183 protein-coding genes, 2 rRNA genes, 2 pseudogenes and 1 riboswitch (2 of these 188 only partly in view) are annotated in these 221,844 nt (G+C 67.8%); of the genes and pseudogenes, 69 read left to right on the forward strand and 118 right to left on the reverse strand.

Annotated features, from left to right (window positions below):
* The 5 genes in view from AC3ITN_RS18435 to AC3ITN_RS18455 are tightly spaced (at most 49 nt apart) and all read left to right on the forward strand, a layout consistent with a single transcriptional unit that may run on beyond the window.
* Positions 1-242 carry the end of an ROK family protein gene (locus tag AC3ITN_RS18435; protein WP_489391453.1) on the forward strand. The gene continues 706 nt to the left of window position 1, outside the view, so the window shows 242 of its 948 coding nt (coding positions 707-948); the start codon falls outside the window, past its left edge; its stop codon occupies positions 240-242.
* A 37-nt stretch (positions 243-279) separates the two neighbouring features.
* A complete protein-coding gene (locus AC3ITN_RS18440; RefSeq protein ID WP_489391454.1) occupies positions 280-1,608 on the forward strand; it encodes a D-tagatose-bisphosphate aldolase, class II, non-catalytic subunit in 1,329 nt (442 codons plus the stop codon).
* 33 nt (positions 1,609-1,641) lie between these two features.
* Positions 1,642-2,418, forward strand: a complete 777-nt coding sequence (locus AC3ITN_RS18445) for a DeoR family transcriptional regulator (RefSeq protein ID WP_313345517.1) — start codon at positions 1,642-1,644, stop codon at positions 2,416-2,418.
* Positions 2,415-3,530 carry an N-acetylglucosamine-6-phosphate deacetylase gene (nagA, locus tag AC3ITN_RS18450; RefSeq protein ID WP_489391455.1) on the forward strand — a complete coding sequence of 372 codons (1,116 nt, stop codon included), beginning with the start codon at positions 2,415-2,417 and terminating at the stop codon, positions 3,528-3,530. Before AC3ITN_RS18445 ends, nagA begins: the two co-directional genes overlap by 4 nt.
* 49 nt (positions 3,531-3,579) lie before the next feature.
* A complete protein-coding gene (locus tag AC3ITN_RS18455; protein ID WP_489391456.1) occupies positions 3,580-5,388 on the forward strand; it encodes an MFS transporter in 1,809 nt (602 codons plus the stop codon).
* Between the two features lie 18 nt (positions 5,389-5,406).
* Here the strand turns inward: AC3ITN_RS18455 and AC3ITN_RS18460 are convergent, their stop codons facing one another.
* The gene (locus AC3ITN_RS18460) at positions 5,407-5,889 is read right to left on the reverse strand and encodes a SecDF P1 head subdomain-containing protein (RefSeq protein WP_489391457.1); all 483 of its coding nucleotides are present in this window, start codon (positions 5,887-5,889) and stop codon (positions 5,407-5,409) included.
* A 69-nt stretch (positions 5,890-5,958) separates the two neighbouring features.
* On the opposite strand from AC3ITN_RS18460, the gene AC3ITN_RS18465 reads away from it, so the two are divergent.
* Positions 5,959-6,237 (forward strand): hypothetical protein, encoded by a 279-nt coding sequence (locus AC3ITN_RS18465; protein ID WP_489391458.1) that lies wholly within the window; start codon positions 5,959-5,961, stop codon positions 6,235-6,237.
* Here AC3ITN_RS18465 and AC3ITN_RS18470 read toward each other — a convergent pair.
* Together AC3ITN_RS18470 and AC3ITN_RS18475 are read right to left on the reverse strand one after the other, a co-directional pair.
* Positions 6,198-6,761, reverse strand: coding sequence for an HdeD family acid-resistance protein (locus AC3ITN_RS18470; protein ID WP_489391459.1), 564 nt, complete (start codon positions 6,759-6,761; stop codon positions 6,198-6,200). The two genes, AC3ITN_RS18465 and AC3ITN_RS18470, sit on opposite strands and share 40 nt — an antisense overlap.
* A gap of 69 nt (positions 6,762-6,830) precedes the next feature.
* Complete coding sequence (locus AC3ITN_RS18475) at positions 6,831-7,526, reverse strand: double zinc ribbon domain-containing protein (protein ID WP_313345530.1); 696 nt, start codon at positions 7,524-7,526, stop codon at positions 6,831-6,833.
* 510 nt (positions 7,527-8,036) lie between these two features.
* On the opposite strand from AC3ITN_RS18475, the gene bioB reads away from it, so the two are divergent.
* The 5 genes from bioB to bioC all read left to right on the forward strand — a co-directional run bounded on the left by bioB (position 8,037) and on the right by bioC (position 12,969).
* Positions 8,037-9,086 carry a biotin synthase BioB gene (gene bioB, locus AC3ITN_RS18480; RefSeq protein WP_489391460.1) on the forward strand — a complete coding sequence of 350 codons (1,050 nt, stop codon included), beginning with the start codon at positions 8,037-8,039 and terminating at the stop codon, positions 9,084-9,086.
* A 79-nt stretch (positions 9,087-9,165) separates the two neighbouring features.
* Positions 9,166-10,377 carry an 8-amino-7-oxononanoate synthase gene (gene bioF / locus AC3ITN_RS18485; RefSeq protein WP_313345534.1) on the forward strand — a complete coding sequence of 404 codons (1,212 nt, stop codon included), beginning with the start codon at positions 9,166-9,168 and terminating at the stop codon, positions 10,375-10,377.
* A gap of 22 nt (positions 10,378-10,399) precedes the next feature.
* Positions 10,400-11,161, forward strand: a complete 762-nt coding sequence (gene bioH, locus AC3ITN_RS18490) for a pimeloyl-ACP methyl ester esterase BioH (RefSeq protein ID WP_489391461.1) — start codon at positions 10,400-10,402, stop codon at positions 11,159-11,161.
* A gap of 59 nt (positions 11,162-11,220) precedes the next feature.
* Positions 11,221-12,003, forward strand: coding sequence for an SDR family oxidoreductase (locus tag AC3ITN_RS18495; RefSeq protein WP_313345539.1), 783 nt, complete (start codon positions 11,221-11,223; stop codon positions 12,001-12,003).
* A gap of 81 nt (positions 12,004-12,084) precedes the next feature.
* The gene (gene bioC, locus AC3ITN_RS18500) at positions 12,085-12,969 is read left to right on the forward strand and encodes a malonyl-ACP O-methyltransferase BioC (protein ID WP_313345542.1); all 885 of its coding nucleotides are present in this window, start codon (positions 12,085-12,087) and stop codon (positions 12,967-12,969) included.
* 37 nt (positions 12,970-13,006) lie between these two features.
* Here the strand turns inward: bioC and AC3ITN_RS18505 are convergent, their stop codons facing one another.
* Both AC3ITN_RS18505 and AC3ITN_RS18510 read right to left on the reverse strand, forming a co-directional pair.
* Positions 13,007-13,618, reverse strand: coding sequence for a YdcF family protein (locus AC3ITN_RS18505; RefSeq protein WP_489391462.1), 612 nt, complete (start codon positions 13,616-13,618; stop codon positions 13,007-13,009).
* Positions 13,615-14,574, reverse strand: coding sequence for a pyridoxal-phosphate dependent enzyme (locus tag AC3ITN_RS18510; protein WP_489391463.1), 960 nt, complete (start codon positions 14,572-14,574; stop codon positions 13,615-13,617). The genes AC3ITN_RS18505 and AC3ITN_RS18510 overlap by 4 nt, the downstream gene beginning before the upstream one ends.
* Positions 14,575-14,720: 146 nt before the next feature.
* On the opposite strand from AC3ITN_RS18510, the gene AC3ITN_RS18515 reads away from it, so the two are divergent.
* The 11 genes from AC3ITN_RS18515 to AC3ITN_RS18565 all read left to right on the forward strand — a co-directional run bounded on the left by AC3ITN_RS18515 (position 14,721) and on the right by AC3ITN_RS18565 (position 26,826).
* Positions 14,721-15,266, forward strand: a complete 546-nt coding sequence (locus AC3ITN_RS18515) for a hypothetical protein (protein ID WP_489391464.1) — start codon at positions 14,721-14,723, stop codon at positions 15,264-15,266.
* Between the two features lie 579 nt (positions 15,267-15,845).
* Positions 15,846-17,735, forward strand: a complete 1,890-nt coding sequence (mnmG, locus tag AC3ITN_RS18520; protein ID WP_489391465.1) for a tRNA uridine-5-carboxymethylaminomethyl(34) synthesis enzyme MnmG — start codon at positions 15,846-15,848, stop codon at positions 17,733-17,735.
* A 77-nt stretch (positions 17,736-17,812) separates the two neighbouring features.
* Complete coding sequence (locus AC3ITN_RS18525) at positions 17,813-18,631, forward strand: nucleotidyltransferase domain-containing protein (protein WP_489391466.1); 819 nt, start codon at positions 17,813-17,815, stop codon at positions 18,629-18,631.
* Between the two features lie 202 nt (positions 18,632-18,833).
* On the forward strand, positions 18,834-19,367 hold the full coding sequence (locus AC3ITN_RS18530) for a gamma carbonic anhydrase family protein (protein WP_313345556.1): 534 nt from the start codon (positions 18,834-18,836) through the stop codon (positions 19,365-19,367).
* A 146-nt stretch (positions 19,368-19,513) separates the two neighbouring features.
* Complete coding sequence (locus AC3ITN_RS18535) at positions 19,514-20,203, forward strand: RDD family protein (RefSeq protein ID WP_489391467.1); 690 nt, start codon at positions 19,514-19,516, stop codon at positions 20,201-20,203.
* Positions 20,200-21,192: a stage II sporulation protein M gene (locus AC3ITN_RS18540; RefSeq protein WP_313345560.1), complete on the forward strand. Its 993-nt coding sequence runs from the start codon at positions 20,200-20,202 to the stop codon at positions 21,190-21,192. The genes AC3ITN_RS18535 and AC3ITN_RS18540 overlap by 4 nt, the downstream gene beginning before the upstream one ends.
* Positions 21,182-22,810, forward strand: a complete 1,629-nt coding sequence (locus AC3ITN_RS18545) for a DUF4129 domain-containing protein (protein WP_489391468.1) — start codon at positions 21,182-21,184, stop codon at positions 22,808-22,810. Before AC3ITN_RS18540 ends, AC3ITN_RS18545 begins: the two co-directional genes overlap by 11 nt.
* Positions 22,807-23,982 (forward strand): DUF4350 domain-containing protein, encoded by a 1,176-nt coding sequence (locus tag AC3ITN_RS18550; protein WP_489391469.1) that lies wholly within the window; start codon positions 22,807-22,809, stop codon positions 23,980-23,982. The genes AC3ITN_RS18545 and AC3ITN_RS18550 overlap by 4 nt, the downstream gene beginning before the upstream one ends.
* Positions 23,979-24,980, forward strand: coding sequence for an AAA family ATPase (locus tag AC3ITN_RS18555; RefSeq protein ID WP_313345568.1), 1,002 nt, complete (start codon positions 23,979-23,981; stop codon positions 24,978-24,980). The genes AC3ITN_RS18550 and AC3ITN_RS18555 overlap by 4 nt, the downstream gene beginning before the upstream one ends.
* A complete protein-coding gene (locus tag AC3ITN_RS18560) occupies positions 24,977-26,275 on the forward strand; it encodes a DUF58 domain-containing protein (RefSeq protein ID WP_489391470.1) in 1,299 nt (432 codons plus the stop codon). The genes AC3ITN_RS18555 and AC3ITN_RS18560 overlap by 4 nt, the downstream gene beginning before the upstream one ends.
* Before the next feature lie 131 nt (positions 26,276-26,406).
* Positions 26,407-26,826 (forward strand): cupin domain-containing protein, encoded by a 420-nt coding sequence (locus AC3ITN_RS18565; protein ID WP_489391471.1) that lies wholly within the window; start codon positions 26,407-26,409, stop codon positions 26,824-26,826.
* A 143-nt stretch (positions 26,827-26,969) separates the two neighbouring features.
* Here the strand turns inward: AC3ITN_RS18565 and AC3ITN_RS18570 are convergent, their stop codons facing one another.
* Together AC3ITN_RS18570 and AC3ITN_RS18575 are read right to left on the reverse strand one after the other, a co-directional pair.
* On the reverse strand, positions 26,970-28,148 hold the full coding sequence (locus tag AC3ITN_RS18570; RefSeq protein ID WP_489391472.1) for a glutathionylspermidine synthase family protein: 1,179 nt from the start codon (positions 28,146-28,148) through the stop codon (positions 26,970-26,972).
* A gap of 4 nt (positions 28,149-28,152) precedes the next feature.
* Entirely contained in the window at positions 28,153-28,716 is a 564-nt protein-coding gene (locus AC3ITN_RS18575) for a DUF1190 domain-containing protein (RefSeq protein ID WP_489391473.1), read from the reverse strand.
* 192 nt (positions 28,717-28,908) lie between these two features.
* Between AC3ITN_RS18575 and ilvD the strand changes: the two genes are divergently transcribed.
* Complete coding sequence (ilvD, locus tag AC3ITN_RS18580) at positions 28,909-30,741, forward strand: dihydroxy-acid dehydratase (RefSeq protein ID WP_313345580.1); 1,833 nt, start codon at positions 28,909-28,911, stop codon at positions 30,739-30,741.
* A 92-nt stretch (positions 30,742-30,833) separates the two neighbouring features.
* Complete coding sequence (locus AC3ITN_RS18585; protein ID WP_489391474.1) at positions 30,834-32,066, forward strand: DUF418 domain-containing protein; 1,233 nt, start codon at positions 30,834-30,836, stop codon at positions 32,064-32,066.
* Between the two features lie 152 nt (positions 32,067-32,218).
* Here the strand turns inward: AC3ITN_RS18585 and dinG are convergent, their stop codons facing one another.
* The 3 genes from dinG to aroE all read right to left on the reverse strand — a co-directional run bounded on the left by dinG (position 32,219) and on the right by aroE (position 35,621).
* Positions 32,219-34,321: an ATP-dependent DNA helicase DinG gene (gene dinG / locus AC3ITN_RS18590; RefSeq protein WP_489391475.1), complete on the reverse strand. Its 2,103-nt coding sequence runs from the start codon at positions 34,319-34,321 to the stop codon at positions 32,219-32,221.
* A 104-nt stretch (positions 34,322-34,425) separates the two neighbouring features.
* Entirely contained in the window at positions 34,426-34,782 is a 357-nt protein-coding gene (locus AC3ITN_RS18595) for a hypothetical protein (RefSeq protein WP_313345588.1), read from the reverse strand.
* Entirely contained in the window at positions 34,779-35,621 is an 843-nt protein-coding gene (gene aroE / locus AC3ITN_RS18600) for a shikimate dehydrogenase (RefSeq protein ID WP_489391476.1), read from the reverse strand. Before aroE ends, AC3ITN_RS18595 begins: the two co-directional genes overlap by 4 nt.
* Positions 35,622-35,674: 53 nt before the next feature.
* Here aroE and AC3ITN_RS18605 point away from each other — a divergent pair, with 53 nt between their 5' ends.
* A complete protein-coding gene (locus tag AC3ITN_RS18605) occupies positions 35,675-36,541 on the forward strand; it encodes a TolB family protein (RefSeq protein ID WP_489391477.1) in 867 nt (288 codons plus the stop codon).
* Between the two features lie 75 nt (positions 36,542-36,616).
* On the opposite strand, the gene AC3ITN_RS18610 is transcribed toward AC3ITN_RS18605, so the two are convergent.
* The 4 genes from AC3ITN_RS18610 to AC3ITN_RS18625 form a co-directional block, all read right to left on the reverse strand.
* Positions 36,617-36,889 carry a gas vesicle protein GvpG gene (locus AC3ITN_RS18610; RefSeq protein WP_313345628.1) on the reverse strand — a complete coding sequence of 91 codons (273 nt, stop codon included), beginning with the start codon at positions 36,887-36,889 and terminating at the stop codon, positions 36,617-36,619.
* Between the two features lie 31 nt (positions 36,890-36,920).
* Entirely contained in the window at positions 36,921-37,910 is a 990-nt protein-coding gene (gene hemB / locus AC3ITN_RS18615; protein WP_313345595.1) for a porphobilinogen synthase, read from the reverse strand.
* Positions 37,911-37,935: 25 nt separating this feature from the next.
* Positions 37,936-38,853: a bestrophin family protein gene (locus AC3ITN_RS18620; RefSeq protein ID WP_489391478.1), complete on the reverse strand. Its 918-nt coding sequence runs from the start codon at positions 38,851-38,853 to the stop codon at positions 37,936-37,938.
* Between the two features lie 118 nt (positions 38,854-38,971).
* Positions 38,972-39,220, reverse strand: coding sequence for a hypothetical protein (locus AC3ITN_RS18625; protein ID WP_313345600.1), 249 nt, complete (start codon positions 39,218-39,220; stop codon positions 38,972-38,974).
* A gap of 199 nt (positions 39,221-39,419) precedes the next feature.
* On the opposite strand from AC3ITN_RS18625, the gene AC3ITN_RS18630 reads away from it, so the two are divergent.
* A complete protein-coding gene (locus AC3ITN_RS18630) occupies positions 39,420-39,878 on the forward strand; it encodes a hypothetical protein (protein ID WP_489391479.1) in 459 nt (152 codons plus the stop codon).
* A gap of 115 nt (positions 39,879-39,993) precedes the next feature.
* Here AC3ITN_RS18630 and AC3ITN_RS18635 read toward each other — a convergent pair whose 3' ends face one another.
* From AC3ITN_RS18635 to AC3ITN_RS18650, 4 genes are all read right to left on the reverse strand, one after another.
* On the reverse strand, positions 39,994-41,796 hold the full coding sequence (locus tag AC3ITN_RS18635) for a DUF885 domain-containing protein (RefSeq protein WP_489391480.1): 1,803 nt from the start codon (positions 41,794-41,796) through the stop codon (positions 39,994-39,996).
* An 81-nt stretch (positions 41,797-41,877) separates the two neighbouring features.
* A complete protein-coding gene (locus AC3ITN_RS18640; RefSeq protein WP_313345606.1) occupies positions 41,878-42,396 on the reverse strand; it encodes a cytochrome c oxidase assembly factor Coa1 family protein in 519 nt (172 codons plus the stop codon).
* A 37-nt stretch (positions 42,397-42,433) separates the two neighbouring features.
* Positions 42,434-44,662, reverse strand: a complete 2,229-nt coding sequence (locus AC3ITN_RS18645) for a S9 family peptidase (RefSeq protein WP_489391481.1) — start codon at positions 44,660-44,662, stop codon at positions 42,434-42,436.
* A gap of 364 nt (positions 44,663-45,026) precedes the next feature.
* On the reverse strand, positions 45,027-45,716 hold the full coding sequence (locus AC3ITN_RS18650) for a glutathione S-transferase N-terminal domain-containing protein (protein ID WP_489391482.1): 690 nt from the start codon (positions 45,714-45,716) through the stop codon (positions 45,027-45,029).
* Between the two features lie 107 nt (positions 45,717-45,823).
* On the opposite strand from AC3ITN_RS18650, the gene AC3ITN_RS18655 reads away from it, so the two are divergent.
* The 3 genes from AC3ITN_RS18655 to AC3ITN_RS18665 all read left to right on the forward strand — a co-directional run bounded on the left by AC3ITN_RS18655 (position 45,824) and on the right by AC3ITN_RS18665 (position 48,566).
* Entirely contained in the window at positions 45,824-46,459 is a 636-nt protein-coding gene (locus AC3ITN_RS18655) for a TIGR00645 family protein (RefSeq protein WP_313347566.1), read from the forward strand.
* Between the two features lie 190 nt (positions 46,460-46,649).
* Complete coding sequence (locus AC3ITN_RS18660; RefSeq protein WP_313347565.1) at positions 46,650-47,660, forward strand: energy transducer TonB; 1,011 nt, start codon at positions 46,650-46,652, stop codon at positions 47,658-47,660.
* A 213-nt stretch (positions 47,661-47,873) separates the two neighbouring features.
* On the forward strand, positions 47,874-48,566 hold the full coding sequence (locus AC3ITN_RS18665; protein ID WP_489391483.1) for a transposase: 693 nt from the start codon (positions 47,874-47,876) through the stop codon (positions 48,564-48,566).
* Positions 48,567-48,742: 176 nt separating this feature from the next.
* Here AC3ITN_RS18665 and AC3ITN_RS18670 read toward each other — a convergent pair whose 3' ends face one another.
* The 5 genes from AC3ITN_RS18670 to AC3ITN_RS18690 form a co-directional block, all read right to left on the reverse strand.
* Positions 48,743-49,927: an ABC transporter permease gene (locus tag AC3ITN_RS18670; protein ID WP_313347563.1), complete on the reverse strand. Its 1,185-nt coding sequence runs from the start codon at positions 49,925-49,927 to the stop codon at positions 48,743-48,745.
* Positions 49,924-50,670: an ABC transporter ATP-binding protein gene (locus tag AC3ITN_RS18675; RefSeq protein ID WP_489391484.1), complete on the reverse strand. Its 747-nt coding sequence runs from the start codon at positions 50,668-50,670 to the stop codon at positions 49,924-49,926. Before AC3ITN_RS18675 ends, AC3ITN_RS18670 begins: the two co-directional genes overlap by 4 nt.
* Positions 50,667-52,178 (reverse strand): alpha/beta fold hydrolase, encoded by a 1,512-nt coding sequence (locus AC3ITN_RS18680; protein ID WP_489391485.1) that lies wholly within the window; start codon positions 52,176-52,178, stop codon positions 50,667-50,669. The genes AC3ITN_RS18675 and AC3ITN_RS18680 overlap by 4 nt, the downstream gene beginning before the upstream one ends.
* Positions 52,179-52,332: 154 nt before the next feature.
* Positions 52,333-52,605 (reverse strand): hypothetical protein, encoded by a 273-nt coding sequence (locus tag AC3ITN_RS18685; protein WP_489391486.1) that lies wholly within the window; start codon positions 52,603-52,605, stop codon positions 52,333-52,335.
* A 69-nt stretch (positions 52,606-52,674) separates the two neighbouring features.
* Positions 52,675-52,989 (reverse strand): hypothetical protein, encoded by a 315-nt coding sequence (locus AC3ITN_RS18690; RefSeq protein WP_489391487.1) that lies wholly within the window; start codon positions 52,987-52,989, stop codon positions 52,675-52,677.
* A 985-nt stretch (positions 52,990-53,974) separates the two neighbouring features.
* Between AC3ITN_RS18690 and AC3ITN_RS18695 the strand changes: the two genes are divergently transcribed.
* Together AC3ITN_RS18695 and AC3ITN_RS18700 are read left to right on the forward strand one after the other, a co-directional pair.
* Positions 53,975-54,550 carry a DUF4291 domain-containing protein gene (locus tag AC3ITN_RS18695; protein WP_489391488.1) on the forward strand — a complete coding sequence of 192 codons (576 nt, stop codon included), beginning with the start codon at positions 53,975-53,977 and terminating at the stop codon, positions 54,548-54,550.
* A gap of 12 nt (positions 54,551-54,562) precedes the next feature.
* Positions 54,563-54,745 (forward strand): annotated as a pseudogene (locus tag AC3ITN_RS18700) (RNA 2'-phosphotransferase); the annotation flags it as partial.
* Here AC3ITN_RS18700 and AC3ITN_RS18705 read toward each other — a convergent pair.
* From AC3ITN_RS18705 to AC3ITN_RS18725, 5 genes are all read right to left on the reverse strand, one after another.
* Positions 54,720-55,148, reverse strand: coding sequence for a hypothetical protein (locus AC3ITN_RS18705; protein WP_489391489.1), 429 nt, complete (start codon positions 55,146-55,148; stop codon positions 54,720-54,722). The pseudogene AC3ITN_RS18700 and the gene AC3ITN_RS18705 sit on opposite strands and share 26 nt — an antisense overlap.
* A 209-nt stretch (positions 55,149-55,357) precedes the next feature.
* Complete coding sequence (locus tag AC3ITN_RS18710; RefSeq protein ID WP_489391490.1) at positions 55,358-55,636, reverse strand: sigma-70 family RNA polymerase sigma factor; 279 nt, start codon at positions 55,634-55,636, stop codon at positions 55,358-55,360.
* A gap of 40 nt (positions 55,637-55,676) precedes the next feature.
* Positions 55,677-55,925, reverse strand: a complete 249-nt coding sequence (locus AC3ITN_RS18715) for a hypothetical protein (protein WP_489391491.1) — start codon at positions 55,923-55,925, stop codon at positions 55,677-55,679.
* Between the two features lies 1 nt (position 55,926).
* On the reverse strand, positions 55,927-56,214 hold the full coding sequence (locus AC3ITN_RS18720) for a hypothetical protein (RefSeq protein WP_489391492.1): 288 nt from the start codon (positions 56,212-56,214) through the stop codon (positions 55,927-55,929).
* A gap of 48 nt (positions 56,215-56,262) precedes the next feature.
* A complete protein-coding gene (locus tag AC3ITN_RS18725; RefSeq protein WP_489391493.1) occupies positions 56,263-56,649 on the reverse strand; it encodes a hypothetical protein in 387 nt (128 codons plus the stop codon).
* 391 nt (positions 56,650-57,040) lie between these two features.
* Between AC3ITN_RS18725 and AC3ITN_RS18730 the strand changes: the two genes are divergently transcribed.
* Entirely contained in the window at positions 57,041-58,387 is a 1,347-nt protein-coding gene (locus AC3ITN_RS18730; RefSeq protein ID WP_489391494.1) for a serine hydrolase domain-containing protein, read from the forward strand.
* 265 nt (positions 58,388-58,652) lie between these two features.
* Here AC3ITN_RS18730 and AC3ITN_RS18735 read toward each other — a convergent pair whose 3' ends face one another.
* Positions 58,653-59,324: a DUF7919 family protein gene (locus tag AC3ITN_RS18735; RefSeq protein WP_489391495.1), complete on the reverse strand. Its 672-nt coding sequence runs from the start codon at positions 59,322-59,324 to the stop codon at positions 58,653-58,655.
* A gap of 64 nt (positions 59,325-59,388) precedes the next feature.
* On the reverse strand, positions 59,389-60,138 hold the full coding sequence (locus tag AC3ITN_RS18740) for a ferredoxin--NADP reductase (RefSeq protein ID WP_489391496.1): 750 nt from the start codon (positions 60,136-60,138) through the stop codon (positions 59,389-59,391).
* Between the two features lie 105 nt (positions 60,139-60,243).
* Between AC3ITN_RS18740 and AC3ITN_RS18745 the strand changes: the two genes are divergently transcribed.
* From AC3ITN_RS18745 to AC3ITN_RS18765, 5 genes and pseudogenes are all read left to right on the forward strand, one after another.
* Positions 60,244-61,203, forward strand: coding sequence for an ABC transporter ATP-binding protein (locus tag AC3ITN_RS18745; protein ID WP_313347551.1), 960 nt, complete (start codon positions 60,244-60,246; stop codon positions 61,201-61,203).
* The gene (locus AC3ITN_RS18750; RefSeq protein WP_313347549.1) at positions 61,200-62,000 is read left to right on the forward strand and encodes an ABC transporter permease; all 801 of its coding nucleotides are present in this window, start codon (positions 61,200-61,202) and stop codon (positions 61,998-62,000) included. The genes AC3ITN_RS18745 and AC3ITN_RS18750 overlap by 4 nt, the downstream gene beginning before the upstream one ends.
* A gap of 5 nt (positions 62,001-62,005) precedes the next feature.
* Positions 62,006-62,312, forward strand: a pseudogene (locus AC3ITN_RS18755) (DUF3800 domain-containing protein).
* A gap of 139 nt (positions 62,313-62,451) precedes the next feature.
* Entirely contained in the window at positions 62,452-63,390 is a 939-nt protein-coding gene (gene panE / locus AC3ITN_RS18760; protein WP_489391497.1) for a 2-dehydropantoate 2-reductase, read from the forward strand.
* A gap of 2 nt (positions 63,391-63,392) precedes the next feature.
* Positions 63,393-64,268 (forward strand): NAD-dependent epimerase/dehydratase family protein, encoded by an 876-nt coding sequence (locus AC3ITN_RS18765; protein WP_489391498.1) that lies wholly within the window; start codon positions 63,393-63,395, stop codon positions 64,266-64,268.
* 581 nt (positions 64,269-64,849) lie between these two features.
* Here the strand turns inward: AC3ITN_RS18765 and AC3ITN_RS18770 are convergent.
* A complete protein-coding gene (locus AC3ITN_RS18770; RefSeq protein ID WP_313347543.1) occupies positions 64,850-65,674 on the reverse strand; it encodes a TatD family hydrolase in 825 nt (274 codons plus the stop codon).
* A 104-nt stretch (positions 65,675-65,778) separates the two neighbouring features.
* On the opposite strand from AC3ITN_RS18770, the gene hrpB reads away from it, so the two are divergent.
* A complete protein-coding gene (hrpB, locus tag AC3ITN_RS18775; RefSeq protein ID WP_489391499.1) occupies positions 65,779-68,283 on the forward strand; it encodes an ATP-dependent helicase HrpB in 2,505 nt (834 codons plus the stop codon).
* A 191-nt stretch (positions 68,284-68,474) separates the two neighbouring features.
* Complete coding sequence (locus AC3ITN_RS18780) at positions 68,475-68,864, forward strand: hypothetical protein (protein ID WP_489391500.1); 390 nt, start codon at positions 68,475-68,477, stop codon at positions 68,862-68,864.
* 180 nt (positions 68,865-69,044) lie between these two features.
* On the opposite strand, the gene AC3ITN_RS18785 is transcribed toward AC3ITN_RS18780, so the two are convergent.
* Positions 69,045-69,581 (reverse strand): pseudouridine synthase, encoded by a 537-nt coding sequence (locus tag AC3ITN_RS18785; protein WP_489391501.1) that lies wholly within the window; start codon positions 69,579-69,581, stop codon positions 69,045-69,047.
* 55 nt (positions 69,582-69,636) lie between these two features.
* Complete coding sequence (locus AC3ITN_RS18790) at positions 69,637-70,497, reverse strand: class I SAM-dependent methyltransferase (protein WP_313347536.1); 861 nt, start codon at positions 70,495-70,497, stop codon at positions 69,637-69,639.
* A 173-nt stretch (positions 70,498-70,670) separates the two neighbouring features.
* Between AC3ITN_RS18790 and AC3ITN_RS18795 the strand changes: the two genes are divergently transcribed.
* The gene (locus AC3ITN_RS18795) at positions 70,671-71,624 is read left to right on the forward strand and encodes an aldo/keto reductase (protein WP_489391502.1); all 954 of its coding nucleotides are present in this window, start codon (positions 70,671-70,673) and stop codon (positions 71,622-71,624) included.
* A gap of 153 nt (positions 71,625-71,777) precedes the next feature.
* Here AC3ITN_RS18795 and AC3ITN_RS18800 read toward each other — a convergent pair whose 3' ends face one another.
* The 3 genes from AC3ITN_RS18800 to AC3ITN_RS18810 form a co-directional block, all read right to left on the reverse strand.
* A complete protein-coding gene (locus AC3ITN_RS18800) occupies positions 71,778-72,683 on the reverse strand; it encodes an NAD(P)/FAD-dependent oxidoreductase (protein WP_489391503.1) in 906 nt (301 codons plus the stop codon).
* Entirely contained in the window at positions 72,673-73,125 is a 453-nt protein-coding gene (locus tag AC3ITN_RS18805) for an Rrf2 family transcriptional regulator (RefSeq protein WP_489391504.1), read from the reverse strand. Before AC3ITN_RS18805 ends, AC3ITN_RS18800 begins: the two co-directional genes overlap by 11 nt.
* A 103-nt stretch (positions 73,126-73,228) precedes the next feature.
* The gene (locus AC3ITN_RS18810) at positions 73,229-74,131 is read right to left on the reverse strand and encodes a LysR substrate-binding domain-containing protein (protein WP_489391505.1); all 903 of its coding nucleotides are present in this window, start codon (positions 74,129-74,131) and stop codon (positions 73,229-73,231) included.
* A gap of 124 nt (positions 74,132-74,255) precedes the next feature.
* On the opposite strand from AC3ITN_RS18810, the gene AC3ITN_RS18815 reads away from it, so the two are divergent.
* Positions 74,256-75,470 carry an MFS transporter gene (locus tag AC3ITN_RS18815; protein ID WP_489391506.1) on the forward strand — a complete coding sequence of 405 codons (1,215 nt, stop codon included), beginning with the start codon at positions 74,256-74,258 and terminating at the stop codon, positions 75,468-75,470.
* 78 nt (positions 75,471-75,548) lie between these two features.
* Positions 75,549-76,352 (forward strand): 2,5-didehydrogluconate reductase DkgB, encoded by an 804-nt coding sequence (gene dkgB, locus AC3ITN_RS18820; protein ID WP_489391507.1) that lies wholly within the window; start codon positions 75,549-75,551, stop codon positions 76,350-76,352.
* A 184-nt stretch (positions 76,353-76,536) separates the two neighbouring features.
* Here dkgB and AC3ITN_RS18825 read toward each other — a convergent pair whose 3' ends face one another.
* The 3 genes from AC3ITN_RS18825 to mgtE all read right to left on the reverse strand — a co-directional run bounded on the left by AC3ITN_RS18825 (position 76,537) and on the right by mgtE (position 81,594).
* On the reverse strand, positions 76,537-77,235 hold the full coding sequence (locus AC3ITN_RS18825) for an alpha/beta fold hydrolase (protein WP_489391508.1): 699 nt from the start codon (positions 77,233-77,235) through the stop codon (positions 76,537-76,539).
* Between the two features lie 49 nt (positions 77,236-77,284).
* On the reverse strand, positions 77,285-80,014 hold the full coding sequence (locus AC3ITN_RS18830; RefSeq protein WP_489391509.1) for a bifunctional acetate--CoA ligase family protein/GNAT family N-acetyltransferase: 2,730 nt from the start codon (positions 80,012-80,014) through the stop codon (positions 77,285-77,287).
* Between the two features lie 209 nt (positions 80,015-80,223).
* Positions 80,224-81,594, reverse strand: a complete 1,371-nt coding sequence (gene mgtE / locus AC3ITN_RS18835) for a magnesium transporter (protein ID WP_489391510.1) — start codon at positions 81,592-81,594, stop codon at positions 80,224-80,226.
* A 312-nt stretch (positions 81,595-81,906) separates the two neighbouring features.
* On the opposite strand from mgtE, the gene AC3ITN_RS18840 reads away from it, so the two are divergent.
* The gene (locus AC3ITN_RS18840; RefSeq protein WP_489391511.1) at positions 81,907-83,712 is read left to right on the forward strand and encodes a monovalent cation:proton antiporter-2 (CPA2) family protein; all 1,806 of its coding nucleotides are present in this window, start codon (positions 81,907-81,909) and stop codon (positions 83,710-83,712) included.
* Positions 83,713-83,762: 50 nt separating this feature from the next.
* Positions 83,763-84,215 carry a DUF695 domain-containing protein gene (locus tag AC3ITN_RS18845; protein WP_489391512.1) on the forward strand — a complete coding sequence of 151 codons (453 nt, stop codon included), beginning with the start codon at positions 83,763-83,765 and terminating at the stop codon, positions 84,213-84,215.
* A gap of 51 nt (positions 84,216-84,266) precedes the next feature.
* On the opposite strand, the gene AC3ITN_RS18850 is transcribed toward AC3ITN_RS18845, so the two are convergent.
* A complete protein-coding gene (locus AC3ITN_RS18850) occupies positions 84,267-84,638 on the reverse strand; it encodes a DUF7668 domain-containing protein (RefSeq protein ID WP_313347512.1) in 372 nt (123 codons plus the stop codon).
* A gap of 300 nt (positions 84,639-84,938) precedes the next feature.
* Between AC3ITN_RS18850 and AC3ITN_RS18855 the strand changes: the two genes are divergently transcribed.
* Positions 84,939-85,361, forward strand: a complete 423-nt coding sequence (locus tag AC3ITN_RS18855; RefSeq protein ID WP_489391513.1) for a hypothetical protein — start codon at positions 84,939-84,941, stop codon at positions 85,359-85,361.
* 140 nt (positions 85,362-85,501) lie between these two features.
* Here the strand turns inward: AC3ITN_RS18855 and AC3ITN_RS18860 are convergent, their stop codons facing one another.
* The 21 genes from AC3ITN_RS18860 to AC3ITN_RS18960 all read right to left on the reverse strand — a co-directional run bounded on the left by AC3ITN_RS18860 (position 85,502) and on the right by AC3ITN_RS18960 (position 106,281).
* A complete protein-coding gene (locus AC3ITN_RS18860; protein ID WP_489391514.1) occupies positions 85,502-88,849 on the reverse strand; it encodes an ankyrin repeat domain-containing protein in 3,348 nt (1,115 codons plus the stop codon).
* Positions 88,842-89,108, reverse strand: a complete 267-nt coding sequence (locus AC3ITN_RS18865; RefSeq protein ID WP_489391515.1) for a YcgL domain-containing protein — start codon at positions 89,106-89,108, stop codon at positions 88,842-88,844. The genes AC3ITN_RS18860 and AC3ITN_RS18865 overlap by 8 nt, the downstream gene beginning before the upstream one ends.
* Positions 89,109-89,408: 300 nt before the next feature.
* Entirely contained in the window at positions 89,409-89,846 is a 438-nt protein-coding gene (locus AC3ITN_RS18870) for an excinuclease ATPase subunit (protein ID WP_313347504.1), read from the reverse strand.
* Positions 89,847-89,887: 41 nt separating this feature from the next.
* Entirely contained in the window at positions 89,888-91,132 is a 1,245-nt protein-coding gene (locus tag AC3ITN_RS18875) for a beta-ketoacyl-ACP synthase (protein ID WP_313347502.1), read from the reverse strand.
* A complete protein-coding gene (gene fabG / locus AC3ITN_RS18880; RefSeq protein ID WP_313347500.1) occupies positions 91,132-91,863 on the reverse strand; it encodes a 3-oxoacyl-ACP reductase FabG in 732 nt (243 codons plus the stop codon). The genes AC3ITN_RS18875 and fabG overlap by 1 nt, the downstream gene beginning before the upstream one ends.
* Complete coding sequence (locus AC3ITN_RS18885) at positions 91,860-92,315, reverse strand: hotdog family protein (protein WP_489391516.1); 456 nt, start codon at positions 92,313-92,315, stop codon at positions 91,860-91,862. The genes fabG and AC3ITN_RS18885 overlap by 4 nt, the downstream gene beginning before the upstream one ends.
* A gap of 2 nt (positions 92,316-92,317) precedes the next feature.
* Positions 92,318-93,505, reverse strand: a complete 1,188-nt coding sequence (locus tag AC3ITN_RS18890) for a beta-ketoacyl-[acyl-carrier-protein] synthase family protein (RefSeq protein ID WP_489391517.1) — start codon at positions 93,503-93,505, stop codon at positions 92,318-92,320.
* Positions 93,502-94,053, reverse strand: a complete 552-nt coding sequence (locus AC3ITN_RS18895) for a DUF3261 domain-containing protein (RefSeq protein ID WP_489391518.1) — start codon at positions 94,051-94,053, stop codon at positions 93,502-93,504. The genes AC3ITN_RS18890 and AC3ITN_RS18895 overlap by 4 nt, the downstream gene beginning before the upstream one ends.
* A complete protein-coding gene (locus AC3ITN_RS18900; RefSeq protein WP_489391519.1) occupies positions 94,041-95,282 on the reverse strand; it encodes an NAD(P)/FAD-dependent oxidoreductase in 1,242 nt (413 codons plus the stop codon). Before AC3ITN_RS18900 ends, AC3ITN_RS18895 begins: the two co-directional genes overlap by 13 nt.
* A 41-nt stretch (positions 95,283-95,323) precedes the next feature.
* On the reverse strand, positions 95,324-97,684 hold the full coding sequence (locus AC3ITN_RS18905) for an MMPL family transporter (RefSeq protein WP_489391520.1): 2,361 nt from the start codon (positions 97,682-97,684) through the stop codon (positions 95,324-95,326).
* On the reverse strand, positions 97,677-98,312 hold the full coding sequence (locus AC3ITN_RS18910; protein ID WP_489391521.1) for an outer membrane lipoprotein carrier protein LolA: 636 nt from the start codon (positions 98,310-98,312) through the stop codon (positions 97,677-97,679). Before AC3ITN_RS18910 ends, AC3ITN_RS18905 begins: the two co-directional genes overlap by 8 nt.
* Positions 98,309-98,731: an acyl-CoA thioesterase gene (locus AC3ITN_RS18915; protein WP_489391522.1), complete on the reverse strand. Its 423-nt coding sequence runs from the start codon at positions 98,729-98,731 to the stop codon at positions 98,309-98,311. Before AC3ITN_RS18915 ends, AC3ITN_RS18910 begins: the two co-directional genes overlap by 4 nt.
* The gene (locus AC3ITN_RS18920) at positions 98,718-100,265 is read right to left on the reverse strand and encodes an HAL/PAL/TAL family ammonia-lyase (RefSeq protein WP_313347486.1); all 1,548 of its coding nucleotides are present in this window, start codon (positions 100,263-100,265) and stop codon (positions 98,718-98,720) included. Before AC3ITN_RS18920 ends, AC3ITN_RS18915 begins: the two co-directional genes overlap by 14 nt.
* Complete coding sequence (locus tag AC3ITN_RS18925; RefSeq protein WP_489391523.1) at positions 100,255-101,202, reverse strand: lysophospholipid acyltransferase family protein; 948 nt, start codon at positions 101,200-101,202, stop codon at positions 100,255-100,257. Before AC3ITN_RS18925 ends, AC3ITN_RS18920 begins: the two co-directional genes overlap by 11 nt.
* The gene (locus tag AC3ITN_RS18930) at positions 101,199-101,981 is read right to left on the reverse strand and encodes a glycosyltransferase family 2 protein (RefSeq protein ID WP_313347482.1); all 783 of its coding nucleotides are present in this window, start codon (positions 101,979-101,981) and stop codon (positions 101,199-101,201) included. The genes AC3ITN_RS18925 and AC3ITN_RS18930 overlap by 4 nt, the downstream gene beginning before the upstream one ends.
* The gene (locus AC3ITN_RS18935) at positions 101,974-103,662 is read right to left on the reverse strand and encodes an ApeI family dehydratase (protein WP_489391524.1); all 1,689 of its coding nucleotides are present in this window, start codon (positions 103,660-103,662) and stop codon (positions 101,974-101,976) included. Before AC3ITN_RS18935 ends, AC3ITN_RS18930 begins: the two co-directional genes overlap by 8 nt.
* Positions 103,655-104,206, reverse strand: a complete 552-nt coding sequence (locus AC3ITN_RS18940) for a COG4648 family protein (protein ID WP_313347478.1) — start codon at positions 104,204-104,206, stop codon at positions 103,655-103,657. Before AC3ITN_RS18940 ends, AC3ITN_RS18935 begins: the two co-directional genes overlap by 8 nt.
* A gap of 22 nt (positions 104,207-104,228) precedes the next feature.
* Positions 104,229-104,486: an acyl carrier protein gene (locus AC3ITN_RS18945; RefSeq protein ID WP_313347476.1), complete on the reverse strand. Its 258-nt coding sequence runs from the start codon at positions 104,484-104,486 to the stop codon at positions 104,229-104,231.
* Positions 104,487-104,503: 17 nt separating this feature from the next.
* Entirely contained in the window at positions 104,504-104,764 is a 261-nt protein-coding gene (locus AC3ITN_RS18950) for a phosphopantetheine-binding protein (RefSeq protein WP_102946212.1), read from the reverse strand.
* A complete protein-coding gene (locus AC3ITN_RS18955; protein ID WP_489391525.1) occupies positions 104,751-105,554 on the reverse strand; it encodes a lysophospholipid acyltransferase family protein in 804 nt (267 codons plus the stop codon). Before AC3ITN_RS18955 ends, AC3ITN_RS18950 begins: the two co-directional genes overlap by 14 nt.
* The gene (locus AC3ITN_RS18960; RefSeq protein ID WP_313347472.1) at positions 105,547-106,281 is read right to left on the reverse strand and encodes a beta-ketoacyl synthase chain length factor; all 735 of its coding nucleotides are present in this window, start codon (positions 106,279-106,281) and stop codon (positions 105,547-105,549) included. Before AC3ITN_RS18960 ends, AC3ITN_RS18955 begins: the two co-directional genes overlap by 8 nt.
* Positions 106,282-106,459: 178 nt before the next feature.
* Between AC3ITN_RS18960 and AC3ITN_RS18965 the strand changes: the two genes are divergently transcribed.
* Positions 106,460-107,482 (forward strand): chorismate transformation FkbO/Hyg5 family protein, encoded by a 1,023-nt coding sequence (locus tag AC3ITN_RS18965; RefSeq protein ID WP_489391526.1) that lies wholly within the window; start codon positions 106,460-106,462, stop codon positions 107,480-107,482.
* A 350-nt stretch (positions 107,483-107,832) separates the two neighbouring features.
* Here AC3ITN_RS18965 and cydB read toward each other — a convergent pair whose 3' ends face one another.
* Together cydB and AC3ITN_RS18975 are read right to left on the reverse strand one after the other, a co-directional pair.
* Positions 107,833-108,846, reverse strand: a complete 1,014-nt coding sequence (gene cydB / locus AC3ITN_RS18970) for a cytochrome d ubiquinol oxidase subunit II (protein WP_313347468.1) — start codon at positions 108,844-108,846, stop codon at positions 107,833-107,835.
* Between the two features lies 1 nt (position 108,847).
* The gene (locus AC3ITN_RS18975; RefSeq protein ID WP_489391527.1) at positions 108,848-110,245 is read right to left on the reverse strand and encodes a cytochrome ubiquinol oxidase subunit I; all 1,398 of its coding nucleotides are present in this window, start codon (positions 110,243-110,245) and stop codon (positions 108,848-108,850) included.
* A 343-nt stretch (positions 110,246-110,588) separates the two neighbouring features.
* Here AC3ITN_RS18975 and AC3ITN_RS18980 point away from each other — a divergent pair, with 343 nt between their 5' ends.
* The 4 genes from AC3ITN_RS18980 to hemF all read left to right on the forward strand — a co-directional run bounded on the left by AC3ITN_RS18980 (position 110,589) and on the right by hemF (position 114,969).
* Complete coding sequence (locus tag AC3ITN_RS18980) at positions 110,589-112,955, forward strand: S9 family peptidase (RefSeq protein ID WP_313347464.1); 2,367 nt, start codon at positions 110,589-110,591, stop codon at positions 112,953-112,955.
* Positions 112,952-113,371 (forward strand): NUDIX hydrolase, encoded by a 420-nt coding sequence (locus AC3ITN_RS18985; protein ID WP_489391528.1) that lies wholly within the window; start codon positions 112,952-112,954, stop codon positions 113,369-113,371. The genes AC3ITN_RS18980 and AC3ITN_RS18985 overlap by 4 nt, the downstream gene beginning before the upstream one ends.
* A 32-nt stretch (positions 113,372-113,403) precedes the next feature.
* Positions 113,404-114,006: a hypothetical protein gene (locus AC3ITN_RS18990; protein WP_489391529.1), complete on the forward strand. Its 603-nt coding sequence runs from the start codon at positions 113,404-113,406 to the stop codon at positions 114,004-114,006.
* Positions 114,007-114,072: 66 nt separating this feature from the next.
* The gene (gene hemF, locus AC3ITN_RS18995) at positions 114,073-114,969 is read left to right on the forward strand and encodes an oxygen-dependent coproporphyrinogen oxidase (protein WP_489391530.1); all 897 of its coding nucleotides are present in this window, start codon (positions 114,073-114,075) and stop codon (positions 114,967-114,969) included.
* A gap of 12 nt (positions 114,970-114,981) precedes the next feature.
* Here the strand turns inward: hemF and AC3ITN_RS19000 are convergent, their stop codons facing one another.
* The 3 genes from AC3ITN_RS19000 to polA form a co-directional block, all read right to left on the reverse strand.
* Positions 114,982-115,575: a hypothetical protein gene (locus AC3ITN_RS19000; protein WP_489391531.1), complete on the reverse strand. Its 594-nt coding sequence runs from the start codon at positions 115,573-115,575 to the stop codon at positions 114,982-114,984.
* A 105-nt stretch (positions 115,576-115,680) separates the two neighbouring features.
* Complete coding sequence (locus AC3ITN_RS19005; protein ID WP_489391532.1) at positions 115,681-116,163, reverse strand: DUF421 domain-containing protein; 483 nt, start codon at positions 116,161-116,163, stop codon at positions 115,681-115,683.
* Between the two features lie 367 nt (positions 116,164-116,530).
* Positions 116,531-119,302 carry a DNA polymerase I gene (gene polA, locus AC3ITN_RS19010; RefSeq protein WP_489391533.1) on the reverse strand — a complete coding sequence of 924 codons (2,772 nt, stop codon included), beginning with the start codon at positions 119,300-119,302 and terminating at the stop codon, positions 116,531-116,533.
* Positions 119,303-119,399: 97 nt separating this feature from the next.
* On the opposite strand from polA, the gene AC3ITN_RS19015 reads away from it, so the two are divergent.
* Together AC3ITN_RS19015 and AC3ITN_RS19020 are read left to right on the forward strand one after the other, a co-directional pair.
* Complete coding sequence (locus AC3ITN_RS19015; protein WP_313347449.1) at positions 119,400-119,678, forward strand: DUF2782 domain-containing protein; 279 nt, start codon at positions 119,400-119,402, stop codon at positions 119,676-119,678.
* A 2-nt stretch (positions 119,679-119,680) separates the two neighbouring features.
* A complete protein-coding gene (locus AC3ITN_RS19020) occupies positions 119,681-119,920 on the forward strand; it encodes a hypothetical protein (RefSeq protein WP_313347447.1) in 240 nt (79 codons plus the stop codon).
* Positions 119,921-119,939: 19 nt separating this feature from the next.
* Here the strand turns inward: AC3ITN_RS19020 and AC3ITN_RS19025 are convergent, their stop codons facing one another.
* From AC3ITN_RS19025 to AC3ITN_RS19080, 12 genes are all read right to left on the reverse strand, one after another.
* Positions 119,940-120,386, reverse strand: coding sequence for a universal stress protein (locus tag AC3ITN_RS19025; RefSeq protein WP_313347445.1), 447 nt, complete (start codon positions 120,384-120,386; stop codon positions 119,940-119,942).
* A 104-nt stretch (positions 120,387-120,490) separates the two neighbouring features.
* On the reverse strand, positions 120,491-123,379 hold the full coding sequence (locus AC3ITN_RS19030; RefSeq protein WP_489391534.1) for a hypothetical protein: 2,889 nt from the start codon (positions 123,377-123,379) through the stop codon (positions 120,491-120,493).
* A 247-nt stretch (positions 123,380-123,626) separates the two neighbouring features.
* Positions 123,627-123,893: a hypothetical protein gene (locus tag AC3ITN_RS19035; RefSeq protein ID WP_489391535.1), complete on the reverse strand. Its 267-nt coding sequence runs from the start codon at positions 123,891-123,893 to the stop codon at positions 123,627-123,629.
* Positions 123,894-124,327: 434 nt separating this feature from the next.
* Entirely contained in the window at positions 124,328-124,882 is a 555-nt protein-coding gene (locus AC3ITN_RS19040; protein ID WP_489391536.1) for a hypothetical protein, read from the reverse strand.
* 92 nt (positions 124,883-124,974) lie between these two features.
* On the reverse strand, positions 124,975-125,277 hold the full coding sequence (locus AC3ITN_RS19045) for a phosphotyrosine protein phosphatase (RefSeq protein ID WP_489391537.1): 303 nt from the start codon (positions 125,275-125,277) through the stop codon (positions 124,975-124,977).
* A 14-nt stretch (positions 125,278-125,291) separates the two neighbouring features.
* The gene (uvrD, locus tag AC3ITN_RS19050; RefSeq protein ID WP_489391538.1) at positions 125,292-127,484 is read right to left on the reverse strand and encodes a DNA helicase II; all 2,193 of its coding nucleotides are present in this window, start codon (positions 127,482-127,484) and stop codon (positions 125,292-125,294) included.
* 34 nt (positions 127,485-127,518) lie between these two features.
* Positions 127,519-128,481 (reverse strand): subclass B3 metallo-beta-lactamase, encoded by a 963-nt coding sequence (gene bla / locus AC3ITN_RS19055; protein WP_489391539.1) that lies wholly within the window; start codon positions 128,479-128,481, stop codon positions 127,519-127,521.
* An 86-nt stretch (positions 128,482-128,567) separates the two neighbouring features.
* Positions 128,568-129,977: an FAD/NAD(P)-binding protein gene (locus AC3ITN_RS19060; protein WP_489391540.1), complete on the reverse strand. Its 1,410-nt coding sequence runs from the start codon at positions 129,975-129,977 to the stop codon at positions 128,568-128,570.
* A 21-nt stretch (positions 129,978-129,998) separates the two neighbouring features.
* Entirely contained in the window at positions 129,999-131,417 is a 1,419-nt protein-coding gene (gene cls, locus AC3ITN_RS19065; protein WP_489391541.1) for a cardiolipin synthase, read from the reverse strand.
* A 120-nt stretch (positions 131,418-131,537) separates the two neighbouring features.
* Positions 131,538-131,705, reverse strand: coding sequence for a 50S ribosomal protein L33 (gene rpmG, locus AC3ITN_RS19070; protein ID WP_170272460.1), 168 nt, complete (start codon positions 131,703-131,705; stop codon positions 131,538-131,540).
* Between the two features lie 10 nt (positions 131,706-131,715).
* Complete coding sequence (gene rpmB / locus AC3ITN_RS19075) at positions 131,716-131,952, reverse strand: 50S ribosomal protein L28 (RefSeq protein WP_313347422.1); 237 nt, start codon at positions 131,950-131,952, stop codon at positions 131,716-131,718.
* Positions 131,953-132,387: 435 nt separating this feature from the next.
* Entirely contained in the window at positions 132,388-132,882 is a 495-nt protein-coding gene (locus AC3ITN_RS19080) for a hypothetical protein (RefSeq protein ID WP_489391542.1), read from the reverse strand.
* A gap of 165 nt (positions 132,883-133,047) precedes the next feature.
* Here AC3ITN_RS19080 and AC3ITN_RS19085 point away from each other — a divergent pair, with 165 nt between their 5' ends.
* On the forward strand, positions 133,048-134,283 hold the full coding sequence (locus AC3ITN_RS19085; protein WP_489391543.1) for a glycosyltransferase: 1,236 nt from the start codon (positions 133,048-133,050) through the stop codon (positions 134,281-134,283).
* 3 nt (positions 134,284-134,286) lie between these two features.
* On the opposite strand, the gene AC3ITN_RS19090 is transcribed toward AC3ITN_RS19085, so the two are convergent.
* The 15 genes from AC3ITN_RS19090 to AC3ITN_RS19160 form a co-directional block, all read right to left on the reverse strand.
* Positions 134,287-137,448 carry an efflux RND transporter permease subunit gene (locus AC3ITN_RS19090; protein ID WP_489391544.1) on the reverse strand — a complete coding sequence of 1,054 codons (3,162 nt, stop codon included), beginning with the start codon at positions 137,446-137,448 and terminating at the stop codon, positions 134,287-134,289.
* 35 nt (positions 137,449-137,483) lie between these two features.
* Entirely contained in the window at positions 137,484-138,470 is a 987-nt protein-coding gene (locus tag AC3ITN_RS19095; protein WP_489391545.1) for an efflux RND transporter periplasmic adaptor subunit, read from the reverse strand.
* A complete protein-coding gene (locus AC3ITN_RS19100; protein ID WP_489391546.1) occupies positions 138,467-139,801 on the reverse strand; it encodes a TolC family protein in 1,335 nt (444 codons plus the stop codon). Before AC3ITN_RS19100 ends, AC3ITN_RS19095 begins: the two co-directional genes overlap by 4 nt.
* Positions 139,802-139,856: 55 nt before the next feature.
* Positions 139,857-140,231 carry a DUF2946 family protein gene (locus AC3ITN_RS19105; RefSeq protein ID WP_489391547.1) on the reverse strand — a complete coding sequence of 125 codons (375 nt, stop codon included), beginning with the start codon at positions 140,229-140,231 and terminating at the stop codon, positions 139,857-139,859.
* Positions 140,232-140,313: 82 nt separating this feature from the next.
* Positions 140,314-140,760: a hypothetical protein gene (locus AC3ITN_RS19110; RefSeq protein ID WP_489391548.1), complete on the reverse strand. Its 447-nt coding sequence runs from the start codon at positions 140,758-140,760 to the stop codon at positions 140,314-140,316.
* Between the two features lie 158 nt (positions 140,761-140,918).
* Complete coding sequence (locus AC3ITN_RS19115) at positions 140,919-142,700, reverse strand: DUF885 domain-containing protein (RefSeq protein WP_489391549.1); 1,782 nt, start codon at positions 142,698-142,700, stop codon at positions 140,919-140,921.
* Positions 142,701-143,166: 466 nt separating this feature from the next.
* A complete protein-coding gene (locus tag AC3ITN_RS19120) occupies positions 143,167-143,508 on the reverse strand; it encodes a lipid-A-disaccharide synthase N-terminal domain-containing protein (protein WP_313347676.1) in 342 nt (113 codons plus the stop codon).
* A complete protein-coding gene (locus AC3ITN_RS19125) occupies positions 143,508-144,230 on the reverse strand; it encodes a glycosyltransferase family 2 protein (protein ID WP_489391550.1) in 723 nt (240 codons plus the stop codon). The genes AC3ITN_RS19120 and AC3ITN_RS19125 overlap by 1 nt, the downstream gene beginning before the upstream one ends.
* 87 nt (positions 144,231-144,317) lie before the next feature.
* Positions 144,318-145,283 carry an NAD-dependent epimerase/dehydratase family protein gene (locus AC3ITN_RS19130; protein ID WP_489391551.1) on the reverse strand — a complete coding sequence of 322 codons (966 nt, stop codon included), beginning with the start codon at positions 145,281-145,283 and terminating at the stop codon, positions 144,318-144,320.
* A 50-nt stretch (positions 145,284-145,333) separates the two neighbouring features.
* Positions 145,334-146,059 (reverse strand): suppressor of fused domain protein, encoded by a 726-nt coding sequence (locus AC3ITN_RS19135; RefSeq protein WP_489391552.1) that lies wholly within the window; start codon positions 146,057-146,059, stop codon positions 145,334-145,336.
* 42 nt (positions 146,060-146,101) lie between these two features.
* Entirely contained in the window at positions 146,102-146,410 is a 309-nt protein-coding gene (locus AC3ITN_RS19140) for a helix-hairpin-helix domain-containing protein (RefSeq protein ID WP_313347680.1), read from the reverse strand.
* A 9-nt stretch (positions 146,411-146,419) separates the two neighbouring features.
* Positions 146,420-147,343 carry a ParB/RepB/Spo0J family partition protein gene (locus AC3ITN_RS19145; protein ID WP_313347681.1) on the reverse strand — a complete coding sequence of 308 codons (924 nt, stop codon included), beginning with the start codon at positions 147,341-147,343 and terminating at the stop codon, positions 146,420-146,422.
* Positions 147,343-148,140 carry a ParA family protein gene (locus tag AC3ITN_RS19150; RefSeq protein ID WP_313347682.1) on the reverse strand — a complete coding sequence of 266 codons (798 nt, stop codon included), beginning with the start codon at positions 148,138-148,140 and terminating at the stop codon, positions 147,343-147,345. Before AC3ITN_RS19150 ends, AC3ITN_RS19145 begins: the two co-directional genes overlap by 1 nt.
* A gap of 121 nt (positions 148,141-148,261) precedes the next feature.
* A complete protein-coding gene (gene rsmG / locus AC3ITN_RS19155) occupies positions 148,262-148,900 on the reverse strand; it encodes a 16S rRNA (guanine(527)-N(7))-methyltransferase RsmG (protein WP_489391553.1) in 639 nt (212 codons plus the stop codon).
* Positions 148,901-148,951: 51 nt separating this feature from the next.
* Positions 148,952-149,551 (reverse strand): 4'-phosphopantetheinyl transferase family protein, encoded by a 600-nt coding sequence (locus tag AC3ITN_RS19160; protein WP_313347684.1) that lies wholly within the window; start codon positions 149,549-149,551, stop codon positions 148,952-148,954.
* A gap of 93 nt (positions 149,552-149,644) precedes the next feature.
* On the opposite strand from AC3ITN_RS19160, the gene AC3ITN_RS19165 reads away from it, so the two are divergent.
* Entirely contained in the window at positions 149,645-149,896 is a 252-nt protein-coding gene (locus AC3ITN_RS19165) for a GlsB/YeaQ/YmgE family stress response membrane protein (RefSeq protein WP_068854466.1), read from the forward strand.
* Positions 149,897-150,043: 147 nt separating this feature from the next.
* Here the strand turns inward: AC3ITN_RS19165 and xth are convergent, their stop codons facing one another.
* On the reverse strand, positions 150,044-150,811 hold the full coding sequence (xth, locus tag AC3ITN_RS19170; protein WP_313347685.1) for an exodeoxyribonuclease III: 768 nt from the start codon (positions 150,809-150,811) through the stop codon (positions 150,044-150,046).
* A 111-nt stretch (positions 150,812-150,922) separates the two neighbouring features.
* On the opposite strand from xth, the gene AC3ITN_RS19175 reads away from it, so the two are divergent.
* Positions 150,923-152,083 (forward strand): Fic family protein, encoded by a 1,161-nt coding sequence (locus AC3ITN_RS19175; RefSeq protein ID WP_489391554.1) that lies wholly within the window; start codon positions 150,923-150,925, stop codon positions 152,081-152,083.
* A gap of 19 nt (positions 152,084-152,102) precedes the next feature.
* Here AC3ITN_RS19175 and AC3ITN_RS19180 read toward each other — a convergent pair whose 3' ends face one another.
* The 3 genes from AC3ITN_RS19180 to AC3ITN_RS19190 form a co-directional block, all read right to left on the reverse strand.
* Entirely contained in the window at positions 152,103-153,518 is a 1,416-nt protein-coding gene (locus AC3ITN_RS19180; RefSeq protein WP_489391555.1) for a coniferyl aldehyde dehydrogenase, read from the reverse strand.
* Between the two features lie 163 nt (positions 153,519-153,681).
* A complete protein-coding gene (locus AC3ITN_RS19185; protein ID WP_313347687.1) occupies positions 153,682-155,337 on the reverse strand; it encodes an MFS transporter in 1,656 nt (551 codons plus the stop codon).
* A gap of 57 nt (positions 155,338-155,394) precedes the next feature.
* Positions 155,395-156,822, reverse strand: coding sequence for a DcaP family trimeric outer membrane transporter (locus AC3ITN_RS19190; protein WP_313347688.1), 1,428 nt, complete (start codon positions 156,820-156,822; stop codon positions 155,395-155,397).
* A 245-nt stretch (positions 156,823-157,067) separates the two neighbouring features.
* On the opposite strand from AC3ITN_RS19190, the gene acs reads away from it, so the two are divergent.
* From acs to AC3ITN_RS19205, 3 genes are all read left to right on the forward strand, one after another.
* Positions 157,068-159,011, forward strand: a complete 1,944-nt coding sequence (gene acs / locus AC3ITN_RS19195; RefSeq protein ID WP_313347689.1) for an acetate--CoA ligase — start codon at positions 157,068-157,070, stop codon at positions 159,009-159,011.
* 17 nt (positions 159,012-159,028) lie between these two features.
* Positions 159,029-159,694: a response regulator transcription factor gene (locus AC3ITN_RS19200; protein WP_313347690.1), complete on the forward strand. Its 666-nt coding sequence runs from the start codon at positions 159,029-159,031 to the stop codon at positions 159,692-159,694.
* Positions 159,695-159,835: 141 nt separating this feature from the next.
* Positions 159,836-160,001: riboswitch (yybP-ykoY riboswitch) on the forward strand.
* A 14-nt stretch (positions 160,002-160,015) separates the two neighbouring features.
* Entirely contained in the window at positions 160,016-160,591 is a 576-nt protein-coding gene (locus AC3ITN_RS19205; RefSeq protein WP_313347691.1) for a manganese efflux pump MntP, read from the forward strand.
* 7 nt (positions 160,592-160,598) lie between these two features.
* Here AC3ITN_RS19205 and AC3ITN_RS19210 read toward each other — a convergent pair whose 3' ends face one another.
* From AC3ITN_RS19210 to AC3ITN_RS19220, 3 genes are all read right to left on the reverse strand, one after another.
* The gene (locus tag AC3ITN_RS19210; protein WP_489391556.1) at positions 160,599-161,867 is read right to left on the reverse strand and encodes a hypothetical protein; all 1,269 of its coding nucleotides are present in this window, start codon (positions 161,865-161,867) and stop codon (positions 160,599-160,601) included.
* A 127-nt stretch (positions 161,868-161,994) separates the two neighbouring features.
* Positions 161,995-165,441, reverse strand: coding sequence for a hybrid sensor histidine kinase/response regulator (locus AC3ITN_RS19215; protein WP_489391557.1), 3,447 nt, complete (start codon positions 165,439-165,441; stop codon positions 161,995-161,997).
* 63 nt (positions 165,442-165,504) lie between these two features.
* Positions 165,505-167,142, reverse strand: coding sequence for a sensor histidine kinase (locus tag AC3ITN_RS19220; RefSeq protein ID WP_489391558.1), 1,638 nt, complete (start codon positions 167,140-167,142; stop codon positions 165,505-165,507).
* On the opposite strand from AC3ITN_RS19220, the gene AC3ITN_RS19225 reads away from it, so the two are divergent.
* A complete protein-coding gene (locus tag AC3ITN_RS19225) occupies positions 167,119-168,882 on the forward strand; it encodes a diguanylate cyclase (protein WP_489391559.1) in 1,764 nt (587 codons plus the stop codon). The two genes, AC3ITN_RS19220 and AC3ITN_RS19225, sit on opposite strands and share 24 nt — an antisense overlap.
* A 32-nt stretch (positions 168,883-168,914) precedes the next feature.
* On the opposite strand, the gene AC3ITN_RS19230 is transcribed toward AC3ITN_RS19225, so the two are convergent.
* The 4 genes from AC3ITN_RS19230 to AC3ITN_RS19245 all read right to left on the reverse strand — a co-directional run bounded on the left by AC3ITN_RS19230 (position 168,915) and on the right by AC3ITN_RS19245 (position 183,814).
* Entirely contained in the window at positions 168,915-169,925 is a 1,011-nt protein-coding gene (locus AC3ITN_RS19230) for an OmpA family protein (RefSeq protein WP_489391560.1), read from the reverse strand.
* A gap of 10 nt (positions 169,926-169,935) precedes the next feature.
* The gene (locus tag AC3ITN_RS19235) at positions 169,936-173,295 is read right to left on the reverse strand and encodes a hypothetical protein (RefSeq protein ID WP_489391561.1); all 3,360 of its coding nucleotides are present in this window, start codon (positions 173,293-173,295) and stop codon (positions 169,936-169,938) included.
* Complete coding sequence (locus tag AC3ITN_RS19240) at positions 173,292-182,837, reverse strand: SdrD B-like domain-containing protein (RefSeq protein ID WP_489391562.1); 9,546 nt, start codon at positions 182,835-182,837, stop codon at positions 173,292-173,294. The genes AC3ITN_RS19235 and AC3ITN_RS19240 overlap by 4 nt, the downstream gene beginning before the upstream one ends.
* A 227-nt stretch (positions 182,838-183,064) precedes the next feature.
* Positions 183,065-183,814, reverse strand: a complete 750-nt coding sequence (locus tag AC3ITN_RS19245) for a response regulator transcription factor (protein WP_489391563.1) — start codon at positions 183,812-183,814, stop codon at positions 183,065-183,067.
* A gap of 141 nt (positions 183,815-183,955) precedes the next feature.
* Here AC3ITN_RS19245 and AC3ITN_RS19250 point away from each other — a divergent pair, with 141 nt between their 5' ends.
* A complete protein-coding gene (locus AC3ITN_RS19250; protein ID WP_489391564.1) occupies positions 183,956-184,612 on the forward strand; it encodes a hypothetical protein in 657 nt (218 codons plus the stop codon).
* A 10-nt stretch (positions 184,613-184,622) separates the two neighbouring features.
* On the opposite strand, the gene AC3ITN_RS19255 is transcribed toward AC3ITN_RS19250, so the two are convergent.
* Positions 184,623-186,770, reverse strand: a complete 2,148-nt coding sequence (locus AC3ITN_RS19255; protein ID WP_489391565.1) for a S46 family peptidase — start codon at positions 186,768-186,770, stop codon at positions 184,623-184,625.
* Positions 186,771-186,892: 122 nt separating this feature from the next.
* On the opposite strand from AC3ITN_RS19255, the gene AC3ITN_RS19260 reads away from it, so the two are divergent.
* From AC3ITN_RS19260 to AC3ITN_RS19270, 3 genes are read left to right on the forward strand one after another with little or no spacing between them, the layout of a single operon-like run.
* Complete coding sequence (locus AC3ITN_RS19260; protein WP_489391566.1) at positions 186,893-188,578, forward strand: Hsp70 family protein; 1,686 nt, start codon at positions 186,893-186,895, stop codon at positions 188,576-188,578.
* Positions 188,575-190,026, forward strand: a complete 1,452-nt coding sequence (locus tag AC3ITN_RS19265) for a heat-shock protein (RefSeq protein ID WP_489391567.1) — start codon at positions 188,575-188,577, stop codon at positions 190,024-190,026. Before AC3ITN_RS19260 ends, AC3ITN_RS19265 begins: the two co-directional genes overlap by 4 nt.
* A gap of 4 nt (positions 190,027-190,030) precedes the next feature.
* A complete protein-coding gene (locus AC3ITN_RS19270) occupies positions 190,031-191,500 on the forward strand; it encodes a J domain-containing protein (protein ID WP_489391568.1) in 1,470 nt (489 codons plus the stop codon).
* A gap of 140 nt (positions 191,501-191,640) precedes the next feature.
* On the opposite strand, the gene AC3ITN_RS19275 is transcribed toward AC3ITN_RS19270, so the two are convergent.
* From AC3ITN_RS19275 to glyQ, 7 genes are all read right to left on the reverse strand, one after another.
* On the reverse strand, positions 191,641-191,955 hold the full coding sequence (locus AC3ITN_RS19275) for a SymE family type I addiction module toxin (RefSeq protein ID WP_489391569.1): 315 nt from the start codon (positions 191,953-191,955) through the stop codon (positions 191,641-191,643).
* A gap of 459 nt (positions 191,956-192,414) precedes the next feature.
* Complete coding sequence (locus AC3ITN_RS19280; RefSeq protein ID WP_489391570.1) at positions 192,415-196,257, reverse strand: translocation/assembly module TamB domain-containing protein; 3,843 nt, start codon at positions 196,255-196,257, stop codon at positions 192,415-192,417.
* Positions 196,254-198,038 (reverse strand): autotransporter assembly complex protein TamA, encoded by a 1,785-nt coding sequence (locus AC3ITN_RS19285; protein WP_489391571.1) that lies wholly within the window; start codon positions 198,036-198,038, stop codon positions 196,254-196,256. Before AC3ITN_RS19285 ends, AC3ITN_RS19280 begins: the two co-directional genes overlap by 4 nt.
* Positions 198,039-198,180: 142 nt before the next feature.
* Positions 198,181-198,441 carry a hypothetical protein gene (locus tag AC3ITN_RS19290; protein WP_313347706.1) on the reverse strand — a complete coding sequence of 87 codons (261 nt, stop codon included), beginning with the start codon at positions 198,439-198,441 and terminating at the stop codon, positions 198,181-198,183.
* Positions 198,442-198,685: 244 nt separating this feature from the next.
* Positions 198,686-205,408: a hypothetical protein gene (locus tag AC3ITN_RS19295; protein WP_489391572.1), complete on the reverse strand. Its 6,723-nt coding sequence runs from the start codon at positions 205,406-205,408 to the stop codon at positions 198,686-198,688.
* A gap of 494 nt (positions 205,409-205,902) precedes the next feature.
* On the reverse strand, positions 205,903-207,999 hold the full coding sequence (gene glyS, locus AC3ITN_RS19300) for a glycine--tRNA ligase subunit beta (protein WP_489391573.1): 2,097 nt from the start codon (positions 207,997-207,999) through the stop codon (positions 205,903-205,905).
* Positions 207,996-208,907, reverse strand: coding sequence for a glycine--tRNA ligase subunit alpha (gene glyQ, locus AC3ITN_RS19305; protein ID WP_313347709.1), 912 nt, complete (start codon positions 208,905-208,907; stop codon positions 207,996-207,998). The genes glyS and glyQ overlap by 4 nt, the downstream gene beginning before the upstream one ends.
* A gap of 114 nt (positions 208,908-209,021) precedes the next feature.
* Here glyQ and AC3ITN_RS19310 point away from each other — a divergent pair, with 114 nt between their 5' ends.
* From AC3ITN_RS19310 to AC3ITN_RS19320, 3 genes are all read left to right on the forward strand, one after another.
* A complete protein-coding gene (locus AC3ITN_RS19310) occupies positions 209,022-210,857 on the forward strand; it encodes a GspE/PulE family protein (protein ID WP_489391574.1) in 1,836 nt (611 codons plus the stop codon).
* Positions 210,829-211,548 carry a glutamine amidotransferase gene (locus tag AC3ITN_RS19315; RefSeq protein ID WP_489391575.1) on the forward strand — a complete coding sequence of 240 codons (720 nt, stop codon included), beginning with the start codon at positions 210,829-210,831 and terminating at the stop codon, positions 211,546-211,548. Before AC3ITN_RS19310 ends, AC3ITN_RS19315 begins: the two co-directional genes overlap by 29 nt.
* 106 nt (positions 211,549-211,654) lie before the next feature.
* Positions 211,655-212,566, forward strand: coding sequence for a BPSS1780 family membrane protein (locus AC3ITN_RS19320; RefSeq protein WP_489391576.1), 912 nt, complete (start codon positions 211,655-211,657; stop codon positions 212,564-212,566).
* Between the two features lie 738 nt (positions 212,567-213,304).
* On the opposite strand, the gene tatC is transcribed toward AC3ITN_RS19320, so the two are convergent.
* The 4 genes from tatC to AC3ITN_RS19340 form a co-directional block, all read right to left on the reverse strand.
* Positions 213,305-214,054 (reverse strand): twin-arginine translocase subunit TatC, encoded by a 750-nt coding sequence (tatC, locus tag AC3ITN_RS19325; RefSeq protein WP_313347713.1) that lies wholly within the window; start codon positions 214,052-214,054, stop codon positions 213,305-213,307.
* Entirely contained in the window at positions 214,051-214,542 is a 492-nt protein-coding gene (gene tatB / locus AC3ITN_RS19330; protein ID WP_489391577.1) for a Sec-independent protein translocase protein TatB, read from the reverse strand. The genes tatC and tatB overlap by 4 nt, the downstream gene beginning before the upstream one ends.
* A gap of 15 nt (positions 214,543-214,557) precedes the next feature.
* A complete protein-coding gene (gene tatA, locus AC3ITN_RS19335) occupies positions 214,558-214,785 on the reverse strand; it encodes a Sec-independent protein translocase subunit TatA (RefSeq protein WP_313347715.1) in 228 nt (75 codons plus the stop codon).
* A 75-nt stretch (positions 214,786-214,860) separates the two neighbouring features.
* The gene (locus AC3ITN_RS19340; RefSeq protein ID WP_489391578.1) at positions 214,861-215,748 is read right to left on the reverse strand and encodes a lipid-binding SYLF domain-containing protein; all 888 of its coding nucleotides are present in this window, start codon (positions 215,746-215,748) and stop codon (positions 214,861-214,863) included.
* Positions 215,749-215,893: 145 nt separating this feature from the next.
* Between AC3ITN_RS19340 and hemH the strand changes: the two genes are divergently transcribed.
* From hemH to AC3ITN_RS19355, 3 genes are all read left to right on the forward strand, one after another.
* Entirely contained in the window at positions 215,894-216,856 is a 963-nt protein-coding gene (hemH, locus tag AC3ITN_RS19345; protein WP_489391579.1) for a ferrochelatase, read from the forward strand.
* Positions 216,853-217,701, forward strand: a complete 849-nt coding sequence (locus AC3ITN_RS19350) for an alpha/beta fold hydrolase (protein WP_489391580.1) — start codon at positions 216,853-216,855, stop codon at positions 217,699-217,701. Before hemH ends, AC3ITN_RS19350 begins: the two co-directional genes overlap by 4 nt.
* Positions 217,702-217,775: 74 nt before the next feature.
* Positions 217,776-219,194 (forward strand): hypothetical protein, encoded by a 1,419-nt coding sequence (locus AC3ITN_RS19355; protein WP_489391581.1) that lies wholly within the window; start codon positions 217,776-217,778, stop codon positions 219,192-219,194.
* 85 nt (positions 219,195-219,279) lie between these two features.
* Here the strand turns inward: AC3ITN_RS19355 and rrf are convergent.
* Both rrf and AC3ITN_RS19365 read right to left on the reverse strand, forming a co-directional pair.
* A 5S ribosomal RNA gene (rrf, locus tag AC3ITN_RS19360) occupies positions 219,280-219,394 on the reverse strand.
* A 169-nt stretch (positions 219,395-219,563) separates the two neighbouring features.
* A 23S ribosomal RNA gene (locus tag AC3ITN_RS19365) occupies positions 219,564-221,844 on the reverse strand (it continues 598 nt past the right edge of the window).

Here is a 221,844-nt window from a genome sequence, read left to right on the forward strand (position 1 = left end):
TCCATCGCGACCTGCTGGGCTACAGCTTCGCCGGTGTGATCCTCGCCCTGGACCCGCACGTGATCGTGCTGGGCGGCGGCCTCTCCAAGCTGGAGCAGCTGTACCGCGACCTGCCCGCCGCGATCGCGCCGTATCTGTTCAACGGTGCCCGGGTGCCGCCGATCCTGCCGCCGGCCTTCGGCGATGCCGGCGGCGCACGCGGCGCCGCGCTGCTGGCGCGCCAGCACCACCCCGCGTCCTGACGTCCCTCTTTCCTTTCGCCGTTGCTGGAGCGCTGCCATGTCTGCCGTCCAATCGTTGATCGCCGCCCACCGCCAGGGCCAGCCCGTTGGCCTGTACAGCGTGTGCTGCAGCAACGAACAGGTGCTGCTGGCCGCCATGCAGGTCGCGCGGCGGTATGACACCGTGCTGCTGATCGAAGCCACCTCCAACCAGGTGGACCAGTTCGGCGGCTACACCGGCATGACCCCGCCGCAGTACCGCGACTACGTGCTGGACCTGGCGCGCAGCCGGGACTTCCCGGCAGATCGCCTCATTCTGGGCGGCGACCACCTGGGTCCGAATGCGTGGCAGAAGGGACCGGCGGAGATCGCCATGACCAACGCGCGCGACCTGATCGCCGCGTACGTGGCTGCCGGCTTCCACAAGATTCATCTCGATTGCAGCATGTCCTGCGCCGACGACCCCACCCCGCTGCCGGACGCCACGGTGGCCGCACGCTCGGCCGAGCTGGCGCGCGTTGCCGAACGCACCGCCGCCGAGCACGGGTTGCCTCCGCCGGTGTACGTGATCGGCACCGAAGTGCCGGTGCCGGGCGGTGAGGCGTCGCTGGATGTCGGCCTGGCGGTGACCACGCCGACGGCGGCAGCCACCACGCTCGCGATCCACCGCGAGGCGTTTTCGGCGCCGGACCTGCTGCCGGCCTGGGAACGGGTGATAGCCATGGTGGTACAGCCGGGCGTGGACTTCGACCACAGCAGCGTGCACCACTACGACCCGGCCGCCGCACAGGCGCTGTCGGCCTTCGTGCAGACCCAGCCGCGTATCGTGTTCGAAGCGCACTCCACCGACTACCAGACCGAAGCCGGCCTGCACGCGCTGGTGCGCGACCACTTCGCCATCCTCAAGGTCGGCCCGGCGGCCACGTATGCGTTCCGCGAGGCGGTCTTCGCCTTGGCGATGATCGAGCGCGAGCTCCTGCCCGCCAGTGACTGCTCGCAGATCATCGACGTGCTCGACCGCTGCATGCGCGATAAGCCGGGCAGCTGGCGCAGCTACTACCAGGGCGACGCGCATGCGCTGCGCCTGCTGCGTGCCTACTCGCTGAGCGACCGCAGCCGCTATTACTGGGGCGAGCCGCCGGTGCAGGCGGCGCTGGCCCGGCTGGTGGACAACCTCACCCGCCACACGCCGCCGCTGATGCTGCTCAGCCAGTTCCTGCCCGAACAGCTCAAGGCGGTGGAGGCCGGCGAGCTGCGCGCGGAGCCGCTCGCGCTCATCCAGCACAAGGTGGCCCTGCGCTTGGCCGAATACGCCCGCGCTTGCGCTCGTAACGCTTTTGGCCGGGATAACGAAACTTTTCCCACCACGGAGGTTTCGGAACGGTAAGCTTTGGCTTTCCTTCCGAACGGAATCGCCTCCATGCGAAACACACGGCAGCGCCGCCAACAGATCCTGCAGTTGCTGGTGGAACACGGCAACGCGCAGGTCAGCGACCTGGTGGAACGCTTCGGCGTCTCGGCCGTCACCATCCGGGCCGACCTGACCCACATCGAGTCGCAGGGCCTGGCCACGCGCACCCACGGTGGCGCGACGCTGGTGCGCAAGCCGCCGCTGGAGCAGGACATCCATGAAAAGGACACGCTGAACCTGCCGCTGAAGGACTGCATCGGCGCGCACGCCGCGCGGCTGGTGCGGTCGGGCGACAACATCATCATCGATTCCGGGTCCACCACCATGACCCTGGCGCGTCATCTGCGCGCGCACCGCGACGTCACGGTGATGACCAACGGCTTGAACATTGCCTGGGAACTGGCGAATGCGCCCGGCGTCGAACTGCTGTTGACCGGCGGACTGCTGCGCAAGCAGTCGCTGTCGCTGCAGGGCAGCCAGGCCGAGGCAAGCCTCAACACCTACAGCTTCGACACCCTGTTCCTGGGCGTGGACGGCCTGGACCTGCAGTTCGGGCTGACCACCCATCACGAGGCCGAAGCCAGCCTCAACCACCGCATGGTCGAGCGCGCGCGGCGCGTGGTGGTACTGACCGACGCCTCCAAGTTCGGCCACGTCAGCCTGCACCGCATCGCCCGCCTCGAGCAGGTCCATACCATCATCACCGACGCCAGCATCGACCCCGAATACCTGGAAGGGCTGCAGAAGCTGGGCATCGAAGTGATCATCGCCGAGTCGCCGCCTTGACCCCAACCCCGTTCCTGCATGGCCGCATCCTCACCCCTGGCGGTTGGGTCCGTGGCGATATCACGTTCGACCAGCGCATCGTCTCGATCAGCCGCACACCTGCCGATCCGCACGATGACAATGACGTTCCACTGATCCTGCCGGGCTTCATCGACCTGCATGTGCATGGCGGCGCCGGGGTGGACATCATGCAGGGCGGGGACACCGCCACGACCGTGGCGCGCGCGCATGCGCGGCATGGCACCACGGCGATGCTGGGCACCACCATGACCGCGCACGACGACGACATCGTGCGCGCGCTGCGTGGGCTGTCGCCGGCCATCGCACAGCGCACGCCGGGTACGGCGCGCGTGCTTGGTGTGCACCTGGAAGGCCCCTTCATCAGCGCTGAGCGCCTGGGCGCGCAACCGCCCCTGGTGGTGGAAGCGACGCTGGAGGATGTGCGGCGCCTGCACGCCATCGCCCCCATCAAGGTGCTGACCCTGGCGCCGGAGATCGGCCAGCACCTGGCCCTCATTCCTGCCCTGAGCGCACTCGGCATCCGCGTGCAGCTCGGCCACAGCGCCGGCACCTACGAGGAGGGTGTGGCCGCACTGGAGGCCGGCGCCGCCGGCTTTACCCACCTGTTCAACGGCATGACCGGCGTGGACCACTACCACCCCGGCATCGCCACGGCCGCGCTGGCGCATGCCGAGTACGCCGAACTGATTCCGGACCTGCAGCACGTGCACCCCGGCGCCATCCGCACCGCGCTGCGCGCGATTCCGCGCCTGTACTGCGTGACCGATGCCACGGCCGCCACCGGCATGCCCGACGGCGAGTACGCGCTGGGTTCGCAGCGCGTGCACAAATGCCTGGGCTGCGTGCGCCTGGACAGCGGCTCGCTGGCCGGCAGCGCGCTGACCATGGACCAGGCGCTGCGCAATCTGGTTGCGCTGGGAGTGGCGCTGGATGACGCCTCTGACCGGGTTTCACGCTTCCCTGCCGATTATCTCGGCCTCGAGGATCGAGGCCGCCTGCAACCAGGCGCGTGGGCCGACCTGGTGGTGCTCGACCGCGACCTGCGTGTGCAGCAGGTGGTGGTGGAAGGCGAACGCATCGCACTTGACTGACTGATTCCGCGCCGCACGTGGCGCGTTCCAACGTAGACAGGACCGCACCATGAACGACGTTTCCGCCGTTATGCCCGTGCCCGCTTCCGCCCCCGCGCCGCGCTGGCCGGTGCGCTATCTGTTGTTCATCGGCGGCATGGGCGGCCTGCTCTACGGCATCGACATCGGCATCATCGCCGGCGCGCTGCCCTACCTGGAAGCGACCGCGACCGCCAGTTGGCACCTCACCACGCAACAGCTTGGATTCGTTGTCGCCGCCGTGCTGCTGGGCAGCGTGCTGTCCTCGCTGTTCGCCGGCGCCATCGCCGACCTGATCGGGCGGCGTGGCGCGATGGTGCTGGCGGGGCTGCTGTTCACCGCCAGCATTCCGGTCATGGCGCTTTCCGAAGGTTACGGCCCGCTGTTGATGGGCCGCCTGCTGCAGGGCATCAGCGGCGGCCTGATCGGCGTTGTGGTGCCGCTGTACCTGGCCGAGGTGCTCAGCCCTGAAAAGCGCGGGCGCGGCGCGGCGATGTTCCAGCTGCTGCTGACCATCGGGCTGGTGCTGGCGGCGGTGATCGGGCTGTATCACGCGCACAGCGTTGACGCGGCCACCGCGGCCGTCGCGCATCTTCCGGGCGAGGAGCAGCAGCGCCTGCTTTACACGGTGAAGGACCACGCGTGGCGCACCATCTTCTGGAGCTGCCTGCTGCCCGGACTGGTATTCACTGCTGGCGCGCTGCTCATCAGCGAGTCGCCGCGCTGGCTGGTGCGGCGCGGTCGCATTGCCAAGGCGCGGGTCGCCCTGCAGCGCACCGTGGCGCCGGCCGACGTGGAGGCCACGCTGGCGCGCATGCAGGCACCCGACGCCCCGGCCAGCGATGGCACACCCGTCACGCGCGATCCCCTGCTCAGTCGCCGCTATGTATGGCCGTTCGTGCTGGCCTGCCTGGTGCTGGCGTTTACCCAGGCGACCGGCATCAACTCGGTGCTGGCCTATGCGGTGAACATCCTGCACCAGGCCGGGTTGCCCGGTGCGGTTGCCAACTGGGCCGACGTGTCGATCAAGCTCCTCAACGCGTTGATGACCGTGGTGGCGCTGGTGCTGGTGGACCGCAAAGGACGCAGGTTCCTGCTGATGCTGGGCACCGGCGGCATCACCATCGCCCTGCTCGGCGCGGCGCTGCTGTTCCTGCGCAGCGAGCATGGGCGGCTGGATGTCCAGTCCGCACTGCAGCAGCAGGTGACGGGGCATACGCTTTCGTTGCCGATGGATGCCGCGCAATGGCAGCGCCTGGATGCCAACGCCGGCGCGCAGCCGCAGCAGCTCACCGTGTCCTACGCGTACGGCGGTTTCAGCAACGTGCGCTCGCTGCGCAGCGACAACCCGATCGACGCCACGCTGCAGATCCGCCGCGAAGATGCGGTATCGGCCGACAGCGTCATCGGCGCATTCTTCCGCCGCGTGCACCTCAACCCGTTCCCGGATCCCGCCGCAGCCGCACAGGCGCCGCTGGTGATCGAACGCGCCGTGATCGGCCCGGTGCCCTCGCCCACGCACGGCTGGCTGGTGGCCGGCTGCATCCTGCTGTTCGTGGCCTTCTTCGCGGTCGGCCCGGGCGTATGCGTGTGGCTGGCGCTGTCGGAGCTGATGCCCACCCGCATCCGCTCCAACGGCATGAGCATCGCGCTGCTGATCAACCAGTTCGTCTCCACCGTGATCGCCGCGATCTTCCTGCCCACCGTCGGCCACCACGGCTATGCCAGCATGTTCTTCTTCTGGGCCGGCTGCACGCTGCTGTACTTCCTGGTCGCCGCGTTCCTGTTGCCGGAGACCAAGGGCAGGACGCTGGAGGAGATCGAGGCCAAGTTCAGGTGACGTTGACCGGGCGGGCGTTCATGGCTCGCCCGTCATCCGCACGACAAGCGCTTTCGCCTCGTCGGGATCCACTCCCGCTGTCACCATGCTTTTCCCGAACGGACCGCTGATCACTGCCTGGCTGATCGGCGCACCGTCGACGGTCATCACCACCGCGCGGCCGACCAGCGCGGCGGTGGCATTCTGGATGCGCGTTTCGGAGGCCTCGGTGAAGGTGTAGTAGATGCTGGCCATTCCATCCTCACCCACTTCCTGGCGCACACTCGCAATCGCCGAAGTAGTGATGATGGGGGGACCCACGAGTTTGACCGGCGTGCCGTTCGGCAGTCGAGCGGTTACGCCCGATGCGTCGCGGGAAACCAGCCGCATCTCGATACGTGCGTCGCTGCGCGGCGGGTTGCCGCTGGGAACCCCTGCTGCTTCGGCCGTGCTGTCCTTGTTGCAGGCAGCAAGCAGCAGCACGCCCGCTGCCAGCAGGCTCCATCGCCATCCTTTGCGCATCGTGGGGCTCTCCGTTTGGTTCAGGCATTGTTATCCTGAAGCATGCCGGAAGGGAACGGGGAATACTCGATGGACAGCTGGGCCAAGGCGGTGATCAAGGCGCTTGCGATTCTGCTGTCCTGCATCTCCGCTTTCGGAATCGGCTTCGTTGCCGTGTTCTTCCTGCTGTGGTGGGTCTTCACCCCGTCCGTGGGTTGCGAGGCGCCCTGCGATGGCGGTGGCTACCTGGCCATGGGCTACACGCTGCTGATCGGACCCGTTGTAGGCATCGCATTCTCCTGGGGAGCCCTGCGTGCCCTCGGGAAGATTCAGCGCAACTTGCGCAACCGGAAGGCCACCACGATCTGAAGCACCCCGTAGACCAGGCTGCCGATACCGATCCACAGCGTGGTCACCGCCACCCCGCCCAACGGGTTGGCCACCATCATCGCGCCCAGCACGATCGCCAGCAGCCCGCTGACGATCAGCAGCCATTCGCCTTCGATCTGTTTGCGCACCCGGATGGCGAACACGATGCGGTACACGCCGGCCATGATCAGCCAGATCGCCAGCAGCAGGACCAGCACCTTGGCGGTCACCAGTGGGTTGATCACCGCCAGTGCGCCGAAGCCGATCGAGGCCAGCGCGTACACCAGCGCCCAGCCACGTGGCGTGCCGCTGTTGCCGCTGAACACCGCGAACAGGCTGATCAGGCCTTCCACCAGCGCCATGATGCCGATCGCCCAGGCCAGCCCGGCCGCGGCGGACAGCGGCCGGGTGATGGCGATCAGGCCGAAGCCCACCGCCAGCAGGCCATACAGCAGCACCACCCACCAGCTGCGGCCGACCAGCGACAACAGCGGGGTACCGCGCAGATCCGGCGACTGGCTCATGACGGTGGTCCTGGAAGGAGGGTCAACCGCGATGCTAGGCCCGCGCCCTGTGCACGCCGCGACAAGGGTTCAGGGCGCCCTGGCGCAGACCCACAGCGTGGCCTCGGCGAGGCCGGAGCGCCGCAGCGCGCGGACGGCGGCGTCCAGGGTCGCGCCGGTGGTCATCACGTCGTCTACCAGGGTCAGCCGCGGCGGCGGCGTGGCCTGCACGGCAAAGGCGCCCCGCAGGTTCTGGCGACGGGCATCGGCATCCAGCGTGGACTGCGCCACGGTGGCGCGGCTGCGGCATAGCCCGGACCACAGCGGCAGGCCCAGCTCGCGGGCGAGCGGACGGGCCAGCTCCCGCGCCTGGTCGTAGCCACGCTCACGTAGCCGGCGCCCATGCAGGGGCATCGGCAGCAGCGGCACCGCTGCGAAGGGCGGCACCGCCTGCAACATCAGCTGTGACAGCAGCCGCCCGGCGGCCAGATCCTGGTGGAACTTGAAGCGCAGCACCAGCCGGTCGATCGGCGGCGCGTACACGAAGGTGGCTGCCGCCCCGACCTGCCGCGGCGGTTCGCGCAGACAGGCGCCGCAGGCAGCGGCCGGCTCACCGGGCGGCAGCGGCAAGGCACACAGCGGGCAGGCGTGGTCGTTCCACGGCAGCTCGGCATGGCAGGCCGCACAGAGGTCCAGGCCGTCGTTGCCGGGATTGGAGCAGACCAGGCAGCGCAGGGGAAGAAATTGATGGCCGAGCCGAAGCAAGGCGTTGCGGAGGCTAACCATTGCCAGACAGCCCGATCCAATTTCACAAGAGACCAGACTGCCGCGCTGTCAGCCCAGCAACTATCAGCGGATGTCTGACGCTTTTGTAGCGCTTGCGGACAGGACGGGTGCCATTGGATCAGGTATCACCGTTTGGTGCGTGGTTGGCGGGTACCTGCGGGGCCCGCAACGATTGGAGGCGGCCTGCGCGTTGACCGTAGCGCATAGCGTTCTTGTTCGGGAACGACCGTGCTTGCACGGCTGTTGTCGCGCGGCTGTCCCTCTCCGCTTGTCGGTTGATGCGGGTCTACTTTTCGTGGAGAGGGGCGCCGTAGGCGGCTAGCCATTAGCTGCGCTCCCACGGTATCCACAGCAGCAAGGCCATCGATATCCCGGCCCAGTCCCAGTGCGGACAAGACGCGTAGAACTGTGGCCAAACCGTAAACTTATTGCAAATCCTTTCAGTTGACAGCGGCCCACAACCTCACCAGACTGCCGCCCTTTCGTTGCCCAATCTGTCAGGACACTCCCATGGCCTCTGTCATCCGCTACGACTGGCACCACGAGGAGCTGCTGGCGCTGTTCGACCTGCCCTTCCCCGAGCTGCTGCACCGGGCGACAGAGGTGCACCGGGCGCACTTCGACCCGGCCGAGGTGCAGGTCTCGACCCTGCTCTCGGTCAAGACCGGTGGCTGCCCGGAGGACTGCGCGTACTGCCCGCAGGCCCAGCGCTACGACACCGGGGTAGCCGCCCAGAAGTTGATGGCCACCGAAGACGTGGTCGCCAAGGCCCGCCAGGCCAAGGCGGCCGGCGCCTCCCGGTTCTGCATGGGCGCGGCGTGGCGCTCGCCCAAGGACCGCGATATCCCGAAGGTGGCGGCGATGATCCGCGAGGTGAAGGCGCTGGGGCTGGAAACCTGCGCCACGCTGGGCATGCTCGATGGCGCGCAGGCCGTGGCGCTGCGCGAGGCCGGGCTGGATTACTACAACCACAACCTGGACACCGCGCCGGAGTACTACGACTCCATCATCCACACCCGCCGGTACCAGGACCGGCTCGATACGTTGGAACACGTGCGCGAGGCCGGGCTGAAGACCTGTTGCGGCGGCATCGTCGGCATGGGGGAGACGCGCGCGCACCGCGCCGGGCTGCTGCTGGCGCTGGCCAATCTGCCGGCGCACCCCGATTCGGTGCCGATCAACCGACTGGTGCAGGTGGCCGGCACGCCGCTGCACGGCAGCGCCGCACTGGACCCGTTCGAGTTCGTGCGCATGATCGCGGTGGCGCGCATCGTGATGCCGCGGGCCATGGTGCGGCTGTCGGCCGGGCGCGAGGCGATGAGCGATGAGCTGCAGGCGCTGTGCTTCCTGGCCGGCGCCAACTCCATCTTTTATGGGGAAAAGCTGCTGACCACGGGCAACCCGGACACCGAACGCGACCTGGCCCTGTTCAGCCGGCTCGGGCTGCGCCCGATGGCGGTGCAGGTGGATGCGGTGGAGCACGACCACCCGGGCACCGTGCATGCCGGCATTACCTGCGATGACCAACGGTCATCGCCTGCCGGCGGACCAGCGGCCTGAGCCCTCCCCCGGGCGGTGCAGCGCTACGCCCGGCAAGCGAGTACGCTAGCTGCCCTGCCCGCCCATGACATTGACGACCATGGCCCGTCCTGACCTGCACGACCGCATCCAGTCCCAGCGCAAGCTTCGCGACGCGCAGGGCCGCATCCGTGTGAGACGCACCGTGACCCGGCGCGATGGCGTGCGCCTGGAGGTCAACGGCCAGTGGCTCACCGGCTTCTGCAGCAACGACTACCTGGGCCTGTCCCAGCAGTTCGGCGTGGTCAGTGCATTGCAGGACGCCGCCGCGCGCGAAGGTGCCGGTGCCACCGCGTCGCACCTGATCTGCGGTCACCACGCGCTGCATGAGGCGCTTGAGCAGGAAGTGGCCGATTGGCTGGGCTACCCGCGTGCACTGCTGTTCGGCAGCGGGTTTGCCGCCAACCTGGCGGTGCAGCAGGCGCTGCTCAGCGAAGAAGATGATGTGTGCGTGCAGGACCGGCTCAACCACGCCAGCCTTCTCGATGCCACGCGCCTGGCCGGCTGCCGCCTGCGCCGCTACCCGCACCTGGACACCGAAGGCGCGCTGCGCCAGCTCAAGCACGCGCCGGAGGGCGCGGCGATGCTGGTCACCGACGGCGTCTTCAGCATGGATGGCGACATCGCCCCGCTGCGCTCGCTGTCGCTGGTGGCGCGCATGCAGGAAGCACTGCTGTACGTGGACGACGCGCATGGCATCGGCGTGGTGGGTGAACACGGCCGCGGCTGCGTGGCCGATGCCGGCCTGGGCGTGGCCGATGTGCCGCTGCAGCTGGTCACGCTGGGCAAGGCACTGGGTTGCAGTGGTGCCGTGGTGGTTGGCGATGACGCGCTGATCCAGCACCTGGCTGAAACCGCACGTCCTTACATCTACACCACCGCCGTGCCACCGGCACAGGCGGCTGCCGCGCTGGCCGCGGTAAAGCTGGCGCGCCGTGATGACTGGCGCCGCGAGAAACTGGCCGAACTGGTCGGCGTCTTCCGCGCCGGTGCACGCCAGCACGGCCTGGAACTGATGCCGTCGGACACGCCGATCCAGCCGTTGCTGTGCAGTGCCGAGTCGACGGTGATGGCACTGTCGGCGGCGCTGGAAGCGGCCGGTTTCCTGGTCAGTGCGATCCGTCCGCCGACCGTACCGGAAGGCAAGGCGCGCCTGCGCGTGACCCTGTCCGCGCTGCACACCGTGCCGCAGGTACGCGCGCTGACCGACGCCATCGCGCATGCGCGTGACCAGGTGCTGCGCCAGCAGTCGCTGGATGCGCTGAGCGCGTGATGCACGGCAGTTGGTGGTGAGCATGCATATCGAGGTCGTCGGCACCGGTCCCGCACTGGTACTGATCCACGGCTGGGCGCTGCATGGCGGCGTGTTCGCGCCGCTGGTCGAACGCCTCTCCGCGCAGTTCCAGCTGCACCTGGTCGACCTGCCCGGGCACGGTGCGAGCCGCGATGACCCCACGCCACTGCGCCTGCCCTTCGTGGTCAGTGCCATTGCCGCCGCCACGCCACCGGCTGTGTGGTGCGGGTGGTCGTTGGGCGGCCTGTTCGCACTGCACGCGGCGGCGACGCTGCCCAAGGTGCGCGGGCTGGCGATGATCGCGGCCACGCCGCGTTTCGTGCGGGGCGACGACTGGCCGCACGCCGTGGAGCCTGCGGTCTTCGAGCAGTTCGGGCAGGACCTGGCCCAGGACTACCGCGGCACGCTGGAACGCTTCCTGGCGCTGGACGCCATGGGCTCCGAACACGCCCGACAGGAACTGCGCACGCTGCGGGCCGCACTGGTGGCGCGCGGTGAACCGGCTCCGCGCGCCCTGCAGGAAGGCCTGCACCTGCTCGAGAACACCGACCTGCGCGGTGCACTGCCCAGTCTGCGCCCCCCCAGCCTGTGGCTGGCCGGCCAGCGCGACCGGCTGGTGTCGGCACGGGCGATGCAGGCGGCGGCCGCACTGACGCCGCAGGCCACCGCCCATGTGGTGGCCCACGGTGGCCATGCGCCCTTCCTGGGCCATACCGACGAGGTGGCCGCGCACCTGCAACACTTCGTTGCCGCACTCGCCTGACCCATCCCGCACGTGCATCACCGATCATGTACGCCTGCCCTCGCTTACGGAACTGACGCATGGATCTTGGAATCGCCGGCCGCTGGGCCCTCGTCTGCGCTGCCAGTAAAGGCCTGGGACTGGGCTGTGCCCGGGCCCTGGTGCGTGAAGGCGTCAACGTGGTGATCGCCGCGCGCGGCGAGGACGCGCTGGTGCGCGCCGGGCTGGACCTGCAGGCATTGCCCGGTGCAGGCAAAGTGGTCACGGTGGTCGCCGATGTCACCACCGACGCCGGCCGCGCCGCCGCGCTGGCGGCCTGCCCGCAGGTGGACATCCTGATCAACAACGCGGGTGGCCCGCCGGCGGGTGATTTCCGCCAGTTCGACCGCGACGACTGGATCGCCGCGCTGGACGCGAACATGCTGGCGCCGATCGCACTCATCCGGGCCACCGTGGACGGCATGATCGAACGCGGCTTCGGTCGCGTGGTCAACATCACCTCGTCGTCGGTGAAGGCGCCCATCGACATCCTGGGGCTGTCCAACGGCGCGCGCTCGGGCCTGACCGGTTTCGTGGCCGGGCTGGCGCGCAGGACCGTGGCCCACAACGTCACCCTCAACAACCTGCTGCCGGGCCAGTTCGATACGGACCGCCTGCGCGGCAACTTCGCGTACATGGCCCAGCAGCAGGGGGTGGATGCGGGCCAGATCGCCGAGCGCAAGCGCACCCACATTCCCGCCGGGCGTTTCGGCACCGCCGACGAGTTCGGCGCGGCCTGCGCGTTCCTGTGCAGCGCACAGGCCGGCTACATCACCGGGCAGAACCTGCTGATCGACGGCGGGGCTTACCCGGGTACGTTCTGAGTACCGGCGCGCGGCCCACGGTCGTGCGCTACCTGCCGGGGGTTGCCCGGAATGATGTCCGTTTTCCGCAGTGAGCCTTCCATGACGTCCAGCTTCGATCCCCATCATGTCCGCCGCGCGTTCTCGCGTGCCGCCAGCAGTTATGACGCCGCCGCCGCCCTGCAGCGCGAAGTGGAAAAGCGCCTGCTGGAATCGCTGGAGTACCTGGAAAGCCGGCAGCCGGACGTGGTGCTGGACGTGGGCAGCGGCACCGGGCACGCCAGCGCGGCGATGAAGAAGCGTTGGCCAAAGGCGCAGGTGATCGCGCTGGACCTGGCCGAGCCCATGCTGCGCGAGGCGAAGAAGCAGGCCGGCTGGTGGAAGCCGTTTTCCCGCGTCTGTGGCAACGCGCAGGCCCTGCCGGTGCTGGACCAGAGCGTGGACGTGATCTACAGCAACCTGTGCCTGCAGTGGGTGGAAGACCTGCCGGCGGTGTTTGCCGGGTTCCGTCGCGCGCTGAAGCCTGGTGGGCTGCTGCTGTGTTCCACGTTCGGCCCGGAAACACTGATCGAACTGCGCGATGCGTTTGCCAGCGCCGACACCACCCCGCACGTGAGCCGCTTCCCCCCCATCGCCCAGTTTGGCGACGCGCTGATGATGTCCGGGTTCCGCGACCCGGTGCTGGACCGCGACCTGTTCACGCTGACCTACAGCGACCTGGATGCGTTGATGCGCGAACTACGCGCGATCGGGGCGACGAACGCGCGCCAGGATCGCCGCCACACGCTGACCGGGCGCGGACGCTTCGCCGCGGCGCGGGCCGCCTACGAACCGTTGCGCCGCGAGGATGGCAAGCTGCCCAGCAGCTGGGAAGTGATCTATGCCCACGCATGGGCGCCGGACGCCGGTGCGCCGATCCGGGAACGCGGCCAGGATGTGGCCAGCGTGCCGGTGTCGGCGATACCGATCCGGCGCAAGACCCCGTAAGAAATCGCAGGCACACGCCATGCGTGTCCAGCGGGGGTCAGGAACCGTTCGCCGCGGGGAACATGTCGCGGTGGAAGAAATAGATTTCCTGCGCCAGGAACTTCCAGCTGGTGTGGAAGCTGCGGAAGCGTGTGCTCGGCGTTGAAGACGCCAGCGCGTCGATGCCCAGTTCCTGGGCCAGGCGCAGCGCGCGGGCCATGTGCAGCGGGTCGCTGACGATGATCACCCGGTGCAGCGCGTGCTGGTCCATCAGCCGGCGCGCCTCCACCAGGTTCTGGCGGGTGGTGCGCGAGGCGGTTTCGATCAGGATCGCGTCTTCGGGCACGCCCTGCTTGAGCGCGTAACGGCGCGCCACCTGCGATTCGGAGAAACGCGCGCCCGTACCGCCGTAGCCGCCAGTGAAGATCAGCAGCGGCGCGTAGCCCTGGTTGTACAGATCCAGGCCGTGGCGGATGCGCTCCTCGAACACCGGAGACGGTTTGGCGTCGTACGCGGCGGCGCCCAGCACGATGATGGCGTCGGCCTTCGCGGCCTGGTCGCGCTCGCCGACCCAGACGATCCATGCGGTCACGCACAGCAGCCAGGCGGCCAGCAGGATGCACAGCCGCCACAACCAGCCGATCAGGCCCACACGCGCACGCCGGGTCATGCGCCGGTCCAGGGCAGCGCGTCCAGATCGACGTTGCCGCCAGACAGCACCACGCCTACCCGCTGCCCGGCAAAGCGCGCCGGGTCGGACAGGATGGCCGCCAGCGCGATCGCCGAGGACGGCTCCACCACCTGCTTCAGGACCTGCCAGAGCACGCGCATGGCGGCGAGGGTGTCCGCATCGTCCACGGTGATCACCTCGGCCGCGCCATGCAGCAGGGTGAAGTTGGGCGCACCGAGCGTGCCGCGCAGGCCGTCGCAGATCGTATCGGGGGTGAAGTCGACACGGCGCTCGCCCGCGGCCAGCGAGCGCGCGGTATCGGCAGCGCCGGCCGGCTCGGCCAGCACCAGCCGCGTGCCCGGCGCGGTTGCCTGCAACGCCAGGCGGGTGCCTGCCGCCAGCCCGCCGCCGCCCACCGGCACCACCACGATGTCGAACGGGCCGTGGCTGTGCAGCAGCTCCAGCGCGGCGGTGCCCTGCCCGGCGATCACCTGGCGGTCGGTATAGGGGTGGACCAGGGTCGCGCCGGTTTCAGCTTCGACCCGGGCGCACAGTGCCTCGCGGGCGGCGATGCTGGGCGCGCACCGCCACAGCGTGGCGCCGTGGCGCACGATGTTGGCCAGCTTGGCCGCCACCGCGCCCTCGGGCACCACCACGTGGCAGGCGATGCCCCGCGTGCGGGCCGCCAGGGCCAGCGCGGCGCCGTGGTTGCCGGACGAATGGGTCACCACCCCGCGCGCGGCCACCGCATCGGACAAGGCCCACACCGCATTGCACGCGCCGCGGAACTTGAACGCGCCGCCGCGCTGCAGGTGCTCGCCTTTGAAGGCCAGGTGCGCCCCGCTGAGCGCGTCCAGGGTGCGCGACTGCAGCACCGGGGTCACGCTGGCGTGGGGCGCGATCCGCGCAGCGGCGGCCAACAGGTCATCGGCGCAGGGCAAGGATGAATCGGTCATGACACAAGATTAACGTAAGCCTTCGGTCCGTACCGACTGCCGCGTCCGTGCCACGATGGCAATCATTCATCCGGATCGCCCAGAGTTAAGGGCCGATTCAATGCAGCGGGCTGAAGCTGGGCCCATACCCTTGGGGGGACCCGATCATGAAGATGCGCCTGATGCTTGCCGGTGGCCTGTTGTTGGCCTTGTCCGGTTGCGCCACCTACGACTACGTCGGCGGCGGTGGCGGCAGTGGCTACTACCACGGTGCGCCGTCGGTGGAGTACCGCTACCCGGCGGGCTATCCGTACGGCTATGGCAACGGCTACGGCAGCGGCTACTACGGTGGCGGCGGTTACTACGGCTACGGCGGGTACGGTGGTTACAGCAACTACCCCATCTACCGGCCGTACCCGAACTATCGCCCGCCGCACAACCATCGCCCGCCACCGCGTCCCGGCAATGGCAACGGAGGCCAGGTGCGCCCGCCGGATCGTCCGCGTCCGCCCAACTACAACGGTGGGTCGCCGTGGCGGAACATGGATTCGGTGGGGTCGCGCCCGCAGCGCCCGGATCGCCCGCAGCAGCAGCGACCAGTGAGTGCTCCGCAGAGCCGGCCGAGCCCGCCGCCGCGTCCTGCGCAGCAGCGGAGCAACGGTTCGCCTTGGCGGAACATGGATAGGGTGAACCAGCGCACACAAGAAAGATAAAGGCGCTTGATTTTCACGCCCTTGGCAGTTCAATCTAGCCAAGCAGTGACGGCCTCGGTCGAAAAGTGACAAAAGCGACCTGGTGCGTCACATTGAGCTCTATGTCGATATCCGACAGGAACATCTGGATCCCCCCTGTTCCGGCCCTGTCGGATGTCGGCACCCATAAAGCAGAAGGCCCCGCCAATGGCGGGGCCTTTTGTTTTCCGGGCACCCCGCCGGAATGCGCGGGGACCGAAACGCCTTGGCTACCGGGAGACACGACGGGCCGGGTACAAAAAAACGGGGCCGACAGTCCCCCGACTGTCGGCCCCTCTGCTTCCCCTGGATGCGCATGGACCGGCCCCTGTTCCAATTCCGGTCCGTAGCGCCCGAAGGCACCTGCCATCCTGGGTGCTATTGGGTTATCTGCAGAAAACGTGCCAACTTGAGGGTCAATGTCGGTTTTTTTTTGGCGGCGACGCCCGGCGCCCCGGCGGGCCACGGTTCACGGACCCGGCGCGATCGGCGCTAAAATCATCAGCCGCGCCCTGCCCCAGGGCTGATCCGGGCCGTTCCGGCCCCGCTCCCGAGCTGCCCATGACCGATTCTTTCTACGGCTACGACGTCATCGTGATCGGCGGCGGCCACGCCGGCACCGAAGCCGCGCTGGCCGCCGCCCGCAGTGGCGTGCGTACGCTGCTGCTGACCCACAACGTCGAAACCATCGGCGCGATGAGCTGCAACCCGGCCATCGGCGGGATCGGCAAGGGTCATCTGGTCAAGGAGATCGACGCCCTGGGCGGCGCCATGGCGCATGCCGCCGACCGCGCCGGCATCCAGTGGCGCACGCTCAATGCCTCCAAGGGCCCGGCGGTGCGCGCCACGCGCTGCCAGGCCGACCGCAACCTGTACCGCATGGCGATCCGCGGCAGGGTCGAAGCCCAGCCCAACCTGACCGTGTTCCAGGCGGCCGTGGATGACCTGGTGATCGACGGCGACGCGGTGCGCGGGGTGATCACCCAGACCGGTCTGCAGTTCAATGCACCGGCCGTGGTGCTCACGGCCGGCACCTTCCTGGCCGGCAAGATCCACGTGGGCCAGACCCAGTACGCCGCCGGACGCATGGGCGACCCGCCGGCCACCACCCTGGCCGCGCGCCTGCGCGAGCGCCCGTTCGCGATCGACCGCCTGAAGACCGGCACGCCGCCGCGCATCGACGGCCGCTCACTGGACTACAGCGTCATGGACGAGCAGCCCGGCGACACCCCGCGCCCGGTGATGTCGTTCCTGGGCAGCGTGGCCGAGCACCCGGCGCAGGTGAGCTGCTGGATCACCCACACCAGCGAGCAGACCCACGAGATCATCCGCGGCGCGCTGCACCGTTCGCCGCTGTACAGCGGCCAGATCGAGGGCATCGGCCCGCGCTACTGCCCGTCCATCGAAGACAAGGTGGTGCGCTTCGCCGAGAAGGCCAGCCACCAGATCTTCGTTGAGCCCGAAGGGCTGGACGTGGTGGAGGTCTATCCCAACGGCATCTCCACCTCGCTGCCGTTCGATGTGCAGCTGGCGCTGGTGCGCAGCATCCGCGGCTTCGAGAACGCACACATCACGCGCCCGGGCTACGCCATCGAGTACGACTTCTTCGACCCGCGCGGGCTGAACAACACGCTGGAGACCAAGGCCGTGTCAGGCCTGTTCTTCGCCGGGCAGATCAACGGCACCACCGGGTACGAAGAGGCCGCCGCGCAGGGCCTGCTGGCCGGGCTCAATGCCGCGCGCCATGTGCGCGACGAGGCAGGCTGGTGTCCGCGCCGCGACGAGGCCTACCTCGGGGTGCTGGTCGACGACCTGATCACCCACGGCACCACCGAGCCGTACCGCATGTTCACCAGCCGGGCCGAGTACCGGCTGCAGCTGCGCGAAGACAACGCCGACGTGCGCCTGACCGGTATCGGACGCGAACTCGGCCTGGTCGATGAGCGTCGCTGGGCGGCGTTCCAGACCAAGCAGGACGCGGTGGCGCAGGAATCGGCGCGGCTGCGTGCAGTGTGGGCCACGCCGGCCAACGCACTGGGGCGCGAGGTGGAGGCCACGCTGGGCGTGGCGGTCAGCCGCGAGACCAACGTGCTGGACCTGATCAAGCGCCCGGAGCTGGACTACGCCAAGCTCATGCAGGTGCCCTCGCTGGGCCCGGGCGTGGACGATGCCAAGGTGGCCGAACAGGTCGAGATCGGGGTGAAGTACGCCGGCTACCTGGACCGCCAGCGTGACGAGATCGAACGCCAGCAGCGCCACGAAAACACCGCCATCGATGCCGCGTTCGATTACGCCACGGTGCGCGGGTTGTCGGCCGAAGTGCAGCAGAAGCTGGAACGCGTGCGCCCGCAGACCATCGGCCAGGCCCAGCGCATTCCCGGCATGACCCCGGCGGCGATCTCGCTGCTGCTGGTGCACCTGGAACGCGCGCGCCGCAGCCGCGTGGCGTAAGGCGCCGACGACACCGTAGCGGTCATGGGGCGCGGCGTGGCTCTACAATCGGGTGGTCTTCCACCACCGCCAAGCATATGGATATCCACCCCATCGCGCCGGAGAAGCGCGCCGCCGTACTGAACGAACTGGACCGGATCGAGCGCGATCACGACGTTCGCATCCTCATGGCCTGCGAGTCGGGCAGTCGCGGCTGGGGATTCTCGTCGCCGGACAGTGACTACGATGCACGCTTCATCTACGTGCACCGCCAGCCGTGGTACCTCACCGTCAATGAGGTCACCGGCCCAGGGCAGGCCCAGCGCGATGTGATCGAGCTACCGATCGACGACGAGCTCGATGTCAGCGGTTGGGACCTGCGCAAGGCCCTGCGGCTGGTGTCCAAGTCGAACCCGACCCTGTCCGAGTGGCTGCGTTCGCCCATCGTGTATCGGCAGGATGATGGGGCGGTGGCGTCGTTGCTGGAAGCCGTGAACAGCTTTCACTCGCCCTTGGGAAGCTGGTGGCACTACTTCAACATGGCCAGCAGCAACTTCCGCGGCTACCTGCGCGGTGAACGCGTGCGGACCAAGAAGTACCTGTACGTACTGAGGCCACTTCTGGCGTGTCGCTGGATCGAATGCGAGCCCGGCCCACCACCAATGGCATTCGAGCTACTGCTCGATCGGTTGCAGCCGAAAGGCGAGCTGCGCGAGGCCATAGACCAGTTGCTGGTGGTCAAGCGGGCCAGTGCCGAGGTGACCGATGGTCCGCGCGTAGCGGCAATCAGCGAGTACATCGAGGCCGAACTGGCGGCAATGACCGCCCGCGCGCCGACGCTGCCGGTCGGAACTGGTGACGCGGCGGCGCTGGACCAGTTGTTCCGTCGGATGCTGGCGGAACACGCACCTCGCTGACTCCGCCAGCCACGCAGGGCGTGGCTCTACGCCGGTGGCAGACATGGCGAACCTTCCGTAGAGCCAGCCACGCAGGGCGTGGCTCTACACGCGGAAGCATCTCGCACACCGTAGAGCCACGCCCTGCGTGGCTGCGGGGCGCATCCGCAGGTCCGGGGACGCCCCGGCGGTATCATTCCCACCTGCCTTACGGAGCTCCCCCATGTCCCCTCTTCGTCCCTTCCTCGACACCTTCCCCGTCGTCGGCGAACGCGCCTACATCGATCCCGCCTGCACGATCATCGGTGACGTGGTGCTGGGCGAAGACGTCTCCGTGTGGCCCGGCACGGTGATCCGTGGCGACGTCAACCACGTGCGCATCGGCGCGCGCAGCAACATCCAGGACGGCACCATCATCCATGTCAGCCACCACAGCCCGTACAACAAGGGCGGCTACCCGACCCTGATCGGCGAAGGCGTCACGGTCGGCCACGGCACCATCATCCACGCCTGCACCATCGGCGATTACAGCCTGATCGGCATGGGCGCCTGCATCCTGGACGGTGCCACGGTCAGCCGGCACAGCTTCATCGGTGCCGGCGCGGTGGTCGGGCCCGGCAAAGTGGTGGGCGAAGGCGAACTGTGGGTGGGTAACCCGGCGCGGCCGGCGCGCACCCTCAGCGAGCAGGAGATCGAGTCGCTGCACTACTCGGCCGACCATTACGTACGGTTGAAAGACAAGTATCTGGGGATGTGACGCCTCGCAGCCATGCACGGCGTGGCTCTACCCGTTGTCCTCTGCACACGGTAAAGTCGGTGTCCGACCCAGGAAGCAGTCGAGAACCGCATGCCGTTGGCAGCCGACCGGAGGGGATTCCGGCGACCCACCTCCCGCGTGCGCGCATGAGCGCGCCGATGCTGGATACCTACCGTGAAGTGATCACGCCCGAAGGCGTGCCGCTGCACCTGCCGGCCGCCGGCCCGGTGCCGCGTGCGCTGGCCTGGGGGATCGACTTCGTCATCCGCGCGGCCGCGATGATGCTGCTGAGCATTCCGCTGGCCGTCCTCGGTGAGTTCGGCCAGGGTCTCTACCTGGCCCTGATGTTCCTGCTGATGTGGGCCTACACCATCGTGCAGGAAGCCTGCTGGGGCCGCACCCTGGGCAAGCGCGCGCTGCACCTGCGCGTGGTCGCCCAGGACGGTGCGCCGATCGGCTGGATGGCCGCCATCACCCGCAACCTGCTGCGCACCGTGGACATGCTGCCGTTCGGCTATGCGCTGGGCCTGCTGTCGAGCCTGTTCGACCCGCACGGCCGCCGGCTCGGCGACCTCGTCGCCGGCACCGTCGTGGTCCACGACAGTACCCAGCCGCTGTCGGCCAGCGTGGCCATCGACACGGTGCTGGCACCGCCGCAGCCGTTGCTGCCGGCCGAGCAGGCCGCAGTGGTCGCCTTCGCCGAGCGCGCGCCACGGCTGTCCGGTCCCCGCCAGCAGGAACTGGCTGCGGTGGCCGAGCCGATCAGTGGCGGGCACGGTCAGGTGGGCGTACTGCGTCTGTATGCGATGGCCAACTGGCTGCTGGGGCGTCGATGAGGCAGGAACAGTTCGTCGCCCGTTATCAGTCCGAATGGCAGGCCCTGGAGCGCTGGCTGAGCCTGCGTGGCGACAGTGCGCGGCGCGCGCGGCGCACGCCCGATGCGTCGTCGCTGAACGACGAAGACATTCCGCAGCACTACCGGCGGCTGTGCCAGCAGCTGGCATTGGCGCGCAAGCGTGGCTACAGCCCGCAGCTGGTGGCGCGCCTGCAGCAGCTGATGCAGCAGGGCCATGGCCTGCTCTACCGCACCCCGGCGCCGCGCTGGCGGCGCGCCGCGGAGTTCCTGTTCGCCGATTTCCCGCAACTGGTCCGCAGCCAGGCGCGCAGCATGTGGGTGGCCACCGCGTTGTTCATGCTGCCGCTGGTGGGCAGCTTCGCGCTGATCCAGTGGCACCCCGACATTGTCCACATGCTGATGGACAACAAGGACATCGCGGCGATGGAGCGCATGTACGACCCGGCCTCGCCGCACCTGGGCCGCGACAGCGGCACGGACTGGATGATGTTCGGCCACTACATCATGAACAACATCAGCATCGGCCTGCGCACCTTCGCCAGCGGGCTGCTTGCCGGCGTCGGCACGGTGCTGGTGCTGCTGTTCAACGGGCTCACCATCGGCGCGGTGGCCGGGCACCTGCAGCACATCGGCCACGGCGATCCCTTCTGGCGGTTCGTGGTGGGCCACGGCGCGTTCGAGCTGACCGCGATCGTGATCGCCGGTGGCGCGGGCCTGCAGCTGGGCATGAAGCTGCTGGCACCCGGCCGGCGCAGACGCGTGGATGCGCTGGTCGAAGGCGGCGTGATCGGGGCAAAGCTGTGCCTGGGCGTGGCGGCAATGCTGCTGGTGGCTGCCTTCATCGAAGCATTCTGGTCGTCCATTGCCGAGGTCCCGGGATGGGGCAAGTACAGCGTGGCCGCCGTGCTGTGGACCCTGGTCTTCGTGTGGCTGTGGCGTGGCGGACGTGGAGACGGCCGTGCGCATTGACCAGCTCAACGTGAACCTGCGCGCCCGGTCGGAATGGGAGGCGATGGAGCTGGGCACCGCACTGGTGCGCCGCCACGCACGCGCGATCTGGCTGCCGCTGGTGTGCATCTCGCTGCCCCTGTTCGCGGTGATCAACGCGGTGGCGTGGTGGGCCGATGCATTCGGCTGGGCATGGCTCGCGGTGTGGTGGCTCAAGCCGCTGTCGGACCGGACCGCGCTGTACGTGATCTCGCGCGGGGTGTTCGGCGACGAGCCGCGTCCCCTGCAGACGCTGCGTGCGCAGGGCCGGTGGGGTTGGACCGGCTTCTGGGGCTACCTGGGTTGGCGTCGCTTCAGCCCGTTCCGCTCACTGCTGCTGCCGGTCAACCTGCTGGAGGGTAGTGATGCCCAGCAACGCAGCGTGCGCCGCCGCGCCGTGCTTGGCGGTGCATTCGGGCACGCACTGCTGCTGACGGTCACGTGCATGGCTTTCGAGGTGGTCATCGTCACCGGCTGCATCGCGGCGATCTTCCTGTTCGTGCCGTTCGAGCTGCTTTCCGACTCCTGGCGCACGGCATGGGAGATGGTCAGCGAGAACATGCCGCTGTGGGCGCAGCTGGGGGTAAACCTCTGCTTCTGGTTGGCCGCTACATTGATCGGTCCCTTCTATGCAGGCGCCGGCTTCGCGCTGTACCTCAACCGCCGCACCGAGATGGAAGCGTGGGACGTGGAGATCGCGTTCCGCCGGCTGCGCGAACGCCTGCAGCAGGCCGCACCGTTGCTGGTGCTTGCGCTGGTGCTGTGCTGGCCGATGGGCGCGCTGCAGGCCGCCGAACCGGGGGTCGCGCCCAGCTGCAGCGCTCCGTCGGGTGTGTCCGGCGAGGATGGCGAGTCGTATGACGACGAGGACGAAGACGAGGACGGGGACCAACCCGAGGTACCCGCGGACGACCCGTCCAACACGCCGGCGGTGATCTTCGGCGGCGCACCCGATACCGCCGGTTTCCGCCAGGCGGTCCAGCGCGCCTACGAAGATCCGTTGGTGAGCCCCAGCCGCGAGGTCAGCCGCTGGGAGCGCACGCTGACCGACGCGGAGAAGGACGCCGAAAAGAAAGAACGGAAGCTGGACAAGGACGGCAAGGGCCGCAAGGGCCCACGCCTGCCGGCGCAGATTGCCGAATGGATCCTGTGGGGCTTCGTCGGGCTGCTGGTGCTGCTGCTGATCGCCACCGCGCCGCGCTGGCTGCGGTGGCTGCGCGGCACCGGCGTGCGTCGCCGGAGCGCCGCAGACCCGGTGGTCGAGGAGACGGTGGAGCTTCCCGAGGTCATCCCGCCGGATCCCGCCGCGCGTGCGCGCGACCTGTGGCAGCAGGGCCGCCCGCGCCAGGCGCTGGCCCTGTTGTACCGCGCCAGCGTGGAATCGATGAGCGAGCGCGCCGAGGTGGTGCTGCCGCCGGGTGCCACCGAGGCACAGTGCCTGCGCGCGTCGCGGCGCATGCCCCTGGAAGCCGACCGCACCCTGTTCGCGGAGATCGTCCGCATGTGGCAGTACGCCGCGTATGCGGGGCGCCTGCCGGAATACGAGGCATTCGACAGCTTGGCGAGCACGCTGCAGAGCCAGTTCCGGTGGCGCGCATGAGTGCCCGTCTACGCTGGCTGGTGGTGTTGGCGGTGCTGGTGACGCTGGGCGTGCCGCTGGCGATCCTGTTCCTGCGCAGCCATGAGCGCGTGACCCATACCGAGCACCTGCCACCGCAGGGCGAGGCCAGCTACAACCCGCTGTATGTACTGGGGCAGGCGTTGCGCGCCGATGGCATCACCGCGCATTCCAGTCCCCGTCTCGATCTGCAGCGCATGCCGCTTCAGCCGGGTGACACCGTGGTGCTGCTGCAGGACAACGCCGATGTTCCCCCGCCCATCGCGCAGTCGCTGCTGCAGTGGGTGGAACGCGGCGGTCATCTGCTGCTGCGCACGCCGCCGCTGGCCGGGGACGACGACGCTGTGCAAGGACCGCTGCTGGATGCACTCGGCGTGGACACCGAGTACTACGACAGCGCATGCAAACCGTTCCACATTGCGGATGACCCGGGTCACTCCGAGTTCTGCAGCGGTCGCCGCTTCGGCGTGGATGCGCCCGACGGCATCCGCGTGGAGCGCGAATGGGGCGATGACGAGGGCCTGGTCTTCGCACGCCTGCGCAAGGGCGCCGGCACGGTGGACGTGCTGTCGGACATGGAGTTCCTCAAGGGCACGCCGCGACCGTTCGACGCCGACGATGCCAAGGACAGCCTGACCGATGGCCTGCATGACACCGCCCACCGCGACCTGACCCGCTACGTGCTGGAACCGAACTATGCCAAGGGCACGATGTGGCTGATCTACGGCTCGCGGCCGCCGACGCTGTGGTCGCGCATCTTCTACCAGGGCTGGCCGGTCTGGGTGCCGCTGCTGCTCGCCCTGCTGGGCTGGCTGTGGCAGCGCGCGCAGCGCTTCGGCAGCCCCTTGCCCGCGCCGGCCAGCGAGCGTCGTTCGCTGCTGGAACACGTGCGTGCCAGCGGCGAACACCTGCTGCGCTACGGCAAGGCACCGCTGCTGTACGACGCCGTGCGCCGCGCCTTCCTGGCGCGCCTGCGGCGGCGTGCGCCGACCGCCGCTGCCTTGACCGGCGAGGCCCAGGTGCACGCCATCGCCACCCTGCTGCAGTGGCCGCATTCCCGCGTCCAGACCGCCCTGCAGGCGCCGGCATCCCAGGATGTCGCCGGCCTGCGTGACCGCATCCGCCTGCTGATCCAGATGAGAAACCTGCTATGACCGAGCCGACCGTTCCGCCGCCGCTGTCCCCTCCCGCGCTGACCGGCCAGAGCCTGGTTGAACGCGTCGATGCCGTTCGCGACGCCGTGGGCCGCGCCTTCATCGGCCAGCCCGAGGTGCTCGACCAGATCCTGATCGCACTGCTGGCCGGTGGCCACGTGCTGATCGAAGGCGTGCCCGGGCTGGGCAAGACGCTGCTGGTGCGCGCCCTGGCGCAGGCACTCGAACTGGACTACGGCCGCGTACAGTTCACGCCGGACCTGATGCCCAGCGACGTCAGCGGCCACGCCGTGTACGACCCGAAGTCGGAGAGCTTCAAGATCCGCCGCGGCCCGGTATTCACCAACCTGTTGCTGGCCGACGAGATCAACCGGGCGCCGGCCAAGACCCAGTCGGCGCTGCTGGAAGTGATGCAGGAAGGCCAGGTCACCATCGAAGGCAAGTCGTTTGCGTTGACCCCGCCGTTCCTGGCCCTGGCCACGCAGAACCCGGTGGAACAGGAAGGCACCTACCCGCTGCCGGAAGCGCAGCTGGATCGTTTCCTGCTCAAGGTGATCATCGATTACCCGGCGCTGGAAGACGAGAAGCGCATGGTCGATGCGATCACCACCGGGCGCAGCGCGGCCGACTTCGACCTGTCGCAGGTGCCGCGCGTACTCAACGCCGCCGAGGTGATTGCCCTGCAGCAGGCCACGGCGGCCATCACCGTGGACCCGGAAGTGGTGGACTATGCGGTACGCATCGTCGCGGCGACCCGCAGCTTCCCCGGCATCGCGCTGGGCGCCGGCCCGCGCGGCAGCATCGCGCTGGTACGTGCGGCACGCGCACAGGCCGTGCTGGCCGGGCGTGACTTCGTGACCCCCGATGACGTGCGCGAGATCGCCCGCCCGGCGCTGCGTCACCGCATCGCGCTGGCCCCGGAGCTGCAGATCGAAGGGCAGTCGGCCGACGATGCACTGACCGCCCTGCTGGCCAAGGTGGAAGCGCCGCGCAAATGAGGCCAGGGCCGCTGCTGCTGGTGCTGCTGGTCGGCTGGGCGCTGCTCGGGCTGCCGGTGGCGTTCGGCCTGCTGCCCGGCTGGGCCTGGCAGGCCACGGGTGCCGGGGTCGTGCTGCTGGCGCTGATCGACCTGCTGCGGCTGCGTGCCCAGCCTTCGCCGACGGTGCAGCGCGAATTGCCCGAGGCGTTGGCCCTGAATGTCGAGCGACGCACCACCCTGCGCATCGAGTCCAGCCGCCGCCAGCGCGTGGACGTGTTCGACCTGGTGCCCGGGGAGTGGTCGCTGCAGGGACTGCCGCGCACGCTGACGCTGAAGCCGCTGGTGGCCAGCAGTTTCGACTACACGCTCACACCAACCGCGCGCGGCCGCTTCGTGTTCGACGGCGTGCACCTGCGCCTGCACGCGCCGTGGCGGATGTGGCGGCAGCGACGCCTGCTGCCGCCGGCGCTGACCGTGCGCGTGTACCCCAACTTCGCGCCGCTGACCCGGTTTGCGCTGTTCAGTGCCGAACAGGCATCACGCCTGGTCGGTGCGCACCTCAAGCGCCGCCGGGGTGAAGGCACCGATTTCCACCAGATGCGCGAGTACCGCATCGGCGACAGCCTGCGCCAGATCGACTGGAAGGCCACCTCGCGCGCGCGCAAGCTGATTTCGCGCGAGTACCAGGACGAGAAGAACCAGCAGCTGGTGCTGATGATCGACACCGGCCGTCGCATGATGGCCAGCGAAGGCGGCCTGTCGCACTTCGACCACGTGCTCAATGCCGCGCTGGTGGTGTCCTACCTGGCCCTGCGCCAGGGCGACGGCGTGGGCCTGTTCGCCAGCGGCGGCGACAGCCGCTGGGTGGCGCCACAGCGTGGCATGGGCGCGATCGACGCGCTGTTGCGCGCCAGCTACGACCTGCAGGCCCAGCCGGTCGCCACCGACTACCTGGCGGCCGCCACCGAACTGAGCCTGCGCCAGCGCCGGCGTTCGCTGGTGATGCTGGTCACCAATGTGCGCGATGAGGACATCGAGGACCTGCTGGTGGCGGTGCGCCTGCTGCAGCGCCAGCATCTGGTGTGCGTGGCCAGCCTGCGCGAACGCGAGCTGGATGCCGCGCTCGGACAGGAGGTGGAGACCCTGCAGGACGCGGCGCAGGCGGGCGCGATCGCGCGCTACCTGCAGCAGCGCAACGACGCGCATGAAGCGCTGCGCAGCCACCGGGTGATGGTGCTGGATGTCACCGCCGATGCACTGCCGGGTGCGCTGGTGGAGCGGTACCTGGCGGTGAAGCGCGATGGCTTGCTGTAGGGCGTCTCTTTCCGTTTTCCATGGTCGATCAGAACAATCAACCGGTGGGTGACTGCGTCGGTGAACGGGCACACAGTGCAGCGCATCTTCTTCCTCCAGGATGAAGCACCGTCCCTGCTGTGGAGATTGTCATGCGTCGCCTGTTCCTTCCGCTGTTCCTGCTGCTCGGCGGCATTCACACCGCCTCAGGCCATGAGGTCGAAACCGAGGTCCTCGCGCAGGCCGATCGTGCCTGGGATGGATCGGCGTGGTGGGCGTACCCGCATGCCACCCCGCTGGTCAGCCTGCTGCGCCTGCGCATCCCGGCGGAGACCCTGCTGGACTGGCACACGCATCCCATGGTGAACATGGCCTATGTCGAGCGCGGCAGCATTACGGTGGAACGCCGCGACACGGGCCAGGAACGCATGTTCAGGGAAGGCGACGTGATCGCCGAGCTTGTTGACGTTGCGCACCGCGGCCGTACCGGTCCGGAAGAGGTGGCGTTGCTGGTGTTCTACGCCGGTGCAGACGGGATGCCGCTGTCGGTTCCGTCCCGCACCCAGCCGTGAGCCGAGGGCCGTCGGTAGAGCGGACCGGTAGAGCGGACTGTTAGTCCGCTGCTCTACACCACGGCATCGCGACCCTCGCCACCCCGTCAACGGCAGCGGACTAACAGTCCGCTCTACCCCGTCGATCCTCCCGGTCTGGAGGGTCAGACGAAGATGCGTGTCGGTGCCGCGTCGATGATCGCGTGCGGCACGAAGCGGGCGCTGTCGCGGGTGATGCGGCTGTTGTCTTCGCGGATACCCATGCCGCAGGCGTGGTCACCGACCACCCAGCTGCCGATGAGCGGGTAGCCGCCGTCGAACGCGGTCAGCGGGTGCGCGGCCTGGCGGATGGCGGGGCCGGTGTACGGGCCTTCGCTTTCCTGCCAGCTGCCATCGGCCAGGTGCATGGCCACGTTGGCGCCTTCGCGTGAGAACAGCGGTTTGCGCACCCAGCCGGCCGGCAGCGCGCTGCCGTCGTCGAACTCGGCCGCAAGCAGGTTGGGATGGCCGCGATGGCGCTGCCACAGCAGCGGCAGCACGCCCTTGTTGCTGAGGATCGCCTTCCACGCCGGCTCCAGCAGCTGCACGCCCGAGCTGGGCAGCGCCTGGCCGAACGATTCGGTCATCAGGTCTTCCAGCGGGTACAGCTTGAACAGGCTGCCGATCACCGTGTCGTCCAGGGCGGTGAAGCGCCCGTCTTCAGACAGGCCGATGTCCTCGATGGCGATGGCCTCGCCGCGCAACCCGGCCTGGGCCGCGCAGTCGCGCAGGTAGGCCACGGTGCCCTGGTCTTCTTCGGAACTGCCCACCGCACTGAAGTACAACGGCGGCGGCAACTGCGCAGACAGCTGCGTAAAACGCTCGACCAGCGCCTCATGGATCGCGTTGAACTGGTCGGCGTGGGCCGGCAGGCGATTCTGGTTGCGCTGGTCTTCCAGCCATTGCCACTGGAAGAACGAGGCCTCGAACAGCGAGGTGGGCGTGTCGTAATTGAGCTCGTAAAGCTTGGCCGGGCCTGTACCGTCATAGGCAAAGTCCAACCGCCCGTACAGGTGCGGCTCGCGCCGGCGCCAGCTGTCGGCGATCCAGTCGCGGAACTGGGCCGGGATGGCCAGCTGGTCCATCAGCTGTTGGCTGCCCACCACTTCGTCGACCAGGTCCATGGCCATGGCGTGCAGCTCGGCGCTGGGGTCTTCGATGTCCTGTTCGATCTGGCGCAGGGTGAACGCGTAATACGCGGTTTCGTCCCAGTACGGCAGGCCGTCGATGGTGTGGAAGCGGAAGCCGGATTCCTCGGCCCGAGCGCGCCATTGGCTGCGCTCGGCGATACGCACGCGCTGCATCGGATCAGCCGCCGTAGCTGCTGCGGCTGCTGCTGGTGTTGCCAAAACCGCCACGGCTGGCCGTCACGGCGCGGTTCGGGGTGCTGGTCACCGCGGCCAGGCCCGCTTTCCCGGCGCCGATGCCGCTGGCCGTATTCAGCCCACCGCTGCCACCGGGGGCCGGGCGCGCCCAGCCCTTGGCCTTGTCCTGGTAGGCCGGGCTTGCAGCCGGGGCCTGCGCCAGGCCGGCGCCACGGTTGCTGAGCATCTGCGACATGAAGAAGCCCATCATCATCGGGCCGATGAACGAATGGCCGGTCGAGGTCTTCTGTTCCACGCACTGCTCGGCGTTGTACTCGGCTTCGCATTCGGCACGCGAGGCGTACTTGGGGGCGGCGTCGGCGGACTGCTTCTGCGCTTCGGCAAAGGCGGTACGGCAGCTGGACGGGTTGCCCGTCGCTTCGGTACACGCCTGCACCGAGGTGTACAGCCCTTCCTGCACCTGCACCGCCTCATCCTTCTGGCAGGCAGTGAACAGCAGCGGCGCAGCGCTCATCAGCAGCAGTGCGGTAGTCCTGGAACGTTTCATGGCGTCGTGCCCCCTTTGTACAGTTATCCCCTCAATCATGCCTGATCCCCGCCAACAACCAAAACCGGCAAAGTCGAAAAGATGAACGGCGTTTCAGGATCCGCCGTCTGGATCGTTGCAAACGCAACCGGAATTTTTCGGCAGAATCGAGTGGCAACGCGCCCCCACGGCCCGCCAGATCCTGCCAGCCCCATGCCTGAATACCGCTCCCGCACCTCCACCGCCGGCCGCAACATGGCCGGCGCACGCGCCTTGTGGCGCGCCACCGGCATGACCGATGCCGACTTCCACAAGCCGATCATCGCCATCGCCAACTCGTTCACCCAGTTCGTGCCCGGCCACGTGCACCTCAAGGATCTTGGCCAGCTGGTGGCGCGCGAGATTGAACAGGTCGGCGGCGTGGCCAAGGAGTTCAACACCATCGCCGTGGACGACGGCATCGCGATGGGCCACGACGGCATGCTGTATTCGCTGCCCAGCCGCGAGATCATCGCCGACTCGGTGGAGTACATGGTCAACGCACACTGCGCCGACGCGCTGGTGTGCATCTCCAATTGCGACAAGATCACTCCCGGCATGCTGATGGCCGCGCTGCGCCTGAACATCCCGGTGGTGTTCGTGTCCGGCGGGCCGATGGAAGCGGGCAAGACCCGCCTGTCCGAACACAAGCTGGACCTGGTGGATGCGATGGTGATCGCCGCCGATGCCAGCGCAAGCGACGAAAAGGTCGCCGAGTACGAGCGCAGCGCCTGCCCGACGTGCGGGTCGTGTTCGGGCATGTTCACCGCCAACTCGATGAACTGCCTCACCGAGGCGTTGGGGCTGTCGCTGCCGGGCAACGGTTCGACCCTGGCCACCCACGCCGACCGCGAGCAGCTGTTCCGCCGCGCCGGCCGCCTCATCGTCGAACTGTGCCACCGCTGGTATGGCGGCGAGGATGCCAATGCGCTGCCGCGCACCATCGCCAGCGTGGCCGCATTCGAAAATGCGATGACCCTGGACATCGCCATGGGCGGCTCGACCAACACCATCCTGCACCTGCTGGCGGCGGCGCAGGAAGCGGAGGTGGACTTCGACCTGCATGCCATCGACGCACTGTCGCGGCGCGTGCCGCAGCTGTGCAAGGTGGCGCCGAACACGCCGAAGTACCACATGGAAGACGTGCACCGCGCCGGTGGCGTGTTCGCCATCCTGGGTTCGCTGGCGCGCGGCGGCCTGCTGCACACCGACGTGCCGACCGTGCACAGCCGCACCCTCGCCGACGCGATTGCGCGCTGGGATGTGGCGGTGACCGACGACGCGGGCGTGCATGAGTTCTTCAGCGCCGGCCCGGCCGGCATTCCCACCCAGGTGGCTTTCAGCCAGGCCACGCGCTGGCCTTCGCTGGACCTGGACCGCGCCGAGGGCTGCATCCGCGACGTGGCCAATGCCTACTCGGCCGAAGGCGGGCTGGCGGTGCTGCGCGGCAACCTGGCCGAGGACGGCTGCGTGGTGAAGACCGCGGGCGTGGATGAATCCATCCACGTCTTCGAGGGCCGCGCACGCGTGTTTGAAAGCCAGGATGCCGCGGTGCAGGGCATCCTCGCCGATGAAGTGGTGGCCGGCGACGTGGTGGTCATCCGCTATGAGGGTCCGCGCGGCGGGCCAGGCATGCAGGAAATGCTGTACCCCACCAGTTACCTGAAATCCAAGGGGCTGGGCAAGCAGTGTGCGTTGCTGACCGATGGGCGTTTCTCCGGTGGTACGTCGGGGCTGTCGATCGGTCACGCCTCGCCCGAGGCCGCTGCCGGCGGGGCGATCGGGCTGGTGCGCGATGGCGACCCCATCCGCATCGACATTCCGGCCCGGCGGATTGATCTGCTGCTGGATGAGGCCACGCTGGCGGCGCGGCGCGTGGAGCAGGATGCGCTGGGGTGGACGCCGCGCGAGGTGCGCCCGCGCAAGGTCACCGGGGCGCTGAAGGCCTATGCGCTGCTGGCGACCAGTGCGGACAAGGGGGCGGTGCGGGATCTGAGCAAGCTTTAGGACCGCGCGGATGCCGCTGGACAGCCGGGCAGAGCCCGGCTCTACTGGGGAACCGTTGATGCGCAGCCACGCAGGGCGTGGCTCTACCGCCCATGAAGCCACCCCCTCCATTGCCGATCGGTGCGCCCGTACGGGTACCTCGACAGCCGCTGATCGACGCCCTGCGCGGGTTCGCGCTGCTGGGCGTGTTCCTGGTCAACCTGCGCTTCTATTCGCTCGATGCCCTGCTCGACGATGCCACGCAACAGGCGCTGCCCAGCGCGGGCCTGGACCAGGTGCTGCGCACCGGTATGGGCTGGCTGGTCGACATGAAGGCGGTGACCATCTTCTCGCTGCTGTTCGGGCTGGGTTTCGCGATGCAGATGGAGGCGCGCCCCGGGCTGGGGCCGCATCTGCGCCGGATGGCGGCGCTGGCGCTGATCGGGCTGCTGCATGCCAGCGTGCTGTGGTGGGGCGACATCCTGCTGACCTATGCCGTGGTGGGGTTGCTGCTGCCGCTGTTCCGGCACCTGGGCAACCGCGCGCTGGTGGTGGCCGGGCTGGTCTGCGCGCTGTTCCTGCCGCCGCTGCTGTCGCCGTGGATGCGCGAGTGGGTGATGACGCTGGCGCCGCGCGCGCAGATGTATGCCCACGCACTGGATGCCTTGTCCAACGGAACGCTGTGGCAGGCGTGGTGGCAGAACCTGGTGCTTGGCGGCTGGGTGCGGTTGACCAACTGGGCCTTGCTGTTTTTCGTGTTGGGCCGCTTCCTGCTGGGTTACTGGGCCGGTCGCCGGGGCCTGTTGCAGTACCCCGAACGGCACCTGCGGCTGCTGCGCTCGCTGTGCGTGGGCGGCGCGATCGTGGCCGCCGCGTTCCTGTGCGTGGAGACCTGGGCACCGGCGCTGAAGGCCCAGTGGCCGGTGCTGCGCGCGGGCGTGCCCGGCTACCTGCTGCGGGTGAGCTACCGTGTGGCGCCGTTGGCGCTGGGCATCGCCATCGCCTGCGGGTTCGCGCTGCTGTACCTGCGCCCATGGGCCGAGCGTGGGTTGCGCGTGCTGGTGCCGGCCGGGCGCATGACGTTGAGCAACTACCTGCTGCAGAGCCTGGTCTGCGTGCCGCTGTTCGCCGGGTTCGGGCTGGGCATCGGGTATTCCCACGGTCTGTGGCCGATGCTGCTGGTGGCGGCCATCGTGTTTCCGCTGCAGCTCTGGTTGAGTGCGTGGTGGCTGCGGCGGTTCTACTTCGGCCCGGCGGAGTGGCTGTGGCGCAGCCTCAGCGAGTGGCAGCGGTTGCCGATGCGGCGGCCGGCAACGGCAGCCACGCAGGGCGTGGCTCTACCGTAGATCCAGCGCACCGATGACGCGTAGAGCCACGCCCTGCGTGGCGGTAGTACCCGTGCCAGGTCGGCACCGCGCGGACACGCACGGCGTGTCCCTACGTCAGCGGCAATGATGCACCGCGTAGAGCCACGCCCTGCGTGGCTGCGACGTACCGATCAGCCAATCACGCGCTTGAACGGCGGCAGCGCGTCGATGATGCGCTTGCCGTAGCGGCGGCTGATCAGGCGTGAATCGAGGATGATCACGCGGCCGGTGTCGGTGGAGGTGCGGATCAGGCGGCCGGCAAACTGGGTCAGGGTGCGCAGCGCATGCGGGACGGCGATCAGGTTGAACGCGTTCAATCCGCGGCTCTCGAACCATTCGCTGAGCGTGGAGGTCTGCGGGTCGGTCGGCACCGCGAACGGCACCTGGGTGATCACCACCGTGGTGCACGCCTCACCGGGCAGGTCCAGGCCCTCGCCGAACGAGTTCAGGCCGAACAATACCGACCCCTCGCCCGCCGAGGTGCGCCGCAGGTGTTCGTCGATCATCTTCTGCTTGGCCGTTTCGCCCTGCACCAGCACCTGTTTGCGCTGCGCGGCCGGCATCAGCTCGGCTACCTTCTCCATCTTCCAGCGCGAGGTGAACAGCACGATGCTGCCCTTGCTCCAGTCCAGTTCCTTGACCAGGTACTTGGCCACCTCCTTGGGATGACGATCGCGGTCGTCCGGGGTGACCGGGAAGTTGGGCACGATCAGCTCGGCCTGGTTGGGCAGGTCGAACGGCGAGGCCAGCGAGACCATCTCGGCCTCGGCGGGAATGCCGTTGTCGATCGCCAGCGCCTGGAAATCGCCGCCACCGGTGAGCGTGGCCGAGGTCATCACCACCGAATCCACTTCATCCCAGAGCAGCTTGCGCAGCACGTTGGCCGCCGACACCGGCGAGCCGTGCAGGATCAGGTCGCCGTCGCGCGAGAGGGTCACCCAGCGCGCGAACGGCGGCTGGCCCTCCTTGTCCTCGCGGCGCCAGGCCGTCCACAGGCTGTGCTGCTGCTCGATCATTTCCAGCGCCATGCCCAGCGTGCGCTGCAGGCGTTCGCGCGCGGCGTCCTCAGGCTTGCCCTTGGCCACCTGCGACTGCGCGGCGTGGGCCCAGTTGAACAGCGCGCGGGTGTCGTCGGCGAGTGCCTCGATGTCGGCCATCCAGATGTCCGGCAGCCGGCCGTTCGGCGCGCGCCACATCGGCTCCTGCGCGGTCGGGTCGGGCTGCCAGCTGCGGTCGATCACGTCGCGGAAGACACGCAGCTGCTTGCTCACGCGCGCCGCCACGTCGATGGCCTCGTTCGGCAACAGATTGCCCAGCTTGTCCTTGTCCACGGCGCGGTACGCGGCGGCGATCAGGATCTGCAGGCGGCCGGTGCGCTTGGCCATCTCGTCCAGCGCCAGGCTGGCCGCGCCCTGGTCGATGGCCACGTTGCCGATGTGATGACCTTCGTCGAGCACCAGCAGCATGTCCGACGGTGGGGCGATCAACGGCTGGCCGTTGTCGCTCTCGCCAATGGACAGCGCCGACAGCAGCAGCGCGTGGTTGGTCACCACGATCTGCGCATCGCGCACGTTGTTGCGGGCGCGCAGCACCGCGCATTGTGCCGAGTACGCGCACTTGCGGCCTGCGCATCCCGAGGCCGGGGTGGTGATGCGCGAGCGCAGCGAGGCGCTGATGGTGTCCGGTGCGTTGTCCAGGTCGCCGTTCCAGCGGCCTTCGACGAAGTCCTTGCTCAGCTTCTGGGCCAGGTCCATCTCGATCGGTGCCAGTGGCCGGTCGAACAGCGGCTGCTCGTCTTCGAACATGCCTTCCTGCGCGCCGTCGCCATGCGCTTCGGCGGCGTTGCGCGTGCACAGGTAGCGGGTGCGGCCCTTGGCCAGCGCCACCGTGGCCTCCAGGCCGGTGGCCTTGAGGAAGTTGGGAATGTCGCGTTCGACCAGCTGCGACTGCAGCGCCACGGTACCGGTGCTGATCACCAGCTTTTTCTTCGTGGCCAAGGCAATCGGCACGCCGGCGGTGAGATAGCCCAGCGACTTGCCCACGCCGGTGGGGGCCTCGACCACGCCCACGCCGCCGCTCTGGGACAACGCACGCGAGACCACGCCGATCATCTGGCTCTGCGAACGCCGCGTGCTGAAGCCGGGGGTATTGGCCTGCAGCTTGGCGTAGGCATCGCGGATGACGGCCTTGAGCTCGTCGTTCAGCGCGCGCGGGGCTTCAACTTTTTCGGTCACGCCGGGGAGGTCCTGCCTGGATCAGGCGGGTATTTTCTCATGCCCGGGGGCCGAGGCCGGCGCGGATTTCCGCGCCGGTTCAGATCCGTGACCGGCTCGACCTGTCAGACCGGCGGCAGCGCACGGTCGCGCAGGGACCGGGTCAACGCCCAGACCACCAGCACCAGGGCCAGCGCCTCCACCAGGTTGAGCGCGAAGTGGATCCAGCCCATCAGCCTGCTGATACCGGTAAGGGACTCATACGCGCCCTGCGCCACCATCACCTGCGGCACCAGGTTCGCGAACAGGCCGAGCAGGGTCGTGGCGGCCATCAGGCTCAGTCCCAGCACGGCCACGCTGCGCACCTGGCTGCGCGGGGTGCCGAGCACCCAGACGAACGAGACCGACACCGCGATCAGGATCGGCAGGCGAAACGCCGCCGAGGTAAGCACCGAGATCAGCAGGGCGGCGGGGTCGTTCATTCCTCACCCGCCAGCGGATGGCGCACGCGCAGTTCGGCGTACACCGGATCGGTTTCCGGGCGGACTTCGTGCCACTGCTGGAAACTGGTGGCGGCCTGTTCGACCAGCATGCCCAGACCGTCCACCGTGTTGCGACACGACGCCGACCGCGCCCAGGCCAGGAAGGCGAAGGAGGCTTCGCCATAGTTCAGGTCCACGGCCGTGGTCAGGCTGTTGACCAGCGACAACGGCAGCTTGAACTCTTCGGCGCGATCCCGGCCGGCCGAGGTGGCGTTGACGATCAGTTCGAAGTCGCCCAGTTCGTGCAGGGTGTCCCAGTAGCGGGTGTGTGCACGGCCGGGTTCACCGATGGCGTCGACCAGCGCGTCGGCGCGCTCGGGCGTGCGGTTGACCACCACCAGTTCGCGGATGCCGGCATCCAGCAGCGCCGGGGCGACGCTGCGCGCCGAGCCGCCCGCGCCGAGCAGCAGCACGCGCCGGCCACGCAGGTCCATGCCGTGCCGGTCGGTCAGGTCGCGCACCAGGCCGACCCCGTCGGTGGTATCGCCGTGCCAGTAGCCGTCCTTGCGCAGCAGCGTATTGACCGAGCCGGCCAGTTTGGCGCGCGAAGTGAACGTCCTGCACAGACCGAAGGCGATTTCCTTGAGCGGAGCGGTGACATTGGCGCCCACGCCACCGTCGGCGGCGAACGCCTCCAGCGCCGCGGGAAACTCGGCCGGCGACGCTTCAATGGCGCGGTAATCCAGCGCGATGCCTTCCTGGCGGGCGAACGCGGCGTGGATGTGCGGCGACTGCGAGTGGGCGATGGGCTGGCCGAATACGGCGTAACGGGCGGTCATGGTGTCTTAAACTCCGGGCCTGGATTGGAACGCAAACCCCAATGGAAGCGACTATGCGCACTCCCTTGTCACTGCTCGCGCTGGGCGTGAGTTTACTCTCCGCATCGCACGCGATGGCACTTTCCGAGTTCGGCATCGAGGGCATGGGCGTGGTCTCGACCAAGGCCAACGAAGCCCAGGCGACGATCGCCCCGGACGGTCAACGCATCGTCTGGGCCTCCGACCGCGGCGGTGGCGCCGGCGGCTGGGACCTGTGGCAGGCGGTGCTGCGTGACGGACGCTGGCAGGACCCCACGCCGCTGGCGCTCAACACCGCCAGCGACGAGGTCGATCCGTTCTTCAGCCATGACGGTGCCTGGCTGTACTTCGCCTCCAACCGCCCGAGCGGGCGCGGCGGGTTCGACCTGTACGGGGTGATGATCCACGCCGATGGCAGCTTCGGTGCGGTTCTGGCCATGCCGGTGACGGTCAACACCGCCGCCGACGAGCGCCGCCCGGCCGTGCGCCCGGATGGCGAGGTGCTGCTGTTCGCCCGCAATGGCAAGGTCAGCCAGGGCGGGTTCGACCTGTACGTGGCGACCGCGCAAGGCAGGGGCTTCAACTCCGCGACGCCGCTGCCGGCGCCGCTCAACAGCGCCGCCGACGAACTGGGCGGCGACTGGCTGGGCAACGACGGGGCGCTGGCGATCACCCGCGTGGCGGATGGGCAGTCGCGGGTGTGGCTGGTGGGCTGCGATTACGCCAAGCCCGCGGTGCCGCTGATGCTCTCGTTCAATACCGCCGAGGGGCAGACCGGGGCGCCGGTGGTGGATGCATCCAAGCCCAGCGAGATGGTGGTGGCTGGGCAGGCACGGTCGCCGAAGGCGGGCGGGTTGGATCTGTATCGCTTGCGCACGCCTGCCGTGGCTGGCTGTCGGTGAGGGTGCAGCCACGCAGGGCGTGGCGCTACCGTTATAGGCCAGCGTAGCGCCACGCCCTGCGTGGCTGCACGATGTTCAGTGCGCGCGCAACAACGCCGCGCGCTGCTCTTCGTACTGCGCTTCGCTGATTTCGCCGTTGTCCTTGCGCTGGTTCAGCGCGGCCAGCGCGGCCTGGACCGCCGGCGGCAGGTTGGCCTCGCGGGCCAGGCGGGCAGCGGCGGACGGCTGTTCCGGTGCGCGCCGCGCGGCACGCACCACGCCGCGGATGACCAGGCCGATCACCACCGCAAAGGCCAGCACGCCGGTGCCCCAGGTCAACCACTGCACCCATCCCATCGTCTGCATCATCGTCATCCTGTTCGCGTGTTGACGCGTATTGTCAGCGCTCGCGCAGCCAACGCGCCACCTGCGGGGCGAAATAGGTCAGCACGCCATCGGCGCCGGCACGCTTGAAACCGATCAGCGACTCCAGCACGCAGGCGCGTTCGTCCAGCCAGCCGTTGGCGAACGCCGCCTTCATCATCGCGTACTCGCCACTGACCTGGTAGGCGAAGGTCGGCACGCCGAACTGCTGCTTCACCCGGCGCACCAGGTCCAGGTACGGCATGCCCGGCTTGACCATCACCATGTCGGCGCCCTCTTCCAGGTCCAGCGCGATCTCGCGCATGGCCTCGTCGCCGTTGGCCGGGTCCATCTGGTAGGTTTTCTTGTCGGCCTTGCCCAGGCTGGCCGAGCTGCCCACCGCGTCGCGGAACGGGCCGTAGAACGCCGAGGCGTACTTGGCCGAGTAGGCCATGATGCGCACGTTGACGTGGTTGCCGGCGTCCAGCGCGCGGCGTATCGCGCCAATGCGGCCGTCCATCATGTCCGAGGGCGAGATGATGTCCACGCCCGCTTCCGCGTGCGACAGCGACTGCTTGACCAGCGCAGCCACGGTGATGTCGTTGAGCACGTAGCCGGTGTCGTCGATGATCCCGTCCTGGCCGTGGGTGGTGTACGGGTCCAGCGCCACGTCGGTCATGACGCCCAGTTCCGGGAAGCGCGACTTCAGCGCGCGGATGGCGCGCTGGGCCAGGCCGTTCTCGTCCCAGGCCGCCGCCGCATCCAGCGACTTGCCGGACGGGTCGATCACCGGGAACAGGTCGATCACCGGAATGCCCAGCTCCAGCGCCTCTTCAGCCACCTTGAGCAGTTCGTCGATCGACAGCCGCTCCACGCCCGGCATCGACGCGACCGGGGCGCGCCCGGCCAGGTCATGCACGAACACCGGGTAGATCAGGTCGTCGGTGGTCAGCGTGTTTTCGCGCATCAGGCGGCGCGAGAACTCGTCGTGGCGCATGCGGCGGGGGCGGTAGTCGGGGTGTGCCATGGGGGTGCTCCGGACGGTAGTCGGGTTACTGCAGCAGGTAGCGCTGCGGTTGCAGGGGGTCGGGCAGCGGGCGTACGCCCAGGCTGTCGAGCAGATCGATTTCAATGGTGCGCACCATCGCATCCAGCGGCAGGTCGTTGGGCTCCAGGCCGAACGGTTCTTCCATTTCTTCGCCCAGCTGGTCCAGGCCGAAGAAGGCATAGGCGAGCACCGCCGACACCACGGGCGTGGCCCAGCCCAGCGAGCTGGCCAGCCCGAACGGCAGCAGCACGCAGAACATCCACGCGCAGCGATGCAGCAGCAGGGTGTAGGCGAACGGCAGCGGGGTGGTGAGGATGCGCTCGCAGCCGGCCTGGATGCTGGACATGGCGTGCAGGCGGGTCTCGAACTGGGCAAACAAGATCGGCTCCAGCTGCCCGGCGCGCATGGCCACGGCCAGTTCGGCGGCGATCATCGCCAGCAGCTGGTCGGGGGCATTGTCGCGCGCGGCGAAACGCGCCTGGTCGGCGGCGTCCACCCAGGGCAGTGCCGCCAGCGCCTGGTCGCGCCCGCGCAGCCGCGCGGCCAGTACGTGGGCGAAGCCGATGCCGAGCCGGCAGATGCGCGCTCGCCGCAGCGGTTGGTCGTCGAGCAGGGTGTTGCACAGCCGCGCGAGGCTGCGCGATTCGTAGACCAGCTGGCCCCACAGCTTGCGGCCTTCCCACCAGCGCTCGAAACAGGCGTTGTTGCGGAAGCTGAGGAAGATCGACAGGACCAGGCCCAGCAGGGTGAACGGTGCCACCGACACGCGCTCGATGCCCGGCGGGTGCCACAGCTCGGTGAACGCGGCCACCGCGATGGACAGCAGCAGGATCGCCAGCACCTTGGGCGCCACCGCCGGAACGATGGAGCCACGCAGGATGTACAGCAGCTGCCAGCCGTGTGGACGAGGGCGAATGATCATGGGGTGGCCATTCTACGCCCTTGCCTTCGGCCGCTTCGCCGGTGCGACGCATCGTCGCAGGCGCCTGCCGGGCGGCCGCGTCAGCGGGGCAGCGCCCTGCTGTGCCGCGGGCGACGGATCAGATGATGCCGCCGCCCAGCGACAGGCGCACGATGCCCACCACCACCACCACTGCGTTGAGCAGCAGGCCGGTCCATGCCCTGCCCCGCTTGGTGGGGTGGGTGAACAGGATGCCCAGCGCGCCGATCACCGCGCCGACCGCGGCGAACGGAATCAGGAACCAGTTGCCCCAGCCAAAGAACGGGATCAGCGCCAGGATCATCCACACCAACGCCAGTACGCCCCACAACAGACTGATCAGCCCCATACCCCTGTTCCTTGCCGTTTTTTGCTGGGCGCAGCGTAGCGGCACCCGCGCCAGCAACGCGTGATGGCGGCGGCAAGACCCGCATGGCGACACGCTCACCCGGCCGGTGCTACCGTCCCGGCATGGGGTTGGCACCGATTCAGTGGCCAACCCGGATGATCCAGGCGCAGGCCGACCCGGCCCACCAAGGGGTGAACCCATGAACGTTCGAACCATCTCACTGCTCGGCGTACTGCTGGCCGTGGCCGGCTGTGCCAGCACCTCACGGGTGATGCTGGGCCAGACCCGTCCGCCGACCGATCCGGCGCTGGTGCAGATCTATTCCACCCCGCCGCCGGGCTCGGTTGAAATCGCGCAGCTGGAGTCGTCCAGCGCGGTGGGCTTCGGCACCCAGGGCCAGACCGACGCGGCCGTCGCACGCCTGAAGAAGGAAGCGGCCGCGCTCGGCGCCAACGGCGTGATCCTGATGGGCGTGGCGTCCAGCAGCTCGGGCGGCGGCGTGTCGGTCGGTGGCGGCAGCTATGGCTCGCACAGCGGTGGCGGCGTGGGCATCGGTATTCCGACCACGCAGAAGCGCGCGGCCGGTGTGGCGATCTGGGTGCCCAATCCGCCGCCGGCGGATCGTCTGCCGGTGCAGACGATCACACCAGAACGCTGACACCCAAAAAGGGGACGGACCCTGTTAATCGTTTGGATTAACAGGGTCCGTCCCCTTTTTGTCGTGGTGCCGGCCAGCGGCCGGCAACCACGGCATTTTTGGTTGCGCGGCGCAATCAACGGTGCTTTGGAATGAACACCTCGTTGACCGCCTTGGCCAGCTGGTCCGGCGGCAGCAGGCCCTGGTCGAGCAGGAAGTTGTTGAACGCCAGGCGGTCGAACTTTTTGCCCAACGCCAGTTCGGTCTGCATGCGCAGTTCCAGGATGCGGGTGTAGCCGTAGAAGTAGCTGCCCGCCTGGCCCGGCGAACGCACCATGTAGCGGTCCAGCTCCTGGGTGGCCATGGCCTGGGACAGGCCGACCTCGTCGATCAGCACGCGTTCGGCGTTGGTGCGGTCGATCAGGCCCAGGTTGAGCATCGGGTCCAGCATCGCGCGGGCGGCGCGCAGCAGGCGGAACTGCAGCGCGATCAACTGCCCGTCCAGCGGCTCGTACGGCACCATCTCGGCTTCGGCATACAGCGCCCAGCCTTCCACGTTGACCGAATTGAACGCGAACATCGTGCGCGCCAGCGACACGCCGCGCTCGACCATCGCGGTGAACTGCAGCTCATGGCCCGGGCGGCCTTCATGCGCGCTCAGCGTCCACGCGGCCGAACCGAAGTTGAAGTCGTCGTACTGCGCGGCCTTGTCGCCGGCGGCCGGGTTGCCCAGCGGCAGCACGAAGGTGCCCTGCTGGCCGGTGTTGCCCACCAGCGGTGCCGGCAGGAAGTGCGGTGCCGGCGAGGCGGCGCTTTCGGCGGCCGAGCCCAGGCGCATCTGCATCGGGCGCTGCGGCACGTCCACGATCTTCTGCGCGCGGATGATCGGGTCGATCGCATCGATCACGCCACGGTAGTGGTGTTCAAGCTGGTCGTTGGCGATCTTGTCGCCCTTCAGCGCGCGGATCACCGCCACCGGGTCGGTCGGGTCGGACACGGTCAGGCCCTTGGCCTTGACCACCAGCGGCGCCAGCTGGCGCATCGCCGAGCGGGTTTCCATGAATTCCAGCTGCGCCCGCTGCATCAGCAGCTGCGGGTCGATGTCGATGCCCACGCGCTTGAGCTGGTAGGCGTACAGCGGCGCGGGCAGGCGGGCGTCGGCACGTGCCTTGGGCAGCACGTCACTCTTTGTCCAGTCGCGGTACTCACGCAGCTGGGTGGCGATGGTCTTCAGCGCCTCGTCGGCACCGGCGACCTTGTACGTGCCGAACAGCTTTTCGATGCCGGTGATGTAGGTATCGACGTTGGCCAGCGACTGCTCGACTTCGATGCGGGTGGGCTGCAGCAGGCTCTTGTCGGCGAGGCGTTCTTCATAGCGCTGGCGCGACAGCGTGGTGATCGCAGTGGTGCCCGGGGCCAGTCCTGCATATGCCTTGAGACGATCCAGCGCCTTGGCGCGGCGCTCGGCCGGCACCTGGTCGGAGAGCAGCAGGTTGAGGCCGCTGAACACCGTCTGCGGCGTGTCGCTCCACGGCAACATGTACTTTTCGTTGAGTTCGCTGCCTTCGATGTTCTCGTTGGCCGCAGCAATCATGATCGCCAGGTCCTGGCGCACGTTCGGGTCGCGCTCGGTGGAGAGCTTGGCCGTCAGCGCGTCGCGGGCCTTGGCCATCGCGGCGCGGTAGCGCTTGCCGTTGTCGGGGCCGAAGTCGGCCACTTTGTCGTCATACCCCGGCACGCCGAAGAAGCCGGTCTCTTCGGGCTGGAACGGGCCCTGCGCATCCAGCAGGATCTGCGCCAGTTCATTGCTGCGGCTCACCCAGGCCTGGGCCGCCGGCGCTTTGGTCGAAGCGGTGGGGGCGGCGGCGAAGGCCGGCGGCGCACTGAGCGCGGCGGGAACGGAAAGGGCCAACGCGACGGCAAGGGCAAGCGGCTTCATGCAGGACTCCTGTGAGCAGATGCCTGCGACCCTACGCACTCAGGCCGGCAGCGGCAATCGGCCGGAGGTCATGGCCAGCGCTCAGCCGCCCCAACGGCCGCCGGGGAGCGGGCAATGGCCCTGCTCGCGGCACTCCTGCAGCGCACACACCTGGGCCGCCTCGGCATCGTCCAGCGCGGTCAGGTCGACCGCCTCGTCCTGGCCGGTAATCGCATACAGCAGGGGGTAATCCCATTGGCCACCTTCGCGGTGGGCCTCCAGGAACAGCTCCGCCTCGCCGCGTGGCCCGGACAGCGACACCGCGAACTGGCTGTAGCCACCACCGCCGGCGGTGCGCTCCATGCTGCCACTGGGCAGGAACCCGTCCTGGATCGGTTCGCCCAGCACCGCCACCAGCTCGGTGCTGCAGCGTGCGCGGCGCATGGCTTCCTGGTACGGCTCGCTGGCCCGGCTCCAGCGCGACCACTGCGCCAGCGCGAACCAGACCATGGCAGCGACCGCCAGCAGCACCGCCAGTACGGCGAGCGGCATGGCCCAGCGCCAATGGCGGTGCCACCAGCCGACGCGCGTGGCGCCGGAAGGCGGGAGTGGCAGGGGCATCGGCGTCCTCCTTGGCAGCCCGATCGGATCCGTTCGTTTACGGTTTCAGGCAGCGCGCCAGGAAGTCTTCGGCCAGACGGTAGCGGTGCAGCGCGTTGCTGCCCGACAAGCCGTGCTTGGCACCCGGGTAGGTCATCAGCTCGAACGGTTGGCCGCGCTTCTGCAGCGCACTCATCAACGCGGTGGAATTGGTGAACAGCACATTGTCGTCGGCCATGCCATGGATGAGCAGCAGGCGCGAACGCAGGCCGTCGATGTGCGCCAGCACGCGGGCGGCGTCATAGCCCTTGGCGTTGCGCGCCGGCAGGTCCATGTAGCGCTCGGTGTAATGGGTGTCATACAGGCCCCAGTCGGTCACCGGCGCGCCGGCCACGCCGCAGGCGTACTGGTCCGACGCCTGGGCCAGCAGCATCAGGGTCATGTAGCCGCCGTTGGACCAGCCCTGCACGCCGATGCGCGCCGGATCCACCCACGGCTGCTGCTTGAGCCATTCCACGCCCTTGAGCTGGTCGGCCACTTCCACCGTACCCTGCACGCCGTACAGCGCGCCGCCGAAGTCACGGCCGCGACGCGGCGTGCCGCGGTTGTCCAGCGAGAACACCACATAGCCGCGCTGCGCCAGGTACTGGTTGAACAGGTGGTCGCCACGGCCAGGCCAGCTGTCGGTGACGGTCTGGCTGGCCGGGCCGCCATACACATACACCGCCACCGGGTAGCGCTTGGACGGGTCGAAGCCGGTGGGTTTGATCAGGCTGTAATTCAGCGCGGTACGGCCGTCGGCGGCGGTGAGCGTGCCGAACTCCACGGGGCGCTGCGCATCCAGGTAGCGCGCATATGGATGCGTTGGATCGGCCAGGTTGTTTTCCACCAGCGTGGCGATCTTTTCGCCATTCGCGCGGTGCAGCGCGATCTGCGGCGGGGTGGTGGTGCTGGACCAGCTGTCCACATACACGCTGGCGTTGCGCGCGAAGCTGGCACTGTGCATGCCCGCCTCCTGCGACAGGCGCTGCAGCGAACCGCCCTGCAACGGCACGGCGTAGATCTGGCTTTCGCGCGACGTGTCGACACCGGCGCGGAAGTAGACCTTGCCGGCGTCCTCGTCCACCGCCAGCAGTTCGTCCACCGGCCAGTTGCCGGCGGTCAGCGCGGTGACCGTCCTGCCGTCATCGGACACGCGGTACAGATGCTGGAAACCGGTGCGCTCGGACGACCAGAGGAAGCCGCCCTGCTTGAGGAAGTGCAGGCTGTTGTGCAGCGGCACCCAGGTAGGCGAGGTTTCGGTCACCAGGGTGCGCTGCTTGCCGCTGTCCAGATCGGCCTGGATCAGCTCCAGGGTCTTCTGGTCGCGCGACTGGCGCTGGAAGGTCAGGTGCTGCGGGTCGCGCCAGTCGACGCGGGCCAGGTAGATGTCCTTGTTGCGGCCCAGGTCGACCCAGCGCGGCGCGGCGTCGGCACGCGGCGCGATCACGGCCAGGGTGATCGCCACATTGTGGTCGCCTGCCGCGGGGTAGCGCTGCTCGATCATCTCGGTGCGGTCGGCGTACATTTCATAGCGCTTCTGCACCGGCACCGGCGATTCGTCGATGCGGGCGAAGGCAATGGCCGAATCGTCCGGTGCCCACCAGTAGCCGGTGTGGCGGTCCATTTCCTCGTCGGCGACGAACTCGGCCACGCCATTGCCGATGGTGTCGCTGCCGTCGCGGGTGAGCTGGATCTGGCGGCCGCTGGCCAGGTCGATCACCCACAGGTTGCGCTCGCGCACGAAGCTGACGAAGCCGCCCTTGGGCGACAGCTTGGCGTCGGTGGCGAAACCTTCACCGTGGGTGAGCTGGCGGACGGCGGCCTTGCCCTGCTTGTCCAGGTCGTACAGGTACAGCTCGCCGCCCAGCGGGAACAGCAGCGTGCGCGCGTCGGGCGACCACTGGTAATCGACGATGCCGGTCATGGCGGCAATGCGCTGGCGCTCGCGGCGCGCCTTCTCGGCATCGCTCAGGGTCTCTTCGCCGGGCAGCACCACCTTGGAGTCGACCAGCAGCCGGGTCTGGCCGCTGGCGATGTCGTAGGCCCACAGGTCGAGCTGGTTGCGGTCGGCCTCCTTGCCACGCAGGAAGCTGACCCGCGAACCGTCGGGGGCCACCTTGGGCTTCATCAGCGTCGGGCCGGACAGCGGCAGCGGGCCGGTGATCGCATCCAGGGTGAGTTTTTCAGCGTGGGCGAGGGTGGTCGAGGCGAGCATGAGGGCGAGCGAGGCAACAAGGTGGCGCATGGAATCTTCCGGCGGCGTCGGGGCGTTCCCGGTCCGGATGGCGACGGAGGGGAGGCAACATCCTAACCGGTAGTGCCGGCCGCTGGCCGGCTCCAGGCGATCCCCTCCACCCGGTAGTGCCGACCGCTGGCCGGCTCCAGGCGATCCCCTCCACCCGGTAGTGCCGGCCGCTGGCCGGCTCCAGGCGATCCCCTCCACCCGGTAGTGCCGGCCGCTGGCCGGCTCCAGGCGATCCCCTCCACCCGGTAGTCCCGGCCGCTGGCCGGCTCCAGGCGATCCCCTCCACCCGGTAGTCCCGGCCGCTGGCCGGCTCCGAGCGACCCCATCATCGCGAGGAGCCGGCCAGCGGCCGGCACTACGTGGATCACCGCTGGCCGAACAGGTGCTTGCGCTCTTCGTCGCTCAACGGCTTGCCCGCATCCGGGTTCACCTGCCTGCGCAGCGCATAGGCGCGCTGGGTGGCCGGGCGGGCGGCAATCGCCGCGTGCCAGCGCTTCAGGTTCGGGAACGCGTCGAAATCGGCCGGCAGCGTGTCGTACGCACCGATCCACGGGTAGCTCGCCATGTCGGCAATGCTGTACGCATCCCCCGCCAGATTGGCGCTGCTGGCCAGGCGCTTGTCCATCACCCCGTGCAGGCGCCGCACTTCGTTGCCGTAGCGCTCGATCGCATAGGGAATCTGCTCGGGCGCGTACACGTTGAAATGCCCCATCTGGCCGCTCATCGGGCCCAGCCCGGCCATCTGCCAGAAAAGCCACTCCAGCACCGCCACCCGGCCGCGGGTGTCGGCCGGCAGGAACTGGCCGGTCTTCTCGGCCAGGTACAGCAGGATCGCGCCAGACTCGAACACGCTCTGCGGTTGCCCACCGTCGGTGGGCTGGTGGTCCACCAGCGCCGGCATCTTGTTGTTGGGCGAAATGGCCAGGAATTCCGGCTTGAACTGGTCGCCGCTGCCGATGTTCACCGGCTTGATCGTGTACGGCAGGCCCAGCTCTTCCAGCAGCAGGGTGACTTTGTGGCCATTCGGGGTCGGCCAGTAATACAGATCGAACATGTCAGGGCCCAGCGGTTCAGGAAGCCTGAGTCTAGTGCGTCAGTTGGGTTGGCAGGGTCATGCAGGCCCGGTAACCTGCGGCGTCTCCCGCAACGCAGCATCCCAGAATGAGCGCGACCCAAAAGCCCATCAGCCCCTTGTCGTCCCTGATCTTCGCCTCGCGCTGGCTGCAGCTGCCGCTGTACCTGGGCCTGATCCTGGCGCAGTGCGTCTACGTGTTCCTGTTCGGCAAGGAGCTCTGGCACCTGCTGCACAAGGCCCACACCATGGGCGAGCAGGAAATCATGCTGCTGGTGCTGGGCCTGATCGACGTGGTGATGATCTCCAACCTGCTGGTGATGGTGATCGTGGGCGGCTACGAGACCTTCGTCTCCCGCCTGCGCCTGGAGAACCATCCCGACCAGCCGGAGTGGCTGAGCCACGTCAATGCCAGCGTGCTGAAGGTGAAGCTGGCGCTGTCGATCATCGGCATCTCCTCGATCCACCTGCTCAAGACCTTCATCGGCGCGGGCAACCTCGACGGCCTGCCCTCGTGCTACAGCCCGGAGTACATCACCGCCGTGCACTCGGCCATGGCCCAGTTCGGCCCCGCCATCGAAGCCTCGTTCAAGTGCTCTGCCATGACGTCCAGCGGCGTGATGTGGCAGACCATCATCCACGGCGCGTTCATTCTGTCGGCCATCGGCATCGCCTACACCGACAAGCTGATGGCCCATACGCCGAGCAAGGCACTGGCACACTGAGCCGGACCCGGGACGGGCGGCGGTGCCCGCGCCGCCGCCCTGCCCCACCCGCCGCCCTGCAAAGCGGGGCGCGGGAATGCTAGATTGAGCACCTGCAACACGGCCTTGGACGACGGGAAACGTCCTTGGCCTTCGGTCGGCCTGACCGCATCAGGCCCTACGTATCGTCGTTCTTCAAAGGGGGAGTTGGATGTCGCACGTCAACACGAAAGCCAAGGTGCGCCTGCTGGCACCGCTGACCCTGGTGGTGGCCCTGGCCGCCTGCTCGGGCAAGGACGAACCGGCGCCGGCCACGCCGTCCGCACCGGCCACACCGGCCGCTGCCGCCGTACCGGCACCTGCGGTGTCGGCCAAGGTCCAGTCGATGGGCACCGAGGAGCTTCGCGACCTGGCCAGCAAGGCCCTGCGCGAGAACCGCATGTACGCCCCGGCCGGCGACAACGCCATCGAGTATTACCTCGCCCTGCGCGACAAGACCCCGGACGACGCCTCGGTGAAGAGCGCGCTGACCGATCTGCTGCCCTACACCCTCATTGCCGCCGAGCAGAGCCTGGGCCGCGAAGACTTCGCCGAAGGCCAGCGCCTGGTGGCGTTGATTGAAAAGGTGGACGCCACCGCGCCGGCCCTGCCGCGCCTGAAGACCGGCATCACCAACGGCATGCAGACCGCTCTCAAGCGCACCCAGGAAGAGACCGACAAGGTCAAGAAGGACGCCGAGAACAAGACCAAGCAGCTGGCGGACCAGCAGCGCCAGCAGCAGGCCAGCGAAGCCGAAGCGGCCAAGCAGATCGCCGCCCAGCAGGACGCCGCCCGCCGCGAGAACGAGCGCCAGGACGGTGAGCGCCAGGCCGCCGCCCGCCGCGAGGCTGAACAGCGACAGCAGGCCGCCGCTGCCGCACAGGCTGCCGCTGCCCGCCAGCCGGCCGCGTCGACCGCTGCCGCCGCCAACACCCTGCGCCCTGTCAGCACCCCGGCACCGCGTTACCCGGCCGATGCGCTGCGTGCCGGTACGTCGGGCGACGTGCTGGTGGAAATCACCGTGGGCACCGATGGCTCGGTCACCAACGCCCGCGTGCTGCGTGCCACCCCGGCCCGCGTCTTCGACCGCGAGGCCCTCAATGCGGTCAAGCGCTGGAAGTTCGAGCCGGTCAGCGCACCGGTCACCACCCGCCGCACCCTGGCCTTCGCGCCGGGCGGTTGATCGGCGTTTGATCCGCGAAAAGCCCCGGAGCGATCCGGGGTTTTTTTTGCCCAACAAAAAGAGAACCCCGTCAGCGAAAAAGGGGACGGAGGAAGTTATTTCGCGATGATGCGGCGACGCTGATCTTGTCTGACGGACGATCCCGCCGTTTCCCTAGGGACTGCACATCAACTGCGTGCCACGCTCAGTATTGACCCGACTTCAGCCTCAGCCATGCCTCGCCGGCCCCGACTGGTTCTGCCGGAATATCCGTTCCATGTCATCCAGCGCGGCGTCAACCGTGCGGCGATCTTTATCGACGATACGGATAGACAGCATTACTGCCGCCTGCTCGGCCGGGCATGTCGTAAGCAGTCGGTGGCTCTGCACGCCTTCGTGCTGATGGGCAATCACGCCCACCTTCTGCTTACGCCCCCAAGATCCGCGGCACTGGCGTTGGCCATGAAGGCGGCGGGCCAAAGCTACGTCCGCTATTTCAATACACGGCACGGCAGAAGCGGGACGCTGTGGGAGGGACGTTACAAATCCTGTTTGGTGGACACCGACAGGTACTTCCTGATGGTCTTGCGTTACATCGAGCTCAATCCAGTCCGCGCGGCGCTGGTAGCCGATCCACAGGATCATGCCTGGTCAAGCGTGCATACACACCTCGGACTTGCCCGGCACCCATTGCTGACACCACATCCGGTCTATCTGGCGCTGGGCGCATCTGCAGTCCTCCGCGCGGAAGGTTACCGACGCTTCCTGGAGGCCGGTATTCCCCCAGAGGAACTGGAGAACATCCAGAACTACGTTCGGCAGGAGAGGGCGTTGGGAGGAACACGATTCCAGAAGATGGTGGCCCAAACACTCAACCGGACATCTGAGTTCAGAACGCCGGGCAGGCCTCGCCGGGAGCGGAGCTGAGGACCATTTGGGTATGGGGCGACGAGCAATGTGGCGAGCGTCGCTCGGACCGCCACTTAACGTCCTCCGTCCCCATTTCTGAATTAACGTCCTCCGTCCCCTTTTTTAAGAGTACCCCGGACGGGTCCGGGGTTCTTCAGGGCCTGTCGGCCGAAGACCGACACCTCTTGGGCGCGTCAGCCGGAAATGGCCAACCGTTCCTGGTGGTAACGGCGCACCGCCGCGAACCACAGCAGCGCGGCCAGGCCGAAGCCAGCGGCCAGGTAGACGGCCCACATCTGCGCGCTGATCTGCTCGTGGCGGATGATCTTCAGCAGCATCTGGTTCTGCGCCAGGAACGGCACCGCGAACTGCCACAGCTCGCTCTTCAGCGGGTACACCATCAGCGCGTAACCCGGCAGCATCGGCAGCAGCATCAGCCACGTCATGTGGCTCTGGGCTTCCTTCATGCTCTTGGCCGCCGCCGACAGGTAGGTCAGCAGCGAGGTGCCGATGAACAGCATCGGCAGCATGATCAGCAGCATCTGCAGCATCGGCAGGAAGCCCATGTTGAGCTGCCGTGCCGCGCTGCTGGTGGACAACTGCGCACTGAGCTTGAACGCCATCAGCGTCAACAACAGCGACGCCAGGCCCACCACGCAGGCCGCAGCGATCTTGCCGCTGACGATCGCGCTGCGCGACGCCGGCGTGGCCAGCAGCGGTTCCAGCGACTGCCGTTCGCGTTCGCCGGCGGTGGTGTCGGTGACCAGGTACGCACCGCCGATGAAGGAGGTGATGGTGAGCAGGATGGGCAGCATCAGCGACAGCATGACGCCGCGCTTGGCTTCCGCCGTGGCCAGGTCCTGGGTGGCCACGTCCAGCGCTCGCCCGACCTGCGCGTCCACGCCCCGCGCCAACAGGCGCAGCGACCCCACCTGCTGGCTGTAGGCGGTGAGCGCCGCCTTCAGGCGTGCGGTGGGAATGTCCGCTGCGCGGCGCGTGCTGTCCTGCACGATCTCCACCAGCGCCGGGCGTCCCTCGGCCCAGTCCGTGCCGAACTCCGGGCTGATCCGCAGGGCGACGTCGATCTGCTGGTCGCGGATCGCCGCGGTCAGGTCCTTCGGCGCCTCGACTGCATTGAGCCCCTGCGCGGCCAGGAAGCGCACCAGGTTCGGGGCGTTCTCGCCGCCGATCGTGGCGATCTCCAGCGGCTTGTCGATCTGGGTCTTGACCCGGCTTTCGGCCAGCTTGCCCAGGCCCAGGATCAGGATCGGGTACAGCAGCGGCCCGAGCAGCAGCGTGAGCAGCAGCGTGCGGCGGTCACGGGAGAGATCGCGCAGTTCCTTGCGCATTACCGTCAACAACGTGGAAAACGCCTTCATGCGTGCAGTCCTTCTTCGGTTCCGATCGCCTTGACGAAGGCATCTTCCAGGTTGGCTTCGCCGGTCTGCGCGCGCAGCTCATCGGCCGTGCCGGAGGCCATCACCGTGCCCTTGGCGATGATCACGATGCTGTCGCACAGCGCGGCCACCTCCTGCATGATGTGGCTGGAGAAGATCACGCACCGCCCCTCGTCGCGCAGACCGCGCAGGAAGCCGCGCAGCGCGCGGGTGGTCATCACGTCCAGGCCATTGGTCGGCTCGTCCAGGATCACGTTGCGCGGGTCGTGCACCAGTGCCCGCGCGATGGCGGTCTTGGTGCGCTGGCCCTGCGAGAAGCCGTCGGTCTGGCGATCCAGAATGTCTTCCATGTCCAGCGCCTTGGACAGCACCTTGGTGCGCTCGCGGATCTGCGTTCCGCTCATGCCGTGCAGTTCGCCGAAGTAGGCGATGTTCTCGCGTGCGGTCAGTCGCTTGTACACACCGCGCGCGTCGGGCAGCACGCCCAGCCGGCGGCGCACCTCCACGGCGTGGGTGGCCGCGTCCAGGCCATCCACCAGCACCCGGCCCTGGTCGGGCGTCATCAAGGTGTAGAGCATGCGCATGGTGGTGGTCTTGCCGGCACCGTTGGGCCCGAGCAGGCCGGTGATGCGGCCGTCCTCGGCCTGGAAGCCGACGTTCTCCACCGCCTTGATCAGGCCGGTCTTGGTCTTGAATGCTTTGTGCAGATTCTCGGCGACGATCATGGTGCCCATCCGTTGAACGAGGTGAAGGCCGGCACCGGGCTCAGCGAATCCAGGCAGGTGGCATCGAGCGATCTGGCGTCGGCCTTGTCCATGAACTGGCCCAGCAGGCGCGGCATGCAGCCGGCATTGAGGGTGCCATGGCCCTGGCCCTTGGCGATGAGGTGGCGGCCGTTGGGCAACGTCTTGAGCACCTGCTCGGCGTAGCGCGGCGGCGTGACCGGATCGAACTCACCGGACAGCAGCAGCACCGGCAGCGGCGCGCTCAGCGGTGCGGTGAAATCCTTCGGGCGCGTGCCCACGTTCCACGACGGGCAGGCCGCGAAGAACATGCGCGCCACGTCCGGGCCCAGCAGGCGGTCGCCAGCGGGTGCTTCCTGGAACCGGTCGTGATCCTCGGCACAGATCACCGACCACTGCATGCCCCGGTTCAGCTGGCCACCCATCGAGCGGCTGGCCAGGCTGTTGAGCGACATCAGCGGCGCGTAACGCCCCTGCGCGGCCTCATCCAAAATGACCGGCAGCAGCGAGGACAGCTCCGGCATGTACGAGAACATGAAGGCCAGGCCGGTGACGGTGTCGGCGTTGATCGTATCGCGGCGGATCTCGGCAGTGCCCGGGTCGCGGTACTCCACCTCCACCGGCGCCTTGGCCAGCGTCGCCATCACGTTGCGCAGCTGGGTGCGGGTATCCACCGGGAAGCGCTTGGCGCAGACCGGGTCCTTCCGGCACTGGGCGGCCTGCAGCTCGATGGCCGCTTCGAAGGTGTTGGCGAAATCGCCGCCCACCACCATGTCGTTCGGGGCCACGCCGTCGATCACCACCGCACGGGTGTGCTGCGGGAAGCGGGCGGCGTACTGCTGGGCCACGCGGGTGCCGTAGGAGGCGCCGATCAGGTTGACCTTGTCCACGCCCAGCGCGGCACGCACCGTGTCCAGGTCGCCGATGGCCTGGGTGGTGGTGTAGAAGCGGGTGTCGGCGCGGTCCACCAGCGTGGCCGCACAGCGCGCCGCGTAGTCGGCGATCAGCGCCGTGGACGGCGTGGCCTTCTCGTCCAGCGGCAGCTCCTTGCCGTCCGCCCCCAGGCAGGTGAGCGGGTTCGACTTGCCGGTACCACGCTGGTCCACCAGGATGATGTCGCGCTTCTTGCGCACTTCGCGCAGCGACTGGTTGACGATGGCCGCCACCTCCGTGGCCGATTGGCCCGGGCCGCCGGCCAGGAAGAACACCGGGTCCTGCTTGCCCTCGCCCTGGTTCTCGGTATCCAGCCACGCAATGTTGAGGCCGATCTTGCGGCCATCGGGCGCGTCGGGATTCTCGGGCACCTGCAGCGTGGCGCACTCGGCCTCCACGTTGCTGCTGGCCTGGGTGCTGGTGAGCGTGCAGGGCTTGAACGTCAGTGTTCCATACTGGCGCTCGGCCCCTTCCGGCGGTGCGTCCGGCGTGGGCTGGCAGGCTGCCAGCAGCAGCAACGCTGCACCGGCGGCCAAGGGACGGCAGGAAAGTCGCATTTCGATCGCATCCTGGATTGAAGGGTCTCAGCATGCCATGACGGACGGGCGGGCTGGATGTGACCGAAGGGGGGCTGGGCTAGTCGAGACGGGGCATGAGCGTCGATGGCGTCGGCAGCACTGCATGCACCGCTACCCCTTTTGGCCGCTCCGCCTATGGCTGCTGATCGCACCCCGCCGCTAACTCGGCCTCGTACTTCAGTAGAGAACTGAGGTCTTGGATCACGGGGGCGCCGCTCGCATACAGGAACGCAAGCGCCTCAGCAGCGAGCGATTCATCATCCTCCATCACGTTCCAACTGCGCCCCGAAGAATCGTAGAACTTTATCAGTCCCACATCACTTCCTGCGGATCGAAAGACGTAGAAGCTGCTGATGGGCGCGTAACTGGACAAGTAGTCGACGATCCTCTCGCGTGAGAAGCTCATTGCATTCACTCCAGCATGCGGATAGACGAGCGCGCACTAACAGAGATTCCTTCGATCAGAACTGCCATTTCAACCTCGTCTGTATCCGCTCATAAAGTCCTTACGCCATTTAAGATATGCATCTCGACTTGGATCCCCTTTCAATACCAAATAATAGTGAATACTGATCACCATCTCGAAGCCGCCCTCATGAAAGAAAAACTCGTCATCCTGCACCCGGAAGCCGATTGATCTGCAAAAAACTGGATCGGTGAATTTTTCGTAGTGCTCGCGAGCGAGTGCCTCAGCCTTCGCGATTGAATAGCCAAAATGAACGGTTAGACCCTTGACTATTCCGTCGAAATAATCGTTGACGTCCTCATCCGCGCAAAGACTTGGGTTCATCTTCATTTCCTCATGCACCGGCTGAGAATATCTTCCGATTTTTCGATATAAAGGCTACTGTGCTGCCCGTCCAGGGCGCAACTCCATTTTGACTCGTGTATCGGTAGATGGTCGTTCCATCCGGGCTGCGAAAAGATTCCCTAATGATCTCAGGCTCGACCGATTGCAGATCCATCATGGTCTCCCAGCACCATGCACAACCGGCAGGCAAGGTGCATCACACCCAACGATTGAAGTCCCGTCTTTGCTCGCTGCAATAGCAGGCCCAACGGAGGCTGGTGAAGTAGTCGCAAGAACACAGCCTGGCATCGCGACATGCCGTTCCAAGTCACACCAATGACGGCATGAATTTGCTAGTTCGGCGCAGGCATAAACGAAAGGAGGGAAATGCCAGCGTTGCCCGGCAAGTACTCCAAGTGACAGTGATACTTTCCTGCAGAGAACAGATCCCAATCTCGTATTGCCTGCCCTGTCAGGGGATTGCGGTCGCCGCCTCCAGTTCGAATGGGGGAGCCAAGCTTGGATCGCGCGACCGAGCGCGAATCGGACATAAGCAGAGCCCATGGAAGCAGAAGTGTACTGGGGCCATAGCCCGAGCCTTCGCCATGTATCTGAACAGTGTCGATTGATTCGCCGTCCTCAGATACCAAGGAGAAGCCGAGGTCACTTGCAGTTACGTAAGTGCGACCTGCAATCCGGGTGGTTACTACGTCGACAAACTCGTGCCTGGTGAGGACGCTATCCAGAACGGGAGCAAGCAGGGAACCAACCAGGGTTTCAGCGGGCAGCATGCTGTGGCTCCACTATCCGTTTTGTGCAAATCAGGGCCATGGGTGTGGCGTCCGTTGCCAGGTTGGTCAGGAGCATAGCGTAACGCTTCTTGCCGGGAGCAATCTGCCCTATGGGAGTGCCGGTGGACCGCCGCGATCGACCGCCCGTCGTCGGTCCGGGAACGGGCCGGGCAACCCCGGTTACAAATGGCCAGATGACAACGACAACGATTCCGGCGCGGCAGATCCGCGCCCATTACGACAGCTCCACCCTCCGCGTTTACCAGGCCTACTCGGACACCATTGCCGACAGCGCCCTCAAGCACCAGACGTTCCTCTCCCCGCCCTTCAAGATGGCGCGGATGACATGGATCAAGCCGTCCTTCCTATGGATGATGTATCGCGCCGGCTGGGGCCATAAGGACCAAGGTCAGGCACGCATCCTGGCCATCGACATTACCCACGAAGGATTCGCCTGGGCACTTGCGCATGGCTGCGCCAGTCATCCCGAGGCGGGCATGGATCCGCAGCAGTGGGAAGCGCTCAAGAACCGCTCGCCCGTGCGTGTGCAATGGGATCCTGAGCGTGACCTGCACCACCGGCCGCTGGATCACCGTGCCATCCAGGTCGGACTGAGTGGCGAGGCCGTACGCCTGTATACCGGGGAGTGGATCCGGCGCGTCACCGATGTCACGCCGCTCGCTCATCGGATCTACGGCTTGGTCGAGGAAGGCAAGCTGGATGAGGCGAGTGCGGCGCTGCCAGGTGAATCGCCGTACACGCCGGGGTGAGGAAGTAGACATATGACAGAGCAACTCACAGAGACCAGCAAGTTCCTCAGCTTTGTACTGCGTCATCAGCCCGAGGCTATCGGGATGACGCTGGACGCCGAAGGGTGGGTTGACGTTGATGCGCTGATCGCCGGCGCCACGTCCCATGGCCGAGACCTGGATCTGGCACTTATCCAGCAAGTCGTGAGCACGAACCTGCGGCGCGGTCCAGTTCAGCCATGAGACTGGAGAACAGCGCTCTGTCAACATCTGACTTGACTGCCTCACGCATCACCGGCCCCAGGTGGTACCGCAACAAATCAATACTTGATTCGTCATCAGGCAGGAACTTCCTGATCTGCAGCACGAACACCTCTGCGGCCATGAATGAGAGGAACACCCTGTAGGGCGTGTTCGACGCAAATGGAAGCCTGGCCAAGTAGTGTTCGGCGAGGCGAATCTGATCGGATCGCTTCCACGACCTTCTGGGCATCAGCTGAAACGCCGTCCCGTAGTTGGGCGTCCCGACCGCGTAGTTCTCCATCAACCAATCCGCTGCGTCATGTGATGACATCTCACGGATCGACTTCGCCTGTTCGATGATTTTGATATCAACCATGAGATCTCACGTGACAAAGGACAAGTGCGAGTTCAAGTGGACTAATTGTGATGCTGCCGCCATTCGACGAACGTTCCATGTTCCGGTTCCAACTTCAGCACCAGGCAGTAGTAGATCCTCATCGCTATCCCGCCTGCTCCTTCATGGAAAGGGTCTCAGCATGCCATGACGAGCGGGCGGGCCGGATGTGACCGAAGGGCGGCTGGGACCTAGTCGGTCCGGCGTGGCAGCGACGGCGGGGTCAGGAATTGCCGAAGGTCCAACAGGGCTGCATGGTGCAGCTGCGATACCCGACCCTTGCTGACGCCGAGCCGCTCGGCCAGGGTCTTGAAGGGAAGATGCTCGAAGTAGTGCGCATGGATGAGCAGACGTGACCGCTCAGGCAGCCGCTGCAACGCCCATTGCAGCCGGGTGTTGATGAGACTGCGTTCGGTGTACTCCTGGGAGGTGCATAGCTGCGCGTCCGCCTGCGCTGCTGTTTGGAACAACAGCGTGCCCCTACGAGCTTGGGGCACGCCGCCATGCACATTAGACTGGCGATTGATCCAGGAGATAGGCGGATACGCCAATAAGACGTTCGCGGATCGGTTCAACTCCTATTATGTCGCTACCGCCCTCTGGACGATAGCAAGCAAGCATTTCGACAGTTTCCTGTAGATAGTCGTCGTCGGGAAACGAGTCATCCAGCAGGAGTTCCAGTCGGTTTGCCGCTTCAATACTCGTGTCGGCACCGGAGATGAATGTCCTTGCCAGCGAAAGAATCTCATCAGTTTTCATATCACTTCCTCCGCGGATTGATGACTGTAATTACGCGTTGACCCGCCGCCACAGCGGCCTCCCAATCTGAGAAGTCCTCATCTCCATAAAGATAGGCATCCTCCTCACCTAGCAAGTCTGCGCCACCCAATTGTGTTATTGCCTTCCAAACGCGCCTGTCAGCTATTTCGACGGCATCGTCAGCGAGAATGGCCTCGGCCCATGCTGCGACAACCTCACGGGACTCACTTCTCTCACGAAGCGCCTTGATCTTTTGTAGGACGGCGTCCCTCGATGCAAGCGCACTCATCTTCACCTCCTTCCTTTGGAACTGCCATCAGCATCAAAGATGCAGCGATCAATTGACCCGAGCGCGAACGAGCGGCCAACTCTCGCGATTTCGACGAACGTCTTCCAGAAGCTGCTTAGCCTCCGCCACGCTACGGCCGGAGCCACGCACGTACGACTCCAACGCTTCGCACAGAAGGCTGCAGAACTTCTCACCGCTCATGTAAACCTCAGGATGTGCAAGCCGATATGCATCCGGGTCTACATCCGCGCGGAAACTTGCCCACACAGGCCATGCTTCATATCCGGGTGCGGCAGAAGGAGAAAAGGAATCTCGTCGCTCAATCATCCATCCCGGCTCACCCGAAACACCACCGATCTCGTGTCCGTCTGCGGCGAGCCAGGATAAGTGGTCAAGTCTTTCCTCACTCAACAAGCAGCCAAGTGAAAAAATCATGGCAGCATCCGGATCCCCCTGCGGAGAGAATCCATCAAGAAAATCAAACGTTTTCCTACTCACTGTTCACCTGATGAATTGGATGAGCGTTCCCCCCACGCACCAATCTCCGGATAGGTATCCGTGCACGTCCACGTGGCTGTCATGGCTGGCCTCGCGTGCGTCCGGAAGTCGCCACCCGGCCCCGGGATAAGATAATGTCGCCCAATCCTCTTGTATAGTCCGGTGCTCCTCGATGCACATACGCCGCTCGCTGTTGGCCGTCACTAGCTTCCACATGTGCCTGTTGGCGACATTGGCCTTGTGCGACATCCCACCGACAGCGGCAGCGGAAGCACGCCCGGCACCGGATGCCCGCGTCGCCCGGGTGGAGGAAGGACTTTCCTCGCCTGTGAAGGTCAAGGGCGCCGCTGGCGGGAAGATCGACCTCCGGGAGCGCATGGCCTTCCACAACGTGCCGGCCGTCAGCATTGCACTCATCGACCAGGGGCGGGTTCAGTGGACACGCGCTTACGGCGTGACCAGCACTGATGGAGAGAACGCCTCTCCCGTCACGCCGGATACCCTTTTCCAGGCGGCCTCTGTCAGCAAGGCTGTCAGCGCAGTGGGTGCGCTCGAGCTGGTCCAGCAAGGCCGGCTTTCGCTGGATGCGCCGGCCAACGACCAGCTGACCGCGTGGAAGATTCCAGACAACGACTTCATCCGCGCCAAGCCGGTGAGCCTGCGCATGCTGCTCAACCACAGCGCCGGGATGACGATCCATGGCTATGACGGCTACGCGCAGGGGCAGCCACTGCCGACCCTGGTGCAGATCCTCTACGGCACCACCCCGGCCAACTCTGACCCGGTGCGGGTGGATGTCCTGCCCGGTAGCCTGTGGCGCTACCCCGGCGGTGGCTACGGCGTCGTGCAACTACTGATGGCCGGGGCGGCCGGGCAGCCGTTTGATCGGTACATGCAGCAGTCCGTGCTGGCGCCACTGGGCATGAAGCACAGTACCTTCGCCGTAGCACTGCCCCCCAGCCAGGACACCAAGGCGGCATCGGGTCACACCCCCGACGGCCACGCGGTCCCGGGACGCTGGCACCGCTATCCCGAGTCGGCGGCGGCGGGCCTGTGGACCACGCCGAGCGATCTTGCGCAGGTGGTGCTCGAGGTCCAGCGCGCCGCGGATGGCAGCGCGGGTGTGCTGCTCTCGCACGACACCGCGCAGATGATGCTCACGCGTGGCCTGGGCGAGTACGGGCTCGGGCTGTACGTCGAGGATCTGGGCGACCGGACCAGCTTCAGTCATAGCGGTGGTACGACCGGCTTCCGCTCGCAGCTGTACGGCTATACGCATAGTGGCCAAGGCGCAGTGATCATGACCAACAGCGACAACGGCGCGGCGCTGATCGGCGAGATTCTGGCCAGTATCTCTGCCGAGTACGGCTGGCCGGAATTCAAGGTGATCGAGAAGGTCGCCATTCCGGGCGATGCCGCACGCAACCGGCAGCTCGCCGGTCGCTACGCGTTGCTGGGCAAAACCGCAGACCTCATTGCCGAGGGCGATCGGCTGTATCTGCAGAGCGCCGTGCTCGGTGCAGGCCGCAGGGAGCTGCATGCGCAGTCGGCGACGAGCTTCTTCATGACCGAGCAGGACATGGTGCTGAAGGTCATGCCCGGCACGGGTGGCAGCACGAGTGGATTCGAGCTGGTCAGCGGCGCCAGCACCTACGCCGCAACGCGATCTGAGTGATGCCTGCGGGACATGCGGTCTGTCAGACGTGGATTGCGCCCTTTTAGCCGGTGCGCCTGTCGGACTCCGCCCGCCCACTCCCTTTCACCTCGTGACGACAAAGGGACTGCGCTCGAAAGCGCATGCTCAAGTCTCCGTCTTCAGGTGGTGTCCCTTTGATGTCGCTCGACTCGATGATGTTCGCAGGGGCCGCGGCAGCCGGACACTGATGCGACAGCCCATGACCTTTCGTCCAGAGCTCCAGCTTGGACGATTCTGTCACGCACTAGAAGTGGCCTTTGATCAGCTCCAGGTATCGTTCCTGGCCATTGAAATTAGAGTCAAGACTCAACGACATCACTGCATCGACAAATGCTTGCGGTGGGCGGTAACCGTGAACGTCTACGTAGTGGTCGAGCATTGATGGGGCAGCCCAATATCGATCTTCCTCAAGGCCGGGAATCCAGATCTCGGACATGCCCAACATGACCTGCCTCCCACGAAATACGAAGCTGCATTGGACGCCGCAAACGGAACAAGGGCGCCAACCCCTGAGCTTGTTTACATGGACGTCCAACGTTTCCGCCGAGCAGAACAACGCTCGTAGCTTGGGAAGGAAATCGTCGGGCACGTGGTCTTTCGGGAAATCGTGTGCGACATCCAACCACCCAACGTTGAGAACATTCCCGAGAGGGCTTTTCAAGTAGTAGGAGTAGCTCGAAAGATCCGGATAGTGCACCTTGATTGCCTCTGTTTCGACATGTTCGGACCACACTCGAACCTGCAGCAGAATAGCCTGAGCCTTGGGACGCCTGGAAGGTTTCCTGCAGATGCTTCCAGGCCGCGTCCGGCCACGCTGGATCTTCTCCAGCACGCAGACGTGGTACTGGATGTCTTCAAGCGTGGCATCGTCCGGCTGCTGCGTCAGCAGCAGGCCGACTTCCCGTTTGGCCGTCACGGGTGGGCTGATGGGGCAGCCCCGGGTCTGATGGGGCGATTCCCCCCCGGGGCCGCGACCCGCCTTACTTGCTGCTGACGTACTTTTCGCGGCGCACCTGCGGGGTGGGCAGGCCGGCTTCCTTCAGCGCCTCGAAGGTCGCATCCACCATGTCCGGGTTGCCGCACAGGTAGGCGATATCCGTGGCCGGGTTCGGCGCGAATTCGGCCAGGTGCTGCTGCACGTAGCCGTGGCGGACGTCCGGGTGCGGGTTCTCGGGCAGCTCGCGAGACAGGCACGGCACGTAGCGGAAGCCCGGGTGGGCGGCCGCGAAGGCGTAGAAGTCGTCGCTGTAGAGCAGCTCGTCCGGGGTGCGGGCGCCCTGCAGCAGCACCACCTCCACCCCGCGCCCGGCCATGGCGGTGGCCAGCAGCGGCAGCATGGAGCGGTACGGGGTGACCCCGGTGCCGGTGGCGATGAGCAGGTAGCGGGCGTTGTGGTCGCCCGGCATCAGGCAGAACCGGCCGAACGGGCCGCTGGCCGTCACGTGGCCGCCGATGTCCAGCCCCTCGAACAGGGCCGTGGCGGCGCCGCCGGGCACGAAACTGACTGCAATATCAACGGCTTCGCCGGGAGCCATGGCATGGTCGTGGATCGTGGCCAGGGAGTAGCTGCGCTTGGTGGCGGTGCCGTCGGCGTACTCGAAATGGACCTGGATGAACTGGCCGGGCTGGAAATCCAGGGGCTGGCCGTCATCACGCAGGAACTGGTAGTGGCCGACGGTCGGGGCGAGCATGCGCCGGTCGATCAGTTTGAGGGGGAATTGAACAGGCACGAATTTGGGAAACAGTGTGTAGCCGGGGCAGACCCTCGGGGCCTTCTATAATAGCCGCTCCCCCGCCCCTATCCAGCGCCGACCCTTGGGCGCGAAGGCAAGAGCTTGGCATCCCAGAACACTCCCGCGTCCAGTACCGCCCCCGCGCTGCGGGTGCGCGACCTCCGCAAGACCTATGACAACGGCACCCAGGCGCTGAAGGGCGTCTCGCTGGACGTTGCCCCGGGCGACTTCTTCGCGCTGCTGGGCCCCAACGGGGCCGGCAAGTCGACCCTGATCGGCATCATCAGCTCGCTGGTGAACCTCAGCGAGGGCCAGGTCGAGGTGTTCGGCAGCGACCTGGTGCGCAACCGCAGCGCCACCATGCGCCTGATCGGGCTGGTCCCGCAGGAGATCAACTTCAACCTGTTCGAGAAGCCCTTCGACATCCTGGTGAACTACGCCGGCTTCTACGGCGTGGCCCGCGCCGAGGCCGAGAAGATGGCCGAGGAGGAGCTCAAGCGCGCCCACCTGTGGGAGAAGGCGCAGGTGATGAGCCGCACGCTGTCGGGCGGCATGAAGCGCCGGCTGATGATCGCCCGGGCGATGATGACCCGCCCGCGCCTGCTGATCCTGGATGAGCCCACCGCCGGCGTGGATATCGAGATCCGCCGCGACATGTGGCGGGTGTTGAAGGAGATCAACGCGGCCGGTACCACCATCATCCTCACCACACACTATCTGGAAGAGGCCGAGCACCTGTGCCGCAACCTGGCCATCATCAACCACGGCCAGATCGTCACCCAGGGGCCGATGCGCGAGCTGCTGGCCAAGCTGGACGTGGAAGGCTTCCTGTTCGATATCGACGGTGAGCTCCCGGCGCAGCTGCCGGTGATCGAGGGCACCACCATGACGGCCATCGACGGGCACACGCTGGACGTGGACATGCCGCGCGCGATGGACCTGAACCGGGTATTCGCGGCGCTCAACGCCTCGGGCATCCGGGTGCGGTCGATGCGGACCAAGAGCAACCGGCTGGAGGAGCTGTTCGTGCGGCTCACCGGCAACCAGGAGAACGTGGCATGAGCAGCACCCCGACCCCGGTCCTGACCGACGGCCAGCGCAACCGCATTGCGCTGATGACGATCGTGCGCCGCGAAGTGGCACGCATCCTGCGCATCTGGGGCCAGACGCTGGTGCCGCCGGCGATCACGATGACCCTGTACTTCCTGATCTTCGGCGGGCTGATCGGCTCGCGCGTGGGCGAGATGGGCGGCTACAGCTACATGCAGTTCATCGTGCCGGGCCTGGTGATGATGAGCGTGATCCAGAACAGCTACGGCAACATCAGCTCCTCGTTCTTCGGCGCCAAGTTCGGCCGCCACGTGGAAGAGCTGCTGGTCAGCCCGATGCCGAACTGGGTGATCCTGTGGGGCTATGTATCCGGTGCGGTGCTGCGCGGACTGATGGTGGGCATCATCGTGCTGATCATCGCGATGTTCTTCACGCCGGTGCGCATTCCGCACCCGCTGGTGACGCTGACCACGGTGCTGCTGGGCGCGACGATCTTCTCGCTGGCCGGCTTCATCAATGCGGTGTACGCCAAGAAGTTCGATGACGTGGCGATCGTGCCGACCTTCATCCTGACCCCGCTGACCTACCTGGGCGGCGTATTCTATTCGGTGAAGCTGCTGCCGACGTGGGCCGAAGCGGCCACCCATGCGAACCCGATCTTCTACATGGTGAACGCGTTCCGCTACGGCCTGCTGGGCACCAGCGACGTGCCGCTGTGGGTGGCCTACGCGCTGATGATCGGCTTCGTGGTGGCGCTGACCGCGCTGGCACTGTGGCTGCTGAAGCGTGGCGTGGGCATGCGGAGCTGACGTCGATGCGGTTCAGCGACTACATCGTCTTTGTCGATGAGAGTGGCGACCATGGCATGGACAGCATCGACAATGGGTACCCGTTGTTTGTGCTGTCCTGCTGCCTGATCAGCAAGCGGGACTACATGAACACCGTGGTCCCGGCGATGCAACTCCATCGGTCTCCAGTTGGCTGATCTGATCGCGCGGCCCATTGGCCTGCGTCAACTGCGACCGGAACAGTCCAACCGGGCGTGGGATGTCATTGAAGCCAAGCTCGATCGGGATGCCGCTGGACGATACCTGGGCTACGGCCTCAAATGCTTTCCTTGAAAAACAAAAGGCCCCGGCGAATCCGCCGAGGCCCAATGCCGACCGGGAATCCCCGATCCAGGCGTGATGATAACAGGGTTCAGGACCATTCACCGGTTCACCCTCAACCGGTTCAGCTTGAACAGACATGGAGCTCAACATGCGCATCCTGATTCTTGGTGCCGGCGGCACCGGCGGCTATTTCGGCGGACGCCTGGCCCAGGCCGGGGTGGACGTGACCTTCCTGGTGCGTCCAGCACGCGCAGCGCAGCTGGACCGCGATGGTCTGGTGATCCGCAGCCCGCTGGGCGATGCGACGTTCCCGGTGGCGCACGTCACCGCCGAGGCCCTGCCGGCACTGGCGATGGAACAGCCCTTTGACCTGGTGATCCTCAGCTGCAAGGCTTACGACCTGGACAGTTCCATCGAGGCGATCGCCCCGGCCATGTCGTCGCGGACCACGGTGCTCCCCATCCTCAACGGCCTGCGCCACTACGCCGCGCTGGATGCGCGCTTTGGCCGCGATGCGGTGCTGGGCGGGCTGTGCTTCATCAGTGCGACCAAGGCCGCTGACGGTGCGGTGCTGCACCTGGCACCGGCGGCGAAGCTGACCTTCGGCGAGCGCGACAACACGGGCAACAGCGCGCGCGTGCTGGCGCTGGCGGCGGCCTGCGTGCAGGCGGGTGTGGACCACGTGGCCAGCACGGCGATCGGACAGGAGCAGTGGATCAAATACACGTTCCTGACCACGCTGGCGGCCGCCACCTGCCTGATGCGCGCCGATGTGGGCACCATCGTGGCCACCGATGACGGCGTGGCGATCGTGCGCGGGCTGTACGACGAGTGCCTGGCCGTGGCCGACGCGGCGGGCGAGCCGATTCCGGACAAGGCGCGGGAGATCGCGCTGGGCGCCACCACGCAGGCCGGATCGGCGCTGAAGGCGTCGATGCTGCGCGACCTGGAAGCCGGCCAGCAGGTGGAGGCCGAGCAGATCGTCGGCGACATGCTGGTGCGGGCGCGCGCGGCGGGCCAGGCGGCGCCGCTGCTGGCGGTCGCCCATGCGCACCTGCAGGCGTACCAGCGCCAACACGCGGGCTGAGCATGACGACCGGTCCTGCCCCTTCGCGCGTGCTGGTGCTGGGGCTGGGGTACAGCGGGCGGCATATCGCGGCGCGGCTGCGGTCGCAGGGCGTGCACTGCAGTGGCACGGTGCGCGATCCGGCGACCGCACCGGCTGATGGCGTGGTCCGCCACCGGCTGGTGGCGGGGATGCCCCTCGATGATGCCCTGCGCGAGGCGATACAGGCCGCGCAGGCGGTGGTGTGCACGGTACCGCCGGACGATGCGGGCGACCCGACCCTGCGCCTGCTGGCGGAGGAACTGCGCAACAGCCCGGCGCTGCGCTGGCTGGGGTATCTCTCTTCCACGGCGGTATACGCGGACCGCGATGGCGGGTGGGTCGACGAAGCCTCGGCCGCCGATGCGGTGGACGATGCGGCGCAGCGGCGATTGCTGGCCGAACGTCAGTGGCGCGAGGTGGCGCGGGACATGGACATTGCGTCGGCGGTGTTTCGCCTGCCGGGCGTGTATGGGCGCGGGCGCAATGCGCTGGTGCAGCTGGCGGAAGGTCGGGCGCGCCACGTGGTACGGCCCGGTCTGGTGTTCAACCGGCTGCATGTGGAGGACCTGGCAGCGGTGGTGGTGGCCGCGATGGGTCTGCCTACGCGCGACGCGATGTATCTGCCCAGCGATGACGAGCCGGCGCCGCCGCAGGCTGTGCTGGCGTTCGCCGCAGCGCTGGGGGGATTTTCCATGCCGCCTGCGCTGGCGTGGGATGACCCATCGCTGAGCCCAACCCTGCGACGGTTCTATGCCAGCAGTAAACGGGTGGACAGCCGCGCCACCCGTGCGACGTTGGGCTGGGTGCCCACCTTCCCGACGTACCGGGACGGGTTGCGGGACGCCCACGAGGCGTAGAGCACCGCCCTGCGGGGCTGCGACGCCATGCGACCCGCGCGGGTCGGCGCTGCAGCCACGCACGGTCTGGCGCTACCGGGGCCACCGCAACGGCGGATGGCTTCCGGCGCCGGGCGCGAGTGCCGCACACATGGCCTCCAGGCTGGCCTGGGGTGTCATGCCCTGCCCCTCCCATTGGAAGGCATACGGCAGCGGGTCGGTCTGCGTGCCTGTCGTGCGCGTCTGCACCACCGGACGGGGCGGGGCATCGAATGGAACGGGGCGCCACGGGAAGGCCGGCAGGGCCGCCCTGCGCGTGGCAGCCTCGACGCATTGCTGCGACGACGCCATGGGTGCCTCGGGCCTGGCCCACACCCGCAGCGTGGTGTTGCGCATGGCGTAAGGACCGCGGTGGGCGTGCGGGGGCGGATCGCGCCAGGGGCGCCAGTGCGCAGGCGTGGCGCGGGCAGGCCGGGGTCCGTCGGGGGCAGTGTTCACGGGCAGCGCCTTGTGTTCGAGTGATGGACCTCGAATGCTGACCCTCCTGCCAGCCACTTCCCATCGGATAGTGCGTTATTTCACCGATGTGCGAAGCGGATCACTCAGAGCGATCCGCCCAGCCCAGGCAGGCGGAAGAACGTGCGCGTTGCCGCGGTCGCATTGGCCGCCGTCACCTCGACCTGTTCACCCCGATCACGTGCCAGCTCTTCGACGATGTGCGACAGGAACATCGGCTCATTGCGGCGGTCCTTCGGCAGCGGCTTCAGGCTGCGCGGCAGCAGGTAGGGCGCGTCGGTTTCGATCATCAGGCGCTCGGCCGGGATGTGCTTTACCAGCTCGCGCAGATGGGCACCGCGGCGTTCGTCGCACAGCCAGCCGGTGATGCCGATGTACCAGTCCTGGTCCAGGTAGTCGAACAGCTCCTGGCGCTCGCCGGTGAAGCAATGCACCACCGCCGCGCCGATCCTGCCGTCGACGTTCTTCATCTGCGCCATGAAGTCCGCGTGCGCGTCGCGCTGGTGCAGGAACAGTGGCTTGCGCTGGCCATCGGCGGCCCGCACGTCGCTGGCCAGCTGCAGCTGCCGCTCGAAGGCGCGGTGCTGGGCCGGGCGCGGCGCGAAATCGCGGAAGTAATCCAGACCGCACTCACCCACCGCCACCACTTCGGGATGCGCATGCAGCGCGCGCATCTCGGCATCGCATTCGTCGGTGTACTCCACCGCGTGGTGCGGATGCACGCCGGCGGTGGCGTACAGGAAACCGGGATGCTGGCGCGCCAGCTCCAGCGCCAGCGGGGAATGCTCGCGGCTGGCCCCGGTCAGCACCATCTGCACCACCCCGGCCTCGCGGGCGCGCGCCAGCACGGCGTCGCGGTCGCGGTCGAAGGAATCGTGGGTGAGGTTGGCGCCGATATCGATCAGTTGCATGGGGACAGCTACAGGGCAGTTGATCGGCCCATTGTAGCGTGCGGCCTGCGCGCGCCCGCCCGCCACGGCTCGCCGCTGCTGCCCGCGGCCCGTATCCTTGCCGCATGAACACCCCGATTTTCCCGATTTCCTCGCTGCTGCCGCAGATTGCCGCGCACCTGGCCAGCCACACGCGGCTGGTGCTGGAAGCGCCGCCCGGCGCCGGCAAGACCACCCAGGTGCCGCTGGCATTGCTGGACGCGCCGTGGCTGCAGGGCCGCAGGATCATCATGCTGGAACCCCGCCGGGTCGCCGCGCGCAGCGCCGCGCAGTTCATGGCGCGGCAGCTGGGCGAAGAGGTCGGCGGTACCGTGGGCTACCGCATCCGCTTCGAGAACAAGGTGACCGCGCGCACCCGGGTGGAGGTGGTGACCGAGGGCATCCTGACCCGCATGCTGCAGGACGACCCGATGCTGGACGGCGTGGGCGCGCTGCTGTTCGATGAATTCCACGAACGCCACTTGGCCGCCGATCTCGGCCTGGCCCTGGCGCTGGATGTGCAGGCACAGCTGCGCGACGACCTGCGCATCGTGGTGATGTCGGCCACGCTGGATGGCGAGCGGCTGGCGCAGTTCCTCGACGCGCCCCGCCTCAGCAGCCAAGGCCGCAGCTTCCCGGTGGCGATCAGTCATTTTCCGGCGCGGCGCGACGAAGCGCTTGAGGCACAGGCGCGGCGCGCGGTGGAGCAGGCGCTGGCCCAACACCCCGGCGACGTGCTGGTGTTCCTGCCCGGTCAGCGCGAAATCGCCCGCACCCAGGCCGCGCTGGACCAGGCGCTGCCCGCCGATATCCAGGTGCTGCCGCTGCACGGCGAGCTGCCGGTGGAACAACAGTCACGGGTGCTGCAGCCCGACCCGCACGGCCAGCGCCGGGTGGTGCTGGCCACCAACGTGGCCGAATCGTCGGTCACGTTGCCCGGCGTGCGCGTGGTGATCGATGCGGGGCTGGCGCGCGAGCCGCGCTACGACCCCAACAGCGGCTTCGCACGGCTGGACGTGGTGAGCATCGCGCAGGCATCGGCTGACCAGCGCGCCGGTCGCGCCGGGCGCGTGGCCGATGGCTGGGCGTGGCGGCTGTGGCCGCAGTCGCAGCGGCTGGAGTCGCAGCGCCGGCCGGAGATCGCGCAGGTGGAACTGGCGGCACTGGCGCTGGAACTGGCGGCGTGGGGCAGCGACGACCTGCGCTTCGTGGATGCGCCACCCGTGGGCGCGATGGCGGCGGCACGCGAACTGCTGCAGCGCCTGGACGCGCTGAGCGACACCGGCGGGCTCACCGCGCTGGGCCGGCGCATGCTCACGCTGGGCACGCACCCGCGGCTGGCGGCGATGCTGCTGGCCGCCGGCAGCGGCACCGAACAGGCGCTGGCCTGCGACCTGGCGGCAGTGGTGGAGGCACGCGATCCGCTGCGCCAGGGCGGCGATGCGCTGGCGGCGCGATGGCGTGCGCTGGCGGCCTTCCGCCAGGGCCGCGTGCCGCACGATGCCAACCGTGGCGCGCTGGCTGCCATCGATGCAGCCAGCAAGCAGTGGCGGCGACGCCTGCGCTGCGACGCGCTGCCGCCGACGTCGGTGGAGGCCCACCAGCTCGGCGACCTGCTCGCCCATGCCTTCCCTGACCGGATCGCCGCACGCCACCCTGCCGATCCGCTGCGCTACCTGCTGGCCAATGGCCGCAGCGCGCGTCTGTTCGATCCCAGCGACCTGCGCGGTGAGCCGTGGCTGGTGGCGGTGGAGCTGCGCTACGAGGCGCGCGACGCACTGCTGCTGCGCGCCGCGCCGGTGGATGAGAACCGGCTGCGCCGCGACTTCCCGCAGCGCTTCCGGCAGGAGGACGTGGTGCGCTGGGACGCGGAGAAGCGCGCACTGGTCGCACGCCGCGAAAGCCGCTTCGACCGCATCGTGCTGGACAGCCGCTCGGCCGGCCGGGTCGACCCGGCGCAGGCGGCCCAGGCGCTCACCGAGGCCGTACGCGAGCTGGGACTGGATGCCTTGCCGTGGACCGACGGGCTGCGCCAGTGGCAGGCACGTGCGCTGGCCTTGCGCACCTGGATGCCTGAGCTTGAACTGCCCGACGTGTCCGATGCCGCGCTGATGGGGACACTGCCGACATGGCTGACGCCGGCCTTCAATGGCAGGACCCGGCTGGATGCGCTGGACGAGTCGGCCTTGGGCGAAGCGCTGAAGTCGCCCGTGCCATGGACACAGCGCCAGCTGATCGATCGCCATGCGCCGCTGCGCATCACGGTGCCCTCGGGCATGGAACGGCCGATCCACTACGCCATCGACGCCGACGGCGCCACGCCGCAGCCGCCGGTGCTGGCGGTCAAGCTGCAGGAGCTGTTCGGGCTGGCCGATACGCCCCGGATCGCCGACGGCCGCGTGCCGCTCACCCTGCACCTGTTGTCGCCCGGCGGCCGTCCGCTGCAGGTCACCCAGGACCTGCGCAACTTCTGGGCGAACACCTATGCCGAGGTAAAGAAGGAGATGAAGGGGCGCTACCCGCGACACCCGTGGCCGGATGACCCGTGGACAGCCAGTGCCACGCACCGGGCCAAGCCACGCGGGACGTAGCGCCACGCCCTGCGTGGCTGTGCGATGGACCCTGCACCGCGATCAGCCACGCACGGCGTGGCTCTACGGCGACCGACCTGAATCAATCCTGCAGATTGGTTATCGTCGTGACCAGGCCGTGGGCGGCGGATAACACGCCCTACACGGCCACCGGGCGACACTGGATTCCGAACCGAGGCAAAGGACCCCCCATGAGCAGACTGACCGTTATTACCGACCGCGCCCTTGAGCGTGCACTGGATCTGGCAAGCAGCGCGGGCGATGGCCTGAAGCACGCCGGCACCAATCTGCGCCACTTCGGCCCGCAGGCAACCGACTGGATCAAGACCGGTGCGGCGCTCGGGGCGGTGAAGACCGGCAGCAAGGTGGCCGCCAAGGTGGTACGCCGCAACCCGGCCGCGACCATTGCCGTGGCAGCGGTGGGGGTGGGCCTGCTGGGCTACGCGCTGTACCGCAAGCAGCAGAAGAAGAAGCTGGCCAATGGTGGCGTGGTGAATGGGCAGGCGCAGCGCATCAGCGCCAGCAACCGCCGCAACGACACCGTGGTGGATGAGCACAGCGATATCGGCAGCGACGCCTGAACCATCGGGCGCGTGGCTGGAACAGAAGACCGCCGGCATGTCCGGCGGTTTTTTTTGGGCGACCATCCTTTGCGCGTTCGCTGCATCTGACGCGGTAGCGCCACGCCCTGCGTGGCTGCCACGTGGGCCCGCATCGCGCGCAGCCACGCAGGGCGTGGCTCTACGGAGTGATGCGGTTTCTCAACCGATCCTGCGCCATTGCCCCGGCTGCAGGTCGCCCAACCCATGCGGGCCCATCGAAATGCGCACCAGACGCAGCGTGGGCAGGCCGACGGCGGCGGTCATGCGCCGCACCTGGCGGTTGCGGCCCTCGCGCAGGGTGATCGCCAACCAGGCATCCGGTACCGTCTTGCGGAACCGTACTGGTGGATTGCGCGGCCAGAGCGCGGGCGTCTCCAGCCGCTCCACGCGTGCCGGCAGGGTCGGCCCATCGTTCAACTGCACCCCGCTGCGCAACGCCTGCACCTGCTCGTCGCTGGGCGTGCCTTCCACCTGCACCCAGTACGTCTTGTCTTCCTTGTGCCGCGGGTCGGTAAGGCGATGCGCCAGCCTGCCGTCATCGGTGAGCAGCAACAGGCCTTCGCTGTCGTAGTCCAGCCGCCCGGCCGCGTACACGTCCGGCGGCAGTCCGAAGCCGGCCAGCGTCGCGCGCGGCGGCTGGCTGCTGTCGGTGAACTGGCACAGGACGTTGAAGGGCTTGTTGAAGGCGATGAGCATGGGGCGCAGGACGGCGGTGGGGGGAGCATTGTCCCACCCACCGTGCCCGCCGGCATTACTTCGCCGGTTTGATGAAGCGCAGCGTCATGCGGTCGCTCTCGCCGATGGCCTTGTACCTGGCTTCATCGGCGGCGTCGTGGTTGTTGCTCGGCGGCAGGGTCCACACGCCGTTGGGGTAGTCCTTGGTATCGCGCGGGTTGGCATTGATCTCGCTGCTGCCGGCCAGCTCGAAGCCTGCCGCCTTCGCCATCGCGATGACCTGGGCCTGGCCCACATAGCCACTCTTGTCATTGGCCGGCACATCGGCCTTGGCGCGGTGTTCCACCACGCCCAGCACGCCGCCCGGCTTGAGCACGCGGTAGAAGCCCTTGAACATGCCCTCGGCCTGGTCGGCGGTGCGCCAGTTGTGCACGTTGCGGAAGGTCAGCACGGTATCCACCGAACCATCCGCGCCAAACTGCGGTGCGGCCGGGTCGAAGCCCACCACGCGTGCCTTGCCGTACAGCGCCGGGGTGTCGGCGAACTTCTTCTCCAGCCCGCTCTTGCCGCGCGCCTGGTAGTCACGCGCACGCCCTTCGGGCACGGCCATCGGATCGACCACGGCGGCGATGTAGTGGCCCTTGTCGTGCAGCAGCGGTGCGAGGATTTCCGAGTACCAGCCGCCTCCTGGCGTGATCTCGATGACCGCCTGGCCCGGCTGCACGCCGAAGAACGACAGGGTCTGGGCCGGGTGCCGGTAGGCATCGCGCGCGACATTGGCCGGGGTGCGGCTCTTGCCATCGACCGCCGCCTGCACCGCAGGGGTGATGGCGACCTGTGCGTTGGCACCGGCAGGCTTGACCGCCAGGGCCGGGGCGGCGAGCAGCAGCGTGGAAACAGTGAACAGGCAGGCACAGCTCAGCGAACGGGCTTTCATCGGATCACCTCCGGTGGCGGGATGCGGCGAGACTAGCAGCCGCGATGTCAAAGGTGTTCACAAAGCGTTAGTGCAGTGCAGCGAAGCGGAACACTGTTTTGTGGAGAGCGCCGCAGCGATGTCATGGGCAGGCACTTATGCTGTCCCATTGGATTCAACTGGAGGATATGCCCATGACTGCACCGCGCGAACTCGGCCGTTCCGGCCTGAAAGTGCTGCCCATCGCGTTCGGCGGCAACGTGTTCGGCTGGGGCGCTGACGAGAAGACCTCGTTCGCACTGCTCGATGCGTTTGTCGATGCCGGCTACACCCTGGTCGACACCGCCGACGCCTACTCGGCCTGGGTGCCGGGCAATCAGGGCGGTGAATCGGAGACCATCCTGGGCCGCTGGTTCCAGCGCAGCGGCAAGCGCGACAAGGTCGTACTGGCCACCAAAGTGGCGAAGTGGGCCGAACGCCCCGGGCTGTCGGCAGACAACATTGCGGCGGCGGTGGAGGATTCACTGCGCCGCCTGCAGACCGACGTGATCGATCTGTACCAGGCGCACGAGGACGACGAGTCCACGCCGCTGGAGACCACGCTGGCCGCGTTCGGCCGGTTGATCGAGCAGGGCAAGGTGCGCGCGATTGGCGCGTCCAATTACAGCGCGGAACGCCTGCGCGACGCACTCAAGGTCTCGGCCGACTACAAACTGCCGCGCTACGAGACGCTGCAGCCGGAGTACAACCTGTATGACCGGGCCGGCTACGAGAGCGGGCTTGAAGCGGTCGCACGCGAGAGCGGGCTGGGCGTGATCAGCTACTACTCGCTGGCCAGTGGATTCCTCAGCGGCAAGTACCGCAGTGCGGACGATGCAGCCAAGAGCAGCTCGCGCGGCAGCAGCGTGGTGGCGAAGTACGTCAATCCGCGCGGCCTGCGGATTCTGGAGGCGCTGGATGACATCGCCGGCAAGCACGCCGCCACGCCCGCACAGGTGGCGATCGCCTGGTTGATTGCCCGCCCGGGCATCACCGCACCGATCGTCAGCGCCACCAGCGTGGCGCAGCTCCATGACGTGCTGGCCGCCGCGCAGGTGGCCCTGTCGGCCGACGACGTTGCACAGCTGGATGCCGCCAGCGCCGAGTAACGCGCCGTCGATCCACGCCTGCGTGGCTGGGGTGGCTCCACGACCCGGTGGATCCACGCCCTGCGATATGCGCCCATGCAATCACCCCGTCGCCAGGCTCCCGCGGATGCCGATTGAGATCGCGTAGAGCCGGCCAACGGTCGGCGACGCCGCTCAGGCCGCCGCGCTGTCTTCCGCCACCAGTGCGTGGTGCAGGCTCACGCCGGCGCGCACGCCTTCAGCGCTGGCCAGGGTGATGTTGCCCATCACGCTGGCATCGCCGGCGGCGTATACGCCGGGCACCGTGGTCTGCTTCTGCGCATCGACCCGCACCAGCACCCCAACCGGGCTCTCATCCAGCGCACAGCCCAGCTGTTCCACCAGCGGGGAGCCCATGTGCTGGCGCGCGGTGACGAACAGCGCGCGCAGGTCGATGCGGCGACCGTCGGCAAGCAGTGCCGCGCTCAGCTGCGGAGCCTCGCCTTCCAGCGCGACCACCTCGCTGGTTTCGATGCGCACGCCGCGGCGCTGCAGGGTGGCGATCGCATCGTCTTCCAGGGTCATGCCATGCGCGAACAGCGTGACCTGCCCCCAGTCGGCCAGCACGCCGGCCATCATGCTGGACAGTGCGTGGCCGCCAAGCAGCCCGATGGCGCCGCCACCCACTTCATAACCGTGGCAGTAGGGGCAGTGCAGCACGCCGTGGCCCCAGCGTTCGGACAGGCCGGGAAGGTCGGGAAGCGCATCGCGTACGCCGGTGGCCAGCAGCAGCTTGCGGGTGGCCCAGGTGTCACCGCCGGCGGTGTGCACCGCGAAGCCGTCCACGGTGACCTGCGCATCGGTGGCGGTGTCACTGATCCAGCGCACGCTGGGGTAATCGAGCAGCTGCGCCTTGGCCTGCCGCAGCAGCTCACCGCCGCCGATGCCATCCAGGCCAAGCACGCCGTGCGAGTGCGCGGCAAAGCGGTTGCGCGGCAGGCCGCTGTCGATCACCAGCACGCTGCGGCGCGCACGCGCGAGCATCATGGCGGCGGACAGGCCGGCGTAACTGCCGCCGACGATCACGGCATCAAAGGTCATGCGCTGCTCCTGTGGCGTGGTGGGCCAGGTGCCGGGCGAAGGCGTCGCCCAGCGTGGCCAGGGTGGTGGCATGGAGGCGTTGTTCGAGCAGCGCCTGGGCCTGCTGGTAGCTGTCATCCAGCGCGCTGTTGACGACCTGCTGCACCGGGCAGCCACGCCCGGTGTCGCGCGCGCCGGTATGCAACAACGCCGGCGAGCCGATGGCCACGTAGACGTCGTGCAGGGTGATGGTGGCCGGGTCGCGTGCCAGCTGGCTGCCGCCCCCGTGGCCGCGCACGGTGTGCACCAGGCCGCCCTTGTGCAGCGCGGCCAGCAACCGACGAATCACCACCGGGTGGGTGGGCAGGCAGGTGGCGAGCTGCTCGGACGTGCGGGGCCCGGGCTGGCCCACCAGGTGGGCCATGACATGCAGGGCGTCGGAAAACTGGGTGCTGGATTTCATGTAACGCCAATAGTTACATATTAACGTCGCGTTGGGTAGCGCCGGCTGTTGGCCAGCCCCTGCAGACGTTCACCGTTCATGAGGGCCGGGCAACGGCCGGCACCTACCGGAGGAACGCGGCGACGGTCATGGCATCGCCCAGGTAGTCCAGGAACGACGTGATCCGCGCGGACACCGCCGTGTTGCGGTAGTACACCGCGTGGATCGGCTGGCGCACCTCGACGGTCAGGGTGGGCAGCAGTTGCACGAGCGTGCCTGCATCGCGGTCGCGCTGGGTCATGAAGTCGGACAGGCAGACGATGCCGGCCCCTTCCAGTGCCAGGCGGCGCAGGGTCTCGCCGCTGGACACGGCCACCGCCGGCCGGATGTGCAGCAGTGCGTCGGTGCGGCCGGGCAGCGGCCAGTGATTGAGCGAGTCCGGTTCGTTGAAACCGAGCAGTGCGTGTCCGGCCAGGTCTTCCACGCCCTGGGGCGTGCCGTGCTGCGCCAGGTAGGCCGGGCTGGCCAGCACCCGCAGGCGGCTGTGCGCCAGCGGGCGCGCATGCAGGGTGGAGTCGGCCAGCGGGCCGATGCGGATGGCCACGTCGGTGCGCCGTTCCAGCAGGTCGATGTAGCGCTCGCTGCTGTTGAGTTCCAGCTGCACCTCCGGATAGCGCGCGCGGAAGCCGGCCACCAGTGGGGCGATCACGTGCAGCACGAACGGGGTGGCGGCATCCACACGCAGCCGGCCTGCCGGGCGCTGTCGGCGCGCGGTCATCTGCTCTTCGGCCGCCTCCACGGAGGCGACGATGGCGCGGGCCTGGGCCAGGAACGCGTCGCCCTCTTCGGTGAGCTGCAGCCGCCGGGTGGTGCGGGTCAGCAGGGTGGTGCCCAGCTTTTCCTCCAGCCGGCCCAGCGCGCGGCTGACGCCCGAGGTGGTCTGGCCGAGCGCCTCGGCAGCAGCCGTGATCGAGCCGCTGTCGATGACGGCAATGAACGCCTGCATTTCGTCCAGGGTGGTCTTCATGGCGTGGTCCATCGGGCAGGCCCCATTATTGACCAGAACTCAATAGTCATTGGCGTGAAGACCGCTGTTTCGGCAAGAGTCTGGCGCGCAGACTGCGCAGCCTGTCCTCCCACCGGTAACGACCATGTCCCGCGGCATCCCCTTGGCCTTGTTGGCGCTGACGCTCGGTGCGTACGCCATCGGCACGACTGAATTCGTCATCGTCGGGCTGATTCCGACCATTGCCGCCGACCTTGGCGTGTCCCTGCCCTCGGCGGGCCTGCTGGTCTCGCTGTACGCGTTGGGGGTGGCGGTGGGTGCGCCGGTGCTGACCGCGCTGACCGGGCGGGTGCCGCGCAAAACGCTGCTGGTGGCGCTGATGGTGCTGTTCACCCTGGGCAACGTGATTGCGTGGATGGCCCCGGGGTACGGCTCGCTGATCGTGGCCCGCATCCTGACCGGCCTGGCGCACGGCGTGTTCTTCTCGATCGGCTCGATCATCGCCACATCGGTGGTTCCTAAAGAGAAGGCGGCCAGCGCGATCGCGATCATGTTCACCGGCCTCACCGTGGCGCTGGTCACCGGCGTGCCGCTGGGTACGTTCATCGGCCAGCACCTGGGCTGGCGGGCGACCTTCCTGGCGGTGGCGGCGCTGGGCGTGATCGCCCTGCTCGGCAGCCTGCTGTTCGTGCCGCGCAACCTGCAGCGCAGTGCGCCGGCCACGTTCGGCCAGCAGCTGGCGGTACTGGCGCAGCCGCGCCTGCTGCTGGTGTATGCGATCACCGCACTGGGCTATGGCGGCACGTTCCTGTCGTTCACCTACCTCGCCTCGATCCTGCAGGACGTCACCGGCTTCGCGCCGAACGCGGTAAGCGGCGTGCTGCTGGTGTACGGCGTGTCGGTGGCGATCGGCAACCTGTGGGGCGGCCGCTTGGCCGACCGTCGCGGCCCGATTCCGGCACTGAAGCTGATCTTCGGGTTGCTGGCGCTGGTGCTGTTCGCCCTGACCTTCACCGCCTACAACACGTGGCTGGTGCTGCTGACCGTGCTGGCCCTGGGCGCAGTGGCATTCGGCAACGTGCCCGGGCTGCAGGTGTACGTGGTGAAGCAGGCGCAGCGCTTCGCACCGCAGGCGGCGGACGTGGCCTCGGGTCTGAACATCGCCGCGTTCAATGTGGGTATCGCATTGGGTGCGTCGCTGGGCGGGCTGGTGGTCGATCACCTTGGGTTGATGCATACCCCGTGGCTGGGCGCGCTGGTGGTGCTGGGTGCGCTGGGGTTGACCGTGTTGAGTGGGCGGTTGGATGCCCGCGATGGTGTTGAGGCGCGTGCCGACGGGATTTCGGTGGCGGCGCATTGAGAGGAGCTCCATCCTCTTGTTTCTCTTGTTTAACGGTGCACGGCGTAGCCTGCACTGCCCCCTTTTGAAGGAGTTTTCATGAGCATTCCCGCCTTTGGCCTCGGCACGTTCCGCCTGAAGGACCAGACCGTCATCGATTCGGTCCGCAACGCGCTGGACGTGGGCTACCGCGCCATCGATACGGCGCAGATCTACGGCAATGAGGCCGAGGTTGGCCAGGCCATCGCCGATTCCGCCGTGGCGCGCGACGATCTGTTCATCACCACCAAGGTCTGGATCGCCAGCTTCCAGCACGATGCGCTGCTGGACAGCCTGCGCGGGAGCCTGCGCAAGCTGCGCACCGACCACGTCGACCTGACCCTGATCCACTGGCCGTCGCCGAACGATGCCGTGCCGATGGCGGAGTACCTGGGCGCGCTGGCACAGGCCAAGGCCGAGGGCCTGACCCGGCAGATCGGCATTTCCAACTTCACCATCGACCTGACCCGCCAGGCCATCGACATCCTCGGTGCCGATGCCATCGCCACCAACCAGATCGAAGTGCACCCCTACCTGCAGAACCGCGCGCTGATCGCGTTCCTGCGCGAGCAGGGCATCCATGTCACCGCATACATGAGCCTGGCCTACGGCGACGTGTTGAAGGACCCGGTCATCCAGGCCATCGCCGAGCGTCACAACGCCACGCCTGCACAGGTGGCGCTGACCTGGGCGCTGCAGCAGGGCTTCGCGGTCATCCCCTCCTCCACCCGGCGCGAGAACCTGGCCAGCAACCTGCTCGCCGCGGACCTGCGCCTGGGCGAGGACGACATGGCGCAGATCGCCACGCTGGATCGCGGCCAGCGGCTGGCGAATCCGGAGGGGATCGCGCCGGCGTGGGATTGACGCACTTTGTTCACGATTCCATACCCAGAGGCGCATACGGTATTGAATCGTGAACTTTTCATCGTGCCACGCTGCGAGAGACCGGCGCAGGCCTCTGCGCATTTAAAAGTTCACTATTCAATACGTAGATTGGGTTAATGTATTGAATAGTGAACAATCTGCTCTAGTGCAGCCCGCTGGCGGCTCAGCCCAGCAGCCACGCGCGCATGGCGGCGCTGACGTCGTCCGGCTTTTCCATCGGCGCCAGGTGCCCGCAATCGGGCAGCACCACCAGCGTTGAGCCCGGTGCCAGCGCGTGCATCTCTTCGCTGATCGGCAACGGCGTGATGCGGTCGTTGGCGCCGCACACGATCAGCAGCGGATCGCGATAGGCGGCCAGTACATCGCGGCCGTCCGCCCGGTCCAGCGCGCTCTGGCGCAGGAACACCTCGGCGCCGAGCCGCGTGGTCATGTCACGCACGCGCTGCACGAGCACGTAGTCGTCCAGGCGCGAGGCGTCGATGTAGCTGCGCATGAGCGTGTCGCCAAAGCCATGGAAGGTACCCGGCAGGCGCACGCTGGCCTGCTGGGTGCGACGTTGCGCGGCGCGCTCGGGCGAATCGGCGTGGAAGGACGTATCGATCAGCGCCAACCGCAGCACCCGCTCGGGCGCGGTGCGCAGGATCTGCTGGGCCACGAAGCCACCCAGCGAGAACCCGGCCAGCGCGAACCGCTCCGGTGCCTGGGCCAGCACGTCATCGACCACGGCCTGCAGGGTCTCGCCACGGGTCTGGTCGCCGACGGTGCAGACGGCGATATCGGACAGGGCGGCAATCTGCGCGCGCCAGAGTTCGGCGTCGTTGAGCAGGCCCGGCAACAGCAACAGCGGCGTTCGATCGGTCATGCGGCACATTGTCAGGCCTGGCCCGTGCACGGACCATGCCCGGCATGGGTCAGTGCGTTGCGCCTTCGGGCGGTTCGGGCACCTGCACGCTCTGCACCGGCAGGGTCACCACCATCACCGTGGAGTCGTCCGGATCCAGCCGGGTCTTGAACCCCAGGCTCTGGCACATTGCCAGCATGGTGCTGTTCTCGCGCAGCACCTGGCCTTCGATGATGTTGAGCCCAAGCCACTGCGCGTACTCGATCATGATCGTCATCAGGCGCCAGCCGATGCCGTGGCCCTTGAGGTCGGAGCGGATCATGATGCCGTACTCGCCGCGGTCGTAATCGGCGTCGGCGTGCAGCCGCACCGCACCCAGCATGTCGCCGCTGCGCGGGTCGATGGCCACCAGCGCGATCGAGCGGGCGTAGTCGAGCTGGGTCAGGCGGGCGATGAATTCGTGGCTGAAATGCTTGACCGACTGGAAGAAGCGCAGCCGCAGGTCGTCATCGGTCACGCGCGCGAAGAAGGCGCGGAACAGCGCGTCATCCTCCGGGCGCACCGGGCGCACGAACGCGGGCGCACCGTCGGAGAGGGTGATGGTGCGCTCCCATTCCTGCGGATACGGGAACACCGCGAAGCGTGGGTGGCCACGGCCCTTGTGCAGTTTGCGCGACGGTGCGATCGCCACGCGCGCGTCGAGTGCGATGACGCCGTCGCGGTCGGCCAACAGCGGGTTGATGTCGAGCGTGCGTACTTCGGGAATGTCGGCCGCCAGTTGCGCCAGCTTGACCAGAATCAGCGCCACGGCGCGCTCGTCGGCGGCGGGAACGTCGCGGTACGCCTTGAGGATGCGCGACACGCGGGTCCGCCCGATCAGCTCATGGGCAAGGCGCAGGTCCAGCGGCGGCAGGGCCAGGGCCTTGTCGTCGATCACTTCGACGGCGGTGCCGCCACGGCCGAACACCACCACCGGGCCGAAGGTCGGGTCGTCGGCAATGCCGGCGATCAGTTCGCGCGCCTTGGGCCGCACGATGGTGGGCTGCACCAGCACGCCGTCGATCCGCGCCTGCGGGCGCATTTCATGGGCGCGGGCCAGGATGGAACTGGCGGCGGCCTGCACCGCCTGCAGGGTGCCGAGGTTGAGGCGCACGCCATCGACATCGGACTTGTGCGGAATGTCGGCCGAGAACACCTTCACCGCCACGGTGGCGCCCTGCTCCAGCAACGGCTGGGCCAGGTCCATGGCCTCGTGTGGATCGCGGGCCTGCATCACCGGCGCGGAGGGAATGCCGTAGGCCGTGAGCAGCTGGTGGGTGGCGATCGGATCCAGCCACTGCTGGCCGGCGGCCAGCGCGGCCTCGACGATGGCGCGCGCGGCCGCAGTATCGACCACGAAATCCTGCGGCAGGCTTGGCGGGGTTTCCATCAGCGCGGCCTGCGCGTCGCGGTAACGCACCAGGTGCTGGAAGCCGCGCACGGCTTCGGCCTCGGTGGGATAAGTGGGCACGCGGGCCGCGTTGAGGGTGGCGGTGGCGCGGTCATCGTTGCCCAGCCAGACCGCGAACACGGGCTTGTCGCGGTGGTGGCGCGGGCGCAGGCCGAGGGTGCGGGTCAGCGCCTGGGCGGCGTCGGCCGAGGAGGTGAACGCGGTGGGCACGTTGACGACGAGGACGGCATCGTTGCCGTTGTCGGACATCAACGCGTCGATGGCGGCGGCGTAGCGGTCACCGTCCGCATCGACCACGATATCCACGGGGTTGCTGCGCGACCAGCCTTCGGGAAGGACGCCGTCGAGCTCGGCGATGGTGCCCGGCGAGAGTTCGGCGAGGGTACCGCGCAGGGCCAGCAGCTGGTCGACGGCGAGCCGGCCGACGCCACCACCATTGCTGAGTATGGCGAGACGACGGCCCGGGAAGGTGCCGAGCCGGCCGAGGGTTTCAGCGGCGGTGAACAGTTCGTCCAGCGCGCTCACGCGGAGCAGGCCGGCGCGGTTGAACGCCGCGCCGTAGACCGCGTCGGAGCTGGCCAGCGCCTGCACGTGCGTGTCGCCATCCGGATCGATGCGGATGTGCCGGCCGGATTTGACCACCACCACGGGCTTGGCGCGGGCGGCCGCACGGGCGGCGGACATGAACTTGCGGGCGTCGCGGATGTGTTCGACGTACAGCAGGATGGCGCGGGTGCGGTAGTCGGTGGCGAAGTAGTCGAGCAGGTCGCCGAAATCGACGTCGAGCGCATCGCCGAGCGAGACCACCGCGGAGAATCCGACGGAGCGTGCGACGCCCCACTCCACCAGGGCGGCGGCGATCGCGCTGGATTCGGAAATGAGGGCAAGATCGCCCGCCTGCGGGAAATGCGCGGCGATGCTGGCATTGAGGCGGGCATGCGGGGCGATGACGCCCAGGCAGTGCGGGCCGAGGATGCGCAGGCCTTTCGGACGCGCGGCGGCTTCGACCTGTTCGGACAGCGAGCCGGGACCCTGGCCGAGGTTGGCGGTGAGGATGATGGCGGCGGCGACGCCGCGTTCGGCGGCGGTGGCGACCACCTGCGGGACGATGCTGGCCGGCGCGGTGATGACGATCAGCTCAGGGACCCAATCCAGGTCCTTGAGCCGCTTGACCGTGCGGATGCCGTCGATTTCGCCGTAGCGCGGATTGATCCAGGCGACCTTGCCGGGAAACCCCGTGGCGCGCAGGTTGCGCATGACGGCGCGGCCGGCGGAGCGCTCGCGCGGGCTGCCGCCAACCACGGCGACCGATTGCGGGCGGAAGACGGATTGCAGGTGGTAGGTGCTCATGGGGTCGAACAGTCACCGGGACACGTGGTGACACGGTACACGGCTGGGGCTGCGGTTGGCATGATCTGGCGCAAAAGCAGCGCGCATGCACCGTAGAGCCACGCCCTGCGTGGCTGCAGCGGGACGCCCTACAACGGGCGACAGGGCAGCCACGCAGGGCGTGGCGCTACGGTTGGTTCCGGCACTGCGCTGCCACGCAGGGCGTGGCGCTACAGCAACGTGCCGCTGAGGATCGCGGCGGCGATGCTGAAATAGATCACCAGGCCGGTAACGTCCACCAGGGTGGCCACGAACGGGGCCGAGGCACTGGCGGGGTCGAAGCCGAGACGCTTGAGGATGAAGGGCAACATCGAACCGGACAGCGAGCCGAACGTGACGATGCCAACCAGCGCCGCGCCGATGGTCACCGCCAGCAGCTGCCAGTGTTCGCCGTAATCGTGCAGGCCCAGCAGCTGCCAGGACACGATGCGTATCATCGCCAGCACGCCGAGGATGGCGCCCAGGGTGATGCCGGTAGGCACTTCGCGCAGGGCCACCCTCCACCAGTCGCGCAGGCGCAGCTCGCGCAGGGCCAGGCTGCGGATCAGCAGCGAGGTGGCCTGCGAGCCGGAGTTGCCGCCGGAGCTCATGATCAGCGGAATGAACAACGTCAGCACCACGGCGCGGGCCAGCTCGTCCTCGTAATGCTGCATGGCGCTGGCAGTGAGCATTTCGCCCAGGAACAGCACGCTGAGCCAGCCGGCACGCTTGCGCAGCATCTCGAAGAAGCCGATCTGCATGTACGGCTTTTCCAGCGCTTCCATGCCGCCGAACTTGTGCGCGTCTTCGGTGGACTCTTCGATGAGCGCATCCAGGATGTCGTCCACGGTGACGATGCCCAGCACGTGCTGGCGCGCGTCGACCACGGGGATGGCCAGCAGATCGTGGCGGCGGATCAGCTGCGCCACCTCTTCCTGGTCGAGCAAGGCGTCGACCGTGACCGGCGGGTTGACCTGGGCCACGTCAAGGATGGGTTCGTCGGGCAGGCCGGTGATCAGCCGCCGCATGGTGACGACCTGCTGCAGCGCCTGCGTGCGCGGGTCGAGCACGTAGATGGCGTAGACGGTCTCGCGGGTGCGTTCCACTTCGCGGATGTGCTGCAGCGTGCGGCCCACGGTCCAGTCGGCGGGCACGCTGACGAACTCGGTGGTCATCAGCGCGCCGGCGGTGTGCGCCGGATAGCTGAGCAGCTGCTGGATGGCCTGGCGCGACTCGGGGCTGAGCAGCGGGATCAGGCGCGCGCGCTCGTCCTCGTCCAGCTCATGGACGATGTCGGTGGCACGGTCGTCGGCCATCAGCCCCAGCAGCGCGGCGGCCTTGGCCACCGGCAGGGTGGCGATGAGGTCGCCACTGCGGGTCAGCTCGGGCTGCTCGAGCATTTTCACCGCGCGGGGCAACGGCACTGCGGCCAGGGTGTCGGCGGCGCGCGAGAGTTCCAGGGTGTTGAGGTATTCCACCGCGTCAGCGGTGTTGAAGTCCTGCAGGGGTGCGCTCAGGGCGACAGCATCGGCTGCCGGGCGCAGGAGGTCTTTCTGGTTCATGGGGTTCGCCTTGTGGATCGCGATTGCGCGACGCCAACGCTGGCGAACCGTCCCGTGTCAGGCGGTGGCCATCGCTGGCGTCGAGCAAGGTCGACTTCTACTGTCGCTGGACATGGGTTTGGACTCCGGATGGGTTTACTGCCGGCCACGCAGGCGCGCCAACAGCGGCGGGCAGTCTGGACCTCCGGGGAGGCGGGGTCAACCCGGCGCGGCACCTGCGTTGTGGGGCGATTGGCCTTCGTTGTCGCGCCCGGCCGCATAATGGCCGGGCGACGTCCTCTTTACTCCCCCACCCCATGAGCAGGTTCCCCCATGCATAGCGGTGCCCTGGAACTGGCCCTGGTGCTGCTGCTGGCCGCGGTGATCGCGGTACCGGTGTTCAAGAAGCTGGGGCTGGGCGCGGTGCTGGGCTACCTGGTGGCCGGGGTGGTGCTGGGGCCGGACGGGCTGGGCTTCGTCCAGGACGCCGACCGGATCCTGGGCGCGGCGGAAATCGGCGTGGTGATGCTGTTGTTCGTGATCGGGCTGGAACTGTCACCGGCGCGCCTCAAGGTGATGCGGCGCTCGGTGTTCGGTGCGGGAACGGCGCAGGTGGCATTGAGTGCGCTGGTGCTGGGCGCGGTGCTGCTGCTCGATCACTTCCAATGGAAGGCGGCGCTCATCGTGGGCGTGGCGCTGGCGCTGTCGTCCACGGCGGTGGGCCTGCAGCTGCTGTCCGAACACAAGGCGGTCAACACCGACTACGGGCGGCTGGGGTTCGCCATCCTGCTGTTCCAGGACCTGATCGCCATTCCGCTGCTGGCGGCCATCCCGCTGCTGGGCGGGGTGAAGAACGAAACGCTGCAGTGGAATGATGTGGCGGTGGCGCTGGGTGCACTGGCCGTGGTCATCCTGTTCGGGCGACCGGTGTTGCGCCGGTTGTTCACCATCATCGCGCGCACGCGCAGCCCGGAAGTGTTCACGGCCATGGCGCTGCTGATGGTGCTGGGCACTGCATGGTTCATGCAGGAGGCCGGGTTGAGCCCGAGCCTGGGCGCGTTCCTGGCCGGCGTGCTGCTGTCCGATTCCGAGTTCCGCCACGAACTGGAATCGCAGATCGAACCGTTCAAGGGGCTGCTGCTGGGGCTGTTCTTCATCGCCGTGGGCATGGGCATCGACCTGGACCGTGTGGTGGCCGAACCGGGCGTGATCGCGCTCGGCGTAGGGCTGCTGCTGGTGGTGAAGTTCGGGCTGCTGTTCGGTATCGGCAAGGTCGCCCGGCTCAGCACGCGGCATGCGCTGCTGCTGGGCAGCGTGTTGTGGCTGGGCGGCGAATTCGCGTTCGTGGTGTTCAACGAGGCGCAGCGTGCGCAGCTGCTCGGCAATGCGAACCATGACCGGCTGGTGGCGATCGTCGGCCTGTCGATGGCGATCACGCCACTGCTGATGATCGCGCTGCTGCGGCTGCTCGGCAGCGAAGACACGCCGGTGGAGAACAAGCGACCCGCCGACACGGTGGACACCGGCGGCACCGAGCCCAGCGTGATGATCGCGGGCATGGGGCGCCTCGGCCAGGTGGTCGCGCGACTGCTGACCGCACAGAAAATTCCCTTCATCGCGCTGGAGTCGAACCCGGACACGGTGTCGGACCTGCGCCGGTTCGGCAACAAGCTGTACTACGGCGATCCCTCGCGGCCGGAGATGCTGCGGGCGGCCGGCGGCGAGCACGTGCGGGTGTACGTGGTGACGCTGGACGATCCGGACGCGAACATGCGCGCCACCCGGCTCATCCGGCGCATGTACCCGCAGGCGGTGGTGCTGGCCCGCGCGCGCAACCGCCAGCATGCGTGGCGGTTGATGGATATGTCCGCCGAGCCCTTCCGCGAGGTGTTCGGCACCAGCCTGGACATGAGCGAGCGGGTGCTGACCGCACTGGGCGTGCCGGCGGAGACGGCGCGCGACCATGTCGAGCGGTTCCGCGAGCATGATGAAAAGCTGCTGCGCGACCAGTACCTGGTCTACGACGACGACGCCGCGGTGATACAGACCTCGCGCGATGCGCGGGCGGATCTGATGCATCTGTTCGAGGCGGATGCGGAAAGCGACGGGAAGGCATCGGACGCGTCGCGCGCCGAGTGAGGGAAGGAGGAATTCTGGAATACTGACGTGGGTCAACCGGATGTTGCTGGATGAAAGGTATTCCCGATCCCTACTATTCTTTGTTTGAGACTGCTATCGGCAGCGATCCAGTGATCGTTGTTGTCAATTGTGCGCTCCTGCAGTTCACAGAGCGCGATGATTATCCGTGGCACTTGAGAGTTGGCGTGCATTGCGCCATGCAAGGGGAAAACGGCATGCCTACCGCAGAAGAAGTGGACAGCCTCATTCAACTGGAAAAGTGGATCGAGCCGGCCATTCAGGCAGACGACAACGCTATTTTCCTCGCCCGAATTACTGCCCGTGGGGAGCGCGTCCTTTTGTATAGAGTACGCAACGCCGAGAGGGCACATGAGACCCTGCAGGCGCTGATCTCCGTTTCGGAGCCCTTACGGGAGTGGGAGTACCAGATGGAGCACGACGGTGACTGGCTCCTGGCGCAACCCGAGCTGGAACTGGTGATTCAAGCCTCTACTTCCGATTAGCTGTGGTGGTTCATTGCGGGCAGGCCACTCATTTCGCAGCCCCTGCAGGCATCACGGAACGTAAACCAATACGACCTCGTAACGGTACCCACCATCGTCTTCGTGGATATGCACCTGAAGCACAAGATCGCTTCTTCCTTCCTCCTCGGTATGGAGGTCGACGAGAACGTCCCAGAAAGATCCGTACCAGATGCATACGGAAGACTCCCAGGATGCCTCCGGCAACTTCTTCAGGCGCGCTCCGTACTCCCGCACATTTGCCTGCATCCCCGACCAGGCGGCCGGTGCCCGGTCCACAACCTGCGGCAGAGATGGTTCCCTTTCTTCCACCAGTGCATCAACGATAGCTACCAGAGTGGGCCTCCAGACTTCAGGGACTGACATCTCCCTATGTCCATCTTTGGCTATTGCTACCTCATTCATAATCAGTCCTTCGAGTGCAATCGAGTACGGTAAACCAAACATACTTCGGCATGGCTGGCAGATGTGGTTGGACCGCCATCGGCATGACCTTCAACATGATGCCCTGCAGTCGGGCCGGCACTCCTGTTCTCGGCGTTCGCACGCAGCCAATGCGGTGAGTGCCTCGCCAGCAATGCGCACGTCGCAACGCGCGGCACAGTCGTGGCAACCCACGGTTCTGCAGGACGATTCGGAATCCAATTGAATGCGCTTGAGCCTGCCGCGTGGTGCGTAAGGCCACCGTCATCATGGAGCCAGGTCATGCCCATTACCGAAGAAGAGATCGTCCCCGGCGCGGTTGCGTATCTTTCCCTGGAGTTGCTTCGCACTTCCGGTGAGCTCAAGCAACCGGCCCTGCAGTCGCATGTGCGTACGGGTCCGTTTGTATGCATCGCAGTGAACGACAACAGCTGTGCGTGGCTGGAGATCACGTCCAAGGGTGAGAAACGCCCGGAGCGCATCACGCTTGAACCCGGGTGGAAAAGGGACGGAGGGAAGCGCTGGCGTACCGAGGATCAGTACATCAACGACGCGCGCACGCCGTTCATTGGCCCCAAGCGGATATTCGTGGCGGCCAGCAAGGACGAGCTTGTGTACGACCAGTTCCTTCGGCCACAGGTCAACGATGTGGGCGTGCAGGCGCTTCTGAAGGAGGTCAAGACGTTGGGTGGCGTTGTGGAGTAGAGCAGCCGACTAACAGTCGGCTCTACCCCGTCGGATTACCCGGTCGGATTACCCGGTCGGGTTGCTCGTTCGGGTTGCCCGGTCGGCAAGAGCCGGTAGCGCACGACCGTTGGTGGTGCGGCCGCTTGTCGTGCGGCCGCTCAGCCGTTGTCGCGCAGGAACCTGGCCATCGAGGACACGCCCGGTACGCGTGGTTCGAATTCGCCGGCCACGTCGATGAAACCGCGCATCACCGCGATCTCGCGCGGCGTGCGGTTCAGCGCATCGCGTACGTCCGGATCGGCCCCGGCGCGCATCAGGCGTTGCACCAGCAGCGGCAGGCCATGCAGCGCGGCCAGGTGCAAGGGCCCAAACCCGCGTGGATCACGCGCATCCAGCGACACATCTTCGTCGAGCAGCCGTTCCACGGCGGCCAGCACGATCTGTTCGTCGCAGGCGGTGCCCGGCTCGGCGCGTGCGCCCAGCAGCAGCAGCAGCGGCGTGACCGAGCCGGCGGCGGCCTGGTCCGGTTCCGCGCCGGAGAGCAGCAGCGTATCCAGCAGTGCCAGCAGGCGTGAGCGGTCGCGTGCGCTGAAGCCGTACAGCGCGGCGCAGTGCAGCGGGCCCAGCTGCTGCGCATCACCGGCATGCACGTCGGCACCGGCGGTGAGCAGGCGGGCGGCGATATCGGGCAGGCCCAGCGCCGAGGCCAGCATCAGCACGGTGACGCCGCCGGGCAGGCGGTATTCCAGCTCCGCGCCCGCATCGAGCAGGGCCGAGACGATGTCGATCTGGCGCATGCTGACCGCCGCCGACAGCGGCGTGGCCCCGCTCGCGGCCGCATGCTGCGGATTGGCACCGCGCGCGAGCAGCAGGTCGACCACGGCCAGGTGGCCGCCACCGGCAGCACGCAGCAGCGCGGTGCAGCCCTGCGCGTCCACCACGTCCACCGCAAACCCAAGGTCGATCAGGCGGCGTACCGCATCGGCGTCGCCGGCCATGGCCGCGGCCGGCAGGTCACCGTCGCGCAGCGCGCGGCGCGGCAGCTGCCATACGCGCCAGTCCAGCCAGTCGGCCAGGTCGCGGCGACCGATCGACAGCGCCACGCCCAACGGCGTCTGCCCGTCTGCGGCGCGCGCTTCGGGCGAAGCGCCCTGCTGTACGAGCAGCTTGAGCGAGCCTTCGCGCGCCAGCGCGGTGGCCAGGTGAAGCGCGGTCATGCCATGGCTGTCGCGCGCCTCACGGTCCACGCCCAGGGTGAGCAGGGCCTGCTGCAGGCGCAGCCAGCCCAGGCGCACCGCCAGCGACAACGGCGGATCACCCGCTGGCGAGGCGGCGAATGGATCGGCGCCGCGTTCGAGCAGGTCCAGCGCCAGCTGCTCCAGCCCGCGCGAGGCATGGTCGTGCTGCGCGCAGGCGCTGAGCAGGCGTGCAAGGCCACCGGCACCGGCCGGCGACAGACCGCGGCGCAGCAGCACCTGCAGCGCCGGCACCGCGTCGATGCCGCGCGCGAGCAGCGCGAACATGGGGGTGTCGCCACAGGCGTCCAGCACTTCCGGGGCGGCGCCGTGTGCCAGCAGCCAGTCCACCGCCTGCGGGTCGAGCGCGAGTTCGGCATCGTGCAGCAGGCCGCCGAGCTCATCGGCGCTGCACAGACGGGCCAGCGAAGCCATGCCGTCCGTGTTGCCGAAGCCCAGCGCCTCGCGCAGCAGGTCCAGCGGCGGCCGGTCGGGCAGTGCCGGGGTGCCTGGCTCGGCGTCGGCTGCGCCGGCCAGGCCGTCGCTCACCGCCGCCGGCAGCGGATAGCTGCGGTCGAGCAGCGAGACGATCGCCCAGCGACCGGCGCTGGCGGCGATGTCGACCGCGCGGCGGCCCTGCGGATCCGGAACATCGGCGGCAATGCCGAGCTCGAGCAGGCGGCGCACCAGCAGCGGCGACACGTTTTCCGCCATGCAGGCCAGCAGTACGGCGTTGCGGCCTTCGCCGTCCACCGCGGTGATATCCGGGGTGTGCGGCAGCAAGTGTTCGATCACGGCGGCGCGCCCGGCACGGGCGGCTTCCAGCCACGGCGTGCGCGACAGCGCGTCGCGCGCCTCCAGGTTGGCGCCGGCGGCCAGCAGCACATCGATGATGTCCACGTGCCCGGCCAGCGCGGCTTCGTGCAGTGCGCTGCGGCGCTGGCGGTCGCGCGCGTCGGCACGCGCCTTGTGCTTGAGCAGCAGCTGCACGCCCGCCGGATCGTCTTCTTCCGTACCGGCGGCGGCCAGCAGTACGGGCGTGCCGTCGGCCGGTTCGGTGCGCGCGCCGCGCTCGAGCAGGAAACGGGCCAGCCGCCAGTTGCCGACCTGGCAGGCCACGGCCAGCGGCGACCAGCCATCCTGGTTGAGCGCGTCCACTTCGGCGGCGGCGTCGCGCAGCAGCGCGGCCACGCCCGGGTCGGAGCTGCGCGCGGCGTGATGCAGGGGCGTGTTGCCCTCGGTATCCACCGCGCGCGAGTCCGCACCGTTGGCGAGCAGCGTCATCACCGCTTCGGGCCGGCCGTGCCAGCTGTCACGGGTGGCCGCCAGCAAGGGGGTCATGCCGCGATGCGGCGCATTGACACCGACGCCGCGTGCGATCAGTTCGCGCAGCAGGCGCAGGTCCGGCAGTACGGCGGCCAGCACCACCAGGCTGCGCTGGTCGCGCCAGGCCGGGTCGGGCAGGCCCTGCGGATCGGCACCGGCGGCCAGCAGCTGCAGCGCGCGGTCGACGCGGCCGCTGCGTGCCGCTTCGTAAAGGGCCGGCAGGCGTTCGTGCTGGCCCAGCGGCTCCAGCGGCTGCGGGGCTTCATCGTGGGCGCCAGCGGCATGCACGGCCGCCGCGAACGGGTCGTTGCCCAGATCGAGGTGGCTGCGGGTGGCCAGCGGATCGGCCGGTGCAATGCGCTGCAGGGCGAAGTGCGCCAACGGCGAACCCAGCAGCACGGCCAGCGCGAAGGGCCAGCGCAGGCCGTCCGGGAGCAGGCCGGGCCACGCCGGCACCACCACCAGCGCGCAGACGGCGACCACCAGGCCGGCCACGATCAGGCCACGCCAGGCAGTGAGGTCGCGCGCGGCCAGGGTCCGCCAATGGCGCGCCAGGCTGCCGTCGCTGCGCTCGATCTCGTTCCACAACGGCCAGGTCCGCCAGACGCCGAGCAGCGCGGCACTGACGGCCACGCTCAGGCCCAGCACGGCGGCCAGGCTGCCGCTGTCGTGCAGCGCGCCCAGCGGCCAGGCCACCAGCAGCGCCAACAGCAGCGGCCCAAGGCCCCACAGCGCGAGCAGCGCGGGAACATCCTGGCGTGCCAGCTGCGCCATGGCGGGCACGGTCCGGCTGCGCCGCCACCACGACACGCCCAGCGCGAACGCGGGCTGCGCCAATGCCGCACCCAGTGCCGCCGGCACGCCGCCGAGTACGACCGCCAGCGAGAGCAGGCCGCCCAGGCCGAAGGCAAGGCCTGCGGCGCGGGTGCGCAGGGCGTCAGTCATTGCGTCGCGGTACCCGCACGGGTGGCACCGGTGGCGGTGGCAGCTGCAGGTGGAAGCCGCGCTCGGCCAGGTTGGCGCGCACTTGATCAGCGTCGGCCAGGGCAAGGCGACGGTCGGGGGTCAGGGCGACTTCGAGCACGAATGCGAACGGCGCCAGTGTGGCCTTCAGCGCATCAGGAATGGCATCGAAGGCGTCACGGGCGGCGAGGTAGACGTAAGTGTCCTGCTTGCGTTGGCTTTTGTAGACGTAGGCTTGCATTGCCCGCGGGGCTTGGCCCTGGGAATAGATGCGTTGATTGTGGAGTAAAGCAGGCAAGGGCGAAAGACGGCAACGCGCTGCGGTGCCGGTTTACTGGCGCGCGACAGATTCAGGTTCATCAATGTCGCGGCGGTGTTCAGGTTGGGGGTGGCCGCCGATGGATGCCTGGCGGCCGCCGTGGACGGGTACGGCGGCCGGAGAGGTAACTTCAACGGCAGCCGCGAAAGGCAGCCGCAGAAGCCAGCCGACTAACAGTCGGCTCTACACAGTCGGCTCTACCTGGTCAAATGACGGTTCCCGTCATTTGACCTTGGCGTAGGTACCCTTGAGGGCGACGCCTGCGAGGATGGCGCCGGCATAGCATTCGTAGTTGGTGGTGCTCTTGAACTCGTTCTTCTTGTAGTAGCTGACGATGTCCACGACGGCGTTGGCGCCGCGCGACTTGGCGCCGTCCTGCAGTGCCTTCAGCGCCGACAGGGCCACCCAGTTGCAGGCCACTTCGTCGCTCTTGTTGGCGGCGTTGGTCTTCTTGTTGGTCACGTCTTCACCGAGGCGCTGCTGGACGTTGACCTTTTCGCCGGCCAGGTAGAAGCGGACGCTGCCGTCGATGCCGGCCGCCTTGGCGTCGGGCGAATTGATCAGGCTGCGCAGCGACTGTTCGACACGGGTCTCACGGGCATTGGCGGTGCTGGCGACGGCAAGCAGGGCCACGGTGGCAATCAGGGCAAAACGACGCATTCAACGTTCTCCTTGTTGGTAAGCAGGTATTGGGTTTGAGGTTACGCGTCCTGCCAGCGGCGGAAGATCAACGAGGTGTTGATGCCGCCGAAGGCGAAGTTGTTGCTCATCACGTAGTCGGTCTGCAGCGCGCGGCCTTCGCCGCGGATGTAATCCAGCGCGCCGCAGCGCGGGTCTACTTCGTGCAGGTTCAGGGTCGGGGCGAACCAGCCTTCGCGCATCATTTCGATGGTCATCCAGGCTTCGAACGCGCCGCACGCGCCCAGCATGTGGCCGACGTAGCTCTTGAGCGAGCTGATCGGCATGCCCGGCCCGAACACCTGCGCGGTGGCCTGGGTCTCGGCGATGTCGCCGTGTTCGGTGGCGGTGCCGTGTGCGTTGACGTACCCGATCTGGCCCGGTTCCAGCCCGGCATCTTCCAGCGCCAGGCGCATGGCCTGGGCCATGGTGTCAGCGGTGGGCTGGGTGACGTGCTGGCCATCGCTGTTGGTGCCGTAGCCGACCACTTCGGCCAGGATGGTGGCGCCGCGTGCCTGCGCGTGCTCCAGGTCTTCCAGGATCAGCGTGCCGGCGCCCTCGCCCAGCACCAGCCCATCGCGGTGCGCGTCGAACGGGCTCGGCGTGGTCTGCGGGGCGTCGTTGCGCACGCTGGTGGCGAACAGGGTGTCGAACACCGCCGCCGCGGTGGCGTCGAGCTGCTCGGCGCCACCGGTGACCATCACCGTCTGCTTGCCGCTGCGGATCGCCTCGTAGCCCGACCCCACGCCCTGGCTGCCCGAGGTACAGGCGCTGGAGGTGGTGTAGACGCGACCGGACAAGCCGAAGAACACGCCGATGTTCACCGGCGAGGTGTGGCTCATCATCTTCAGGTAGGTGGTGGCGCTGATGCCTTCGGTGGTGTGTTCGTGCAGCATGCGGCCGAACTCGGCGGTGGCCTCGTGGCTGCCCGACGAGGAACCGTAGGCCACGCCGGCGCGGCCGCTGCGCAGCACCGGGTGGCCGATCAGGCCGGCCGCCTCCAGCGCCAGTTCGGTGGCGCGCACCGACATCACCGCGACCTTGCCCATGCTGCGCGTGGTCTTGCGGTTGTAGTGCGGCGGCAGATCGTAGTCTTCCGCCGGCGCGGCCAAGCGCGTGTTGAGGCCATCGAACACCTCCCAGCCGGGGATGTAGCGCACCGCGTTTTCGCGGGCGTGCAGGCGGGCGCGGATGCTGGGCCAGTCGTGGCCCAGCGGGCTGATGGCCGCTGCACCGGTGACGACCACACGACGATCGGGTCGGCTCATCAGACCATGCCTCCATTGACCGAGATCACCTGGCGGGTGATGTAGCCGGCCGATTCGGACAGCAGGAAGGACACCGCATGGGCGACCTCGTCCGGCTGCCCCATGCGCCCGGCGGGGATGAGTTTGAGCGCGTGGTCGAGCACTTCTTCGTTGACCATCTCGGTCTCGATCAGGCCCGGTGCCACGCAGTTGACGGTGATGGCACGGCTCGCCAGTTCCAGCGCCAGCGCCTTGGTGGCCCCGATGATGCCCGCCTTGGCGGCGCTGTAGTTGGTCTGCCCACGGTTGCCGACCAGCCCCGACACCGAGGACAGGGTGACGATGCGGCCGGGCTTGCGCCGCCGCACCATCGGCATCACCAGCGGGTGCAGCACGTTGTAGAAGCTGTCCAGGTTGGTGTGCACCACCGCATCCCAGTCCTCGGCAGGCATCGCCGGGAACGCGCCATCACGGGCGATGCCGGCGTTGCAGACCACGCCGTAATAGGCGCCATGGGCCTCGACATCGGCCTCCAGCGCGGTACGCGCCGCGTCACGGTCGGACACGTCGAACATCAGCACGCGGGCTTGCCGGCCCAGTGCCTGGATCTGCGCGACCACCGACTGCGCTTCCTCGATACGACTGCGGCAATGCACCACCACGTCGAAGCCATCGCGCGCGATCCGCAGCGCCACGGCGCGGCCGATGCCCCGGCTGGCGCCGGTCACCAGCACGGTCAGATTCCCTGTCATGCCTCTCCACTCTCCAGATAGGCCATCGCATCGCGTGGTTCGAACACCGATACGTTGGCAACCGCCAACTCAACACCGCCTGCCAGGATCCGGCAGGCGAACATGCCCAGCCCATTTTCGCCCATCAGCTCGCACTGTGCCTCCACCCGCAGGCAACTGCCCGGCGTGAAGTGCGGCTGGTGGGCGGTGTAGCGCCGCGTGCCCAGCAGGAAGCCGATCGAGGGATCGCGTCCTTCGGCGCGCGCGCGGCACCCGGCCCAGGCTGCAATCGCCTGCGCCATGTATTCCACCCCCACCCACGCCGGCACCCCGTCGGGGGTGGTGAACAGGCCGTGGGCCGGGACGTCCACTTCAACCACGATGGATTCGGGCTGCCAGTCGATCACCCGGTCGATCAGGCGCAGGCTGTCGCGGTGCGGCAGCACCGAATCGATGTCCGTGGGCAGCTGCATGCTCAACTCCGCGCCAGCGCCAGCACGGCATTGCTGCCGCCAAACGCGAATGAGTGGCTGAGCACGTGCTGCGGCGGCTGCGCCGCGCGCGTGCCCGGGGCCACCAGGGCCAACGCCGGCAACGCTTCGTCGGCGTGGCCGTCCCACCAGTGCGCGGGCAGCCGCTGCTCCGGATTGTCGGCCAGGGTCATCCAGCACAGGGCGGCCTCGATCGCGCCGGACGCCCCGAGCGTGTGGCCGGTGAGCGGCTTGGTGGAACTGGCCGGCACCTGGGTGCCGAGCACGGCGGCCACGGCCAGGCTCTCCATGGCGTCGTTGTGCCCGGTGGCGGTGCCGTGCAGGTTCACGTAATCGATCTGCGCCGGCTCCAGGCCGGCGCGGCGCAACGCCTGCTGCATGGCGTCGATGGCGCCGCTGGCCTGCGGATCCGGGGCGGACATGTGGTGCGCATCGGACGATTCGCCCCAGCCCGACAGGCGCACCGGGCCAGGCTCGCGGGTCATCAGGAACAGCGCGGCACCTTCACCGATGTTGATGCCGTTGCGGTGCCGGGAGAATGGATTGCAACGTGCGGCCGACACCGATTCGAGGGCGCTGAAGCCGGCCACGGTGAAGCGGCACAGCGAGTCGGCGCCCCCGGCGACCACTGCGTCAACGATCCCGGCGCGCAGCAGGCGCGCGGCCGACATCAACGCCTTGGCACTGGACGAGCACGCGGTCGAGAGCGTCCAGGCCGGGCCGCTGCTGCCGATGCGGGTGCGCACGAAGCGCGCCGAGGTGCCCATTTCCTGCTGTGCATAGTGGAAATCGGTGGGCCAGCGCCCCTCGTCGGCCTGCATGCGCAGCGCGTGTTCGGACTCGCCGATGCCGGAAGTGCTGGTGCCGATGATGACCGCCACGCGCTCGGCGCCGTAGCGCGCGATCGCCGCGTCCACGGCCGGGCGGATCTGCTGCAGCGCGCTTTCCAGCAGCGCGTTGTTGCGCCCGCGCAGCGCCACCGGCAGGGCCGACAGGTCGGGCAGTGGATCGGCTACTTCGCCCAGGGCCAGGGTGCGCCCCGGGATCATGCTGTCGTTGTCGCGCAGGCCGCCGGGCTGGTCGGCGAACAGGCCGGCGCGCACCTGCGCGCGCCCGCTGCCCAGTGCGCAGACCACGCCAAGCTCATTCAGATATACCGCGGTACTGCTCACGATTGCGCTTGCCCCATGTCCAACGATTCGATCACCAGTTCATACCCTTCGGCCAGGTTGCGCAGTTTCACGCGGCCGTCGGCCAGCGGTTCCAGCACCAGCCAGGCGGTGCCGCCCTGCTCCAGGCGGCGGCTGCCGTTGGACTCGACCAGGGTCCAGCCGTCCGGCAGGGCCGCCCGGATGGCATCGGCCGGCCACAGCGCAAACTGAAGGTCGTCCAGCACGCGCTCGCCCCGCACCTGCGGCGGCAGCCACGGGGCGCGGGTCTGCTCCAGGGTGCGCCCATCCCAGACCATGCGCACGCCGGTCTGGCCCATCGCCTGCACGGCCAGCCGCACCTGCTCGCCATCGGCCTCGAGCAGCGCGTCCAGCTCGCGCTCGTGGGTGCCGAAGCGGAACTGCAGGCGCTGCTGCAGCTGCAGTGGTGTGGCCAGTGCGGAAGGCGGCAGCTGCAGGGTGGGCAGCTGCACCCGCGGCGCGGGCATGCGGGTGCTGGCGCAGGCCACCAGCAGCACGCACATCAACAGGGCAAGGATCAGCCGGTGCACAGTTCCTCCAGCACCCGCAGGCGACGACCGCTGTCGTCGGCCACGTACGGATTTCTGGTATCCCAGGCATAGCCGGCCAGGATCGAGGAGATCATGCGGCGCACGTCCGGCTGCGGGTCGGGGTGGTAGATGATCTTCTGGAAGCCGCCGGCGTACCAGGCTTCAACGAAGCGACGGAACGTCTTCACGCCAGCGCGCAGCGGAATGGCGAACTCGCGCTCCCAGTCCACCTGCTCACCGGCATGGCGGCGGGCGAGGCAGTCGCTGGCCAGCTGGGCCGACTTGAAGGCGATGGTCACGCCCGAGGAGAACACCGGGTCCAGGAACTCGCCGGCATTGCCCAGCAGCGCATAGCCTTCGCCCCACAGCGAACTCACGTTGGCCGAGTAGCCGGTGATGGTGCGCACCGGCAGCACCGCCCATTCGGCGTTCTTCAGCAGGCGGGTCAGGTTGGGGTCTTCGCCGACGATGGCCTGCAGCTTCTCCAGGTCGGTGCCCGGGTACTTCTCGAAGAAGCTCGGCTCGGCCACCACGCCCAGCGAACAGCAGCCGTTGGAGAACGGGATGGTCCAGTACCACACGTCCACGTGCTCGGGATGGGTGGTGATCAGGATCTTGTTGCGGTCGAAGCCGGCGTCGGCCGGAATGTGGTCACGCACGTGGCAGAAGATCGCCCCGCGTACGGGGAAGTTCGACGGCGACTCCAGGTTGAGCAGGCGCGGCAGCAACCGCGCGAAGCCGCTGGCGTCCAGGATGAAACCGGCCTCGATGGTGTACTCGCTGCCATCCGGGCGGCGCACCTGCACCCGCGCCGGGCTGCCCGGCTCGACCGACAGCACTTCATCGCCGAAGCGCAGCGTGGTGCCCATGCGCTCGGCACCGCGTGCCAGCACGTCGTCGAAATCGGCGCGCTGCACCTGGTAGGTGGTGCCCCAGCCGGGCGAGAACTTGTCGCGGAAGTCGAACTCGGTGCTGCGCTCGCCGCGCACGAAGGCCGCGCCGTTCTTGTACTGGAATCCGGCCTGCACCACGTCCTGCAGCAGGCCCGCCGCTTCGATGTACTCCATGCTCTGCGGCAGCAGGCTCTCGCCGATGGAGAAGCGCGGGAACTGCTGGCGCTCCAGCATCAGCACCTGGCGCCCCTGCCGGCGCAGCATCGCGGCGGCGACCGAGCCGGCCGGGCCCGCGCCAATGATCAGAATTTCGGTTGTTTCCAGTGCTGCGTTCATCGATACATCCTTGATCACGAAAGTGGGGGAGGCGCGGTCGCTCAGTGCGGTGCGTCGTGAGGCGGTGGACGGAACAGGGGCGAGATCAACCAGACCAGGCCGATGCCGAACAACAGGGTGAGGCCGAAGGCGCGCAGCGCCGGCGTGGCCGACAGGCCCAGCAGGCCGAACGACAGCCAGGTGCTGGCCGCGCCCACGCACACCGCCAGCCAGGCGCTGGCATCGCCACGGTGCTCGATCAGGAAAATGCCGTAGTCGATGCCCATGCCCAGCAGCAGCATCAGGGCCAGCACGTTGAACAGCTGAAGCGGCTGCCCGAACAGGCCCAGCAGGCTCAGCGTGAGTGCACCGGCGGCCAGGGTCGGGGCGAACACCCGCCATGCCTGCGCGCGGTAACGCCAGTACAGCACCGCGAACACCAGCACGATGCCGACCAGCAGCAGCACGCTCATCAGCTTGCGGTAGTGCTTGAGCAGCGAGGAGAAATCGGCGGTGCGGTCGACCCAGCGCACCCCGTCGATGCCCTTGGCCTGCGCTTCCAGCAGGGTCAGCGCATCGGCGCGGGACAGGTCGTCCACCATCACCACCGACGCCATGCCCTCGCCCACCGTGCCCAGCCACAGATGACGGAACGGCATCGCCGCGGGCGAGGCCAGGAACGCATCGGCCTGCAGGTCGTGTGCGGCGAACACCGGGCGCTGCAGCGGTTCACCCACCGCCTCGCCCACCTTGGCCAGCACCTGCGGTTCGATCCGCGCGGTCAGCGCGGCATCGGCATGCTGGCGCTGCACCGACGGCAACCACTCGCTGATCGCGCGGTAGCCGCCGATCTGCTTGTTGGCCGAGAGCACGCGCAGGCGTTCGATCAGGGCTTCCTCACGCTCCAGCACCTGTTCGGCGCTGGCGCCCTGCACCAGGTAGAACTGCGCCGGACTGGGCATGCCCAGCATCTGGCTGATCCGGATCTGCTGGTTGATCAGCGTCATCGGCGAGGACTGCAGGCTGCGCAGGTCGTCGTTGGGATGCAGGCGCAGCATGCCCAGCACCGACAGCACCGCGACGGCGCCCAGGAACAGGCCCACCGGGCGGCGCCCGTGCAGACGCGGCCAGCGCTCGAGCGTGGCGCCCAGCCAACGGGCGAACCCGGTGCTGCGGATCTCCCCGCCATCCAGCCAGGGGAACCAGAAGATCACGGTGAGGAACGCACCGGCCAGGCCCACCACGGAGAACAGCGCCATCTGGCGCAGGCCGGGGAACGGCGCCAGGCCCAGCGCCAGGTAGGCCAGCGCACTGGTCACCAGCGCCAGCCACAGGCCGGGCAGCAGGTGGCGCAGCAGCTTCCAGCGGCGGTCGGCTGGTTCGGCCTGACGCGAGGCGAACCAGTGGATGCCGTAGTCCTCGGCCACGCCGACCAGCGAGGCACCGAACACCAGGGTCAGTACGTGCACCTTGCCGAACACCAGTACCGTGACCGCCAGCGCCACGCCGCAACCGATCAGCAGCGAGGCGGCCACCAGCAGGATCGGACGCAGCGAACGGAACGCCAGCCAGACCAGCAGCAGCACTGCCGCCAACGAGCCCCAGCCGATGGTGTTGATTTCCCAGTTGGCCTGCACCGCTGCCGCCTCGGCATGCAGCGGCACGCCGGCGCGCAGCACTTCCAGGCCGGGCGCGTGTTTGGCGGCCGCGGCGGTGGCGGCATCCAGCAGCAGGTCGATGTGCCGCTCGCCGTCGAGCTGGAACGCCGAGCCGACGGTCTCGTACTGCACCACCGACCAGTGCTTGCCGTCGGCTTCGAGCAGCCCGTCGTCACCCATGCGCAGGCCGGAGCCCAACGCACGTTCCTGCCACCACTGCGGCCACAGCGACAGCGGATCCTGACGCCATTCGGTCAGGCGCGGCGCGCCCATCGGGCCGTACAGCGCGGCCAATGCGGATTCGGACAGGCTGTCGGCCGGTTCGTTCTGCAGGCGCTGGCGCTGCTGGTCGGTCAGCAGGCGGTCGCGGTACGGCGCGTAGAACGCGCGCGCCTCATCGAACCAGCCTTCGATGGAGCCGCTCTCCTGGACCAGCGGGGCATCGCCCCGCTCTACCGTCATCTCCTTGCGGAAGGCGAGTTCAGCCGCCTTGGTCTGCGCGGCATCGGCGCTGCCGAGCAGCACCACGACCTGCCGCGAATTCGCATCGGCAATGCGCCGGGTCACGTCGGACAGCAGGCGGTCGTGTGCATCCTGCGGCAGCAACGCCAGGATGTCGGTGTCGATCCGCGACTCCTTCGACCACAGCTGCCACTGCTGCACGCCCAGCCCGACCAGCACCAGCAGCCATGCAATGGCCAACCAGCGCCAGGCGCGCTGCAGCCGGCCGTTGTCACGCCAGGCCGAATTCAACGACTCATTCAAATTTGCGGCCCTCGTCGGCGCTCAGCTGCGCCGGGGTTTCGCTCAGCGCGGCGAAATGGATGCGGGTGACATCCTGGTTCGCTTCGGTGATCTGGACCTCGCGCACGTAGCGGTCGCCGCTCAGTTCGAGCGCGCTGAACACCTTGGCCAGCATCGCCGAGCGCGGGGTCAACTGCATGCGCCAGCCATTGCCCGGCAGCGCCTCGACCTTGACCTCGAACTGCGCCGACAGTGCCTGCGCATCGCCACTCATCAGCGCGAACATGATCGCGTTGACCGAGCGCATCGCCGGCTGCTGGCGGCCGTCCAGTTCGACCCGGCTGCTGCCGTCGCGCTGGCGGCTCAGGATGCGGTCGCGGGTGACCACGACTTCAGAGGGGAACGGCTTGAGCGTGGTCCAGATCACGCCATGGTCCTGGGCCAGCACGAAGCGACCCTGCGAGCGCAGCGGGTTCTTGAACCCCGCCACCTGCTTGTCCTGGCTGAACTCGCCGCGCAGCACGGTGACCTTGGCCACGCGCTGCTTGACCAGGTCCACATCGGCGGCCGGGGCGGCGAGCACGGGGCCGGCGACGGCCAGCACCAGCGGCAACAACAGCACGCCCAGCGTGCGCATGAAACGGTTCATGGTGCGTCCACTCCCAGCCGTTCCCACAGTACCGACGGGCACAGGTACAGCATTTCGTTGGTGGCCGCGTCGACCGCGACCTGGATGGTGTGGGCGCGGGTGAGCACCGCACCACTGCCCGCATCGAAGATCTCGTAGGTGATCTTCAGGCGGTTTTCCCACTCGGTGATCCGCGCGCGCACGCGCAGCGCCTGGCCGTACAGCAGCGGGCGGATGTACTTCACGCGTGCGTCCACCACCGGCCACACGTAGCCGGAATCGCGCATCTGCGGGTAGTCGTAGTCGTAGCGCTGCAGCAGGGCGCAGCGCGCGATTTCGAAGTACTTGAAGTAGTTGCCATGCCACACCACATGCATCGGATCGCAATCGTGGAAGGTCGGCGACAGCGTCACCTCGAGGCTCAGGTCATGCTCGGTCATACAGGCCCCAGCGTTGGCTGCGGATATCGTCCAGCAGGCCGCGCAGCTCGCCATCGAGCGCACGGTCCTCGTCCACCAGTGCGATGCGCTCGCACAGGTCCTGGTACATCGTCTCCAGGTCGCCATGCAGCGTGGCGTTCATGCCGACACGCTGGCGCAGGGCCACACCCTGGCGCGCGGCGATGAGCATGCCGGCCACCACCTGTTCGGTCAGCTCGATCACGCGCAGGCAGTCGCGCGCGGCGATGGTGCCCATGCTGACCTTGTCCTGGTTGTGGCACTCGGTGGAGCGCGAGAACACCGAGGCCGGCATGGTCTGCTTGAGCGCCTCGGCGGTCCACGCCGAGACACTGATCTGCAGCGCCTTCAGGCCATGGTTGATCGGTGCGCGCGCGCCGGTGGAGGCCGACAGGTTGGCCGGCAGGCCATGGTTGTAGCGCGCATCCACCACCAGCGCGAGCTGGCGGTCGAGCAGGTCGGCCAGGTTGGCGATGGTGTTCTTCAACGCATCCATCGCGAAGGCGATGTGGCCACCGTAGAAGTGGCCGCCGTGCAGGATGCGTTCGCCGTCGGCATCGATCAGCGGGTTGTCGTTGGCGCTGTTGAGTTCGGTTTCGATCAGCTGGCGCAGGAACGGCAGCACGTCCTGCACCACGCCGATCACGTGCGGTGCGCAGCGCAGCGAGTAGCGGTCCTGCAGGCGCTGTTCGTTGCGCGGCGGACGGTCGCTGTGCAGGTCTTCGCGCAGGCGCGCGGCGATCTGCATCTGGCCCGGATGCGGCTTGGCCGCGAACAGCATTTCATCGAAGTGGTGCGCGTTGCCATCGCTGGCCAGCACGTTGAAGGCGGTCAGGCGCGTGGCCAGCTTGGTGAGGTAATCGGCGCGGGCGTACGCCAGGCAGGCCAGCGCGGTCATCACGGCCGTGCCGTTCATGATCGCCAGGCCCTCCTTCGGGCGCAGCCGCAGCGGCGCCATGCCGATCTCGGCCAGCACCTCGGCGGCCGGGCGGCGTGCGCCCTGGTACATCACCTCGCGCTCGCCGCACAGCACGGCGGCCACGTACGACAGCGGGGTGAGGTCGCCACTGGCACCGACCGAGCCTTCGGCCGGAATCAGCGGCAGCACGTCGTGCCGCAGCAGCGTGGCCAGGCCCTGCAGCAGCGGGTGGCTCACGCCGGACATGCCGCGCACCAGCGAGGCCAGGCGCGCGGCGATGACGGCGCGGGTCTCCTGCTCGTCCAGGAAACGGCCCAGGCCGCAGCCGTGGTAGGTGAACAGGTGGTGCGGCAGTTCGGCCACCAGCGCCGGCGGAATGTTCACCGTGCACGAATCGCCGTAGCCGGTGGTCACGCCGTAGATCACACCATCCTCGCGCAGCAGGCGGTCGAGGAAGTCCACGCCGCGCTGGATGCGTGCGGTGAACGCCGGATCGTCGGTGACCACGGCGTCGGCCTGGCGCTGGGACAACGCGACCACGTCTTCGATGGTCAGCGGCGCATCGCCGAAGCGGATGGGGGGTGAATTACTTGCCATGAGATGCCTGATCCCAGAAGGGGAAGAAATTGAACCAGTCAAAGGGGGCCTGGGTGACCTGGAGTTCCAGCCACCGGGCGAAATGTTCGGCCTGTGCGGTCAACGCGGCGTCGCGCGAACCACGGGGCAGCACGATGCGGTCGCTGAAATGCTCGAAGCGCACGCGGTAGCCGTCGCCTTCGTGCAGGCACGCCATGGTGTACACCGGGCAGCCCAGTGCGGCGGCCAGCACGTACGCGCCGATCGGGAACTGCGCGGTGTGGCCCAGGAACGGCGCGGGCACGGTACGCCCGCCGCGCAGCGGCACGCGGTCGCCGACGATGGCGACAAAGCCACCGGCTTCGACACGGCGCTGCAGCTCCACCGCGGTGGCCGGGCCCATGTCGGTGACCTGCATGAGCTCGACGGACGCGAGCGGGTCCAGCCGTTGCATCAGCCGGTTGAAGCGCTGCGCGTGGGCGGTATGGACCAGCACCGTGATGCGGAATCCCGGCACCTGTTCGGCCAGCACCTGGCACAGTTCCAGGCAGCCGATGTGCGCGGTGAGGATCAACCCGCCTTCGCGGCGCGCGATCTTGTCCAGCATGAGATCACGCTGCAGGCGGATGTTGGCGGGCGGGTAGCGCCCGCCCAGGCCCAGCAGCTTGTCCAGCAGGGTGTCGGCAAACAACGCGAAGTGCTTCAAGCTGGCCCAGCGCCCGGGCGTGCCGCCGAGCACGCCGGTGTGCGCCTGCAGCCGCTGCAGGTACTGCAGCGAGGACTGGCGGGCAACGCGGTTGCCCAGCCAGTGGCACAGCACCACCGGGTACACGCACAGCCGGAACGGCCAGCGGCCGAACCAGCGGTGCACCCAGCACAGGAACAGCACCCCGGCGGCCGAGGTGGTTTCACCCAGGTCGGCCCAGTGCGGGGCGTTGGCCGGTGCCGGCGTGGTCATGCCGGAGCGCTTCCAGCGGCACGGCGCCACAGCAGGCGCGGCGCGCGGCGCAGCATGCCGAAGAACAGCCGGGTGTGCATGCGGCTGATCCGCACGTTGTCGCGCCACACGTCGAAGTGCGAGACGCCGTCGCTGGGGTAGGTCACCCGCGTGGGCAGGCTGATCACCGGCACGTCGCGCCAGAACAGCCGCACCAGGATCTCGCTGTCGAAATCCATGCGCCGGCCGATGGTTTCCTCGCCCACCAGCCGGGTCACCGGCGCCAGCGGGTACAGGCGGAAGCCACACATCGAATCGCGGATCTGCAGCGACAGCGTGTTGATCCAGACCCAGATGTGGGTGGCATAGCGCCCATACAGGCGCGCCTTGGGCACGCTGTCGTCATAGGCGGGAATGCCGCAGATCACCGCCGTCGGGTGTTGCCGCGCCAGGGCCTCGAAACGCGGAATGTCGGCCGGGTCGTGCTGGCCATCGGCGTCGATCTGCAGCACGTGCGAGTACCCGCGGCGCGCGGCCTCGGCAAACCCGGCCAGCATCGCACCGCCCTTGCCCTGGTTCACGTCCAGGCGCAGCAGGCTGAGCTGGTCGGGCCGCGCGTGCGCCAACGCCCGCAGCACCTGCGCGCAGGCCGGGTGCGAGCCGTCGTCGACAAGCAGGCACGGCAGCCCGCTGGCCAGCACGCCCTGCACCACCGCGCCGATGGCGTGTTCATGGTCGTAGACCGGAATGACCACCAGCGGCGAAAACGCCGCCTGCCCACCCGCGCTGGTCTCACGCATCGCCGAACACCACCCGGCCACTGGCGTGCACGCCGTGGTCGGACACGTAGCGGAAGCTGAGCACGGCCTTGACCGCGTCCCACCCCAGGGTGAGCTGCAGGCGGTCACCGGGGCGCGCCACGTGCTGGAATTTCAACGCATCCATGCGCTCGAAGCGCGGCGGCATGGCAAACGCCTGGCGGCCGTAGTGGATCGCCCAGTCGAGCTGGACCACGCCCGGCAGGATCTTCGCCTGCGGGAAGTGGCCGTCGAAGACGACCAGGTCGCCGTCCAGCGGCAGCACCAGCACGGCGGCCGCGTCGTCGCGCTGCTGCCACTCGGCCACCGGCATCAGCGGCCGGAACAGCGCGCCCAACGCGGCGGCGGTGGTCTTGCCCTGCGCGTTGTACGGCAGCTCGTCAACGAACCGCCAGCGGCGCGGGCGGGTGACCGCATCATGGCTCTGCGCGAGGTGTGCGCCCAGCGCCTGGGCCTGGCGGCGGCGCTCGCCATCGTCCCACTGCGCCACGCCGCCCACCTGCGGTACCACCACGGCGGCGAGCTGTTCGCGCGCGCCCGGCAGCACCAGCACGCGGGCGTCCTGCACGGCCGGGTGCGCGCGCAGCTGCTGTTCCAGCGCGTCCAGCGACACCCGGCGCTCTTCAATCTTGACGATACGGTCGGCGCGTCCGAGCAGGCGGAAGCTGCGCCCGGCATCGGCCTCCACGCGGTCCTGGGTCTGCCACCAGCCGGCCTCGGCCAGATGTGGCGAGGACACGGCCAGGCAACCGTCTTCGATGCGCCAGGACACGCCCGGCAGCGGGTGCCACTGCGGCTGTTCGGCACTCCATTGGCGCCAGGCGATGCCACCGGTTTCGCTGCTGCCGAACACTTCGGTCGGCGCCACCCCGAGCAGCGCGCGCGCCTGCAGGGCCGCCTCGGCGGGCAACGGGCCGCCGGAGGAGAACACCGCGCGCAGGCGGCCCCCCAGCGACGACCAGTCCAGCTGTTCAGGCAGGCGCTTGAGGTGCGCCGGGGTCGCCACCAGCACCGAATCCTGCGCGGCCAGGGCGCTCACCAGGTCTTCGTGGAAGAAGCGGCGCGGCAGGATGGCGCGGCCGGCCACCAGCGGCCACAGCACGCGGAACAGCAGGCCATAGATGTGCTGGTGCGAGACGGTGCCATGCACCTGCGCGCCTTCCAGCTGCGGCCCGAAGGCCGCCTGCAGCGCATCGACCTCGCGGGTCAGCTGGCGCAGGACCTTGGCGATCGCGCTGGGCGCACCGGTGCTGCCGGAGGTGAACACCACCAGTTCCAGCGTGTCCTCGTCCAACGCCAGCAGCGGCGCGGCCGGGTCGGGGGCGGCGTCGGGGTGCAGCGGCGCATGGCGCGCCGGGACGTCACCGGCGAACCCGGCCACGCGCGGGCTCAGCACCTCCAGCGTGGCGGGCAGGTTGTCGCCACCGAGGAACACGCGCTTGCCGGCGTGCCAGGCACCGAGCAGGGCCGCGGCGAAGTCCAGGGTGTCGTCGAAGTACAGCGCCCAGTCGCGGCCGGGGGCGCGGGCGAAGGCCTGCTGCCAGCCCTGCACGCGGCTGCGGAACTGCGGGTGGGACACCACGCGGCCGTCGGCATCGATGCCGACAATGCGATCCGGTTGCGGCACCAGCGCCAACCGGTCCAGCGCGATCCACTCAGCCATGCGCGTGCGCCGCCTTCACTCGCCGCCGCACCAGCCACTCACCGCCAAACAGGACACCCATCATCACGTACGCCAACAATCCGTTGTAGAGCGCCCAGACCTGGTTGGAGGCCCAGAACGCCGTGATCAGGGCCAGGCCCCCGTTGAGAACAAAAAAGCCGCACCACACCTGGGTGACACGGCGGGTATAGACCACGGCGAACGGCGGCAGTTCCGGCTCGGTCAACCGCGCCAGCCGCTCCACCGCACTGGGCGGGAAGCGCAGGCTGGTGGCGAAGATGACCAGCATCACCGCATTGACCAGCGCCGGGTACAGCTTCAGCGGCAGGGCCTGGTTGAACGCAGTGGCCAGCAGCGCCAGCAGGCCGGCGCCCAGCGCCGCAGCCCACCACACCGGCTGGCGGGTGGTCAGCGCGCGCAGCGCGGCCAGGGCGAACAGCAGCAGCGCCATCCAGCGCGGTTCGAAGCGGCCCAACGACAGGTACACGACCAGCGGGTAGGCCAGCGACAGCACTGCAAACGCCGCGACGCGCACCCGGACCATGGTCGATCTTCAGCGGCGGCCGTCAGGCGGCCGCTTGCCCGGGCAGCAGCCCATGCACCACATCGACGATGTCCTGCACGGTGCGCACCGACTTGAACGCTTCCGGCTGCAGGTTGCGGCCCAGCAACGGTTTGAGCTGCACGATCAGGTCCACGGCATCGATGCTGTCGATGTCCAGGTCGTCGTACAGGCGGGCGTCGGGCGTGATCCGCACCGGCTCGATCTCAAAGCTGTCCTTGAGGATCTTGACGATGCGATCGAAAAGTTCGTTCTTGGTCATGGCAAATCCTGGCGCCGTTACGACGGCTGGCGTGCGGCGACAAACTCGCTCAAGGCACGCACGCTGGAAAAATGGCGACGGGTCTCTTCCGAATCCGCGGACAGGCTGACACCGTACTTTTTCTGCAGGGCCAAACCAAGCTCAAGCGCGTCGATCGAGTCCAGGCCCAGCCCCTCCACGAACAGGGGTGCCTCGGCGTCGATGTCATCCGGAGCGATGTCTTCCAATGAAAGCGATGAAATGATCAATTCCTTGATCTCGTGCTCAAGTGCCTGCACGGCTTGGTTCTCCAGCGAAGTCGAAGTAATGGGCAAGGTGATCGGTCACGCGCCGGGCCGCCAAGGCATCCCCCCTGGGCGTATCGTCGGCTCCCGTCAGGAAGGGAGCGATCGGGAGATCTTCCCCGACTTCCAGCTGAACGTGAAAACGCCGTGATGGTACACGATACCATTTCTGGCCCTTGGTCAGGGTAGGCGGGGTGCAGGTGATCCGCACCGGGGTGATGTCAAACTGACCGCGTACAGCAATGTTGGCGGCCCCCCGCTGCAGCCGCGGCGGCTGGCCCGGCACGGTCCGGGTGCCCTCCGGGAAGATCACCAGGGTGCCGCCGGCGCGGACCGCGGCGATGCAGTCGTCGATCAGCCCGGCGCCGTCGCTATTGGCCACGTAGCCGGCCGCGCGCACCGGGCCGCGCATGAACAGGTTGCGGGCGACAGCCTGCTTGACCACGCAGTCGGCGTTGGGCAGCTGGGCGATCAGGAGCACCACGTCGATCAGGGTCGGGTGGTTGGCCAGGATCAGCAGACCGTTGCGCTGCAGGCGTTCCCGCCCCCGGATCTCATAGGTCATCACCCCCAGCCGCTGCATCAGCGCGACATGGCTGGCGAAACTGAATTGGACCAGCCGGCGTGCCAGCGCGCGCCGCCGCGCGGTATGCCGGACCAGCAACAACAGCGGCAACAGCAGCCCGCCCAGCAGCAGCCCGCCCAGTCCGAAGACGGCAAAGCACAGGCCGGTGCCGAACACGCGCCAGGCGTGGTCGAGGCGGGCATGCCAGCGCTCAGCCATGGCGCTGCCAGGACCACTGCTGGCCATCGGCCTGGAAGCGCAGCGCGGCATCGCCGGAGAGCAGGAACCGCAGCGCGTCCAGGCTGTGCGGCAACACGCCGGCCGGGCTGTCCTGGTCGCCGGCACCCCAGCCCAGCGACAGCCGGGTACCGGGCTTATCGGCCGCGGCCAGCCGCCAGCACCAGGCGAAATACGGGTCCGGTTCGTCGGCGAAACCGGCGTAGACCGCCGGCAGCGGGGATTCGTAGGCGATCACGCGCACTTCCGGCGCACCGTCGGCGAGCAGGCCGAAGGCCTCCACGCAGGCCGCCTCGACCGTGCCGCGCCCACCGGCCAGGGCCAGGTAGTTGCCGCGCTGGCCGCGTGCGATCGAATACAGCGCCGCCACGGCGTTGTGCACCGACAGGCCGAAGGCGGTGGGCGACATGGGGGTGTCCTGGCGCAGGGTGTCGAGCAGTTCCATCGAGCGGGCCACGTCGCCGTGTCGCGAGGCAAACACCAGCGGCACCTGGCCGGCATCATCGGGCTGCTCGCACCAGCAGGCGGCCTGGATCGCCATGCGCCCCAGCCGCTCGATGCGCCGGCGCTGCATGGCCGGCACTTCGGTCAGCGCCGGGGTGTCCTGCCCTTCCGGCACGGTGGGCGACTGCGCCCATGCCTGCCAGTCCGATTTCGTGGTCAGTCCCGGTGCCCAGGCCGACCAATCCACAACAGAGAACTCGATCATTCACGCCAACATGGTTATGGGCACCTGGAAACACGAGCCATGGCGGCAATGCGACCCGGCGCCCCCATTCCGGCCGACCCACACCTGTCTTCGACATCGTCCGACGTGCATGGGCACGCCGCGAAAGGAGCGCACGCTATCATGACACTCTCGGCACTGGCAGCTTTCACAATCTGAAATGAGTAGCACGATCCACAGCGTATCGGCCTCGCCGGTCATTTCTTCATCGCCGGGCCCCGCCCTGTTCCGTGCCTGCTACGCGCCGGCCGCCGCGCGCGAGGCCGCGTTGGCCGACCCGCGCACGTTGGCGGTGTTCGGGTTTTCCCACGGGCAGCCGCCCTGCGCGGACCCGCGCTGGCTGCAGGTACCGCTGGCGGAACATGGCCCCGCGCAGATCGAAATCTGGCAGGGCGCCGGCAAGGTCGAGCACGGGGTCCGCGACGGCGTGCGCTGGTCGGCCACTGATGCCGTGCTGTTCGGCGCGATCGAGATGGACGAGATCGACGGCGATATCGAATCGGCCGCGGCAGATTCCTACGCTCTAATGAGTAGTTTTCTGACGCACTGCGGCTTCCCGCACCTGCTGCGCACCTGGAATTATCTCGATGCGGTAACGGAAGGTGAGGGCGACCAGGAACGCTACCGGCGCTTCTGCGTGGGCCGGGTGCGGGGATTGCGCGAGCTGGACGAGGCCGCGCTGCCGGCAGCGACCTGCATTGGTCGTTTCGACGGCGTCCGCCGGCTGCAGGTGTACTGGCTGGCTGCGCGTGAACCGGGCCTGCCGCTGGAGAACCCCCGCCAGGTCAGCGCCTTCCGCTACCCCCGCCAGTACGGCCCGCAGTCGCCCAGCTTCTCGCGTGCGCTGCTGCCACCGCCGGCCACCGGCCTGCCGCTGCTGCAGTCGGGCACGGCCGCGATCGTGGGGCATGTGTCGCAGCACACCGGGTCGCTGACCGAACAGCTGGACGAGACCCTGACCAACCTGCAGAGCCTGGTGGATGCGGCCCGCCTGCAACGGCCGGCGCTGCCGGCCACGCTGGGCGCTGAATCCGTGTTGAAGGTTTACGTCCGCCGCGCGGACGACCTGGCGGCGATTGCCGCGCGGATGGCCGAACTGCCAGGCGCACCGCCGTTCATCGTGCTGCACGCCGAGGTCTGCCGGGCCGAACTGCTGGTGGAGATCGAAGGCCTGCACGGGTGAAGCGTGTGACGACCAACGGTCGTCACCTACCGGTTCCAGCCGGCCGCCGGCGAGCTCCACGGCAACCGTGCCGCGGTAGTGCCGACCGCTGGCCGGCTCCAGGCGATGTCTACCCCGAGGAGCCGGCCAGCGGCCGGCACTACTAGTGCAGGCGATGGCGTCTACCCCGAGGAACCGGCCAGCGGCCGGCACTACTAGTGCAGGCGATGGCATCTACCCCGAGGAGCCGGCCAGCGGCCGGCACTACTAGTGCAGGCGAGGGCGTCTACCCCGAGGAGCCGGCCAGCGGCCGGCACTACTAGTGCAGGCGATGGCGTCTACCCCGAGGAGCCGGCCAGCGGCCGGCACTACTAGTGGTAGCCGGCGTCCGCGCGCACCTTGCCGCGGAACACCCGGTACGACCAGGCCGTGTAGCCCAGGATCACCGGCAACAGCACCACCAGTCCGACCAGGCTGAAGCCCAGCGACGAGGCGGGCGCGGCGGCCTGCCACAGTGTCATGCTCGGCGGCAGCAGGTACGGCCACATGCCCAGCACCAGACCGATGAACCCCAGTACGAACAGGGCCAGCGTCAGCAGGAACGGCGGCAGGTCGCGGCGCGGGTGCATCGCGCTGCGCCACAGCGCCACCGCCACGGCCAAGGTCAGCAGCGGCACCGGCGACAACCACCAGAAGTTGCCGTCGCTGAACCAGCGCGCCATCAGCCGCGAGTCCAGGAAGGGCAGCCAGGCGCTGACCAGCCCCATGAACACGATCACCGCCACCACCAGCGGCCGGGTCAGGGTGCGCGCGAACGTCTGCTCGCGGCCCTCGGTCTTCAGGATCAGCCAGGTGCTGCCCAGCAGCGCATAGCCGAACACCACCGCCGCACCGGTCAGCATCGAGAACGGGCTGAACCAGCTGAAGGCGCCGCCCACGTACTGGCCGTCCACCACCTGCAGGCCCTGCACCAGCGCGCCCAGGATCACGCCCTGGGCGAACGCGGCCAGCAGCGAGCCCAGTCCGAACGCCACGCTCCACAGCCGGCGCGAACGGTGCGCCTTGAAGCGGAATTCGAACGCCACCCCGCGGAACACCAGCGCCACCACCAGCAGCAGCACCGGCAGGTACAACGCCGACAGCAGGGCCGCATAGGCCTTGGGGAACGCGGCCATCAGGCCCGCGCCGCCGAGCACCAGCCAGGTCTCGTTGCCATCCCAGATCGGCGCGGCGGTGTTCATCATCACGTCGAGCTGCTCCTCGTCCTCGGCCATCGGCGCGAGGATGCCGATGCCCAGCACGAAGCCATCCAGCACCACGTACATCAGCACGCCGAAGCCGATCACCGCGAACCATGCGACCGGCAGCCAGGTCGTCATCTCCATCTCAGCGCTCCTCCAGCGGTTCGTCGGCACCGGACAGCGGCCGCGCCGGGGTGTGGCTGCCGTCTTCGATCGGCGGCTGCTGGTCGTGCGGCTTCGGGCCGGTGCGGATGATCTTGACCAGGTACCAGATGCCCCAGCCGAACACGAACGCGTAGCCGACGATGTACACGCCCAGCGACAGTGCGGTCATCCACGCACTCTGTGGCCCCACCGCGTCGGCGGTGCGCAGCACGCCATACACCACCCACGGCTGGCGGCCCATCTCGGTGACGAACCAGCCCGACACCAGCGCGATGAAGCCGCTGGGCAGCATCCAGTTCCACCCCCGCACCAGCCAGCGCGACTGCAGCAGCCGGCCGCGCCACCACTGGAACGCCGATACCCAGGCCAGCAGCAGCATCAGCGTGCCCAGCCCGACCATGATGCGGAACGCGAAGAACACCGGCACCACCGGCGGCCGCTCGCTGGCGGGCACGGAGGTCAGCGGGTCGAAGGTTCCCTCCAGCGAGTGGGTGAGGATGAGGCTGCCCAGGCGCGGAATGGCGATCTCGAAGTCGTTGCGTTCGGCGGCCTCGTTGGGTATGGCGAACACCACCAGCGGCACGCCCTCGCCCTCGCCCTCGGCATGCCAGTGCGCCTCCACCGCGGCGATCTTCATCGGCTGGTGCTTGAGGGTGTTGAGCCCGTGCATGTCGCCCACGAAGATCTGCACCGGGACGGTCAGCGCGGCGAAGGCCACGGCGGCCAGCAGCATGGTGCGCCCGGCCTCCACATGGGTACCCTTGCGCAGGTACCACGCGCCAACGCCACCGATCACGAAACAGGTGGTGATGAACGAGCCCAGCGCCATGTGCGCCAGCCGGTACGGGAAGGAGGGGTTGAACACCACCTGCCACCAGTCCTGCGGCACGACGATGCCATCGATGATCGCGTGCCCCGCCGGGGTCTGCAGCCAGCTGTTGGACGACAGGATCCAGAACGTGGACACCAGCGTGCCCAGCGCCACCATGCACGTGGAGAAGAAATGCAGGCGCGGCGAGACCTTGCCCCAGCCGAACATCATCACCCCCAGGAAGCTGGCTTCCAGGAAGAACGCGGTGAGCACTTCATAGGTGAGCAGCGGGCCGATCACGCTGCCGGCCACCTGGCTCAGGCGCGGCCAGTTGGTGCCGAACTGGAAGGCCATGACGATGCCGCTGACCACGCCCATGCCGAACGACACCGCGAAGATCTTCTGCCAGAAGAAGTACAGCTCGCGCCAGATCGGCTTGCGGGTGCGCAGCCACTGGCCTTCCACGAACGCCAGCCAGCTGGCGGTGCCGATGGTGAAGGCCGGGAACAGCACATGGAAACTGATGACGAACCCGAACTGGATCCGGGACAACAACAACGCGTCCAAGCGACGCCTCCGCACATTCTGGAATGTGGACCAGTCTGGGCCGGTATTCGTGAAGAGGACATGCGACCGGGTGACGCGCTGCTTCAATCGGTCGCAGGTGGAGCCCAGTACAGGGTTGGCGGGTCGTTCAAGGTTGCCCGCCAACGGCAGCCACGCAGGGCGTGGCGCTACGGATTCCGCCTGGGGGAAAGCCCCCTTCTTGTTGAAGGGGGCGCGCCAACGGCGCGGGGTTTAGGTGGAATGCCATTCACAGGTCATGGGCGAAGCCCATGACCTGTGGCCCCTTCCCGGAACCCGCACGGCTGCTACGCTTGCCGGGTTTTCCTTTACGGTGCTGCCCGCAATGCCCAGAACGCTGCCCTTGTCCCTGCTGCTGCTCGCCGCCCTTGGCGGTACGGCCCACGCGGCACCGACGCCGATCACCATCGAACAGGCCATGGCCGACCCGGACTGGATCGGTCCGCCGGTCGAGAGCGCCTGGTGGTCGTGGAACAGCCAGCAGGTGGAGTACCAGCTCAAGCGCAGCGGCAGCCCTGTCCGCGATACGTTCCGCCAGCCGGTCAACGGCGGCGTGGCCAGCCAGGTCGCCGATGACCAGCGCGGCACCCTGGACGTGGACAGCCCGGTGTACGACAGCGCCCGCCAGCGCGCGGTGTTCGTGCGCAACGGCGACGTGTTCCTGCGCGACCTGCGCAGCGGCGCGCTGACCCAGCTGACCCGCAGCACCGAGAAGGCCAGCGCGGCCACCTTCGCCCGCGACGGCGGGGTGATCTGGCGTACCGGCCAGAACTGGTTCCACTGGACCGCCGCCGCCGGCGTGCAGCAGGTGGCCAGCCTGAAGGCCGAGAAGAACCCGGATGACGCGCCGAAGGCCGACGTGCTGCGCGACCAGCAGCTGCGCACCCTGGCCACGCTGCGCAACGACCGCGCCCAGCGCGATGCGCTGAAGGAGCAGGAAGCCAGCTGGCGCCGCGCCGACAGCAGCCGCGCCCCCGGTCCGGTGTACCTGGGTGCCGACGTCGAGATCGTCGACAGCGCGCTGTCGCCCGACACCCGCAGCCTGATCGTGGTCACCAAGCCGAAGAGCTTCGATGAAGGCCGTGGCGGCAAGATGCCCAAGTACGTGACCGAGTCCGGTTACGAGGAGTTCGAAGACACCCGTACCCGCGTTGGCCGCAATGATCCGGAGCCGAACGCGCTGTGGCTGGTCGACGCCGTCACCGGCACGGTCAAGCCGCTGTCGCTGGACACCCTGCCGGGCATCGCCACCGACCCGCTGGCCGCGCTGCGCAAGGCCGCCGGCAAGGACGCCCTCAAGGGCAACCGCCCGGTGCAGGTGCTGGGCGGCCCCGGCGCGCCAGGCGTGCGCTGGAGCAGCGATGGCCAGCAGGCCGCCATCATGCTGCGCGCCAACGACAACAAGGACCGCTGGATTGCCAGCGTCAGCCCGACCGAGGCGAAGCTGCAGAACCGCCACCGCCTGACCGACGCCGCCTGGATCAACTGGGGCTTCAACGATTTCGGCTGGTCCAATGACAACCGCACGCTGTGGCTGCTGTCGGAGGAATCGGGGTATTCGCACCTGTACACCCAGCAGGGCACCGCCAAGCCGCAGGCGATCACCAGCGGCAAGTGGGAAACCTCGATGCCGGTGCCCAGCGCCGACGGCCGCAGCTTCTACGTGCTGTGCAACCCGCAGTCACCGGGCGACTACGAGGTCTGCGCGGTGGACACCGCTTCGCGCCAGGTGCGTGAGCTGACCTCGCTCAACGGCGTGGAGGACTTCTCGCTGTCCCCGGATGGCCAGCAGCTGCTGGTGCGCTACTCCGGCGCCTATCTGCCCGCCCAGCTGGCGGTGGTGCCCACCGCCGGTGGCCAGGCCAAGGTGCTGACCGACACCCGCAGTGCCGCCTTCAAGGCGCGCCAGTGGATCCAGCCCAAGCTGGTGCAGGTCCCGTCCAAGCATGGCGCCGGCGTGGTGTGGGCCAAGTACTACGGCCCCGAGACCCTGGACCCGGGCAAGAAGTACCCGATCGCCATGTTCGTGCACGGTGCCGGCTACCTGCAGAACGTGCACCAGCGCTACCCGGCCTACTTCCGCGAGCAGATGTTCCACAACCTGCTGGTGCAGCAGGGCTACGTGGTGCTGGACATGGACTACCGCGGCAGCGAAGGCTACGGCCGCGACTGGCGCACCGCGATCTACCGCAACATGGGCCACCCCGAGCTGGAAGACTACAAGGACGGCCTGGACTGGCTGGTGGCCACCCAGCAGGGCGACCGCGACCACGCCGGCATCTACGGCGGCTCCTACGGCGGCTTCATGACCTTCATGGCCCTGTTCCGCTCGCCGGGCACGTTCAAGGCCGGCGCCGCGCTGCGCCCGGTGGTCGACTGGCACCAGTACAACCACGGCTACACGGCCAACATCCTCAACACCCCGGACATCGACCCGGAGGCCTACCGCGTCTCCTCGCCGATCGAATACGCCGACGGCCTGCAGGACCACCTGCTGATCGCGCACGGGATGATGGACGACAACGTGTTCTTCCAGGACTCGGTCAACCTCACCCAGAAGCTGATCGAGCTGCACAAGGACAACTGGAGCATCGCGCCCTACCCGCTGGAGCGCCACGGCTACGTGCGTGCCGATTCCTGGCTGGACCAGTACAAGCGCATCCTCAAGCTGTTCGAGGAAAACCTGAAGTGAGCCACGACGCGGCGCCGATACGGATCGTCGCCGCGGTCATCACCGATGGCACGAACCGCGTGCTGGTGGTGCGCAAGCACGGCTCGGACGTGTTCATCCAGCCCGGCGGCAAGCCCGAGCCTGGCGAAGCACCCCTGGCCGCGCTCGCGCGCGAGCTGGAGGAAGAACTGGGCGTGGCGCTGGACCCCTCCAGCGCCGTGCCGCTGGGCGCGTTCAGCGACTGGGCGGTGCATGAAACCGGCCGCCGCGTACATGCGCAGGCCTGGTGGGTGCAGGTGCAGGGCACGCCCGATGCGCGCGCCGAGATCGCCGAACTGGCCTGGGTGCCGATGCAACCGCCGCACGGGCGTCGCTTGGCACCACTGAGCGAAGACCATATCCTGCCCGCGGCCGCCCTCGCGCTCGCAACGGGCTGACGCCGCCCCCCCGTTCCCCCCCAGGACACCGGATGTCTTCGACGCTTCCCCCGCTGCTGCCCCATGCCGTTCCGCGCCCGAAGGGCAACGACACACCGGCCTTCCTCGCACCCCTGGCCAAATCCGTGCTGGTGATCTGCATCCTCTCGGCGGTGTGCTGGGCCGGCGGCGTGGTACTGGCCGTGGTGCTGTCCAAGTCGGCTTGGCTGCAGGACCTGCTGCAGGACTCGGACCTGTCATGGATGCCGCCGTCGCTGCGCTGGTTCAGTCGCCACGCCGTGGCGGTGAATGTCGCACTGACGGTGCTCAGCGTGGCCGGTGCCCTTGCCAGCTGGGGCCTGCTGCGCCGGTATCGCTGGGCGCTGTGGACGTTCATCGTGCTGCTGGTGGTCACTGCCGTGCTCAATTTTGCCGGCGCGTGGGTGGTGGACGAGGTGTTCCGCCTGCTGATGGTGCACCTGCCGCCCAACGTGGACGCCGCCGACGCGGCCCAGGTGCACCGCGAGCTGCTCATGCAGCGCGTGATCTACACGGGCATGATGATCATCACCTCGCTTGCCTTCGCCGCGTTGCACGCCTGGCTGGTGCTGCGCCTGCTGCGCCCGGATGTGAAGCGCCTCTTCGCCAAGCCGTAGAGCGAGGCCGTGCCTGGCTGCGTAGAGCCAGGCCATGCCTGGCTGCCCCTGCGCTAAAGTACCCCCATGAACGATTTCGACCGCGTACGCAGCTATCTGACCGACCTGCAGGACCGCATCTGCGCGGCCATCGAGGCCGCCGACGGCCAGGCCCGTTTTGCCGAAGACCTGTGGCAGCGCGCGGAAGGCGGTGGCGGCCGCACCCGCATCCTGCGCGACGGCGCGGTGTTCGAGCAGGCCGGCATTGGCTTCTCCGACGTGTCCGGCACGCGCCTGCCGCCGTCGGCGTCGGCCAACCGGCCGGAACTGGCGGGGGCCTCCTGGCGCGCCACCGGCGTGTCGCTGGTGTTCCACCCCCTCAACCCCTACCTGCCCACCACCCACGCCAACGTGCGCTACTTCAGCGCCGAGCGCGATGGCGTGCAGGTGGCGTCGTGGTTCGGTGGCGGCTTCGACCTGACCCCGTTCTATCCGTTCGACGAGGATGTGCGCCACTGGCACCAGACGGCGCATGACCTGTGTGCGCCGTTCGGCGAGGAACGTCATGCCGCGCACAAGCGCTGGTGCGACGAGTACTTCTTCCTGCGCCACCGCAACGAGACCCGCGGCGTAGGCGGGCTGTTCTTCGATGACCTGCACGGCGACTTCGAGCGCGACTTCGCCTACCTGCGTGCGGTGGGCGACGGCTTCCTCGACGCCTACCTGCCGATCGTGGCGCGCCGCAAGGACACGCCGTACGGAGAACGCGAACGCGAGTTCCAGCTGTACCGGCGTGGCCGCTACGTGGAGTTCAACCTTGTCTACGACCGCGGCACGCTGTTCGGCCTGCAGAGTGGTGGCCGCAGCGAGAGCATCCTGATGAGCCTGCCGCCGCGCGTGCGCTGGGAATACGGCTTCCAGGCCGAGCCCGGCAGCGCCGAAGCGCGGCTGGGCGATTACCTGGTGCCGCGGGAGTGGGTGTAGGGCAACCGTGCGCTACGACAGGTAGGCCTCCTCAAAGCCGTGGCGCGCTGCCCGCTGTACCTCCAGCTTTTGGCCGTAATGGGTTACGCGGTCATTGGCTTTCTTCAAGCTCTTTTCCGCTGCCTGGACCCGCTTTTCCGCCTTCTCCAGCCAATATTCCTTCGCATCCTCGTCGAACAAGCCGGCTCCAAGGAATGCAAGCGAATCCCTGTTCGCTGCCTCAAATGACGCGTCATCAAGCGCGCCATCAAGATTGCATCTTGCCATTCTCAACGCGTCCTGGCGTTTTTCCTGACGCTTAAGTGACTTGTTCAGTTGTTCCTCGCTCCGCTGGATCGCTTTCCCATGCGCGTTGAACATCTTGTACAGAACAGGAGGTAGCGCCACCGTTCGGACCACCCGGGACTGCACCGGTGCCTCGCAGCGCCCGGCAAACGCACTGTTTGCGATGTGTTGAGGGTGGCGCATCGCGCCGCCATTGCAGCGCTCCGTACGCATGGTTTCGGCGTAGGTCGGCGGGGGGCATTCCCATTCGGAAGACGGGGTCGGCGAGGCGCACGTCGCGACCCTGCTTGCCGGCGTCAAGGTCAAAACAGGGTAGGGCATGGGGCATGTCTCTGTGAAGCGGATACCTACAGCAGGCGCCCGTCAGGACGCTCATTGCAGCACTTCACCCATGCAGACACTTGCAGCTTCCGCTCACGCGGCCTCTCAGGTCTGCGACTTCTTCGGCACTATGGTGATGTGCCCGTTGATTTCCAGCACCGCCAGCGCGACATCGCCGATCTGCAGGCAGCCCTGCTGGCGCAGCGCAGCCTCCACGTCCGACGGCGTGACCAGTTCGCGCTTGAGGACCGAGTCGAGCAGCTTGCCGTCGCGCGCGATCAACACCGGCTCGCCTTCGACCAGCGACTCGATGCGGCGGCTGCGCGTGGTCAGCCAGCCGACGCCGTAGTTGATGCCGATCAGCGTGGCGGCCAGCAGCAGGCCACCGCCCAGCGAGGTGTCCTTGCCCAGCAGCGCGTTCTGCACCGCGTTGCCCAGCAGGACGATCAGCAGCACATCGAACGGAGTGATCTGCCCCAGTGCGCGCTTGCCGGACAACCGCACCATGCCCAGCACCACCACGTAGACCACCACCGCGCGCAGGATGAATTCCCACCACGGCATGGCCAGGTCGAACAGATCGCTCATGGAACGTCCCCGTTGAGTAGGCGTGCAGCATGGGCGCGAGGGCGCGAAAGGGGCAAGAAGGAATGGGGCGCCGATGTGCCGGGGGAAAGCAGGAAGCCCAAAATAAAAAGCCCCGCCGACCAGGGGGAGGTCAGCGGGGCCGGGGAACGGGCGCTTGGGGAGTAGCCCCCGTTCCGAGATCTGCTCCAGGGGATGGGAGAGATCCACAACAGGCATTGCGCCTGTCGGGGTCTATAAAAGCACCTCGAACATTGATAGTTCGTGAAGGCGCCCAATTAATCCGGGAGTGAAATCAGAAACATTCATCCACGAGTCAGTTTATGTGCCTGCAATGAACCAATTCAGCTAATTTGGCGTGAAATACGTCTCAATGTGCCTCATCCCAGTTATCACCGACGCCCGCATCGACCACCAGCGGAACGCGCAATTGGGCTGAAGACGACATCAACTCCACCACCTGCGCGCGCAAGGTCTCGAGAAACTCGCTTTCGGTTTCGAATACCAGTTCATCGTGCACCTGCAGAATCATGCGGGCGCGGCCGCCCTGGCCCTGCAGCCAGTCGTCCACCTTCACCATGGCGCGCTTGATGATGTCCGCCGCCGTGCCCTGCATGGGCGCGTTGATGGCGGCCCGCTCGGCCCCGGCCCGCAGGCCCTGGTTGCGGGCGTGAATGTCGTTCAGGTACAGCCGGCGGCCTTCCAGGGTCTCCACGTAGCCCTGGTCGCGGGCCTGCTGGCGCATGCGCTCCATGAAATCGCGCACCCCGGGGTAGCGGCTGAAGTACAGCGCCACGTAGTCCTGCGCCTGGCCCCGGTCGATGCCCAGGTTGCGCGCCAGGCCGAACGCGCTCATGCCGTACATCAGGCCGAAGTTGATGGCCTTGGCGGCGCGGCGCTCGTTCGGGGTGACCTCATCCAGCGCGCGGCTGAACACCTCGGCGGCCGTGGCACGGTGGACGTCCACGCCCTGCTCGAAGGCCCGCACCAGGCCCGGGTCCTCGGACAGGTGGGCCATGATCCGCAGCTCGATCTGCGAGTAGTCGCAGGCCAGGATCTTGTGCCCTGCCGGGGCCACGAAGGCGCGGCGGATGCGGCGGCCGTCCTCGGTGCGGATCGGGATGTTCTGCAGGTTCGGATCGGACGAGGACAGCCGGCCGGTGGCCGCGCCGGACTGGTGGTAGCTGGTGTGAACGCGGCCGGTGTCCGGGTTGACCATCTCCGGCAGCTTGTCGGTGTAGGTGCTGCGCAGCTTGGCCAGGCCCCGGTACTCCAGGATCACCCGGGGCAGCTCATGCTGTTCGGCAATCGCCTCCAGGGCCTCTTCGTTGGTGCTGGGCTGGCCCTTGGGGGTCTTCACCAGCGCCGGCAGCTTCAGTTCGTCGAACAGCACCGCCTGCAGCTGCTTGGGCGAATCCAGGTTGAAGGTGTGCCCGGCCAGTTCAGTGGCCTTCTGCTGGGCGGCCAGCATGCGCACGCCCAGGTCCTGGCTCTGTCGGCGCAGCTCGGTCATGTCGATGTGCACGCCGTTGGACTCGATCCGCGCCAGCACCGGCACCAGCGGCATTTCGATCTCGCGGTAGACCCTGTCCAGCGAGGGCGTCGCCAGCAGCTGCGGCTGCAGGGCGTGATGCAGGCGCAGGGTGACATCGGCATCTTCGGCGGCGTAGCGGCAGGCCTCGTCCAGGCCCACCTGCGAGAACGAGATCTGCTTGGCGCCCTTGCCGGCCACCTCCTCGAACTTGACCGTGGTGTAGCCCAGGTAGCGCATCGCCAGCGAGTCCATGTCATGGCGCGTGGCGGTGGAATTGAGCACGAAGCTCTCGAGCATGGTGTCGTCGTGGTAGCCCTGCAGGTCCACGCCATGCCGCCGCAGCACGTGCAGGTCGTACTTGCCGTGCTGGCCGAGCTTCTTCTTGCGCGGGTCTTCCAGGGCCGGGCGCAGCGCATCGAGCACCTGCTGGCGGGGCAGCTGGGCCGGCGCGCCCGGGTAATCGTGGCCGACCGGGATGTAGGCGGCCCGGCCCGGCTCGACCGCCAGGCTGATGCCCACCAGGTTGGCGCGCATGGCGTCCAGCGCGTCGGTCTCGGTATCGAATGAGATCAGCTCGGCCTCGGCCAGCCGCTGCACCCAGGCGTCGAGCTGTTCGGTGGTCAGCACCATCTCGTACTCGCCGGGCGCGGACAGCGCCGGGTCGATCGCCACCGCCGCGTCCTCCGACGGGGACCGGGCATACCCGGCGGCGGTGCCGCGCAGGCTCACCGGGGCGTCGCTGGCGCCTGCCGGTGCCGGGACCGGCCCTCCCAGCTCCTTCAGCGCCTGGGTGAAGCCATAGCGCAGGTACAGCTCTCCGAGGGCGGGCACGTCCGGATCGCGCAGGGCCAGGGTCTGCGGGCTGGACTCCAGCGCCACATCGGTACGGATGGTGACCAGCTCGCGGTTGAGCGGCAGGCGCTCGAGCGCCGCGCGCAGGTTTTCGCCGATCTTGCCCTTCATGCCCGGCGCGGCGGCCATCACCCCGTCCAGGGTCTGGTACTCGGCCAGCCACTTGGCCGCCGTCTTGGGGCCGCACTTCTCCACACCGGGCACGTTGTCCACGGTGTCGCCCATCAACGCCAGCAGGTCCACGATCTGGTCGGCGCGCACGCCGAACTTCTCCATCACCGCCGCGTCCGAGTCCATGCGGCTGCCGGTCATGGTGTTGACCAGCTCGATGCCGGGGCGCACCAGCTGCGCGAAGTCCTTGTCGCCGGTGGAGATGGTCACCGTCATTCCGTCGCGGTGCCCCTGCAGCGCCAGCGTGCCGATCACATCGTCGGCCTCCACGCCGGGAATGCGCAGGATGCTCAGGCCGAGCGCCTCGACAATGCGACACATCGGCTCGACCTGCGGGCGCAGGTCGTCGGGCATCGGCGGGCGGTTGGCCTTGTAGTCGGCATACAGGTCGTCGCGGAAGGTCTTGCCGGGCGCATCGACCACGAACGCCACGTACTCGGGACGCTCTTTCAGGGTGGCGCGCAGCATGTTGACCACGCCAAACAGTGCACCGGTGGGTTCACCGGCGGCATTGGTCAGCGGCGGAAGCGCGTGGAACGCGCGGTACAGGTAACTGGACCCGTCAATCAGGACTAATCGGCTCATGCGACGATTCTACGCGCCCGGCCACGGCCATTCTCGGCGCCGACGTCACGGACCATGGGGCATAATCAACGCCCCCCTGACCCAGGAACCACGGCCCATGAAGACTCTGTTGCTGGCTGGCCTGCTCGTGCTGGCCGGATGCGCTACCGGTGGCGGCGCGGGCCCGGTGGATGTGAGTGGCGCCGATGTGTCCAAGCGCGTGCTGGACAATGGCGACACCATCGAAGAGTTCCGGGTCGGCGGCCAGCTGCGCATGGTCAAGGTGAGCCCCTCGCGCGGCGCGCCGTACTACATGTACGACAGCGATGGCGACGGGCGCATGGACAACGACAAGGATGGCGTGTCCCCGGTGTACTGGAAGCTCTACAGCTGGTGAGTGTGAGTACGCCTGAACGCCGCCAGCCACCCGACCCCGCCGCCCTGCGTGCGGGGCTGACCCCCGAGCAGCGCCAGGCCGTGGACACGCTGGAGCATTTTGGCTGGGAACTGCGCTTCGTGCGCCGGCCGCTGTTCCGCGACCCGGTGCCGGTGCTGTTCGACCGCAGCGGCGAGCGCTATGTGGTGCTGCAGCCCGATGGCAGCCTGGATGAATCGCAGACACTGAAGCTGCGCCCGTAATGCCGGCCGCTGGCCGGCGCTACCGGATGACCAGCACCGGTACGGTGCTGCGTGCCAGTACTTCGGCGGTCTGGCTGCCGAGCAGGACGCGGGTCATGCCGCGGCGCCCGTGCGAGGTCATCACAATCAGGTCGCTGTTTCGCTCGACAGCCGTGTCGATGATGCCGTCGGCGGCATAGCGGTCCAGCACGTGCACGGTGGCGGCGCGCAGCCCCTGCGCCTCGCAGGCGGCCTTGGCCGGGGCCAGCACCTTCTGTGCGGTCTCTTCCCGGTCAGCCTTGTACTCGGGGCTGTTCATGTAGCCCACGCTCCAGCCCATGGCGTCGTACATGCCCACCGCCCACGGCTCGGAGACGGTGACGATATCGATCTCGGCGTTGAGGTCGCGGGCCAGTTCCAGGCCCTTGAGCAGGCCCTTTTCGGACAGCTCGGAACCATCGGTGGCAATCAGGATGCGCTTGTACATGGCGGGCTCCTTGGTGGGTAGTCGGGGTCACCATTGCACACCTGCCGTGCAGGCGATGCCTTGAGCGTGATCAATCGGTACCGGTCCGCGCCAGCCGGCAGCCGTCAGCGGTAGGCAACGCGGGGTCGCCCCGTGTCATCCAGGAACTCCGCCGCCCGCACGGCCGATGCCTGCTGGTCCGGCGTGCGCAACCGCGCCAGGCGCGCGCTGATCTCGTTGTCCATCTCCAAGCCCTGCCTGAAGTTTTTCAGGCTGGTCAGGCGCTGGGCGATGCGCTCGGTCTTGGCCTCGCCGACCCGTGCGGCGCGGGCCTCGGCCTCCTGGGTGGCCCGTGCCCGGGTGGATGCGCGGGCCTGTTCCGACGTCTTCTGGAACGCCAGCAATGCCGCGCTGCGCTGCAGCTGGTCGGCCGCCGCGCGCCCGGCGCGTTTGACCTCGTCGTCCGTGCGCCGGGCCGCCTCGGCAGAGGCACCGCGTTCAGCGCGCTTGCCCGCCTCCCTCTGCACGGTGCGTTGTGCCATGGACAGCGCCTGCGCGCGGCGCCCCACCTGGTCGCCCAGCGCCGGTACGTCAACCTCCGGCGGGCCGGTCCGCGCGGCATCGGACACCATCGCCTGCACATCGCTCACCGCCGTGCGGACGGCCGCGGTGAACAAGCCGTGGCGCGCCTCCGCGGACAGCGCCGGGTCGGCCAGGACCGCGTCACGGTATACCTGCGCGGCCCGCGCGATGAGCCGTTCGGCATCGTCCTGGCGCAGCGCCCACATGTCGCGTTCGTAGCGGTTGCCGGCCTCACGCTGCTGGGCCTCCATCAATTCGGCCGGCACCGGGTCGCGCGGCAGGCCGTGCTTCTTCACTGCCTGGGCCCACGCGGTCTCGACCGCCTGCGTGACCTGCCTGGACAGTGCATCGCGTTCGTCGCGGTGGATCAGCCCCACCGATGCGATGGCTTCCTGCCGCAGCCAATCCAGCTCCAGCGCGACCAGCCGCTCCGGGGCATAGGCCTGGCGCAGCGTTGCGACCAAGGGCTTCAGGGCCATGTGTTGCTGCTCGTGGGCAAGGCGGGGCTGGGCAATGCTGGCGCGCCCGCCCGGCAGGTGGCTGCGCGCCGCAAAGGAAGCGCGCGAGCGCAGCGATTTCACCTGCAGGTCGTCTGCATCCGGCCACAGCCCGCTGTGCTGCAGGCGCTCGACCCAGCCGCGCGAGGCGTTGTTGCGCAGCACCTCGGCGTAGTAACCGGGCGTGCCCGGATGCTTGGCGGTCAACAGCCCGGTGCGCAGCTGCCGGGCAGGCACGCCATGCGCTATCAGCGTGTCCATCAGCTGGATGAAGGCGATCCCCAGCTGCGGATGCCGCTCCGACCAAGCGGCCACGTTCGGCGGGTAGGCTGCCTCAGGGGTGGGTGTCAGCAACAGCGCGGCCACGTCCGCAGCCGGCAGCTGACCGGCGTCGACCAAGCGGTCCACGACCAGCAGCCAGGCATGGTTGGCCAGGAACGCCTCCAGGGTGCGCGGTGCGCGGCCCGGACCCAGCCGCAGCATGCGCTGCATGGGTTCATGCACCACCGGTGCCACCAGTGCAGCGGCGGCGGCACGGATCAGCGGCGGGCGCCCGTCCTCCCACGCGCGATCCAGCTGCTCCAACGCGTCGTGCAGCGCCTGCAGGCACTGGATTTCCGGGCAGGCGCCGTTGATGGCGGCAGCCGGTGCAGATGCGGGCTGCGCGGTGGGCGCCGCTTGCAGCAGGGCGGCGTAGGTACGCCGGACGTCTTCCACGCGGTCGGTGCCCGATCCGAGGACCGCCTGGAGGGCGTCGCTGACCTCGCGGCAGACCCGCCCGGCGCGTGCTGGATCGGCCTGCACCCAGGCTGACATCTGGGCTGGATCGAAGCGCGCCAGCATGGCGTCGCGCCGGGCGAGCATGCGTTGGGTCATGGTCGCCGCGTCCGGCCACGCCGATGCGTCAGCATCGGCTGGAGCCGGCCAGTGCCGCTCCAGCACCGTCGCAATGGCGGCTGCCGGCAACAGCGACAGGCGGTAGCCCATCTCGGCCAGGGTGTCGGCAACGCCGGGCGTGGGCGCCACCGGTGGCCGGAACATTGCGGCGATGCTTTCCGACTGGAAACCGTAGGGCCAGCGGGTGGTGTCATGCAGCGCACCGGGATCGTCGTTCAATGCATCGAACCGCGCCACACCGTCGGTAAACGCCGGTGGGATCGGAAACAACGACCCGGGCCGCTGCAGGATGGCCACCTCGCCACTGAGCTGCTTGGGCAGCATCTGGCCGGTGTGCAGACTCCGGAAGCCCAGCGGTCCGCAGGAACCGAAGTCCAGCGACATCCCCACGTGCTGGCCGTCGCGTTCGGTGTACCCGAAGTTTTCCAGCCGATAATTGAGATGGTCCCAGTTGTCCAGCCAACGCGACGCGATGTAGTGGCGCAGCTGCTCGCAGCGCATGGCCTCGGGCAGCATGCCGTTCATCGCCTCCAGTGCGTCAAAGCGCAGGCGGTCGTTGGCCGCGTGCAGGGCGGCGTCGGCCTCGCCCAGGGCCCACCATTCGACACCCGCGTGGTGCAGCAGCGTGGCATTGGCCGCGATGGCGCCGGCGTGCTGCGCCTGCAGCGCCACGTACGACCGTCGCGATGATGGTGTCGCCTCGGCCACTGCGGCCACGGCCGCGTCGCTCGCAAGGAAATCGCCCAGATCCTGGAAACCCGGTTCGTAGCGCGACCCGACGCCGTCGCCCGACGTGGGCAGGCCGGCGAGCGGCTCCACCAGCTCGGTATCCGGCGCCAGCAGGCCGGTGAGCTGGAACAGCTTTCCCAAGGTGACTTCCATCGCGCTGCTGCGACCGTCGGCGGTTGCCTTGATCCGCCACGCGTCCTCGCCGCGCATGACCATGACCGCCTTCTGGCTGCCCGCGCCCTGCCAGGGCGTTGCCTTGCAGCCGGTGAAGTCCAGGCTCGGTCGCTTTGTCGAGGGCGCATTGCGCACGTCGGATATCACCACACTGGGCGGTGTGTCGTGCAAGGCAGTGCGGTCGTCACCTGGGTGTGGAAGACACGGCAGCGACGCTCTCCTGTGTTCGATGCTGCTTATCAATTTTGGCGTGCCTGATTGATGGGGCACGGACACTACCAGCCAGCCCTGCCCTGCAGACCTCGGACTGGTTGCAAACCCGCGCGGCCGCCACTGCCGCAGGCCGTCCCTCCCCGGTCGCTGGAGGGCGCGCTGCGGGCGCCTACGGTCGCAGCTGGCGGGATCGCCGTACCCGCGATGTCGCAACCGGCAAGATGACGAGGGCGATCACGACGGCGGCCGTCCACATCTCCCAGCTGCCCAGCACGCCCGTCGGTGGCGTGCAGCGCAGCCGCAGCAGGTCAACGCTGCCGCCCGCGCCCAGGCATGCCGCCGCACGTTCGAACAAGGCCAGCACCGGCGCCGCCCAGCCCGCCGACAGCGTCAGCGCGACCAGTGCAGTCAACAGGTACGGGATTCCCTTGTTCATGTGCGTGCTCCCAGCAGACAGCGCCAGACTCTGGGCGCGTGGCCGGGGTCGCACAAGCCGCACGCGACGAAGCGTGTGAAATCCGGGATGAGTCGCGTTTCACCGGGAGCGAAGCAGGGGACACCGGAAAGGGATGGCGCTTCGCGGCGCGGCTGGAGCCGGCTCCAGCTATTGACCGGTCACGGCTAACCGCTCCGATCACGCGTCTACCAAGCAATAATACGAAACGAGTGAATGGGAACGTGGACAGGGAGGAAACAACCTTGATCTGGCCTTTGATCCGGCCTTTGATCTGGGTTTGATTGGCCGGTAGAGCCGACTGTTAGTCAGCTGCTTTTGCGGCGTTGCCGCGTTGCTGCGTTGGCGTGTTGGCGTGTTGCCGACTAACAGTCGGCACTACAGGTCGGCACTACAGGTCGGCGCCGCGCCGCGGCTCAGGCAATCTGAACGACGCGCGCGCCCTGGCACAGCGGGTACGTGGCCAGCAGCTCGGCAATGCGCTCGCGCAGGGTCTCGAACGAGGCGCCATACAGATACAGCGCCGTCTCGCTCGGTCCCTGCCACCAGCTGCAGATTTCACCATGGCCGTCGATGCGCTCCACGATCTGGTCGAACACGTAATTCGAATCGCACTGTTCGTACACCTCATCCGGCAGGTTCACGCCGTCAAGGTACAGACCCAGCCCTTCGGTGATGCCGAACGGCAGGTCGGCCTCGCCCACGCGCTGGATCAGCGAGCCCTTGGGTGCGCCGAGCTGTTCGAGCAGCTCGATGACCTGCGCCAGCGCGGCGCCGTCGTGCAGCTGGATCTCCAGATCGCCGTACTCCACTTCACCCTCGTCGGACAGCGCGGTACCGCCCCCCATGATTTCACCGATGCCCGCCGCTTCCAGCATCGCGTCGAGCGGATCTTCGAACAGCTGCAGGCGGTGCTCGGGCTGAAGGCGGGCGTTGAGTTTGACGGTGATCGAGACGGGGGTGGTGGACATGGGGAATACCAGGAAATGGATGGATGGATTGTAGAGCCACGCCCTGCGTGGCTGAGGTGCCCGTAGACCGTGCAGCCACGCAGGGCATGGCCCTACAGGTGCGGAACCACCTTCTTTTTCAGCAGCTCGACGAGTGCCGGCGCCATGAAATCGTAGTCATCGGGGATGTCCAGGCAGATCACCCGCGTGCCGTTCAACCATTTCCGGTGGCGGCTGGACAGCCGCGTACGGTGCGCCCGCTCCATCACGAAGATCAGGTCCGCCCACTGCAACAGCTCCGGACTGACCGGGACGTCGGCGTCGGTAGAGCCACGCCCTGCGTGGCTGCGCCCCGTTCGGCCCCGCGAAGCCACGCAGGGCGTGGTTCTACCAGACGAAGAGACGTGGCGGGTCATCCCTGAAACGCCGGTCAAAGCACGGTCAGGTTGGCGTAGGCCATCACCAGCCACTTGCTGCCGGCCTCGGCGAATTCCACCTGCACGCGCGCGTGCGCGCCGCTGCCTTCGTAGTCGGTGACCATACCCTCGCCAAACCGCGCGTGGGTGACCATCGCGCCCAGCTTGAGCGGCGGCGCCTCGATCGCGGCATGGCCCATCACCCGGTTCGCGCCCAGCGACGCCGTGCGCGAGACCTGTACCTTCGGGCGCACTTCGTTGAGCAGCTCGCGCGGGATCTCGCGCAGGAAGCGCGAGGGCACGTTGTAGTTCTCCTGGCCGTGGATGCGACGCGATTCGGCATAGCTGAGCACCAGCTTCTGGCGTGCGCGGGTAATGCCCACATAGGCCAGCCGGCGCTCTTCTTCCAGCCGTCCGCTCTCTTCCAGCGAGCGTGCGCTCGGGAACAGCCCGTCTTCCATGCCGGCCAGGAACACGATGGGGAACTCCAGGCCCTTGGCCGAGTGCAGCGTCATCAGCTGCACGCCTTCCTCGCCCGCCTGGGCCTGGCCTTCACCGGCTTCCAGCGAGGCATAGGACAGGAAGGCGACCAGTTCACTCATGGTCTCGCCGGTTTCCTCGACGTCGTCCTCGCGGCGGGTGAAGCGCGAGGCCACCGAGACCAGTTCGTCCAGGTTGTCCGCGCGCGATTCCGAATCCAGCGCATTGCGGCTTTCCTTGGACCAGTGCTCACGCAGGCCCGAACGCACCAGCACGTGGTCGATGCGTTCGGCCAGCGTCATCTCGCCGGCTTCGGCGTGCAGCTGGTTGACCAGGGTCAGGAAGCCGGCCAGCGCGTTGCGGGCACGCGCGGCCAGTTCGTTGCCCTGCGTGGTCAGCATGGTGGCTTCCCACAGCGAGATCGCCTGGTGGCGCGCCAGACGGCGCACTTCGTCCAGCGTGCGGTCGCCGATGCCACGGGTGGGCGTGTTGACCGCGCGTTCGAACGCGGCGTCATCGTTGCGGTTGGTCATCAGCCGCAGGTAGGCCAGCGCGTCCTTGATTTCCGCCCGCTCGAAGAAGCGCATGCCTCCGTATACGCGGTAGGGCACCTGCTCTGAGATCAGGGCTTCTTCGAAGGCGCGCGACTGCGCGTTGCTGCGGTAGAGCACCGCGGCATCGCCGTAGCTGCCGCCATCGCGCACCCACTGGCGGGTGCGCTCGACCACGTAACGCGCCTCGTCCATTTCGTTGTAGGCCGCGTACAGATCGATCTGCTCGCCGTCGCCGCTGTCGGTCCACAGCTCCTTGCCAATGCGGTCGGGGTTGTGCGAGATCACCGCATTGGCCGCGCCGAGGATGTTGGCGCTGGAGCGGTAGTTCTGCTCCAGGCGCACGGTCTGTGCGCCCGGGAAATCCTTCAGGAAGCGCTGCACGTTCTCGACCTTGGCACCGCGCCAGCCGTAGATGGCCTGGTCATCGTCACCGACCACGAACACGTGGCCGCTGTCGCCGGCCAGCACGCGCACGAAGGCGTACTGGATGGCGTTGGTGTCCTGGAACTCGTCCACCAGGATTTCGCGGAAGCGCGAGCGGTAATGGGCCAGCAGCGCGGGGTTGTCGCGCAGCAGCTCATGGGCGCGCAGCAGCAGCTCGGCGAAGTCGACCAGGCCGGCGCGGTCGCAGCGCTCCTGGTAGGCCGCATATGCCTGGCGCATTGTCTCCAGCCACGCATCGTGCGGCTCGGGCTGGATGTGCTGCGGGCGGCGGCCCTCGTCCTTCTGCTCGTTGATCCACCAGGCAATCTGCTTGGGCGGATGCTTGCTGTCGTCGATCTCCAGCTGCTGCACCACGCGCTTGACCAGCCGCAGCTGGTCGTCGGAGTCCAGGACCTGGAAGCTGTCGGGCAGCTTGGCCTCCTGGTAGTGCAGGCGCAGCAGACGGTGGGCCAGGCCGTGGAAGGTGCCGATCCACGCGCCGCGGCTGCCCTGCGCCAGCTGCAGGTCGATGCGGTGGCGCATCTCGCCGGCGGCCTTGTTGGTGAAGGTCACCGCGAAAATGCCATGGGTCGGCACACCGCAGACCTCGTTCAGCCAGGCGATGCGGTGGATAAGTACGCGGGTCTTGCCGGAACCGGCACCGGCAAGCACCAGATGGTGGCCGGGCGGGGCGGACACAGCTTCGCGCTGGGCGGGGTTGAGCCCGTCGAGCAAGTGGGAGACATCCATCCGCCCATTTTACGCCCTCCGCGCCATCGCTGCGTCAGGGTTTGCGACCGGCCGCCTCATCGGCCAGGCGGGCGTCCAGATTGGCCCGGCCCGTCTGCGCGTAGCGCTGGCATCGCCCGGGGTCCACCAGGGGCGTGCCCGGGTCTCCGCGCAGGCGGGCGAACAGGTCGCTGGCGGCCGGGTGCGGGGAGATCTGGATATCACAGGGCAGCGAGGCCAGCGTGTCCAGGCCGCGGCGGAATGCGGCCACGGCGTCGGGGTGGTCGGCATAGCGGTACTGGGCGTCCGAAATGGCGCTGATGCTGTCGGTGTAGGCGAGGTCGTAGCAGCGATCGGCCTCGCAGGAACGCCAGGTCCAGCTGGTGCCGCCCGGGGTATGGCCGGGCGTGGCATGCGCGGTCAGCGCCAATGGCCCGACCCGGACGGTGGCGTCATCGGCGATGACCTGCACCTTTGCGACGGCGGGGAACCCCTCCAACAGCTCGAGCTGCTGCGGGTCGCTGCGGTCGCTCCTGCCGGTGCGCAGGGTGGATGCGCCCGGCCCGCGCGCCAGCAGCGGCGCACCGGTCATGCGCTGGAGGTAGGCCAGGCCGGCGGCATGGTCGTAATGCGCATGCGAGTTGAGCAGGTACTTCACATCGTGGGGATCGAAACCCAGTGCACGGATGTTGGCCAGGATCAGCGGACCGGCCGGTTCGGTGGCGCCATCGATCAGCACATGCCCCTGGTCCGACGTCACCAGCACTGCCGACAGCCCGCAGGTGCCCACGTACCAGGTGTTGCCGAAGATGCGGCGCGGCGGGGCGCGATCATTCCAGCCGTCCATCGCCGTGGCGTTCGCCGGGCACGCGGCCACGGCATTGGTGGCGCTGGCAGGCGCTGCGGTGCCCACCGTGGCACCGGCGGTCGCCGACTGGCACGCGGCCAGCAGCAGTGCGGCGGCCAGTGCGCAGACGCGGTGGAAATGCAGGGCAGGCGTCGCGCGGGAAATGGGCATCTGTGTCTCCGTGGTCGTGACAGGAGCCTAAGGCGGTGAGGATTGCCCTACCAACGCGAATTACGAAGTGCAGGCATGAGCCGGCGTTATGCCTGCACCGTGGGCAGCGCGCCTGCCGCCGCCTGCTGGGCCTGCACGCGCAGTTCGGGAATGGCCAGGCTTTCCCACAACGTGCCGATGCGCAGACTGCCGACCACCTGGACGCCCGGCTGCGGCCGGCCCTGCGCGTTGAACAGGTGGCCGACAGCGTCGCTGTCCAGGCCCAGGCCGTGCGGGCCGGGACGCGCGTAGCCGTCGGCCAGCAGTTGCTGCAGCAATGGGTTGCGCATGGCCAGCGCGCGGGTTTCCACGCCCGTGGCGTTGATCACCGCGCCCACGCGCAACGGGTCCATGCCACCGTGCGGCCCCTGCGCGTGCAGCTGCAGGGTGCCATCGAGCACCAGCACCGTACCCAGCCGCGCACGGTGCCGCTGCAGCTGGCCGGACTGCTCCAGCGCCGCCAGTTGCGCGTGCACCGTTTCGGCGATGCGGTGGCGGTGCACGTCCCAGTAGCGCACCACATGGCGCAGGAAGCGGCGCTGGTCGACGTCATCCAGCCCCTGCCAGAGCGCCTGCCCCAGCGGTCGGATGCGGTCCATCACACCCTGCCACGGCACGCCCTGTGCCGCCGCATCGCGTACATGCCCGCGCAGCGCGCGCATGCGGGCCCGCAACGGCAGGCCCAGCAGCGGCTGCGGATCGAAGCCGGCGACGCCGGCGTGGGCATGCGGCAGCGGCAGCAGCGCATGCCGTGAGATCACATGGATGCGGCCACGGTGCCCGGCGTTGGCCAGTGCCACCACGCTGTCGGCCATGCTCAGGCCCGAGCCGACGATGGCCAGGTCGCCCTCGCCAGCGAGCATGCGCACGCCGTCGTAGTCCCATGCGTCCACCACCCGCCCGGGCGGCAACGCTTCGGCGCCGGGCGCAGGCAGCGGGCGCATGCTGTTGCCGCATGCCAGCACCACCTGCCGCGCCTGCCACTCGCCGCCGTCGGCCAGCCGCAGGTGCTGCCGCGCCGCGCCGGGCACCAGCGCCATCACGGCCGCGTGCACCACGCGCAACTGCGCCGGGCTCTGCGCTTCGGCATCGGCAAGGCGCTGCTGCAGGTACGCGGCATACTGGCGGCGAGGCAGGTAGGCGTCGGCCAGCGCCTCACGCGGCATGCCCGGCACGGCGTCGGCCGCGAGCAGGTAGTCCACGAAGTCGGCGGGCGATTCCGGCAGGGCACTCATCTTGCCGGCCGGCACGTTGAGCAGGTGTTCCGGCCACGGCGTGGCGTAGGCAATGCCCTGGGCCAGGGTGGAGGCGGGTTCGAACAGCACGATCTGCACGGCCGAGGTGGCGCTGCGCAGCGCGTTGAGCGCCACCAGCGCACCGGCCGCGCCACCGCCGACGATGGCCAGGTCGGCCTGGAACATGGATTCGGAGTCGGTCATGCCCTGATTGTAGGTCATGGCCGCGCCGCGTCCTGTGCGCTACATCAGCGCATCGGCCAGGCGCGCGATGCCTTCACGGCTGCGCCGCCATGCCGCGCGTTGCCGCCACGCCTTCAGGTCCAGCTGGCGCGACTGCCGCAGGTAGTCGTCTTCAATCTGGATGAGCTGTCGCACCAATCCCCGGTCGTAGCAGAGCATGCCGATTTCGGCATTGAGCGCGAACGAGCGGATATCCAGGTTGATCGAGCCCACCAACGCGATGTCCTCGTCGACGGTGAGGTGCTTGGCATGCAGGAAATGCGGCTCGTACAGCGCGATGCGCACGCCGCTGCGCAGCAGCTCGTCGTAGTACGCCTCCTGTGCCCACGCGGTGAGGCGCTGGTTGCTGCTGGCCGACAGGATCAGCTGCACCTGCACGCCGGACAGCGCGGCGATGCGCAGCGCGCTGAGCGTGGCTTCGTCGGGCACGAAGTACGGCGTGACCAGCACGATGCGCCGGCGTGCGAGGTGGATCAACGCATTCACTGCGTCACGCGCGTTGCTGAAGGGATACGCCGGACCGCTGGGCAGCAGCTGGATGGGCACGTCATCGGCGCAGACCGGCTCGACGGTCATCACCTCCAGGCGCTGGCCGGTTTCCATGTACCAGTCGCTGGCGAACACCGCCTCCAGGTGCGCCACGGCGGGGCCGCGCACGCGTGCCACCAGTTCGCGGTTGGGGAACCCGGGCACGAACCCGGCCTGGGCCAGGTTCTGCGAGCCGATGTAGCCCACGCGATTGTCGATCACGGCGATCTTGCGGTGGTTGCGCAGGTCCATGCGCCCGCTGCGGCGCCAGCGCAGGCCGCCGGGCAGCATCGCGCGCACGTCCACGCCCAGCGCCTGCAGCCGGTGGCGGTAGCGGCGCAGGCCGCGCTTGGCGCCCACCGCATCGAGCAGCACGCGGCAATGCACGCCACGCGCGGCGGCGCGCTGCAGCGCCTGGACGATGGCCTCGCCGACGGCATCGTCGAACATCAGGTAGTACAGCAGGTGCACGCGCTCGCAGGCCTGGTCGATGTCCTCGACCAGCGTCTGCAGCGACGCGTCGTAATCCGCCAGCAGCTCGACCGCGTTGCCGTGCACCGGCATGAAATCGCCCTGCCGTTCAATCAGCGGCACCATCTCGGCGGTGGCGGTGTCGGGCAGTGGCGTCCAGCGCAGCGGCGGCTGCAGCGCCTGTTCCTCACGGATCACCTGGGAGGCCTCGGCCTGGCGCTGCACGCGCTGGCGCGACAACCAGGGGTGGCCAAACAGCAGGTACAACGGCAACCCCAGCAGCGGCACGAAGCCCACCAGCAGCAGCCAGCTGCGCGCGGCACCCGGGGTGGTCCGGGTGGGAATCCAGAACAGCGCGGCCAGCCGGATCAGCCAGTCCAGCAGCAACAGCCATGAACCCAGCAGCCATTCGAACAGCATCGCGTCGCCCGGCGGGAGGTGTCACCCATTCTGCCATGGGCGCCGTGCACGGCCGCGCAGGCAACAAAAAACCCGCCGTGAGGCGGGTTCTTCGTTGGCATCGAGCAATCCGGTGAGGGATTACTTGATCTTGCCTTCCTTGTACGGGACGTGCTTGCGCACGACCGGATCGTACTTCGAGAATTCCATCTTCCCGGGGGTGTTCTTCTTGTTCTTGTCGGTCGTGTAGAAGTGACCGGTACCGGCGGTCGAAATCATACGGACCTTATCGCGCTTGCCTGCCATGATCGTCTACTCCTCAGACCTTTTCGCCGCGCGCACGCAGCTCAGCCAGAACGGACTCGATGCCGTTCTTGTCGATGGTGCGCAGTGCATGCGCGGAAACACGAAGCTTGACCCAGCGGTTTTCGCTGGCAACCCAGAAGCGGCGCTCGTGCAGGTTGGGCAGGAAACGACGACGGGTCTTGTTGTTGGCGTGCGAGACGTTGTTACCCGTCTGCACTCGCTTGCCGGAAACTTGGCATACGCGGGACATTGCGCACCTCGATGAAAGTAAGTGTCGGCCCATAGCCCGGGCGACGGCGGCCTCGACGGTTTCCCGCCACACGTCATGAGAATCAAAGGGTTACGCTGTCGAGGGCAGGCCGGATGACGTGTTCCCGGCCGCCGATCCGGACAAATCCGGACACAGCGAGCCGCGCATTATGCACGTGCGGCACCCGTAAAGCAAGGGGTTATCCACAGGTGGAACCTGAATATTGGCGCTCTTGCCCCTGTACGGCGGGGCGACCCCGTGCCATGATTTTACCAAGTGCTGCTGATCGGGACCCGGAAACGGGATAGTAGCGCTGCGAAGACGGACCCGGTCCGTTCTTTCCTCAGCCATTGGCGGGATAGGCGCAAGCCGACGCGCTCCACCCTTACCGAGATCGTAATTCCAGGGCACCCCAGCGATGGGGTGCCTTTTTTGTCAGGGCCGGGGAATGCCCAGCTTGTGTGCCAATATCTTCTGCACGCGGAACAGTCCCTGCCCACGGGGGAGCACCATGCCCTGCCAGTCGCGGTTGTAGGCGCTGACAACCCAGACGCGCACGCGGTTCTGCCGCTCCCGGCGCGATATCCGCGTCCAGATGATGTCGCCACGGTCCAGGTCGGTGCAGAAGTACTGCTCATGCGGTTCACCCGCCACGATGCGAACATGCCGCCGCACCGAAGCGTCGAAAAAGGGGCCGCGCATGAAGTCCGCCACCGTGTGGCTGAGTTGGTATCGCTTCACGCAGAAGTACCGTTCCTCTGCATGGTGCGGGAAGCGAGGCCCCCTGCCCTTCTGGTCGGTGAAGACATGGAAGCTGAAGCTCACGTCCACATCGACCAGTACGCCATGGACCATCACCTGCACCGAGAACGGATCGAGATGGCTGAGGTCATATCGAACTGCGCCTGCGATGAAAGTGCCGTACGACAACGTCTACTACCTTGAGCGCAATTCTGGCCGATGCTCAAGAGACTAGTCGCCGGGCATTGCCGAGAGGTTTGACGCGCTTATCAGATCTGACAATGGCGGCGGCGGGATAGACCCGTTCTGCACACCGCATGCGGATACTTCAGCTTTCGATCATCGGATGCGTCCATGCGACTTTTCGCCGTGACCTATGGAACAGAAGGCGACACCCGGCCGCTGGTGATGCTGTGCCATGGGCTGCAGGCGGCAGGCCATGAAGTGATGCTGCTGGCCGAGGGTGGCACGCTGGGTAGCGCGCAGGCGCTGGGCGTTCCGCATGCAGCGCTCGAGGGCGACATCCATGACGAAGTGGTGGCGCTGGTGTCGCGTGGCAACAACATGGCGGCCGCCTCGCGGGGACTGGCGCGCATGGCGCAACGGCATGTGCCGGCGTGGATGCGGCAGGCCGATGCGGCCGCCGCAGGCTGCGATGCGGTGCTGACCGGCGGGCTGGCCGCGTTTGTGGGCATGACGGTGGCCGAACACCACGGCGTGCCTGCGATCGGCACCGGCATGATTCCGCTCACCCCTACCCGCGCGTTCGCCTCTCCCTTCCTCCCACGCCTGCGCCTGCCCGGCATGCTCAACCGGCTCAGCTACGCGCTGGTCAATCACGCGGTGTGGCGCACGTTCCGTGCGCCGATCAACGACGCCCGACGGGCGCTCGGCATGCCGGCGCGTCGTTCACTGTGGCGCGATCTTCCGATGTTGTATGGCATCTCGCCGAGCCTGGTGCCGCCGCCTGCGGACTGGCCGGTGAATCATCACGTGTGCGGCCAGTGGCGCGCACCGGATGCGGCCTGGCAGCCAACACCAGAACTGCAGGCCTTTGTCGATGCTGGACCACCGCCGGTGTATGTGGGCTTTGGCAGCATGACCGGGTTTGATCGCAACACCGTGCTGCCGGCACTGCTGCGAGCGCTGGCACCGCGCCGGGTGCTGCTGTTCCCTGGCTGGGCGGGCCTTCCCGACGGACCGCTGCCCGCAGACGTGTTTGTTGTAGGTCCCACCCCGCACGAGGCGCTGTTTCCACGGTGCTCGCTGGTGATCCACCACGGCGGCAGCGGCACGACCCATTCGGCGTGTCGCGCGGGCGTGCCGTCGTTGGTGATGCCGTTCGCGGCCGATCAGTTCTTCTGGGCGGCGCGGTTGCAGGAAATGGGTGTGGCTGCCGAGCCGCTTTCAGCCAATCATATTGATGCGCAGACGCTGGACCGCGCGATTGCAGTAGCCGAGGACGCAGACACGCGGGCGCGTGCCGCAGCATTGGGCCGGGCAATGGCAACGGAAGACGGCGTTGGAAAGGCCGTTGGGATTATCGAACAGTGGCAACGCCCTACCAACGGCAGGGCGTTGCCCGGATAGACTTCACTGCCTGCGATGCAACCACCGGTAGAGCACTGGCAGTACCAGCAGGGTCAGCAGCGTGGACGAGACGATGCCGCCGATGACCACGGTGGCCAGCGGGCGCTGCACTTCCGAGCCGGCGCCGACGTTGAAGGCCATCGGCACGAAGCCCAGCGAGGCGACCAGCGCGGTCATCAGCACCGGGCGCAGCCGGCCCAGCGCCCCTTCGCGCACCGCATCGGCCAGCGGCATGCCATCCGCGCGCAGGCTGCGTACGAAGCTGATCATCACCAGCCCGTTGAGCACGGCCACGCCGGACAGCGCGATGAAGCCGACACCCGCCGAGATCGACAACGGAATGCCACGCGCCGCCAGGGCCAGCACGCCGCCGGTCAGCGCCAGCGGCACGCCGCTGAACACGATCGCGGCGTCCTTCGCCGAACCGAAGGCCCAGAACAGCAGCGCGAAGATGATGGCCAGGGTGATCGGCACCACGATCGACAGACGCTGACTGGCCGAGATCAGCTGCTCGAAGCTGCCGCCGTATTCGATCCAGTAGCCGTTGGGCACCTGCACGTCGCGGCCGATGGCCTGCTGCAGATCCCGCACGAAGCCGCCCAGGTCACGGTCGCGCACGTTGGCGGTCACCACGATGCGGCGCTTGCCGTTCTCGCGGTTGATCTGGTTCGGCCCTTCGCTGTTGCTCAACGTGGCCAGCTCACGCAACGGCACGGTGCGCGCACTGCCGCTGGTTCCGCTGCCCGCACGGCTGGACTCGTCGGCATCGCCGGCCAGTGCGGATTCCAGCGACACCGGCAGGTCGGCCAGGGCGGCCGGGTCCTGGCGCAGCGCGTCGGGCAGGCGCACCACGATGTCGAAGCGGCGGTCGCCTTCGAACAGCTGCCCTGCCACCTGCCCGCCCACGGCGGTGGCAAGGGTGGACTGCACCTGCCCGGGATTGAGTCCGTAGCCGGCCAGCGCGGTGCGGTTGGGGGTGATCGTGAGCAGCGGCAACCCGCTGGTTTCCTCCACCCGCACGTCGGCGGCACCGGGCACGCCACCGGCTGCGGTTGCAATGCGCCTGCCCACCGAGAGCAGCGTGTCCAGGTCATCCCCGAACAGCATCACCGCCACGTCGGCGCGCACACCGGAGATGAGCTCGTTGGTGCGCATCTGGATCGGCTGGGTGAACTCGTAGTTGTTGCCGGGCAGCTGCTCGACCGCCGCCTCCAGTTCGCCCAGCAGCGCCGCACGCGACTTGCGCGGGTCCGGCCAGGCCTTGCGTGGCTTCATCATGATGAAGGTATCGGCCACCGACGGCGGCATCGGGTCTGAGGCGACTTCCGGTGTGCCGATCTTGGAGAACACCGTGTCCACCTCGGCGAACTGCACCAGGCGGTTCTCGATCTGCTTCTGCATCTCGATCGACTGGGTCAGGCTGGTGCCGGGGATGCGCATGGCATGCATGGCGACGTCGCCTTCGTCCAGGTTGGGCACGAACTCGCTGCCCAGCCGCGTGGCCAGCAGGCCGCAGACGATCACCAGCACCCCTGCCCCGGCCGCCATCCATCGACCACGGCGCAGGGCAAACGCCAGCATCGGTGCGTAGCGCCTGCGCACCCAGGCCATCAGGCGGTTCTCCTTCTCCTGCACGCGGCCACCGAGGAACAACGCGATCGCGGCGGGCACGAAGGTGAGCGCCAGTACCATCGCACCGCTCAGGGCCAGCACCACGGTGATCGCCATCGGGTGGAACATCTTGCCTTCCACACCGGTGAGCGCGAAGATCGGCAGGTACACCGCCGTGATGATGCCCAGCCCGAACAGGCTGGGACGGATCACTTCAGCGGTGGCGCTGGCGGTCTCGGCGAAGCGCTCTTCGCGGGTCATGTCACGGCCCAGCGCGTGCTGGCGTTCGCCGAAGCGACGCAGGCAGTTCTCGATGATGATCACGGCACCATCGACGATCAGGCCGAAGTCCAGCGCGCCCAGGCTCATCAGGTTGGCCGAGACACCGCCACGGGCCATGCCGGTGAGGGTGAACAGCATCGCCAGCGGAATGACCGCCGCGGTGATCAGCGCCGCGCGGAAATTGCCGAGCAGCGCGAACAGCACCACGATCACCAGCAACGCACCTTCCACCAGATTCCTGGCGACAGTCGCGATGGTGCGATCCACCAGCGCGGTGCGGTCGTAGCTGGCGGTGACGGTGACACCCTCGGGCAGGCTGGCCTGTGCCTGCTGCAGGCGTGCCGCCGCAGCTTGGGCCACGTCGCGGCTGTTGGCGCCGATCAGCATCACCACCGTGCCCATCACCACTTCATGGCCGTTCTGGGTGGCGGCGCCACTGCGCAGCTCCGGCCCATCCTGGACCTGGGCGACATCGTGCACGTGGATCGGCACGCCTTCGCGCCGCGCCAGCACGATGTTGCCGATCTCCTCCAGCGTGGCGACCTGGCCGGGGATGCGAACCAGGAACTGCTGGCCGTTGCGCTCGATGTAGCCGGCGCCGACATTCTGGTTGTTGGTCTCCACCGCCTGCGCCACGTCCTCCAGGGTGAAGCCCAGCGCGCGCAGCCGCGCCGGGTCCGGCGTGATGTGCACCTGGCGCTGGAAGCCACCGATGGTGTTGACCTCGGTCACGCCGGGCACGTTGCGCAGCTGTGGGCGGATCACCCAGTCCTGCAGGGTGCGCAGATCCGTGGCGGTGTACGGCGTGCCATCGGCCTTGCGCGCCTTGGGATCGGCGTCGATGGTGTACATGAAGATCTCGCCCAGGCCGGTGGAGATCGGCCCCAGCTGCGGGTCCAGTCCCTCCGGGAGCTGCGACTTGACCTGTTGCAGGCGCTCGGCGACCTGCTGCCGGGCGAAGTAGATGTCGGTGCCGTCCTTGAACACCACGGTGACCTGTGAGAGCCCGTAGCGCGACAGCGAACGCGCCTGCTCCATGGCCGGCAACCCCGCCATGGCGGTTTCCACCGCATAGGTGATGCGCTGTTCGGTCTCCAACGGCGAATAGCCGGGTGCGGCGGTGTTGATCTGGACCTGGACGTTGGTGATGTCCGGCGTGGCGTCGATCGGCAGGCGGGTGAAGCTCCAGCTGCCGACGGCGATCAGAACGAGCGTCAGTACCATCATCAACCAGCGATGGGCGATGGCGGCGCGGATGATGCGCTCAAGCATGTGGGCGCCCTCCGCGTGCCGGGCCTGGCAGGGCGTCAATGTTCATGCGCTGCCCCCGCCTTGCCGATGTCGGCCTTGACCACGTAGCTCTGCGCGACCACCACGTTCTCGCCCAGCGCCAGGCCGCCACGTACTTCGACGGTGTTCGCATCGCGCGCGCCCAGGGTGACCGGCCGGGCGGTGTAGGTGTCACCTTCGCGCACGAACACCACGTCCTTGCCGTCCATCGTCTGCAGCGCGCTCAGTGGCACCACCTGCGCGGCCTGCGTGGTGGCGACCACGATGCGGGCCTTGACCGCGGCACCCGGGCGCCATTGGCCGTCGTCGTTGCGCAGCGTGGCGCGGGCGACCGTGCTCTGGCTGGCGGTAGCGGTGCCCGGCAGCACGCGTTCGAGCGTGGTGGCCTGGCTGACGCCGTCGGTCATGCGCGACACCGTGACCGGTACGCCCGCGGTAATGTGCTGGGTGTCGTTGCCGAAGATATGCAGGTCCACCCACAGCGTGGACAGGTCACCGATCTCGAACAGCGGGCTGCCCTCGCCGGCCACACCGCCCACCTGGGCCTGGCGCGCCAGCACCACGCCACTGATCGGCGCGCTGACGGTGTAGGTGGTCAGGCTGAGATTGCTTTCGATGCTGGCCAGCACCTGGCCGGCGCGTACGCGGTCGCCGACATTGGCGCGCAGCGAGCGGATGGGGCCGGGGAAGCGCGCCATCACCTGCGCGACGCGGCCGTCGACCGGGGTCAGCAGGCCCTGCACGTCGTGCTCGTCGGCGATGGTGCCGGTGGCGACCGGCGCGACACGGATGCCGGCCTGCTCGGCCATGGCCGCGGCGATGGTGGTGCGTTCCGGCGGCTCGTGCTCGTCGCGCGCGTCGTCATGGCCTGCCTCGCCTTGGCCGGCGTCGGCCTTGGCATCGGGTGGCGTGGCAGGCGACTCGCCGCCGCCACAACCGGTCAGTGCGATCAGCGCCATCAGCAGGCCGGCGGCCAGCGCGGTACGGGTCGGGGAAGCGGTCATTGGCGGTCCTCCGTGGACACGGGGTCGGATGGGCTGGCGGCGGCAAGCATGCTCTGGCCGGTCAACCGCTGGATTTCAATCAGTGCGGTCTGGGCGGCAATCGCCGCCGCCAGCTGGCGCTGACGTGCCTCGATGCGCATGGCCTGCAGCTGCGCCCACTCCATGTAGCTGATGGCACCGCTGCGCCATGCCGTTCCGGCGGCATTCTCGGCCCGCTGGAGCTTCGGCAGCACGTCACGCGCCATGCGCGTCACCTCCAGCCGCGAGGTGAGGTAGCGACCATGTGCCTCGGCCAGGGTGGCGTACAGCTGCAGCGCGCGTGCCTCGCGTTCCACGCCGTTGAGCGCCAGCTCGGCTTCGGCCGCGCGGATGTCCGGCGCGGCACGCGACACACTGCCCAGCGGCAGGCTGAAGCCGGCCACCAGCGAGGTATTGCCGGTGTCGCGGCTGTTGCGCACGCCGGCCTGCCAGCTGAGGTCGGGACGTGCCTGGGTGCGCGCCAGCTGCAGCTGTGCCTCGCGTACGCGGCGCTCGCCGGCCAGCACGGCCAGCTCGGGCGTGCGCTGCAGGGTGTCGGCCAGTCCGTCGAAGTCCTGCAGCCCAGGCAGGCGCATCGGGTCACCACTGACCACGTCGAACCCCGGTTCACGCTCGCGCCACAAGGCCGCCAGCGCCACCCGGGCGGAGCGGTCCATCTGCAGGGCGCGGTCGCGGTCCACTTCGGCCTGGGCCAGCATGGCCTGGGCGGTCATCAGCACCGATTCGGGCGATGCACCGGCCTGCAGGCGCAGGCGGGCGGCGGCAACGGCGCGGCGGCGCTGCTCGATGTCGGTCTCTGCGATGGTCAGCTGCGCACGCGCCTCGGTGACGCCGAGGTAGCGCCGTGCCACCTCGGCCATGAGGTCCAGCCGTGCGGTCTCGCGCTGCGGGGCAAGCGCATCCAGGTTGGCCTGGGCGAGTACCCGCCGCGCATCGAGTTTGCCGCCGCGTTCCAGCACGCCAGCCAGGGTGACGGTCAGCTCGGCCGCATCGAAGCCGCGGCTGCCGCCGCTGCCGAGGGCATTTTCCAGTTCCACGCCCAAGGTCAGCGGCGGGCGAAGCGCGGCCGCGTCACGCCGCGCTTCCCAGATCGGGCGCTGGGCATCGGCCAGGCGCAGGTCCGGGTGGAACCGCGCGACCCGCGCGAGCGCCTCGTCCAGGGTCAGCGGGGAACGCGGCGTCGGCAGGGCCGGCGACGCAGCAAGGGGCAAGGGTGAAACAGGCGCGGTGCCCTGCGCATACGCGCACGGCACGAACGCTACGGCAGCCAAGGCTGCCAGACGCATCCACATGGGAATCTCCAGAAAGCGGTTCAGAGTGTCGGTCGCGGCACACGGCCGCGCGGCATCAGACCGCTATCGGGGGGCGCAGCAGGCTCTCGGGAGGTTGCGCGAGCAGCTGGGCGGTCATGCCGGTGGGCACGATGTGGGCCGGGGCACCGGGCAGGGTCCAGGCCGAGGCCGCCAGCGGCAGCACGCCACCATGACCGTGGCAATGACCGCAGTGGACCAGGGCGTGCAGCAGACGCGTGCCTTGGTCGTCTTCCTCTTGACTGGTATCGGCCTCGAGGGGAACGGACGCGTCGGCGTGCGCGGCCGCATGCGCCAGACCGGTGTCACCGTGCGACAGCGCGTGCAGGTCGCCCAGCGCCGCCGCCAACGCGCCGCCGGCGGTGCCGAACAGCACCACCACCAGCATCAGCAGGCGGAGCGGCATGGACAAGCGACGGCGCAGGCGGGACATCATCGCAGCAGGGTAGCGGCGGTCCTGCGCGTTACACAATCGCAGTGACCGGCAAGCGGCTTCATGGGGAGGGACGTGCCGCGGTCATGGGGATCTCGGTCATGAAACCACGTGCCAGCTGGCGCACCTCGTCGATATCGCGGAAACGCTGCCCCATGAGCATCCAGCAGGTGTCACGCGGAGCTCGCAGCAGTTCGACCCGCACGCCGCCGCCGTCGGCGGGCACGATCCGCTGGGCCACCAGGGTGAGATCACTGGAGCGGTGAACCAGGTAGTGCTGCCCAGGACTGCCTTCCACGACACTGAATTTGCCCGGCTTGTTCAATGCGCTGCCGCACACCGCCAGAACGGCGGGACTGCAGGGCTTCGCTGGGGCCGCATTGGCGTCGAACGGGTGGTTGTCCACCGACAGCAGGGTCGGTTCACCCTGCTCGCGGGCCGTTGCGGGCCCGGCAACGGGTGCGGGCACGGAGGGCGTGGCGCCCTGGAGCTTCATCGGGTTCGGCATGATCAGGCATCACTGGAGAACGGCACCCGGTCGGCGCCCACCGCAGTCTGCCTGCGCAGCACTGCGCCGCTGCGATGCGATTCACATATCAGCACACGCATGGGAGGCGCGTTGCCGAAGGGTGCCGAGGCACACATCGGCAACGGCCATTGCCGACATCAGGGCGCGCGATGCGCGGCGATGTAGGCGCGGATCTGCGCCTCCAGCACGGGCAGCGGCACCGAGCCCTGCTTGAGCACGGCGTCGTGGAAGGCCTTGACGTCGAAGCGGTCGCCCAGCGCCTGCTCGGCCTCGGCGCGCAGCCGTACGATCGCGATCTCACCCAGTTTGTAGCTGAGCGCCTGGCCCGGCCAGGAGATGTAGCGGTCGACCTCGGTGGTCACCTCGTGCTCGCTGAGCGCGGTGTGGTCGCGCAGGTAGGCAATGGCCTGTTCGCGGGTCCAGCCCTTGTGGTGCACGCCGGTGTCGATCACCAGGCGCGCGGCACGCCACATTTCGTAGGTCAGGCGTCCGAAATCCTCGTACGGGGTTTCGTAGATGCCCATCTCCACGCCCAGCTTTTCGCAGTACAGCCCCCAGCCCTCGCCATAGGCGGAGATGTACGCCGTGCGGCGGAACTCCGGCTGCTCGCCCTGCTCGGCGGCCAGTGCACCCTGCAGTGCATGGCCGGGGTCGGACTCGTGCAGGGTCAGCGCGGGCAGGTTGTAGAGCGGGCGCGCCGGCAGGTTGTAGGTGTTGAGCCAGTAGGTGCCCATGCCGCCGCGACCGGCGGTCCAGAACGGTGCGATGTCCGGCGGTACCGGCACGATGGTGAAGCGTGCGCGCGGGAGCGTCATGTACTTGCCGATCACGCCATCCACGCGCTTGGAGATCCACGCCGCGCGATACAGCAGCTCGTCGGGGGTCTTGGCGTAGAACTGCGGGTCGGTGCGCAGGAACACCAGGAAGTCGGCGAAGCTGCCCTTGAACTGCACCTGCTCGATGATGCCGTTCATTTCCTTCTGGATGCGCGCCACTTCCTTCAGGCCGATCTCGTGGATCTGCTGCGGGGTGAGGTCCAGCGTGGTGTATTCGTGGATCTGCTGCTTGTAGTAAGCCTTGCCATCGGGCAGGGCTTCGGCGGCCAGGGTGGTGCGCGCCTGCGGCACGTATTCGCTGACGAAGAAGGTGCGCAGCTTGGCAAACGCGGGGACCACGCTGCCGCTGATGGCCTGGCGGGCCTGCGCCTGCAGTTCGGCCTGGTCGGCGGCCGGAATGCTGGCCGGCAGCTTCCTGAAGGGGGCATACAGCGGCGACGCGGTCGGGTCCTTGAGCTCGGATACCGTGGCGATGGAGACTTCGCGGCCATCCAGCACCGCACGCGGCACGCTGAAGCCGCGCTTGAGGCCGGCCCGCATGTTGTCGGTTTGCTGGTCGAAGTAGCGCGGTACATCGTTGAGGCGCGCGATGTAGTTGCGGTAGTCCTGCGCGGTCTTCATGTCGCGGCGGGCCATGAACGACAGGTTCGACCAGAATGAGGAATCGGCGTTGAACGGCATTTCGTAGCCGCGCAGGCGGACGTCGGCGGCCAGGTTGAAGACCTGGTCGCGGTAGATGGCGTAGTTGATCTGGTTGTCGGCCGACAGGGTCTTCGGGTCGATCCGGCCCAGCTGGGCCAGCACGTCGTCCCACACCTTCAGCCGGGCCTGCTGGGCGGCCGCGCCGATGTCGGGCATGCGGGTGGCATTGGCGGGGCCGTCACCGTCTTCGCTGGCCTCACCACCGCCCTCCTGGCGCCATTTCCATTCCTTCTCGTAGATGGCGCGGAACTGTGCATCGGCGGCACTTTCGTTGGCCAGGCTGACGGGCACAGCGGCGGGCGCGGCCGGAGGGGCGGCGAATGCGGCACCTGCGGGAAGGGCCAAGGCGAGCAGCAATGCGGTGACGAGCGGTGATTTCACGATCAGCGGTTCCCGATGGACGGCAAACCCCGATCATGGCACCGCCACCCCGGTGGGTGCATGGATCAAAGGTCCTGCCCGCGCAGCGGGCAGGACCGGGGATCGGCCAACGGTCGAGACCCAAGCGCCGAAGGCGCGTGGTAGAGCCGACTGTTAGTCGGCTGCCGTTTGCGCGGACGTCCGGGGAGAGCAGCCGACTAACAGTCGGCTCTACCCAGTCGGCTTACCCAGACCTCCGCAGCGGGCAGGACCGGGGATCGGCCAACGGTCGAGACCCAAGCGCCGAAGGCGCGTGGTAGAGCCGACTGTTAGTCGGCTGCCGTTCGCGCGGATGTCCGGGGAGAGCAGCCGACTAACAGTCGGCTCTACCCAGTCGGCTCTACCCGGTCGGCTCTACCGGTAGGTACCGACCGTTGGTTGGTACACCGTCAAACGGCGGGTACCCACCGTTGGCTGCTGCACCTCGTCAATGCGCCGCCTTATCCCGCTTCCAGCCGCGATGCTGGATATCCAGCTTCAGGCTGTACAACGCAGTAAACGCCGGGAACAGGTTCTGCAGCACGCCGACCGAGTCCTGCTTGGCCGAGAACAGGAAGTAACTCAGCGTCATCAGGCTGCCCACCACGCTCATGTACCAGAACAGGCGCGGGATCACCGGCTTGCCGGCGCGCCGGGAGGCGACGAACTGGACCAGCCAGCGGCCGCCGAACATCAGCGCGCCGGTATAGCCGATCAGCTTCCAGCCGGTCACGTGCAGGCCGGTCCAGAACAGCCACGTCAACGGTTGGTCGAGCCAGTGCAGCTCCATCAGCGTTCTTCCACGGCGGTGCGCCTGCTGCGCGTGATCAGCCAGGCCACGCCACGCAGATCGCGGATCCCCACCAGCGCCCGGCCCAGATTGTTGTACTTGGACACGCCCGCGGTGCGGTGCCGGTGGTTGACCGGCACGCTCACCGTCGTCCAGCCGGCCCGCTGCATCAGCGCGGGCAGGTAGCGATGCATGTGGTCGAAGTACGGCAGGTCCAGGAAGGCGTCGCGCTCGAACAGCTTGATGCCGCAGCCGGTATCGGGCGTGTCGTCGCGCAGCATGCGGGCGCGGATCGCATTGGCCCACTTGCTGGCCCAGCGCTTGCTGCCGCTGTCCTGGCGGTTGACCCGCCAGCCGGCGAACAGTTTGACCTGCGGCGCGGCGGCCGCGCGTGCGGCCAGCAGCCTGGGGATATCGGCGGGATCGTTCTGGCCGTCACCGTCGAGCGTGGCGATCCACGGCGCACGGGCGTGCTTCACCCCCGTGCGCACGGCGGTGCTCTGCCCGCTCTGGCTCACGTGGTGCAGGACCCGCAGCTCGGGGGTGCCGGCCTTCAGCGCCTGCAGCACGGCCAGGGTGTCATCGCGCGAGTGGTCGTCGACGTAGACGATCTCGAAGTCCAGCTGGCCGCGCAGGGCGGCGGTGATCTCGTCGATCAGGGGTTGGACGTTGTCGCGTTCATTGAACACCGGAACGACGACCGACAACTGGGGTTGGCTCATGATCGGGCTCTGCGAAAGGCCAAGGATGAAAAAGACCGCGCATTTTCCGCAACCAAGGTTATCTGAAGATGAACCCGTCGATGTGAGTCAGGCGCGATCCCCGAAATAGTCGCGGCACCATGCCACCACGGGCGGCAGCCCGCGCTCGACCGGGGTGGCCGGCTCATAGCCGAATGCGTCATGGGCGCGCGTGGTGTCGGCCATCGTGCGGACCATGTCGCCCGGCTGCATGGGCTTGTAGACCTTCTGCGCCGGACGTCCGGCGGCGGCTTCGATGATGCCGATGAAGCGTTCGAGCTCGATCGGGGTGTGGTTGCCCAGGTTGAAGACACGGTGGGGTACATCCTCGCCGGACGGATGCGCCAGCGCGCCGAGGATACCGGCCACGATGTCGGAAACATGTGTGAAGTCGCGCTGCATCTTTCCGTCGTTGAACACCTCGATCGGGCGTCCGGCCAGCACCGCGCGCGAGAACAGCAGCGGGGCCATGTCGGGGCGGCCCCATGGGCCGTACACGGTAAAGAAGCGCAGCCCGGTGGCGCGCAGGCCATACAGCTGGGCGTAGGTGTAGGCCATCAGCTCGTTGGCGGCCTTGGTGGCCGCATACAGCGAGCGCGGGCGGTCGATGCGCTGGTCTTCGGAAAACGGCGGCGAGGCCGAGTCGCCGTACACCGAACTGCTGGAGGCGTATACCAGGTGGGCCACGCCACGGTGCCGGCACAGCTCCAGCATGTTCACGAAGCCCACCAGGTTGCTGTCCACGTAGGCGTGCGGGTTTTCCAGCGAATAGCGCACGCCGGCCTGCGCGGCCAGGTGGATAACCCGGGTGGGGGCGACCTCGTCGAACAGCGCGGCCAGGCCATCGCGATCGGTCAGGTCGAGCACGCGGATGTCGGCGTCCGGGCACAGCGCGGCCACGCGGTCGCGCTTGATCTGCGGATCGTAGTAGTCGTTGTAGTTGTCCAGGCCGACCACCGTTTCACCGGCATCCAGCAAGGCACGGACGGTGTTGGCGCCAATGAAGCCGGCAGCGCCGGTCACGAGTAGGGTCATGGCAGGGTCCTGGAATTTCCAGCCGACAGGATATCGCCGATGCGCTGCGCTCAGAACAGCCCGAAGCGTTTCCTGGCCACGTTGACGCGGCCTGGTTCGATGATGTCCCGGATGCCCTTGGCATCGAAGCGGTCCAGCAGTGCATCACTGCCCTTCTTCAGCTTCAACGCCATCTCTTCCGGATACAGCGGCACCAGGGCCATGAAGACGATGGTCTTCTCCGCATCGATCACCAGATGGCTGAAGTCTTCCGGCGCGCTCACCGACGGCAGCACGATCGCGCCATCGAAGCCCACGCCCGGCGCATAGGGCTCGGCCGGGTGGCCGTTGGGCACGGTGTGGCCAAAGCCCAGCCAGGTATCGAACTTGTGCGGCAGCCGCGCCAGGCCCTTGAGCAGGCGGATCGGCCAGTAGTAGCGCTCATCCTCGAAATCGGCGTGCTCGATCGGCCAGTCGGCCGGCAGGGTGACCATCAGCTCCATGTGCTGCGGTGCCTCCACGCCCTCGGGCAGGGCCATCGGCAGGTCGCTCATGCCCGAGGTCACCAGGCGCAGGTACGGGAATGCGTCCGTGGCCGGGACCACGTGCACGTCGATGTGCACGGCATCGGAAATGATCTCGTGGAATACGCCCGAGATCGGCCCGAGGTGCTGTTCGATATGCGCGCTGATCTGCTCGATGGATTCCTCGCCGTGCGCGGGCTCGAAATCCTTCTCCTGCGTATGCAGCAGGATCGGGCTGCCGCCCGGGCTCAGTTCGTCGTGTTCATTGCTCATGGTGGCTCCCGGTAGTCTGCGCGGATGGCCAGGGGCGTTGGCTCACCACAGGGTGAGCGGGGCATCCTTGGCCAGCGTGGCTTTGCGTTCCTTGCTGAAATCCCACCACGGTCGTGGTGCCTCGCCCTGCATGAAGCGCACGACCGACAGGAACACGTCGATCACGCACGGGTCGTGCATCACCCCGGTGCGCATGCACAGCTGCGCATACATGTCGTAGGCATCGCGGCCGCGCAGGTGCGCGGGCACGCGGATGCCGATCAGACGCAGATCTTTCTCGCAGGCCGGCCCGACATTCGGCAGGTCGGTCAGACGCAACAGATGGTTGCGGTCGACCTTGGTGGGGTTCATTACGTGGGTTCAGCCCTTCTGTGCGCGGAGTCGTTCGAGCACACCGTCCAGCGTGTCCAGGTCGGTGTAATGAATGATGAGCTTGCCCTTGCCACCGCGGCCGTGGTTGATGGCCACGCGGGCGCCCAACGATTCGGACAGCTCGGTTTCCAGCGAGGCGATATCGGCCTGGGGCGCGCTGGCACTGGGCTTCCTGCGCAGCGAACCGGGCACCTTGCCGGCAGCGAACTGCTGCGCGCGGTGCTCCACTTCACGCACCGACCAGCCCTGGTCGGCCGCTTCCTGCGCCAGCTTGCTGGCCAGTTCCGGGGCCAGGGTCAGCAGCGCGCGCGCATGGCCCATTTCCAGGCGACGCGTTTCCAGCAGCAGGCGGATCGCCACCGGCAGTTCCAGCAGGCGCAGCAGGTTGGAGACGGCGGCGCGCGAGCGCCCCACGGCCTGCGCGGCCTCGGCATGGGTGAGGGCGAATTCGCTGATCAGGCGCTGCAGCGCTTCGGCTTCTTCCAGCGGATTGAGGTCTTCGCGCTGGATGTTCTCGATGAGCGCCATCGCGATGACGGTGCGGTCTTCCAGCTCGCGCACCACCACCGGCACTTCGTCCAGGCCGGCCAGCTGCGAGGCGCGCCAGCGGCGTTCGCCGGCCACGATTTCGAAGCTGTCGGGGCCGAGCTGGCGGACCAGGATCGGCTGGATCACCCCCTGGGCCTTGATCGACTCGGCCAGCTCGGCGAGCTTGGTCTCGTCCATGTCGCGGCGCGGCTGGTACTTGCCCGGCTGCAGCTGCTGCACCGGCAGCTTGCGCAGCACTTCACCCGGCAGCGGTTCGACCACCGCCGCGGCCTGCACCTGCGTCACCGCCCCCTTGGGCCCCAGCAGGGCATCGAGGCCACGGCCGAGGCCGCGTTTCTTGCCGAGGGCGGGCTTGGTGCTCATCAGGCGGTCTCCATGGCCTTGTCGGCCGTCTTGCGTTGGTGGTGGCGGCGGATGATCTCGCCGGCCAGGCCGAGGTAGGCGACGCCGCCGCGCGAGGCGCGGTCGTAACCCACGATGCTCTGCCCATGGCTGGGCGCTTCGGCCAGGCGCACGTTGCGCGGCACGATGGTGCGGAACACGCGGTCGCCGAAGTGGTCGGTCAGTTCGGCCGATACGGCGTTGGCGAGGTTGTTGCGCACGTCGAACATGGTGCGCAGCACGCCCTCGATCTCCAGGCTGGGATTGAGGTTGGCGCGCAGCGCATCGATGGTTTCCACCAGCGCGCTCAGTCCTTCCAGCGCGTAGTACTCGCACTGCATCGGCACGATCACCGAATCGGCGGCGGCCAACGCGTTCAGGGTCAGCAGCGACAACGCCGGCGGGCAGTCGATCAGGATGAAGTCGTATTCATCGCGGATCGGGGCCAGCGCGCGCTTGAGGCGCTGCTCGCGCTCGCCCTGGTCCATCAGCTGGATCTCGGCGGCGGTGAGGTCGATGTTGCCCGGCAGCAGGTCGAAGCCTTCCGGGGTGGTCACCCGGACTTCGACCGCAGTGCTCTCGCCCAGCAGCAGGTCGCAGGTGGAGGCGGCAACTTCCCGCTTGTCCACGCCGCTGCCCATGGTCGCATTGCCCTGGGAATCGAGGTCGACCAGCAGCACGCGCTTGGGCGCAGCAGCCAGGGCAGCGGCCAGATTGACGGCAGTCGTGGTCTTGCCGACGCCACCTTTCTGGTTGGCGATGGCGATGATGCGGGCCATGCGGGTGAGCCTCATCGGCGGGGAGTGGGACTGGCCATTATGCGTATATGGGGCGTGTCATGCACTGTGAGATGCACGGCGACGGATCGCCGCACTCCCCCACGGACGCCTGCGCGGCCGCTCACGGCCCCGCCACCACGACCAGATGGCGCTCACCGGTGAGACCGGGAACGTGCAGCGGCAGCACCCGTTCAATCCGCCAGCCGGCCGGCAGCTGGGCGATCTCGTCGTGCGGATGGACGCCCTTCATGGCCAGCAGGCGGCCGCCGGGCCGCAGCAGATGGCCGCCGACGGCGATGATGCCGGCCAGCGTATCCATGGCGCGCGCGGTCAGGTGGTCGTAAGCGCCCGGCTCATCCAGCGCCTCGGCCCGCGACTCGGCCACGCGGGCATTGCCCAGCCCGAGCTGGCGTATCGCCTCGCGCATGAAGCGGGCCTTCTTGCCGTTGCTCTCCACCAGGGTCACCTGCAGCTGCGGGCGGGCGATGGCCAGCGGGATGCCGGGCAGCCCCGGGCCGGTGCCCAGGTCGGCCAGCGTGCCCTGCTCCAGGTACGGCTGCATGGCCAGCGAATCCAGCAGATGGCGGGTCACCATCTCCAGCGGGTCGCGGATGGCGGTGAGGTTGTAGGTGCGGTTCCAGCGGTCGAGCAGGGTCAGGTAGGTCAGCAGGGGCGGCGCCAGGGCGGTGTCCAGGTCCATCGCGGCCAGGCCACGCTCAAGGGCTTCGGCCACGCCGGCCGGCAGTGTGTGTTGGGTCATGCGCCCATTATCGCAGGGTGGCGGTGGCGCGGTTGCGCGTTTTCGGTGCGGTCAGAGCAGGTGCCAGGCCAGCGCGGCGCGGAAATCGTCGGCGGCCTGCCACTCGTGCAGGTGCCAGCGCTGGGCGGGGCCCAGTTCGGGGTCGCACCAGGGCAGGTGCAGGGCACCGTCGGGTCCCGGGGCCAGCTGCAGGCGATGCAGGCCGAAGGAGATGCCCTGCCCCTGCGCCTTGAGGATGGCTTCCTTGGCGCACCAGACCCGGAAGAACCAGTGGTTGCGGGCGTCCTCGTCCAGGCCGAGCAGCCAGGCCACTTCGGCCGGGTGGAAGAAGCGTTCGATGATTTCGGCCATGCGCGGGCGCGGGCGCAGCGGCTCCAGGTCCACGCCCAGGCGCACGCCCTCGCCCAGCGCCACCAGCAGCAGGCCGTGGCTGTGGCTCCAGCCGGTGCCCTGGTGCGCCAGCGGCCCATGCAGTTCGGGCCGGCCGCGCGGATCGCGCTGGAGCGGCAGGTCCCCGGGGCGGCCGCCGAGCTGTTCGGCCAGCAGCACCCGGGCCTGCGGCTCGCCGCGGGTGCCGGGGACGTGCGGCAGGCGCCACACGGTGACCGGGCCAAACCGCCACGGTCCGTCGAGGGTGGCGGGCAGGCTCATGCGAACACCCTGACAAGACCACTGCACGACGACTTCACGGAAGCTGCCGTCAACTGGGCCTGTCTCATCCGCACACCACAGGGAACTACTACCATGGGCATCATCATCTGGTTGATCGTCGGCGGCATCGTGGGCTGGCTTGCCAGCATCATCATGCGTCGCGACGCGCAGCAGGGCATCATCCTCAACATCGTGGTCGGCATCGTCGGCGCGCTGATCGCCGGGTTCCTGTTCGGCGGTGGCATCAATGAGGCAATCACGATCCGCACGTTCCTGTTCTCGCTGATCGGCGCCGTGATCCTGCTGGCGATCGTGAATCTCTTCACCCGCCGCAGCGTCCGCTAAGGGTTTGCCGGTAGGTGCCCCAAGGAACGGCGAATGCCGTTCCTAACGTCGCTCGTCGACGGCCCGAAGGGGGCCCGCCAAAGGCGGGCATACCGTGGGTGGGTACGTTGTACGCAAAGGCCCGGCACCCGCCGGGCCTTTGCTGTGTCACCCCAGCTGCACCCACGCCGGTGCGTGGTCGCTGGGGCGGTCCCAGGTGCGCGGCTCGCGGTCGATGCCCGACGCCAGCGCGCGGGCCTTGAGCGCGTCCGAGACCAGGGTCAAGTCGATGCGCAGGCCGAGGTTGCGGCGGAAACCGGCCGCGCGGTAATCCCACCAGCTGAACACGCCCTCTTCTTCGCTGTGCAGCCGGAACGCGTCGTGCAGGCCCAGCTGCAGCAGCTTGTTCAGCGCGCCCCGTTCGGCGGTCGAGGTGAGGATGTGGTTCTCGTTCCAGACCAGCGGGTCGTGCACGTCGCGCGCGTCAGGGGCGATGTTGAAGTCACCCATCACCACCAGCTCGGGGTACTTCGCCAGTTCCGACGCCACCCATTCGTGCACCGCCTCCAGCCAGCGCAGCTTGTAGGCGTACTTGTCGGTGCCCACGTCCTGACCGTTGACCACATACAGATTGATGATGCGCACGCCGTTGACGGTGCCGGCAATGACGCGCTTCTGCTCGTCCTCGAAGCCGGGAATGCCGATCTGCACGTCCTGGGCCGGCTCGCGCGACAGCAGCGCCACGCCGTTGTAGGTCTTCTGGCCGGCAAACACGCTGCGGTAGCCCAGCCCGGCCAGCACCGCGTCGGGGAACTTGTGGTCCTCCATCTTGGTTTCCTGGATGCCGACCACGTCCGGGGCGAACGCGGTGAGCCACTGTTCCAGGTGCGGCAGGCGCACGTTGAGCGAATTGACGTTCCAGGAGGCGATTTTCATGGGGGCATTCTACCTGCTGCAGCTGGCATGTGAGCCGATTAGGGGTCATAATCGGCTCACCGCATGAGCCGATTAGACCACTTATTTGGCTCATCACTGCTGGAGGCCCCCATGATCGCGCCCCGCTGGATCTGGCAACACCCCGATTGGCCGCACTTCCGCTGGCAAAGCGACGCCGTTGCCCAGCCGTTGCGCGACTGCCAGCAGGCGTACGGGCAACTGCTGGGCATGGCAGGCGCCATAGCCGGGGATCTGCAGGCGGAGGACGCCCTCGATACCCTGCTCTCCAACATCGTCACATCCTCCGCGATAGAGGGCGAGCAATTGGATGTGGGCTCGGTGCGGTCATCATTGGCGCGCCACCTGGGCATGGCCGATGATGCGCCTCGTCGACCCACTCCTCGCAGTGAGGGACTGGCCGATCTGATGCTCGACGTAACCGGACAGGCCGATGCTGCGTTGGACCTGCCGCGCCTTCTGCAGTGGCACCGCTGGCTGTTCGCCGCCCAAGAGACGGTGCTGCCGCTACGCATCCGCGTTGGCGCCCTTCGCGGCGAGGAACCCATGCAGGTGGTCTCAGGCCGCCTGGATCGCCCGACCGTCCACTTCGAGGCCCCTCCTCGGGAGGGGCTGGAAGCGCACTTGGATGACTTCCTGAGCTGGTTTGCCAGCTCGCGCCACGACACCACGCTGGATCCGCTGCTGCGCGCCGGCATCGCCCATTTCTGGTTCGTGACCCTGCATCCGTTCGACGACGGCAACGGTCGGCTTACCCGGGCGCTGACCGACCTCGCTCTGGCCCAGGCACAACCGCATGCGATCCGCTTCCACGCGATGTCTGCCAGCATCCTGGCGGACCGCTCCGGCTACTACCAGATTCTCGAAGCAAGCCAGAAGGACGGACTTGAGATCACCGGTTGGCTGGAGTGGTTCCTTGACACCCTGCACGACAGCCTCGTACAGGCACTGCACCGCATCGATCGGGTCCTGGCCAAGGCGCGGTTCTGGCAGCTGCATCGCGACCCGTCTTTATCGCCGGAACAGGCCAAAGTGCTCAATCGTCTCCTCGATGGCGGCGAGCGCGGCTTCAAGGACGGAATCAATGCGGCGCAGTACCAGGCCGTCGCGAAGGTCTCCAAAGCCACCGCCACGCGCCACTTGGCTGACCTGCTGGAAAAGGGCTGCCTGCGCCGCCTGCCCGGTGGCGGACGGAGTACACGCTACGAGATCAATCTGCCCGGTTCGGATATCCCGCTGCCTGCGCTACCGTGACCTGACCATGACGCATGGTCTACCTGACCAGCGCCTTCAACAGCCCGGCGATACGTGAATAGGGCGGTTTGAGCAGATCGCTCGCCGCCCAGCGTGCCTGCCACAGGATCGGCAGCTGTTTGCTCATGGCGTCGAAGCCCGCGCGGGCGTGGTACGCGCCCATGCCGCTGGGGCCGACGCCGCCGAACGGCAGGGCGTTGATGGCGAAGTGCAGCAGGGTGTCGTTGACGGTGACGCCGCCGGCCACAACCTGGCCCAGCACCTGCTCCACCACCGCGCGCTGCTCACTGAAGATGTACAGCGCCAGCGGGCGGTCGCGGCGTTGCACGTCGGCCACGGCGTGGTCGAGGTCTGGATAGGCGCAGACCGGCAGGATGGGACCGAAGATCTCGTCCTGCATCAGGTCCAGGTCGGCGGGCGGGTCGAGCACGATGGTCGGCACGATCAGCCGCTCGCGCGTCGCGCGCTCCGGATCGATGCTGGCCAGTTCGATCACTGGCACGCCGCGTTCGCGCGCCTGGGCCAGGTAGCCGAGCAGGCGCTGGTACTGGTCGTCATTGATGATGCGGGTGTAGTCGTCGGGGTGGCTGAAATCGCCATAGCGCGCGCGCACCTGGGTCTGCAGCTGCTGCACGAACTCGCGCTGGCGAAGGCCGTCGATCAGCACGTAGTCCGGGGCGATGCAGGTCTGCCCGGCGTTGAACCACTTGCCGGTCGCCAGCCGCGCGGCGGCCTTGGGCAGCGGGTAGTCGCTGCAGACGATGGCCGGCGACTTGCCGCCCAGTTCCAGGGTCAGCGGGGTCAGGTGCTGCGCGGCGGCGGCCATCACCTTGCGCCCGATCGCGGTGGAACCGGTGAACACCAGGTGGTCCAGCGGCGACCCGGCCAAGGCGGATGCCAAGGCAGCATCGCCCTGCACCACCGCCACGCGGTCGGGCGGGAACACGTCGGCCAGCAGGTCGTGCAGGAAGGCGCTGGTGCGCGGGGTGTGTTCGGACGGTTTGAGGATGACGTGGTTGCCGGCGGCAATCGCGGTGGCCAGCGGAATCAGCGCCAGGTTGACCGGGTAGTTCCAGGGCGAGATCACGCCCACCACGCCCAGCGGCACTGCCCGCGTCTGCGCGCGCGCCGGCCAGAACCGCCAGCCCACCGCCACCCGGCGTGGGCGCATCCAGCTGCGCAGGTGGCCCAACAGGTGGTCGATCTCGTTGAGCACGGTCATGCCATCGGCGATGAGCGACTCATGGGTGGAGCGGTGGCCGAAATCGGCGGCGATGGCTTCGGCCATCTCTTCGAGGCGCGCCTTGAGTGCGGTGCGCAGGCGCTGAAGGTCGCTGCGGCGCTGTTCCAGCGACGGGCGCTTGGCCTGCCAGGCGCTGCGCAGGGTCTGCAGCATGGCCGGTAGCGAGGCGGGGGCGGTGTTGGGGTGGTCCATGGCGGGAATATAGCAATGGTTGTGGCCGACACCGCGAGGACACGCATGGCGTGTCGCTACGCCTCGGGCGCACCGTAGCGACACGCCATGCGTGTCCTCGCGGACCAGAACGAAGAAGGGCCGTGGCAATGCCACGGCCCTTCTGGTTCACGCCATCACCGGATTACTTGGTGATGTCCACGCCCTTGGTTTCATGCAGGAACAGGCCGCCGACCACGACCGTCATCAACGCGATGATGATCGGGTACCACAGGCCGTAGTACAGGTTGCCGGTGCCGGCCACCAGCGCGAACGAGATCGCCGGCAGGAAGCCACCGAACCAGCCGTTGCCGATGTGGTACGGCAGCGACATCGAGGTGTAGCGGATGCGGGTCGGGAACAGTTCGACCAGGTATGCCGCGATCGGACCGTAGACCATGGTCACGTACAGCACCAGGAGCCACAGCATGAACACGGTACCGGCGATGTTGATGCGCGCGTTGTCGGCCTTGGCCGGGTAGCCCGCCGCCGTCAGGGCCGTCTTCAGTTCGCCGCCGAAGGCATCGCCCTTGGCCTTGAGCTCATCCTTGGTCAGGCCAGCGGCCTCGAACGATTCCACCTGCTTGTCGCCCACGCTGACCGTGGCCAGCGATCCGGCAGGCGCCGGCTGCACGTCGTACGGCACACCCGCCTTGGTCAGCGCGGCGGTGGCCACGTCGCAGGAGCTGGTGAACTTGCGCAGGCCCACCGGATCGAACTGGAACGAGCAGGTGTTCGGGTCGGCGATGACCAGTGCCGGCGAGCTGCTGCGGGCTTCTTCGATGGCCGGGTTGGCAAAGTGGGTCAGGCCCTTGAAGACCGGGATGTAGGTCACCGCCGCCAGCAGACAGCCGGCCAGGATGATCTTCTTGCGGCCGATACGGTCCGACAGCCAGCCGAAGAAGATGAAGAACGGCGTACCCAGTGCCAGTGCGGCGGCGATCAGCAGGTAGGAGGTGGTGGCATCAACCTTGAGCATGCTGCTCAGGAAGAACAGCGCGTAGAACTGGCCGCCGTACCACACCACGGCCTGGCCGGCCGCGGCGCCCAGCAGGACCAGCAGCATCAGCTTGAGGTTGCCGTCCTTGAGGCTGTCACGGAACGGGGTCTTGGAGCCCTTGCCTTCGGCCTTCATCTGCTGGAACAGCGGCGACTCGCTCAGCTGCAGGCGGATCCACACCGAGATGCCGAGCAGGATGATCGACACCAGGAACGGAATGCGCCAGCCCCAGGCTTCAAATGCCTCGTTGCCCAGGAAATAGCGGCAGGCGAGGATGATCAGCAGCGACATGAACAGGCCGAGCGTGGCGGTGCACTGGATGAAGCTGGTGTACAGGCCACGCTTGTCGGCCGGTGCATGCTCGGCAACATAGGTGGCCGCGCCACCGTATTCACCGCCCATGGCCAGGCCCTGGGCCAGGCGCAGGACGATCAGGATGACCGGTGCGGCAAAACCAATCGACGCGTAGTTGGGCAGCACACCGACCAGGAAAGTCGAGATGCCCATGATCAGGATCGTGACCAGGAAGGTGTACTTGCGGCCGATGCGGTCGCCGAGGCTGCCGAAGAACGCCGCGCCGAACGGACGCACGAAGAAGCCGGCGGCGAAGGCCAGCAGGGCGAAGATCATGCCCGTGGTTTCGTTGACCCCGCTGAAGAACTGCTTGGCGATGATCGCCGCCAGCGAGCCATACAGGAAGAAGTCATACCATTCGAAAACGGTGCCCAGGCTGGACGCGAAGATGACCTTCTTGTGCCCCTGGGTAAGTGCTGCTTTTGCAGGTACAGGTGTTGTTGACATGGGAAGCTCCCCCTCTGTAATGCCGACTGTAGGTGCCGACCGTTGGTCGGCACTCCTTTAGAAACTGTATTTGGTGGTGAACTGCACGCGGTTGATGTCGCCCTTGCGACCATCCTCGATCTCGCGCACGCCGTACATGTACTCCGCGCCGATATCGACCTTGGGCATCGGCGTATAGAAAATGTTGCCGCGGATGCTCTGCACGCTCTTGGTGACCAGCGGGCCAAGCACGCTGTCGTTGTCGTAGTCGCTGCGCGCGTAGATCAGGTTGGTGCGCAGCTTCGGCGTGAACGCATGTCGCCAGCCGACATAGCCGGCCAGCACACCGGTCGGGTTCAGCTCGTCATTGGCGATGTCGTACGCTGTGTCGGCGGTAACGCCCAGGCCCACGTAGCGGGCAATGCCCTCACCACCGCTGATCTGGTAGTGCAGCTGGTCGCTGCCGCCCATCACCCACTTGCCGCCCAGGGTCAGGCCGCCGCCGATCTTGTCCGCGTCCGCACCCGTGGTCTGGTTGTCGATCTTGAGCTGGCGCACGATGCCACCGACGCCGAAGGTGCCCCAGTCGCCCTTCCACCCGTACCGCAGGGTCAGGTCCGGCAGGGAGCCGCGGTCGCTGTTGCTTGCCACGTTGGTCCACACCCCGGTGACCGGGTTGCGGGTGCCGGTGAGCACGGTGGTTTCCGGGTTCTCCAGCGCGACGCTGAAGCCGCCTTGGGTGTAACGGATCTGCGTCTGGCGGACGAACAGCACGCCGTCGGTGGGGCCGACGAAATCGGCCGCTTCCGGCAGCGACGCGGCGTCCATGAAGTTCGACCAGGTCTGGCCGGCCATCCAGTTGTTCCAGTACATGTAGGCGTGCCGCAGGGTGACGCCGTAGGTATTGGTGGCGGTCTGGTTGCCCAGCGAGTTGCCGAAGAAGTCCATCTCGAAGAACGCACCGGACTTGTTGCCCTTGTCCGACACGTTGTCGATGCCCAGGTTGAAGCGCGAGAACTTGGCGTGGGCGTTGAAGTCCACGTCCGAACGCTCGCCGCTGCCACCTGCACCGGCCACCGGGGTCTGGCCCGGCAGGTACAGCGCGCGGCCGGTGGCGTCGTCGGCCAGCTGGCCATCGCCGGTCTGGGTGGCGAGGAAGTCGGCCTTGATGAAGCCGCCGATCTTGACCGTGGTACCCGGCGCGGCGCCCGGGGTGATGGTGGTGACCTGGATGGGCTGCTTGCCGGCGGGCACGGTGGCCCCCACGGGCTGCTGGGCCTGTACGGTCTTCACCGCCGTCACGTCGGTCTGTGCCTGGCTGATCTGTGTCTGTTGCTGCTGGCTGGTGGACAGCAGCAGCTGCACCTGTCGCTCGAGTTCGGCGACGCGGGCCTCCAGCTGCTTCTCCTTGGCGGTTTCCGCGAACGCCATGCCTGGCGCGATCAGTGCAACAAACATGGCGGCCGCCAACGGCCGACGTGCTGCTTTCAGAATACGGTGGCTCATGTTGCCCTCTCTCCCGGGTGGCAAAGTGATCGCCGCGTGTGGGGTCACGGTCGGGCCGAGCGTGCGGCAGCCTGACGCACCCCGCTATTGGCCATTGGTCGAACCCTCCCACCGTGCGGGTGCGGTACGACCATGGTCTAACCATTCCCGTAACGCGCGGCCCGGCGGATGCGGCAAACTGAGGGGGATGGATCGCGGGTTATGCTGCGATCGCACAACCCAGTCCTAGTGCAAGTGAGGGTGCCATGGCCGATCTTTACCCCGTCAAGGCGGACGTTGCCGCCAAGGCGCGCATTGACAAGAACACCTACCAGCAGCTCTACAAGGCGTCGCTGGACGATCCCGATGCCTTCTGGGGCCAGGCCGCCGAGCGGCTGGACTGGTACACCAAGCCGTCGAAGATCCGTAACGTCAGCTACCAGCTCGACGACTTCCGCATCAAATGGTTCGAGGATGGCGAGCTCAACGCCAGCGTGAACTGCCTGGACCGCCAGCTGGCGCAGCGCGGCGACAAGGTTGCCCTGCTGTTCGAACCGGACAGCCCGGATGCGCCTGCGCAGGGTGTGACCTATCGCGAGCTGTACGAGCGCACCTGCCGCCTGGGCAACGCGCTGCGCAACCTGGGCGTCAAGAAGGGCGACCGGGTCACCATCTACCTGCCGATGATCGTCGACGCGGCCGTAGCCATGCTGGCCTGCGCGCGTATCGGCGCGATCCACTCGGTGGTGTTCGGCGGCTTTGCGCCGAACTCCATCGCCGACCGCGTGATCGACTGCGGCAGCAAGCTGATCATCACCGCCGACGAGGGGCTGCGCGGCGGTCGCAGGATTCCGCTGAAGGCCAATGTGGATGCCGCACTGAAGCTGCCCGGCACCACCACGGTGGAAACCGTGCTGGTGGTGCGCCACACCGGCGGCGCGGTGGACATGCAGGCCCCGCGCGACCGCTGGTTCCACGACGTGGTGGACCCGCAGCCGGCGCAGTGCGAACCGGAGCGGATGAACGCCGAGGACCCGCTGTTCATCCTGTACACCTCCGGCTCCACCGGCAAGCCCAAGGGCGTGCTGCACACCACCGGTGGCTACCTGCTGTACGCGGCCTACACCCATGAAGCGGTGTTCGACCTGCGCGAGGACGACATCTACTGGTGCACCGCCGACGTCGGCTGGGTCACCGGCCACAGCTACATCGTGTACGGCCCGCTCGCCAATGGCGCCACCTCGCTGATGTTCGAAGGCGTGCCGAACTTCCCCACCACCTCGCGGTTCTGGGAAGTGATCGACAAGCACCAGGTGACCATCTTCTACACCGCACCGACCGCGATCCGCGCGCTGATGCGCGAAGGCGATGCACCGGTCAAGCGCACCTCGCGTGCGTCGCTGCGCCTGCTTGGCAGCGTGGGCGAGCCGATCAATCCGGAAGCCTGGCGCTGGTACTACGACGTGGTCGGCGAAGGCCGTTGCCCGATCGTGGATACCTGGTGGCAGACCGAGACCGGCGGCATCCTCATCTCACCGCTGCCCGGCGCCACCGATCTCAAGCCCGGTTCGGCCACGCTGCCGTTCTTCGGCGTGCAGCCGGCGCTGGTCAACGCCGATGGCGAGATCAAGGACGGCGCCACCGAAGGCAACCTGATCATCCGCGATTCCTGGCCGGGCCAGATGCGCAGTGTCTACGGCGACCACCAGCGGTTCATCGACACGTACTTCCGCACCTATCCGGGCAGCTACTTCACCGGGGATGGGTGCCGCCGCGACGAAGACGGCTACTACTGGATCACCGGCCGCGTCGACGACGTGATCAACGTGTCCGGTCATCGCATCGGTACCGCCGAGGTGGAAAGCGCGCTGGTCTCGCACCCCAAGGTGGCCGAAGCGGCGGTGGTCGGCTTCCCGCACGACATCAAGGGCCAGGGCATCTACGCCTACGTGACCCTGGTGGCCGACGAGACGCCGAGCGACGAACTGCACAAGGAGCTGGTGGCGTGGGTGCGCAAGGAAATCGGCCCGATCGCGGCGCCCGACCACCTGCAGTGGGCACCCGGCCTGCCGAAGACGCGTTCGGGCAAGATCATGCGCCGCATCCTGCGCAAGATCGCCGAGAACGCGCCTGACCAGTTGGGCGACACGTCGACCCTGGCCGATCCTTCCGTGGTGGCGTCGCTGGTCGAAGAGCGCAAAGTCAAATAGTGGTCCCAACCAACCCCATGCCTACCCTGCTGATTGCCGACGACCACCCCCTGTTCCGCGAAGCCCTGCGCGGCGCGGTGCAGCGGGTGATGCCGGGGGTGCTGCTGTTTGAAGCCGACAGCGTGGAAGCGCTGTACCAGCTTGCCGACCAGCACACCGACGCCGACCTGGTCCTGATGGACCTCAACATGCCCGGCGCGCAGGGGTTCAACGCGCTGGTGCACATGCGCGCCCTGCACCCGCAGTTGCCGGTGGTGGTGGTGTCGGCCCGCGAGGAGCCGACCGTGATGCGGCGTGCGCTGGACCACGGTGCGTTCGGCTTCATTCCGAAGTCGGCCGATTCGGACACCATCGGCCATGCGTTGAGCACCATCCTGGATGGTGAGACGTGGGCACCGCCGGAGGCACACACCATGCCGCCGACCGGTCGTGAGGAGCGCGAGGTCGGCCAGCGTCTGCGCGAACTCACGCCGCAGCAGTTCCGCGTGCTGCAGATGCTGGGCGCAGGGCGGCTCAACAAGCAGATCGCCTACGACCTGAACGTGTCCGAGGCGACCATCAAGGCGCATGTCACCGCGATCCTGCGCAAGCTGGGCGTCACCAACCGCACCCAGGCGGTGCTGATGGCCGGCAAGCTGGCGCTGGATGACGAGCCGTTGGTGTTGCCGCCGGAAGAGGATTGACCTGCGGTTGGATCTGCGTGGCTGCCGGCCAGCGGCGGCACTACCTGCGCGGGCTGTATAGCCGAAGCTATACATCCCAGCATTCCCTGCGCAATGCGTGCATTCCGTGGTGAAGCGCATTGTCGGTGCTAAGCTTCGCGTCCCCTTGGGGAGTAGCCTGTTTCCTTTGATGAGGAAACGCCCGTATCAACATACTCGGCCAGTGCGCCGTGGTGCGGGCAGCCATGATGGTTGGCGAGACCAGCGGTCCGCGTGCGCAACGACAGGTTGGGCGCGAGCGCGGTCCGTTGTCCGACACCGCCCAACCTGCCGTGCCCTCCCATGTCACCCGTTTCCATCCTGCTGATCGGCTTTGCCATGTCCACCGATGCCTTCGCCGCGGCGATCGGCAAAGGTGCGGCCATGCGCACGCCACGCTTCCCGGACGCGCTGCGCGCCGGCCTCATCTTCGGTGTCATCGAGGGCATCACGCCGGTGATCGGCTGGTTGCTGGGGCGCGCCGCACTGCAGTACGTGGAAGCCTTCGATCACTGGATCGCGTTCGGTCTGCTCGGCGCGCTCGGCCTGCACATGATCATCAATGGCGTGCGCCCCGACGCCGGCGGCGATGAGGACGACGCCGACAAACACCACGGCTTCTGGCGGTTGGCCGTCACCGGCTTCGCCACCAGCATCGATGCGATGGCGGTCGGCATCGGCCTGGCCTTCATGGACGTGCATATCGGTGTGATGGCCGTGGTCATCGGCCTGTGTACGCTGACCATGGTCACGCTGGGCATCATGCTGGGCCGCGTGCTCGGCGGCATGGTCGGCAAGCGCGCGGAGATCGTCGGTGGCGTCATCCTGATCATCATCGGCGCGACCATCCTGTACGAGCATCTGCACGGTGCGGCGTAAGGTCGTTTCATGGCTGCCATGACCGCGTGGGTTGCGGGGCAATGTTTCGGCTGCCGTGCTGGAGGCGAACATCGTGATAGTTCACGATGCGCACCAGCTCATAGCTCTTCGGACCAGTCTTGACGAACAGCAGCCGCATGACGTTACGGCCGCGCAGCCCGTCAAGATGGACGTCTTCGGACAGGTAGAGTTTGCCGTCGAACCGGACCGGATGCCCGACCGCTCGACCCGTACGGAGAAACTGCTCGATACTGCGCACATCCTGCCACGTACGACACTGCGGATCGTAGGATGCGAGTTGCCTCAACAATCGGGCACTACGCGCGACGTCTATCAGATTTGACACACCAGCGGTGGCCCCCCCGGCATCCGGGCTATGGAGCGTGTGGCCGATACTGCTGGACGCGTGTTTCAGCCCGGCTGCGGTCCCGCGTGGCCTGCGGCCGGAGCGTTTGACCACATCGGGAGCGCCAACCGGAAATTCCATCTGCTGCCCAACGGTGGGTGTGGCAATCCATTCCAAGCGGTGCGTCTCGACCTTGAATCCCTGGGCGTCGCGCATGGACGCGTTGGCCAGGTCAACGCGCATGAAGGGACACTCAAGCCTGCGCAGCACATCCTGGGGCGATGCGCCTGCACGGTTGATGGCTGCACGGACGCGTGGATAATCCTTTCGATACGCGGCGACCAAGTAGCACTCTTGGGTCGTGCCGCGGCTGATCACCAGGATTCCCCGGTCGGCGCAGTGGTGAAGGAAGAACGTCCTCAGCACGTCGTCCATCAGCAGTGCGGGCGCAAGGCCGTACGCGCCGCAGTGTTTCTTGAAGCTGTCCTGGATGACACGCACATCCCGGTCCAGCCGGTCGCACAACTGCTTGACCGCCACCCTGTCGTGCATGCAGGCGTCTTCATCACGCAGCATCCGGGAAAGCCGTGGATACGCGTTCAACATCTGCACCCGTGCTTCGTGCCTGCATTGCTCCGCCTGACGATGCTCCCTCCAGCGCAGCACGCCCCACCAGCCGACGCCCAGCAGAGCGCCCACGCCCGTTCCCGGCAGCAGGTTGCCAATGCCCTGGAAGGCCAGCGCCACCGCGCTGCCCGCACCGGCGCCGACCCCCGCCGCCACTGGCCCGGCCAGCGCGTCCTGCGGCGACACATTTCCCAATGACTGCAGCCACGACGCCCCAGCGCGGGCCGATGTCGTGGCGGGCAACGGCGGATCCGTCAGGCAGGGGGTAGTTGCGCCGCCGGCGGCAGAGAGCTTGGGCATCACGGGTGCGGATCCGTGGAACGGGGCCGCCAGCATAGGCACCGGTCGAAACCGCAGCGGCTGCGCATCACGTCCGACCGCGTCCGCGTCCGTAGGCGGGGCGCGGCACGGCGCCACGCCTCTGTCGCCTTCAGCCAGGCAGGCTCGAATGCGCGGCCAGGAACGCGCGCAGCGAGGCCGGTTTGATCGGCTTGGTCAGCAGCCGGTAGCCGCGCTCGCGCGCCATGCGCTTGAGCTCATCGCGACCGTCCGCGGTCAGCAGCGCGCCGGGAATCGGCCGACCGGCGCGCTCGCGCAGCGCCACCAGCGTGTCCAGCCCGTCCAGGCGGTCGTGCAGGTGGTAATCCACCAGCATCACGTCCAGCTGCGCGTCCACGACGTCCAGGGCCTGGTCGACGGTGCTGGCGGTGATCACCTCCACCTGCCAGCGGCCCAGCAGCGCGCGCATGCCGTCGAGGATTTCCTGGTCGTTGTCCACGCACAGCACGCGCATGCCGGCCAGCGAATCCGAGCGCGTGGCGTGTTCGGGCGGGAGCGACTGCGCCGTGGCCGGCGGCAGGTCGGGCACCGCCGCGCGCGGCAGCAGGATGGAGAACATGCTGCCACTGCCTACCCGGCTGCGTGCATTGAGCCGGTGGTCGAGCAGGCGCGAGATGCGCTGGCAGATCGACAGGCCCAGGCCCAAGCCCTGCTCACCCCAGTCGAACGGCTGCTGGTAGCGGTGGAACTCGTCAAAGATCTGCTGCATGTGGTGCTCGGGAATACCCGGCCCGGTATCCCAGACCTGCAGTTCGACCTCGTCGCGGCGGTGGCGCACCGCCAGCACGATGCGGCCCTGGCGGGTGTAGCGAAGCGCATTGGCCAGGAAGTTCTGCAGCACGCGGCGCAGCAGGCGGCGGTCGCTGCGTACCCACGCGGGCCGCGCGAACAGATCCAGGCGCAGGCCGCGGCCGGCCGCCACCGGCGAGTACTGCGCGGCCAGCTCGCGCATCAGCAGGCTCACATCGAAATCGCCGATCACCGGATGCAGCCCACCGGCATCCAGCCGCGAGACATCCAGCAGGCCATCGAGCAGTTCTTCGGCCGCGCGCAGCGAGGCGTCCACGCGCTCGGCGAGGTGGCGCTGCTCATCGTTGTCGTGGTGGCTGTCGCGCAATGCCGACGCGAACAGGCGCGCCGCGTTGAGCGGCTGCAGCACGTCATGGCTGATCGCCGCCAGGAAGCGGGTCTTGGACTGCTGCGCCATCTCCGCCTCGTGCGAACGCTCGGCCACGCGCTGCTCCAGGGTTTCGTTGGCCTCCAGCAGCGCGGTTTCGGCGTGCTTGTAGTCGGTGATGTCGTTGTAGCTGGTGACGTAGCCACCGCCGGGCAGCGCCTGCCCGCGCATCTCGATCACCCGGCCATCGCTGCGGGTGCGCTCGAAGATGTGCGGCGACCCGGCACGCATGTAGCCGATGCGGCGGTTGATCTGGATATCGATGTCACCCTCGCCCAGCTCGCCGCGCTCGGCGTTGTAACGGATCAGGTCAGCCACCGGGCGGCCGACATACAGCATGCCGTCGGGGTACCCGAACATCTGCTGGTAGCGCCGGTTCCAGGCGGTCAAGCGCATTTCCGGGTCGACCACGCTGACCCCGGCACTGATGTTTTCCAGCGTGGTGGACAGGATCTCGCGGTTGAAGCGCAGTTCCTGCCCCGCCTCGTCCAGCACCGCCACCACTTCGCCCAGGTCCATGCCCGAACCACGCAGCAGGCTGGTGAGCAGCAGGCGCGCGGACGCCGCACCGATCGACGCAGCCAGCAGGCGTTCGGTGAACTGCACCCAGGCCCGGTCGGCCGCGGCCGAGGCCTGCAGTTCGAGGCCCATCGACTGCGCCTGCTCGAAGAACGAGCGGCGCGCATGGCGGTCGCCGACCACGCGCGAGGCCAGCGCCAGCAGGTCGCCCACATGCACGTTGCCTGGCCAGGCGCCGGCCACCGCGGGGCGCTGCGCATACGGGTCCAGGAACGGCGCCGCGCGCAGGCGCTCGTCCACGCCCGGGCGCCAGCGCACCGAGACCAGCAGCATGGCCGCGGCGTTGACCAGCAGCGACCAGAAGGTGCCGTGGGTGAGCGGATCCCAGCCGCTCATGCCGAACAGGCGTTGCGGCTGCAGCCATTCGATACCGAAGGGTCCGGCGGTCAGCCAGGTCGCGTCCATCCAGCCGGCGTGGGTGAGCGCGGGCAGCAGCAGGGTGTATATCCACGTGCCGAAGCCCAGCAGGATGCCGGTCTCCACGCCGCGGCGGCTGGCACCGCGCCAGTACAGCCCCCCAATGAGCCCCGGCGCGAACTGTGCGACCGCCGCGAAGGCCATCAACCCGTAAGACGCCAGCGTGCTGTCGTTGCTGCTGCCGCGGTAATAGCTGTAGGCGGCCAGCGCCAGCAGCAGGATCGCCATGCGGCGGATCCACAGCACCCGCGAGGCGACGTCGGCAGCTTCCTGGTGGTCGCCACTGCGGCGCAGCAGCACCGGCATGACCAGGTCGTTGCTGACCATCGTGGCCAGCGCGATGGAGGAGACGATGACCATGCCGGTGGCCGCGGAGAACCCGCCGACGTAGGCCACCAGGGCGAGGAACTTGCGGCCTTCGGCCAGCGGCAGCGCAAGCACCATGCTGTCGTCGGCCACGCTGCCGCCGGTGCCGAACAGGGTCACGCCGGCCGTGGCGATCGGAATCACCATCGCCGAGATCACCACCAGGTACCCGCCGAACATCCAGCGCGCGCGGCGCACGTCGCGCACATCGCCGCACTCGACCACCGCCACGTGGAACTGGCGCGGCAGGCACACGATCGCCAGGAAGCTCAGCAGGGTCTGCGAGATGAAGCCCACCGGTGGCAACCCGGTGAACAGCGTATGCACGCTGCGGATCACCGTCTCGCCGCGATCGGCCAGCCACAGGTAGGCGAACAGGCCCAGCGCCACCATCGCGATGAGCTTGATCATCGATTCCAGCGCGATCGCCAGCATCATGCCGTGGTGATGCTCGGTCGCATCGACCTGGCGGGTGCCGAACAGCGTGGCGAACAGCGCCATCAGCAGCGCCACGTACAGCGCCGGGTCGCTGAAATAGCCGGTGGGGCCGACGTTGCCGGTCAGTACCTGCAGGCTCATGGCCACGGCTTTGTACTGCAGGGCCAGGTACGGCACGATGCCGATCAGCGCGATCACTGCCACCAGTGCTGCCAGCCGCCGTGAGCGGCCGAACCGCGAGGAGATGAAGTCGGCGATGGAGACCACGTTCTGGCTCCGCGCGATCAGCGCCAGGCGCTCGATGATGCGCCAGCCGAACAGCAGCAGCAGCAGCGGCCCCAGGTAGATGGGCAGGTAGCCGATGCCGTTGCGCACCGCCGTGCCAACGGCACCGTAGAAGGTCCACGACGAGCAGTACACGGCCAGCGCCAGGCTGTAGACCACCGGGCGCAGCCATGGGCGGTCCGGGTACATCGGCCGACGGTCGCCCCACCACGCCACGCCGAACAGCAGCGCGGCATAGGCCACCGACACCAGCAGCAGGATCCAGCTAGAAACCACGGCAATGTTTCCGCGAGCGCATTCGGCAGTGTAGCCGCTGGATGCGGTATGCCGGGGCCATCCTCACGCCGCCAGCGGTGCCAGGGGGCGCGAGGGCAGGTGCAGGTCGATGCGCGTGCCCTCGCCGGGGCGGCTGTGGACCTGTACCGAACCGCCGGCGGCGGCCACCAGGCTGGCGGTGACCGACAGCCCCAGCCCCGTGCCCTGGCCCACCGGCTTGGTGGTGAAGAACGGCTCCAGGCACCGGGCGCGGATGGCTTCGCTCATGCCCTGGCCGGTGTCCTGCAGCTGCAGCACCAGCGCGCCGTCCGGGTCAGGCGGTTGCAGCCGCAGGGTGAACGCGCCGCCATGAGGCATCGCCTGGTTGGCGTTGACCGCCAGGCTGAGCAGGATCGATTCGAGCTGCGCCGGATCGAAGTGGATCAGCCGGCGTACCCCGCCGGTGTCCACCTCGCAGCGCACGCCTTCGTCGAAGACCTGCTGCAGCGTGGGCGCCATCGCCATCAGCGTGGCCGCCGCGTCCAGCAGCTGCGGCCGGCCGGGCTCCAGCCGGCTGAAATCCAGCAACCGGCGGCTGACCGCACTGGCCCGGCGGGTGGCCGAGTCCGCGCCCTGCAGGGCACTCTGCAGGTCGTCACCCTCGCTGCGCCGCGCCTTGGCCACGTAGCCCTGGATCAGCGCCAGCAGGTGGTTGAAGTCGTGCGCGATCCCGCTGGCGAGGCGGCCGACGTTCTCCATCTTCATGGCGTGCACCAGCTGGTCGCGCGAGCGCTCGCGCTCCTGCATCTCCACCTGCAGTTGGTCGCGCTTGCGTGACAGTTCCCGGCTGCGCTGCTGCGCCTCGTGCAGGCTTTCACGCAGCCCGGTCACGCTGTGGTGAAGCAGCCAGGCGGTGATCACGGCACCCGCTGCGGAGATCGCCAGATCGGCGGTGGCGTGCTGCACCCGGTCGGCACGGAACAGCGCACCGGACGCATCGCCCCAGGCACCCAGTGCCATCACGCCACACAGCCAGGCGGTGCTCCAGCGCAGCGCGGGGCCGCCGAGCACCGCCGCCACCAGCAGCACCGGAACCAGCTGCACCATCTGCACGCGCAGCTGTGCGGCCAGGCCCCAGTAGCCGTAGGCCAGCACCAGCAGCAGCAGTTCGCCCACCAGGAAGGTCATGGCCGCATGCAGGGTGCGCCCGGCGCGATGCTCGATCAGGCACAGCAGGCAGAGCAGGATGTGCGAGGCGGCCATGGCCGGCACCATCAGGTCCAGCCCAAGCCCCGTGCGCAGCGCGAGCCACAGCGCCAGCAGCAGGTGGTACAGCCCCACCAGCAGCAGCAGCCCCCGCAGCATGGCGTCGGTCCGGGTGCCCAGACCCTGCGGGCAAGCGCTGGCGGCGTTGGGTGCGGGGGGCAGCGGGTCGGGCATGCGGGACGGGATCCGGCCGGTGAGGCCGGCGCTCGGCGGCAACACGGGTATATTAGCAGCGCGTGCCCGGGCACCGCCGCCGCCGCCGCTCCGCGCCGGACCCGGTACGCCGTCATCAGTCTGCACCCGACCGGGGAAGTCGTTGCCTCCATGATTACGTTGTCGCTTGTCCGGCGTGGACTGCCTGCGCTTGTCTGCCTGTTTTCGCTCGCTGCCCTGCCCGCTCTGGCGCAACGCCCGCTCGATGGCGCGCCGCGGATGGAACAGGTGGAACAGTGCCATGCGCTGCTCACCAGTGAACCGCAGACGTCGTTGAAGATGGCGCGCGCCCTGCTGGCGGCGCCGTCGATCTCCACCTCGATGGAGATCGGCGCCGTGGGCTGCCTGGGCGTATCCCTGCGGGCGCTGGGGCAGCTGGACCAGACCGCCGGGTTGCCCGACCGCCTGCTCGCAGCGGCAGCACGCGCCGATGCCACGGCCGAGGACCGGATGCGCGCGCGCTCGATGGCCTCGCACCTGCTGCTATGGCGCGGCGATCACACCCGGGCGCTGGCATTGACCGGCGAGCTGCTCGACGCGGCGGTCCGCGAGCGCGACGTGCACGGCCAGATCGGGGCGCTGATGCAGATCGCGATGATCCGTGGCGATGCCATGGGCGATGCCGAAGGGGCGCTGACGTACCTGCACAAGGCCACGCAGCTCAGCGAGCACCTGCGCCGCCCGCCCAACCCCGGCGATCTGATCCTGTACTACAACTACGGCTACGCGCTGCTGACGATGCAGCGGTATGACGAGGCGTCGGCGGCCTTCAAGCGCGCCGAGGGGATCGGGACGCGGCTGAGTGGGCAGGACGTGTTCCTGCACCGTATTGCCAGCCACCGTGCCGAGATCCAGCGCGTGACCGGGCAGCTGGACCAGGCCGAGGCCGGCCTGCGCAAGGTGCTGGACTGGCAGGCCGTGCAGGACCCGCAGGGCCAGATCGTGACCCTGCAGCGGCTGGCGCGGTTGGCGATCGATCGCCGCCAGGCCGACGCCGCGCTGCCGCTGGCGCTGCAGGCACAAGCCCTGGCCGACGGCGGGCGCTTCACCGAGGAGATCCGCAACGGACTGGACCTGCTCGGCGATATCCACACCCTGCTCGGCCACCGCGAGCAGGCATTGCAGTACGTGCGCCAGGGTCGTGACATGGACCAGGCCCGCAACAAGGGCGAAACCCTCACCCAGCTGGCGCGCTTGCAGGCCTCGGCCGAACGCAGCATCGATCCGGCCCAGGTCAACGCCGTGCAGGACCTGGGCCGGGTGCGGCTGCTGCGCAATACGGCCGTCGCCGCGCTGCTGGCGGTGTGGGTGATCGCCACGGTGATCGTGCTGCGGCTGCGCCACCAGCGCCGCCAGCTCACGGCATTGAGCCGGACCGACGCGGTGACCGGGCTGGTCAACCGGCGCGAGGCGGAACGGCTGCTGGACGCCGACACCGCCCAGGCGTCACGGCGCGGCCGCAGCGCGCTGCTGTTGCTGGAACTGGACCATTTCAAGCAGCTCAACGACCGCCATGGCCAGGCCGCGGGCGACCGCGTACTGAAGGCCGTGGCCACCTGCGTGCGCCAGGCCAGCGACCGTCATGACCTGGTGGCACGCTGGGGCGGCGCCGGATTCCTGGTCGCCCGCCACGACACCAGCGCAGCGGCCGCGCAGGCCCTGGCCGGTCACCTGCGGCTGGCGATTGAACGCCTGGTGGTCGAGATCGGTCCCGGACAACACCTCACCATCAGCGCGAGCATCGGGGTGGCGTCGCTGCCGCTCTTCGACGATGTGCCGCCCGTGCTCGACGACAGCCTGCATGCCGCCGACCGGGCGTTGCAGGTGGCCCGCCAGAGCGGACGCAATGCATGGGCGTGCGTGTGGGGCGAACGCGGCGCCGGTGCACCGGACCTGCACGTGCTGCTCGGCAATCCCACCGCGGCGATGGCCGACGGGTGGGTGACATTGAGCAGCAGCCGCCCGATCCAGTGGGTCCCGTAGCGCCACGCCATGCGTGGCTGCGCTACCTCATTTCAGCGCGCGACCTCGAATCGCACCTCGACACGACGGTTGGGCAACAGGCATTCCAGCAGCGCCGCGCGCGGGCGCACGCCATCGCACTGCTGGACCTGCTGGGTATCGCCGCGGTATTCGTAGCGCACCTTCGCAGGGTCGATGCCGCGGCCGATCAGCAGCTCGCGCACGGTGCGGGCGCGTCGCTCGGATAGCGACTGGTTGGCATCGAAGCCACGCCCCTGCATGCGGTCGGCATGGCCGACCAGCGTGATGCCCTGCAGCTGCAGTTTCTCGCCGGCAATGCTGGCCAGCGCGCGGTCCACGCTTTCCAGCGAGTACGTGCGGATATCGCGGTAGCCGTCGCGGTCGAACTCGAACAGTACGTTGGCCACCAGCGGGCCCGGCGCGGTCACCGCGGCCGGTGCCACGTCGCACTGGCGGGCCAGCGCCTCGGCATCGTTCACCAGCTCCTCGGCGATCTGGATGTACGGCTTGGAATGCCGCCACTGCTGCTGGTTGAACTCGTTGCCGGCGTGCACCAGCTCGACTTCGCCGCAGGCCACCTGCTGGGCGGCGCAGGCGAAGCCCGGCGTGCCGTGCAGCACGCGCAGGCGCTGCCACAGGTCGTCGCGCAGGTACTTGGCGTTGTTCACCAGCGGCGTGTCGGTGGGCAGCGGGCGGGCGCCCTGCTCCATGCCGATGATGAGCCGCTCCGATTCACCGAGCGCGGCCTGCGGGAAGTCGCTGCGGTCGTTGCGGCTGTATTCGTGGAAGGACACGTCCAGCCAGCACTGCGCCTTGGACAGGTGGTAATCGCGGATCGGACGGCCGCCGTCGTTGAGCGCCTGGATGCGGCCCTGGGTGGCCTCATACGTGGCGTGGTCGGCGTGGATCGCGGCGTCGGTGATGCGCAGCTGCTGCGGCAGCAGCTGCGCCTGCTGGGCCGAAGCGGCGCCGGCGAGTCCGGCAAGGATCGCCATGCCCAGCAACGGGCGGGCGAAACGGAAGGTCGGGTGGGTAACGGTCATCGGGGCATCCTCAGCGTGCCGGGTCGCGGTAGCGGACGGGGTCCGGCCGGAAAAGGTCTTCGTCAAACTTGAAGCGCAGGCGCAGGAACACGCCCTGCTGGGTGTACTCGTAGCCATTGAGGTCGCGGTCGCCGGTGAAGCCGGTCCAGTTGTAACCGGCGGACAACCACAGGTTCTGGCGCAGCAGGCGGCCGACCTCCATGCCGTAGGCATACTGGTTTGCACCGGCCTGCCCGCGGAAGGTGGACCCGAGCACGCCGATGTCCCAGTTCTCGGTGATGTCGTACACCACACGGCCGGAGAACAGCATCGCGCGGAAGCGGCTGTCGACGCGCGCGCCATCGCGGTACGCGAACTGGTCCTGCTGCCACTTGCCCGCCACCCGTCCGGTGAACCACCACGGCCGCGACGGGTGCCAGTCGGCATGCGCGGACACGATGTGGGCGCGCGTGCGCACGTCCTGGCTGCTGCCATCCACGGTGCTGCCGTCGGACAGGGTCAAGCCACTTTCATCGCGCTCCAGCTTGTACTCGTAGCGGGCCAGCGCATTGATCCGGTTGCGGTCGGTGTCGCGGTACGCCACGCCCAGCTGGAAGCGGTCCTGCAGCACGTCGCCGCGTGCGTCGTAGCGGGTGCTGAGCAGGTAGTTGCGGGCCAGCAGGGTCCAGTCACGGCTGAGCTTTCGCGCCAGCATGAACTGCAGCAGCGTGGTGTTGAACGCCTCGTTGGTGTCGGTGTCCGGCACGTCCTCGGAGATGCGGTGCTCGGCGCGGATCGCGCCCCGCCACAGCGGGTTGGCCGCGTAGTCGAGCGCCAGCGCCAGGCCGGTGCTGTCGCCGGTGCTGCCATCGATCACCTTGACGTGCTCGGCCGAGCTGGACAGGCGCAGCCCTTCGCGGATATCCCAGTTGTTGCGGATGCCCGAGGCGGCCTGCACGTCGCGGCCACTGATCGCATCGCGCAGGCGGTACTCGCTGAAGGTCTGGGTGTCGCGCAGGTAGCTGCTGTCGATACCGAACACCAGCGCATCGGCCTCGCGGTCGGTGGTGGTGATGCCGTACGCGCTGGTCAGGCCGGTCTGCTTCTCGTAGCGGCCGTACAGGCGGCTGCGTTCGAACACCTGGTAGTCCAGGCCCGCGGCCAGGCGCCGGCGGTCCTCGCCACTGACGCTGTGCTCGATCTCCGCGCCACTGCTGAGCCGGTCGCTCAGGCGGTAGCCCAGGCCGAAGCGGGCGCTGTCCGATTCCAGCTCGGTGCCCACCGGCAGGTCGCTGGTGATCGGGCTGCCGGTGCTGCTGCCGTTGATCACCATCAACCCGGTGGCCGGATCCAGCGCCTGCTGGCCATAGCCGAGCGCGCCACCACCGGCACCGGTGGCGAAGCCGCCGGTCAGCCCGCCGGCATTGCCGAACGGTACGCCGGACGACCACGGCGAGGTGATGCCGATGGTCTCGCGGATGCTGCGTACGCCCAGGTCCACGGTCAGCCGCTCGGTGGCGTCGATCCGCACGCCGGCGCCGCCGGCATCACGCTTGCCACCGTCGGGATTGCGGTCCTCGCTGCGCAGCCCTTCCACGTACAGCTCAAGACGCGGGCCGAGCTGGTAGGCGACACGGGCGTTGTACTCGCCACGGCCGCCATACAGCGGCGCGGCCGGATTGTTGAAGGCCGGGTCGGTGCGGGCGGCGAACAGGCGCGCTTCCAGCTTCTCCGTCTGGTGGGCGAATTCCACCCGCCAGGCATTGCCCTCCACCTCGCCGGTGACGTCTTTCAGCCCCTGCGAGGTGATCTGGTTGATGCTGTTGGTGTTGACCTCACTCTGGGTGCGCGCGAACTCGGCCACCAGCAGGGTGTTGTCGCCGAACCGATAGCTGGCGTTGGCGCTGCCCATGCGGAACGCCGCATACGGGTTGCGGTCGTCGACCGCGGCCGCACCCACTTCCATGCGGTCGGTCAGTTTGACCTGCGCGTCGGCACCGACCACCCAGAACTTCTCGGTGTCCTGGTCCAGTTCGTAGGTGATGCGCAGCGAGACGGGATTGAGGTCGCTGTCGAAGGCCGGCAGGAACTGGTTGAGCAGGATGCGCCCGGAGAACGGTTCGAAGCTGTAATCCACCAGCCGCGCCAGCGGCCGCACCGAGACGATGCGGGTGGGCTGGTTGCGGTCACGCACGATCACCTCGACCCGCTCACTGCCTTCCAGCACCGCATTGTTGCGCAGCGCATACGGGCCACTGCCCTGGCTGCGGAACTCTTCGATCACCTGGCGCAGGGAATCCTCGATGGCGAACACGTTGCTGCGCACGCGCGTGCTTTCGAAATGCCAGCCCAGGCCGGTGGCGGTGCGGTTGTAGGTGCCCAGGCTGCGCTGCGGAATCGGGCCGCTGCCGCCGATGCCGGTGGCGGTCGCCAGTCCGTCGCCGGTCTGGAAATCGCCATACAGCAGGTAGCTGCGCCTGTTGTCGATGCGCACGTACAGGCGCTCGGCCGAGCGCGCGTCAAACCCGCGCAGCGACGAATCGCCGTAGACCGGGTAGAACTCCTCCGGCTGGATGTCACGCAGCAGGCGGCCGCGGGTGTCCTTGTCCGAATCGTAGGCGGCGGTCAGCAGGGTCTCGCCCTTGATCCGTCCCTTGACGAAGAACGCGGTACGGGCGGCGGCGTTGGCCTTGCCGTTGTTGAACTGGCGTTCCCAGCGGCGGATGTCGCGATCGAAGGCGTCATTGCTCTCCACCGGCGACACCAGCCCGCCGTTGCCGTTGCGACGGAAATTCACCACGCCTTCGATCAGGCCGGTGGCGATCATCTCGCGCATTTCGGGGACGAAGCCGATGCTGCCCTGTGCGGTCTCGGCACCGGCGGTGATGCGCAGCAGCACATCCTGCGGCTCGTGCGGTGCGATCAGGTCGAATTCGGCCAGGCCGTCGACGACCTGCAGCTGCACGCCCGGGGTGACCTTGTCGGCGTCCAGCGCGCCCGGGCCGAGCTCATCGGTGCGCGAGCCCGGCAGGCGGATACGCCCACCGCTGTTTTCAATCGTGGCGTAGGTGGTTCCGGTCAGCGGCAGGCCGCTGGGATCGAGCAGCTGCACGCGCACGTGCACCGGGCTCTGGCCGTCGGCGGGTACGCCGTCGCGGTCCAGTTCCACCACGATGCGGTCCAGCGTGCCCGCCGCCGTGGTCGTGCGCAGCGCAGCCGGCGCCGCGTCCGTGCTGGCCGGGCTGCGCGGGTACAGCGTGCTGGCTTCACCCAGGACCGGGGTGAAGCGGCCCGGGGTTCCCACGCTCTGGGCCATCGCCGGCAAGGTGGCCAGTGCGCAGGCCAGCAGGCTCAGGCGGGGCAGCCGGCGCAATACGGGGGCGCGGCTCATGGCGTGCCCTCCGTGGTGGCGCCGGCGGCGGGCGGGTTGGCTCTGGGGTGCACGATCGGTCTCTGGTTGGCCGTATCGGTCGCCTGCTGCGGCGCCCGTGCGGGTTTGCTTTCGAAGCGCAGCGACGCCTGCCCCGGTTCTGTTTCCGGCGCGCGCACCTCACCCTGGGTGCGGCGGGCCTTGACCTGCTCCAGCACCGGGTTGGAACAGCTGCCCTCGATGAAGTCGGCGCGGTGCAGCTCGCCGTTCTTCAGGTCCAGGAACAGGCTGTCGGCGTCGCCCAGGTTGCGGTTGCTGCTGGTGGTCAGGTGCGCGCCGACCGGCAGCGTGCTGGCATCCACCTTCAGCGTGTGGCTCTGCGGCGGCAGGCCGCAGTGGCTGTACTTGCCTTCCGAATCGCTGATCACCCAGGTGCCGTCGGAGAAGTACAGGCGCACGCCCGGGATGCCGAGCTCTTCGCGGTCCTGCAGGTGGTTGTTGTTGCAGTCCATGAACACCTTGCCGAGCACGCAGGCCTGGTCGGTGAACACGCCGCCGGTGACGCGGACGCGATACTCGGCCCGGTTGGATGCCAGCGCACCGGCCAGCGGCGCGATGGCGACCGGGTCGATGCAGCCCCCGCTGATCGAACAGCCGAAGGCCTGCGCGCGGTTGATGCCATCGCCCTGCTGCGCACCCACGCCCACCCGGACGCGGTAGGTCAGCACGACCTGGCCACCGACGCTGATCGGTCCCAGCGCGAAGCCCAGCAGCGGGCCGGGCTTGCCGGCTGGATCGGGCACCGCGCGGCCATCGGCACGGGCGGTACCGTCGATGTAGGTGAAGCCACGCGGCAGGCGGTCGATCACGTTCAACGCACCCAGCGCGCTACCGGCGGTCTGGCGCACGGTGATGGTGTACTGCACGGTGTCGCCGATCTCGGCGGTCTGGCGGTCACCGGTCTTGGTGATCGCAAGACCCGTGGCCACCGCCGTATCGAGCGGCAGATGGTTGTGCACGATCGCCGCCGTGGTCGAACCGGCGAACAGGGTCAGGTAGTACTGCGTGGCCGCACCCACCGCACCGGTCGGTGCCTGGGTGTTGGCCTGCACGACGTGGTTGGCACCGGCGCCGCCGGCCGGCGACAGGGTGTCGGCCTGCGGCGGAATCATCGTCGAGACGAACGTGTAGCCGCCCGGCGGGGTCACCGTGAGCTGGAATTCGCAGCGGGCCGGTGCGGTCGGTGCGAAGGCGAACTGATAGAAGCCTTCGCTGCCGACCGTCATGGCAATGCGGTTGCCGTCGATCCGGTAACCGCCACTGGCGGCGTTGAGCACTGCGGTGCGCGGGTCGTAGCCGGTGCACAGGCCGACCGGGGCCAGCGTGACGATCGAGCCCGGTACCGGGTCGCGGGTGGTGGCGTCATACACCACGCCCGACGGGTCCACCGGCAGGCTCTGCTGCGGCAGGTGTTCACCGGCGCGCAGCACCACTTCCAGCTGGCTGGTGCCGTTGTCGGTGGTGCGGCAGGCGCTGACGCCGCCGCGCGCGATCGCCGCGTCGGCGTCGCAGGCTTCCTGCACGCCGCCGGCGGTTTCACGGGTGACCGGGAACGGCCACAGCACGTTCGAGCGCGGGTCGCGGAAGCGGATGTTCCACTTCACGCCGGGCACCACATCGCCGACGCGGTAGCTGCCGTCCGCTGCGGTCACGGTGCTCTTCACCACCAGGCCGGTGGCCGGATCAACCAGTTCGACGATCCAGGCCGACAGGCGGCTGTCACCACCGTCCAGCAACTGGTCGTCGCTGCCCACGTCGAACCACACGGTGCCGCCGACCGACGCGGCCAGCTGCACGGTGTTGGGCACGCGGCAGGCGTTGTGGAGGATGCTGTCCACGCACGCTGGCAGGTCGCCCACCTCGCCGTCGAACGCGGCGCGCTCAGCGGCGGTCGGGGCACGGAAGGCGTTCTCGCCGCCCCCTTCAACCAGCACGGCGTTGTTCACCGTACCGGCCTCGGCCGCAGCCGCACCGACGCGCGCCTGCACGGCGATGGTGTCCGGCGAGACCGCACCGGCCGCCAGCACGCGCTGGCTGGTGCAGCTGAAACGGGTTGCGCCGGGCTCGCCGGTGCAGGTCCAACCGGTACCCACCGGCGTGCTCTCCAGGCTCAGGCCCACCGGCAGGCGGTCGTGCACCACGTAGTCGCCCCGCGATACCTGCTGGCCGCCATTCCGCACCTGGATGGTGTAGGCGGCGACGTTGTTCACGGTGAAGCGGGGAGTGGTCGAGGACTTGCTGACCATCAGGTCGGGCGAGTCGCCGATCTCGCCGAAGTTGTTCTCCAGCGAATCGGCACCGAGCGGCAGCACGATCTGGCTGATCGTCGACGGCACGCTGGCACGGTCGCTGGCGACGCCCACCGTGGCACCGCCCACCGTGCCCGCCGTGGTGGTGCCGTTGAGCGTCTGCGGCGGCTGGGTCGGCTCGGTCACGGTGTAGGTGCCCGGGCGCAGGCCGTCGAAGCGGTAGCGGCCGTCGGCATCGGTGTTCAGCGTCGCCGACACCGGCTGGCCGAGATCGTCGGTGCCGGTGAGCACGACGCTGACGCCGGCAATGCCACCTTCGCTGCTGTCGACGCTGCCGTTGTCATTGCTGTCGTTGTAGACACGGCCGGCGATGCTCGCGGTCGGAATCTCGCCGAAGTTGTTGTTGATCGACTGCTGGTTGACACCCAGCACCACCGCGCTGATCTGCGACGGCGTGGTGCCCGGCGCGGTGACGGTGCCACCGGTGCTGCCGGCCACGGTGCGACCATCGCGGGTACCGGTGGGCTGGTCCGGCTCGGCCACCCCATAGGTGCCCGGCGGCAGCTCGGCGAAGCTGTAGCTGCCGTCGGCATCGGTCACGGTGTCGCGGGTGATCGGGTTGCCGGCCAGGTCGGTGCCGACCAAAGTGATGCGCACATTGGCCAGGCCGGTTTCACCCGGGTCGATCACGCCGTCGTTGTTGCGGTCGGTCCAGACCTTGCCACTGATGCCGCTGTTGAGCGGAATTTCGCCGAACAGGTTGTCCACCGACGCGCTGCCCGGCGTGGTCAGGTCGATCGTGCTGATCCGGCTGGGTACCGTGGTGACCGGCGTGGCGGTCCCACGCGGGGTACCGCCGACCGTGCCGGCGGTGGTGATGCCGTTGCTGGTGCCGGCCGGCTGCTGCGGCTCGGTCAGGGTGTAGGTGCCCGGGCGCAGGCCATCGAAGGCGAAGCGGCCATCGGCATCGGTCTGCACGCTCACGTTGACGCTGGCGCCGGTGTCGTCGGTGCCGGTGACCTGCAGGGTCACCGCCTCGATACCGGTCTCGGCCGCACCGCTGCGGATGCCGTCGTTGTCGACGTCGAAGAACACCGTGCCGGAGATCGCCACCGGCAGGATCTCGCCGAAGTTGTGTTCGATCCCGTTCCTGCCGGCCGGCAGCGCGATCGCGGTGATCGCGCTGGGCACGCTGGCCACCGCCGTGGCCACACCCGCGGCCACGCCGTCGACGCTGCCCGCGCGGGTGATGCCGTTGAGGGTCGGCGCGCCGTTGAACAGCGGCTGCGTCGCCTGTTCGGTCACGCTGTACGTGCCCGCCGGCAGGTGTTCGACGCGGTAGCGGCCGTCGGCATCGGTCACCGCCGTGGTCACGGCGTTGCCCAGCACGTCGACGGTGCCCGCCGGCAGCTGCAGCTGCACGCCGGCCAGCCCGGGTTCGCCGGCGTCCTGCACGCCGTTGTTGTTGCGGTCCAGATAGACGGTGCCCGACAGCGACGCCGCCAGCTCACCGAAATCATTGCCGCTGGAACCCGCCGCCGGCAGGTTGGTCACGTTGATGACGTTGCCCGGCTGCTCGCGGCCCTCGCCCAGGCCGGTCGGCTGGGTTTCGGTGATGCGGTAGTCCTGGCCGGCGATCGCGCCCGGGTAGCTGTACTGGCCGTCGGCGTTGGTGACCAGGCTGACCGTGGTGTCGTCGGTGGTGCCGAACACGCCGTCGGCACCGGCACCCACGATGGTCACCTGCACGCCCGGAATGCCGATGTCGCCGGCGTTGTTGTCGCCGTCGTCGTTGCGGTCCAGGTACACGGTGCCGCTGATCGGCGCATTGGCCAGTTCGCCGAACAGGTAGCCGGTGGCGTCCTGGCCGGCGGTGATGGCGATGGCGGAGATCACATTGGGCACCGCCGTGCTGCCCGGCGTGGCGGCATTGCCCGCCGTGTGCCTGCCGTCCAGATAACCGGCCGGCTGGGTCTCGGTCAGGGTGTAGTCGGTGCCGGCCTGCGGCGGCAGCAGGTCGCTGAAGCGATAGCTGCCGGTGGCATCGGTGGTGGTGGTCAGCGTGACCGGATTGCCGAGCAGGTCGGTACCCGACAGGGTCAGGGTGACGTTGGCGATCGGGTTCTCGCCGGCATCGCGGCGGCCGTTGTTGTTGTTGGCCGCGACGTTGGAGAAGTCCTCGTAGACCAGCCCGCTGATCGAGCCGAGCGTCTCACCGAAGTCGTTGCCGGCCGAACCGGTCAACGGCAGCGCGTTGAGCGTGATGACGTTGGACGCGTTCTCGGCCGCGTTGGCATAGCCCTGCGGCTGGGTTTCGGTGATGCGGTAGTTCTGCCCGACGACCAGGGCGTCGAAGTCATAGCGCCCCTGCGCGTCGGTCTGCACCACCACCGCTGGCAGATCGTCGGCATTGCCGAACACGCCGTCGGGGCCAGCGCCGATGAGGGTCACCGTGACCCCCTGCAGGCCGCCATTGGGCTGCGAATGGCGCGTGCCGGCATCGCCGGCATCGAAGTCGCCATTGCCGTTGCGGTCCAGGTAGACATGCCCGGAGATCGCGGTGATCGCGTCTTCGCCGAAGTTGAAGACGGTGCCGTCTTCGCCGCGCGACAGGTCGATGCTGCTGATCCGGTCGGTGGTGGCGGCGTCACCGGACGCGCCGGTGGCCACGGTGCAGCCCACGCAGGCGCCGGCGCCGACCAGGCCCGGGTTGATCGCGCTCGGGCGGTTGCGGTAGCTGCCGGTCGGCAGCACTTCGCGCAGCGTGTAGACCTGCAGCGGGTCCAGGCTGTTGAAGGTGTAGCTGCCATCGCTGCCGGTGATGGTGCTGGCCAGCACGGTGCCGGCGGCATCGAGCAGTTCCACGGTGGCGTTGGCGATCGGCGCATCACCCGCGTTGCGGGTGTTGCTGTAGTTGCTGTCCACGTAGACGAAGCCGGACAAGGCCGGGCGACGCACTTCGGGGAAGTTGTAGCGCACTGCGTCCACGCCCGCGCCCAGCGCGATGGCGGTGTAGACCGAATTGGCGGTCGCGGCCGGATCGACCACCGCGAACGTGCCACCCGCCGACGGCGCCTGGCCGCCGCTGGTGGGCGGTGCCACCGGGCCGTTGACGTAGGCGGCCGGCTGCACCTGGGTCACGGTGTAGCCACCTGCGCCCGCGGGGGCAAGGTTGTCGAAGCGGTAGGCGCCGCTGGCGTCGGTCGTGGTCGTGAGCGCCACCGCGTTGCCATAGGCGTCCTGGCCGCCGAGGCGGACTTCGACGCCGGAAATGGTGGGCTCGGCGGTCTGCACCGTGCCGCCGTTGCCGGCGCTGCGGTCGCGGTCCTGGAACACCACGCCGGCGAGCGAGGAACGCACCACGGTGTGGGTGCTGGTGCCTTCGTCATTGCCGGGAGTCGGGTCGAGCTGGTCACTGGTGGCGCGGGCGGTATTGCTGCCGGCGCCGTTGGTCGGCAGCGTGGTCCAGCGCGCGGGAACCAGCACGCGTGTGCGGCCGTCCAGCGCCAGGTCGCCCATGCGGCAGGTGACGGTGCGGCCATTCAATTCGCAGTTGCCCGTGCCATTGGCCTGCACCCCGGCGTCGGCGGTGTTGCCCACCTTCTGCCAGGTGATGGCTTCGGCGCCGCCGATGACCTCCAGTTCGGCCGGCAGGGTGTCGGTGACCACCACGCCATCGCCGCGCAACGGGTTGTTGCCGGTGCGGTCGCGCGACAGGCTGTGGCCAGGACCGTTGTTGAGCACGTCCAGCACGTACCAGAACGGCTGGCGCAGGCTGACCGTGGCGGCGGCGGCCGGCAGCGGCTGGGTCGGGTTGGCGTTCGGAGCCAGCACCACGCTGGACTTGGTCATCGCCAGGTCCGAGCGGGTACGGATGCTGGTTTCCTGCACGGCAGTGTTGTTGCTGCTGTCGCGTTCGGTTTCGGCCGAGCGCGCGGTGACCGAGTTGAGCAGCGTCGCGCCGGTAGCCGGCGGCGAGGCGAGGTACTGGTAGACCAGGTACAGGTAGCTGGTCTGGCCGGCGCCGATCACGCCCTGTTCGGTGGTGGCCACGCCGATGCTGGGCAGGCTGCACGACAGGGTCTGCGGTGCGGTACTCGGGTTGGTGCTGCCGGGCGCCACGGTGCAGCGGTCGCCCGGTGCTTCCAGCGCTCCCTGCGGGGTGGTCGCGGTGCCGGTGCGGCTGCCGACGAAGGCGACATTGGCGCCACTGGCCGGGGTGATGGTGTCTTCGATCAGCGTCCGCGTCGCCAGCGACGGACCGTCGTTCCGCACGCTCACCTGGTAGGTGATGTAGTTGTTGGCTTCCTGGCCCACGCGCGAATCGAAGCCGAGCGGGTCCACGGCGCCCACGAAGTTCTGGTCGATCTTGTTGACGATCAGGTCCACTTCACCGGCGGTGAAGTCGAGCACGGCCGAACGGCTGTCATCGTCGGTACGGCTGTTGTAGTTGTAGGTGCGGCCGTTGCCGTCGGTCCCGCTGGCCGGGTCCTGGGTGCCGTTGCCATCGAGGTCGAAGTAGAACGTGCCGACGTTGGTGAACTGACGCCCGGTGTTGCCACTGTTGACGTTCGGGCGGATCACCACCGTCATCGTCTGGGTCGAATTGTTCGCCATGTCCAGCGGTGCGCAGGTCAGCCGCAGCGTGGCCGGCGCGCCGCCGTTGTTGAACCACGAGGTGCCACCGGGCGCGGCGGCCGAACCGATGGCCGGGTCGCTGCTGGTCACCGTACAGGCGCTGGTGCCGGTGCCGGTCCGCACGGCCGAGACCAGCACGAAGCCGGCGTCATTGGCCGGCAGGGTGAAGGTGTCGGTGAAGACCACGCCACGGGCCACCGACGGGCCGCGGTTCTGGTAGGTGATGCGGTAGGTGGTGTTGACGCCGGCACGACCGGGGCTGCCCGACGTGATGTCCTTGGCGGTGGTGGCCACGTTGGCGACCGGGTCGATCTGCACCCAGTCCGAGGCGCCGTTGTTGGTGGCGTCGGCTTCGCCGATCGAACCGCTCACGGTCGGATCGACGCTCACCCCGGCGGTGTTGCAGAAGCGGCCGGCCGGCATCGCCACGCCGCCGCAGGTGATTGCGCCCTGCAACTGGCTGTCGAACAGACCACGGTTCACCGTGAAGCCGATCGTGACCGTGGCGTTGGCCGCCAGCGCGGTCGTGTTGGAACGGCACACCCAGGTACTGCCGGTGAGCCCGCAGCTCCAACCAGCCGGGGTGCTGGTCGGGGTCACGGTGGTGGAGCCGGTGACGAAGCCGGGAATCGGATCGTTGACCACCACGCCGGTGGTGGACGCGCCGCTGTTGGTGACCTGCAGCGTGTAGCTCACCCCGCCGTCGGTGTCGCGAATGATGTTGTCGGCGTCGCCGGCGGCATTGGTGCGCTTGGTGATCGACAGATCGGCGCGGGCGTCGGTGGCGCGGCTCTGCGCACCGGTGCAGTCATTGCCGGTGTTCGGGTCCAGGTTGATGCCGCCGGCCGTGGTCGGTTCGGCCGAACCACCGCTGCCGCCGGTGCACGCGGTGTTGGACAGCGTGCCCTGCAGGCGCGCCAGCGTGTACAGCGTGAGCGCCGCCGAGTTGCCGTTGACGGCCACCGGGTAGCCGCCGGTCTGCGTGCAGGTGACCACCTGCGCCGGCGCCCCGCTCCAGGCGCGGTCCACGCTGCAGCTGAAGCCGCCCACGGTGACCGGCGTGCCGGGCGCATACGGCTGGCCGCTGACATCCACCCACTCTTCGCCGGGGGCCAGCGTGTCCACCAGCTGCAGGTTGCCGGTGACGGTGCGCGGGCCCAGGTTCTGCGCGCGCAGCGAACTGGCCATCACGCTGTCAGTGCGCAGGCCGGTGTTGTTCCACACCGGGACCAGGGCCGGTGTCTTGGTCTTGGTCATGCGCAGGTCTGCGCCGTCGGGGATGACGGTGAGGCCGACGCTGCCGGTGTTGTTGGCCGATACCGGGTCCGGCGTATCGGCGCTGATCTGCGCGGTGTTGCTGACCGTGCCGCTGCTGTTGGTGCCGGTGGAAGGCACCTGCGCCTGGATGGCGATCTGCGCCTGCGCGCCCGGTGCGAAGCTCGCAGCGGTGCAGGTGACCACGGTGCGTTCGGCGTTGTTGCTGCACGACCAGCCACTGGGACCGGTCACACCGTTGACGATGAAGCCTTCCGGCAATGGGTCGCGAAGCACCACATTGGTGGAAGCACTCGGCCCGTCGTTGCGCGCGGTCAGCGTATAGGTGACCACCGAACCAGCGGCTGCCGGCGCCGGCGACACCGACTTGGACACCAGCAGGTCCGCACCGGCGGTGACCGCGGTGGTGACCTGCGCGGCGTTGTTGTCCGGCACCGCATCGGCCACCGTGCCCGCGTTGACCACGGCGGAGTTGACGATGTTGCCGGTGCCGACATTGACCTTGCCACGGAACGAATAGCTGGTGGTCGCGCCGACCGCCAGGGTGCCGTTGTAGGTACCGTTCTGCTGGGCGAAGGCCCAGTCCGCACCGCTGGGCACGCCCACCAGGGCCACGTTCGGCGGCAGCGTGTCGACCACGTTGAAGCCGGTGGCCACGCTCGGGCCGTTGTTGCGCACGGTGAGGGTATAGGTGATTTCACCGCCGCCGATCACCGGGTTCGGGGTCGCGCTCTTGCTGAGCTCCAGGTCGGCCGCGGCCTGGATGGTGGTGTTCTGGCTGGTGCGGTTGTTGGCAACGTTGGTGTCGCTGCCGAAGAACGGATCGTTGGTCTGCAGCGCGCTGATCGGCGTGGTCGCCGGCGGCAGCGCAGTGGCGAAGCCGATCGCCGCACGGACGGTGATGGTGGCCGGCTGCGAGGCGGTGGTGGTGACCGGCAGCTTGAACTCGTAAGGGGCCGTCGCGGCATTCAGCACCGGGTTGGTGCAGACCACGCGGGTGGTGCCGCTGGCGCCTGCCGAGGCGCTGCACCCGGCCGGTGCGGTGCCGGCGAGCGCGGTGCCGGCGGGCAGGTCGAACAGGGTCACGGTACCGCTGGCGTTGTCGTTGGCGCCGTTCTCGACCTTGACGTTGTAGATCACGGTCGTGCCCGCCGGTACCGGGTCGTAGCCGGTATCGGAGAAGTCGGTGATCTGCAGGTCCACCGCCAGTGCGGGCAGCGGCAGCGCCATCAGCAGCGCCACCACGGCGCGCCGGAGCCGCAGCGGCCACCACGGCGCCAACGTGCGCTCGAACGGCGTTGCCGCCGCGCAGATGGCTGCGCGATCGCTATGGATGGACATGCGTTTTCCCCTGTTCCGGTCGTTGCGGCGTTCACGGGGAACGCGGCACGATGCGCTCCCAACGCAATCGAACCGGACGTTCCCTGTCAGATGACTCCCGAACGGCGGGCGACAGGCGTCGCCGGCGGTACCGGGCGGGGCGAATTGTGATGTTGCCGTGAAAGCAAGTCAGTGCCGGCGGCTCACGCACGCTCACACTCGCTCACACCACCAGGCAGGCTGCCGGATCAGCCGGTCAGCAGGTAGCCCTGCCCGCGCAGCGCGCGGATCGGCAGCTCCACCCCGGTGGCACTGCGCACGCGCGCGCGCAGGCGGTGCACCAGCACATCCAGCCGGTGCGGATCGAAATCCCACGGGGTATCGGTGACCTGCGCGATCAGCTGGTCACGGGTGACCGCCACGCCCGCCGCAGCGAACAGCTGCTGCAGCACCCCGCGCTCCATCGCGGTGAGGGCCAGGCGGGCACCGGAAGGCGCGTGCAATGTCCAGCCGTCGGTGGACATCTCCCATCGCGATGGCGGCGCGGCGGCAACGGCGGGCTCGCCGCGTGCGCCCGGCAGGCGCCGGCGCAGGCTGTGCAGGCCGGCGGCCAGCACGTCCAGGTCCGGCGGCTTGATCAGGTACAGGTCGGCGCCCTGGGTGAGCCCCATCGCCATGTCACGTGCATCGCCACGCCCGGTCAGCATCACGATGCCGATGTCGGCCGACGCACGCAGGTGGCTGGCCACCGCATAGCCGTCCTCGCCGGGAAGGCCGACATCGAGCACCACGATGTCGCAGCGGTCGCTCAACAGCGCGCGGTAGAGGGCCTCGGCACTGCCCAGCCCACGCACGGTCGCACCTCGCCACGCAAGGTCGTCCAGCAGCAGCGCCAGCAGCTCCGGATCGTCTTCGACCACCCAGACATGCAGTCCCGCAAGCTCCCCCGCGCGGGCCATCGGCGCGGGGCCGTGACCGTTGTCGTTTCCTGCTGTCACGTGGCGTGTCGCATCCCTCGAACCAGCCTGCAGTCTAGCCGCAGGTCGGAGGCGAGCCAAATACGACACTGCAGTGCCCTGTCCCCAAGGGCGCCAGCCACCGATGCGTTGCGGTGCCAGGAACCACGACGGATCCGACTCTTGCTGGCCATCGCCTTTGCAGTCAGCGTCGGGTCTCGCCCAGCGTCGAAAGTGACCATGAACCCCGTCGACTCCCCGTCTTCTTCCACCATCCCGGCCGGACGACCCGTTCCGGATATCCCACCGCCTGCTACCGCACCGATCGTATCGATCAGCAACCGTGCCTCTGCAGGGGTGGAGCCAACCCCGGGCATCCCATCAGCAACGGCGCTGCCCGGGGCATCGGTGCCGTGGCGAGCGGCCGGGTCTACGCAGCATTGGCCGCTGTCGATGCTCGAGGAGCTCTGTCCTGGCCTGGTAGGCGAAGTGCGCCGGGAAGTGGCGCTGTACCCCCGGCTTTACGCACCGGCACAACGCGAGCAGTTCGTCGAGCGGTTGGTCAACCGGATCCAGGCGGAGGTGGACAGGCTGCCAGCGCAGCAAAGCGCGCCCGGACCGCAGCAGCTCAATGTCCGTCTGTTCGTCAGTGCCGTCCGCGAAACCGGCCGCAACGCGCTGTATGTCGCGGCCTGGGAAGCGGGTACGCCGCCGCCGCCCGGCCCACCCTGCGAGCCCCTGCCACCCCACCAGTGGGACCCCCGCGATCCGCTGTCCACCCAGCAGGACGATCCCATGCTGCGGCACGCCCAGATCCTGTTCCGCATCCACATCCGCTGACGAGCGCGGCTTATTCCGCCGGAACGCCCATTTCCTTGAGCAGTGCCGGCGCCGGATAGACCTTGGCCAGCAGCCAGCGCAGGTAGCGCATGTCCACGTGCACGGCGCGCTTGAAGCGGGGGTCGAACCACCAGCTGGCGCTGACCGATTCCCAGTTGCTGTCGAAGTTGAGCCCGATCAGCTCGCCGCGTGCGTTGAGCACCGGCGAGCCGGAGTTGCCGCCGGTGGTGTCCAGGTTGGTCAGGAAGTTGACTGTCTGGGTCTTCAGCACCGGGTCGGCGGTGCTGCCGAAATCGCCCTTGGCGATGGCCGCCAGCAACGGCTTGGGCGCATCGAACGGGAAGGCATTGGTGTTCTTCTCGACGATGCCGGCCACGGTGGTCACCGGGTCGAAGTGCACCGCGTCGCGTGGCGACAAGGCTTCGACCTTGCCATAGCTGATGCGCAGGGTGCGGTTGGCGTCCGGGTACACCGCGCGGCCCTGCTTCGCACGCCAGGCAAACAGCGCCTGCATGTAAGCCGGGCGCAGGCGCAGCTGTTCGCCCTCGCGGTCCTTGCGCTGGTCGTCCAGGCGCAGCTGTGCGGCCACCAGCGGGCCGGCCAGATCGATCAGCGGATCGCGCGCCAGCGGCTTGCCCTCTTTCGCCGCCGCGAAGCGCGACAGCCGTTCGGACTCCTCGCCCAGGCGGGTGCCGGCGTACAGCGTGTCCAGCGCCTTGGCCAGCGCGGCCGGCGTGCGACCGAAGGCCGCGTCGAACTCCGGCAGGCGCTGCGCATCGGGCAGCTGCTGGTAGCGGGTGAGCAGGTTGGTCAGCAGGGCCTTCTCGACGTCCGGCGCATAGCGGCGCTGCACCTGCTTGAGGGTACCTTCGATCAGGGCCTGGTCACGCTGCTGGTAGCCGCTCTCGCGCTCGGCGTCGGGCTTGGCCGACTCGATGCGCAGGCGTTCCAGCATCAGCGCCGAACGCAGCAGCTGACTCTGGGTGGCGGCCTGCTCCAGCACGAAGTCGCGCTCGCCCATCGCCGCACCCTGCGAGAGCGAACCGAACAGCGCCTGGATGTCGGGCTGGTAGGCCGCATCGGTGGCCTTCAGCATGTCGGCCTCGTCGGCGCCGCGCTGGGTCTTGGCATCGCTGCGCAGCAGGCCTTCCAGTTCACCGGCGGCACGCTTGCGGTTGTTCTTCAGCGACTGCAGCTGCGCCGCATAGCGGGTGCGCGCCTGTGCATCCTTGGCGGTGGCGGCTTCGATGGTATCGATCATCTGCTGGAAGACCGCCACGCGGCGCGGCAGCACCGCATCGATCTGGCCGCCGAACTCGGCGCCGGTGCGGTGACGGTAGGTGATGCCCGGGTAGCCGGCCAACATGGCGTAGTCACCCGCCTTGGGACCGTCGATGGCCATTTTCAGGTGCGCCGGCGGATGGTAGGGCACGTTGTCCGGGCTGTAGGCCGCCGGCTTGCCGTCCTTGCCCACGTACGCGCGCAGCAGGGTGAAGTCACCGGTATGGCGCGGCCACATGAAGTTGTCGATCTCGTCGCCGTAATTGCCGATCGCACGCGGCGGCGCGTAGACCAGGCGCACATCGCTCAGTTCGAGCTGGCGGATGCGGTAGAAATCCGTGCCGTAGTACATGTCGGCCACGCTGCAGCGCACGTTGCCTTCCTGCTCGCACTCGGCCACCAGCCGCTTGCTGGCCCGGTCCACCGCATCGAAGTAGGCGCGCCCGGTCTTGCCGCGCGCATCGCGCAGGACCTCGTCGGTGACCTTGTCAAAGCCGGTGGTGACCAGCACCCGGAAATCCGGGTTGGACGGGCGCTCGTCGGCGCGGCCTTCGGCGATGAACCCGCCGTCGATCAGGTTGTGCTCGGCCGTGCTGTTGTACTGGATGACGCCCATCGCAACGTGGTGGTTGGTCAACAGCAGGCCATCGGCCGACACGAACGACCCGGTGCCGCCGCCGGCCCGCACCACCGCACTCAACGGGGGCGCGGTGACATTGGCCAGGTCGGCGGGGTTGCCCTTGAAACCGGCCGCCTTGAGCGGCTTGGCCAGGTCCGGCAACTGGGTCGGCATCCACATGCCTTCATCGGCATGGGCGCCGGTGGCGAGGGTGAGGCCGAGCGCCAGGGCGGCGACGAGGGGGGTGCGTGCGGGCATGGGTGCATCCAGTACGGCGGAACAAGCCGGCACCTTAGCTACTGGGGGGCTGTGGGGCAACGCCCGATGGTCAGGGGTCGCCAGCGCTGGCTAGAATTGCGGCTTGGCAAAGGGGATGGCAGATGATCGTAGGGATTGATCTTGGCACCACGCATTCATTGATCGGCGTGCACCGGGCCCAGGGAGGGGAACTGTTCCCCAATGCGCATGGCGACCTGTTGACGCCGTCGGTGATCAGCCTGGACGGCGACACCGTGCTGGTCGGCAAGCCGGCGCAGGACCGCCTGGTGAGTCACCCCCAGCAGACCGTAGCGCACTTCAAACGCTGGATGGGCAGCGACCGTGAGGTGCGCCTGGGCGGCCGCGCGTTCCGCGCCGAAGAGCTTTCCGCACTCGTGCTGCGCTCGCTGCTGGCAGACGCGGAAGCGGCGCTGGGCCAGAAGATCGAGGAGGCGGTGATCAGCGTGCCGGCGTACTTCTCCGATGCACAGCGCAAGGCCACCCGCGCCGCCGGCGAACTGGCCGGGATCCGCGTGGAGCGCCTGATCAACGAGCCCACTGCCGCAGCGCTGGCCTATGGCCTGCAGCAGCGCGACCAGGAAGGTCGGGTACTGGTGCTGGACCTGGGCGGCGGCACCTTCGACGTGTCGATCCTGGAGCTGTTCGAGGGCGTCATCGAAGTACACGCCAGCGCCGGTGACAATTTCCTCGGCGGTGAGGATTTCCTGGAGGTGCTGGTCGAAGCGTTCCATGCCGACCAGGCGCTGGACCGCAACGCGTTGGCACCGGCCGAACAAGCCCAGCTACTGCGTCGGCTGGAACAGTTCAAGCGCGAGCTGAGCCAGCAGGGCAGCTGCCAGCTGCAACTGGCGCTGGCCGGCCGGGAGTTCGCCTGGCAGCTGGATGAATCCCGCTACGCGCAGCTCTGCGAGCCTCTGCTGCAGCGCATGCGCGCGCCGATCGAACGCGCCATCCGCGACGCCCGGCTGAAGCCCGAGGCACTGGATGACATTGTGCTGGTCGGCGGTGCCGTGCGCATGCCGATGATCAGCCGACTGGTCACGCGCATGTTCGGGCGGTTGCCGCTGCGCCATATCCATCCCGACCAGGCCATCGCGCTGGGTGCAACGGTGGCCGCCGGGTTGAAGAGCCGCGACCAGACGCTTGAAGAGATTGTACTGACGGACGTGTGCCCCTACACACTGGGCACGCAGGTGTCGCGGCGGGGACCCGATGGCAGCGAGCGTGCCGGCTACTTCCACCCCATCATCCAGCGCAACAGCGTGGTGCCGGTCAGCCGCGAGGATCGGTTTTTCCCGGTGCGCGATGACCAGCGCGAAGTGGTCATCGATGTCTTCCAGGGCGAAAGTCCCACGGTGGACAAGAACATCAAGCTGGGCGAGCTGCGCATCCCGCTCGGCCCCGGCAAGGCCGCTGACAAAGGCTTGACCACGCGCTTCACCTACGACGTGAACGGGCTGCTGCAGGTCGAGGTCATCCAGGATGCCACCGGCGCCCGCCATGAGCTGATTCTGGAGCAGAATCCGGGGCTGCTGTCGCCGGCAGACATCCAGTCGCGCCTGCAGGCGCTGCAGGGGCTGAAGATCCACCCGCGTGATGTACAACAGAACGTGGCCATGCTGGCACGCGCCGAGCGCCTGTACGAAGAATTCATCGACCAGCGTGAGCTGGTGCAGCACTGGCTGCAGCAGTTCCGCCATGTGCTGGAAAGCCAGGACCTGGACCGCATTGAAAAGCACCGCAGTGAGCTCTCGGCGGCGATGGATGCACTGGAACAGGACGCGTGAGCTGGGGCCATGCCGCGCTCGAACTGGAGCCGGATGCGGACGAACGCGCGATCAAGCGCGCGTACGCCAGGCGCTTGCGCAGCACCCGTCCGGACGAAGATCCTGCCGCGTTCCAGCAGCTCCACGAGGCCTACCAGGCAGCGCTGGCATGGGCGCAGTACCGTGCGCAGTGGGACGATGAGGGCGATGAGGACGATGAACATATCGGCGGCGAAGACAGCGCCGAGGATGCCATCCATTTCGTACCCGAGCAGGTAGAGACGCAGCATGATCCGGTGCTGGAGGTGGACAGCGGCATGGCGTCGCCGAGCCTGCCTCCGCCGCGGCCGGCGACGCCGCTCACCGAAACGGTCGAGCCGCCGCTGGACGTGGCCACATTCGCGCACCGGGTGGTCGCCGCAGCGGCGGAAGGGCCACCGGTGGAGTTCGAGCGCTGGCTGCACCTGCGGCCAGAGCTCTGGTCACTGCGTGACAAGCCGCGGGTGGGCGACACCGTTCTGGAGCTGCTCCTGAATCTCGACGCGCCGATACGCATGGAAAACTTCGATGCGTTGAGCCGGTGCTTCAGTTGGGATGAGATCGGTAGCGGGCTGGACCCGCATGTCGCCAATGAATGCCGCCAGCGGCTGCATCGGTACTGGGTCGTGCAGCCGGCCAACACGGCCTGGCTGGCCTACTTCCTGCATCGTCCGGACGCCCCTGTCACCGCAGCGCAGGCACAGGTTCGACTGGCATGGCTGACACGGCCGTGGCATCGATTGCGCAGCCTGTTGACGGCATCCGTACCGGGGCGCGTGCCTGTCATGCGCCGCATGCTGACGCAGTTGGGCATAGCGGAGGTGGGTCAGGCCCCGCCGCCGCTGCAGCCTGCCCAGGTGGGTTTCTGGCTGGAACTCACCCGCCGCGATCAGATCAACGCAACCAAGGTGCAGGTGGCTGCGCTGCGCAGCCTGTTCTGCGCGCTGATCTGGCTGATGGTTGTCTGCGGGATATACGTGTTCATCCCGTCCACGCGGCCGGCGGTGGGTCCGCACCACATGATCAACACCGCTTTCGGTGGCGCGTTGACGATTCTGGTGGGCGGCGTGTTGGTCCTGCCGCTGCGGCGGCTGATGGACTGGCAGTCTGCCCCCGAAGCGCCGCAGCAGCGCGCGAAGTACCTTCGTCTGCTGCTCATTCCTGCGCTGGCGATCATCTCACTGGTGATCATCCATGGCTTCGATCAACGCGTGGCCGGTACCCTGCTGGCCCTCCCTATCCTGCTGCTCGCGCTGGTGCGCTGGTGGCGGCGCGGGAACTACGAGCTGCAGTTCAACGGCTGGCTGCTGCTGGCCATGTGGCCGGTCCTGAAGCTGGGTGGCCTGGCCATCATGATCGGGGAGATCTCGCTAGCCATCGCACTGGCGCTGTGGGCCATTGATGCGGTGAAGCAGGTAGGGCGGAGATAGGCGCATGAGCTGGGGACTGGAATGGCTGGAACTGGAGCCGGATGCGGACGAACGCGCGATCAAGCGCGCATATGCCAAGCGCCTGCGCGGCACCCGCCCGGACGAGGATCCGGCCGGATTCCAGCAATTGCACGAGGCCTATCAGGCCGCGCTGGCCTGGGCGCAGTACCGCGCGCAGTGGGATGCTGAGGAAAACGCTGGCGACGGCGACGGCGACAAGGCGCATGCGCTTGCGAATACCGACGCCCCGCCGATACTTCAGGAACCGCTGGCACCGCTGCACGTCGCCCCCGCGTCCCTGCAGATGCCGCAGGAGCGGCCGGCGATGGACATGCCGCCAGCGGATCGTGCCCCGTTGCCGGACCCCGCGCCGGATGTTGAACAGATCGCACGTGAGGTAGTCGACAAGGCGGCCGGGACGCTGCCCGACGTCTTGTCGCAGTGGCTTCAAGACCACCCGTCGCTGTGGTCGCTGAGTGAGAAGCCGCGCATCGGTGAGGCCGTGCTGCATCGCCTGGCCTGGACCAACTCGCCGGTGCATGAAGACAGTTTTGATGCGCTCAGTGCCTGCTTCGGCTGGAACGAGCTCGGCAGCGACGTTGACCCACTCGAAATGGACGAATGTCGGTCACGACTGCACGGGCTGTGGCGGTACCACCATGAGGAAGCCGCCGACCCAACGGTCTTCCGCGAACCCGTCCAGCGATACATTGAGCCGACCGAAGACGATCCAAACCTGGCACGATTGCGCCGGCCGTGGAATCGGCTGCGTGCGCTGTTGTCCGCGTCGCTTCCTGGCCGTGCGCACGACATGGGCGAATTCATCGCCCGGCTACGTGTGAAGGAGCGCAATCCCCCGTTGCAACCACGCCAGATAGCGTTCTGGCAGGCGCTGTGCCGCAGCAACGAAGTGAACGGGCCGAAGATGCAGCTGGCGCTGTTCCGGAGCGTCGTGCTGGCCGTTGGATTTTCCGGATTCATGCTGATGCTGGGGCTGGCCGATGGTGCGGCCGGCGGCCATCGCGGCTATTGGAGCTACAACGGACCCGCACTGGCGGGCGGCATCACCCTGTTGCTGTGCGGGACCGTGCTGATGCCCCTCTGGGGGTTCGTGCTGTGGCAAGTGAGCAGCGAGCATCCGCGCAGGCGTGCCTGGATCGTTCGGCTGCTTGCCATTCCCCTGCTGGCACTGGTCGCGTGGTGGGTCCTGCAGACGGCGGAAGCGCGGCCGGTCGGCGTGGTGCTCGCGTGGCTACTTGCGGCCCTGGCACTCGTGCGCTTGTTGGCACGCGGGAGGTTCCAGAATGCATTCCGCCCGTGGATGTTCGGGCTGTTCTTCTTCGCCGCGCCAATGTTCAGGTACATCATTGACGTGATGGCGGTAGGCGAAATCGCGGTGGGCACCTCGCTGCTGCTGTGGGTGGTGGATGCAGCGGGCCAGGTGCCGCAGGCCTACGCGCGCAGACAGCGGTAACGCCGGCCGGTGGGCCGGCGTAGTGCCAATCGTTGCAATGCCATCACCGGATGCGTGCGCAGGGTCGGCGGTGGTGCTCTTCCGCGTCCTGCGGCCGCACCACGTGTGCATCCATGCACGTCGTCGATTGGGATGCGACCCTACCAGCGGACGCGGTCGGAGCCCTGGGCGGCGTGGTACCACCCCGGCCGGCAGGCCACACGCACCACCGGCGTGAGCGTACGCAGCAGCAGGCAGCCGGGCGCGATCTGCACGCTCAGGCGTGTACCTGCTTCGATGCCCGCCGTGGTCATCCACATGCCGCGCAGGTGCAGCGACGGTATCAATAGTTCGTCAGGTGGCGGCGCACGGTCGTGCTCGCGCAGTGCGCCGGTCAACACGGTGCGGGGCGTGCGCCAGTGGTAGATGACACGCGACTGGGTGTCAGCGGATGGATCGCTTTCATGGTCGTGCATGGTAGGCCTCTCCTGGATGTCTCCCTCGCCGGAATGGCGAGGGAGTCGGGAGGCTAAAAGCCGTTGCAAGAAACGGTGCGACGTATTTCCACGAGGGTGTTGTATTTCGCCACCCTCCCGACGCATTACATCAAGCTTGCAGTGTTGCTGAGCTTTTAGACTCAGGGCCTACCATGCGTACGCGGAGACCATAGCGGAAATTGGTTGTATCTGTTGAGGCGCGCAGCTTGGATGGCATCGCCTACCACCTTGTCGGGAATGAACTGCATGTACCTGCAAGTCATTGCGCACCAAGCAGATCGCGGAATGTGATGCGCTGCGCAGCGCGCTCCGTAGCGACACCAGAAAACGATCTGCTGCATATTTTTCGATGCCGTTTTCGGCATGCACCGCGCGGATGCCTGTGCACGGTCGTAGCCTACCGCGGAACGTGCACCCGCCCTGCGCCGGCGCGCGACATCATTTTTCCTTGCGCCAGTTGAGCGAACCGCGGTTTTCCACCGTGCTCGATTCCACTTCGATATCGAAGCCGCGGCGCAGCAGGTACTTCAACGTCAGCACCGACCCGCTGCCCACCAGCGAGACGCCGTAGCCGACGTACAGCTTGGGCGAGATGAACTTGCCCACGCCGATCACCGAACCGCCCAGCGCGCGCGACTGGCTCACGCCGGCGTCGTCCAGGCCGAGCTTGGCGCCCAGCTGCGAGGCGAGCAGGCCGCTGCCGGCCGACAGCGCCGCCGAGGCGGCGTTGACCTGCTGGGTCTGGTCGCTGCTGGCGCCGGTGAGGCTGCGGCCCAGCACCAGAAACGCGAGTGCTTCGGACTGCGACATCGTCGGGTCGGACCACACGTCCACGCGCGGCGACTGTGCGCGCCCGGTCACGTCGATACCGGCGGTGACATCGCCCACGCGGCGTTCGGCGCGGATGTTGATGCGCGGGTCGGAAACGGCGTTGTAGTTCCAGTTGAGGTTGCCGCGGGTAATGGTCAGGTCCTGGCCATAGGCCTTGTAGCGCCCGCTGACTTCCAGCGCCCCATTGGCGGTCATCTCGCGGCCCGGCCGCGACCACACCTGCATCTTGCCGCCGAGCCCGCCCTTCAGGCCGAAGCCGGCCATGCGCACGTTGTCGCCCAGGCTCACGGTCAGGTCCATGTCCAGTGGCAGGCTCGGGCCCTCTTCCGGGTCGGCCGGGTCCAGCACCACCACGTCTTCGGACACGGACGTACCGCGATCGAGCCGCTCCAGGTCCAGGTCGGCCTCGGGCACGTGCACGGTGCCGCGCAGCTGCATGGCCGCCTTGGCCAGGGTGAAGTCGAGGGTGGGGTTGGCGACGATGCGCAGTTCCGGCGTATTGGCCAGCAGCACGTTTTCGCCGTGGATATGCAGCTGCAACGGCTGCGCTTCGCCGAACCACGACAGCCCGCCATCGACGAACAGCGTGCCCTTGCCCGAGTTGGCCTGCGCCTTGATCACCGCCGAGCCGTCCGGCTGCGCGGTGAAGGTGCCACTGCCCTGGTCGAAGGTCAGCCCGAGCGCCGGGAACTCACCCTTGAACTTGCTCAGCTTGGCGTCGCCACCGAGCGACGGCGTGCCGCGCGTGCCGCGCAGGCTGACGTGGCCCTCGATCAGGCCGGTGGGGCGAACGATGTCGGGCGAGAACAGCTCCAGCCAGTACAGGCGCGACATGTTGAGGTACAGCTCGCCGTTGAGCGGGGCATTGGCGTCCCAACCGGTCTGCACCTTGGCGTCGACGAAGCCGTCGCCCTGGAAGCCCACACCCAGCTTGGCGTTGATCTGTGCCGGGGTCATCTCCAGCGTGGCCGAGAACTGGTCATAGCGCACCAGCTCGCCGCGCGCGTTGTCACCCAGGCGGATGCCGCCTTCCAGCGAGGCGATCTTGGCGCTGCCTTCCCACGCATTGCCACGCGGGCGGATGCGTCCGTCCAGCGTGATCTCGCCGCGCAGGTGCAGGCGGCGCCCGGACTGCGGCGGCAACCACGGCTGCACCAGCGCCAGCGGCAGCGCGTCACCGCGTACCACCAGCCCATCACGCGGCCAGTTGGCGCTGGCGCACAGCGCGCCGCCGGTGGCCGCACCCAGGCAGGTGTCGCTGAGGGTGAAGTTGCTGCCCTGGATGCCGAACGTGGCTGGCGCACGCAGCGCCCACGCATCGCCCTTGACCGGCGCGATCCGCAGCGCGGCAAGATCGCCACGCCATGCGTTGCCCTGCTGGCGCACGCCACCCTGCAGCGCCACGGCACCCAGTTCGTTCTTCGCCTGCGCGTCCAGGCGCAGGTTGGACAGGCTGCCGCGCGCATCCACGTTGAGCGTGTCCAGCAGCATGCCGACCTGCACGCTGGTGCCCTGCAGTGCCAGCGTGCCGGCATCACCCTGCCACGGCAGGCGACCCTTGAGGCTGATCGATTGGGCGCTCCAGTCCTGGTAGCGCAGCCCGCTGCCGACCAGGTCGGCGGTGATGTCCGGCGCGGTGCGCGGTCCGCGCACCTGCACCTGGCCACGCAGCGTGCCGGTGCTGCCGGGCATCAGGTCGTCCAGCTGCACCGGTTCCAGCTGCGCCTGCACATCCAGGCGGTCGCCGACGCTGCCACTCGCGGTCAGGCGGCTGTTGCCCACCGCCAGCCGCACGTTGCCTTCGCCCTGCTGCCCGCGCAGCGCGAAGCGACCCTGCGCGTCCACGCGGCGGTTGCGCAGCATGCCGTTGATGCCAGGCACGTCCACGGTGGCCTCGTACGACGCGGCCGTGCCGGCGGGACTGCCTGCCGGGGTCGGCAGCTGCCGGCCTTTGGAGGCCAGCGCGCCGGACAGCCGGCCATCCCAGCCGGGCACGAAGTAGCCCGGGTCGAAGGCCGCCAGCTTGGCGGCCACGTCCCAGTCCAGCTGCGGGGCCCAGGCGACCTGGCCGGTGACATCCAGCGCGCCGCCCGGGGTCTTGGCCTGCAGCTGCTTGATCTGCGCGGCGGTGTCGCTGCCGCGCACATCGAATTGCAGGTCGGCCGACTGCTGCTCGCGCTCGACCGAGGCCTTGCCCACCGCAGCCCACGCCTTGAGCGTGCCGGCCAGGCCCATGCGCGCTTCCTTCAGCGTCACCGGCACCGGCTTCGCCGCGCCCGGGGTGGTGGGGTCGGCGGCGGGCACGAACGTCAGGTCATTGGCCACGATCGAGAAGCGCAGGCTGGCGTTCTCGCGGTCGCGGAAATCGGCGGTGCCCTGCAGGCGTGCCTGGCCGCCGAAGCCCTTCACCACCAGCGGCGAAACAGTCAGCACCTGGTCCGCCAGCCCTACCCTGGACGGCGCCAGTTCCACCGCCAGGTCGCCCTGCTGGATGCGGCCCTGCAGGTTGGCCTGGCCGCCCTTGCCGTCGGCCTTGAAATCCAGCGACAGCGGCGTGCTGGTGCTGGCGTCCATCCCCGGCACCAGCAGTGCCAGATCCAGTTCGGTGCTGCGCGCACTGGCTTTCCAGACCGGTTCGTCGCGGCCTTCGAACACCAGGCTGGCCTGCAACGGTGCAGGCGCATGCCCGGCCACCGCGATCTCCATGCGGTCCAGGTCGCCGCGGGCCACCAGGCCCAGCCGTGCCGGCGTACGGCCGCGTGGCGCCGGCAGCACCGCACCAATGGTGATGTCGGTGGCGTAATCGTTGCGCGGTACGTAGCGCCCGTCCACGCGGAAGTCGCCCCGGTCGCTGTCCACCTTGAGCTGTTGCGCGCGGAATTCGCCAGTGGCGATCTCCAGTCCTCCGCGCAGCCGGGTGATGTCGATCAGTGGTTCCTGCGCCTGCGTGATGCGGAACCCGTCGATGATGATCGTGTCGGCCTGGATCGCGAGCGGCATTTCAATCTGCGGCAGCGATTCCGGCCACGACGGCATCTCGAACGGTTCATCGCTCTTGGCCAGGTTCAGCGTGGCGTTCTTGATCTGCAGCGCATCGAGCTGCAGCTTGCGGCCGAGCAGCGGCCGGATGTCCGGGTCCAGGTAGGCACGCTCGGCGGTGAAATGAATATCGTCGTAGCGGAAGTCCAGGTCATGCAGCACCAGCGGCCCGGCGACCGGGCCGTCCACCTTGCTCCAGGTCAGCGTAGCGCCCACCGGCAGCCGCGCCACCACCTGCGCCAGCAGCACGTCACGCCCCGCCACCGTCTGCAGCAGCCAGTACACCAGCAGCAGCGCCAGCAGCACCAGCCCCAGCACGGTGAAGCCCGACCACGCCCAGAACCGGCGCTTGCGGTAGAAGCGGACGCGCGGACGCGGCGTGGGGGTGGACGACGGTGTTGGCGTGCTCACAGATCCGCTCCCACGCTCAGATACAGCTGGAACTGCGAATCCGGATTGTTCAGGCCGTGGGCAACATCGACGCGGACCGGCCCCACCGGCGATTTCCAGCGCACGCCGAAGCCCACGCCAGTGTGCAGGTCGATGGTGTTGTCGAAGGCGCTGCCGGTGTCGACGAACACCGCCCCGCCCCATGGGCCGCCCTTGAAGTAATGCTCGTACTCGGCCGAGGCGGTCACCACGTTCTTGGCACCCAGCGCGAACTTGTCCGGCGGCGCCGTACGCGGGCCGACCTCACGGAACGCGTAGCCACGGATGCTGCGGTCGCCACCGGCGAAGAAGCGCAGGCTGGGCGGCATCGCCACCAGGTCGCTGGTCCAGGTGGTGCCACCCTCGCCGCGCAGGATCAGGCGGTCAGCGTCGCCCACCGGAATGAACCAGCGCAGCATCACGTTGGCCTGCACGAAGCTCGTGTCCGAGCCCGCGCCTTCGATGCCGCCGCGCAGGGTCGCGCTGCCACTGATGCCACGACGTGGCGCCAGCCGGTCGTCCACATTCACGTAGTCGGCCACCAGCTGCGGGTACACCAGGGTGGAGGTGTTGTAGATCGCGTTGGTGAACTCGGTGCCCGAGGCGTAACGCCAGCGCTCGCGCAGTGCGTTGATCGAGGCGATCGCGGTCCAGTTCTCGTTGATCTCGCCACTGCGGCTGCCGGACAACTTGAAATTGCGCAGGTCGATGTAGTCGGTCTGTTCGTCGTACGCACTGGCGGTCAGTGCGTACCAGCCATCCAGCCACTTGAACGCGGGCACCCGGTAGGTGGTGACCAGGCTCTTGCGCTTCTGTGCGTAGTCCAGCTGGGTGTTCATCTTGTGGCCGCGGCTGTTGACGAAGCGGCGCTCCAGGCCGCCACGCACACCGGCGCCGCTCTCGCTGCCGTAGCTCACACCGGCGGTGTACACCGTGCGCTTGGCGCGGGTCAGGTTGACGTCCACCGGCACGTTGCCGTTCGCATCGGCCTGGTCGGGCAACGGCTGGATGTCGATCACGCTGAAGTAGTCCAGCTTGGTCAACGACTCGCGCAGGCGGTCCAGCTTGCCTTCGTGGAAGTAGCTGCCCTTTTCCCAGTACACCAGCGGATCAAACAGCTTGGGGTCGAAGTAGTCTTCGTGGAAGCGGATGTCGCCCATGTTGTAGCGGCGGCCGCTGTCCCAGCTGAGGTCGATGTCCGCCGCATTCTCGGCGCGGGTGATCTCCACCCTGCGCTGGGTGAAATCGGCGTCGAAGTACCCGCGCTCGGCCAGGCGCCGGGTGATGGTGACCCGGCTGGCGTCATACAGCGTGTGCTCGAAGCGCTGGCCCTTGCGCGGGCGGAAATTCTCCAGGTCTTCCTGCAGGTACTGGTCCAGCTGTGCCGGGCCGGTGATGTCGATGTTCTCCCGGCGCACCAGGGTCGGCGGCCCCCTCTCAACATGGATCACCACGCGCAGGTTCTCGCCCTCACGCGGGCTCTCGACCGTGATCACCGGGTTGTAGAAGCCGAACGGCTCAAGGGCCTGGCGGGTCTGGCGTTCGGCCTGGGAAAGCAGATACTCCAGCCGCGATTCGCCCTGCGCTTTGCCGATGGTGTCGTACAGCGACAGCGAGACCTCGATGTTCTCGATCATCTCGGCATCGTCGCCCTTGTCCAGGCCGGTGATGTCCACTTTCTCGACGGTCCCGCGCGCATGCGCCGCCGGAACGGCGGCGAGCAGGAGGAAAATCAGCGGCAGGGCGTATTTCAGAGGCGGCATGGGCACAGGATAGCGGGATACGGCGGGCCGGCAAAACGACATGGGCATCCCGTGCTGGACCAAGCCCATTGTCGTCAGTTGACGGGTAGGCCGCTGTGAAGGCCGCATGATCCGCGTCGGCGGCCGCCTCACGCCCGGCGCGTCACCAATGCCGCTGTGGCTCCAGCCTCGTCCTGAGTTCCTCCCACGTCATGGGCGGCGACACGAAGATGTCATACGGACCGCAGGTCGCGATCCCCGATTCGATACTCACACTGAAGAACTCGGCACCCTTGGACACGTAGTAGCAGTCGCGGACGCCCTCGCGGTACAGGAATCCGAACACGCAGGCATCGGCATGCAGTTCAAGGTTCACCTCGCCCAGCGCCACGTCTTCGGCGGATCGGGCGTTGGGCACCTTCATGCAGACAACGCCGTGGCCCTCACCGTCCCCGAGATACCCGTATGTCAGATAGTCAGCGAGCTTATACGAGAGGGTGCTGCGGAATGCGGCGTGCTCGTCTGGATCCGCCGCGCAGAACTCCAGTGGCCCACCCTCAAGTCGCGCCAGTTCATTCAGGGGAGGACCGGCACCCCCCGGTCTGCCTGCGCAGACCGGGGAAATGCTCACGCTGTTCGAGGTAATTCCTTCAATGGGCATGTCAGTCTCAAACGGGCAGCTGCGGTTCCCACAGCTTGGGAACGGGCTGCTTGGGAGGGTGCTTCACCAGGAACTCGTCGACCCAGGTCTTCTTGCCTTTGGCGTCGGCGAACAGTGTGGTCCACTCGGTGTCGGCCAGTTTTCTCATTTCTGCCTCGGTCTTTCCAGCCTTTTCCCAACTTTCCCTGTTCTTGTTGAAGATGACATCCACCTTTCTGGCCCGCCACCAAGCGGTTCTCTCGGGGTTGTTTTCAAAGCGGTAGAAGACCTTGACCTGCATACCGGGCATGCGGGCGATCATCTCATTGAGCCGTCGATCGCAGCTTCGCGTGCACGGGTTCATTTCCGACACGATGTTGAGGGTGCCACCGAGCCCGTCGATCGTCACGCCAGTGGGACGCCACAGGACAGCGTTCAACGCGGGCACCGCCTGGCCCACCGCGCGGTAGAAGGCATCGAGAATCTTGCCTTCGCTGCACGAGCGGATCTGGTACATGCGGTAAGGGACGCCCGCCTTCCATGTCCTGACATTGGCCGGCAGCAGCCCGGAATCGCCGAACAGCTTTCGCAGCTCGGACGAATAGTCGGCATTGCTCAGCAGAAGGATCTGATCGTCGGTGAGGAGATGGATCGGGGTTTTGACCCGCTTGGTTCCCTTGGGGCCGGGTACTGTGACAACCAGATCCGCTTCCTTCAGGATGATCAACTTTGACGCTTGGCCTTCTTCAAAGTACCGGCCCGTGACGGGCCCAAGATCGCTGCCCCCTGCGTAATATTCATGGTATTGAGCAGACACCTGTGGAACATTGAAGGCCTCCGTGTCAGGCACCAGTACGTATCGGGTGGGCGCGCCGGGCAGTACCCCGTCTGTTCCCAGCAGCGGCCGTCCATTGCCACTGAGCGCCGTAGCCTTCAGCGGGAACGTAGACGGCAGTTCCAGCCGCTGCCCGTCGTAGGTGATATCCGACACCGTATAGCCTGCCACGTTGCCGATGTCGAAGCTGTCCAAGTCACCAAACGACCGCTTTTCCAGTTCCTTCAGGCGTGCGGCGGCGGTGTCGTCCATTTCCTCCACCGTCTCGTCCATCCTGATCCCCTTGCGCTGGTCAGCCTTCAGCTTTCTCAGGTCCGCCGCCTGCTTGTTCAGGGCGTCAAACTCCACCTTTTCAGCCGAGTAGTAGAGGTCTTTCCTCTTGAGCGAGGCGTGGGTCGTGTCCATCAACTGGGTCACCGCATCACGCACCGCCCTTTCCTGGGGGGAGATCGAGATGGACGGAAGGAAAGGATCAGCCGGTACCGGCCCGCAGTCGTCCGCGCGCTTGGCCCGCCCACCCGGCGCCCTCGGCAAACTGCATACGGCCACGATCGGCGAGTTCTTCATGTCGTCCAGCACCGCGCGGCGCAGGTCGGTCGGCTCCGCAAGCCCCCCGGACCTGCCCAGCATCGATGTCCGCTCGGCAGGCGTCAGCTGCTCGAATATGCCCTCCTGCCAGGTCGCGTACACCTTGCCACTGGCGTCGGTGGGAAGCTGGCCAGCGCTGCCGGCAAAGAACAGCTTGACCGCCGGCACGTCCGGGTTGGACGCGGTCAGCAGCAGTTCGATGCGGTCACCCTCGATGCTGATGGCCCTTACATCCCGGCCCGGCAGGACCGTCTTCAGGTGGATGCCGAGCTCGTTGACCTGCGCGAGGGTGTGCACGTTGCCCTGGATGATGGCCTCACGCTGCTGGCTCTGCGCCCGGTTGGCCAGCACATTGGACACTGCCGTGTGGATTTCCGGCGGAAACTCCCAGGATTCCAACTGGTACTTCTGCTGCAGCGTGGCGCTGTTCACCAGTTCCTCGGCCTCGGCCTTGGTAAGGTCGCGGTAGTGCTTGACCAGATTGTCGGCTGCGGTGGGCAGGTGGTGCTGCAGGGTGAGCCAGCGCTGCCAGCTTTGCAGGCTCTGCGTCGGGTTGGCGCCAATCGTGCGCGCCAGCTCCGCACGCACGGCCTTGGCAAGCGTGGCGTCGTCTGCTTCCGGCGGCAGCCCGAGGCGGCGCAGCAGTGCGTCCTGGTCCGCGGAGGCAATCATCTTCTCCAGGGTAGGCAGGTCCCTCGGGTTCTTTACCTTTACATGCAGCCCTGGGTTGCCGTTGCCGAAGCGCGCCAGCTGGGTCCACTCGCGCCCGACGATCGTATAGGTCACAACGCCCTTGCCGTTGCCCAGCTTTTCACTGTCGGCCCAGGCCCGCATGATCACTACTTCGTCGCCAGGGAGCCCCAGCGAACCAGGGTTCTCGACGATCTCCGCGATCCGCAGCTCCATCAGGTATTTGTCGACGGCCGCCTGCACCTGGGCGTTCGGCTGCCTCAGCGTGAGATGACCAAACATGGCTTCCAGCTCGCTCTGCCGCGCAGGCGGCAGCAGCTCGGCCTTCTCCAGGGCATTCTTGGCCCAGTCCGGCGAGCCCGGCCGGTTGTGCGGCGTGGTGGCACCGCGAACGGTGGGCGGCTCGTCATTGCGCTGCCAGCGGCCGTTGCGGAATTCCACCGGCGCACCCACGGCGGCGCTGTCGTCCGGATCGCGCAGGCGCAGCGTGCCATCGGCGTCGGTGGAGACCTCCACGAAGCTGTTTTCCTGCTTGATGTAGTGCCTGTTGCCCTGCTGGTACAGCTGGGCACCGCCCTGCTGCCGGCCGCCCAGCATGGGCAGGTCGGCAAGTTCCGTACGCGGGCGCGCGAACGCGTCGTTGACAGCCGCCTCCGGGGTAAATGCCCGCCGCTGCAGCTTCCACTGCACCACCGCGGTGGCCGCCTCCCTCACACTCTTGAACGCGCCGCGGTTCAACTGGAACAGCAGCTTGGGGATGCGTGCGATTTCCGCGATATCGATCAGGTCCACCACGATCCCGGCAATCATCGCAGCGGCGCCATCGCGGTCACCCTGCCTCAGCAGGCGCGCGGCCTCGCCTACCTCCGCCGCTACCAGGGCGAGGCTGCCGGCCGCGCATGCAGCTGCCCCCAGACCGCCCGTGGCGAGCGTGCAGACCAGGCCGACCCCGATCGCACCGACCAGTTTAAGCGCCTCGACCATACGCTCCAGCTTGCTGACGGTGATCTCGTCCACATCGGCAATGCGGCCCTCGATCAGCACGCGTGCCGCGTCGCCCGGCCCTTGGGTCCGTGCAAAGCCCACGGAAAATCCGCCGGGCGTGCTGCTGTGGGTGAACGCTCCGGCGGTCTTTTCGTGGAACTCGTACAACGTACGGGCGCGGATGTACGCTTCTGCTTCCGATCGCTTCAACCAGTCCAGGAACGCGTCGTGGCGCAGGACCAGGTCGCCGGTACTGGTATCGGGCAGAAACACAAAAGCAGCACCGTCTGCCTCGATGGCCCAGAGGCCTGTAATCGGCTCGTCCTTGATGGTCACCGTCTGCAGGCTCGATGGGCGGTCGTCGATACGCGCGAACGCAACGCGCAGCGCCCGGAGTTCGTCTTCGCTGATCACACCATGGCGCCCCGCCTCTTCGATCATCCAGTCAAGGCGGAGGCGGATCTGGCTGGCCAGGGCATCAATAAAATCCCGACCCGGGCGGGTGTTGGGCAGCGCGTCCAGATAGCGCTTGTAGTCCTCCGCCAGGCGGTTGGAGTCGGCGAAGTCCTCCAGCACGGAGAACACGGCGCGCAGCGCGGTGTCCTCCTGCAGGATGTCCGTGGTGACCTGGTCAACGCGGCCATCGGGATGCCGGGCTTCGATGCGGATCCCGTCCAGTTCGTCGTCGCTTGGCCACGGCTTCTGCTCCATGCGCAGGTTCGGCCCGCCTTCCACGTCCAGGATGCCATCCCGTGCCTGCTCGGGCATCCAGGGGCGGCTCAGCTGGGTGGCCTGGAACCCATTGCTCGCCCAGTCGGTCAGCGACATTTCATTGCCCCCGATGTCCATGTACACATTGCTGGCGTTGAAGCCCTGTGGGAGCTTGATGGCGTAGGTTGCCAGCGTGTTCACGATCTCTTTGCTGGCGGCCGGCTCCGAATGCTTCGACAGCGAGGACAGCACGGTGTCGTGCAGGTGGTTGTAACGGGCCTGCGCGTTGACGTTGGCAATGCCGAGCGGACTCCAGCGCCACAGGTTGTTGTCCTGGTGCTCCTGCTGCGCGTCCACCATGTGTACGAGCAGGCGGTCCACCCAGTGTTCCAGCGCGCGCGCGTTGTCGGTCGGGGTGTTGAAGTCCAGCACGAAACTATCGTTCGGGTTGAAGCCTACCGGCGAAGCGTGGCCTGCCTGGAAGTAGGTAAACCGGGCGGGCCATTCCTGCACGCGCTCGCGCAGCTCCTGGCGCAGCTCGCGCGGTGCGGCGTTGACGATGTCCTGGGCCAGGGTGTGGTCAACGTCACTGCCGGCGACGAACATGTCGCGCTTTGCGTTGGTGGCAGTCATGAACTCGCGGAAGCGCGTTTCATCGTGGAATACATGGAACGTTGCATGGTCCGCGCGGTACAGCACCACCTGTCCGTTGAGCGCTTCGTCGTCGCTGGTGCTGCGCAGGACCAGGTAGTTGGGGACCTCGATCTTCACTTCTTTGCCATTGGTCAGCCGGTCGGCGTAGCGCAGCGACGACCACTCCACGTCGCGTGCACCATTCAGGAACCCCAGCACGATCTCGGCACCGCGCAGCTGGCTGGATCCGCTCCCCAGCGTGCCCTCCGCCTTGGCTCTGAGGGCGTCGATGCGCAGCTGGAGCAGCAGCGCCTTCTCCACCGTGGGCCGGAGCGACTCCACGTTCGAGGCAATGGTGGCGCCCAGCGAGCGACATGCGTTGCCGGTCACGAAGTTCTCCAGCACCGCAGCCTCTGACCGGTCCACCGCGACCCCGTCACGCAGGAACGTCCGCGCATACGGGGTCGTGTCGGCGCGCGCCACGCAATATTCCAGCAGCGGCACGCGATCATCCACCAGCGTTCCGTGGACGAACGTGCCGTCCTTCTGCTGCCGCACCTGCACCTCGATGGTATTCCAGGGTCCACGCCAGCCGGCCGACTGTAGTGCCGTGTCCATCGCTGAGGGGGCGATGGTGTCCAGCGGTGCCAGCTCATCCCCCAGTTGACGCAGCTCATGCATGTCGAAGGCGAGCGCTTCCATCTCCGAGCCATGCAGCGCAGCGATCCACTCCCAGCCAGGTTGCGTCGCAACGTCCTTCATCACCTCCCTGGTCCACAGCCGGTATGCGAGGGTTTCTTCAAGCAGGGTGGCGTCATCGAGGACCCCGTCCAGCTGCTCCTGTGTCAGCCCCAGCGTTGCGGGGTCTCGCGCTGCGGGTGGAGTGTTGGCGCCGCTGCCGGCGACGTCGCGCCGCTGGCGACCCGGTTGGTCCTCCTCCAGCGGGCCAAGAAGGAGCGCAAGACCGGTGGCCCACCTGCCCTCGGTGTCCGCGTACATCTCGCCGGCGAGCCGTTCAACCTGCGCCCGAGCGTCGCCATCGGAGTGGGGCGGGGTGCGGAAAAGGTAGCTGACCCCTGCCGCCGCAGCGCTCAGCACGCTGCCGACGGCAACCACCGTTGCGGCAACCGGATTGCGTTTCACTCTCGCTGACACCGCACTGAACATCCCAGTGGTGGCACTGAGCACAGCGTCAGCGGTCACGTCCGTGCCATCCGGCTCCACGTTTGCCTCCACGTCCCGCAGCAACGAGCTGCCCATGTCCCGCATCTCGGTTCCCGCCTGCTCCTCCAGTGCTGTACCGGACGCGCGCGCGGCGCTGAACAGGGCGGTGAAGGCTCCGACCAGCCAGGACAGCCCACTGCCTTGCCGCCGCGTGCCTGCCGAGGTGGTATCGGTGTCGGGCGGGAGTACCACCTCGGCCGGGGGAAGGACGGCGATTGGGCCGCCTGCGCTCGGTTTTCCCGGCGTCATCCACTCCTCTTGTGGGACGTCGCACCAGCTCGGGACAATGACGCCCGTCCTGACGCCGTCCCTGGCCGCCCTGTTCTCGGCTGCGACGGCATTGAGTCCTTTCTGGTGGTCAATCCGCGCCTCTTTCTGCTCTGGGGTGAGCTTCACACGGCGGGACGTCAGTTCTGCCTCTCCGCTTTCGACCACGGGGGCAAACAGCGCACCGCCCGTGCTGTTGAGACCCGACAACGTGCGCCAGTGGTCGGGCAATGCGGCCACGAATCTCCCCAGGCCGGTAAGTGCGCGCTGGGGGCGTGGCAACCGGGATTGCACGCCCCACAGCAGCGCCGCTACGGGCAATGCCATCCAGATCTGCGTGATATTCAGCGGCAACGACTGCGACTGGTCTTTCTCCTCGATCCAGTGGTGCATCGTCTCCAGCGCGCCGAGGACCTCGGCGGGGAGGGACTGGATAAGCTGCTCAAGCACCTCCCAGCTCCTTACTGCGGGGAGCAGCGGCGTCAATGACGCGAGCGACCAAGCAACGCTGCTCCAGTTGCGCTCGTAGAGCGAGAAGCCGATCTGTTTGCCCGTCAGGAGCGCCGCGGGCCAATGCCCGAGCGTGGACAGCAAGGCCATTATCGTGCGGTTGAGCACCGCACTGGTGGCGTTGGAGAGGAATGCAGTGAGGACATCTGGATCCGCCGAGCGATGCTCCATCAGCGCGCGGTAGTAGCGGGTGATCGCTGCGCGGGAGTCCGGATCGGACGCCGGCCCTGAGGCCGCATCGAGGTCGCGCTGCATCAACGCTGCAACCTGGGCCGCCCGGTCAAATCCACAGGCAAGGATGGCTTTCATGACCGCCTGCTCTTCAAGATCCAGTGGTATCGGAGGGAATCCCGCCATGGACCCATGCGCTTTGCGCACGCCGACCTGCATGCACAGTGAGGCATTGACCATTCCCTCCGGCCCATGGAAGGGTCTCCCCCGGTGGGCGGCAGCTGCGCCAGCGTCCGGCGGGACATCAACCGCTCCACCTTCGTTCCGCTTGCTGTGGGAGGAGGAAACGAGCTGGGCAGCAGATGATGGCGTCGGCATTTCGATTGGCTTTCCGGAAAGGGAGGGTGAGCGAGCGCAGCTGCGTCGCTGTCGGGATGCGTCCCGATCATCGTGTTCTCCCAGTCGCGACCGATTTCAGAAATTGATCGTTTTTTTCTTTTGCTGCTACTCGCTCAATCAATATTCAGAGTCGTTGCACTGCATTTCGCTTGCACGTGTCGAATGCGCAACAAAAAAGCGCCCGGACATGCCGGGCGCTTCAAGGACTTCAGCAACGATTGCGTGCGTTCGCGTCAGCTCGACAGATGCTCGATCGCCGCCACGCTACCCAGTCGGTCACCCAGGCGCTTGAGCAGCGCCAGGCGGTTGCCCCGCAGCGCCGGATCGTCGGCATTGACCATGACTGCGTCGAAGAACGCATCCACCTGCGCCCGCAGGCGGGCAAGGCGGGCCAGCACGCTGACGTAATCCTTCTGATGCAGGCTGGCATTGCTGTCGTCGATGGCAGCTTCCACGGCTTCGGCCAGTTCGCTCTCGGCCGGCTCGACCAGCAGTGCCGGATCGACCATGCCCGGAATCTCGCCCTCGGCCTTGCGCAGGATGTTGCGGATGCGCTTGTTCGCCGCGGCCAGTGCCTCGGCCTCGGGCAGGGCGGCGAAGATGCCGATGGCCTCGATGCGGCGGTCGACGTCGTACAGCGACGCCGGCTTCAGCTCGGCTACCGCGTTGAAGTGGGTGGCCGGCACGCCCTTGTCGGCGTAGTAGCCGCGCAGGCGGTCGATGATGAAGTCATACAGCTCCTGCGGCAGCGCCTCGGTCTTGCGCTCGGCACTGGGCTGCACGGCGGCCGGCAGCCCGGCCAGCGCCGCACCCAGCAGCGCGCGCAGGTCCAGGTCGAAGCCCGACTCGATGATGGTGCGGGCCAGGCCCAGCGCGTTGCGGCGCAGCGCGAACGGGTCCTTGTTGCCGGTCGGCTTGAGGCCGGCGGCGAAACCGCCCGCCAGCGTGTCCACGCGCTCGGCGATGGCCAGCACCTTGCCCAGCGCGGACAGCGCGATGTCATCGCCACCGAAGCGCGGCTGGTAGGCCTCGTCGATGGCCAGCGCCACCTCCGGCGATTCGCCACCGGTCACGGCATAGTGGCGACCCGCGATGCCCTGCAGTTCGGGGAATTCGTTGACCATGCGCGACTGCAGGTCATTCTTGGCCAGCACCGCCGCGCGCTTGGCCAGCACCGGGTCGGCACCCACCTGCGGGGCGATCGCCTCGGCCAGCGCGACCACGCGCGCGACCTTGTCGGCCACGCTGCCGAGCTTGGCCTGGTAGGTAACGGTCTTCAGCCCGTCCCCCATCGACTCCAGACCCTGCTTGAGATCTTCATCGAAGAAGAACTTGGCGTCGGAGAAGCGCGGGCGGATCACCCGCTCGTAGCCCTTGGCCACTTCGGCCACATCCTTCGACTCGATGTTCGCGATGCCGATGAACTTCTCGGTCAGCTTGCCGTTGGTGTCCAGCACCGGGAAGAACTTCTGGTTGATCTCCATGGTCTCGATCAACGCTTCCTGCGGTACCGCCAGGAACTCGCGTTCGAAACTGCACAGCACCGGCGCCGGCCATTCGACCAGGTTGACCACCTGTTCCAGGTTGTCGTCGGTGATGCGCGCCTGGCCACCGGCCTTGGCGGCTTCGGCATTCACCGCCTCCACGATGCGCGTGCGGCGCGCGTCGGCGTCCACCAGCACGTAGGCGGCCTGCAGCGAGCTCACGTAGTCGTCCGGCGAGGACAGCCACACGGTCTTGTCGTGCATGAAGCGATGGCCGCGGCTCATCCGGTCGGAGGTCAGGCCCAGCAGCTCGGCTTCGATCACATCCTTGCCGTGCAGCAGCACCAGCCAGTGCACCGGGCGGGCGAACCCATAGGCGTGGCTGCCCCAGCGCATCGGCTTGGGAATCGGCATGGCGGCGATGGCCTCGGCCAGGATCTCCGGCAGCAGCGCGGCGGTGCGCGCGCCCGGGGTCACCGAACGGTGTACGAAGCGCTCGCCCTTGGCATCGCGGGTGCGCTCCAGCGCGGTCCAGTCGATCCCGGCCTTGGCCGCGAAACCCTGCAGTGCCTTGGTCGGCTGGCCATCGGCGTCCAGCGCGATGTTCAGGTACGGGCCCAGCACTTCACCGTTCTGCTCGGGCTGCTCCACGGCCACGCCGGGCAGCAGCACCGCCAGGCGGCGCGGGGTGGACAGGGGCTTGGCATCGCCGCGGTCCACGGCCACGCCACGCTTGGCCAGGCCGTCCACGACGCCATCGAAGAACGCCTGGGCCAGGCCCGGCAGCGCCTTCACGGGCAGCTCTTCGGTACCCAGTTCGATCAGCAGCGGCAGCATCGTGCTCATGCCTGCACCTCCTTGGCGGCCACCGCTTCGATGCGCTTGGCTTCATACAGTTTTGCCACCGCCTGGGCCAGCGCGCGCACGCGCAGGATGTAGCGCTGGCGCTCGGTGACGCTGATCGCGCGGCGCGCGTCCAGCAGGTTGAACGAATGGCTGGCCTTGCACACCTGCTCGTAGGCTGGCAGTGGCAGGCCCACCTCGACCAGCTTCTGCGCTTCCTTCTCGCACGCGTCGAAGCGGTGGAACAGTTCTTCCACGTCGGCATATTCGAAGTTGTAGGTGCTCTGCTCGACTTCGTTCTGCAGGTACACATCGCCGTAGGTCACCGGCGTGCCATCCGGACCGTAGGTCCAGACCAGGTCATAGACGTTGTCGCAGTTCTGCAGGTACATGCACAGGCGCTCGAGACCATAGGTGATCTCGCCCAGCACCGGCCTGCACTCCAGGCCACCGGCCTGCTGGAAGTAGGTGAACTGGGTGACTTCCATGCCGTTGAGCCACACTTCCCAGCCCAGGCCCCAGGCGCCCAGCGTGGGCGATTCCCAGTTGTCTTCGACGAACCGCAGGTCGTGCACCAGCGGGTCGATACCCAGCGCCTTGAGCGAATCCAGGTACAGCTGCTGGATGTTGTCCGGGCTGGGCTTCATCGCCACCTGGTACTGGTAATAGCGCTGCAGGCGGTTCGGGTTCTCGCCGTAGCGGCCGTCGGTGGGACGACGCGACGGCTGCACGTACGCCGCATTCCAGCTTTCCGGGCCGATCGAGCGCAGGAAGGTGGCCGGGTGGAAGGTGCCCGCACCGACCTCCAGGTCCAGCGGCTGGATCAGCACGCAGCCCTGCTGCGCCCAATACTGGTTGAGGGTCTGGATCAGGCCCTGGAAAGTGATCGGAACGTTCTTCGTGGCGGCCATGCGGCGGAGTCTTGCCTGCTCAGGGGGTGCGCTAGTATAGCGACGGACCGCGCGCCGGCATTCCAGGCAACCGCCATCACGCCGTGCAGCTGCCGCTCCGAGGATTCTGGCGCCATGGAACACCGCTCACCGGCAACGCTCGCCCCCGCTGCTGCTCCGGGGCCCCTGCCGCCGGGCCGGCTGGTCTTCGAACAGGTCGCCGCCGCGCTGGTCGCCGACGGCCTGGTCGCGGCGACGGACCTGGAACGCATCCGGTTTTCCGGCCAGGGCGCGCGCAATGCCAGCGAAGTGCACCCGCTGGTGCTGCTGGCCAACCTGAAACTGGCCGCCACCGGCGGCGGCGAGCTGGGCCTGGAGCGGCTGACCGAGTGGCTGTCCACCCGCACCGGCACCCGCTACCTGCGCATCGATCCCACCCGCGTGGACGTGTCGGCGGTGACCGCGCTGGTCTCGCATGCCTATGCCCGCCGCCACCGTTTCCTGCCGCTGGCCGTGGACAGCGAACGCCTGCTGGTGGCCACCAGCGAGCCGCTGGCCCAGGAGTGGCTGCTCGATCTGCAGCACCTGACCCGGCGCCGGATCGAGCTGGCCATGGTCAACCCGCTGGACCTGCATCGCTACACGATGGAGTTCTACGGGGTGACCCGCTCGGTGCGCGGTGCACGCGGCGATGTCCGCAGCGAACCCAGCGGCACCCTGCCCAGCTTCGAGCAGCTGGTGGAGCTGGGCCGCGCCGGCGACGTGAATGCCGACGACCAGCACGTGGTGCATATCGTCGACTGGCTGCTGCAGTACGCGTTCGAACAGCGCGCCTCGGACATCCACCTGGAGCCGCGCCGCGACATGGGACGCATGCGCTTCCGCATCGACGGGGTGCTGCACAAGGTGTTCGAGGTCCCCCCGGCGGTGATGACCGCCGTGGTCAGCCGCATCAAGGTGCTGGGCCGCATGGACCTGGCCGAGCGCCGGCGCCCGCAGGATGGCCGCATCAAGACCCGCTCGCCGGGTGGGCGCGAGGTCGAAATGCGCCTCTCGACCATGCCCACGGCCTTCGGCGAGAAGTGCGTGATGCGCATCTTCGATCCGGACGCGGCGTTCAAGACCATCGACCAGCTCGGCTTCAGCCCCCAGGAGGCGGCCGGCTGGACGGCGCTGGTGGAGCGGCCGCACGGCATCGTGCTGGTCACCGGCCCCACCGGCTCGGGCAAGACCACCACGCTGTATTCGACGCTGAAGCGGCTGGCCACGCCGGACGTCAACGTCTGCACGGTGGAGGACCCGATCGAGATGATCGCGCCCGAGTTCAACCAGATGCAGGTGCAGACCAACATCGACCTGGACTTCGCCGCCGGCGTGCGCACGCTGCTGCGGCAGGACCCGGACATCATCATGATCGGCGAAATCCGCGACCTGGAGACGGCGCAGATGGCGGTGCAGGCCTCGCTGACCGGCCACTTGGTGCTGTCCACGCTGCATACCAACGACGCCCCCTCGGCGATCACCCGCCTGCTCGACCTGGGCGTGCCGCATTACCTGCTGGCGAGCACCCTCAACGGGGTACTGGCCCAGCGCCTGGTCCGCACCCTGTGCCCGCACTGCAAGGTGCCCACGGTGCTCAGCGGCGCCCAATGGGCGGTGCTGGCTGATGCCGATGAAGCATTACCAGAGTCGCCCACGCCATATGCACCGGCCGGATGCATCGACTGCCGGCGCACCGGCTACCTGGGCCGGGTAGGCCTGTATGAGCTGCTGCCATTGGGCTCGCGCCTGCGCAGGCTGATCCGGGCGGACATGGATCTGGCCGGTTTCAGCCAGGCTGCCCGTGCTGAAGGGGTACGAACCCTGCGCCGCGCGGGACTTGAAAAGGTGGCGGCAGGGCTGACTACAATCGAGGAAGTCCTGACCGTACTGCCTCCCCCCGATGAACCGCGCCCCCTTCCTGATTCTTGAAACCGGCCAACCGGTCGCCTCGCTGCGCCGGTACGGTCGGTTTCCGCACTGGATCCGGGTCGCCGCGGGGCTGGATGCCGACGAGACGGTGGTGGTCGATGTGGAGCACGGCGGCCAGCTGCCCGACCCGCGCGATTTCGCCGGGGTGATCATCAGCGGCTCGGCGGCCTACGTCACCGACCGCGCGGACTGGAGCGAGCGCAGCGCGCAGTGGCTGCGCGACGCGGCGCACGACGACCGCCCGGTGTTCGGCATCTGCTACGGGCATCAGCTGCTGGCGCACGCGCTGGGCGGCGAAGTGGCCTACAACCCGGCCGGCCGCGAGTCGGGCACGATCGAGCTGGCGCTGGAGCCTTCGGCGGTTGACGACCCGTTGTTCGCCGGCCTGCCGGCGCGCTTTCCGGCCCACGCCACCCACCTGCAGACGGTGCTGCGCGCGCCCGACGGCGCGGCGATCCTGGCGCGCTCGGCGCAGGACAACTGCCACGCCTTCCGCTGGGGCCGCCATGCCTGGGGCGTGCAGTTCCACCCGGAGTTCGCCACGCACCACATGCGCGGCTACGTCCGCGCCCGCGCCGACTGCATCGGCCGCCACGGCGGCTGCGCACGAACGGTGGCCCGCGACGTCAGCGCCGCCCCGCTGGCGCGCCAGTTGCTGCGCCGCTTCGTGCGCCAGGCGCGCAACAGCTGAGGGGCGCTGCCGAAGCGTCGGTTCCTTCAGGTGGTGGGCGCGGAAAACAGGGATAATCGATTCGATTCGGGGCGTGCGCGCCCCTCCTCCCCTGTTCCGGAATGGTATGAGCGACATTCGCAAGCTGCCCGCCTCGGCGGGCGCCCAATGGCTGTTGGACGCGTTTTCCCTGTATCGCCGTGCGCCGCTGCAGCTGGCGGTACTGGGCGTGATCGGCATGCTGGTCAGCTCGCTGATCCTGGTCCTGGCGCAGGCGCTGCCCAGCTGGCTCGGGGTGCTGGGACAGCTGGTGTCGGTAGCGGTCGGTCCGCTGGTGTTCGGCGGGATGCTGTGCGCGATGAGCGAGGTGGATCAGGGCCACCGGGCGTCGCCGGTGCATCTGCTGCAGCCGATCCGCGACCGGCGCGTCACCCACCTGCTGGTGCCGCTGGCGATCCAGCTGATCGCGATCATCGTGCTGGGTACGCTGCTGTACGTGATGCTGGGGGCGGAGGGTCTGACGGCGTCGGCCGATATGTTCCGCAAGATGCAGGAGCTGCAGCAGTCCGGGGCGACGCCGAGCAATGAGCAGACGCTGGCGTTGATGACGGGTGTGCCGGTGGTGCGCATCCTGGTGTGGATGCTGCTTGCGTTCGTCACGTTCGTGGCGCTGAGCATGGCGATGTTCACGCAGCCGGCGCTGGTGGTGTTCGACCACCAGAGCGGCATGCATGCGCTGCGCATGAGTCTGCAGGGCTGTATCCGGAACTTCGGTGCGATGGCGGTATTCATGCTGCTCGGGCTGATCGCGGCGATGTGCATCTACTTCCTGGTGGCGATCATGATGCAGTTGGCGCTGTTGGTCGGCGGCATGGGCGCGGCGGCATTCGTGATGCAGCTGGCCATGGCCACGGTGATCATGCCGCTGTATGTGGGCGCGGTATACGCGGCCTGGAAGCAGATGTTCGCCCACCGCGGCCGCGCCGCGCCGCCACCGGTCCCGCCGTCCAACGGCCCGGGGAATATTTTCGCGGCTTGAGGGTTGATGGGCGGGGTGGTTTTAGAGCTACGGCGACCGCAGCTGTTTCGTTGATACGGGCTGGGGCAGGGCGGCGGGTAGCCCCACTCCGGGACACGCCGTAAACCCATCCTTGGGGGCTTGGCGAAAACATCCATGTTTTCGACAGTCCCTACGGAGGCCACCCGCCGCCCTGCCCCTTAAGACATCGCGTTTGCGGATAGGGAGAGCAGCGACGCATGGCGTCGCTCTACGGGAGCACGCACCGCGCTTGCGCGCCGTCGTTCCAAAGCGTCGCAGACGCCGGTGGGATCGGTTCCCAAAGGACCGCCATGACCGGCCCAGCGCCCGGTGGCGGACGGAGTGGATCGAGACGGTAGAGCGACGCCCTGCGTCGCTGCTCCACCAATCCCTCCGCACGCGAGATGCATGAGGGGAGGCCGGCGGGTGGCCTCCGGAGGGACTGTCGAAAACATGGGTCCGGCGCATGCGCCGGACGGGTTGGGCAGGACGCCCAACCCCGGCCTTGCCGATTACGCAGGATTGCGCAATCGCGCAAGTTTTCGCCAAGCCCCCATGGGTGAAGGAGCACTGCTTGCGAGGCACTGCCTCGCGTGCGACTGAACGCACGACCGCTGGCGGTTGGGCCGGGGCCCGGAGGGCGGTTTACGGCGTGTCCCGGAGCGAGGCTGCCCGTCGGCCTCCCCAGCACGTAATAACCAAACCACCGCTTTCAGCGCGAACTACACCACGCGCGCATCACGACGCCTGCTGCTCCCCACCCTTACCCGGCACCAGCCAACGCGCCGCGTGGATACCGATCTCGTAGAGCAGGCACATCGGGATGGCGAGCATCAACTGCGACACCACATCCGGCGGGGTCAACACCGCGGCCAGCACGAAGATGCCCACGATCGCGTACCCACGGCCTTCCTTGAACTGCTGCGGAGTGATCCAGCCGAGCAGGGTCAGGATCACCATCGCCACCGGCAGTTCGAAACTGCTGCCGAAGGCGAAGAAGATCGCCAGCACGAAATCCAGATAGGCATTCGCATCCGGCGTGATCGCAATCACCTCCGGGCGGAACGTGGTCAGGAAGTGGAAGACCGCCGGCAGCACCAGGAAGTAGGCGAACGCGCAGCCCGTGTAGAACAGCACCACCGACGAGGCCAGCAGCGGCACCGCCAGGCGCTTCTCGCGCGCATACAGACCCGGTGCCACGAACGACCACAGCTGGTACAGCAGCCACGGCACCGCGATGAACAGCGCCACGAAGAAGGTCAGCTTCAGCGGTGCGAAGAACGCGCCCGCAGGATTGGTGGCGATCATCGACTGCCCGTTCGGCAGCTGCGAAATCAGCGGCTCGGCCAGCCAGGTGTAGATCTGCCGCGAGAACGGCATCAACCCCAGCAGCACCACGCCCAGCCCGATCAGGCCACGCATCAAACGCGCGCGCAGTTCGATCAGGTGTTCCACCAGGCCGCTTTCGGGCACGTCGGGTTCGCTCATCGCGGTGCCTCCGTCGGGGGCGACACCGGATCGCGTGGCGCCTGGCCATCAATGCCGGGCGGGGCCATCGCATCACGCGGCTCGCTCGTGTCCGGTTCCGGCTCGGCGGCCACCACATGCTGGGCAACACTGGCCGGAGAACCCGGCGTGGGTCCGGTCATCACCGGTTCGTCGGCGGCGCTGGAGGCCGCGCCGTCGCCCTGCACCTGCCCGCGTACCTGCTCGGCCTCGCGGCGTACCGCTTCACCGCTGGCGCGCAACTGTGCCTCTGTGTCGCGCACCGAGTCCTGCGCATCGCGGAACTGACGCTTGATCTCGTCGGCATGCAGCTCGCGCTCCAGCTCCTGCTTCACCGAGTCCCACTGGTTGCGCGCACGGCGTACCCACAGCCCCGCGAAGCGGGCCGCCTTGGGCAGCCGCTCGGGACCGAGCACAACCAAGGCCACCACCGCGATGACCAGCAGTTCACTGAAACCGATATCGAACACGCCAAGCCGCCCCGGTCAGCGCCGGTCGCGCTCGTGTTCGTTCTGCGATGTCGTCGTCGGGTCCTGCGGACGCGACTCATCGCTCAGGTGCGCGGTCGGCTTGTCTTCGTCGCGCATGCCTTTCTTGAATTCCTTGACGGCACTGCCAAGGTCCTTGGCGCCACTGGTCAGCTTCTTGGTGCCGAACACCAGCAGAACGATGACCAGCACCACCACCCAATGCCACAAGCTCATACTGCCCATGTGCTGCTCGCAATACCTAGTAGTCAGGAGGTTGAGCATAGCGCACCGCCGGTAAGGCGGCGCGCGTGACGAAAGTCAGTTGCCGTCCAGCGATTCGGTGCGTACTTCACCTTCGCCCACCGGCTGGAAACCCTGGTGGGCCGCCGGTTGCGCCGGCACCGCCTGCAGCGGGGCAGTAATTGCACCACCGTTCGCCTGTTCAGCCACCGGTGCGGCCACGGGCGGCGGCGGGGTGGCCGCCCGCGCCACCGGGGCGCTGCCCTGGGTGCCACGCTTCTCGCGGGCCGAATAGGTGGCTTCTTCCAGGCGATCGCGGAACGCGACCACATCCATCGACGGCGGCTCGCCGACCCGGCCTTCGAACACCATGCGCGGCGTCGTGTTGCTGCCGTAGGCGTCCAGATTGGCCTCGTCATCGATCTGCAGCACCGCGCCATCCAGCGCCACGCCGGCGAACAACCCGCGCGCGCGCGACCACGACCAGATCTCGGCCTTCAGCTGGCCGTCGGTGGCGGCGGCGGCGTTGCGGCCCACCGGGCCCGCGGCCACCCCCGCGTCGGCACCGAGGGTGAACTTGCCGTTCACGAGATTGTCCAGGCTGCGGTCATTGCGGAAGACCAGCACCACGTCGGACGATTGCACGCCGGCCTGGAAGCCGATGCTGCCGCCGGTGAGCTTCATGAACACGGGGTTGGACCAGCTGCCGTCGGCATTCTTGACCGACATCAGGCCATGTCCGCGGCGTCCACCGATGACCAGACCTGCCTTGATCGTGTCAGGAATGACGACGATTGCACGCCCTTCATCCAGCAATTTGTCCGGAATGCCCTGCTCGGGGATTTCCTGGATTTCATTCAGCACGCGCACCGCGTTGCGGGCACGCTGGTCCTCCTGGGGCCCGGCCATGGCCTGGGTCGACAGCAGGCTGGCGGAGATCAGCAGTACAAGGCTCAAGCGACGCATGGAGACTCCAGGGGGATACAGACTTCTCGAAATTAGTGGGGTTCCGATGAATCCGCAATGAGTATTACTCGTTTCATTCACCATATTGATTACTGCTCCCGTCGTTTCCATCCCGACAATCGCGCAGACCTGCGAGAATGGCCACATGCTCGACGCACCCGACACCGCCGTGCTGGCGGTCAATCTAGGCACGCCCGAGACGCCAACCGCCCCGGCGGTGCGTCGTTACCTGGCTGAATTTCTCAGCGACCCGCGCGTGGTCGCGATTCCGCCACTGCTGTGGAAGCCGCTGCTGTATGGGCTGATCCTGCCCCTGCGCAGCGGTCGCTCGGCGGCGAAGTACGCCCAGGTCTGGCTTCCTGACGGCTCGCCGTTGATGGTCTACACCCGCCGCCTGGCCGAGGCCATGCAAGGCCTCATGCCCACCCTGCGGGTGCGCCACGCCATGCGCTACGGCGCACCTGCGCTGACCGCCGAGCTCGACCGGCTGGCCGCCGAGGGCATGCGCCGTATCGTGGTGTTGCCGCTGTATCCGCAGTATTCGACCACCACCACCGCCTCCATCGAAGACCAGGTCCGCGACTGGCAGCCGCTGCATCCCGGCGTCACCGTCACCCTGGTGCGCGACTATGCCGTGGACCCGGAGTGGGTGAATGCGGTGGCCGACAGCATTCGCGCGTGGTGGCAGCAGCACGGCCGCGGCGAGCGCCTGGTGTTCTCCTTCCACGGCATTCCACAGCGCTTGGCCGATGCTGGCGATCCTTATCCACAGCGGTGCCAGGCCAGTGCGCAGGCCATCGCGCAGGCGCTTGGCCTCCACGACGATGCGTGGGCGCTGACCTACCAGTCGCGCTTCGGCCGCGAGAAGTGGCTGCAGCCCTACGCCGAACCCACCCTGTGGGCGATGGCCGAGAGCGGCATCAAGCGCATCGACGTGGTCTGCCCCGGCTTCGCCACCGACTGCCTGGAGACGCTGGAAGAAGTGGCATTGGGCTTCACGGAAACCGTCGCCGCGCGTGGCGCGCAGATGCGCTACATCCCCTGCCTCAATGATGCTCCGGGTCACGCGCTGGCGTTGTCGCGGTTGAGCATCGCCGCGCTCGCATGATCCTGCAGCCGTTTTCGCTGCCGGTTGCCGGCAGCCCTGTCGCCGGGCTGCGCTCGGGTGCCGGCAACGGTCCCCGCGTGCTGGCCCTGCATGGTTGGCTGGACAACGCGGCCAGCTTTGTACCGCTGGCGGCGGCCTTGCCCGAGTGCGAGCTGGTCGCCATCGACCTGCCTGGGCACGGCCACAGCGCGCACCTGCCGCCGGGCACGCAGTACAACACCCCCGGTGCGCTGTGCCACGTGCTCGACGTGGCCGATGCGCTGGGCTGGGAGCGCTTCACCCTGCTGGGCCATTCGATGGGCGCCGGCATCGCCAGTCTCATCGCGGCGGCGGCGCCGGAACGTGTCGAACGCCTGATCGCCATCGAAGCCCTGGGTGGCCTGCGTGGCCCCGAAGATGAAACCGCGCAGCGCCTTCGCGAACACGTGCGCGCCGCGCGCGCCCTGCCGGGCAAGAGGCTGCGTGTGTTCCCCGACCTCGCCGCGCCGATCCGCGCGCGGATGATGGCCAACCAGCTCAGCGAGCCGTGCGCGCGCCTGTTGGTGGAACGGGGCGTCATGGCGGTGGAGGGCGGCTTCAGCTGGTGCAGCGATCAGCGCCTCATGCTGCCCACCGCACTGCGCATGAGCGAGGCCCAGATCGACGATCTGCTCGCCGCCATCGAATGCCCCACCCAGGTGATCTACGCATCACCGGCGCAGTCGTACTATCCCGAGCCGTTGCGCAGCGATCGCATCCGCCTGCTGCGCGACGGTCGGCTTGCGGTGTTCCCCGGCACCCATCACCTGCACATGGAACATCCGCAGCAGGTGGCCCAGGTGATTACCGCGTTCCTGGACGGCTGATCTACCGGTTCCATCCCAGTGGCAGCCCGCGCTGCGGGTCGCGCTGGACGCGTCGTGACGGGGTTGGCATGCGCATGGCGAACCTTGACCCGGATCATTTACGGGCGCGCGCTGCGCCGTCGACACTCAAGCCCGGTCGACGGCACGGTGCCGAAGGGAAACAGGTCATGTATGCACACCCGGTGGGATCTTCCTCTGCGTCCGCTGCACCGGCACCGCCGGAGGCCTTGGCGGGCAACAACCTCACGGCGAGGCCAGGCAGTGCGCCAACGAGTGTTGTCAACGCACCATCTCGCGCGTCGCGATCACACACGCTGCTGGGCGGGGGCACACTCGATATCCGTCATGCCAGCATCAGCGACCAGGCCTCCGTGTTGGCGCCCGCCGCGCCCGGATCGCCCGCGGGCGTCGCCACCGCCAGTGGCACGACATTGGAGCAGGCCTGGAGCGCGGCGCGTGACGCGTGGACAACCCACGCCTACACGATGCTGTGCGGCGAGCTCACCAGAATCGCGCCGCTGACCGACGAACGTCGAATGCGGGTTCTGAGATCGTTGGACGAGTGCCTTGCCCGGCCGCCCGATGTTTTTTGCCGCTTTGCGAATCGCGTTGAGGTCTTTGGTCTGAACATGCCCCTGCCTGATGCCATGCGTGATGCACTGGTGCATGCCATGGACACACAGATCATGGGCGAGGCAGCGACGTATCGAGGCGCAACGCTCGAGGACCTGGAGATGAGGGACCGCCTGGTTCCGGTTCTGGCGCGTCCGGCGGCCGAGGTCCTGAGCAACGACGAGCTGCGCCCGCTGTTTGACGCGCTTCATGCGCAGGCCCTGAAGGTACCGTTTGAAGCGCGCTTGTCCCACATGCAGGAGATAACCCGCGCGGCCGACCCTTCGCCGCTCCAACCCATGCCGGGGCAGGAACCACAGCCTGTCCTGGTCAGCGTGTTCAATGCCGGAACCGATGCGCCGCAGACGCCCCGCGGCCAGGACCTCGTCCTGCGCGCATTGCTTGGCCGCGACACCGCGTTGGGGCCCAATGCCTCGGCACTGCGCCGAAAAACGCACCTCGACGCACTTCTGGCCAGGCAGCAGTTGGCAGACAGTTGGTGCGCGACGCTGCTGGAATGGGAGACCCACGCCGTGGCGTCGATGTGCGAACGCGTTCAGAGCGCCGTCCCATCCATGTCGACAGTGCGGTCAAGGGAACTGCTGCTGCCAGTGGTGCATGCCTCCCTCGGCAGGGACCTCGACCATATCTGCAGCCCCCAGCGCGCCGCCACTTTCGGTCTGGACAAGCCCCTGCCGGCGCACATGCGTGAGGCGCTGAGAGACGCCGTGGCTAGACTCAACCTTGACGCCAACACTGCAGAACAGCGGACGATCGAACTCGCCCTGAACACGCTGGACGAGCAAGCCGCCGTCGTCGTCATGCAGGACCTTCGCCCGCTGTTCGAGGCTCTGCACAGGGCAGTCGCACCCCTCTGGTAGGTGGGTGCGCGCAGGTAGGTGCTGGCCGCTGGCCAGCACACAAGAAAAAACCCCGCTGCGTGAGCAGCGGGGTTTTGGGTATAAACCCTGGCGATGACCTACTCTCGCATGGCTTGAGCCACACTACCATCGGCGCAGCTGCGTTTCACTTCCGAGTTCGGGATGGGATCGGGTGGTTCCACAGCGCTAATTTCACCAGGGAGGCTTTTGGAGTGTCGCCGCAGAGCGTGTCTTTGCAGGGAGCGGGCACGGATGTGCCGGCTTTACAAAGAGACGCGCCTGAGCGCCTGCCTCTCGTTTGGTCTTGTGACGTAGCGTGCACTTGGTATCTATCGACATGTCATGTCGGCCAAGGCAACTTGAGGTTATATGGTCAAGCCTCACGGATCATTAGTATCAGTTAGCTCAATACATTGCTGTACTTACACACCTGACCTATCAACCACATAGTCTATATGGTTCCTTCAGGGGGCTTGTGCCCCGGGAGATCTCATCTTGAGGCGCGCTTCCCGCTTAGATGCTTTCAGCGGTTATCGCTTCCGAACATAGCTACCCGGCAATGCCACTGGCGTGACAACCGGAACACCAGAGGTTCGTCCACTCCGGTCCTCTCGTACTAGGAGCAGCCCCTCTCAAATCTCCAACGCCCATGGCAGATAGGGACCGAACTGTCTCACGACGTTCTGAACCCAGCTCGCGTACCACTTTAAATGGCGAACAGCCATACCCTTGGGACCGACTACAGCCCCAGGATGTGATGAGCCGACATCGAGGTGCCAAACACCGCCGTCGATATGAACTCTTGGGCGGTATCAGCCTGTTATCCCCGGAGTACCTTTTATCCGTTGAGCGATGGCCCTTCCATACAGAACCACCGGATCACTAAGTCCTAGTTTCCTACCTGCTTGATCCGTCGATCTTGCAGTCAAGCACGCTTATGCCTTTGCACACAGTGCGCGATGTCCGACCGCGCTGAGCGTACCTTCGAGCTCCTCCGTTACTCTTTAGGAGGAGACCGCCCCAGTCAAACTACCCACCATACACGGTCCCCGACCCAGATAATGGGCCCAGGTTAGAACGTCAAGCACGACAGGGTGGTATTTCAAGGTTGGCTCCACCACAGCTAGCGCCATGGTTTCATAGCCTCCCACCTATCCTACACAGACGAACTCAACGTTCAGTGTAAAGCTATAGTAAAGGTTCACGGGGTCTTTCCGTCTTGCCACGGGAACGCTGCATCTTCACAGCGATTTCAATTTCACTGAGTCTCGGGTGGAGACAGCGCCGCTGTCGTTACGCCATTCGTGCAGGTCGGAACTTACCCGACAAGGAATTTCGCTACCTTAGGACCGTTATAGTTACGGCCGCCGTTTACTGGGGCTTCGATCAAGAGCTTCGCCTTGCGGCTGACCCCATCAATTAACCTTCCAGCACCGGGCAGGCGTCACACCCTATACGTCCACTTTCGTGTTTGCAGAGTGCTGTGTTTTTGATAAACAGTCGCAGCGGCCTGGTTTCTGCGGCCCTCTTCAGCTATAGCTCGCATGAGCCACCAAAAAGGGCGCACCTTCTCCCGAAGTTACGGTGCCATGTTGCCTAGTTCCTTCACCCGAGTTCTCTCAAGCGCCTGAGAATTCTCATCCTACCCACCTGTGTCGGTTTACGGTACGGTCTGCGTAAGCTGAAGCTTAGGAGCTTTTCCTGGAAGCGTGGTATCAGTGACTTCGCCTTAAAGGCTCGTCTCGGTGCTCGGTCTTAAAGGATCCCGGATTTGCCAAAGATCCAAACCTACCGCCTTTCCCCCGGACAACCAACGCCGGGTACACCTAACCTTCTCCGTCCCTCCATCGCACTTACGCGAGGTGCAGGAATATTAACCTGCTTCCCATCGACTACGACTTTCGTCCTCGCCTTAGGGGCCGACTCACCCTGCGCCGATTAACGTTGCGCAAGGAAACCTTGGGCTTTCGGCGTGCGGGTTTTTCACCCGCATTATCGTTACTCATGTCAGCATTCGCACTTCCGATACCTCCAGCAGACTTCTCAATCCACCTTCAACGGCTTACGGAACGCTCCTCTACCGCGTACATATAAATATGCACACCCCAAGCTTCGGTTCACTGCTTAGCCCCGTTAAATCTTCCCCGCAGACCGACTCGACCAGTGAGCTATTACGCTTTCTTTAAAGGGTGGCTGCTTCTAAGCCAACCTCCTGGCTGTCTGTGCCTTTCCACATGGTTTTCCACTTAGCAGTGAATTTGGGACCTTAGCTGTGGGTCTGGGTTGTTTCCCTTTTCACGACGGACGTTAGCACCCGCCGTGTGTCTCCCATACAGTCCGTCTCGGTATTCGGAGTTTGCAATGGTTTGGTAAGTCGCGATGACCCCCTAGCCATAACAGTGCTCTACCCCCGAGAGGATACATATGAGGCGCTACCTAAATAGCTTTCGAGGAGAACCAGCTATCTCCGGGTTCGATTAGCTTTTCACTCCTAATCACAGCTCATCCCCGTCTTTTGCAACAGACGTGGGTTCGGGCCTCCAGTACCTGTTACGGCACCTTCACCCTGGCCATGACTAGATCACCCGGTTTCGGGTCTACTGCCCGCGACTATGCGCCCTTATCAGACTCGGTTTCCCTTCGCCTCCCC

The organism is Stenotrophomonas sp. KH_036_B (assembly GCF_057839485.1).

Excerpts from the sequence above, each read along its gene's own strand:
- AC3ITN_RS18440 (WP_489391454.1), top strand. The coding sequence starts at position 280 with ATGTCTGCCGTCCAATCGTTGATCGCCGCCCACCGCCAGGGCCAGCCC.
- AC3ITN_RS18445 (WP_313345517.1), top strand. The coding sequence starts at position 1,642 with ATGCGAAACACACGGCAGCGCCGCCAACAGATCCTGCAGTTGCTGGTG.
- AC3ITN_RS18455 (WP_489391456.1), top strand. The coding sequence starts at position 3,580 with ATGAACGACGTTTCCGCCGTTATGCCCGTGCCCGCTTCCGCCCCCGCG.
- AC3ITN_RS18460 (WP_489391457.1), bottom strand. The coding sequence starts at position 5,889 with ATGCGCAAAGGATGGCGATGGAGCCTGCTGGCAGCGGGCGTGCTGCTG.
- AC3ITN_RS18465 (WP_489391458.1), top strand. The coding sequence starts at position 5,959 with ATGGACAGCTGGGCCAAGGCGGTGATCAAGGCGCTTGCGATTCTGCTG.
- AC3ITN_RS18470 (WP_489391459.1), bottom strand. The coding sequence starts at position 6,761 with ATGAGCCAGTCGCCGGATCTGCGCGGTACCCCGCTGTTGTCGCTGGTC.
- AC3ITN_RS18475 (WP_313345530.1), bottom strand. The coding sequence starts at position 7,526 with ATGGTTAGCCTCCGCAACGCCTTGCTTCGGCTCGGCCATCAATTTCTT.
- bioB (WP_489391460.1), top strand. The coding sequence starts at position 8,037 with ATGGCCTCTGTCATCCGCTACGACTGGCACCACGAGGAGCTGCTGGCG.
- bioF (WP_313345534.1), top strand. The coding sequence starts at position 9,166 with ATGGCCCGTCCTGACCTGCACGACCGCATCCAGTCCCAGCGCAAGCTT.
- bioH (WP_489391461.1), top strand. The coding sequence starts at position 10,400 with ATGCATATCGAGGTCGTCGGCACCGGTCCCGCACTGGTACTGATCCAC.
- AC3ITN_RS18495 (WP_313345539.1), top strand. The coding sequence starts at position 11,221 with ATGGATCTTGGAATCGCCGGCCGCTGGGCCCTCGTCTGCGCTGCCAGT.
- bioC (WP_313345542.1), top strand. The coding sequence starts at position 12,085 with ATGACGTCCAGCTTCGATCCCCATCATGTCCGCCGCGCGTTCTCGCGT.
- AC3ITN_RS18505 (WP_489391462.1), bottom strand. The coding sequence starts at position 13,618 with ATGACCCGGCGTGCGCGTGTGGGCCTGATCGGCTGGTTGTGGCGGCTG.
- AC3ITN_RS18510 (WP_489391463.1), bottom strand. The coding sequence starts at position 14,574 with ATGACCGATTCATCCTTGCCCTGCGCCGATGACCTGTTGGCCGCCGCT.
- AC3ITN_RS18515 (WP_489391464.1), top strand. The coding sequence starts at position 14,721 with ATGAAGATGCGCCTGATGCTTGCCGGTGGCCTGTTGTTGGCCTTGTCC.
- mnmG (WP_489391465.1), top strand. The coding sequence starts at position 15,846 with ATGACCGATTCTTTCTACGGCTACGACGTCATCGTGATCGGCGGCGGC.
- AC3ITN_RS18525 (WP_489391466.1), top strand. The coding sequence starts at position 17,813 with ATGGATATCCACCCCATCGCGCCGGAGAAGCGCGCCGCCGTACTGAAC.
- AC3ITN_RS18530 (WP_313345556.1), top strand. The coding sequence starts at position 18,834 with ATGTCCCCTCTTCGTCCCTTCCTCGACACCTTCCCCGTCGTCGGCGAA.
- AC3ITN_RS18535 (WP_489391467.1), top strand. The coding sequence starts at position 19,514 with ATGAGCGCGCCGATGCTGGATACCTACCGTGAAGTGATCACGCCCGAA.
- AC3ITN_RS18540 (WP_313345560.1), top strand. The coding sequence starts at position 20,200 with ATGAGGCAGGAACAGTTCGTCGCCCGTTATCAGTCCGAATGGCAGGCC.
- AC3ITN_RS18550 (WP_489391469.1), top strand. The coding sequence starts at position 22,807 with ATGAGTGCCCGTCTACGCTGGCTGGTGGTGTTGGCGGTGCTGGTGACG.
- AC3ITN_RS18555 (WP_313345568.1), top strand. The coding sequence starts at position 23,979 with ATGACCGAGCCGACCGTTCCGCCGCCGCTGTCCCCTCCCGCGCTGACC.
- AC3ITN_RS18560 (WP_489391470.1), top strand. The coding sequence starts at position 24,977 with ATGAGGCCAGGGCCGCTGCTGCTGGTGCTGCTGGTCGGCTGGGCGCTG.
- AC3ITN_RS18565 (WP_489391471.1), top strand. The coding sequence starts at position 26,407 with ATGCGTCGCCTGTTCCTTCCGCTGTTCCTGCTGCTCGGCGGCATTCAC.
- AC3ITN_RS18570 (WP_489391472.1), bottom strand. The coding sequence starts at position 28,148 with ATGCAGCGCGTGCGTATCGCCGAGCGCAGCCAATGGCGCGCTCGGGCC.
- AC3ITN_RS18575 (WP_489391473.1), bottom strand. The coding sequence starts at position 28,716 with ATGAAACGTTCCAGGACTACCGCACTGCTGCTGATGAGCGCTGCGCCG.
- ilvD (WP_313345580.1), top strand. The coding sequence starts at position 28,909 with ATGCCTGAATACCGCTCCCGCACCTCCACCGCCGGCCGCAACATGGCC.
- AC3ITN_RS18585 (WP_489391474.1), top strand. The coding sequence starts at position 30,834 with ATGAAGCCACCCCCTCCATTGCCGATCGGTGCGCCCGTACGGGTACCT.
- AC3ITN_RS18595 (WP_313345588.1), bottom strand. The coding sequence starts at position 34,782 with ATGAACGACCCCGCCGCCCTGCTGATCTCGGTGCTTACCTCGGCGGCG.
- aroE (WP_489391476.1), bottom strand. The coding sequence starts at position 35,621 with ATGACCGCCCGTTACGCCGTATTCGGCCAGCCCATCGCCCACTCGCAG.
- AC3ITN_RS18605 (WP_489391477.1), top strand. The coding sequence starts at position 35,675 with ATGCGCACTCCCTTGTCACTGCTCGCGCTGGGCGTGAGTTTACTCTCC.
- AC3ITN_RS18610 (WP_313345628.1), bottom strand. The coding sequence starts at position 36,889 with ATGATGCAGACGATGGGATGGGTGCAGTGGTTGACCTGGGGCACCGGC.
- hemB (WP_313345595.1), bottom strand. The coding sequence starts at position 37,910 with ATGGCACACCCCGACTACCGCCCCCGCCGCATGCGCCACGACGAGTTC.
- AC3ITN_RS18620 (WP_489391478.1), bottom strand. The coding sequence starts at position 38,853 with ATGATCATTCGCCCTCGTCCACACGGCTGGCAGCTGCTGTACATCCTG.
- AC3ITN_RS18625 (WP_313345600.1), bottom strand. The coding sequence starts at position 39,220 with ATGGGGCTGATCAGTCTGTTGTGGGGCGTACTGGCGTTGGTGTGGATG.
- AC3ITN_RS18630 (WP_489391479.1), top strand. The coding sequence starts at position 39,420 with ATGAACGTTCGAACCATCTCACTGCTCGGCGTACTGCTGGCCGTGGCC.
- AC3ITN_RS18635 (WP_489391480.1), bottom strand. The coding sequence starts at position 41,796 with ATGAAGCCGCTTGCCCTTGCCGTCGCGTTGGCCCTTTCCGTTCCCGCC.
- AC3ITN_RS18640 (WP_313345606.1), bottom strand. The coding sequence starts at position 42,396 with ATGCCCCTGCCACTCCCGCCTTCCGGCGCCACGCGCGTCGGCTGGTGG.
- AC3ITN_RS18645 (WP_489391481.1), bottom strand. The coding sequence starts at position 44,662 with ATGCGCCACCTTGTTGCCTCGCTCGCCCTCATGCTCGCCTCGACCACC.
- AC3ITN_RS18650 (WP_489391482.1), bottom strand. The coding sequence starts at position 45,716 with ATGTTCGATCTGTATTACTGGCCGACCCCGAATGGCCACAAAGTCACC.
- AC3ITN_RS18655 (WP_313347566.1), top strand. The coding sequence starts at position 45,824 with ATGAGCGCGACCCAAAAGCCCATCAGCCCCTTGTCGTCCCTGATCTTC.
- AC3ITN_RS18660 (WP_313347565.1), top strand. The coding sequence starts at position 46,650 with ATGTCGCACGTCAACACGAAAGCCAAGGTGCGCCTGCTGGCACCGCTG.
- AC3ITN_RS18665 (WP_489391483.1), top strand. The coding sequence starts at position 47,874 with ATGCCTCGCCGGCCCCGACTGGTTCTGCCGGAATATCCGTTCCATGTC.
- AC3ITN_RS18670 (WP_313347563.1), bottom strand. The coding sequence starts at position 49,927 with ATGAAGGCGTTTTCCACGTTGTTGACGGTAATGCGCAAGGAACTGCGC.
- AC3ITN_RS18675 (WP_489391484.1), bottom strand. The coding sequence starts at position 50,670 with ATGATCGTCGCCGAGAATCTGCACAAAGCATTCAAGACCAAGACCGGC.
- AC3ITN_RS18680 (WP_489391485.1), bottom strand. The coding sequence starts at position 52,178 with ATGCGACTTTCCTGCCGTCCCTTGGCCGCCGGTGCAGCGTTGCTGCTG.
- AC3ITN_RS18685 (WP_489391486.1), bottom strand. The coding sequence starts at position 52,605 with ATGAGCTTCTCACGCGAGAGGATCGTCGACTACTTGTCCAGTTACGCG.
- AC3ITN_RS18690 (WP_489391487.1), bottom strand. The coding sequence starts at position 52,989 with ATGAACCCAAGTCTTTGCGCGGATGAGGACGTCAACGATTATTTCGAC.
- AC3ITN_RS18695 (WP_489391488.1), top strand. The coding sequence starts at position 53,975 with ATGACAACGACAACGATTCCGGCGCGGCAGATCCGCGCCCATTACGAC.
- AC3ITN_RS18705 (WP_489391489.1), bottom strand. The coding sequence starts at position 55,148 with ATGGTTGATATCAAAATCATCGAACAGGCGAAGTCGATCCGTGAGATG.
- AC3ITN_RS18715 (WP_489391491.1), bottom strand. The coding sequence starts at position 55,925 with ATGAAAACTGATGAGATTCTTTCGCTGGCAAGGACATTCATCTCCGGT.
- AC3ITN_RS18720 (WP_489391492.1), bottom strand. The coding sequence starts at position 56,214 with ATGAGTGCGCTTGCATCGAGGGACGCCGTCCTACAAAAGATCAAGGCG.
- AC3ITN_RS18725 (WP_489391493.1), bottom strand. The coding sequence starts at position 56,649 with ATGATTTTTTCACTTGGCTGCTTGTTGAGTGAGGAAAGACTTGACCAC.
- AC3ITN_RS18750 (WP_313347549.1), top strand. The coding sequence starts at position 61,200 with ATGAGCAGCACCCCGACCCCGGTCCTGACCGACGGCCAGCGCAACCGC.
- panE (WP_489391497.1), top strand. The coding sequence starts at position 62,452 with ATGCGCATCCTGATTCTTGGTGCCGGCGGCACCGGCGGCTATTTCGGC.
- AC3ITN_RS18765 (WP_489391498.1), top strand. The coding sequence starts at position 63,393 with ATGACGACCGGTCCTGCCCCTTCGCGCGTGCTGGTGCTGGGGCTGGGG.
- AC3ITN_RS18770 (WP_313347543.1), bottom strand. The coding sequence starts at position 65,674 with ATGCAACTGATCGATATCGGCGCCAACCTCACCCACGATTCCTTCGAC.
- hrpB (WP_489391499.1), top strand. The coding sequence starts at position 65,779 with ATGAACACCCCGATTTTCCCGATTTCCTCGCTGCTGCCGCAGATTGCC.
- AC3ITN_RS18780 (WP_489391500.1), top strand. The coding sequence starts at position 68,475 with ATGAGCAGACTGACCGTTATTACCGACCGCGCCCTTGAGCGTGCACTG.
- AC3ITN_RS18785 (WP_489391501.1), bottom strand. The coding sequence starts at position 69,581 with ATGCTCATCGCCTTCAACAAGCCCTTCAACGTCCTGTGCCAGTTCACC.
- AC3ITN_RS18790 (WP_313347536.1), bottom strand. The coding sequence starts at position 70,497 with ATGAAAGCCCGTTCGCTGAGCTGTGCCTGCCTGTTCACTGTTTCCACG.
- AC3ITN_RS18795 (WP_489391502.1), top strand. The coding sequence starts at position 70,671 with ATGACTGCACCGCGCGAACTCGGCCGTTCCGGCCTGAAAGTGCTGCCC.
- AC3ITN_RS18800 (WP_489391503.1), bottom strand. The coding sequence starts at position 72,683 with ATGACCTTTGATGCCGTGATCGTCGGCGGCAGTTACGCCGGCCTGTCC.
- AC3ITN_RS18805 (WP_489391504.1), bottom strand. The coding sequence starts at position 73,125 with ATGAAATCCAGCACCCAGTTTTCCGACGCCCTGCATGTCATGGCCCAC.
- AC3ITN_RS18810 (WP_489391505.1), bottom strand. The coding sequence starts at position 74,131 with ATGAAGACCACCCTGGACGAAATGCAGGCGTTCATTGCCGTCATCGAC.
- AC3ITN_RS18815 (WP_489391506.1), top strand. The coding sequence starts at position 74,256 with ATGTCCCGCGGCATCCCCTTGGCCTTGTTGGCGCTGACGCTCGGTGCG.
- dkgB (WP_489391507.1), top strand. The coding sequence starts at position 75,549 with ATGAGCATTCCCGCCTTTGGCCTCGGCACGTTCCGCCTGAAGGACCAG.
- AC3ITN_RS18825 (WP_489391508.1), bottom strand. The coding sequence starts at position 77,235 with ATGACCGATCGAACGCCGCTGTTGCTGTTGCCGGGCCTGCTCAACGAC.
- AC3ITN_RS18830 (WP_489391509.1), bottom strand. The coding sequence starts at position 80,014 with ATGAGCACCTACCACCTGCAATCCGTCTTCCGCCCGCAATCGGTCGCC.
- mgtE (WP_489391510.1), bottom strand. The coding sequence starts at position 81,594 with ATGAACCAGAAAGACCTCCTGCGCCCGGCAGCCGATGCTGTCGCCCTG.
- AC3ITN_RS18840 (WP_489391511.1), top strand. The coding sequence starts at position 81,907 with ATGCATAGCGGTGCCCTGGAACTGGCCCTGGTGCTGCTGCTGGCCGCG.
- AC3ITN_RS18845 (WP_489391512.1), top strand. The coding sequence starts at position 83,763 with ATGAAAGGTATTCCCGATCCCTACTATTCTTTGTTTGAGACTGCTATC.
- AC3ITN_RS18850 (WP_313347512.1), bottom strand. The coding sequence starts at position 84,638 with ATGAATGAGGTAGCAATAGCCAAAGATGGACATAGGGAGATGTCAGTC.
- AC3ITN_RS18855 (WP_489391513.1), top strand. The coding sequence starts at position 84,939 with ATGCCCATTACCGAAGAAGAGATCGTCCCCGGCGCGGTTGCGTATCTT.
- AC3ITN_RS18860 (WP_489391514.1), bottom strand. The coding sequence starts at position 88,849 with ATGACTGACGCCCTGCGCACCCGCGCCGCAGGCCTTGCCTTCGGCCTG.
- AC3ITN_RS18865 (WP_489391515.1), bottom strand. The coding sequence starts at position 89,108 with ATGCAAGCCTACGTCTACAAAAGCCAACGCAAGCAGGACACTTACGTC.
- AC3ITN_RS18870 (WP_313347504.1), bottom strand. The coding sequence starts at position 89,846 with ATGCGTCGTTTTGCCCTGATTGCCACCGTGGCCCTGCTTGCCGTCGCC.
- AC3ITN_RS18875 (WP_313347502.1), bottom strand. The coding sequence starts at position 91,132 with ATGAGCCGACCCGATCGTCGTGTGGTCGTCACCGGTGCAGCGGCCATC.
- fabG (WP_313347500.1), bottom strand. The coding sequence starts at position 91,863 with ATGACAGGGAATCTGACCGTGCTGGTGACCGGCGCCAGCCGGGGCATC.
- AC3ITN_RS18885 (WP_489391516.1), bottom strand. The coding sequence starts at position 92,315 with ATGCAGCTGCCCACGGACATCGATTCGGTGCTGCCGCACCGCGACAGC.
- AC3ITN_RS18900 (WP_489391519.1), bottom strand. The coding sequence starts at position 95,282 with ATGAACGCAGCACTGGAAACAACCGAAATTCTGATCATTGGCGCGGGC.
- AC3ITN_RS18910 (WP_489391521.1), bottom strand. The coding sequence starts at position 98,312 with ATGAACCGTTTCATGCGCACGCTGGGCGTGCTGTTGTTGCCGCTGGTG.
- AC3ITN_RS18915 (WP_489391522.1), bottom strand. The coding sequence starts at position 98,731 with ATGACCGAGCATGACCTGAGCCTCGAGGTGACGCTGTCGCCGACCTTC.
- AC3ITN_RS18920 (WP_313347486.1), bottom strand. The coding sequence starts at position 100,265 with ATGGCAAGTAATTCACCCCCCATCCGCTTCGGCGATGCGCCGCTGACC.
- AC3ITN_RS18925 (WP_489391523.1), bottom strand. The coding sequence starts at position 101,202 with ATGACCACGCCGGCACCGGCCAACGCCCCGCACTGGGCCGACCTGGGT.
- AC3ITN_RS18930 (WP_313347482.1), bottom strand. The coding sequence starts at position 101,981 with ATGCGTGAGACCAGCGCGGGTGGGCAGGCGGCGTTTTCGCCGCTGGTG.
- AC3ITN_RS18935 (WP_489391524.1), bottom strand. The coding sequence starts at position 103,662 with ATGGCTGAGTGGATCGCGCTGGACCGGTTGGCGCTGGTGCCGCAACCG.
- AC3ITN_RS18940 (WP_313347478.1), bottom strand. The coding sequence starts at position 104,206 with ATGGTCCGGGTGCGCGTCGCGGCGTTTGCAGTGCTGTCGCTGGCCTAC.
- AC3ITN_RS18945 (WP_313347476.1), bottom strand. The coding sequence starts at position 104,486 with ATGACCAAGAACGAACTTTTCGATCGCATCGTCAAGATCCTCAAGGAC.
- AC3ITN_RS18955 (WP_489391525.1), bottom strand. The coding sequence starts at position 105,554 with ATGGCTGAGCGCTGGCATGCCCGCCTCGACCACGCCTGGCGCGTGTTC.
- AC3ITN_RS18960 (WP_313347472.1), bottom strand. The coding sequence starts at position 106,281 with ATGATCGAGTTCTCTGTTGTGGATTGGTCGGCCTGGGCACCGGGACTG.
- AC3ITN_RS18965 (WP_489391526.1), top strand. The coding sequence starts at position 106,460 with ATGAGTAGCACGATCCACAGCGTATCGGCCTCGCCGGTCATTTCTTCA.
- cydB (WP_313347468.1), bottom strand. The coding sequence starts at position 108,846 with ATGGAGATGACGACCTGGCTGCCGGTCGCATGGTTCGCGGTGATCGGC.
- AC3ITN_RS18980 (WP_313347464.1), top strand. The coding sequence starts at position 110,589 with ATGCCCAGAACGCTGCCCTTGTCCCTGCTGCTGCTCGCCGCCCTTGGC.
- AC3ITN_RS18990 (WP_489391529.1), top strand. The coding sequence starts at position 113,404 with ATGTCTTCGACGCTTCCCCCGCTGCTGCCCCATGCCGTTCCGCGCCCG.
- hemF (WP_489391530.1), top strand. The coding sequence starts at position 114,073 with ATGAACGATTTCGACCGCGTACGCAGCTATCTGACCGACCTGCAGGAC.
- AC3ITN_RS19000 (WP_489391531.1), bottom strand. The coding sequence starts at position 115,575 with ATGCCCTACCCTGTTTTGACCTTGACGCCGGCAAGCAGGGTCGCGACG.
- AC3ITN_RS19005 (WP_489391532.1), bottom strand. The coding sequence starts at position 116,163 with ATGAGCGATCTGTTCGACCTGGCCATGCCGTGGTGGGAATTCATCCTG.
- polA (WP_489391533.1), bottom strand. The coding sequence starts at position 119,302 with ATGAGCCGATTAGTCCTGATTGACGGGTCCAGTTACCTGTACCGCGCG.
- AC3ITN_RS19015 (WP_313347449.1), top strand. The coding sequence starts at position 119,400 with ATGAAGACTCTGTTGCTGGCTGGCCTGCTCGTGCTGGCCGGATGCGCT.
- AC3ITN_RS19025 (WP_313347445.1), bottom strand. The coding sequence starts at position 120,386 with ATGTACAAGCGCATCCTGATTGCCACCGATGGTTCCGAGCTGTCCGAA.
- AC3ITN_RS19035 (WP_489391535.1), bottom strand. The coding sequence starts at position 123,893 with ATGAACAAGGGAATCCCGTACCTGTTGACTGCACTGGTCGCGCTGACG.
- AC3ITN_RS19040 (WP_489391536.1), bottom strand. The coding sequence starts at position 124,882 with ATGTCCACCACCCCCGTCTCGATCACCGTCAAACTCAACGCCCGCCTT.
- AC3ITN_RS19045 (WP_489391537.1), bottom strand. The coding sequence starts at position 125,277 with ATGACCCGCCACGTCTCTTCGTCTGGTAGAACCACGCCCTGCGTGGCT.
- uvrD (WP_489391538.1), bottom strand. The coding sequence starts at position 127,484 with ATGGATGTCTCCCACTTGCTCGACGGGCTCAACCCCGCCCAGCGCGAA.
- bla (WP_489391539.1), bottom strand. The coding sequence starts at position 128,481 with ATGCCCATTTCCCGCGCGACGCCTGCCCTGCATTTCCACCGCGTCTGC.
- AC3ITN_RS19060 (WP_489391540.1), bottom strand. The coding sequence starts at position 129,977 with ATGACCTACAATCAGGGCATGACCGACTCCGAATCCATGTTCCAGGCC.
- cls (WP_489391541.1), bottom strand. The coding sequence starts at position 131,417 with ATGCTGTTCGAATGGCTGCTGGGTTCATGGCTGTTGCTGCTGGACTGG.
- rpmB (WP_313347422.1), bottom strand. The coding sequence starts at position 131,952 with ATGTCCCGCGTATGCCAAGTTTCCGGCAAGCGAGTGCAGACGGGTAAC.
- AC3ITN_RS19085 (WP_489391543.1), top strand. The coding sequence starts at position 133,048 with ATGCGACTTTTCGCCGTGACCTATGGAACAGAAGGCGACACCCGGCCG.
- AC3ITN_RS19090 (WP_489391544.1), bottom strand. The coding sequence starts at position 137,448 with ATGCTTGAGCGCATCATCCGCGCCGCCATCGCCCATCGCTGGTTGATG.
- AC3ITN_RS19095 (WP_489391545.1), bottom strand. The coding sequence starts at position 138,470 with ATGACCGCTTCCCCGACCCGTACCGCGCTGGCCGCCGGCCTGCTGATG.
- AC3ITN_RS19100 (WP_489391546.1), bottom strand. The coding sequence starts at position 139,801 with ATGTGGATGCGTCTGGCAGCCTTGGCTGCCGTAGCGTTCGTGCCGTGC.
- AC3ITN_RS19110 (WP_489391548.1), bottom strand. The coding sequence starts at position 140,760 with ATGCCGAACCCGATGAAGCTCCAGGGCGCCACGCCCTCCGTGCCCGCA.
- AC3ITN_RS19120 (WP_313347676.1), bottom strand. The coding sequence starts at position 143,508 with ATGGAGCTGCACTGGCTCGACCAACCGTTGACGTGGCTGTTCTGGACC.
- AC3ITN_RS19125 (WP_489391550.1), bottom strand. The coding sequence starts at position 144,230 with ATGAGCCAACCCCAGTTGTCGGTCGTCGTTCCGGTGTTCAATGAACGC.
- AC3ITN_RS19130 (WP_489391551.1), bottom strand. The coding sequence starts at position 145,283 with ATGACCCTACTCGTGACCGGCGCTGCCGGCTTCATTGGCGCCAACACC.
- AC3ITN_RS19135 (WP_489391552.1), bottom strand. The coding sequence starts at position 146,059 with ATGAGCAATGAACACGACGAACTGAGCCCGGGCGGCAGCCCGATCCTG.
- AC3ITN_RS19140 (WP_313347680.1), bottom strand. The coding sequence starts at position 146,410 with ATGAACCCCACCAAGGTCGACCGCAACCATCTGTTGCGTCTGACCGAC.
- AC3ITN_RS19145 (WP_313347681.1), bottom strand. The coding sequence starts at position 147,343 with ATGAGCACCAAGCCCGCCCTCGGCAAGAAACGCGGCCTCGGCCGTGGC.
- AC3ITN_RS19150 (WP_313347682.1), bottom strand. The coding sequence starts at position 148,140 with ATGGCCCGCATCATCGCCATCGCCAACCAGAAAGGTGGCGTCGGCAAG.
- rsmG (WP_489391553.1), bottom strand. The coding sequence starts at position 148,900 with ATGACCCAACACACACTGCCGGCCGGCGTGGCCGAAGCCCTTGAGCGT.
- AC3ITN_RS19160 (WP_313347684.1), bottom strand. The coding sequence starts at position 149,551 with ATGAGCCTGCCCGCCACCCTCGACGGACCGTGGCGGTTTGGCCCGGTC.
- AC3ITN_RS19165 (WP_068854466.1), top strand. The coding sequence starts at position 149,645 with ATGGGCATCATCATCTGGTTGATCGTCGGCGGCATCGTGGGCTGGCTT.
- xth (WP_313347685.1), bottom strand. The coding sequence starts at position 150,811 with ATGAAAATCGCCTCCTGGAACGTCAATTCGCTCAACGTGCGCCTGCCG.
- AC3ITN_RS19175 (WP_489391554.1), top strand. The coding sequence starts at position 150,923 with ATGATCGCGCCCCGCTGGATCTGGCAACACCCCGATTGGCCGCACTTC.
- AC3ITN_RS19180 (WP_489391555.1), bottom strand. The coding sequence starts at position 153,518 with ATGGACCACCCCAACACCGCCCCCGCCTCGCTACCGGCCATGCTGCAG.
- AC3ITN_RS19185 (WP_313347687.1), bottom strand. The coding sequence starts at position 155,337 with ATGTCAACAACACCTGTACCTGCAAAAGCAGCACTTACCCAGGGGCAC.
- AC3ITN_RS19190 (WP_313347688.1), bottom strand. The coding sequence starts at position 156,822 with ATGAGCCACCGTATTCTGAAAGCAGCACGTCGGCCGTTGGCGGCCGCC.
- acs (WP_313347689.1), top strand. The coding sequence starts at position 157,068 with ATGGCCGATCTTTACCCCGTCAAGGCGGACGTTGCCGCCAAGGCGCGC.
- AC3ITN_RS19200 (WP_313347690.1), top strand. The coding sequence starts at position 159,029 with ATGCCTACCCTGCTGATTGCCGACGACCACCCCCTGTTCCGCGAAGCC.
- AC3ITN_RS19205 (WP_313347691.1), top strand. The coding sequence starts at position 160,016 with ATGTCACCCGTTTCCATCCTGCTGATCGGCTTTGCCATGTCCACCGAT.
- AC3ITN_RS19225 (WP_489391559.1), top strand. The coding sequence starts at position 167,119 with ATGGAACAGGTGGAACAGTGCCATGCGCTGCTCACCAGTGAACCGCAG.
- AC3ITN_RS19220 (WP_489391558.1), bottom strand. The coding sequence starts at position 167,142 with ATGGCACTGTTCCACCTGTTCCATCCGCGGCGCGCCATCGAGCGGGCG.
- AC3ITN_RS19230 (WP_489391560.1), bottom strand. The coding sequence starts at position 169,925 with ATGACCGTTACCCACCCGACCTTCCGTTTCGCCCGCCCGTTGCTGGGC.
- AC3ITN_RS19235 (WP_489391561.1), bottom strand. The coding sequence starts at position 173,295 with ATGAGCCGCGCCCCCGTATTGCGCCGGCTGCCCCGCCTGAGCCTGCTG.
- AC3ITN_RS19240 (WP_489391562.1), bottom strand. The coding sequence starts at position 182,837 with ATGTCCATCCATAGCGATCGCGCAGCCATCTGCGCGGCGGCAACGCCG.
- AC3ITN_RS19255 (WP_489391565.1), bottom strand. The coding sequence starts at position 186,770 with ATGCCCGCACGCACCCCCCTCGTCGCCGCCCTGGCGCTCGGCCTCACC.
- AC3ITN_RS19260 (WP_489391566.1), top strand. The coding sequence starts at position 186,893 with ATGATCGTAGGGATTGATCTTGGCACCACGCATTCATTGATCGGCGTG.
- AC3ITN_RS19270 (WP_489391568.1), top strand. The coding sequence starts at position 190,031 with ATGAGCTGGGGACTGGAATGGCTGGAACTGGAGCCGGATGCGGACGAA.
- AC3ITN_RS19275 (WP_489391569.1), bottom strand. The coding sequence starts at position 191,955 with ATGCACGACCATGAAAGCGATCCATCCGCTGACACCCAGTCGCGTGTC.
- AC3ITN_RS19285 (WP_489391571.1), bottom strand. The coding sequence starts at position 198,038 with ATGCCGCCTCTGAAATACGCCCTGCCGCTGATTTTCCTCCTGCTCGCC.
- AC3ITN_RS19290 (WP_313347706.1), bottom strand. The coding sequence starts at position 198,441 with ATGAAGGTGCCCAACGCCCGATCCGCCGAAGACGTGGCGCTGGGCGAG.
- AC3ITN_RS19295 (WP_489391572.1), bottom strand. The coding sequence starts at position 205,408 with ATGAAAGCCATCCTTGCCTGTGGATTTGACCGGGCGGCCCAGGTTGCA.
- glyS (WP_489391573.1), bottom strand. The coding sequence starts at position 207,999 with ATGAGCACGATGCTGCCGCTGCTGATCGAACTGGGTACCGAAGAGCTG.
- glyQ (WP_313347709.1), bottom strand. The coding sequence starts at position 208,907 with ATGGCCGCCACGAAGAACGTTCCGATCACTTTCCAGGGCCTGATCCAG.
- AC3ITN_RS19310 (WP_489391574.1), top strand. The coding sequence starts at position 209,022 with ATGGAACACCGCTCACCGGCAACGCTCGCCCCCGCTGCTGCTCCGGGG.
- AC3ITN_RS19315 (WP_489391575.1), top strand. The coding sequence starts at position 210,829 with ATGAACCGCGCCCCCTTCCTGATTCTTGAAACCGGCCAACCGGTCGCC.
- AC3ITN_RS19320 (WP_489391576.1), top strand. The coding sequence starts at position 211,655 with ATGAGCGACATTCGCAAGCTGCCCGCCTCGGCGGGCGCCCAATGGCTG.
- tatC (WP_313347713.1), bottom strand. The coding sequence starts at position 214,054 with ATGAGCGAACCCGACGTGCCCGAAAGCGGCCTGGTGGAACACCTGATC.
- tatA (WP_313347715.1), bottom strand. The coding sequence starts at position 214,785 with ATGGGCAGTATGAGCTTGTGGCATTGGGTGGTGGTGCTGGTCATCGTT.
- AC3ITN_RS19340 (WP_489391578.1), bottom strand. The coding sequence starts at position 215,748 with ATGCGTCGCTTGAGCCTTGTACTGCTGATCTCCGCCAGCCTGCTGTCG.
- hemH (WP_489391579.1), top strand. The coding sequence starts at position 215,894 with ATGCTCGACGCACCCGACACCGCCGTGCTGGCGGTCAATCTAGGCACG.
- AC3ITN_RS19350 (WP_489391580.1), top strand. The coding sequence starts at position 216,853 with ATGATCCTGCAGCCGTTTTCGCTGCCGGTTGCCGGCAGCCCTGTCGCC.
- AC3ITN_RS19355 (WP_489391581.1), top strand. The coding sequence starts at position 217,776 with ATGGCGAACCTTGACCCGGATCATTTACGGGCGCGCGCTGCGCCGTCG.